At 57.6% G+C, this 230,686-nt stretch carries 205 protein-coding genes, 3 tRNA genes, 2 pseudogenes and 1 riboswitch (1 of these 211 cut by a window edge); of the genes and pseudogenes, 102 read left to right on the top strand and 108 right to left on the bottom strand.

Features of this window, described 5'->3' with window-relative positions; translation table 11 throughout:
* The 3 genes from HY298_02410 to gluQRS all read right to left on the bottom strand — a co-directional run.
* Positions 1-2,800: the 5' portion of a hypothetical protein gene (locus HY298_02410; GenBank protein MBI3849133.1), read on the bottom strand. Its footprint begins 227 nt before the window's first position; only the first 2,800 of its 3,027 coding nucleotides appear in the window; it begins with the start codon at positions 2,798-2,800; its stop codon lies off the left edge, out of view.
* Positions 2,801-2,842: 42 nt separating this feature from the next.
* Positions 2,843-3,235: a BlaI/MecI/CopY family transcriptional regulator gene (locus tag HY298_02405; GenBank protein ID MBI3849132.1), complete on the bottom strand. Its 393-nt coding sequence runs from the start codon at positions 3,233-3,235 to the stop codon at positions 2,843-2,845.
* Positions 3,236-3,536: 301 nt separating this feature from the next.
* On the bottom strand, positions 3,537-4,469 hold the full coding sequence (gene gluQRS, locus HY298_02400) for a tRNA glutamyl-Q(34) synthetase GluQRS (GenBank protein ID MBI3849131.1): 933 nt from the start codon (positions 4,467-4,469) through the stop codon (positions 3,537-3,539).
* Positions 4,470-4,697: 228 nt separating this feature from the next.
* Between gluQRS and HY298_02395 the strand changes: the two genes are divergently transcribed.
* Positions 4,698-5,618, top strand: coding sequence for a class I SAM-dependent methyltransferase (locus HY298_02395; GenBank protein ID MBI3849130.1), 921 nt, complete (start codon positions 4,698-4,700; stop codon positions 5,616-5,618).
* A gap of 29 nt (positions 5,619-5,647) precedes the next feature.
* Here HY298_02395 and HY298_02390 read toward each other — a convergent pair whose 3' ends face one another.
* From HY298_02390 to HY298_02375, 4 genes are all read right to left on the bottom strand, one after another.
* A complete protein-coding gene (locus HY298_02390; protein ID MBI3849129.1) occupies positions 5,648-7,132 on the bottom strand; it encodes a sulfatase in 1,485 nt (494 codons plus the stop codon).
* An 83-nt stretch (positions 7,133-7,215) separates the two neighbouring features.
* Entirely contained in the window at positions 7,216-8,238 is a 1,023-nt protein-coding gene (locus tag HY298_02385) for a hypothetical protein (GenBank protein MBI3849128.1), read from the bottom strand.
* Positions 8,239-8,352: 114 nt separating this feature from the next.
* Positions 8,353-9,249, bottom strand: coding sequence for a carbon-nitrogen hydrolase (locus HY298_02380; protein MBI3849127.1), 897 nt, complete (start codon positions 9,247-9,249; stop codon positions 8,353-8,355).
* A gap of 6 nt (positions 9,250-9,255) precedes the next feature.
* Entirely contained in the window at positions 9,256-10,263 is a 1,008-nt protein-coding gene (locus tag HY298_02375) for a serine/threonine protein kinase (protein MBI3849126.1), read from the bottom strand.
* A gap of 198 nt (positions 10,264-10,461) precedes the next feature.
* Here HY298_02375 and HY298_02370 point away from each other — a divergent pair, with 198 nt between their 5' ends.
* The 3 genes from HY298_02370 (at position 10,462) to HY298_02360 (ending at position 12,136) form a co-directional block, all read left to right on the top strand.
* Positions 10,462-10,743: an HU family DNA-binding protein gene (locus tag HY298_02370; GenBank protein MBI3849125.1), complete on the top strand. Its 282-nt coding sequence runs from the start codon at positions 10,462-10,464 to the stop codon at positions 10,741-10,743.
* Between the two features lie 163 nt (positions 10,744-10,906).
* Entirely contained in the window at positions 10,907-11,869 is a 963-nt protein-coding gene (locus HY298_02365) for a 2-dehydropantoate 2-reductase (protein MBI3849124.1), read from the top strand.
* A gap of 189 nt (positions 11,870-12,058) precedes the next feature.
* A tRNA-Pro gene (locus tag HY298_02360) sits at positions 12,059-12,136 on the top strand.
* 177 nt (positions 12,137-12,313) lie between these two features.
* On the opposite strand, the gene HY298_02355 is transcribed toward HY298_02360, so the two are convergent.
* The 4 genes from HY298_02355 to HY298_02340 form a co-directional block, all read right to left on the bottom strand.
* The gene (locus tag HY298_02355; GenBank protein MBI3849123.1) at positions 12,314-12,925 is read right to left on the bottom strand and encodes a hypothetical protein; all 612 of its coding nucleotides are present in this window, start codon (positions 12,923-12,925) and stop codon (positions 12,314-12,316) included.
* 70 nt (positions 12,926-12,995) lie between these two features.
* The gene (locus HY298_02350; GenBank protein MBI3849122.1) at positions 12,996-13,400 is read right to left on the bottom strand and encodes a hypothetical protein; all 405 of its coding nucleotides are present in this window, start codon (positions 13,398-13,400) and stop codon (positions 12,996-12,998) included.
* Positions 13,397-13,693 carry a hypothetical protein gene (locus HY298_02345; GenBank protein MBI3849121.1) on the bottom strand — a complete coding sequence of 99 codons (297 nt, stop codon included), beginning with the start codon at positions 13,691-13,693 and terminating at the stop codon, positions 13,397-13,399. The genes HY298_02350 and HY298_02345 overlap by 4 nt, the downstream gene beginning before the upstream one ends.
* Positions 13,674-14,291, bottom strand: coding sequence for a sigma-70 family RNA polymerase sigma factor (locus HY298_02340; GenBank protein MBI3849120.1), 618 nt, complete (start codon positions 14,289-14,291; stop codon positions 13,674-13,676). The genes HY298_02345 and HY298_02340 overlap by 20 nt, the downstream gene beginning before the upstream one ends.
* A gap of 354 nt (positions 14,292-14,645) precedes the next feature.
* Here HY298_02340 and HY298_02335 point away from each other — a divergent pair, with 354 nt between their 5' ends.
* The 9 genes from HY298_02335 (at position 14,646) to HY298_02295 (ending at position 22,111) form a co-directional block, all read left to right on the top strand.
* The gene (locus tag HY298_02335; GenBank protein ID MBI3849119.1) at positions 14,646-14,804 is read left to right on the top strand and encodes a hypothetical protein; all 159 of its coding nucleotides are present in this window, start codon (positions 14,646-14,648) and stop codon (positions 14,802-14,804) included.
* 118 nt (positions 14,805-14,922) lie between these two features.
* Complete coding sequence (locus HY298_02330) at positions 14,923-15,225, top strand: DUF350 domain-containing protein (GenBank protein ID MBI3849118.1); 303 nt, start codon at positions 14,923-14,925, stop codon at positions 15,223-15,225.
* A gap of 19 nt (positions 15,226-15,244) precedes the next feature.
* Positions 15,245-15,619: a hypothetical protein gene (locus HY298_02325; protein MBI3849117.1), complete on the top strand. Its 375-nt coding sequence runs from the start codon at positions 15,245-15,247 to the stop codon at positions 15,617-15,619.
* Positions 15,619-16,740, top strand: coding sequence for a glutathionylspermidine synthase family protein (locus HY298_02320; protein ID MBI3849116.1), 1,122 nt, complete (start codon positions 15,619-15,621; stop codon positions 16,738-16,740). The genes HY298_02325 and HY298_02320 overlap by 1 nt, the downstream gene beginning before the upstream one ends.
* 4 nt (positions 16,741-16,744) lie before the next feature.
* Positions 16,745-17,932, top strand: a complete 1,188-nt coding sequence (locus HY298_02315; GenBank protein MBI3849115.1) for a DUF4178 domain-containing protein — start codon at positions 16,745-16,747, stop codon at positions 17,930-17,932.
* Between the two features lie 51 nt (positions 17,933-17,983).
* Positions 17,984-19,804, top strand: coding sequence for a glutamine--tRNA ligase/YqeY domain fusion protein (locus HY298_02310; protein ID MBI3849114.1), 1,821 nt, complete (start codon positions 17,984-17,986; stop codon positions 19,802-19,804).
* A gap of 7 nt (positions 19,805-19,811) precedes the next feature.
* Positions 19,812-20,018, top strand: coding sequence for a hypothetical protein (locus HY298_02305; GenBank protein ID MBI3849113.1), 207 nt, complete (start codon positions 19,812-19,814; stop codon positions 20,016-20,018).
* Between the two features lie 463 nt (positions 20,019-20,481).
* The gene (locus HY298_02300) at positions 20,482-20,961 is read left to right on the top strand and encodes an Lrp/AsnC family transcriptional regulator (GenBank protein MBI3849112.1); all 480 of its coding nucleotides are present in this window, start codon (positions 20,482-20,484) and stop codon (positions 20,959-20,961) included.
* Complete coding sequence (locus HY298_02295; GenBank protein MBI3849111.1) at positions 20,936-22,111, top strand: aminotransferase class I/II-fold pyridoxal phosphate-dependent enzyme; 1,176 nt, start codon at positions 20,936-20,938, stop codon at positions 22,109-22,111. The genes HY298_02300 and HY298_02295 overlap by 26 nt, the downstream gene beginning before the upstream one ends.
* Before the next feature lie 414 nt (positions 22,112-22,525).
* Here the strand turns inward: HY298_02295 and HY298_02290 are convergent, their stop codons facing one another.
* The 33 genes from HY298_02290 to HY298_02130 all read right to left on the bottom strand — a co-directional run bounded on the left by HY298_02290 (position 22,526) and on the right by HY298_02130 (position 62,333).
* Positions 22,526-23,707 (bottom strand): type II toxin-antitoxin system HipA family toxin, encoded by a 1,182-nt coding sequence (locus tag HY298_02290; GenBank protein MBI3849110.1) that lies wholly within the window; start codon positions 23,705-23,707, stop codon positions 22,526-22,528.
* Positions 23,708-23,922: 215 nt separating this feature from the next.
* Positions 23,923-25,107 carry a glycoside hydrolase family 57 gene (locus tag HY298_02285; protein MBI3849109.1) on the bottom strand — a complete coding sequence of 395 codons (1,185 nt, stop codon included), beginning with the start codon at positions 25,105-25,107 and terminating at the stop codon, positions 23,923-23,925.
* Entirely contained in the window at positions 25,104-25,961 is an 858-nt protein-coding gene (locus tag HY298_02280) for a TIM barrel protein (GenBank protein MBI3849108.1), read from the bottom strand. Before HY298_02280 ends, HY298_02285 begins: the two co-directional genes overlap by 4 nt.
* Positions 25,954-29,439 carry a hypothetical protein gene (locus HY298_02275; protein ID MBI3849107.1) on the bottom strand — a complete coding sequence of 1,162 codons (3,486 nt, stop codon included), beginning with the start codon at positions 29,437-29,439 and terminating at the stop codon, positions 25,954-25,956. The genes HY298_02280 and HY298_02275 overlap by 8 nt, the downstream gene beginning before the upstream one ends.
* Before the next feature lie 30 nt (positions 29,440-29,469).
* Entirely contained in the window at positions 29,470-31,479 is a 2,010-nt protein-coding gene (gene glgB / locus HY298_02270; GenBank protein MBI3849106.1) for a 1,4-alpha-glucan branching protein GlgB, read from the bottom strand.
* Positions 31,476-32,636: a glycosyltransferase family 4 protein gene (locus HY298_02265; GenBank protein ID MBI3849105.1), complete on the bottom strand. Its 1,161-nt coding sequence runs from the start codon at positions 32,634-32,636 to the stop codon at positions 31,476-31,478. The genes glgB and HY298_02265 overlap by 4 nt, the downstream gene beginning before the upstream one ends.
* A 256-nt stretch (positions 32,637-32,892) precedes the next feature.
* A complete protein-coding gene (mgtA, locus tag HY298_02260; protein MBI3849104.1) occupies positions 32,893-36,603 on the bottom strand; it encodes a magnesium-translocating P-type ATPase in 3,711 nt (1,236 codons plus the stop codon).
* Between the two features lie 44 nt (positions 36,604-36,647).
* Positions 36,648-39,026 (bottom strand): plasma-membrane proton-efflux P-type ATPase, encoded by a 2,379-nt coding sequence (locus HY298_02255; GenBank protein MBI3849103.1) that lies wholly within the window; start codon positions 39,024-39,026, stop codon positions 36,648-36,650.
* Between the two features lie 46 nt (positions 39,027-39,072).
* A complete protein-coding gene (locus HY298_02250) occupies positions 39,073-39,843 on the bottom strand; it encodes an ABC transporter permease (protein MBI3849102.1) in 771 nt (256 codons plus the stop codon).
* A gap of 36 nt (positions 39,844-39,879) precedes the next feature.
* On the bottom strand, positions 39,880-40,683 hold the full coding sequence (locus tag HY298_02245) for an ATP-binding cassette domain-containing protein (GenBank protein MBI3849101.1): 804 nt from the start codon (positions 40,681-40,683) through the stop codon (positions 39,880-39,882).
* A 70-nt stretch (positions 40,684-40,753) separates the two neighbouring features.
* Complete coding sequence (locus HY298_02240; protein MBI3849100.1) at positions 40,754-42,133, bottom strand: nicotinate phosphoribosyltransferase; 1,380 nt, start codon at positions 42,131-42,133, stop codon at positions 40,754-40,756.
* Entirely contained in the window at positions 42,130-42,801 is a 672-nt protein-coding gene (locus HY298_02235) for an isochorismatase family protein (GenBank protein ID MBI3849099.1), read from the bottom strand. The genes HY298_02240 and HY298_02235 overlap by 4 nt, the downstream gene beginning before the upstream one ends.
* A gap of 25 nt (positions 42,802-42,826) precedes the next feature.
* The gene (locus HY298_02230) at positions 42,827-43,279 is read right to left on the bottom strand and encodes a ribosome-associated translation inhibitor RaiA (GenBank protein ID MBI3849098.1); all 453 of its coding nucleotides are present in this window, start codon (positions 43,277-43,279) and stop codon (positions 42,827-42,829) included.
* A 67-nt stretch (positions 43,280-43,346) separates the two neighbouring features.
* Positions 43,347-44,405, bottom strand: a complete 1,059-nt coding sequence (locus tag HY298_02225) for a CapA family protein (GenBank protein MBI3849097.1) — start codon at positions 44,403-44,405, stop codon at positions 43,347-43,349.
* 124 nt (positions 44,406-44,529) lie between these two features.
* Positions 44,530-46,224, bottom strand: a complete 1,695-nt coding sequence (locus tag HY298_02220; protein ID MBI3849096.1) for a hypothetical protein — start codon at positions 46,222-46,224, stop codon at positions 44,530-44,532.
* 181 nt (positions 46,225-46,405) lie between these two features.
* Positions 46,406-47,386, bottom strand: coding sequence for a 6-phosphofructokinase (pfkA, locus tag HY298_02215; GenBank protein ID MBI3849095.1), 981 nt, complete (start codon positions 47,384-47,386; stop codon positions 46,406-46,408).
* A 34-nt stretch (positions 47,387-47,420) separates the two neighbouring features.
* Positions 47,421-48,449, bottom strand: coding sequence for a fructose-bisphosphate aldolase class I (locus HY298_02210; protein ID MBI3849094.1), 1,029 nt, complete (start codon positions 48,447-48,449; stop codon positions 47,421-47,423).
* A gap of 74 nt (positions 48,450-48,523) precedes the next feature.
* Complete coding sequence (locus HY298_02205) at positions 48,524-50,941, bottom strand: hypothetical protein (GenBank protein ID MBI3849093.1); 2,418 nt, start codon at positions 50,939-50,941, stop codon at positions 48,524-48,526.
* A 3-nt stretch (positions 50,942-50,944) separates the two neighbouring features.
* Positions 50,945-52,375, bottom strand: a complete 1,431-nt coding sequence (locus HY298_02200; protein MBI3849092.1) for an RtcB family protein — start codon at positions 52,373-52,375, stop codon at positions 50,945-50,947.
* A gap of 13 nt (positions 52,376-52,388) precedes the next feature.
* Positions 52,389-52,808 (bottom strand): archease, encoded by a 420-nt coding sequence (locus HY298_02195; GenBank protein MBI3849091.1) that lies wholly within the window; start codon positions 52,806-52,808, stop codon positions 52,389-52,391.
* A 162-nt stretch (positions 52,809-52,970) separates the two neighbouring features.
* Positions 52,971-53,918: a LamG domain-containing protein gene (locus tag HY298_02190; GenBank protein ID MBI3849090.1), complete on the bottom strand. Its 948-nt coding sequence runs from the start codon at positions 53,916-53,918 to the stop codon at positions 52,971-52,973.
* Between the two features lie 4 nt (positions 53,919-53,922).
* Positions 53,923-54,321: an archease gene (locus HY298_02185; GenBank protein ID MBI3849089.1), complete on the bottom strand. Its 399-nt coding sequence runs from the start codon at positions 54,319-54,321 to the stop codon at positions 53,923-53,925.
* A 4-nt stretch (positions 54,322-54,325) separates the two neighbouring features.
* Positions 54,326-55,747, bottom strand: coding sequence for a ferrous iron transporter B (locus HY298_02180; GenBank protein ID MBI3849088.1), 1,422 nt, complete (start codon positions 55,745-55,747; stop codon positions 54,326-54,328).
* A 30-nt stretch (positions 55,748-55,777) separates the two neighbouring features.
* A complete protein-coding gene (locus tag HY298_02175; GenBank protein ID MBI3849087.1) occupies positions 55,778-56,620 on the bottom strand; it encodes a 50S ribosome-binding GTPase in 843 nt (280 codons plus the stop codon).
* Entirely contained in the window at positions 56,617-57,633 is a 1,017-nt protein-coding gene (locus HY298_02170; protein MBI3849086.1) for a FeoA domain-containing protein, read from the bottom strand. Before HY298_02170 ends, HY298_02175 begins: the two co-directional genes overlap by 4 nt.
* 17 nt (positions 57,634-57,650) lie before the next feature.
* On the bottom strand, positions 57,651-58,349 hold the full coding sequence (locus tag HY298_02165) for a phosphoribosyltransferase (GenBank protein MBI3849085.1): 699 nt from the start codon (positions 58,347-58,349) through the stop codon (positions 57,651-57,653).
* A 62-nt stretch (positions 58,350-58,411) separates the two neighbouring features.
* Positions 58,412-59,353 carry a ribose-phosphate pyrophosphokinase gene (locus HY298_02160; protein ID MBI3849084.1) on the bottom strand — a complete coding sequence of 314 codons (942 nt, stop codon included), beginning with the start codon at positions 59,351-59,353 and terminating at the stop codon, positions 58,412-58,414.
* A 16-nt stretch (positions 59,354-59,369) separates the two neighbouring features.
* The gene (locus HY298_02155; protein ID MBI3849083.1) at positions 59,370-60,056 is read right to left on the bottom strand and encodes a dienelactone hydrolase family protein; all 687 of its coding nucleotides are present in this window, start codon (positions 60,054-60,056) and stop codon (positions 59,370-59,372) included.
* 8 nt (positions 60,057-60,064) lie between these two features.
* Positions 60,065-60,496: a zf-TFIIB domain-containing protein gene (locus HY298_02150; protein MBI3849082.1), complete on the bottom strand. Its 432-nt coding sequence runs from the start codon at positions 60,494-60,496 to the stop codon at positions 60,065-60,067.
* Between the two features lie 26 nt (positions 60,497-60,522).
* The gene (locus HY298_02145) at positions 60,523-60,741 is read right to left on the bottom strand and encodes a hypothetical protein (GenBank protein ID MBI3849081.1); all 219 of its coding nucleotides are present in this window, start codon (positions 60,739-60,741) and stop codon (positions 60,523-60,525) included.
* Positions 60,738-61,361, bottom strand: coding sequence for a TraR/DksA family transcriptional regulator (locus HY298_02140; GenBank protein MBI3849080.1), 624 nt, complete (start codon positions 61,359-61,361; stop codon positions 60,738-60,740). The genes HY298_02145 and HY298_02140 overlap by 4 nt, the downstream gene beginning before the upstream one ends.
* Before the next feature lie 271 nt (positions 61,362-61,632).
* Positions 61,633-61,806, bottom strand: coding sequence for a zinc ribbon domain-containing protein (locus tag HY298_02135; protein MBI3849079.1), 174 nt, complete (start codon positions 61,804-61,806; stop codon positions 61,633-61,635).
* 23 nt (positions 61,807-61,829) lie between these two features.
* A complete protein-coding gene (locus HY298_02130; GenBank protein MBI3849078.1) occupies positions 61,830-62,333 on the bottom strand; it encodes an ATPase in 504 nt (167 codons plus the stop codon).
* On the opposite strand from HY298_02130, the gene HY298_02125 reads away from it, so the two are divergent.
* Together HY298_02125 and HY298_02120 are read left to right on the top strand one after the other, a co-directional pair.
* Entirely contained in the window at positions 62,268-62,750 is a 483-nt protein-coding gene (locus HY298_02125) for a hypothetical protein (protein ID MBI3849077.1), read from the top strand. The genes HY298_02130 and HY298_02125 overlap by 66 nt on opposite strands.
* 195 nt (positions 62,751-62,945) lie before the next feature.
* The gene (locus tag HY298_02120; GenBank protein ID MBI3849076.1) at positions 62,946-63,572 is read left to right on the top strand and encodes a universal stress protein; all 627 of its coding nucleotides are present in this window, start codon (positions 62,946-62,948) and stop codon (positions 63,570-63,572) included.
* A gap of 349 nt (positions 63,573-63,921) precedes the next feature.
* On the opposite strand, the gene HY298_02115 is transcribed toward HY298_02120, so the two are convergent.
* The 16 genes from HY298_02115 to HY298_02040 form a co-directional block, all read right to left on the bottom strand.
* Positions 63,922-64,392: an ATP-dependent DNA ligase gene (locus tag HY298_02115; protein ID MBI3849075.1), complete on the bottom strand. Its 471-nt coding sequence runs from the start codon at positions 64,390-64,392 to the stop codon at positions 63,922-63,924.
* On the bottom strand, positions 64,335-65,447 hold the full coding sequence (amrS, locus tag HY298_02110) for an AmmeMemoRadiSam system radical SAM enzyme (protein MBI3849074.1): 1,113 nt from the start codon (positions 65,445-65,447) through the stop codon (positions 64,335-64,337). The genes HY298_02115 and amrS overlap by 58 nt, the downstream gene beginning before the upstream one ends.
* A 7-nt stretch (positions 65,448-65,454) precedes the next feature.
* Entirely contained in the window at positions 65,455-67,989 is a 2,535-nt protein-coding gene (gene lon / locus HY298_02105) for an endopeptidase La (protein ID MBI3849073.1), read from the bottom strand.
* Positions 67,990-68,009: 20 nt separating this feature from the next.
* The gene (locus HY298_02100) at positions 68,010-68,426 is read right to left on the bottom strand and encodes an Hsp20/alpha crystallin family protein (protein ID MBI3849072.1); all 417 of its coding nucleotides are present in this window, start codon (positions 68,424-68,426) and stop codon (positions 68,010-68,012) included.
* A gap of 111 nt (positions 68,427-68,537) precedes the next feature.
* Positions 68,538-68,885, bottom strand: coding sequence for a hypothetical protein (locus HY298_02095; GenBank protein MBI3849071.1), 348 nt, complete (start codon positions 68,883-68,885; stop codon positions 68,538-68,540).
* 30 nt (positions 68,886-68,915) lie between these two features.
* Positions 68,916-69,401 (bottom strand): adenosine-specific kinase, encoded by a 486-nt coding sequence (locus tag HY298_02090; protein ID MBI3849070.1) that lies wholly within the window; start codon positions 69,399-69,401, stop codon positions 68,916-68,918.
* On the bottom strand, positions 69,358-70,446 hold the full coding sequence (locus HY298_02085; protein ID MBI3849069.1) for an AIR synthase: 1,089 nt from the start codon (positions 70,444-70,446) through the stop codon (positions 69,358-69,360). The genes HY298_02090 and HY298_02085 overlap by 44 nt, the downstream gene beginning before the upstream one ends.
* Positions 70,443-70,769 (bottom strand): DUF2878 family protein, encoded by a 327-nt coding sequence (locus tag HY298_02080; protein MBI3849068.1) that lies wholly within the window; start codon positions 70,767-70,769, stop codon positions 70,443-70,445. Before HY298_02080 ends, HY298_02085 begins: the two co-directional genes overlap by 4 nt.
* Positions 70,770-71,030: 261 nt before the next feature.
* Positions 71,031-71,618, bottom strand: coding sequence for a hypothetical protein (locus tag HY298_02075; protein ID MBI3849067.1), 588 nt, complete (start codon positions 71,616-71,618; stop codon positions 71,031-71,033).
* 57 nt (positions 71,619-71,675) lie between these two features.
* Complete coding sequence (locus tag HY298_02070) at positions 71,676-72,113, bottom strand: hypothetical protein (protein MBI3849066.1); 438 nt, start codon at positions 72,111-72,113, stop codon at positions 71,676-71,678.
* Positions 72,114-72,403: 290 nt separating this feature from the next.
* The gene (dnaJ, locus tag HY298_02065; GenBank protein MBI3849065.1) at positions 72,404-73,510 is read right to left on the bottom strand and encodes a molecular chaperone DnaJ; all 1,107 of its coding nucleotides are present in this window, start codon (positions 73,508-73,510) and stop codon (positions 72,404-72,406) included.
* A 30-nt stretch (positions 73,511-73,540) separates the two neighbouring features.
* A complete protein-coding gene (locus HY298_02060) occupies positions 73,541-74,134 on the bottom strand; it encodes a hypothetical protein (protein ID MBI3849064.1) in 594 nt (197 codons plus the stop codon).
* 50 nt (positions 74,135-74,184) lie between these two features.
* Positions 74,185-76,974 (bottom strand): cation-transporting P-type ATPase, encoded by a 2,790-nt coding sequence (locus HY298_02055; GenBank protein MBI3849063.1) that lies wholly within the window; start codon positions 76,972-76,974, stop codon positions 74,185-74,187.
* A 148-nt stretch (positions 76,975-77,122) separates the two neighbouring features.
* Positions 77,123-78,988, bottom strand: coding sequence for a molecular chaperone DnaK (dnaK, locus tag HY298_02050; GenBank protein ID MBI3849062.1), 1,866 nt, complete (start codon positions 78,986-78,988; stop codon positions 77,123-77,125).
* Between the two features lie 24 nt (positions 78,989-79,012).
* Complete coding sequence (locus HY298_02045; GenBank protein MBI3849061.1) at positions 79,013-79,474, bottom strand: YbhB/YbcL family Raf kinase inhibitor-like protein; 462 nt, start codon at positions 79,472-79,474, stop codon at positions 79,013-79,015.
* A gap of 22 nt (positions 79,475-79,496) precedes the next feature.
* Positions 79,497-79,727 carry a hypothetical protein gene (locus HY298_02040; GenBank protein MBI3849060.1) on the bottom strand — a complete coding sequence of 77 codons (231 nt, stop codon included), beginning with the start codon at positions 79,725-79,727 and terminating at the stop codon, positions 79,497-79,499.
* Positions 79,728-80,069: 342 nt separating this feature from the next.
* Here HY298_02040 and HY298_02035 point away from each other — a divergent pair, with 342 nt between their 5' ends.
* From HY298_02035 to HY298_02015, 5 genes are all read left to right on the top strand, one after another.
* Entirely contained in the window at positions 80,070-80,378 is a 309-nt protein-coding gene (locus tag HY298_02035) for a DUF2934 domain-containing protein (protein MBI3849059.1), read from the top strand.
* Between the two features lie 130 nt (positions 80,379-80,508).
* On the top strand, positions 80,509-81,003 hold the full coding sequence (locus HY298_02030; GenBank protein ID MBI3849058.1) for an Hsp20/alpha crystallin family protein: 495 nt from the start codon (positions 80,509-80,511) through the stop codon (positions 81,001-81,003).
* Between the two features lie 135 nt (positions 81,004-81,138).
* A complete protein-coding gene (locus tag HY298_02025; GenBank protein ID MBI3849057.1) occupies positions 81,139-81,468 on the top strand; it encodes a hypothetical protein in 330 nt (109 codons plus the stop codon).
* A gap of 115 nt (positions 81,469-81,583) precedes the next feature.
* Positions 81,584-81,660, top strand: a tRNA-Ile gene (locus tag HY298_02020).
* A gap of 127 nt (positions 81,661-81,787) precedes the next feature.
* Positions 81,788-81,955: a helix-turn-helix domain-containing protein gene (locus tag HY298_02015; protein MBI3849056.1), complete on the top strand. Its 168-nt coding sequence runs from the start codon at positions 81,788-81,790 to the stop codon at positions 81,953-81,955.
* Between the two features lie 362 nt (positions 81,956-82,317).
* Here the strand turns inward: HY298_02015 and rpoD are convergent, their stop codons facing one another.
* The 3 genes from rpoD to queA form a co-directional block, all read right to left on the bottom strand.
* Entirely contained in the window at positions 82,318-84,204 is a 1,887-nt protein-coding gene (gene rpoD, locus HY298_02010; GenBank protein ID MBI3849055.1) for an RNA polymerase sigma factor RpoD, read from the bottom strand.
* 327 nt (positions 84,205-84,531) lie between these two features.
* Entirely contained in the window at positions 84,532-85,284 is a 753-nt protein-coding gene (locus HY298_02005) for a dihydrofolate reductase family protein (protein ID MBI3849054.1), read from the bottom strand.
* Positions 85,281-86,357, bottom strand: coding sequence for a tRNA preQ1(34) S-adenosylmethionine ribosyltransferase-isomerase QueA (queA, locus tag HY298_02000; protein MBI3849053.1), 1,077 nt, complete (start codon positions 86,355-86,357; stop codon positions 85,281-85,283). Before queA ends, HY298_02005 begins: the two co-directional genes overlap by 4 nt.
* A 414-nt stretch (positions 86,358-86,771) precedes the next feature.
* On the opposite strand from queA, the gene HY298_01995 reads away from it, so the two are divergent.
* The 19 genes from HY298_01995 (at position 86,772) to HY298_01905 (ending at position 104,279) form a co-directional block, all read left to right on the top strand.
* The gene (locus HY298_01995; GenBank protein ID MBI3849052.1) at positions 86,772-87,236 is read left to right on the top strand and encodes a hypothetical protein; all 465 of its coding nucleotides are present in this window, start codon (positions 86,772-86,774) and stop codon (positions 87,234-87,236) included.
* Between the two features lie 5 nt (positions 87,237-87,241).
* Complete coding sequence (locus HY298_01990) at positions 87,242-87,856, top strand: hypothetical protein (protein MBI3849051.1); 615 nt, start codon at positions 87,242-87,244, stop codon at positions 87,854-87,856.
* Complete coding sequence (gene rsmH, locus HY298_01985) at positions 87,805-88,836, top strand: 16S rRNA (cytosine(1402)-N(4))-methyltransferase RsmH (GenBank protein ID MBI3849050.1); 1,032 nt, start codon at positions 87,805-87,807, stop codon at positions 88,834-88,836. The genes HY298_01990 and rsmH overlap by 52 nt, the downstream gene beginning before the upstream one ends.
* 1 nt (position 88,837) lies before the next feature.
* Positions 88,838-89,212, top strand: coding sequence for a hypothetical protein (locus HY298_01980; GenBank protein ID MBI3849049.1), 375 nt, complete (start codon positions 88,838-88,840; stop codon positions 89,210-89,212).
* An 87-nt stretch (positions 89,213-89,299) separates the two neighbouring features.
* The gene (locus HY298_01975; protein ID MBI3849048.1) at positions 89,300-91,180 is read left to right on the top strand and encodes a penicillin-binding protein 2; all 1,881 of its coding nucleotides are present in this window, start codon (positions 89,300-89,302) and stop codon (positions 91,178-91,180) included.
* A gap of 22 nt (positions 91,181-91,202) precedes the next feature.
* Positions 91,203-91,430, top strand: a complete 228-nt coding sequence (locus HY298_01970; protein ID MBI3849047.1) for a hypothetical protein — start codon at positions 91,203-91,205, stop codon at positions 91,428-91,430.
* A 98-nt stretch (positions 91,431-91,528) separates the two neighbouring features.
* Positions 91,529-92,941 carry a UDP-N-acetylmuramoyl-tripeptide--D-alanyl-D-alanine ligase gene (locus tag HY298_01965; protein MBI3849046.1) on the top strand — a complete coding sequence of 471 codons (1,413 nt, stop codon included), beginning with the start codon at positions 91,529-91,531 and terminating at the stop codon, positions 92,939-92,941.
* A 4-nt stretch (positions 92,942-92,945) separates the two neighbouring features.
* Positions 92,946-93,191, top strand: a complete 246-nt coding sequence (locus HY298_01960) for a hypothetical protein (protein MBI3849045.1) — start codon at positions 92,946-92,948, stop codon at positions 93,189-93,191.
* Between the two features lie 3 nt (positions 93,192-93,194).
* Positions 93,195-94,343 carry a phospho-N-acetylmuramoyl-pentapeptide-transferase gene (gene mraY / locus HY298_01955; GenBank protein MBI3849044.1) on the top strand — a complete coding sequence of 383 codons (1,149 nt, stop codon included), beginning with the start codon at positions 93,195-93,197 and terminating at the stop codon, positions 94,341-94,343.
* Between the two features lie 3 nt (positions 94,344-94,346).
* Positions 94,347-94,817, top strand: coding sequence for a hypothetical protein (locus tag HY298_01950; GenBank protein ID MBI3849043.1), 471 nt, complete (start codon positions 94,347-94,349; stop codon positions 94,815-94,817).
* 102 nt (positions 94,818-94,919) lie between these two features.
* Positions 94,920-95,639, top strand: coding sequence for a LysM peptidoglycan-binding domain-containing protein (locus HY298_01945; protein MBI3849042.1), 720 nt, complete (start codon positions 94,920-94,922; stop codon positions 95,637-95,639).
* A 9-nt stretch (positions 95,640-95,648) separates the two neighbouring features.
* Positions 95,649-96,863 carry a putative lipid II flippase FtsW gene (gene ftsW / locus HY298_01940; GenBank protein ID MBI3849041.1) on the top strand — a complete coding sequence of 405 codons (1,215 nt, stop codon included), beginning with the start codon at positions 95,649-95,651 and terminating at the stop codon, positions 96,861-96,863.
* A 96-nt stretch (positions 96,864-96,959) separates the two neighbouring features.
* Positions 96,960-98,141 (top strand): undecaprenyldiphospho-muramoylpentapeptide beta-N-acetylglucosaminyltransferase, encoded by a 1,182-nt coding sequence (murG, locus tag HY298_01935; GenBank protein ID MBI3849040.1) that lies wholly within the window; start codon positions 96,960-96,962, stop codon positions 98,139-98,141.
* A gap of 26 nt (positions 98,142-98,167) precedes the next feature.
* Positions 98,168-99,106: a UDP-N-acetylmuramate dehydrogenase gene (gene murB, locus HY298_01930; GenBank protein ID MBI3849039.1), complete on the top strand. Its 939-nt coding sequence runs from the start codon at positions 98,168-98,170 to the stop codon at positions 99,104-99,106.
* A 115-nt stretch (positions 99,107-99,221) separates the two neighbouring features.
* Positions 99,222-100,151, top strand: coding sequence for a D-alanine--D-alanine ligase (locus HY298_01925; GenBank protein ID MBI3849038.1), 930 nt, complete (start codon positions 99,222-99,224; stop codon positions 100,149-100,151).
* Complete coding sequence (locus HY298_01920) at positions 100,148-101,110, top strand: FtsQ-type POTRA domain-containing protein (protein ID MBI3849037.1); 963 nt, start codon at positions 100,148-100,150, stop codon at positions 101,108-101,110. The genes HY298_01925 and HY298_01920 overlap by 4 nt, the downstream gene beginning before the upstream one ends.
* Complete coding sequence (ftsA, locus tag HY298_01915; GenBank protein MBI3849036.1) at positions 101,103-102,392, top strand: cell division protein FtsA; 1,290 nt, start codon at positions 101,103-101,105, stop codon at positions 102,390-102,392. Before HY298_01920 ends, ftsA begins: the two co-directional genes overlap by 8 nt.
* A gap of 26 nt (positions 102,393-102,418) precedes the next feature.
* Entirely contained in the window at positions 102,419-103,813 is a 1,395-nt protein-coding gene (ftsZ, locus tag HY298_01910; GenBank protein ID MBI3849035.1) for a cell division protein FtsZ, read from the top strand.
* 169 nt (positions 103,814-103,982) lie between these two features.
* Complete coding sequence (locus HY298_01905; protein ID MBI3849034.1) at positions 103,983-104,279, top strand: hypothetical protein; 297 nt, start codon at positions 103,983-103,985, stop codon at positions 104,277-104,279.
* Positions 104,280-104,304: 25 nt separating this feature from the next.
* Here the strand turns inward: HY298_01905 and HY298_01900 are convergent, their stop codons facing one another.
* The 8 genes from HY298_01900 to HY298_01865 all read right to left on the bottom strand — a co-directional run bounded on the left by HY298_01900 (position 104,305) and on the right by HY298_01865 (position 111,892).
* On the bottom strand, positions 104,305-105,117 hold the full coding sequence (locus tag HY298_01900; GenBank protein MBI3849033.1) for a TatD family hydrolase: 813 nt from the start codon (positions 105,115-105,117) through the stop codon (positions 104,305-104,307).
* Positions 105,118-105,153: 36 nt separating this feature from the next.
* The gene (locus HY298_01895; GenBank protein ID MBI3849032.1) at positions 105,154-105,510 is read right to left on the bottom strand and encodes a four helix bundle protein; all 357 of its coding nucleotides are present in this window, start codon (positions 105,508-105,510) and stop codon (positions 105,154-105,156) included.
* A 33-nt stretch (positions 105,511-105,543) separates the two neighbouring features.
* A complete protein-coding gene (locus tag HY298_01890; protein ID MBI3849031.1) occupies positions 105,544-105,825 on the bottom strand; it encodes a hypothetical protein in 282 nt (93 codons plus the stop codon).
* Between the two features lie 145 nt (positions 105,826-105,970).
* Positions 105,971-106,810 carry an alpha/beta hydrolase gene (locus tag HY298_01885; GenBank protein ID MBI3849030.1) on the bottom strand — a complete coding sequence of 280 codons (840 nt, stop codon included), beginning with the start codon at positions 106,808-106,810 and terminating at the stop codon, positions 105,971-105,973.
* Between the two features lie 16 nt (positions 106,811-106,826).
* On the bottom strand, positions 106,827-109,016 hold the full coding sequence (locus HY298_01880) for an AMP-binding protein (protein ID MBI3849029.1): 2,190 nt from the start codon (positions 109,014-109,016) through the stop codon (positions 106,827-106,829).
* Between the two features lie 8 nt (positions 109,017-109,024).
* On the bottom strand, positions 109,025-110,437 hold the full coding sequence (locus HY298_01875; GenBank protein MBI3849028.1) for a hypothetical protein: 1,413 nt from the start codon (positions 110,435-110,437) through the stop codon (positions 109,025-109,027).
* Positions 110,434-110,910: a MarR family transcriptional regulator gene (locus tag HY298_01870; protein MBI3849027.1), complete on the bottom strand. Its 477-nt coding sequence runs from the start codon at positions 110,908-110,910 to the stop codon at positions 110,434-110,436. Before HY298_01870 ends, HY298_01875 begins: the two co-directional genes overlap by 4 nt.
* Before the next feature lie 166 nt (positions 110,911-111,076).
* Positions 111,077-111,892 (bottom strand): TatD family hydrolase, encoded by an 816-nt coding sequence (locus HY298_01865; protein MBI3849026.1) that lies wholly within the window; start codon positions 111,890-111,892, stop codon positions 111,077-111,079.
* Between the two features lie 150 nt (positions 111,893-112,042).
* On the opposite strand from HY298_01865, the gene HY298_01860 reads away from it, so the two are divergent.
* Positions 112,043-113,074, top strand: a complete 1,032-nt coding sequence (locus HY298_01860; GenBank protein ID MBI3849025.1) for a sugar phosphate isomerase/epimerase — start codon at positions 112,043-112,045, stop codon at positions 113,072-113,074.
* Positions 113,075-113,095: 21 nt separating this feature from the next.
* On the opposite strand, the gene HY298_01855 is transcribed toward HY298_01860, so the two are convergent.
* Positions 113,096-114,739 carry a TIGR03790 family protein gene (locus HY298_01855; GenBank protein MBI3849024.1) on the bottom strand — a complete coding sequence of 548 codons (1,644 nt, stop codon included), beginning with the start codon at positions 114,737-114,739 and terminating at the stop codon, positions 113,096-113,098.
* Between the two features lie 66 nt (positions 114,740-114,805).
* Complete coding sequence (locus HY298_01850) at positions 114,806-115,624, bottom strand: MBL fold metallo-hydrolase (protein ID MBI3849023.1); 819 nt, start codon at positions 115,622-115,624, stop codon at positions 114,806-114,808.
* 63 nt (positions 115,625-115,687) lie between these two features.
* Here HY298_01850 and recN point away from each other — a divergent pair, with 63 nt between their 5' ends.
* The 3 genes from recN to HY298_01835 all read left to right on the top strand — a co-directional run bounded on the left by recN (position 115,688) and on the right by HY298_01835 (position 119,034).
* Complete coding sequence (recN, locus tag HY298_01845) at positions 115,688-117,343, top strand: DNA repair protein RecN (GenBank protein ID MBI3849022.1); 1,656 nt, start codon at positions 115,688-115,690, stop codon at positions 117,341-117,343.
* A gap of 45 nt (positions 117,344-117,388) precedes the next feature.
* A complete protein-coding gene (locus HY298_01840) occupies positions 117,389-117,931 on the top strand; it encodes a hypothetical protein (GenBank protein MBI3849021.1) in 543 nt (180 codons plus the stop codon).
* A gap of 389 nt (positions 117,932-118,320) precedes the next feature.
* Positions 118,321-119,034 (top strand): hypothetical protein, encoded by a 714-nt coding sequence (locus HY298_01835; GenBank protein MBI3849020.1) that lies wholly within the window; start codon positions 118,321-118,323, stop codon positions 119,032-119,034.
* A gap of 354 nt (positions 119,035-119,388) precedes the next feature.
* Here HY298_01835 and lnt read toward each other — a convergent pair whose 3' ends face one another.
* The gene (gene lnt / locus HY298_01830) at positions 119,389-121,050 is read right to left on the bottom strand and encodes an apolipoprotein N-acyltransferase (GenBank protein MBI3849019.1); all 1,662 of its coding nucleotides are present in this window, start codon (positions 121,048-121,050) and stop codon (positions 119,389-119,391) included.
* Positions 121,047-122,084 (bottom strand): NAD-dependent epimerase/dehydratase family protein, encoded by a 1,038-nt coding sequence (locus HY298_01825; GenBank protein MBI3849018.1) that lies wholly within the window; start codon positions 122,082-122,084, stop codon positions 121,047-121,049. The genes lnt and HY298_01825 overlap by 4 nt, the downstream gene beginning before the upstream one ends.
* 182 nt (positions 122,085-122,266) lie before the next feature.
* On the opposite strand from HY298_01825, the gene HY298_01820 reads away from it, so the two are divergent.
* Positions 122,267-123,835, top strand: a complete 1,569-nt coding sequence (locus HY298_01820; protein MBI3849017.1) for a hypothetical protein — start codon at positions 122,267-122,269, stop codon at positions 123,833-123,835.
* Positions 123,836-123,878: 43 nt separating this feature from the next.
* On the opposite strand, the gene HY298_01815 is transcribed toward HY298_01820, so the two are convergent.
* The 3 genes from HY298_01815 to HY298_01805 form a co-directional block, all read right to left on the bottom strand.
* A complete protein-coding gene (locus HY298_01815) occupies positions 123,879-124,934 on the bottom strand; it encodes an NAD(P)-dependent oxidoreductase (protein MBI3849016.1) in 1,056 nt (351 codons plus the stop codon).
* A gap of 17 nt (positions 124,935-124,951) precedes the next feature.
* Positions 124,952-126,772 (bottom strand): GMC family oxidoreductase, encoded by a 1,821-nt coding sequence (locus HY298_01810; GenBank protein MBI3849015.1) that lies wholly within the window; start codon positions 126,770-126,772, stop codon positions 124,952-124,954.
* 164 nt (positions 126,773-126,936) lie between these two features.
* Positions 126,937-128,388: a UbiA family prenyltransferase gene (locus HY298_01805; GenBank protein MBI3849014.1), complete on the bottom strand. Its 1,452-nt coding sequence runs from the start codon at positions 128,386-128,388 to the stop codon at positions 126,937-126,939.
* Between the two features lie 204 nt (positions 128,389-128,592).
* On the opposite strand from HY298_01805, the gene HY298_01800 reads away from it, so the two are divergent.
* The gene (locus HY298_01800; protein ID MBI3849013.1) at positions 128,593-130,185 is read left to right on the top strand and encodes a hypothetical protein; all 1,593 of its coding nucleotides are present in this window, start codon (positions 128,593-128,595) and stop codon (positions 130,183-130,185) included.
* A gap of 115 nt (positions 130,186-130,300) precedes the next feature.
* On the opposite strand, the gene HY298_01795 is transcribed toward HY298_01800, so the two are convergent.
* The gene (locus HY298_01795; protein ID MBI3849012.1) at positions 130,301-131,920 is read right to left on the bottom strand and encodes a B12-binding domain-containing radical SAM protein; all 1,620 of its coding nucleotides are present in this window, start codon (positions 131,918-131,920) and stop codon (positions 130,301-130,303) included.
* 495 nt (positions 131,921-132,415) lie between these two features.
* On the opposite strand from HY298_01795, the gene HY298_01790 reads away from it, so the two are divergent.
* The 6 genes from HY298_01790 to HY298_01765 all read left to right on the top strand — a co-directional run bounded on the left by HY298_01790 (position 132,416) and on the right by HY298_01765 (position 141,238).
* Positions 132,416-133,729, top strand: coding sequence for a neutral/alkaline non-lysosomal ceramidase N-terminal domain-containing protein (locus HY298_01790; protein ID MBI3849011.1), 1,314 nt, complete (start codon positions 132,416-132,418; stop codon positions 133,727-133,729).
* A 246-nt stretch (positions 133,730-133,975) separates the two neighbouring features.
* Entirely contained in the window at positions 133,976-134,770 is a 795-nt protein-coding gene (locus HY298_01785; GenBank protein ID MBI3849010.1) for a prepilin-type N-terminal cleavage/methylation domain-containing protein, read from the top strand.
* A 212-nt stretch (positions 134,771-134,982) separates the two neighbouring features.
* Positions 134,983-137,304, top strand: coding sequence for an SUMF1/EgtB/PvdO family nonheme iron enzyme (locus HY298_01780; GenBank protein ID MBI3849009.1), 2,322 nt, complete (start codon positions 134,983-134,985; stop codon positions 137,302-137,304).
* Between the two features lie 161 nt (positions 137,305-137,465).
* A complete protein-coding gene (locus HY298_01775) occupies positions 137,466-138,305 on the top strand; it encodes a prepilin-type N-terminal cleavage/methylation domain-containing protein (GenBank protein MBI3849008.1) in 840 nt (279 codons plus the stop codon).
* A gap of 113 nt (positions 138,306-138,418) precedes the next feature.
* Entirely contained in the window at positions 138,419-139,609 is a 1,191-nt protein-coding gene (locus HY298_01770; GenBank protein MBI3849007.1) for a hypothetical protein, read from the top strand.
* Positions 139,610-139,849: 240 nt separating this feature from the next.
* On the top strand, positions 139,850-141,238 hold the full coding sequence (locus tag HY298_01765; GenBank protein ID MBI3849006.1) for a response regulator: 1,389 nt from the start codon (positions 139,850-139,852) through the stop codon (positions 141,236-141,238).
* A gap of 290 nt (positions 141,239-141,528) precedes the next feature.
* On the opposite strand, the gene HY298_01760 is transcribed toward HY298_01765, so the two are convergent.
* Entirely contained in the window at positions 141,529-141,981 is a 453-nt protein-coding gene (locus HY298_01760; protein MBI3849005.1) for a response regulator, read from the bottom strand.
* A 157-nt stretch (positions 141,982-142,138) separates the two neighbouring features.
* Positions 142,139-142,369, bottom strand: a complete 231-nt coding sequence (locus HY298_01755) for a hypothetical protein (GenBank protein ID MBI3849004.1) — start codon at positions 142,367-142,369, stop codon at positions 142,139-142,141.
* 448 nt (positions 142,370-142,817) lie between these two features.
* On the opposite strand from HY298_01755, the gene HY298_01750 reads away from it, so the two are divergent.
* Positions 142,818-143,798 carry a fibronectin type III domain-containing protein gene (locus tag HY298_01750; protein ID MBI3849003.1) on the top strand — a complete coding sequence of 327 codons (981 nt, stop codon included), beginning with the start codon at positions 142,818-142,820 and terminating at the stop codon, positions 143,796-143,798.
* Between the two features lie 283 nt (positions 143,799-144,081).
* On the opposite strand, the gene HY298_01745 is transcribed toward HY298_01750, so the two are convergent.
* Both HY298_01745 and HY298_01740 read right to left on the bottom strand, forming a co-directional pair.
* Complete coding sequence (locus HY298_01745; protein MBI3849002.1) at positions 144,082-144,750, bottom strand: response regulator transcription factor; 669 nt, start codon at positions 144,748-144,750, stop codon at positions 144,082-144,084.
* A 10-nt stretch (positions 144,751-144,760) separates the two neighbouring features.
* Positions 144,761-146,941 carry a PAS domain S-box protein gene (locus HY298_01740; GenBank protein ID MBI3849001.1) on the bottom strand — a complete coding sequence of 727 codons (2,181 nt, stop codon included), beginning with the start codon at positions 146,939-146,941 and terminating at the stop codon, positions 144,761-144,763.
* Positions 146,942-147,222: 281 nt separating this feature from the next.
* On the opposite strand from HY298_01740, the gene HY298_01735 reads away from it, so the two are divergent.
* The 4 genes from HY298_01735 to HY298_01720 all read left to right on the top strand — a co-directional run bounded on the left by HY298_01735 (position 147,223) and on the right by HY298_01720 (position 150,048).
* Positions 147,223-148,350, top strand: a complete 1,128-nt coding sequence (locus HY298_01735; GenBank protein ID MBI3849000.1) for an ABC transporter permease — start codon at positions 147,223-147,225, stop codon at positions 148,348-148,350.
* 63 nt (positions 148,351-148,413) lie between these two features.
* Complete coding sequence (locus tag HY298_01730) at positions 148,414-148,650, top strand: ribbon-helix-helix protein, CopG family (GenBank protein MBI3848999.1); 237 nt, start codon at positions 148,414-148,416, stop codon at positions 148,648-148,650.
* The gene (locus tag HY298_01725; protein MBI3848998.1) at positions 148,647-149,060 is read left to right on the top strand and encodes a PIN domain-containing protein; all 414 of its coding nucleotides are present in this window, start codon (positions 148,647-148,649) and stop codon (positions 149,058-149,060) included. Before HY298_01730 ends, HY298_01725 begins: the two co-directional genes overlap by 4 nt.
* 28 nt (positions 149,061-149,088) lie before the next feature.
* The gene (locus HY298_01720; protein ID MBI3848997.1) at positions 149,089-150,048 is read left to right on the top strand and encodes a substrate-binding domain-containing protein; all 960 of its coding nucleotides are present in this window, start codon (positions 149,089-149,091) and stop codon (positions 150,046-150,048) included.
* A gap of 13 nt (positions 150,049-150,061) precedes the next feature.
* On the opposite strand, the gene HY298_01715 is transcribed toward HY298_01720, so the two are convergent.
* On the bottom strand, positions 150,062-150,919 hold the full coding sequence (locus HY298_01715; protein ID MBI3848996.1) for a diaminopimelate epimerase: 858 nt from the start codon (positions 150,917-150,919) through the stop codon (positions 150,062-150,064).
* A gap of 115 nt (positions 150,920-151,034) precedes the next feature.
* Here HY298_01715 and shc point away from each other — a divergent pair, with 115 nt between their 5' ends.
* The 5 genes from shc (at position 151,035) to hisS (ending at position 157,517) form a co-directional block, all read left to right on the top strand.
* A complete protein-coding gene (shc, locus tag HY298_01710; protein MBI3848995.1) occupies positions 151,035-153,077 on the top strand; it encodes a squalene--hopene cyclase in 2,043 nt (680 codons plus the stop codon).
* Between the two features lie 239 nt (positions 153,078-153,316).
* Positions 153,317-154,489 carry a HEAT repeat domain-containing protein gene (locus HY298_01705; GenBank protein ID MBI3848994.1) on the top strand — a complete coding sequence of 391 codons (1,173 nt, stop codon included), beginning with the start codon at positions 153,317-153,319 and terminating at the stop codon, positions 154,487-154,489.
* 76 nt (positions 154,490-154,565) lie between these two features.
* Entirely contained in the window at positions 154,566-155,690 is a 1,125-nt protein-coding gene (locus HY298_01700; GenBank protein MBI3848993.1) for a quinone-dependent dihydroorotate dehydrogenase, read from the top strand.
* Positions 155,691-155,808: 118 nt separating this feature from the next.
* The gene (locus tag HY298_01695) at positions 155,809-156,111 is read left to right on the top strand and encodes an integration host factor subunit beta (protein ID MBI3848992.1); all 303 of its coding nucleotides are present in this window, start codon (positions 155,809-155,811) and stop codon (positions 156,109-156,111) included.
* Positions 156,112-156,254: 143 nt separating this feature from the next.
* Positions 156,255-157,517: a histidine--tRNA ligase gene (gene hisS, locus HY298_01690; GenBank protein MBI3848991.1), complete on the top strand. Its 1,263-nt coding sequence runs from the start codon at positions 156,255-156,257 to the stop codon at positions 157,515-157,517.
* 1 nt (position 157,518) lies between these two features.
* Here the strand turns inward: hisS and rplS are convergent, their stop codons facing one another.
* The 4 genes from rplS to rpsP all read right to left on the bottom strand — a co-directional run bounded on the left by rplS (position 157,519) and on the right by rpsP (position 159,259).
* The gene (gene rplS / locus HY298_01685; GenBank protein ID MBI3848990.1) at positions 157,519-157,908 is read right to left on the bottom strand and encodes a 50S ribosomal protein L19; all 390 of its coding nucleotides are present in this window, start codon (positions 157,906-157,908) and stop codon (positions 157,519-157,521) included.
* Positions 157,909-157,982: 74 nt separating this feature from the next.
* Positions 157,983-158,651, bottom strand: coding sequence for a tRNA (guanosine(37)-N1)-methyltransferase TrmD (gene trmD / locus HY298_01680; GenBank protein MBI3848989.1), 669 nt, complete (start codon positions 158,649-158,651; stop codon positions 157,983-157,985).
* An 88-nt stretch (positions 158,652-158,739) separates the two neighbouring features.
* Complete coding sequence (locus HY298_01675; protein MBI3848988.1) at positions 158,740-158,985, bottom strand: KH domain-containing protein; 246 nt, start codon at positions 158,983-158,985, stop codon at positions 158,740-158,742.
* Positions 158,986-159,001: 16 nt separating this feature from the next.
* Positions 159,002-159,259: a 30S ribosomal protein S16 gene (gene rpsP, locus HY298_01670; protein MBI3848987.1), complete on the bottom strand. Its 258-nt coding sequence runs from the start codon at positions 159,257-159,259 to the stop codon at positions 159,002-159,004.
* A 222-nt stretch (positions 159,260-159,481) separates the two neighbouring features.
* Here rpsP and HY298_01665 point away from each other — a divergent pair, with 222 nt between their 5' ends.
* From HY298_01665 to HY298_01630, 8 genes are all read left to right on the top strand, one after another.
* On the top strand, positions 159,482-160,870 hold the full coding sequence (locus HY298_01665) for a site-specific DNA-methyltransferase (protein MBI3848986.1): 1,389 nt from the start codon (positions 159,482-159,484) through the stop codon (positions 160,868-160,870).
* The gene (locus tag HY298_01660; GenBank protein MBI3848985.1) at positions 160,867-161,664 is read left to right on the top strand and encodes a hypothetical protein; all 798 of its coding nucleotides are present in this window, start codon (positions 160,867-160,869) and stop codon (positions 161,662-161,664) included. The genes HY298_01665 and HY298_01660 overlap by 4 nt, the downstream gene beginning before the upstream one ends.
* Positions 161,665-161,709: 45 nt before the next feature.
* Complete coding sequence (locus HY298_01655) at positions 161,710-165,096, top strand: excinuclease ABC subunit UvrA (GenBank protein MBI3848984.1); 3,387 nt, start codon at positions 161,710-161,712, stop codon at positions 165,094-165,096.
* Positions 165,097-165,220: 124 nt separating this feature from the next.
* On the top strand, positions 165,221-165,475 hold the full coding sequence (locus tag HY298_01650; protein ID MBI3848983.1) for a UPF0175 family protein: 255 nt from the start codon (positions 165,221-165,223) through the stop codon (positions 165,473-165,475).
* The gene (locus HY298_01645; protein MBI3848982.1) at positions 165,459-165,656 is read left to right on the top strand and encodes a hypothetical protein; all 198 of its coding nucleotides are present in this window, start codon (positions 165,459-165,461) and stop codon (positions 165,654-165,656) included. The genes HY298_01650 and HY298_01645 overlap by 17 nt, the downstream gene beginning before the upstream one ends.
* A 473-nt stretch (positions 165,657-166,129) precedes the next feature.
* Positions 166,130-168,901, top strand: a complete 2,772-nt coding sequence (locus HY298_01640) for an excinuclease ABC subunit A (GenBank protein ID MBI3848981.1) — start codon at positions 166,130-166,132, stop codon at positions 168,899-168,901.
* Positions 168,898-169,392: a Uma2 family endonuclease gene (locus HY298_01635; GenBank protein ID MBI3848980.1), complete on the top strand. Its 495-nt coding sequence runs from the start codon at positions 168,898-168,900 to the stop codon at positions 169,390-169,392. Before HY298_01640 ends, HY298_01635 begins: the two co-directional genes overlap by 4 nt.
* 369 nt (positions 169,393-169,761) lie before the next feature.
* On the top strand, positions 169,762-172,785 hold the full coding sequence (locus tag HY298_01630) for a c-type cytochrome (GenBank protein MBI3848979.1): 3,024 nt from the start codon (positions 169,762-169,764) through the stop codon (positions 172,783-172,785).
* Here HY298_01630 and HY298_01625 read toward each other — a convergent pair.
* From HY298_01625 to HY298_01595, 7 genes are all read right to left on the bottom strand, one after another.
* On the bottom strand, positions 172,771-173,721 hold the full coding sequence (locus HY298_01625; protein MBI3848978.1) for a WYL domain-containing protein: 951 nt from the start codon (positions 173,719-173,721) through the stop codon (positions 172,771-172,773). The two genes, HY298_01630 and HY298_01625, sit on opposite strands and share 15 nt — an antisense overlap.
* 55 nt (positions 173,722-173,776) lie before the next feature.
* Positions 173,777-174,277 (bottom strand): hypothetical protein, encoded by a 501-nt coding sequence (locus tag HY298_01620; GenBank protein MBI3848977.1) that lies wholly within the window; start codon positions 174,275-174,277, stop codon positions 173,777-173,779.
* Between the two features lie 214 nt (positions 174,278-174,491).
* Positions 174,492-175,166, bottom strand: a complete 675-nt coding sequence (locus HY298_01615; protein ID MBI3848976.1) for a sigma-70 family RNA polymerase sigma factor — start codon at positions 175,164-175,166, stop codon at positions 174,492-174,494.
* Between the two features lie 101 nt (positions 175,167-175,267).
* Positions 175,268-175,873: a hypothetical protein gene (locus HY298_01610; GenBank protein ID MBI3848975.1), complete on the bottom strand. Its 606-nt coding sequence runs from the start codon at positions 175,871-175,873 to the stop codon at positions 175,268-175,270.
* On the bottom strand, positions 175,866-176,120 hold the full coding sequence (locus HY298_01605) for a hypothetical protein (GenBank protein ID MBI3848974.1): 255 nt from the start codon (positions 176,118-176,120) through the stop codon (positions 175,866-175,868). The genes HY298_01610 and HY298_01605 overlap by 8 nt, the downstream gene beginning before the upstream one ends.
* 64 nt (positions 176,121-176,184) lie before the next feature.
* Positions 176,185-176,607, bottom strand: a complete 423-nt coding sequence (locus HY298_01600) for a type II toxin-antitoxin system VapC family toxin (protein ID MBI3848973.1) — start codon at positions 176,605-176,607, stop codon at positions 176,185-176,187.
* A complete protein-coding gene (locus HY298_01595) occupies positions 176,607-176,810 on the bottom strand; it encodes a DUF2281 domain-containing protein (protein MBI3848972.1) in 204 nt (67 codons plus the stop codon). Before HY298_01595 ends, HY298_01600 begins: the two co-directional genes overlap by 1 nt.
* 211 nt (positions 176,811-177,021) lie before the next feature.
* On the opposite strand from HY298_01595, the gene HY298_01590 reads away from it, so the two are divergent.
* Both HY298_01590 and HY298_01585 read left to right on the top strand, forming a co-directional pair.
* Entirely contained in the window at positions 177,022-179,421 is a 2,400-nt protein-coding gene (locus tag HY298_01590) for an alpha/beta fold hydrolase (protein ID MBI3848971.1), read from the top strand.
* A 57-nt stretch (positions 179,422-179,478) separates the two neighbouring features.
* Positions 179,479-180,342, top strand: a complete 864-nt coding sequence (locus HY298_01585) for a DUF1559 domain-containing protein (GenBank protein ID MBI3848970.1) — start codon at positions 179,479-179,481, stop codon at positions 180,340-180,342.
* A 79-nt stretch (positions 180,343-180,421) separates the two neighbouring features.
* Here HY298_01585 and HY298_01580 read toward each other — a convergent pair whose 3' ends face one another.
* The 3 genes from HY298_01580 to cysK form a co-directional block, all read right to left on the bottom strand.
* Positions 180,422-182,515: a protein kinase gene (locus HY298_01580; GenBank protein ID MBI3848969.1), complete on the bottom strand. Its 2,094-nt coding sequence runs from the start codon at positions 182,513-182,515 to the stop codon at positions 180,422-180,424.
* A gap of 194 nt (positions 182,516-182,709) precedes the next feature.
* Entirely contained in the window at positions 182,710-183,834 is a 1,125-nt protein-coding gene (gene rho, locus HY298_01575) for a transcription termination factor Rho (protein MBI3848968.1), read from the bottom strand.
* Positions 183,835-184,079: 245 nt separating this feature from the next.
* The gene (cysK, locus tag HY298_01570; protein ID MBI3848967.1) at positions 184,080-185,063 is read right to left on the bottom strand and encodes a cysteine synthase A; all 984 of its coding nucleotides are present in this window, start codon (positions 185,061-185,063) and stop codon (positions 184,080-184,082) included.
* A gap of 1,494 nt (positions 185,064-186,557) precedes the next feature.
* Here cysK and HY298_01565 point away from each other — a divergent pair.
* The 7 genes from HY298_01565 (at position 186,558) to gatB (ending at position 194,693) form a co-directional block, all read left to right on the top strand.
* The gene (locus HY298_01565; protein ID MBI3848966.1) at positions 186,558-187,079 is read left to right on the top strand and encodes a hypothetical protein; all 522 of its coding nucleotides are present in this window, start codon (positions 186,558-186,560) and stop codon (positions 187,077-187,079) included.
* Positions 187,073-188,104 carry a M23 family metallopeptidase gene (locus tag HY298_01560; GenBank protein MBI3848965.1) on the top strand — a complete coding sequence of 344 codons (1,032 nt, stop codon included), beginning with the start codon at positions 187,073-187,075 and terminating at the stop codon, positions 188,102-188,104. The genes HY298_01565 and HY298_01560 overlap by 7 nt, the downstream gene beginning before the upstream one ends.
* A 156-nt stretch (positions 188,105-188,260) precedes the next feature.
* On the top strand, positions 188,261-189,055 hold the full coding sequence (locus tag HY298_01555; GenBank protein ID MBI3848964.1) for a prepilin-type N-terminal cleavage/methylation domain-containing protein: 795 nt from the start codon (positions 188,261-188,263) through the stop codon (positions 189,053-189,055).
* Positions 189,056-189,138: 83 nt separating this feature from the next.
* Positions 189,139-190,314, top strand: a complete 1,176-nt coding sequence (locus HY298_01550; protein ID MBI3848963.1) for a pyridoxal phosphate-dependent aminotransferase — start codon at positions 189,139-189,141, stop codon at positions 190,312-190,314.
* A 98-nt stretch (positions 190,315-190,412) separates the two neighbouring features.
* Positions 190,413-191,321 carry an alpha/beta hydrolase gene (locus tag HY298_01545; protein MBI3848962.1) on the top strand — a complete coding sequence of 303 codons (909 nt, stop codon included), beginning with the start codon at positions 190,413-190,415 and terminating at the stop codon, positions 191,319-191,321.
* A 348-nt stretch (positions 191,322-191,669) separates the two neighbouring features.
* Positions 191,670-192,956, top strand: coding sequence for a hypothetical protein (locus tag HY298_01540; protein ID MBI3848961.1), 1,287 nt, complete (start codon positions 191,670-191,672; stop codon positions 192,954-192,956).
* Positions 192,957-193,217: 261 nt separating this feature from the next.
* A complete protein-coding gene (gene gatB, locus HY298_01535) occupies positions 193,218-194,693 on the top strand; it encodes an Asp-tRNA(Asn)/Glu-tRNA(Gln) amidotransferase subunit GatB (GenBank protein MBI3848960.1) in 1,476 nt (491 codons plus the stop codon).
* 364 nt (positions 194,694-195,057) lie between these two features.
* Here the strand turns inward: gatB and HY298_01530 are convergent, their stop codons facing one another.
* A complete protein-coding gene (locus HY298_01530) occupies positions 195,058-195,468 on the bottom strand; it encodes a hypothetical protein (protein MBI3848959.1) in 411 nt (136 codons plus the stop codon).
* The gene (locus HY298_01525) at positions 195,465-195,611 is read right to left on the bottom strand and encodes a hypothetical protein (GenBank protein ID MBI3848958.1); all 147 of its coding nucleotides are present in this window, start codon (positions 195,609-195,611) and stop codon (positions 195,465-195,467) included. Before HY298_01525 ends, HY298_01530 begins: the two co-directional genes overlap by 4 nt.
* An 11-nt stretch (positions 195,612-195,622) precedes the next feature.
* On the opposite strand from HY298_01525, the gene HY298_01520 reads away from it, so the two are divergent.
* The 6 genes and pseudogenes from HY298_01520 (at position 195,623) to HY298_01495 (ending at position 202,772) form a co-directional block, all read left to right on the top strand.
* Positions 195,623-195,850, top strand: coding sequence for a hypothetical protein (locus HY298_01520; protein MBI3848957.1), 228 nt, complete (start codon positions 195,623-195,625; stop codon positions 195,848-195,850).
* A gap of 130 nt (positions 195,851-195,980) precedes the next feature.
* On the top strand, positions 195,981-197,396 hold the full coding sequence (gene mpl / locus HY298_01515) for a UDP-N-acetylmuramate:L-alanyl-gamma-D-glutamyl-meso-diaminopimelate ligase (GenBank protein ID MBI3848956.1): 1,416 nt from the start codon (positions 195,981-195,983) through the stop codon (positions 197,394-197,396).
* A gap of 115 nt (positions 197,397-197,511) precedes the next feature.
* Positions 197,512-199,224 carry a hypothetical protein gene (locus tag HY298_01510; GenBank protein ID MBI3848955.1) on the top strand — a complete coding sequence of 571 codons (1,713 nt, stop codon included), beginning with the start codon at positions 197,512-197,514 and terminating at the stop codon, positions 199,222-199,224.
* Between the two features lie 243 nt (positions 199,225-199,467).
* Positions 199,468-199,908: a septal ring lytic transglycosylase RlpA family protein gene (locus tag HY298_01505; protein MBI3848954.1), complete on the top strand. Its 441-nt coding sequence runs from the start codon at positions 199,468-199,470 to the stop codon at positions 199,906-199,908.
* A 149-nt stretch (positions 199,909-200,057) separates the two neighbouring features.
* Positions 200,058-201,374: pseudogene (locus tag HY298_01500) on the top strand (sulfatase-like hydrolase/transferase).
* Between the two features lie 36 nt (positions 201,375-201,410).
* The gene (locus HY298_01495) at positions 201,411-202,772 is read left to right on the top strand and encodes an arylsulfatase (protein ID MBI3848953.1); all 1,362 of its coding nucleotides are present in this window, start codon (positions 201,411-201,413) and stop codon (positions 202,770-202,772) included.
* Positions 202,773-202,822: 50 nt separating this feature from the next.
* Here the strand turns inward: HY298_01495 and HY298_01490 are convergent, their stop codons facing one another.
* Positions 202,823-203,263, bottom strand: a complete 441-nt coding sequence (locus tag HY298_01490; GenBank protein ID MBI3848952.1) for a hypothetical protein — start codon at positions 203,261-203,263, stop codon at positions 202,823-202,825.
* Positions 203,264-203,532: 269 nt separating this feature from the next.
* On the opposite strand from HY298_01490, the gene HY298_01485 reads away from it, so the two are divergent.
* The gene (locus HY298_01485) at positions 203,533-203,928 is read left to right on the top strand and encodes a hypothetical protein (GenBank protein MBI3848951.1); all 396 of its coding nucleotides are present in this window, start codon (positions 203,533-203,535) and stop codon (positions 203,926-203,928) included.
* A gap of 228 nt (positions 203,929-204,156) precedes the next feature.
* On the opposite strand, the gene HY298_01480 is transcribed toward HY298_01485, so the two are convergent.
* Positions 204,157-205,104 carry a PIG-L family deacetylase gene (locus HY298_01480; GenBank protein MBI3848950.1) on the bottom strand — a complete coding sequence of 316 codons (948 nt, stop codon included), beginning with the start codon at positions 205,102-205,104 and terminating at the stop codon, positions 204,157-204,159.
* Positions 205,105-205,237: 133 nt separating this feature from the next.
* Between HY298_01480 and folP the strand changes: the two genes are divergently transcribed.
* The 4 genes from folP to HY298_01460 are packed head-to-tail and all read left to right on the top strand — an operon-like array spanning position 205,238 to position 208,825.
* A complete protein-coding gene (folP, locus tag HY298_01475; GenBank protein ID MBI3848949.1) occupies positions 205,238-206,104 on the top strand; it encodes a dihydropteroate synthase in 867 nt (288 codons plus the stop codon).
* A complete protein-coding gene (locus HY298_01470; protein MBI3848948.1) occupies positions 206,104-206,991 on the top strand; it encodes a TIGR00159 family protein in 888 nt (295 codons plus the stop codon). Before folP ends, HY298_01470 begins: the two co-directional genes overlap by 1 nt.
* Before the next feature lie 2 nt (positions 206,992-206,993).
* Positions 206,994-207,446 carry a hypothetical protein gene (locus HY298_01465; GenBank protein ID MBI3848947.1) on the top strand — a complete coding sequence of 151 codons (453 nt, stop codon included), beginning with the start codon at positions 206,994-206,996 and terminating at the stop codon, positions 207,444-207,446.
* A complete protein-coding gene (locus tag HY298_01460) occupies positions 207,443-208,825 on the top strand; it encodes a phosphoglucosamine mutase (protein ID MBI3848946.1) in 1,383 nt (460 codons plus the stop codon). Before HY298_01465 ends, HY298_01460 begins: the two co-directional genes overlap by 4 nt.
* 967 nt (positions 208,826-209,792) lie before the next feature.
* Here the strand turns inward: HY298_01460 and HY298_01455 are convergent.
* From HY298_01455 to HY298_01440, 4 genes are all read right to left on the bottom strand, one after another.
* Positions 209,793-210,680 carry a prepilin-type N-terminal cleavage/methylation domain-containing protein gene (locus HY298_01455; protein MBI3848945.1) on the bottom strand — a complete coding sequence of 296 codons (888 nt, stop codon included), beginning with the start codon at positions 210,678-210,680 and terminating at the stop codon, positions 209,793-209,795.
* The gene (locus HY298_01450; GenBank protein MBI3848944.1) at positions 210,677-211,711 is read right to left on the bottom strand and encodes a hypothetical protein; all 1,035 of its coding nucleotides are present in this window, start codon (positions 211,709-211,711) and stop codon (positions 210,677-210,679) included. Before HY298_01450 ends, HY298_01455 begins: the two co-directional genes overlap by 4 nt.
* 349 nt (positions 211,712-212,060) lie before the next feature.
* Positions 212,061-212,257: riboswitch (cobalamin riboswitch) on the bottom strand.
* A gap of 121 nt (positions 212,258-212,378) precedes the next feature.
* On the bottom strand, positions 212,379-213,257 hold the full coding sequence (locus tag HY298_01445) for an MBL fold metallo-hydrolase (GenBank protein ID MBI3848943.1): 879 nt from the start codon (positions 213,255-213,257) through the stop codon (positions 212,379-212,381).
* 95 nt (positions 213,258-213,352) lie between these two features.
* Complete coding sequence (locus HY298_01440) at positions 213,353-214,465, bottom strand: glycerate kinase (GenBank protein ID MBI3848942.1); 1,113 nt, start codon at positions 214,463-214,465, stop codon at positions 213,353-213,355.
* 128 nt (positions 214,466-214,593) lie between these two features.
* Between HY298_01440 and HY298_01435 the strand changes: the two genes are divergently transcribed.
* The 6 genes from HY298_01435 to HY298_01410 all read left to right on the top strand — a co-directional run bounded on the left by HY298_01435 (position 214,594) and on the right by HY298_01410 (position 222,224).
* Entirely contained in the window at positions 214,594-214,932 is a 339-nt protein-coding gene (locus HY298_01435; GenBank protein MBI3848941.1) for a glutaredoxin, read from the top strand.
* A 124-nt stretch (positions 214,933-215,056) separates the two neighbouring features.
* Complete coding sequence (locus HY298_01430) at positions 215,057-215,917, top strand: pantoate--beta-alanine ligase (GenBank protein MBI3848940.1); 861 nt, start codon at positions 215,057-215,059, stop codon at positions 215,915-215,917.
* Between the two features lie 289 nt (positions 215,918-216,206).
* Entirely contained in the window at positions 216,207-217,676 is a 1,470-nt protein-coding gene (locus HY298_01425; GenBank protein ID MBI3848939.1) for a leucine-rich repeat domain-containing protein, read from the top strand.
* A 6-nt stretch (positions 217,677-217,682) separates the two neighbouring features.
* A complete protein-coding gene (locus HY298_01420) occupies positions 217,683-219,941 on the top strand; it encodes a hypothetical protein (GenBank protein ID MBI3848938.1) in 2,259 nt (752 codons plus the stop codon).
* A 74-nt stretch (positions 219,942-220,015) separates the two neighbouring features.
* Positions 220,016-221,617, top strand: a complete 1,602-nt coding sequence (gene nadB / locus HY298_01415; protein ID MBI3848937.1) for an L-aspartate oxidase — start codon at positions 220,016-220,018, stop codon at positions 221,615-221,617.
* A 181-nt stretch (positions 221,618-221,798) separates the two neighbouring features.
* On the top strand, positions 221,799-222,224 hold the full coding sequence (locus HY298_01410; GenBank protein ID MBI3848936.1) for a hypothetical protein: 426 nt from the start codon (positions 221,799-221,801) through the stop codon (positions 222,222-222,224).
* Between the two features lie 600 nt (positions 222,225-222,824).
* Here the strand turns inward: HY298_01410 and HY298_01405 are convergent.
* The gene (locus HY298_01405) at positions 222,825-223,733 is read right to left on the bottom strand and encodes a sodium:calcium symporter (protein MBI3848935.1); all 909 of its coding nucleotides are present in this window, start codon (positions 223,731-223,733) and stop codon (positions 222,825-222,827) included.
* Between the two features lie 534 nt (positions 223,734-224,267).
* Here HY298_01405 and HY298_01400 point away from each other — a divergent pair.
* The 7 genes and pseudogenes from HY298_01400 to HY298_01370 all read left to right on the top strand — a co-directional run bounded on the left by HY298_01400 (position 224,268) and on the right by HY298_01370 (position 228,751).
* Positions 224,268-224,342 (top strand) — tRNA-Val (locus HY298_01400).
* A gap of 180 nt (positions 224,343-224,522) precedes the next feature.
* A pseudogene (locus HY298_01395) lies at positions 224,523-224,806 on the top strand (type II toxin-antitoxin system RelE/ParE family toxin).
* A 2-nt stretch (positions 224,807-224,808) separates the two neighbouring features.
* Entirely contained in the window at positions 224,809-225,126 is a 318-nt protein-coding gene (locus HY298_01390) for a HigA family addiction module antidote protein (GenBank protein ID MBI3848934.1), read from the top strand.
* A complete protein-coding gene (locus HY298_01385; GenBank protein ID MBI3848933.1) occupies positions 225,123-225,599 on the top strand; it encodes a hypothetical protein in 477 nt (158 codons plus the stop codon). The genes HY298_01390 and HY298_01385 overlap by 4 nt, the downstream gene beginning before the upstream one ends.
* Before the next feature lie 9 nt (positions 225,600-225,608).
* Positions 225,609-227,060 carry a hypothetical protein gene (locus HY298_01380; protein ID MBI3848932.1) on the top strand — a complete coding sequence of 484 codons (1,452 nt, stop codon included), beginning with the start codon at positions 225,609-225,611 and terminating at the stop codon, positions 227,058-227,060.
* Positions 227,061-227,111: 51 nt separating this feature from the next.
* Positions 227,112-227,732 (top strand): GNAT family N-acetyltransferase, encoded by a 621-nt coding sequence (locus HY298_01375; GenBank protein MBI3848931.1) that lies wholly within the window; start codon positions 227,112-227,114, stop codon positions 227,730-227,732.
* Positions 227,733-227,884: 152 nt separating this feature from the next.
* Positions 227,885-228,751: a helix-hairpin-helix domain-containing protein gene (locus tag HY298_01370; GenBank protein MBI3848930.1), complete on the top strand. Its 867-nt coding sequence runs from the start codon at positions 227,885-227,887 to the stop codon at positions 228,749-228,751.
* 198 nt (positions 228,752-228,949) lie between these two features.
* Here the strand turns inward: HY298_01370 and HY298_01365 are convergent, their stop codons facing one another.
* The gene (locus HY298_01365; protein ID MBI3848929.1) at positions 228,950-230,329 is read right to left on the bottom strand and encodes a neutral/alkaline non-lysosomal ceramidase N-terminal domain-containing protein; all 1,380 of its coding nucleotides are present in this window, start codon (positions 230,327-230,329) and stop codon (positions 228,950-228,952) included.
* Positions 230,330-230,686: the final 357 nt, after the last annotated feature.

The following is a 230,686-nucleotide window of genomic DNA, read 5'->3' as shown; positions in this document are numbered from 1 at the left end:
GGACAAGCTTCGAAGGATTTCCGTTTGAAAAGGGCACATCCTTGATTTCGGTTTCCGCTGTCAGTTTGACCGTAAATCCATTGGTGGCAACCTCTGCAACAAGATCACAACTTTGTCCGACCATGACTTGAGCCCCCTCAATCTTGGTCTGTTGCTCGCTAGAGATATGTGTCTTCATCCCTGAGATTGTTGTGACCTTTGACGCGCCTAGGAGTTGGCTGCCGGACTCCTCTAATGCCGAAAGCACCACAGTATTTTTGGAAGAAGTGAGAACTGCCGTCCGAGTTCCGTTTGCGATACTCGTACCACCGACTGTTTTCCAAAACTCGACGGCGGCTTTCTCCGCCACTTCGATGAACCTGGCCACGATCATGATTTGCAGTTGCGCGATGTTTAAGGTTTGCATGGCTCGTTCAACGATGTCCAGGTCTTGCAGAGTAGCGCGAACCATCAGCATTCCATGGCGGTCGTTAAGGAAGATATTCTTGGGTGGTTCCAAATCCACGCCCGCATTTGTAAAGAATTTCCGCACGGTTAGTTGCTTCTCCTCAGAGCTGCTGGTTTCCGAGAGGCCCGTTTGTTTGCGCAAGTTGGTGAAGAATGTGTTCGTCTCCACTCTGAAGAAGCGCGTGTAGAGCGGCGGAGTTTCTTCGCCTTTCTTCAATGAGAAGACGATTGCGTAGTCTTCGATGGAATACTTGATCGGCTTATCCGCGACTTTCACGATGGCGTCCAGCACATCTGCCAGACGCACGTCCTGCAGTGGCGGGTTGATACGGATAATGACAGAGCCGATGTCCACTTGTTCAACTACAGTTGTAGGAAGTCCGGTCGTCGGGTCGATACCTCCGGTGGATTGAATGTCCGTGTGCGGGTTGATGATGAAACTGACCCCGCGCTTGTCTGGGGCACGATTCTTCGATTCAATGGCAAGAGTTTCGACGACTTTGCTCAACGGTACACCTTCAAAGTGAACTTCGTCGAATCGGATTTGATCCAACTTGGAAAGGATCGCCTGACGCCCTTTGCCGGTACGAATCAAGTTGGTGCGCGTGTACGGATTGGCGGTCACCGGTGGCCATTGAGCGGAGTTCGTGGTCGTCTTTTGAGTTGCGACCAATGGCAAATCACCCAGAAGCGGAACCTTATCCTTTCGCGCCGGCGCATTGGTCGCCAGTTGTTGAATTGCCGACTCACTGCGGAAAAATCTGCCGAACAAACGCAAGTCTCCTAGCACCGGGACTTTATCCTTGATGTTTGTGCCAGTGTAGAGATCGGTGGCAGTCGCTTCTGTATTCGGAGCGGAAACGGCGTTCGACTTTTGAGCTGTCACTAGCGGCAAGTCACCTGGTAGCGGGACAGGCGACAACAGGCGAGACCCATCCTGCAGAGGCGCACCATTCAATTCCACAAGGACGCGTTCTATGGCAGGCAACTTTTCAGGAGTGGTTTGCACCCACACCTCACCGCTGGTAAATAACCACATATCAATTTCGGTTGGCTGCGTTTCCACACCCGCATCCGCCAGCACGCGACGTAGCGCGCCCTGAATGCTTTTCTGGTTTTCAAGGGAATTTGGGCGGCTTGAAACTAGTGGTCCATCGTAGGCATTGCGGTTACGACTACGTCCAAAGTCTCCGCTAGAGATACGGATTTCTGAGAGGCCGCCCCGTTTTATGAGATTCTTGGCGAAGGTTAGCTTATCAACTCGGTACTCGCGACGGATCAGGTTCGTGGCAACCGGCACAGGTGGGGGCGCCTTACCCATCGGTACAGCCAGTGCACCTACCGCGAGGACACACAGCGCCGAGGTGAAGGTCAATCCGGTCTTACGAGGTGGGCGGAAATCCATAATTCGGTCAATCCGCTCCCTTAACGCGCTCTTGGATTCCATGATGCCGACCAGTCCCAAACTCAGCACCGACCGGGTGAACGTAAGTTTGGCGACTTCGAGCAAGGTGGCCGGGTAAGCGTCGGCTTCCTGTCCCATTTCCACCATCACCATTTCGTCCACAGCCTGTTCGCGCACGCGGCGGATGACCGCGTTGGCCAGCCAGAGCAGAGGATTGTACCAGTAGAAAATCTGGAGCAACGTTTGCGCGCAGTTGACCCAGAGGTCGCCGCGTTTGATGTGGGCCAATTCATGAAGCAACACGGCGCGCATCGGGAGCGCGGACAGTTTGGCCTCCAGTTGGGCGGGAATCAAAATCGTCGGACGCCACAGTCCGCAAACGGCGGGACTGGTTGCGTCTAAGGAAAGTTTAAGCCGAAGCGGACGATTGATTTTCAATTGCCTACGGCATGATTCCAACAGTTCCCGCAGCGATTCAGGAGCGTCGTTCGCGCGCGCCGACATTCTTGCGACGAAACGAGCGCGCAACACCAGCCAAACGATGAGGCCGAACGCAACACTTGCCCAACCTAGCAGAAACATCGCCGGCCAAGCCAATGTCGGTTTGGGCGGGGCCAGAGGAGTGATCGAAGGGATGTAGATCGGTTCGGCTTCAGAGTAACTGACGGTGACCTGAACAGGTGCAGGAGCGATGACCGGTTTGTCAGGTTGTTTCAATGTCAGCCAGTAGCCCAGGCCGGTTGGTGAAGCGAAGGTAGGAGGCAGAATCAATTTGATCAGCACCAGCATCCATAGACCGTAACGAAAAACGGCGCGAACGCGTTTGCGAAGGAGGAGATCGAGCGCGATCAGAAAAACAATCAACAGGCTTGATTGAATGAGCATCGGCAGGGCGAACTGGATGAACCGGTCGCCCCAAAGGTTTAGGAATTCTATGAAAGAGTTCATTTCGATTTCAGGGTTCGCGAAGACGTTCGTTCTCTTGCTTGGTCATTTGCGTCGGCCTTTCTTCCGTTTCTGTTTGATCAATGCTTCCATTTCGGCGAGTTCATCGGCGCTGAGTTCGTGATTGTCCAACAGGCATTGCATCATGGGTGTCAGCGCGCCGTTGAAGGCGTGCTTCAGCGCGTAAAGGAGTTCACCCCGTTGCGCCTGGGCGCGGGTGATCGCGGAACGATACAAGGTCAGGTTGCGGATTTTCTCCGCGGTCAACAAACCCTTGGCAACCATCCGGTCCATCAAGGTGCGAACTGTGCTGTAGGTCCACTCCTTATGTTTGTGCAGTTTCTCCTGAATGGTGGGAGCGGCGCACGGTTCGTGTTCCCAAACGGCCTTGATGATGGCCCATTCGGCTTCGGTCAGTTCAACAGTTTGCTTGGGCATAGGTAAATGGTTTAATGAAGTAGAGAGTTCTTTACAGTTGTAAAGATGTCAAGCGGGATTTTTGAAAAAGTTTCAGCCGTGACCAGAGCCGCCAGCGCTCGTAGGAGCCGAGGTAACGAGGCTCACTTTGAATGAAGATAGAATGGTCAGAGCGTGTACGGAAATGCGACGGGGAGCAGAGTTTACCGTTTGGTGTCCAGGCTTTAGCGTGCGTTGTTCGTGCTTGCCGGCTAAAGCTGGGACACCAAACAGCTTTTTCGTGCAAGCACTCAGAGCCTCGTTACCTCGGCTCCTACGATATTCAAGGCAACGACTGAAGCCATCGCTGGCGAAGGGATTCCGGTGTTCCACCGCTCTCGCGGAGTCTGCGCAGGCTGAGAGCATCGTAGCGCTTGGCTAGCCGGGCACCGGATTCATCGGTCAGCAGCGGGCAATGATAAAAGGCAGGTGGGTGGAGACCAAGCGCGTGGTAGAGGAGGATTTGGCGCGCTGTGGATTTCAACAGGTCGGCGCCGCGCACGACTTCGGTGATTTTCATGGCGGCATCGTCCACTACGACGGAGAGTTGGTAGGCAGGGACATCATCGTGTCGCCAGACAACGAAGTCGCCGAAATCGTTTCCCGCGATGAACTGTTGCGGACCGTAGTGGCCGTCCGTGAAGGAAATGGTTTCGGCATCAGGGACGCGGAAACGCCAGTTGAAGCGCAGGTCGGAGGTCGGAAGTCGGAGGTCCGAAATCGGAACTCCGAAATCTGACTTCTGGCCTCTGACCTCTTTTCGCGCGCGGCAGGTGCCGGGATAGATTGGTTCATCGTCATCATTGGCGTGCGGCGCGCGGGCAGCGGATTGAATATCTTTGCGCGAACAGGTGCAGGGGTAAATGAAGCCGTCGGTTCGTAGTTTGTCGAGTGCGGCCCGGTAGAATTGAAATCGCTGGCTTTGGTTGTACGGACCAAATGGCCCGCCGCAGTCCGGCCCTTCTTGCCACGCAAAACCGAACCAGCGCAGGTCCTCGATCATCGCCGGGACGAACTCCAGTTTGAAGCGCATGGCGTCAATATCTTCGTTGCGTAACACCAGTATGCCGCCAGTGGAGCGCGCGCGTGCCTGCGCAATCCAGAAGGTGCGGGCGTGACCGAGATGCAAGAAGCCGGTTGGCGACGGCGCGAGGCGACCGCGATAGCCGGGAGGTTGAGAGTTGAGGGTTGCGGGTTGAGCATGTTGGCCAGTCACAGGCGTAGTTTATGAAACCAAACCGACTGTCAAAATACATTTCTGCAGACGGAACCCACCCCTACCCCCTCCCAAGAGGGGAACTGCGTCAGCGCGCGCTGAACAGTTCTCCCCTCCTTGGAGGGGTTGGGGTGGGTCCGGTCAGGCGGATTCTTTTAGCCATCCGTCCGGTCCATCAAAACGGAAAGCGGATTCGACAAGAAATTGTCGGCTAACTATCTTCGCGCCATGGCCAACCCGGAAATCCGCCGAGCGTGTCCCTTGTGCGAACGGGACAATGCTGTGTCGTTTCTGAAAAAGGCTTCACTGCAATTGGTTCGCTGCCGCGACTGTTCGATGATTTATGCGAATCCCGTGGACGCAGAACTGGCTTCGGGAAAATTCTACGACCGATTAGGAACGCCGTTCTATCTTGCACCGGACAAATTGGAGAGTGATTACGCGCCGGTGCGGTTCGAAAGGGAGTTGCGGCTGTTCCGGAGATTTTGTCCAGGCGGCGAAGTGTTGGACGTCGGTTGTTCTACGGGCGCATTCCTGTTTCAACTCAAGAGCAGGTTTTCCCAAACTTATGAAGTGACGGGGACGGACGTGACGAGCGACGCGCTGGATTATGCGGAGCAAAAGGGGATCAACGTTATCCGCGGTTTATTCCTGGATCACGAGTTTGGAACGGCGCGCTTCGACGCCGTCACATTCTGGGCGGTGATGGAACATCTGGTTGAACCGAAACTGTTTTTGACGAAGGCCGCATCGCTTCTGAAACCGGGCGGCTATTGTTTCGTCCTTGTGCCGAATCTGCGGTCGCTGGCAGTGCGCTTGTTGGGCGCAAAATACCGTTACCTCATGCCCGATCACGTGAATTACTTCACAGTCCAGACGCTTAGAAAGTTTGCGGCGTGTGAATCGGTATTCGAGATCGTTGCGCAAGGCTCATCGCACTTCAATCCGCTGGTCATTGCGCAGGATTTTCGGGGAGGAGCAGAGCGAGTGGCTGAGGAAGACCGCGCGCGGCTGTTGAAACGGACGACGGCTTACAAACAGAATCCGTGGCTCAAGCCGATCAAGTGGCTATACTCGGCAACTGAAAGAATGCTGGCGACGATGAACCTGGCGGACAATCTCTACATCGTTTTGCGAAAAGGCCGATGAGCGAGCGCGGGCGATGACGCACGCCAAGCTTATGGCTTTTCCTTGGCTGGTTTCCCCGGTTCGGTTTCGTCGATGATGGCTTGTTGGCTTGCGTTGCCTCCCAGTTTGGTGAGGCCTTTGCGCGCGGTCACATCGGGCGGTTCGGCGAAGCGTCCTTGGTCGTTGGACTCGGCGATCCATTTTTGCAACACGGAGCGAAGCCGCTCGAGGGCGGCCATGTGATCGGGCTGCGGCGATTCGGCGAGGTTGTTCATCGCCCAAGGATCGGCGTCCAGGTCGTAAAGTTCTTCCGGCGGCATCGAGGGCGCGAGATAGAAGTTCTTCTGCCATTCGGTCAGTTTTCCCTCCGCGCCGAGTTCCTTGATCAGATTCCAAACTGGGTAACTGCGCTCTTTGTAATCGTTCTTTTGCAGGAACGGCCGTTCCGGCATGAAGTTGCGGATGTAGCGATAGCGCGCGTCGCGCACGGTGCGGAAGCGGAACATCGTCTCGTCGCAGCGGTCGCGTGCGCCGAAGACGGCCTCGCGCGGCGGTTCGGCGTGGTCGCCAAGGAAAATGCGGCCCTGCATCTTGGGGGGCTTCGCGTGGCCGGCCACGTCGAGAAACGTTGGCGTGAAGTCGATGGCCTCGAGGAGTTGGTCGCTCACGCCGCCGACTGTAAATTGTTTGGGTGCGGGAAAATGTTTCGCCCAGCGGATGATGAGCGGGATGCGCAGGCCGTCGTCGTAGCAAAATTGTTTGCCACGGACGTGACATTGGCCGTGGTCGGCCATGAAGAGCACGATGGTGTCGTCAGCCAGTCCATCGGCCTCAAGTTGCTGGAGCACCAGCCCAATCTTGCGGTCGAGTTCGCTGGCGGCATCGAGGTAGGCGGCCCAATCGGCGCGTGTGACGGGATGATCGGGATAAATCGGCGGCACGTCCACTTTGTCGGGGTCGGCGCGTTTGGGCGCGTGAAACTTGCGATGCGTCTCCTGAAAATTGATTTGGGCGTAGAATGGCTGGCGCGGTTTCAGATCCACCCAACTCTCCGAATCGAAAGGCTTTCCAAAATAAGTGAAGTTCCAATCTGTCTTGGCCGTGCCGTCGAAGCCGCAACTCGCGGGCAGCTTGCGAACGTTCGCCGTGAAGTAACCTGCCTCGCGCATCCAATCGCTGATCACCTTCACGCCGTCGGGCAGCCGATAACCGTCGTCGCGATGCGAGCGATGATGATGGGCGCCGATGGTGGTTTGATACATGCCCGTGATGAAGGCCGAGCGGCTGGCGGAGCAGACCGGCGCAGTCGTGAACGCCCGTGTGTAGCGCATGCCTTGAGATGCGAGCCGGTCGAGGTTGGGCGACCAGACTTGTTTGGCGCCGTAACAGCCGAGGTCGGGAGAAAAATCCTCCGCGATGAGCCAGAGAATGTTCGGGCGATTGGGTTTGTTCCCAGCGGCGTGGCTTGTGAGAAGAAACAAGCTGACGAAGCTGACCGCGGTTGCCAACCAGCGAATTGGATTCGGGAGACGCATCGCGTCAATAATTTTGACCTCATGTGAAACGCTGGTCAATCGTCGATCGCGTTACGATTTTGACCGCAGTGATTTCCGTGGCTTCAGCGGGGTGTGTAGGACGGATAGCCTGACAGATCAACCCACTGTAGTTGGTATTTGGCTTTGTTCAACCCTGCCTTTGCGCAAAGGGCGTCCATGTCGGCCTGCATCTCGGCGCTCGGACCGGACGTGGAGCGACCCCCGAAGAACACCAGTTCGCCGGGTAGCGGCAGCAGGTCCGGCGATCCCGAATCGCCGCCCTTCCAGGTATTGAGGTAAAGTCCCGGCACATCGGCGCTGACGTTGCCCAACTGTTCCGTTCGGAAAACGGGGTGGGGGGCGTTGCCGAAGGTGGGGTATTTCGCAAGCACGTTCGTCAAGGCAACCACCCGCAGCGGCTCGATGGAGGCGGGCAGATCCTTGTTGAACAGCAGAATCATGTAGTCCCGATTGCTTTCCGCCGTCGTCCTGACAACGGAGCGTAGCACCGTCGCCTCGACGAGCGTATTGTTCGTGGTGACAAACCAGACCTTCTCGCCGGTGCGGTTGGTCATGAAGCCCGGTGATCCGGTTCCGTGCCCGCGAGTGTAGCCATGCCGCCTCGTCAAGGCGGTGATGGGCGACTGGCCGCCGGCGCCCGCCTCCTGCCAGACCGGGCTGAGAGCGGTCAGACCTTTCATGTCCCACATCAAGCCATTCGTGTTCCATCGTACGATGGGCGCAGGCCAGCGGCGGGCTGTTGCATTCGTGGGCCAGTCCGCCGGGAGTGACCGCACAGACCAGATGCGGGCATCTCTGCCGTTCGTGTGGGCAACGAAGTTGGTCCAGATCCGGTGGTTCAGCGAGTCCGGAAAGTAATGGTGAAAGACGGTGTTGGTGATCGTGTTGGTCGGTGAAGACAACTGAAGGAGCGCGAACACCGCCGCGCCGTTGGTTGACCAGCCGACCAGGTTGGTGGTCACCCCGTGCCCTTCTGGACCGCGTGGTGTGCCTTCCGCGGCGCGGCTCTCGAACGGCGCAAAGTGGCCGGCATCGATGGCAACCCAAAAGCACACCGCGATCAGAACAAGTTTTTTTCCGGTCATCGGATTCTACAAATATCAACCCGCGCGCTTCTCCAAAGTGGGAGCCCGCTCCAAGCACCCCATCGGCCAAACCAATGCCTCACGCAGCCAAAAAGCCGATATGAACGACTTGCTCTAATCTATCAGTCGTTTGGTCAGGTCGCCATACGCATCAATGCGCCGGTCGCGCAGGAATGGCCAGTGGGTGCGGGTGACGTTTACTTTGTTCAGGTCAATGGGAACGATCAGGTTCTCCTCTCGATCAAGGCTGGCTTTGGCCAGGATCTGGCCTGATGTGCCGGCCACAAAACTTTGTCCCCAGAACTGGATGCCCTCGCCGCCGGCCGGCTTTTCCAACCCGACCCGGTTGGCCACCGCGACGTAGCAGCCGTTGGCAACGGCGTGACTGCGCTGGATCAGTTCCCAGGCGGAATGCTGGTGGACGCCGTATTCCGCTTTCTCTTTTGGATGCCATCCAATGGCCGTGGGATAAAATAAAATCTCTGCGCCTTGCAACGCCGTGAGCCGCGCGGCTTCGGGATACCATTGATCCCAGCAGATCAACACGCCGATTTTTCCATGCCGGGTCTGCCAGGCGCGAAAGCCCAGGTCGCCGGGTGTGAAATAGAATTTTTCGTAGAACAATGGATCGTCGGGAATGTGCATCTTACGATAGCTGCCGAGCAGCGCGCCGTCCGCGTCGATGATGACGGCGGTATTGTGGTAGAGGCCGGCGGCGCGTTTCTCGAAGAGCGAGGCGATGATGACGATCTTGTGTTTCCGGGCAAGTTTTTGAAAGGCCTCGGTGCTCGGTCCGGGAATCGGTTCGGCCAGGCGGAAGTTCTGGTGATCCTCGCTTTGACAAAAATATTGGGAACGAAACAGTTCCTGAGTGCAAATGATTTGCGCGCCCTGCCGGGCGGCGCGTTGAACAGCGGCCAGTGTTTTTTTGAGATTGGCAGCCGGGTCAGTGGAGGCAGCGGATTGGATGAGACCCAGCTTGACGATGGCGGAACGCGGCGAACCCTTCATGGCAGTTCACTTTTTTGCAGCCAGGCGCGCGGTGTGTTCCATCAACTTGGTGCTGCCTTTCGAATCGTTGGCGGCCGGGGGAACGGCCTGGCCGAACAATTCGCGGATGAATTTGCCGAGCGTCTCGTTGGTCGGGCCGTACCCTTGATGATAAATGTAGTGCTCCAGATTGTAGAGCAGCTCGTCGGCGTCCGGGTAACGCTTATCCAGTTCGCGCGCCAGGGCGCGGTGCAGAATCTCATTGAGGCGGTCATCGATCCGGTCGTCGAGCGTACGGAAATCAGGGATGGGTTGTTTCATGATCCGCTGGCGGGATTCCTCCGGGGAGGGACCTTTGAAGATATTCCGACCGAGCAGGAGATTGGCCAGCACAACCCCGGCGGAAAAAATGTCGGAGCGTTTATCGGTGATCTGGAAATTGGCCTGCTCCGGGCTCATGAAATCGGCCTTGCCCGCCACGACTTCGCCTTCGTTGTCCTGGAGAAATCCGCGCGCCTTGGCGATGCCGAAATCGGTCAGCTTCACGTCGCCCTCGAACGCGATCATGATGTTTTTGAAACTGACGTCGCGGTGGACGATGCCCAGATGCTTGCCGTCTTTGTCCGTCTTGGCGTGGGCGTACGCCAGTCCACGCGCCACGCGACTGGTGATGAACACGGCCAGTTCTTTGGGCAGCTTGCGTTTCTTGTCGGCCAGTTGCTGGCTGAACTGTTCCAAGTTGGCGCCGCGAATCAGTTCCATTGCGATGAAATAAACGCCGCGCGTCTCGCCCAGTTGGTAGGTCTGCGCAATGTTGGTGTGGATGAGGTCCGCGACGAGCTTGGCTTCGCCGATGAAATTTTCGATGAAGGATTGTTGATTGGCGTAATTCTGGCGGATGACCTTGATGGCGACGCGTTTGACAAAGTTGCGCGCGCCGTGTTGTTCGGCTTCGTAAACCACGCCCATGCCGCCTTCGAAAATCACGCGCGTGATATCGTAGCGGAATTCGCTCTGAATCGTGAAGAGAGCCATTGACGTGGATGTTGTGGCAATGGCCGTTCAAGTCAAGCCTGTGGTTGGGGGCCGGCGTTGGCCCCTCCTTACGCGCCCGAAGGCAGAATTGTCTTCGCGCGAATTTCTTCATTTTCTCCTTGCGCCGCCGGGGTGAAACGCTTTAATACGCGCAAGTCAAACGACTTTACTTAACCAAACATCAACTGAAAACAAACTATGTCAAAAGCACTCTCAAAATCCCAAGTCGCAGCAGAACTCGCTGAGAAGAACGGCCTGAGCAAGAAGCAGGCAGTGCAGATCCTGGAATCACTCGCCCAAATGGCCTATCGCAACGCCAAGAACACTTTCACTCTTCCCGGCATCGGCAAACTCGTGTTGGTCAACCGCAAAGCCCGCATCGGACGCAACCCGGCTACCGGCGAACAGATTCAGATCCCCGCCAAGCGCGTCGTGAAGTTCCGCGTCGCCAAGGCCGCCAAGGACGCCATCCTGAGTTAACTCTTCCGCTTTCATTGAGGCACTCTGATGGCATCGGAGTGCCTCTTTTGCTTCGGCCGATTGAAGCCGGCACGTGTCTCGCGCTTGAACATCGTGCCTGAGCCTCGTGGGGAGGGCGCGACCTGGAACCACGGGCGACAACTGCTTGCTCCCCGACTTCAGCATGAAATTCGCCATGGTTGGTTGTGGCGCCCTCGGCAGTTACTACGGCGCAAAGCTGTGTCGCGCCGGAGAGCAGGTTCATTTTTTGCTGCGTTCGGATTACGAAGCGGTGCAACGGCAGGGCGTGTTGATCCACAGCCCGGATGGAGACTTTCAGGTTCGGCCCTTAATTGCGAAAGCTCCGGAAGAAATTGGCGTCTGCGATTGGGTCCTCATTGGATTGAAGACCACGGCGAACGACCAGTTTGCGCGACTGCTCCCGCCGCTGATCGGGCGGGCCACCGCGGTCGTCACGTTGCAAAACGGTCTGGGCAACGAAGAACAACTGGCGGCCTTGTTCGGTAGCGAAAAAATTCTGGGTGGACTTTGTTTCGTTTGCCTGAATCGGCTCAAGCCGGGAGTGATTCAGCATACAGCGCATGGGAGGATCGTCCTGGGCGAATTTCAACGCCGCGCGCAACCGCGCACTCACGACCTGGCAGCATTGTTTTGTCGCGCCGGTGTGCCATGTGAACTGACCGAGGATCTGGAACGCGCGCACTGGGAGAAACTGGTCTGGAATATTCCCTTCAACGGACTCGGCGTGGCCGGCGCCGCCGGTTATGACGCGGTGGTGACAGGGCAGGTGACCGGTGGACGCGCGCTCGGCCCGTGTCTGACCACTCAAGACTTGTTGAGTGATGCGCGCTGGGAAAAACTGGTTCGCGAATTGATGATGGAGGTGATCGACACCGCCAACAAGCTGGGCCTGGCGATTTCTGAAAGCACCACGGAGACGCAGATTTCCCGCACCCGCGCGATGGGTGCTTACAAGGCCTCGACCCTCGTTGATTTTGAAAGAGGGCAACCGTTGGAGTTGAACAGTCTCTTCAACGAACCTTTCCGCCGCGCCCAAAGGACCGGAGTAGCTACGCCACGATTGGCGGCGCTCTGCGCCGTCTTGCAGCAGTTGGATGATCGATGATGGTTTTGCATCCGGCATCGCGCTTCTTCAAGCGCAGGTTTTTGGGCGCAGATCAACCACGGTGCGACAATCACTTCGCCACGAAGACTGACCAGGTATTCGCCATTCCCCGTTCGTTCGATTTGCGCGTCGAATCAAAAGATTGTCGTTGCTGGCGCACTCCGGCTGTGGGTATTGTGCTTCCGTCATCGGAGCGTAGCTCAGCCTGGCTAGAGCACTTGGTTTGGGACCAAGACGTCGCAGGTTCAAATCCTGTCGCTCCGACCATCTTCTTCCGGGGCATGACCGGACCACATTTATGTCGTTGCTGCCGACGGAATGATTGCCGCGACGGGCAGCGGGGACCGCGGGAAGTTGCGCCACTGGTCGTGGATAATGGCGGCTGTTTGGAGATGCTCACCCCGCCCGGGGCTTCACGCAGGCGGTCGCCCAGAAGCTGAGCGTTTAGAGTTCTTCTTCCGGCTTGCTCACCATTTTGAGTGTGGCTTGATAATTGCCGAGCACATTGATGGTCAGAACGCCAGAATCATCACCCGTCTGTTCGCCGGTTAATTCGACCGGAAGTTCCTGATTGAGTTGCGATTTTTTCAAGGGCGTGCTCAACAACGGTTCCTTGTCCTTGCCATACACGACCAATTCCAGCGTGTCCGCCTTTTTGCGCACGCCCAACAGGCAGAGGGGAAGCTTGTGCTCCTCGTTTTCCGCGTTGACTGTGACGAGTCGCAACTTGTCTTTCGGCGTCGCCTTTCCCTCCGGGGCGGGGGCGATGTTCAACATCCATAACTGGCCGAGCGGCAGGATTTCCGCACCGACTTTCGTCATCGATTCCTTGGTCAGCTTCTTGTCGGGAATCACCAGGATGCCGCCGCCACCCGCCGCAAAGGCGGAAGGCTTTTCGGCGTCGGCTTCCATCTTGAACTGGATATTGTCGAGCTTGGCAAAAGATTCGGTCAATCGTTGTGCAATTCTCCGGGCCTGATCGCGGTCAATTTGCTCCTGGGCGAAGGCCGCCACAATCGAAAGAGTGAAGGCGAGAACAACAAGATATTTTTTCATTTGAAGAGAAGGTTGAAGTTGGACGCTCACGGTCATGGTAACGCTGCCATTGTCGGCGGGTTACAAAACCTTACTTCTTTTTGGGTTCGATTTTGAGCAGGTCGATGCTGGCTTTGCCTTTCTCCTCCTTGATCTTGGCAAAAATCTCCTTCTGCTCGGGCGTCAGTTCCTTTTCGATCTGGGCGCTGAATTCGTCAATGGTCTTCGTCGTGGCCGCGATCGTTTCAATGCGCGTCGCTTTGAGCTTGTCCACGGCCTGGTCCAGGGCCAGTTCCACCTTGTCCTTTTGCTCGGGCGTCAGTTTCAATTTCGATTCCAGATAGCGCATGGCGGTGTCGTGCCACTCGGTGGGATCATGGCGTTTTTGCATCGCCCGTTTCGTGGAACAAATTCCCAGCAACGCGCCCGCCGTCCCGCTGACCACCACGACCGCCACCAACAGCAGCGCGATTTTCCAATGCCTCAACAAACTCATAACATCCAGAAGAGATCGGCAACGGTGTGCTCCAAGGCCGGCTTCAGCAGTTGCCCGTCGGCGGACATCGAGCTGCTCCAGGCCAGCGACAGCAAAAGCAAAACCGAGGCACAAACCAACGCGCGCAAACTCAACCGTTCCCAAATCACGTCCGGCGAAACCGTGCGCGCCTGCGCCCGCCACAGGGCCACGACACGGGTGGCGAACCCGAACGGGATTTCGCGCAGCGGCGGCACGGGCGCTTTGCGCGCCGCGGCGGCACCCACCTGCCAGTTACGATCGAATCGATTCATAAATTTCCTCTCGCTTCTTGAACTGCTCCGCCAGTTTTCTCAATTTCCGCCGGGCGCGAAAAGCCCGCACTTTGACCAGCGACTTGCTCCAGCCAGTCAGCTCGCTGATTTGATTCACCGACTTTTCCTGCAAATCGAGCAGGTTGATCACCAGCCGGTCTTCTGGTGACAGTTCGGCCAGCAATTTGTGTATCAACTCGCGCGCGGCGGCCGCATCGGCGGCCGATGGCGAGGATTCCACTTCCGTGCTGACAAAAAATTCCAGCCAGGCCGCTTCCGCTTCCGAAAGATCCGCCCACCGCAACTCCGGCCGGCGCATCTGGGCGCGCAGGGCATCCAGACACGTGTTGACCGCGATGCGCGACACCCAATGTTCAAAGGGGATGGACTGGCGGGGTTGATATTGTTCCAATCGTTGAAACAACTTCATAAAAATTTCCTGCGCCAGGTCATCTTCAGAAACACGACGCGGCAAATGCGTGCGCACCACTTTGAGCACCAGCGGATAGAGATGCGTCACCAGCATTTTGGCGGCTTCCTCGTCCTGCTGGCGCACCCGTTCCAGGCATCCGGCCACATCGAAGTTGTCTTCCGACATGGCTAAAGACATTCACGCTCAACATTCATAACGCACGAATCTGAAGGAGGGTTACAGTGGCCAAATCCCGCGATTCTGCAACTCGCTTTCCGCTTTTCATGCGGCGGCAACGATGCGGAAACACAGTCAGGTTGGTCAATGGAATAAGCGATTCGCCGTTCGCTATCGCGCTTGAACCCGGTAGAGATGGTTTTCGGTTGGCATGAAGAGCCAGCCCTCAACCACGGCATACGAAGCCAGCGTGCGCTCGTTGATCGGGTTCTCAGGTCAAGAGCGGCGTAACAATTTGCGTGAGCGATTTGGTTCGTGCACACCGTCCTTGAATCAAACGCGAAACCCGGTAACATCGCCGACATGAAACTTGTTTATGCATGTGGTGTCTGGCTGGCGATGGGCGCGGTGCTGGGTGCGGGTATCTATCTGGCCACGGTCAAAGGCAATCCCTGGCTGCTGATCGTCGGCTTCGCTGGCTTCGTGTTTGCGGTCGGTAAGATCGGCTGCATGCACCATTGATGGCAGTTCGCCCCGTTTACCTCGGGGCTTCGGCAAGGCGTGGTTTTTGACCGAGGTGCTCGCCGGGTTTTCGATTGAAGGCTGACCAGGGTTCAGGCTATGCTCCACGCCACAGCCTATGAAAACTCGAATTCTCACTCAACTGCTGTTCCTCCTCGCGTCTCCGGCGCTTCACGCCGCTGACACCACCGCCCAGCCAAGTTGGCACGCGCAGTCGCTTGGCGAAGCCATCGGGTACATGTTGCTGTTCACTGGCATTGGTCTGGCGGCGGCGATTGCCGGCTTCAAGCTCTTCGACAAATGCACGCCCGGCGATCTCACCAAGGAGATTCTGGAGAACAAGAACGTCGCCGCCGCCATCATCGGCGCCGCGGTGATTCTCGGCGTGTGTATCATCGTGGCCGCGGCGATGCTTGGCTGAAATAATTTCGCGCGCCATCGTGAAACGGAGCAGGAGCATCCGGTTGGTGTTGATTGGCGGATTGTCTGCGGGCGCCCTGACCAGTTGCGGACCGGAGAATCCATCCCAGGTGCCGGTCAGTCCAGACCGCGTCTATACCAACAACTTCTACGTTCGTGGCGTGGGTTATTATCATGCGCCGTTTCGCGCGTGGTATCAGATTCCGTACAACTACTATGAGCCAAAGAGCCAGCGATACTTCTACGGCGGCCAGTGGGGTGAATCTCCGCATCAAAGCATCACGAACATTTCATCGCCAACGCCAGAAACGGCGCAACAGGCGCAGGCGCAGCGCACCGATGTTCCGCGCGGCGGCTTCGGCAGCAGCTCACGTAGTTACCACACCTGGTCCTGATGCAACGGCACACTTGTCAACCTCGGCCCGATTGGCGCGAAAAAGTCGAGAGCGTCGGTCTCACTTATCATTCGCACGATACGGGGCCTTACTGGGACGAATCCGCCTGTTACGAGATGAAAGCGCAGGAAGTGGACGCGCTCGAATCGGCGGGCAACACGCTGCATCACCTTTGCATCGAGGCAGCGGAAGCGGTGATTGAAAATAGCTGGTGGTCGCGCTTGGGAATTCCGGAAACCGCCATCGCCAGCATTCTCGGTTCGTGGGAGCGCGACGACTTCAGTCTCTACGGTCGATTCGATTTGAGCTACGACGGCGCCTCGCCGCCCAAACTTCTCGAATACAACGCCGACACTCCGACTGCTCTCGTCGAAGCCTCCGTTGCCCAGTGGTTCTGGCTGCAGGAAACGCACGCGGACGCCGACCAATTCAACTCGATTCACGAGCGGCTCATCGAGGCTTGGCGACGCTGGGCGGGGCAAACGATTCACTTCAGCAGCATCAAGGAACAACCCGAAGACGAGATGACCGTGCTCTACTTGCGCGACACTTGCGAGCAGGCGGGCGTGAAGACGAAGCCGGTTTTTGTCGAGGACATCGGCTGGGATAGTCGGCAAAACCGTTTCGTCGATCTCGACAACCAAACCATCCAGCATTGTTTCAAGTTGTATCCGTGGGAGTGGCTCTGGCATGAGGAATTCGGCGCGCATCTCACGACAGAATGCGTCCAGTTCATCGAACCGACCTGGAAAATGCTTCTCAGCAACAAAGGGCTGCTCCCGATTCTCTGGGAACTTTTTCCCGACCATCCCAATTTGCTGCCCGCGTACGAACTCGCCTCGCCGCTTGGGGATCATTTCATCCGCAAACCGAAGCTCAGCCGCGAAGGCAGCAACGTGACCTGGGTCGAAAGCGGCGTGGTCGTCGAGGAAACGGGCGGCGATTACGGCGAAGAAGGCCACGTGTTTCAGGCCCTCGCGACGGTGCCGGACTTTGGCGGTCATCATCCGATCTTCGGCGTGTGGATAATTGATCATGAAGCGGGCGGCCTTGGAATTCGCGAAGACACACGGCGCATCACAGGTAATTTGAGCCGTTTCGTTCCACATGTTTTCCGGTGAGAGGATGAGCTTTGCCAATCCAACACCACTTCGCGTCGGCATGAGCGGCACGCTCGCCGGACGGCGTTATCGTGTGCTCGGTCGTGTGGTCATGGGAATGGAAGAGGCGGGCGAGACTTACTATTGGAATGAGTTCAACCTCGTGAATGACGAAGGCAAATCCGCCACATTGGTTTACGAGGAGACGGAGCGCGGCGGCCAGTGGCGGCTGTTCACGCTGTTCGAGCCGGAGTTTCCGATCACTGCCGAAGATGCTGCTGCCAAACGCGTCGGCGACCCGCTGAATCTCGACGGCACGGATGTTCGCGTCACGTTGGTGGACGAATCGCGGGTTTATCACATCGAAGGACAAGCGCCCGAAGGCGTCGAAGTCGGCGACGTGGCCCATTACTTCAACGCCGAAGCCGGTGACACGATGCAGGTGGTGAGCTGGACCGGCGACGAGGTTGAAGTCTATCGTGGCCTGAACCTGCCGCCGAGCGCCGTGGCGTCCGCCTTCGGGATTCGCATCCGGCCGACCGCCGGGATCACGAGCAACTTTTTGCGATCGGGGCAGGACAACAATTCCACCTCGTCCGGCTTCGTCATGAGAATTGTCGGCGCGATCCTCGGCGCAGCGATTCTCGTTGCCGGCTACTCGTCCTGCCGACCCGCGCGCCAGCGAGCCGGAGTTGTGAAAACGATTGCGCCCGCTTCGCCGTTGGCGCTTGGGAGTGTAGGCAGATTGGATGCGAGAACTTATCGTATCACCGGTCATGCCCTCGTGGAAATTGCCCAAGTCGGTCGCCGTTACGAGCGGCATGAATATCATCTCCTCAACGAGGATGAAAACCGTGCGCTCTTGGTTTACGGCACGAAGCCCGGAGCGAAGGACTGGGTTCTGTTCACGCCGCTGCAACCGCTGACGCCACTGACTCCTCAACAAGCCGCTGCCTTGCGGGTGGGTGAATCGGTGAACCTTGAAGGCTTCGTCGCGCCGGTGAGTGAACTTTTTCAAACCACAACCCGCCAGACCGAAGGCCAGAACCTGGCCAACCTCAAGAGCGGCGATGTGTTCTACGGTCTTGCCAGCCAAACCGGACAGATTCCGCTGCTTGTGGTATGGAACGACAAGAGCATCGCTTTCTACCGCGGCAAAGTCTTGCCAGCGAAAAGTGTCACCGACGCTTTCCGCCAGCAGACGCCGAACTAGGCCAATTTACTGTTCAACGCCGCTGCGATTGGTTAGCCTCCGCGCCGACAAATGAACAATCCGAGCACCGAAAGTCCAGACGCAAAAGCGATGGCGATTGCCCCGTCCGATTTCATCCGTGACGTCGTCGCGCAACACGTCACGGAAAAAAAGTATCCGCGCATCCACACCCGCTTTCCGCCCGAACCAAACGGCTACCTGCATATTGGCCACGCCAAATCCATCTGCCTGAATTTCGGCATCGCGCGCGAGTTCGGCGGCATCTGCAATCTCCGCTACGACGACACGAACCCCACGAAGGAGGAGGTGGAATATGTAGATTCGATTTTTGAAGATGTGAATTGGCTCATCAAGGGTTGGGCGGATCATTGCCTCGGTCTGAAACCGAAAGGCAAGACGCCAGAAACAATCACCTCCGATGGCAAACCTGATTTCTGCTTGCCCGCATCCACGGATCACGCATCACGCATCACGCATCACGAACCCTTCTACGCCTCCGATTATTTCGACCAGCTTTACGAATACGCCGTCCAACTCATCAAGAAGGGCAAGGCTTACGTCTGCGACCTTTCGCCTGAAGACACCGACGCTTATCGCGGCGCGCCCGATCGTCCCGGAAAGGATTCCCCTTGGCGCAATCGTAGCGTCGAAGAAAATCTGGATTTGTTCACGCGGATGAAAATCGGCGAGTTCCCCGACGGCGCGCGCACGCTTCGCTCCAAGATTGACATGGCGTCGCCGAACATCTGGCTGCGCGATCCTCTGCTGTATCGCATCCGCCACGCGGAGCACCATCACACTGGGGGCAAATGGTGCATCTATCCGATGTATGACTTCGCGCATTGCCTGAGCGATTACATCGAAGGTATCACGCACAGCATTTGCACGTTGGAGTTTGAAGTGCATCGCCCGCTCTACGATTGGATTCTGGAGAACCTCGATCTGCCGCGTCCCCTGCCTCGCCAATACGAGTTTGCGAAATTGATTCCGACTTACATGATCGTCTCCAAGCGCAAGCTCATAGCGCTGGTCAATGACAAGGTTGTTGCCGGTTGGGACGACCCGCGTCTGCCGACGATCAGCGGCATCCGACGGCGTGGGGTCACCGCCGAAGCGTTGCGCACTTTTGCCATCGGGGTCGGCGTCACCAAATACATCAGCCAGACCGATATCGCCTTGTTCGAGCACGCCATCCGCGACGACCTCAACCAACGTGCCCTGCGCCGCCTTGCCGTGCTGCGGCCAATCAAAGTCGTCCTCACAAATTATCCCGAAGGTAAAACCGAGGAACTCGACGCCGTCAACAATCCCGAAGACGAAGGCGCAGGGAAACGCAAGATTCCGTTCAGCCGCGAACTCTACATTGAGCGCGACGATTTCATGGAAACGCCGCCGCCGAAATTCTTCCGGCTCAAACCCGGCGGCGAAGTGCGATTGAAATACGCCTACATCATCAAGTGCGACGAAGTGGTGAAGGACGCCAGCGGCACTATCACCCAACTGCGCTGCACCGCCGACCTCGACAGCAAAACCGGCGGCCCGACGGCCGGCCGCAAAGTGAAAGGTACGATCCACTGGGTCTGCGCCTCCCACGCGTTTGATGCCGAGGTTCGGCTCTACGACCGCCTCTTTACCGAAGCCGAACCGGACCAGGACGGACGCGATTTCAAGTCCGTCCTAAACCCGAAGAGCCTCGAAGTCATCACCGCCAAATGCGAGCCGAGCCTGGAAGACGCGAAGCCCGAACTGCGCTATCAATTCGAGCGCCTCGCCTACTTCACGCTCGATAAGGAAAGCGCGCCCGGCAAGCTGGTGTTCAATCGGACGATCACGTTGAAAGACACATGGGCAAAGGAAGCGCGGAAAGGTTAGTTTGGCCATGAATTCTGAAGCCGCTCTGGAAAAGCAGATTGCCCACTATCGCCGCGTGACCAGCGAACCACGGCAGGGCATCGCCCTTGATTTGCACGAGTTGTCGTGCGACATCGTCCGCGAAGGAATTCGCCAACAAATCCCGAAGCGGACGCCGCCGAAGTGGAGCGGCTGTTCCACTACGATCTCAAACTGGCCCGCGTCGCCTGAGTGAACGCAAATTACTGACTGATTGTCTCCGGCGGCTCAACCACGTCGGCGTGACCTGTTACTTCACTCGTTTAATGGCCAGCAACTTATTGGGGCATCCCGCGCACCAGGCACGATCTGGATTTCGTCAGGCAGATGCCGCCGTCCAGCTTGGCTGCTATCGTGCAAGCCGACGCGCTGGATCGGCAACACCGGATGCAATGGGCGCAGGAATTGGTTCTGATCAAAGAACTGAAGCGTTTATGGAGTGGAGAAGTCAGGCCCCAGCCGACATGAAACCACGCCGAGGTTTCGGCGCGATTGCCTGACGCTGTTCGCCGGGACTGAGGAATCCCGAACTTACTACCGTCGTTGGTTTCCAGCGGAGTTGAGACTGTCCAATCATGCTCCAGCGGAATGTGAGTGTTCCTGCTCGACGAACCGGCAGGCAGTCGGTACGTTAACACCCAACCTGTGCTGAGGTGATTATGGACGAACTATTGGAACTGTTGCAGAAGAACGCGCTCGAATCGCGCGAAAACATCGCGCGGATGCTGAACCTCCCGCTCGCGGAAGTGAACCAGCGGATTGTGGATTACGAGCAGCGCGGCGTCATCCGCGGTTATCAGGCCATCCTGAACGAGGATCAACTGGAGCTTGACACCGTCACGGCTGTCATCGAGGTCAAGGTGACGCCCCAGCGCGAAGGGGGCTTCAACTCCATCGCCGATCGCATCAGCCGGTTTCCCGAAGTGCGCTCGGCCTATCTGATGAGCGGCGCCTATGACTTGCTGCTGTTTGTGGAAGGGCACAACCTGCGCGAGGTGGCCGCGTTCGTCAGCGAGCGGCTGTCGCCATTGGACGGCGTAATTTCCACGTCAACCCATTTCATGCTCAAAACCTACAAACGCTTCGGCGTGTTGATGCAACAGGATTCCTCGGATGAACGCCTCTCCGTCTCTCCGTGACCGGATCAACGCGACGGTGCGCGACATTCCGCGCTCCGGCATCCGCGATTTCTTCGACATCGTCTCGACGATGAAGGAGGTGATCAGCCTCGGCATTGGCGAGCCTGATTTCGACACGCCGTGGCACGTGCGGGAATCCACCGTGTTCGCGCTCGAACGCGGCGCCACGCATTACACGAGCAACCTCGGGTATCTCGAACTGCGCAGGGCGCTTTCCAAATACGTGGGCAAGAAGTTCGGCGCGGAATACAATCCGGAGAGCGAAATCCTCGTCACGGTTGGAGTGAGCGAGGCGCTGGACCTGGCGTTGCGCGCGCTGATCAATCCGGGCGACGAGGTCCTCTACCACGAGCCGTGTTATGTGTCGTATCGCGCGACGATTCTTTTTGCGAGTGGCAAACCGCTGGCCGTCGAGACGAAAGCCGAGAACGGTTTTCGCCTCACGCGCGCGATGCTCGAAGCGAAATCCACACCGAAGACAAAGGTGTTGATGTTGAATTTTCCAAACAATCCCACCGGCGCAATCATGAGCCAGGAGGATTTGGAAGGGATTGCCGCCTTCGTCCGTGAGCGCGATCTCATCGTCGTTACCGATGAAATCTACGCCGAGCTGACTTACGATTCGCCGCACACAAGTCTCGTGAGCCTGCCCGGCATGCGGGACCGCACGATTTTTCTGCATGGATTTTCCAAGGCATGGGCCATGACCGGCTTCCGCCTCGGTTACGCCTGCGGTCCAGCCGAGCTCATCGAAGCGATGATGAAGATTCACCAGTACACAATGTTGTGCGCCTCGTCGATGGGCCAGAAGGCCGCCATCGAAGCCCTGGCCCGGCCGGACGCGGACGTAGGCAAGATGGTTGACGAATACCGTCGTCGCCGAAATTTCATTGCGTCGGCGTTCGCGGACATGGGCATCCAATGTCCGCTTCCGCTCGGCGCCTTTTACGCTTTTCCGAACGTGGCCAAGTTCGGCCTGCCCGCGAAGGAATTCGCCCTGGCTTTGTTGCGCGAGGAAAAGGTGGCGGTGGTGCCCGGCCCGGCTTTCGGCGCGTGCGGCGAAGGGTTTGTTCGTTGCGCCTACGCGACCAGCATGGACAACCTCAAGGAAGCCCTGAATCGCCTGCGCCGGTTTGTGAGCAAGCTGTGATGCGGACAACGCGCCGGACTCCTGTTCGGTGATATTTGCTGTGCCGCGATCACGCTCCCTTGGCCGCGAAGCAATCTTCGAACTTGCGGCGTGCCAGGCGGCTTTTGCATTGGTGGGCCCAACAGGATTTGAACCTGTGACCAAGCGATTATGAGTTTAGAAAATGGAGTTTTGAGCAGTTGCGTCAAGTTGCAGTGAGTTGTGGTTCTTGGTTGTTTTCAATTGTTTGCGACAAACCATCATGAACTCGCTGCAACTCACTACAACCAGTCAGAACCGAAAAAGTGGCCAAGAAGTGGCTTGGGAATTGAGAGCGACGAACCCGATGGACGGTTCCGCGTGACATAACCCGACTCCTCTGATTACCCGCGCTCGTGTTCGCGGCCGTGGATTGATTGAAGCTTATCTTGATCGTCATGTGCGTGGGAATTCCAAACGATGGTTTCGCTGGAATTGCTTGCGCCACTCGTTAGCCACCTGCGCCTGCTCGGCGTAGTCCGGCCATGTCGCGACGACGGCGCGAACTTCCTCCACGATGGCCTCTGCCCGACCGCGTTTCATCAACGCACTTTTGGCACATGCGCGAAAGTCGGCCAGCGTGAATCCGTCGCGCTTGCCGTTCATCGTCATTTGATGTGTGGCGATCCAACTGCCGGTCGGATTGTGGCTGTAGGTCACATCGAACGCGGGGGCGAGCGACCAGCGTCCGGCCTTGTCCATCAGGAAAGCGATGTTCTTGACGTGATCGTCCTGGTTGCGCGCGATGATGTTGAAGGTCATTCGCCGAAACTGCTCTTCCACTGCTTCCATCGGCAGGTTTAGTTGGCGGATGGTCAGCAACGCCTGCTCGTAGGAGTATGCGCCCGCGTGGTTGAAGTCGAAATGCGCCAAGGCGCAGAGCGACTGCATGTGCAGCTTCTCGCCGCCTTCGAGCCGGTCAAAGCGCCGGCTCATGAAATGCCGCCGGCCGTTTTCTTCGAGCAGGCGGCACTCGCCCAGGGTCAGGCCCGCCGCCTTCGCCATGAGCGAATAGGCGTATTCGATTGCGCCATACCCTTTGGGATCTTCGAGTTCCTTGTCTTTGTTCCCGGTGACGCCATCGAATTTCAGCAACCAGTAGCCGAAACCCTTTCCCGCCGCGACCTGCCCGGAGCGAACTTCGTGAGTCTCCGGATTCCAAGGAATGACCGCCTTCGCCCGTGCGCCGCCGGCGGAGGTGCCGACGCGCAGAATGTCGTTCAAAGCGTTCTTCCTGCGCTCGCTCGCAAAGCTGGTTTTCAGATTCTTGCGCTGGCTCAATATCTCAGACGCCAGCTTGACCAGGGCATCAATTTCGATCTTCTTCGAGGTTTGCGGCTTCGGTCCCAAAGCCGGCGCGAACTCCAACGCTCCCATGCCGCGTGCCCCAGTGTAGCAAAGCCGTTCAACCGCATTGAAACTTTGTGGCGTCCTGCCCTGTGTTGAGAGCCAGGCGTCAATCAGGGCGTTGCCGAATCGGTCCGGCAGCGAATCAGCCAGCAGACCCGGCAGGCCATCCGAGCACCTTCCCGACGTGCATCGAGGGCATCCCAAAGCTGAATAAAAATATGGGGCTATGTACTACTTGATTCCCCTTGGCCCATCGGACACGCTAGAGTGTGAACTCCAACGCCGCGCGCGGGCCGTTTCCGTTGGAGTTCAATCTTTAGGTTGTCCGGCTCTGCAGGAAGGGGAATCAAGTGCATAGCCCAATAAAAATAATCGCGCATTAACGATGGCCTATCCGTTACCGAAGCGCCTTCCAACCACGAATCGAACCATGCTGCCACTTCCTAAACCAAGAGATATGCGACTCGACCGAGCCTTGCCAAGCTCTCGTCGAGTTCGCTGCGGCAACGATGCACCCAGGCTTCACCCCAGAAAAAATTGCAGCTTGTTTCGGCGCGCAGCAGCCGCCAGTGTGCTTCCTCCAGAACGCGAGACATATCTGGGTGATTCACGCCACGTTGGGCGAACCTGCGCTGCGTTGCGTGCAGCATTTCGCTCGTCTGTGCGACACGATTGAGCGCATCCTTTTGCGCCTGCGAACCTGTCCATTGGAGGAAGCCTTTGCCGCTATGCCAACCGGTGTTCCACGCGCCCGTGCGCACGTGGACCAATCCATGAGCGCCGTAATTATTCAAGTAATCGTCAATGAAGGAAGGCCGAATTTCCGTTTCGCCCCGCCGCACCCAATCGAGCAATGGTTGGTAGAACACGCCCCAGAAATTTCCTTTTGCACAACTATTGCGAAACCACCCGCCGTTGTCACCGTCGCTGCATGTCGTTACCAGCGGCGGGAAGTTGCAGTACTTTGTACGTTCATGCGCTTCGGACATGAACCACCCGTGGTCCATTCCCGATTGCTGTGCGTCCGACAACTCGCGGTCTCTGACCACAACAACGATTTCCTCGCCAGCGTGCCGCGCGATGTGAGGCTGGTAGCGAATTTCATCCCAGCGCATTGGCGCGATCGGTTCGACGTGCTCGCTGTCAACGATCACGTACCGGTAGCCGAGCCTTTTGAGCAGCGGAATGAGTTCCATGCAAAAGCCCATTTCCGGTGGCCAGAAACCGGAGATTCGCGGCCGCCAGAAGAGATGACGCCCGATGCCCAGCCAACGGACGAGTTGTTCTTCCCAATCGGCTCGCGGAATGAGAGGCAATACCGGGTGGTAATAAGCCGTGCCGAGAACCTGGATGATTTTCTGATTTTGCAGATGCCAGAGCAAGTCGCCGCATTTCACGATGCCGTAAACGCGCCGTTGAAAATCCGGGTTCGCCAGCGTTTCCAATAGAGTGCCGGAAACTGAAAGATGAACACGTCCCACATCCTCGTATCCCCAAAGCGAACGCGGAATACGGTCGATTGCACAGAGTATTTGGCGAGCTTCCCATTCTTGGTTCTTCAGCAAGTCCTCCAGATTTCCGGACGGCTGGTGCAGGTTCAAAATCAGCGCATGAAACACGGTGCTCATACGACATTATTTCTTTTTCGGATCGGCGTCCTTCTCATTGTCTCGGCAAATAATTGCTTCAGGCCGTCACGAGCCTGGTTCAGGAGCGAGGGGGGGTGCGGCCACTGTTCGAGAATGATCGAGCCAGAAAAGTTGCGCGCGTGCATTTGGGCCACGAATTCGCGCACCCCGACCATGTTTCTTTCAGCAGGACCGGTGAAGAGCGGCAAATGGCTGTCATAATCGCCCCAGTTTTCGTGAACGTGAAGATGAATGATCGGCACTTGGCGGTCCAATTGGGCAAGATATTTTAGATAGTCGTTTCGCGTGTGAGCACACAGATTGGCGTGGCCCAGATCGAGGCACATACCGACGTGTTTCATGGAAATGGAATGGCGGGTGCGCAATCGCGCGAATAATTCATTAAAATGTTCCGGCGAAGTGAGAGGTGTATTTTCAATTGAAAGCTGGAGGCCGGCTCCAACAACGACTTTAACTAGAGGCTCAACCGCGTCTACATAGACATCCAACCCGGCTTCGGTGTAGAGATGAATGTTCAGCAGTGAAGCGCCAAGGTCCTCCGCGAGTTCGACGTCTTTAAGTAGGATTGGCGTGCCTTCCGGCTGCAGCGGGTTGGCTTGCCAACGAGCGTGGACGGAAAGACGAATGTCGCAAGCAACAGCCGTCCCACGAATCTTGCTCCGACCTTCGGCATCGAGGTCGTTTTCGTCCCAACCCGCGCCCCCGGATTTTTTATCTGGAAACCATTCGAACGCGTCAAAGCCATGCTTGGCAGCATACTCGAACGGTGCAACAGCGCTGGTTGCGGAAAACGCAGTCTGATTCCCAATCCGTATACGCGTGGCCTTACGCATGATCAAGCCCAACCTGCGGGCGCGTTTGCACGACCCAGAATTGTCCTTTTGCGTATGCTCCTTCGATATCCTGCGGAACGCCGAAGGCCGTTTCGACTTCGACACCGATTCTTGCGATATCAGCAACAAGACTGCGCCTGAAAGATTCGTCCCAAATGAGCGGCTCTCGCGAATAGTCCAAAGCAACTTCGCGAGGCGGTTGTAGAAGAACACTGTCGTACAGACCGGCGGCGGCGTAATCGGCCAAGTCCTCCGCGCTGGAATCCGACCGAAATATCAGGCCGCTTCCGTAGAGGCCAACGCTTTTGCCCGGATATGAGAGCAAGCATTGCCGGTTGCTCTGCTTATCGAAAGTGAAGCTCAACGCTCTGCCGGAATAATTGCCGACGAGCGTTTCGCCGAGACCCAAAACCACTTCAGCAAATAGTTCATCCCACTTCCCAGTGAATGGATTGGCCGTATGAATCACGAACGCGTATTCCGCTTCGACCACCGGTTGAATCAAGACCGCCATAAAGAGATCCTCGTGAGCAATACCTCTTGTTCTTCGGCTGAGATAGGCCCGCTCATTCCACTTCGATGCCCACACTCGTTTGATGCGTTGCCAGGCATCTTCCCAACTCAGTGGTGAAGGCCAGTGCGCCTTTTGCAACGCGAGCCGGAGCGTCGCAGCGCACTCTGCCGGCGCGTTGAGTGTTGAGATGACCGCGCGGATCTCCTCCAGTGTGCTGGTCCGACTTGCCTCGCGATCGAGTTGCTTGACGAGCCGATGAAAATTTCCGGCCAAGGTCGCGTTTTCTTTCCGGCGCAGCATTTCTTCAAACACCCCAAACGGCAACGCCATCGAATCGGGCACGCGAATCCAATCCGGCACTTTTTCGCGGAGGCGTTTGAGATTGACAGATTTTGCGCCAACTATCGTCTCGTCGAACTCTTTGCTCGTGACGACAAATCGCTTGAGCTGCGGCTTGATCGCTGCTTGTCGTGTGGCTCGAGCCACCGCAGGCCTCGCCAATGCCTCACCCGCGATCTTCTCGAACACAACATCTCCTGCCGGAGTCACCTTGACTTGAATGTGATGACCTCTTAACGCTTTGAGGCGGGCGAGGGTTGCCGCATCGTAACAAGTGGCAAACAGCAGATGCGCATTCCGCGCGCGAACTGCGACGTGCGAGACGATGTCGGTCACGTCAGGCGCAATGACAGCAGAGACGCTTTCGGGAATTTCTTCATCACCCATCACATGGTCGGCAACAATCACGCGCGGCCCATCAAAACTCTTTCCTTGAACAGACCGCAGGGCATCCACGATTTCCACCATGCCCTGGCCGCCACCCGGGCTGATGATCTGCCAATCGCCTAGTTGGGCAGCCTGCCGCAATCGAGGATCAAGATGATGCAGCAGAAGTGACAGCGTGAATCCCAAGCTCGCGCCACGCACCACTTCCTCGCTGAAAAGTGTGATGGTCCAGGCCTCCGCGTGAAAGGCGTTTCCGAGCAATTCCGCTTTCGGCTGAAGCAATTGGTAGGTGCGGTCAATCAGACTGCTCAAAACACGGCCGATTCGATCCAGCACAGCTTTCGCGTGAAGTGACCAGTCCTGACCAAAACGCGGAAGGCCGCTCAACCGCTTCCAGTGGCGCAGACAAAAATCCAACTCGGCTTCAGGTTGTGACAGCAAAAGATTTTCAACGACCTGCTGGATCAAATCCACGAGTTGGTCATTGGAGAGGTGCTGGTGGATGTTTCGCTCGACGAGACCGCGCAGAAATTGTTCCAGCGCCAAATCCAGATAAAGTATTTCGCGGGCGCTTTGCGTCGAAAGATGCAGTTGGAGGCGGCAACGAATCTCCGTGATTTGATCCGCCTGTTTCATCAACGGTAGATGCGGATCATCACCACGAGCCCACAAATCCGACAGCATGCTCTGCGTGTCCGCGTCCAATTGATACTGGGCCGAATGAATGGCTGTTTCCAGATCCGCTCCCGCGTGCACTGACTTGAGAACTTTTAGAAAATTTTCAAAGTCGTGGATCAAGGCTTCCTTCAAGTGGGGAACAAAATCCGGCGGGGTCGTAATCGGACGCTCGAAACTTTCCAGTCGCGCTTTCGTGACGCCTCCCTCCTGCAAGCGTTGGTAAAAGCGCTCCAGGTTTCCGCTGCTGCGAAGAAATTCCAGATATGCCTCACAAATCACAATGTCGTCTGGCGTGGTATTGTTGTGCAGTTTCTGATGCCACTCTTCCGTGAAATGCCCTGAGACCTCCTTGATGTGATGGCGGTGCATGATGTTCAGAATTTCGTCACGGATACGCTGGCCTTCGCCGCCGCGGCCTACGGTCGCGAGGATCAGGCGCACGAGCGGACGACTTGTGGTAACTTGCGTGTACATGTCTGCCAGCTTTTGCGTCAGCCGCTCTTGCGCATGACTCAGTTCGCGGGGTTTCGTGTTGTAGTTGCGTTGCCAAGTCAACTGGCGGGTCGCTGAAAAACGCAGCCAGACAAACAAGAGGGCGAGGCCATCTGGATTGTTGCCAACGCGATCCAACAAATCATGACAAAGATTGAACCGGTGCATGAGCGTCCACGACCCTCGGCCCATTTCAGCCTGGACAATTTCGTCCACCAAGGGATGAAGTTCGGCAGTTTCCAGTCCCGTTTGTTTTGGCGCTGTTGTAGTTACCGGGAGGTAAAAATTTCCACCGCGTTCTTTCAACCATCGATTGGTCGCAACCTGCTTGAGAACGAATTGGATGCCCAATGGAGCTTCCGCAATCGGGAACTCAAGATGCAGGCGGCTCAGACCATCGTCACCAAACGCGAATGGCGTCTGAGGAGTGTTCTGCCAAAGCACAGTCCCGGGCGGACGAAGCGAGGCTGGCGGCACAAACCAATCATAAGATGAGTAACGAGCAAAGCCCCAGTGGAAGACCAGCGGCCCCGGAACGTCGCAGAACAACACAATCGAGTAGCATTCAGGCTCGCCTATGACCGCTGCGGCCAGTTGGCCTTCGGATTGGACATTGAACGTTTGTTCGAACAAAACGTTGCGGTTGTAGATTTCCTGTTGGAAATCGCGTTGTAGCGCACTGTGCGATCGCTCTTCACGGGCAATTTCAATCCGATAATTCTGGCCGTGGTTGTTGTCCCAACGACGGGGCTCTGGGAAGAAGAGCGCGAAAACGATTGATGAAAAGGCCGGCGGATTTTGCAGGCGGATGACAATTTGGTTTTCGCCATTGCGACGGAATGGAGTTTGCACTGCAGTTTTTCCCTGGGGAATTGTACCTTCTGGCCAAAGCCAGTCCGGAGGAATTTCCCACACCGCCTTATCGGGAGCGCGCAGTCCCCAATGCAAAATGCACTTCTTCGCGGGTTCCAATCGCAGGAGAATCTCTAGATCATGTTCCCCCAGACGTTTGTCCACCACCAGCGTGACGCCGCTTTGTGTCTGAATCGTCTCGGTCACAGTGGTCATAAAAAACATTGCTCCAGTTTCGTCAGTCCGTTATCCGGGTGTTCGAGCTTCACGATTGACAAGAAACAAGGCGCTCAAGGGGGGCAAGATCAAACGGACTGAGCACGCTTGCCGATGCTGTTTGACAGGTTCGGTCTGAACGCCGCCCGCGTTTCCATGTGCGCCGCCACCGTAGAATTGAGAGTCGCTGTTCAACAACTCTTTCCAAAACCCGCCGCGCGGCACGCCGACGCGATAATTCTTGATGACAACCGGCGTGAAATTCAAGACGACCAGCACGATGTCGTCGTTCGAACGCGCTCGACGAACGAAACTGAGCGTTGTGTTCTTTGTGTCATTGTAGTCAATCCACTGAAAACCTTTCGGATGAAAATCAAGTTCGTGCAGCGCTGGTTCAGCGACGTATAAACGGTTCAGATCACTCAACCACTTCTGTGCACCGCCATGATAACGATCCGCTGACACGCTCCATTCCACACTGGACTCATGGCTCCACTCCGGCCATTGGGCCAGTTCAGCGCCCATGAACAAGAGTTTTTTTCCCGGTTGACCGTACATGTAGCCGAAAAGCAACCGCAGGTTTGCATACTTTTGCCATTCATCGCCACTCATCATCCCGAACAATGATCCTTTGCCATGGACAACTTCATCATGCGAAAGCGGAAGGATGTAATTTTCGCTGAAGGCATAAACCATTCGGAACGCCAGTTCACCGTGGTGATAACTTCGATGAATGGGATTCCGCTTAAAATAGCGCAGCGTGTCATGCATCCAACCCATGTCCCATTTCATGTGGAAGCCTAGTCCTCCATCGGCAACGGCGCGCGAAACCATTGGCCACGCCGTGGACTCTTCGGCGATCGTGATGACTTCAGGATGATTTTGCGTGACCGCCAGGTTAAGCTGCCGTAAGAAGTCAATGGCTTCCAGGTTCTCACGGCCACCAAATTGATTTGGAATCCATTCTCCTGCCTTGCGCGAGTAGTCCAGGTAGAGCATGGATGCCACTCCATCCAACCGCAATCCGTCCACGTGATACGTATCCAGCCAAAACAACGCGCTGCTGATCAGAAAACTGCGGACTTCGTTGCGCCCATAATTGAAAATCGCGCTGTTCCAGTCCGGATGAAAGCCCTTTCGCGGATCGACGTGTTCAAAGAGGTGCGTCCCGTCAAAGTAAGCCAGTGAGTGACCATCGGTCGGGAAATGGGAAGGAACCCAGTCAAGGATTACCCCGATGTCGCGATGATGGAGATAGTCCACAAAGAACATGAAATCTTGCGGCGTTCCGTAGCGGCTCGTCGGCGCGAAGTACCCGGTCGTTTGGTAGCCCCACGACCCGTAAAACGGATGCTCGGTAACCGGCAACAGTTCCACGTGTGTGAAGCCCATGAGTTGGATGTATTCCGCCAGCTTCGGCGCGAGTTCCCGATAGCTCATCCAGCGATTCCCTTCTTCCGACACACGCATCCACGAACCCAAATGGACTTCGTAAATTGCAACGGCAGCGTCTGGTGAATTTCGCCCGCGTCGTTCTGCCATCCAGGCGTGATCACCCCAATTATAGTCCAGGTCCCATACCACCGACGCGGTTTCGGGGGGCGCTTCACTCCAGAAAGCAAACGGGTCAGCCTTGTCAATCGCATGCCCATTGAAACGCGAAACCACGTGATACTTGTAATGCGTTCCCTGGCCTATCCCCGCAGCGAAACCCACCCAGATGCCGGATTGCCCGAGCGGATGCAACGCATGTGTGATTTTATCCCAGCCATTAAAGTCGCCCATGACTTGGACTCGCTCGGCATTGGGGGCCCACACTGCGAAGTGAGTGCCCCCAATCCCATTCACCGTCAACAGGTGGGCTCCAAGTTTTTCGTATGCGCGAACATTAGTGCCTTGCAGAAATGAACTGATGTCTTGCTCGTGAACGAAAGTCGCCTTGGTTGTAATTGGCCGATGGCTGGGTACTGGTCGAGGAAGCTCGTCTTCAATGTCGAAGACACGAATCGTCTCGGAAGGTTGAACTGGAGTTTGGTTCATAAGCGATAACACTGCTCCGTTTTTTCCGCGATGATGTCCCACGTGAAAGCGGTTTCAGCGGCGCGGCGCCCATTGGCTCCCATCCAGCGCGCCCATTCGAAATTGGTGAACAACGTGCCGATACCCCAGCCGACCGAATCTACCTGGGGGCAAACCTTCAGTCCCGTAACGTTGTGCCAGATGAACTCATTCGGCCCTCCGTTCTGCGAAGCAACCACCGGCTTTCCGGCGGCCCAGCCTTCCAGCGCAGTGATTCCAAAAGGCTCGTTGCGACTCGGCAAACACACTGCATCGCAGGCTTTGTAAAGGTCGATCAATTCCCAGCCGTTGTGATAGCCAAGAAAACGTGTGGCATGGGACACGCCAAGTTGCCCTGCTCGACATTCCAACTCCCGGCGCATGTGACCGTCACCGGCGAATACAAATTTTGCGTCCGGATAATAACGGAGGAGGCCGGGAACCGCTTCGAGCAGCAGATCCGGCGCTTTTTGAAGGCACAGGCGGCCGCTGAACAAAACGGTCGGATCAAGCGGCGCGATGCCATATTTGCGTTTGACCGTTGCCGGGTCAATGAAACCGTCGAATTTGTGGACGGGCACGCCGTTGTAGATTGCCCAGCACTTCCAATCCGGCAGATTGTAGATCCACATCAATTCACCCTTGAGTGTGTTGCTAACAGCAATCACGCGGTCAGCGCAGTAGGTGCCGTGGCGCTCGTGATCGCGAATGCGCTCCGATGTCCCATTCCAAAACGCATTGCCGGAACGTCCATATTCAGTCGAATGAATCGTGAGCACGGCACGATGATCGGGCCGTCCTTGCTTGATCCAGACCATCGCGTTAGAAGCGAGCCAGTCATGACTGTGAACGACATCGAAATGCCCGCTGAAGTCTTCGGTCTGAAGGAAATGCCAGACAAACGAACGGCACATCTCCTGGACTTGGTCCACGAAAACAGCGCTCGAATTGAACGGACAGTAATGATACCAAACGCCTTCAATCTGCCGCGCGCTCCCATTGCCGCAGTTGGGTGGAGTGAAAACGTGCAACTCATGTCCGCGGCGCTGAAGCGCCGCCGCCAATTCCGTCACGTGAGCCGCAATTCCTCCCACCGCCTTCGAGTGAAGCGTTTCCCATGAGAACATCGCTATGCGCATTGTTCTGTCTCCTCAACCAACCCGCGTTGGGTTTTCAATTGAAAATCATCACCGCGACGGCTTCGCGAACAAAAGGTCCTGCCCTCTGTAAGCTTGCGTCAATATAACCACAATTCCCTGGAACGAAAACTTGCGCTGCACCTTCTTTGGTAAATATTGACCATATATTGTGTTACACAACAAGCAATTGGCTGACGAGAGTCGGGAAATTCATTGCTGACCGGCGATGATTCCTTCCATAAACTTCCATGCGGATTTATGACACCACAATGTGCTGGTAAAACACCCGCTTCGTCCACTCCGCGGCCACGACGTAGCACGCAACGATGAGCAACAAAATTGCCAGCGTCCATAATGGCAACGGCACCAAGCCCAGCATCGGGGCCACCGGTGTAATTGGCAGCGTAAGCGCAACGGTTGCGACAAGCATCGTCGCCAATAGAAGCGGCCGACTGGGAATGCTCCGGAGCAATGGCCGAGGCGTACGCACAACGAGGACAATCAGCGACGCCGAGATCACTGACTCCACAAACCAGCCCGACCGGAATTCGTCAGCATTTAGGCCCAGGGCAAACAACAGAACCGCAAAGGTCGCATAGTCGAACACCGAGCTTAACAGCCCGAACGTAATCATGAAGCGGCGGATAAATTTCAAGTTCCACCGCCGCGGCTGACACGTCCATTCCTCGTCAACGCGATCCGTCGCGATGGTCATTTCAGGCAAATCGGTGAGCAGGTTGAGTGAAAGGATCTGTTTCGGGAGCAGCGGAAGGAAGGGAAGAAACAGCGATGCGCCAGCCATGCTAAACATGTTTCCGAAGTTCGCGCTCGTGGCCATGAAGACATATTTCAACGTGTTCGCAAACGTGACGCGCCCTTCACGCACGCCGCGCGCCAGCACTGCAAGGTCCTTCTCGAGCAGCACGATGTCGGCAGCTTCCTTGGCGACATCTGCTGCGCCAGCGACCGAAATGCCCACGTCGGCTGCATGAAGCGCGGAGGCATCATTGATGCCGTCGCCCATGTAACCGACGACCTGCCCCGACTTCCGCAGCGCGAGAATGAGGCGCTCCTTTTGGTTCGGTTCCACTTCCGCAAAGACGTCCACTTCGTTCACGCGACGCAGCAAGGCCTCGTTACTCATGGTCCGCAAGTTCGGTCCCGTAAGCCAACGAGGTTGAACAAAACCAGCCTGGCGGCTCATGTCCAACGCGACGAGGTGGTGATCGCCCGTGATGATCTTGAGAGTAACGCCGGCTGATCTAAGGTCGCCCAAGGTCTGCGTGATATCCGAACGCAATGGATCTGAGAACGACAGGATGCCCAGGAAAATCATCTCTGCCTCGTGCTCTTTCGTGATGCCGGTCGCGGACGGGAGCAAGCGATAGGCGACACCCAGAACCCGCAATCCTCGCCGGCTAAAGGCGTGCAATTGTTGATCGATGGATGCGCGAGCGGCGGAGACATCCACTGTTCTTCCGTCACTGGCTTCTGCGCGCGAGCACACGGCCAGCACATTCGGCAGAGCGCCTTTGGTCACGATGATGCGCAGGTCGTCACGGGAAATCAGGACGCTCATGCGCCGGCGCGCAAAATCGTACGGCTCTTCGTCGAGCTTTTGCCAAGCCGCCCGATCTACCGCGTGGCGCGCCAGGATCGCCGGGTCCATTGGGTTGGTGTAACCGGTCTGGAACGAGGCATTCAGGGCCGCATAAGCGAGGGCTTTTGGGGTTTCGTTGCCGGAGATGTCCACGGCGGATTCGAGCTTCACTTGACCTTCAGTGAGCGTTCCGGTTTTGTCGCAGCAGAGCACTGTCATGCTGCCAAAGTTTTCAATCGACGCGAGACGTTTGACGATGACCTTCTGCTCCGCCATGCGCCTTGCGCCGTGGGCGAGGTTGACACTGATGATGGCCGGCAGCAATTGCGGCGTCAGCCCGACCGCGAGCGCGAGCGCGAAGAGCAGCGAATCCAGAACCGGTCTGGCCAGATAAACGTTGAAAGCGAAGATGCCAATGACCAACAACAGCGTCACCTCCAGCAGGAAATAGCCGAAACGTCGGACGCCGTGTTCAAATTCCGTTTCAGTGGGTCTTAACTTCAGCTTCTCCGAGATTTTTCCGAATTCTGTTTGCTTGCCTGTCTGGACGACAAACAGTTTCGCCGTCCCGCTCACAACGTGCGTTCCCAAGAAAAGACTGTTCGTCCGCCGGCTCGGGGGTACATCCGCCGCAATCAGTCCGGCCAATTTCTCCACGGGAAAGGTTTCGCCAGTGAGAGTCGCTTCATCGACGAAGAGGTGTCTGCTCTCCAGAATTCGGCCATCACCCGGCACAACGTCGCCAGCGTTGAGAACGACCACGTCTCCCGGCATGATCTGCTCTATCGGGACTTCAACCAGGTTATCGTCCCGCAGCACCATCACTTTGACCTGCACCAGTGCGAGCAGGCTGGCGACCGCATCCGCTGCGCTCTTCTCCTGCCAGAATCCGAGCAACCCGCTGATGCCAACAATAACCAAAATGATGCAAGCGTCCGTGGCATCGCGCAGAAAGAAGGAGAGACCAGCAGCGAACAGCAAAATCAGGATGATGGGCGTCTTGAACTGAGCCAGCAGAAGCGTCATCCAACCCGTGCGCTTCCCCGGCTTGAGTGAATCGGTTCCGTAGTGCTCAAGTCTGGCTTTGGCTTCCGAGACGCTGAGGCCGTTTGGGCCGCATTGCAGTTGATTGGACAATGCGTCCTGCGGGCAACTCCAAAACGGCAGTCCTGCCGGCGAGACCGTGCGCGTGGGCGGCTTCGTCGGCCGAGATTGGCCGGCCCCGGTCGAAAAGGAAACAGACCGACACTTTTCTTCATCGCTCCCGAACTGCGAAGTATTTTCTAAGTTTGTACTTTCAACGATTCCAAAACTGTTTGCCCTGGATGGACCGGCGTGTTGGCGGGACGGCGTCCCTGCCACGTTGTGGCGTTGGGCCATTGCGCGGCGAGAGAACCAGAAACCCGGCAACATCGGAATCCAAAAACTCAGGCCGCGGAATAAAAGTGTCGCCGAGAGAGCGACCGCAATCGGCACGCCCGTCATCCTGAGCGTCAAGATGGATGCCGCTTCGAATGAACCCAGACCGCCAGGCAATATGCCAACCGAACGGAACAGAGTCGAAATCATGAAGCTCGTGAACACACCACCGGTTGAGCTGCTCACTCCCAGAGACTTGATGAGAATCCACACCGTTGCGGCATCGAGCAGGAAAATTGCGAGTTGATACATGCCGGCCTGGAGCAGGATTTGAACATTGCGCGCGAGATGAGGATCGGCGTCCGCGAGAAATTCCAACGTGTTTCGAAGTGGTCGGAAATGCGCCACCCGCAAGAGAGATGGCGGAGCAGCCCGTCCGGAAAGCACCAGTATCGCCGCGCTCACCGCGCTCCCGTAGAAACCAAACACGAACGCAATCATCAAAATCAGTTTGCTGGCTTCACCATGGAGGGCAGCCAGGATGAGCGCGACGGCAAGACTTAGCACGTACGCCGCATAATACGAAACGAGATCGATGACGATAGCCGCCGCGACTATCGTTCGTGGCATTCCCCTGCGTTCGAGGGCATTCGCGACCGCGAAAGTTCCGCTCAGGCCACCAGATGGAAGAGCCTGATCCACGAACAATTTCATCAGGCTGAGACGGTAAACCGTCGGTATGCGGAGCGGAAACCTTCCCGCGCGGCCGACGCAACGAAAGACTTCACCTTGCGCGAGGTACGTTCCAGCCTGAAAAACGACCGCCAAAACGATCCACCACGGTTGTGACTTTTCCACGAGCCGAACAAACTCCCGTGCTTCGGAGAAGCGAACCGCAGCGATGACGACCGTCACCAGCAGCGCAACTCCAATCAGCCACAAAAACCAGTGCGCAGCACGACGGCTCGGCATGCCTCGGGCTTCCCGCCCCTGGTTTTTATCAATCACGGTATGCTGAAGGTTTTGACGGAACATTCCTTTTTCGAACCCGATTAACGTAATTTCAATCGTGCGAATAGCCGCACCTTGATCCAGTCGAGCGCCAGGAAATAGCACGCCATCGCTCCCGCCACCCCGAGAAGCAGCGCTGGAGGTATCGCGGGCACGAGAACGCCGCTTAGGGTTATCAATGCGACCAAGCCGAGACTGGCCACTGTGCTTCCCATCAGAAGCGGGCTGGGAGCAGACGCCCAGAAATGGCCACGTTCGCGCAGCAGATAGACCCCGGCTTGGGAGCTAAGAATGAGCGTTGCAAAGGTGAGCGATTGCAAGTGCGGAGTGTCAAACTTCAGCGCGTAATGGGCAAATAGGAACACACCCAGGCTCAACAGTAGCTTGCACAGGGCGAGAACCGTCCCGGCAAGGACAATGCGGCCCGTGGACCACTGATTTGGCTGCGCTGAGACGCTCATGCGGTCTGTGGAGATGGCCATTGTGAGAAAATCGTTCAGTAGAATGAGCAACACCATAAGCAGGGGCGTCAGGGGTTTGTGTTGCGTGACTAGGAAGCCAATGACCAACAACGTCATGATTTCGATCTTCTTGCCCAGCATGTTCAGCGTGTAGGTCATGACCCGCTGGAAGACGCGGCGGCTGGTCTGGATGGCCGGCACGATGTCTCCGAGACCCGGTCGAGTCAGGACAATCGCCGCCGCCGCCTTGGCGACATCGGTGGCACGCGCCACAGCAACCCCTACTTCGGCTTGCCGCAAGGCAGGGGCGTCGTTGACGCCGTCGCCGCTCATACCCACCACGGCGCCCGTGCGCTGAAAGGCTCGCACCAATCTGAATTTGTCTTCGGGATAAACGGACGCGAACACGCTATATTCCAGGGCCTGAAGCTCCAAGTGGACGCGCAGGCGTTCGGAAGGGCACACATTGGCAGGGATGCCGACTTGGTCAGCCACGGCACGCGCCGTGAGGGCGTTGTCCCCCGTTATCATCACGACGCGAACGCCCGCTTGCTCCATGGCATGAATGACACTCGGCGAATCTTCTCGCACCGCATCTTCCAAGCCGAGCAAGCCAGCAAAGCGCGGTTTGCCATTGCTCTGCACCGCCACCGCCAACACGCGCCGTCCGCGCGCGGCGAGGTCGCGCGCCGATGGTTCCCAGGCAGAATCCGGCACGTCGCACAACTGGGCGATGACTGCTGGCGCTCCCTTGAAATAGCGGCGCACACCGCCGTCCTCACGATAAGACGCCTCAGCCCGCTTATGTGCCGGGTCGAATGGTTTGAAGTCGATCCGCTCGCGCGCCGTTATGGGCAACCCACGTTGGCTGGCGGCACTGACGAGAGCGGCATCCACGGGGTCTTGGCCCGCTGGGTCGCTGGCCAATGCCGCCGCACGGAGCAATTCGTCGTCAGCAAATCCCTCCGTTGGCTTGAGGACCGCGAGCCTGGCCTCGTTGCGGGTCAGCGTGCCGGTCTTGTCGCTGAAAAGCACGGTCATCGAGGCGATGTCGTGGAGAGCACTCAGGCGCGTCACCAGCACACCGAGGCGGGAGAGCTCCAGCGAGCCGAGTGCGGCCGCCAGCGTAAAGGTCGCTGGGAGCGCGACCGGGATGGATGCCAATAGAATGGTCAGGACTAGCGGCAGGATGTGCGCGAGCGACATGCCGTGCAAGTGTGCGAAGCCAACCACCACCAGGACTGACGCCGCGTTCAAGACGAACAGATTTCGCACCACGGCGACGATCTCATGCTCCTGCCGGTTCACCGGACTGGCAATGCGCACCAACTCCGCTGTGCGTCCGAAAAACGTGCGCGAGCCGGTAGCAATTACCAAGCCCGTGGCCTCGCCACTGCGCACGAGTGAACCCGCGTACGCCGAGCCACTCGCTTCCAGTCCCACGGCGGCTGATTCACCGGTGAGCACCGAATTGTCCACAAGCAAGGAGCCTTCTACAATGCGCACATCGGCGGGCACGATGACACCCTGCCGCAAGTGGACCACATCGTCCGGCACCACTTCTTCGGCGGCGATGTCGCGCCACTGTCCGTCGCGCCGCACATGCGCTTGCACGCGGAGTTGTTGTCGCAGAACCGCAAGCGCCTTCTGCGCACGCTCTTCCTGGAAAAATCCCAGCGCCGCGTTGAGAATCAACAATCCGCCAATGACCGCTGCTTCCACCCACTCGCCGAGGAAGAGTTGAGCAATGATGGTTGCTTCAAGCAGCCAGGGAATCGGCGCCCAAAACCGCTTCAGAAGCTGCCGGAGCGGATGCGGCCGTTCCTCTGCGACCGAATTCGGACCGTACTGCTTCAGCCTCACTTGAGCCTCAGCCGTCGAGAGGCCGGCTGATTCTATCAAAGGCCGATCCACGCAGCCAAAGCTTATCACCTTTTCATTATATGTGGCTCGCGTCATGATTCACGGCCTTAATTATACAATCGCCCGTTCCGTACATCCTAATTCAGACCGCGATGCGCGGATAAAACTTTGCGCCGACGGCCACTACGATCACCGTGGCGGCAAGCAGGACAAGGAAATCCAGTCCGAGACCGAAACTGCTCGGACTGCCAGTGACCATCAAGGTTCGCAAGCCGTCCACTTCGTACGTGAGCGGGTTGAAATGGGAGATGACGCGGAGCCAGCCAGGCATAACAGCCACCGGATAAATCGCATTGCTGGCGAAGAAGAGAGGCATCGTCAACACTTGGCCGATACCCATGAACCGCTCGCGCGTTTTGACGATGCACGCAATGATCAGCGAAAACGTCGAGAACAGCGCCGCGCCAAGCACGACCATCACCAGCACGCCCGCCAGCGCCAATGGCTGCCAGTTCAGGTCCACACCTAACAGCAACGCGAGGGCATAGATGATTACGGTCTGGGACAGGGCGCGAACGCCCGCCGACAGGGCTTTGCCCAACACGAGCGCCGCGCGTGGCGTTGGACTGACCAGAAACTTGTGCACGACGCCGAGGTCACGTTCCCAAATGATGGCAATGCCATAGAAGATCGCCACGAAAAGGACACTTTGCGCAAGAATGCCGGGCGTGATGAAATCCATGTAATCCATTTCGCCAGTAGGGATCGCCCGTGCATGGGCCAAAACCTTTCCGAAAATGAGCAACCAGAGCGCCGGCTGAATCGCGCGTGTCATCAACTCGGTCGCATCGTGGCGGAGCTTGCGCACCTCCATTTCGGTGATGACCGCGGTTTTGGCCGTGAACTGCCACATGCGTGCAAGGAAAGTCGTAAACATTGTCAAACTCGATTAGCCGAGGCGGCTGGCAGTCCGCCGTTCACTGGATACTTCGCCGTAATTGCCGCCGGATTCGAGCGGAGTGCCCGCATAGCGGACGAAGACATCATCGAGCGTCCCGCCCTCCTGCCGGAGCGAGCTTTTAAGTTCCGCCGGTGTTCCCAACACCGCGAGCTTGCCCTGGTGCATGATGGCCACGCGGCTGCAATGGGCTTCGGCCTCTTCCATGTAGTGCGTCGTGAAAAAGATTGTCGTGCCGTGTTCGGTTCGAAGCTGATGCAGGTGGTCCCAAACGGCTTTGCGGGCGAGCGGGTCCAACCCCACTGTGGGTTCATCGAGAAACAGCACAGGCGGACGATGCAAGGTGGATTGGGCAATTTCGAGCCGCCGAATCATTCCCCCGGAGTATTCGCGGACAAGCCGGTTCGCCGCGTCGCTCAAACCCATGAAGGCGAGCGCTTCCGCCATGCGAGGTTTTTGTTCGCGGCGCGGGATGTCATAGAGCCTGGCGAAAACGAGAAGGTTTTCGTAACCCGTCAAAGTTCCGTCCACCGAAATCGCTTGTGGCACATAACCGATGATGCGGCGGACATCGTTAGCCGCGGTGACCACATCAAAACCGGCGACTTGCGCGCGGCCCGCAGTGGGCCGAAGCAAGGTGGTGAGCATTTTGATGGTGGTGGTTTTGCCCGCGCCATTGGCCCCGAGCAAACCAAATGCCTCGCTCTGCTCCACGGCAATCGTGAGCGCATCTACGGCCGCTAACCCGCCGAAGCGCCGGGTTAGTTCCTGCGTTTCAAGAATTGGATCGGTCATAATTTGGTCTGCTGGCGGCGGCTGCGCTGACGGCCGCACGCATGAAACTGATTTGGCATACAGATGCATTTCAGGCGAGATAGGCTTCGGCTTTTGAACTCCACAGTCCGCTGCGCGCGGAGGTCGCGTCCAGACTCGCAGCCAGGTTTCTGACCGATTCGGAAATCAACACCGGGTACCGCGCCGCTTGTTCCAGTGAGAGCATCGCTTGCGGGAGTTGCTTGAGCTGTCGTGCCACACGTTGACGAATGTCCAATAACGCAGCGGCGTCAGCAACTCGCTTCCCGCTTTGCATGACGCCTTGCAACAGCGGCTCGCCCGATATCGCTTCGCTCTCCAATGTCACCACATCTGAAGTCATTCGGCCTTCGGCATCATAGCAACGAAAGACCTGTTTTCTGCCGGGCCAAGTGTCTTTCCCTTCGGAGAGCTTTCGGCGCGGACAACCGGCATATTCCTGGATTTTGTAGGCGCAATCCAGATACGGCGCATCGGCTGACGTTAGGACGCGTGTGCCAACTCCGAAGCCGTCAATTGGCGATCCAGCGGAGACTAATTTTTGCAACCTGTATTCGTCGAGGTTGCCACTGGCAGAGATCTGCACGTCACACAGGCCGCCGTCATCGAGAATGCGGCGGACGCGCCGCGCATGTTCCGCGAGGTCGCCGCTGTCCAAGCGCACGCCCTTGATTGAGATTCCTTGCGATCGCAGCCTGGCAGCAAGCTGGACGACTTTCGTCGCTGCGGCCTCAGTGTCGTAGGTGTCGAGCAGGAGCGCGACGTTATCGCGATTGGCCCGCGCAAAGCGCATGAAGGCTTCTTCTTCGGAGTCGCAGGCTTGAACGAAAGAATGCGCCATCGTTCCCGAAAGCGGGATGTCGAACAGTTGGCCAGCGAGCATATCCGATGTGGCCGTGAAACCAGCCAGGTAACAAGCACGCGCAGCCAGCAGACCCGCCTCGGCACCGTGGGCGCGACGAAGACCAAAATCCACGAGCGTCTTGCCCGGCGCTACCAGCGCACACCGCGCCGCTTTGGAGGCGATCAAAGTTTGAAAGTGCAGAAGGTTGATAATTCGGGTCTCGACGATTTGAGCCTGTGGGATGGGCGCCGTGACACGCAGAATCGGTTCGTTGGCAAAAAACAACGTGCCTTCAGGCATCGCGTGAACATCGCCGGGGAAACGGAGGCTGCCAAGGTAACGCACGAATTCGCGTCCAAACTTGCCGGTGGATTCGAGCCATTGCAACTCTTGCGGTGTAAATTGAAATCCTTCCAGATAACCAAGCACTTGCTCAAGTCCGGCCGCGATCAGGAAGTTGCGATTCGGCGGCAAACGACGAACAAAGAACTCGAAGACCGCCGTCTCCTCCATTCGCGCCTCGAAATACGCCTGCAGCATTGTGAGCTGATACAGATCCGTCAGTAGCGCGCTGGAGCCAAGGTTCATGTGGCAAGCTGTTTCAGTTCGAGCGGGACGGCGCCACGAGCAAACATCTCTTGTTCAGCGTTTTTTCCGTCGTCCGGATGAACATTGACCGCGCGAACCGCGTCCCGTAAGAGCAACACGTCGAAGCCTCGCTGCCGCGCACCGAGCACCGTGATGAGCACGCAGTAATCAGTCGCCAGCCCGCCGATAAACAGTCGATGCACGCCGAGCGAACGAAGTTGCTCTTCAAAGTTTGTTCCTTCAAACGCCGAATAGGTTTCGCGGTCTGCAACACAAGGCTTCGAGACGATGATTGTGGTTGCCGGCAACTTAAGCTGCGGCGGAGATTCCGCGCCGTAGGAATACATCACACAATGCTTCGGCCACGGACCACCCTGTGTCTGAAATGAGCAATGATTGGCCGGATGCCAGTCACGCGTTGCGAAAATGGGAAGCTTCTGTCCGACGAATCGCTCGATATAGCGGTTGAGTATCGGCACGACTTCATCCCCGTGCGGCACGGCGAGAGCGCCGCCGGGCAGGAAGTCGTTCTGCACGTCCACGACGACAAGAACATCGTCACGCTGCAGCGCCGCTTTGGTCCCGACCTTCAGCAGCGCTGGGTCAGGGCAATTGGAAAGTCGTTCCCGCTCCAATTCTTTGACATGACTTGGAATGCTGGTTCTCATCGCCGTGCAGGCATGACAACGATGGTCAAAGCCCGGCCAACTTTTCCGAATGCAGCTTGTCCGCACGCTCGGGCGGCACTCGCGCATGGATCTTCACATCACCCCGAAGCCGCCGCACGTAATCCTCCAGCCGCCGCCGCGTCGCCTTGAAGGCGTCATGAATGGTCACGTACATGTCCTTGTGCGGCGCACCAGCTTCGAGATGCTTGACCCACTTTTGTGTGTCGGAGCGCGCGAGCGCGCGGTGGAGGCTGGGCGCATGTTTGACCACGATCTCTTCGCCCGGCACGCCCAGCTCAATCAAGATGTGAAATGCCTCGCCCCATTTGTGATGTCGGTGCGGCGCTTCGACAACCACCCGGCAACTTGTGATCCGCTTGTAATACCGATCCAGCTTCTCCGCTTCGGAGCGAATTCTGGCGGCGACCGCCGGCGATGCTTCCATGTTTCGAAAGGTTATTTGCAGAGGCAAAATCATACCTTCTCCATTCCGTCGTTGAGTTATTGTTTGTATCAAACTCGCACTCGGAATCTTTTAATCTAATTCAGAATATGACAGTATTTTTTGGCTGGCTTTCCTTAACTTGGCAATTGCGGGCTGGCAATTGTCCAAGCCCGATTTCCAGGCAATGTTCGGCCGCGTTCCAAGAAGCGGACGTGTGGAGGTCGCCACAAAGCTTCGTCATCTTTTGTGCAATTTCGGTGTCTTCGGGGCTTTGGGCCAGGCGCGCTTGGAAATTGCGAATGATGGTCGGGTACAGTCTCAAACGCTGAAGCATGTGCCCATCCGTCTCCAGGATGAAAATGAACGTTTGATCGTTCCGCTCGTCTTCGTCCACCGCGTAATCGTCAATGAAATCGCCTGCCGAGTAAATGATCGGCCGGTTATCGCGTATTTCGATTCCGCGAAACACATGGGCCGAATGGCCGAACATTACATCTGCCCCGGCGGTGATCAGTGCATGGCCAAACTCGACATGCTTCGGGGGCGGAGAATAGCCCCAATTTCCACCCCAATGCGCCGCGACAATGAGCAGATTTACTCGTTGCCGCGTGTAGCGAACCAGTTCTAGCAATCGGCCGGCTCGCGCATCCTGCAAATCGGTCGGCACAAAAAACAAACCCGCCGCGCCGGGCGTGGCCTCCCACTCCGGCTGATTGTCCGTGAAGGAAAGCAAACCGATTTTGCAGCCCCCTATTTCCGTGATGGCGGGAGCTGCCGCCGCCGCCACATTTCTTCCCGCGCCGGCGCAAGCGATGTCCGCCTCGTCCAATTCGCACAACATGTCGCGCATTGCGCCATGACCGAAATCGAGCGTGTGATTGTTGGCCAACGAAACCGCGTTAATGCCTGCAGCCTTCAACACGGCGAGGTTCTTCGCGTCAGATCGAAAGTGAAACGTCTTCGGCGTCCTTGACCACGGCGACCCGCGGTCGGAGATGACGCATTCCAGGTTGCACGCGCGCCAATCAGCTTGCCGGAATAGCGGCAGTGTGTCGCCCCAAACATACTCCGCCGCCTGGTGGCGCAACTCGTCGTTGACCAGACGCCCGAGCATCACGTCACCGACAAACAACAACTTCAAATGTTGGCGCGGTTCCATCTCTCAATGCCAAATGACGAAGTTCCCCGAATACGAACCGAAGCGGCGCTCCAACTCATCTCTGCGCGCGGACGATTGAAGGTTTGTCACTGGAATCACGCTCGCATTCCTGAGGCTCGTACCATTAACGTTTGCGTTCATCTGGCGATCGTTGTTGAGGTCCGACGGATTTTTGCGGAGTGGGCTGGAACGCGGGCGGGCGGGCGGGCATCAAGGGCGAGGGTTGGATGGGTCTTAAGTTCGAAAGTCTCTGCTCACGTCCTCTCGGCGATTCCAGCCTTGACGGTGGAGAAGGTCTGGTTCGGGGAATACCAGGTTGCGGTTGTGGTGGGAGGTATCCCCGTGGCTCTGGCAATGGCCGTTGTGCGGGCACAGACCGAGGCACTGATGGCCTGGTCTCGCGTGCCTTCGGCGACTCAGGTTTCATGCTTGGCGCCGGCAAGGGTTTGGCAGCGGGGCCGAATGGTTCTCTCTTCGGAGGAGTTTGCGTGGGTGCTGGCGGCCGCGGAGGCACGGGTTTTACGCGCGAAGGTTGTTCGCGAGGCGGCGGTGTTGCGATCAGCGGACGCGGCGGCATCGGTCTGACAATTGGATGGCGCTGATCGATCTTCTGCGCCGCCACGTGCCCAGCCCTGTCCGGTAGCTTGAGTTCCTGACGGTTTAGAACGGAAGTGGAGCCAACTTTCTCAATCCGATCAGGTTTAACGCTTCCCAATGAAGCCGTGGGAATCTCTTTGATGGTAACTGGACGTATCTCACGGTGGCTGGCGGCGGCCACGCGATCCACTGCGATGCCCTGGTTGATAATGGTGTTGTTGCGGCCAACGACGTAGTTGTTGACCACGGTCGTTTGGCCGTAAATCTCCTTCACGCGTTCGGACGGAAGCGCATGCAAATGTGGATGGCGTTCGTGCACGTGACCGATTTCGACGAACGTGAACAAGTCCAGTCCCAAACCAAAATCGAAGTTGATTCCCACGCTCACATTGTTGAACCGAAATCCGTGCCCCGCGACAAAATGCGCTCCAGGCGGCAACGGCGCCCACCCGCAGTGCCTGTCCGAGTAACGCCAGCAGACCCAGGCCGGCGCCCAGACGCGGTCGGGAAACCAGACCCAACCGCAGCGCGGATGCCGATGCCATCGCCCATAATGAAAAGGTGCCCAGCCCCATGAATAATCCGATTGCCAGTACCAGCCGCAATCAGTGTAGATCCACCGACCGCCGTGCCAGTATGGTCGCCAGTAGCGGTTGACCACAACAACGTACGGCTGCCAGCACCAACCGAAATCTTCGAGTTCAATCCAGGTCCCGTACGGCTCAAGCGTGTTATAGAAATACGAGACCTCCGGTGGCGCATTGGTGACGTATGCTGGCTGTTCGGGAGCTGCTTGCGAAACTTTCGTTGGTGGCTCGTAAAGATTCTGGTCGCTGGTGAATTGATTCGTAACTGTTGGCACAACGCCGGCCTGGAGTTCTTGATCTCGCAACACGGTGTCTTGACGCAACATTGCCGCGATAATGGACGGCTCGGTCCCCAAGTCTTTCAGATACACAATGTCATCAGCGGAAAGCTCAAAGGGCATCTGTGAACTTTCGACGTAAGCGAGAATGACCGCTTCTTCGATGCCCGATTCCGCCAGTCGAATCACTTCCATGACGTTGGTCGAGAATTGTCGGGAGGCGGTTGCGTTCGCAGGTGGCGGATTGGTATCGGCCTCAGCGGAGACCGCAAGAGCATTGTTTCCGACGTGCGAATACACCACAGAAGTCAATACCGCCAGTTCAAAACCTATCAAAACTTTGGAAAACTTTTCCATACACGTCCGTTTGGGTGCAATGTCGAATCATCTTCAAACTCAGGCTAACCAAGCACTTCGACTCTCCAATTCTTGGGAAAGAATCACCGTTTTTTGCATGAAACGTCGCGGAGACCTTTGGTGATCTCTTTGGCAGTGTCCTTAGACTTCGGTGGGTTGAATACCTTGATGCGTACGACCTTTACGACGACAAGAGTGGATGAAGGGTCAGCAGGAACGGATCGAGTTCCTTGCGCTTCGTCCATGTCTCCTCCAATGGCGTCGTGCAGAGTTGGCCGCCGACTTCGCCCACCATGATCTGGCCTGCGCCTCGTATAAACATTTCGACGGCGTGCGCCCCGAGCTTGGTGGCCAGTACGCGGTCTTTGGCGGTCGGCTGTCCGCCGCGTTGAAGATGGCCCAGAATCACCACCCGGGACTCGATTTGGCTGAGCCGCTGCATTTCTTTGGCAATTCTCATGGCACCACCAGTCTCCTGGCCTTCCGCCACCACCATGATGCTGCTCGCCTTGCCTCGCGCACGACCACGGCAAAGCCGATCGCAAATCTCCCGAATTTCAAAGCGCTGCTCGGGCATCAGGATTTCCTCCGCGCCAGACGCGATGCCGACTTCGAGCGCGATGAAGCCGCTGTGTCGGCCCATGACCTCGACGAGGAAAAAGCGTTCATGCGACTCGGCGGTGTCGCGAATTTTGTCGATGCCTTCCATCGCCGTGTTTACGGCGGTGTCGAAGCCGATGGTGAAAGCGGTGCCCCAGACGTCGTTATCGATGGTGCCGGGCACGCCGATGATTTGGCCCGGCCAAACTTTTGCCAATTCTCCGCCGCCACGAAATGTGCCATCGCCGCCGATTAGAATCAGTCCTTCGATTTTGTTGCGCTCCAGATTCTCCTTTGCCTTCTGCAAACCAGCCGGCGTTTTGAATTCCTCCGAGCGGGCGGTTTTGATGATCGTGCCGCCACGCTGAATGATGTTGGAAACATCGCGAGGGCCGAGCGGCATGAATTCATCCAGCAAAAGCCCTTTGAATCCGCGCCGGATGGCGATAATTTCCAGTCCGTGACCGACCCCCACCCGGACGATGCTGCGCAGGGCGGCGTTCATTCCCGGCGCATCGCCGCCGCTGGTCAGGACGGCGAGCTTCTTATGTTGGGAATTCATACGTCGGAGGATCAAACATCAGTTAGAAGGGTGCTCACGCTGCCAGCGGTTCCATTTCTTCAGAATATTTTCCAAAGCGAGCTGCGCTGTTGCACCGGGCGCGATGATGCAGGGCATCCTGCGCTGCCTTCATGCTCATCGCCTCACCTCTCCAGGTTATCAAGGCTGGCGCTTGCAGCGCGCGACCGAAAGAAAAGCTCAATTCCCAAGGAGCTTTTGCAAGCTGGTTTTGGTTTAGGGCGTTGAGATGCTTGGTCGCCAGCACATCGCTTTGTCCACCGGAAAGAAAAACAATTCCGGGCACTGCGGCCGGCACAGCCCGCAACATACAGCGCAACGTCGTCTCGGCGACTTGCGCTACGCCAGCCTGCTGCGGACAATCCTTGCCGGCCAAAACCATGTTCGGTTTCAGCAGCATCGCTTCGAGACGAACGCGATGTTCGAAGAGCGATTGGAACACCGCTTTCAAAATCGCTTCGGTCACTTCAAAGTGACGTTCGATGGAGTGGTCGCCATCCATCAAGACTTCTGGCTCCACAATCGGAACCAGGCCGGCCTCCTGACTCAGGGCGGCAAAGCGCGCCAACCCGTGCGCATTGGACTCGAGACAAGTGCGGCTGGGAATGCTCGCGCCGATGACGATGACCGCGCGCCACTTCGTGAACCGCGCGCCCAATCGCACATACTCTACGAGCCGGTCGCGCAGACCGTCGAGGCCCTCGGTGATTTTCTCTCCGGGAAACCCGGTCAGGGCCTTGGCACCCTTGTCCACTTTGATGCCGGGAATGATGCCCTGGCGTTTAAGCACCTCGACCAGCGGCGTTCCGTCAGCGGCTTTCTGTCGCAGGGTTTCATCGAACAGAATGACACCGCTGATGAAGTCACCCAGTTTCGGCGTGGTGAAAAGCATCTCGCGATACGCCCGTCGGTTCTCCTCCGTGGCGGGAACGCCGATGTTTTTGAATCGTTTCTCGATGGTGGGCAGACTTTCGTCCGCCGCGAGAATGCCTTTGCCCGGAGCCACGAGTGCCCTGGCCGTTGTTTCCATTTCTTGTGTTTGCATAAACAGGTTGCGACTTGTTGACTGATGACCTACGGAATAACTGCTCCATTATCTTCCAAAGAACCATAACCGACTCACGGTTTCGACAGCCAAAAGAATTTCTCCCGCGCCAGCGGCGGCAATTCAAGGTACCGATTCGTGACACCGGGCAGCAATGTCCAGTTCGTCACGCTGAGGTTGGTGTTCCAGTAGAGGTCGTAGCCGGGGAATTCCACGGGCCAGCAGACGAGCGCGCCGCTGTCCACGGCCACGCGCAATGGGACTTCCGTCGGCTCGGGCGCGGCGACGGTGGCAAAGGTCAGACTCGTGGCGTTGTAAATCGGGGTCAGGCGGCGACCCTGGCCGAGGAGGAGAAAGTTGTCGAAGCAACAGAACTCGCCTTGGCGCGAGGCGAAGGTGAGCACCGGGAAGTTCGTGCCCGGCGATGGCACGTAGCCTTCGCCCCAGCGCACGCCCACCGTGCCGCGCAACGTAGCGGCGCCGGTGATGTTCAAGCGGCTCTGGTTTGTGCCGGGGAGGTTGCCGGCCAATTCGAATTCCATTCGGCCACCGAGCAATTGCTCGCACTTGCCGTTGATCGTGAGTACGCCGTTCGAGGGCGAGGGCCGGATGCAGGCGCCGTTGGTCACGTCGTTGCTAACGGTGCCCCAGCCGGTCAACAGGCCGCCCGACAGCCAGAGCGGCACGATCGTTCGAAAGGTTCCGCCGGCGAGCAGAACTGTCCCGACCGGATTCGTGTAAGCGCCTTCGAAATCAAGCGTGCCGGAGGAAACCTTCACCGAGCCGTTGTTGATGAAAGGCGCGTCGCAGGTCACGCTGCCAGCACCTGCCGACTTTTGGAATGTGCCGTCGTTGACGATCGCTCCGACGCCGCTTAGATAGATTGGTCCATCAAACTGGGCGTCGAAGAGCGCGCCGGGCAGGTTGTGGAGCACTCCTCCGATGAGCAAGCCGCTGTGCGGTTGCCAGGTGATCGTCCCGGCATTCGTCAAACGGCCATAAACGTTCTTCACATAATTGGCAGCGCTGGCGATGAGCAGGTTGCCGTTGGTGGCCACGGTGATCGCGGCGTCCGGGCCAATGTTTCCGCCGCCCCAGGTCAGCGTGCCGCTGAAGCTGCCGACGCCGGTCAGGGTCGCGTCATAAAGCAGCGCCAGGTTTTCGGAATAGATGGCGCCGTTGATCGAGTTCGTACCGGAATCGAGGCGGGTCGTCCCCGAGCCAGTGAACGCGCTGCCTGCGTTGAACGTCGAGCCGTCACTCAACACGACCGTACCCAGTTGGGTGTCCACCGTGCCGCTATTGATCACGGGCACCCCGCAACTCACCGTGCCGGCGCCCACCGACTTGCGGAACACGCCCTCGTTGATGATCAGTCCGCCGCCGCCCTGACTGATCGTTCCGTCGAGTTGAGCGTCGAAGAGCGCGCCGGGCAGGTTGTGGAGCACTCCTCCGATGAACAAACCGCTGTGCGGTTGCCAGGTGATCGTGCCGGCATTGGTCAATCGGCCGTAAACGTTCTTCACATAATTGGCGGCGCTGGCGATGAGCAGGTTGCCGTTGGTGGCCACGGTGATCGCTGCGTCCGGGCCAATGTTTCCGCCGCCCCAGGTCAGCGTTCCGCTGAGACTGCCGGTGCCGGTCAGCGTCGCGCCATAGAGCAGAGACAGATTTTCGGAATGGACGCTGCCGCTAATTGTGTTCGTGCCGGAGTCCAGCCGGGTTCCCCCCGCGCCGATGAAGGCGCAGCCGGAGTTGAACACGGAACCGTCCGCCAGCGTGAGCTGACCCGTCTGCGTGTCCACTGTGCCGTTGTTGATCAGTGGCACCTGGCAATCGAGCGTCCCGGTGCCGGCGGACTTGCGGAAGACGCCGTCGTTGATGATCACACCGTTGCCCGTCCGGTACAGGGCGAGGTCCGCCTTCGCGTCGAAAAGTCCTGCGTTGTGCAACACGCCGCCAATGCGCAGGCCGCCGTAGAGTTGCCAGGTGATCGTGCCGTGGTTGGTGAGACAGCCATACAGATACTTTGCAAAATTGGCGCCGCTGGCGATCTTCATCTGGCCGCCCGTGGCAATAGTCACCGCGGCGTTCGTGTTGATGGTGCCGCCGCCCCAATTCAAGATTCCTCCCAGAGTTATGTGGTTTGTTCCGATCAGTGTGCTGTTGCTGTTCAAGAAGGTGAACACGCCGTGCGTGCCGACCGTCCCACTGCCGTTCAACGTGAGGGTCTGTTCGGCCATGTTCAGTGTCTGCGTACCGCTCTCGCCGCCGACCACGAGGCCGGCGATAGTGGGGTTGAGGTTCAAGGTGACAGTATAAGTGCCGGCGTGGGTGATGACGGCGGTGTCGTTGGTGGACGGCACCTGGTTCGGATTCCAATTGGCCGACACGCTCCAGTTGCCATTGCCGGTGTTGGTCCAGTTGATGACGGCGGCCTGTGAGGTCGTGAGGGCCGAAACACCGAGAAGAGTCACGAAGAGAATACGCATAATTCAGCCTTTCACACAAATGAGGGGTTCGAGTTTGGCCACCGTTCTGGCCAGGTGAGCATGGTCGGCGGCTTCAACCACGGCGCTCACGTCTTTGTATGCACCGGGAGCCTCCTCGGCAACGCCGCGCGCGGACGGGCTGCGAATCAAGATGCCGCGGCCAGCCAGTTCGTCGATGACCTGGCGGCCTTGCCATGTGCGCGTGGCTTGATGACGGCTCATCGCGCGACCCGCGCCGTGAACAGCGGAACTGAACGCTTCGTATTCGCTTTCGGTTGTGCCCGCGAGAATGTATGAGCACGTTCCCATGCTGCCGCCGATGAGAACGGGCTGACCGGCTTCTCGTAAATCGGGCGGGAGATCAGGATGACCAGGACCGAAGGCACGCGTGGCGCCCTTGCGATGGACGTAGAGCTGGCGCGGTTGGTTGGCCAGGTAGTGCTCTTCGACTTTGCAGGTGTTGTGGGAGACGTCGTAAAGAAGCTTGAGCTTCGCCTGCGGGAAGTGATGCGCAAAAACTTTCCGCGCGAGGTGCGTGAGAATTTGCCGGTTGGCCAGCGCGCAGTTGATGCCGGCGCGCATTGCACCCAGGTATTTTTCGCCCGTCGGCGAGTTGATCGGTGCGGAGGCGAGTTCGCGGTCGGGCAGGTCGAGTCCGTAATGCGCAGCGGACATCACCATCTCCTTGAGATAGTCGGTGCCGATTTGATGGCCCAAGCCACGCGAGCCGCAGTGAATCGTCACGACCACCTCGCCTTGCCTCACGCCATACAGATCCGCGATGCGCTCGTCGTCAACGCGAGTCACCTCCTGCACTTCGAGGTAATGGTTGCCCGAGCCGAGCGTGCCCATTTCGTCTTTCTGACGACGTTTGGCTTGCTCGGAAACGTGCTCCGGCTCCGCACCTTTCATGCAACCGCGTTCCTCAATGCAATCAAGGTCTTCGAGGAAGCCGAAACCGCGCTCTACCGCCCACTTCGCGCCGCCACGTAACATCGCGTCCATGTCCGGCCGCTCCAGATGCACCTGCCCAGTGCTGCCGACGCCCGCGGGAATTTGTCGCGAGAGCGAGTCAGCCAACGCCTTCTTGACTGGCTCGATGTCCTTCCGCGTCAGGCCGGTCAAGATCGTCCGCACGCCGCACGAGATGTCGAACCCCACCCCGCCAGCGGACACGATGCCTCCCTCATCGGCGTCGAACGCAGCAACACCGCCCACGGGAAACCCGTAGCCCCAATGCGCGTCCGGCATGACGAACGACGCCTTCTGAATTCCGGGGAGCATCGCCACGTTGACGGCTTGCTCATAAACCTTGTCGTCCATGTCGGCGATGAGCGGCTCACTTGCATAGATGACGACCGGCACGCGCATCTTTCCCGTTGGTTCCATGCGCCAGGCGAATTCGGATTGACGGGTAAAATTTGAAGTGTTCATAGAATCGAATTGGTTAAACATCCACCACACATTGCGCAACCCAACCGGCGTCGTCCGTGACGTGAACGCGAAGTTCGGTGCAAGTCGCGCCTTTGATTTCGACCGTTGGCTGATGGCGCGGCACATCTATTGTTTCGCCCCATGCCTTCGCCTTCAGCCGCCCCGGTGATAAGTCCACTTCAAATCTGCCAAACAACATTTTCCGTATCGCCATTTCGTAAATCAGGGCGTTCAACCAATCCACCAACAGCAGTTCGTCATCGGGGGCCATGCAAGCAACATTCACGACTTCCTGCGGATGGACCGCGCTTGGCTCAGTGATCACCGCCGTCAGCGCTATCGCCGCCTGCACAAACGCTGCTGCCTTCGTCGGCCCGAAACCGCGCACGCCAATGTCGGCACCGTGACGAAAATGTTCCCAGCGTTCCTGCATCATGTTTGCGTCCGAGTTCATGTACTCACACCGCATGCAATAACTGCCACATTTGCGCGACGGGAAATCGAGCGGAGGCAATTGGGGTTTTCATGGAAGTGCAGTGTTTTATTTTTGGTTAATACGTTTGTCGTTCTGGTTTGGTGTTGAGATTCTAGTGTTTCACTGAGACAGGTTTAAGACTCGGTAGAAACACTTCTCCCGGCCGCGCGTAGAGTCGAAGAAGTAAACGTTCGAGCCGGTGCCCGAAATCGGCGCGCCGAAATTCATCCAGCCGTTGGTGATGAACTGCGACGTCCATTGTAACTGATATTGCCGGTTCGTCTCGGTGGCCCAGCCAATCACCACGGCCCTGTAAATCGACACTGGCGAAGTCGGCGGGCGGCACTTGCCGGCGCTGCCGGCATTGTAGATCGCCTGGATTTCCGTTTCGGAAAGCGCGCGCTCATAAACCTCCACCTCGTCGATGCTCCCGGAGAAAAATCGTCCGCCGAAGATCGTGTTCCAGCCGATGGACAGCGGATTGGGATTCACGGACCGCACAAACGGGAACGTAATGGTTCCCTCGAGCACGCCATTCACGTACAACTCCAACCGATTGGCTGCATGATAGGTCGCCGTCACCAAATACCACACGCCGGTTTGCAACACGCTCGTTGAATCGACGGCGACTCCGGGACCAACGTAGAACCAAACGCGATTGTCTGTTTCGACCTGAAGATAGAGATCATTTCCGCTTTGCGACTTCCCCACAACGTGCATGAAGTGTCCGGCCTCGGAAGGTAGTTCACTCAGCTTGATCCAACCTCCCAACGTCGCGCCGGAGCGTAAATCAAGATTGGGACTGTCCGGCACGAGTACGTAACCGGTCGTTCCATCGAAATGGAACGCGAGATTAACTTTGCCCGGCACGAAGGTGACCCCGCCATTGGTCGTCCCGTGGTTGTAGGTGCTCAAGTCGTTCGCGTTGCCGTCACCCGTCCACCAACCGACCAAACCAGCAGGCGGTGTCAGGCAGTTGGTTGTGTCCGCGAGGGCGGACGCGCGAATCATCAGCACACACAAGGCGAAAAGAACTGGCGAAGGAGAGAAAGCAAATCGAGTCTTCATGGGATCAAGAAGTTGAAATTTCAGGAGCAGGATGGGAACGACAAGGGAGACAGCGCGCAGATCGGCGCGGCAGATCTCCCGTTTTGCCCCATACTTTCGCCTCAAGCCGCCCAGCCGACAAGCTCACTTCAAAACTGCCAAACAACATTTTCCGTATCGCCATTTCAAAAATCAGGGCGTTCAACCAATCCACTAATAACGGTTCGTCGTCGGGGGCGGTGAAAGCGACGTTTACAACCTCCCGCGGATGGACCATGCTCGGTTGGGTAATCACCGCCGTTAACGCCATCGCTGACTGCACAAAGGCTGCTGCCTTAGTCGGCCCGAAAGCGCGCACGCCGATGTCAGCCCCGTGATGGAAGTGTTCCCAGCGGCTCTCGGTTTTGTTTGCGTCCAGTTTCATCAGGTCATGTTGTGCTCCATAGCCGCCACACCTGCGCCACGGCGAACGTTGCCAGGAATCCGAGCGCCAAAGGCAACAGCGCGGCCAAGACTGTCCAGCGGGCGCTGCCAGTCTCCTTATAGATGGTGTAGATGGTCGTGCTGCAAGGGTTGTGAATCAGGCTGAAGAGCATCAGATTTACAGCGGTCAGCAAGGTCCACCCGCCGCCGTGCAGCAGGGAAAGCAGCGCGCCGTGCGATTGCAGTTCAAACATCACCCCAGCGCCCTGGCCAACATCGCTCCTGCCGGTCATCAGCACGGTCAACATCAGGACCGTGGGAATTACGATCTCGTTGGCTGGAATCGCCACGATGTAAGCCAGCAAGATGACGCCGTTCAGCCCGATCAAAAGTCCTGGCGGGTTCAGGAAGTGAACCAGATGCTCAGCGATGCTCGCGCCGCTGATTTGAACATTCGCGCTGAGCCAGATGACCGCGCCCGCGGGCAACGCGAAGACGACTGCCCGCCACAACACAAAGATCGTGCGGTCGATCAGCGAAGTGTAGAGCGTCTGCCAGACTCGTGGCGGCCGGTAGGGCGGCAGTTCCAGGCTGAAGGTGGAGACCTGGCCTTTCAGGATTGTCCGGGACAAGGCCCACGACACCACGAAGGTGAGCAGGATTCCGAGCAGCGTGACGGACATCACAGCGCTGGCTGAGATCATGCCGGCCCAATGCGCCGGCACCAGCGAGCCAATGAACAGGGTCGCAATCAATATCTGTGTAGGCCAGCGCCCGTTGCAGAGCGCGAAGTTGTTCGTGAGGATCGCAATGAGCCGCTCGCGCGGGCTGTCGATGATGCTAGTGGCAATCACGCCCGCCGCGTTGCACCCGTAGCCCATCATCATGCTCAATGATTGCTTGCCGTGCGCGCCGGCCTTCTTGAAAAGATTATCCAGATTGAACGCAACGCGGGGCAGATAGCCGAAATCCTCCAGTAAGGTGAACAAAGGAAAGAAGATTGCCATCGGCGGCAACATCACGCTCACCACCCAGGCCGTGGCCAGATACATCCCGTCGATAACCACGCCGCGCAGCCACCATGGCAGACCCAGACTGGCCGCGCCGTCGCGCAGCGCCGGATAGATCGTGTCGATGAGCAACGCGGAAATCCAACGGGACGGAATGTTGGCGCCGCTGATGGTGATCCAAAACACCAGCGCGAAGAGCAACATCATCACCGGGAAACCGAAGACCCGGCTGGTTACGAGGCGATCGATGGCCCGGTACCAGTTGAAGCGTGGCTTCTGGCCCGCGTCGGTGATGGCGCGACCGGCGATGCGGGCGGCATCGGCGTAGATGGCCTGGACTACGCGTTCGTGAAAATCGGCTCCGAACTCCCGCCGAAGCGACTGCGCGAGCGCCAGGATTTCCTCCGTGGTTGGCATGTGAGATGAGGCGTTCATGGTTCGCTCCCGTCATGCCTCAACGAGCCTTGTTCCCAGCCCATCCGCTTCCGGTTGCGCACCCCGGCTTAACGCGGCAAGCTCCCCTCTGCGCAGCGCGTCGATGATGCGCTCGTCGCCGCCAAGCAATCGCAATGCGATCCAGCGCGCGTTGGCCAGGCCGGGGAGGGCAGCATTGATCGTTGCAGTCAACGTGACGAGAGCCTGCCGGAGCGCGGGTGTTTCGGTCTGCAACCGGTGCGGTCGGCAGATGGTCTTGCCGCTGGCCACATCGCTGATGGCCTGAAGCAACTCGGGCAAGCCTTCTCCATGACGCGCCACCGTGGTCACGACTGGCACGCCAAGATCTCGGGCCAGTTGGCGATCATCCACCTGCAGGCCGTGACGCCGCGCTTCATCCATCAGGTTCAGGCACACCACGACGCGGTCGGTGATCTCGAGGACCTGGAGGACGAGATTCAAGTTCCGCTCCACGCGCGTCGCATCCACCACCACCACAGTGACGTCAGGCTGCCCGAACAGAATGAAGTCCCGCGTGACCTCCTCGTCGGGACTGGTGGCGAGGAGGGAATACGTTCCGGGCAAGTCGATTAGCTTGTAGCGCTTGCCGTTGAACTCGAAGCCGCCTTCGGCGCGGCTGACGGTCTTGCCGGGCCAGTTGCCAGTGTGCTGATGTAGCCCGGTGAGTGCGTTGAACACAGTGCTCTTCCCTGTGTTCGGGTTACCGGGCAAGGCCACTACGTAGTCCCAATTCTCCATGTTCACACCCAGCTTCCTCAAGTGAGCAGCGCGGTAAGCGTCGCACGATTCGCATGCGGTGCGCTGCTGATCGGGTTTGTGAGCTTCAGAATTCATGCGGGCGAAGGCGTGAGAGCTTTCACGCGAATCAGCACCGCTTGCTCGCGGCGCAATGCGATGAACGTGCCTCGCACACGGTAGGCTGTCGGGTCGCCGGTCGGGCTCATCATTTCCACTTCGACTTCGGTGCCGGGCACGAATCCGAGATCCATCAGATGCCGCCGTTCCGCGCCGCGGCAGGCGCGCGAAAGCTCCAGCACCCGTGCTTTCTCGCCCGGCTTCAGATTCGAGAGCAGCTCCGGCTCCTCTTCGATTTCAAAGGAGGGGATTGGGACCGCCTCGATGTTGTTGGCGAGAATGGGCGCAAGCACATGCTCGTCGCCGTCGGCCCAGAAGCGGACGAATTGCGGGCTTTTCTCCAGCACGCGCACTTTCATCCCCGGGCGGAGACCTTCAGCCGCGATTTGCGCGTAAATGATTGCGGGCTCGTCCTCGACATGAGTAATGCGCGCGGTTTCACCTGGTGCCACGGTGTTCAGCGACTGACCGGCGTCGGCTGCGAGCGAACTTCCCGCGGCGGGAATTGCATCGCCGTGCGGGTCGTGCGTCGGATGGCCGAGCTGCGCGGAGAGTTCATTCACCTGTTCAGGGCCAAGGTGATGTTCCCGTTCATCGGCCTGTCCGTGCCACTCGCGTTCCGCCACCCCGGTTTGCTCCGCCAGGTAGCTTTCCCAAAGGCGGTGCGCACGGATGACGTGCAAGGCAGCTTGGCGTCCGGCCGGAGTCAACTTCAGCTCGCCGGATGCGAACGTCACCAGCCCGCGCATCTCCATGTTCGTCAATAGATCGGCAGCGCGGTCGGGATGAATGCCCAGCCCCCCCGCGACGCCTTGCAGTGTCGGACGCCGGCCATTGACCTGAGCTTTGTAAATATGCTTGAGCGCGTCCTCGCGGACCACCCGCGCCGACAGTTCGCGCATCCGTCGCCAACGTTTGAACATTCCGCCTCCGGCCCAGAACAACACCAAGCCAAACAACGCGACCGTTAACATGAGTAGCCAAGCAGGCATTGCATTAAGTGCTTCGATCAGCAAGACCCCGCCTCTTGCGAGCTGGGTGCCGAGGTTGCGGCGGAGACCGGACGATCTCGAGCCAGTTCCAACAGTCGCGTCACTTCCGCATCGGTGGTCTGCGAAAAGTCTTCGTACCACTGACCGACCGCGTAGAATTCTTCCGGCGCCATGAGCGCCAGCATCTCATCCACTTGACGCCTGAGTTCATGGCACGACGAAGCGGCCGCCGTCGGAACTGCGACGATCAGGCGCGCCGGGTGTTGCTTGCGTAGCGCCAGGACGGCGGCGCGAATCGTCGAGCCAGTGGCAATGCCGTCGTCCACCAGGATGACTGTTTTTCCACGAATTACCGGCGAGGCGCCATGACCGCGATAGGCCACTTCGCGCCGTTTCAACTCTTCGTGCTCTTCGGCGGCGACCGCATCGATCGTCTCCTTGGAGATGCCAAGTTCCTGGACGACTCTCTCGTTGAGCACGCGCACGCCGCCGGTGGCGATGGCGCCCATCGCCAGCTCCCGATGGCCCGGCACACCGAGCTTGCGCACCACGAAGACGTCGAGCGGCGCGTTGAGTTCTCTCGCCACTTCAAACGCCACCGGCACGCCCCCTCGTGGCAAACCAAGCACGATCACATCCTTGCGGTTGGCGTATTTGGCGAGTTGAGCAGCCAGCAATTGTCCGCCTTCCACGCGATCTCGAAATTGATTTTTCATATTTCACCTGATTTTGAGTTGAGCCGCGCCAGAACTGCGCTCCGGCCTGAATGAACTCCACGTCACTTGAATAAATCGCTGATGGATTCCCGGTTTGCGAGGCGGCCAATCGCGGCCGCCAACAGCGGAGCAACGCTCACGACGCGAAGCACGGGCCAGTTCGCTTCATGTAGTGGCACCGTGTCCGTAACAAGAATTTCGCGCAGCGCGGGGTGGCTAAGTTGTGCGCGAGCGCCTTCCACCAACACACCGTGCGTGGCAGCAACCCTGATTTCCGGTCGAGCCCCCGCCTTGAGCAAGGCCTCAATTGCCCGGGCGATCGTGCCGCCGGTCGAAATCATGTCGTCAATGACCAGGCAAGGTCGATTACGCACCTCGCCAACCACCCGGACAACTCGCGTCTCCGCGCCGCTTTCACGGTGCTTGTGCAACACTGCCGTGGAAAGCCCAAGCAATTGCGCGTATTGACCAGCCATGTGGACCCGGCCTTCGTCAGGCGAGACCACGACAGTCTCGGGCGGCAACCGGTGCTTCAGTTCATCGCAAAGCGTCGGCACCGCGGTGAGATGGTCCACCGGCAGGTGAAAGAATCCTTCGATTTGTGCCGTATGCAGGTCAAGGGTGACCAGATGATTGAGGCCGACAGACTGAAGCAGGCCGGCGACCATGCCCGCCATTATAGGCTCACGGCGCGCATGGCGTTTGTCCGACCGTGCATAACCGAAATAAGGCACAATCGCGGTGACTCGACCGGCGGCAGCCCGTCGGCAGGCGTCCACAAACGCTAGAAGTTGGAACACGTTTTCGGTCACAGGCGGCGAGGTGGACTGAACAATAAAGACTTGGTGCCCACGAACCGGTTCGTCGAGATGAAGAGACAGTTCACTGTCAGGAAACCGTTCAACCGCGCTCGAACTGACGCGATGGTCCAGAACGCGCGCAACCGCGGCGGTCAGGTCCGGATTGGCGCTGCCTGAGAACACCAAATAATTCGACGTTCGCATAAGCTGCCTTCGCGATTCATGGTTTGGCTTCTATGCGGCAGCGCAAGTGACGTTGAAACCAGTCCGCCGCGAGCCGCGCCACTTCTTCCAACGCGCCCGGTTCTTCAAAGAGATGCGTGGCGCGCGGGACAATCTTCAATTCCTTTTCACATCGGAGCTCGGCGAGCGCTTCCTCGTTGAGGCGAATCACAACCTCGTCGTATTCCCCGACGATCAGCAATGTGGGTGACTGGACACGTGGCAAGGCGTTGCCAGCGAGATCCGGACGTCCACCGCGCGACACAACTGCGTTGATCTGTTTGCCCAGTTCTGCCGCTGCCACCAGGGCGGCGCCGCCGCCCGTGCTGGAACCAAAATAGCCGATCCCGTGTTGCTGTGTTTCAGGTTGGGTCGCCAGCCAGCGGGTCGCCTCAACGAGCCGCCTCGCCAACAGACCGATGTCAAACCGAAGCTGGGCCGTGATGTTGTCTTCGAGCTCTTCCTCGCGCGTCAGCAGGTCGAAGAGCAACGTGCCGTTGCCCGACTCACGGATGACCCGGGCCACGAACTGATTGCGCGGGCTGTGCCGGCTGCTCCCGCTGCCGTGCGCGAAGAGCACCACTCCTGCCGAACCGGCTGGAATCTTCAATTCACCTTCCAGATGCGCCTGCTCTGCGGGAATGAGGACATTCCGCGTCACCGCCAACTTCTCCCCCGCTTTCATGGTGCTCTTCATTCTTCTTTCCTCTTTCTGATGCCGGATGGGACTCCGAACTTTTCGGGCCGAGGCTGCTTCCGCTCCTTGACCACCAAGTCCTTAAAGAAGTCCGCGAGAGTGTCGTGCTTCAAATCCCGGAACTCGCCGGCGTCAAAGAAGGAGCCGCCGCAGACGGTGCAGTTCTCGAACCAGATGTGCGGCTGGTCGAGGTCCACCATGCGAAGCATCCGACTGCCGCAACGCGGGCAGTTGATGCGGTCCACTCTGTTGAATTCCTTACCCACCTTCGCCTCACCGATGTCAACCGCATCGGCGCCTTTCATCTTCAGCAACTGGTCTTTCTCCAACTCGTCGAAGAAAATGCCCTGGCAGCTGGTGCAACGATCCACCTCCACACCGGCGAAGGTGACTTTGACCATCGGCGAAATGCATTTGGGACAGTTCATAACACAGAATGGATTGATTCGTGAGGCTAACGATGACAATACTCTCCGAGCGCTTCATTCAACACTGACTCAGTCACCAAAGACGGGTCACGGTTGACCGCCGAGTCTTTCAGGTCCGTTACTGGGACAATCTCCACTTCGGGCACCTTCCCCTGAAGGACCTCACAGAACTCTTCGAGATCGAAGTCGGCCGGCAACTCCTCGCCGCCACACATCGCTTCATCAACATAATATATTTTTCTCATTCGATACCTCCTGTGACTCGAGCGCGTTTCTGTCTTTTGGCTGAGGTTTTCCTGGTTTGGAGATGCTTGCCCGGTGGCGAATAGACATGCAAAAGAGCTTCGTCCTTCGGCGCGGGTTCCTGCGTTTCTTCCTCCGGCGTTTCGGCTTCCTCCAGACTCCGGTTCTGGGGACCACGAACCGAGGCGACCTGCCCGAGTTGAGCGCGACTGACGGCACCCTGCGCCTCGAGCCGATTCTCTACCCCTTTCGAGAAACGAGCCCACGGAACCGCCCGCAGGCGCGCGGGCGAAATCGGCTTCCCGGTTTCCTCGCAGACGCCGTAGCTGCCATTGAGGATGCGCTTGAGCGCTTCTTCAATTTCGAAGAGCGCGTCCTGCTCGGCAGACAGCTCGCTCAGCGCCATGTTGTGATCAAATTCATCCGTGGCGCTGTCGGCCATGTCCATGCTGTGCGGTTCGAGCGGCTGCGACGCGTCATCCAACTTTTCTCCACGCTCCCGCAGCAATCGCTCGCGCAACGTCAGCAGGACGCGATAATGCCACCCCCATTTCGGATCGATTCTCCCCGGCTTCCTGGAATCGGATTGCCAGTGGGGTCTTGCTGGTAAAATGCGTTTCATCTTTTAATGGCTCCGGGTTTCGCACGTACTTCACCAAGAGCTTCCGGACGACAACCGAGTTCTTGCTCTCAGTTTTCTCCTCCGTCTATTTCCTTTCACCATTTGCATGATGATCGAAACCGGTGCATCGGTTTTACATCTTAACACTCCTGCTGCCCGGCTGGGTGCGCTTCCCGTTAATTGGCGAACTTCGGCCATTACTTGCCTGAAGCCAGGTTCGCCCGAGAATTATTCCAAACGCCTGCTTGGTGAGGGGAATTCGCCCCTGCTGTCACCACGTCCCGCTCTTTTTCGACGTGACCGCGACAAAAGGTTCAATGACCTTTTCCAAGTCTGGGCTGTCGCACTTCGGGCAACGAATCTTTTTCGACTCGTGTTCTTTGATCGTCAGAACTTCGCCGAATTTCTTGTGGCATTTGCGGCAAATGTATTCGTAGAGTGGCATATTGTTCCTCATTAGTTTGATGGTTACTGTTCATACCTCCAGTTGGCTCGAGCGAAATATCCTTCCTTGTCGTAATGCAGATCAAGTTCTCCCTTGTAAGCATGATGAACCGCGTCGGCGATGCGCCTCGGAAGGTGAATGTCGGTCGTCTTGATCACCAGCGAGTCGGGATGTTCTTCGATTCGCATGATGCGATGCAGCGGGTGTTCGATGTTCTCTTCCCGCTCGTGATGCCGGGCAAGGTTGATCAATTCCACTTTGTGTGTCCGCACAAACGGGCCGGTTAATATGAGCACGCCGGCGGGGTAATCGTCCTTGGTTCGGTGACAGGCCTGACAGATTGCCTTGTTGGCACTCAGTGGCCATGAATCAACCCACCGCCAGCGACCGTTCAGAAACACCGCGTTGCAGACTGGGCAAACAGTGGGTTCTGAAAGCTTGCGCTTGGTTTTATACGGATCATGAACCATCTCGTGTATCAGACGGTCCCGCCGTGTTCGCGCCGGGTTTTCGGCTCTCGCTTTCATGACCATTCTCCGGGCCTGATGTGGTCAAACTCGATCAATAATGCCACGCACCCCTTCTTTGCTCGCGCAATTGGCACAGCAGAACAGCTTCCCTCTTGCTTCCACGCCGTGGCCGATAATCTTGCACCCGCAATGTTTGCAGAGCGGCGCCAACGCATGAATGGCGCACTCAAAGCTATCAAACACATGGGTCTTGCGGCCCACCTTCACCCGAAACGCCTTGTCATAATCATTTCCACAAACCTCGCACGTTGCCATAAACATCTCCTTTCACTTGTGCGCGTATCGCGCAACGTCATTCCCTTGTTTCGTATCAATTACACTTTTGTCGCGCTCACGCGAATCTGCTCCACTGATCTTGCCAAACGTTGGTCGTTTCTTGGTGGTAGGATGCGAGACCGCGCTTTCAAGCATTAACATTTCTAAGGGAAGCCCGTCGGATCCCACTCAGGCGGTTCTTGCTGGGTATTTTGCCTAACACCGCTTTGAGCGAAAAACTTCGCCCGCTCTCAACATCGAACTGGCAAAAGCATTCACGAACAAGGAACGGTTCGACTTTGGCAAGAATCGTGGAGTCCAAAATCCGTTTCGGACGTACGAAAGAATTGGGATATGAAAATCGAATCTGAGCACAAAAGGACAAGCCCGCCGGTCGAACTCAAGTCGAGGGACACACGGTTGTTGGACATGGAGCCGTTGCCTTCGAAATCAGCCGCGTTCGGGATCAAGATCAAGAGAATCCTGGTGCCAACTGATTTCTCGGATTGCTCCAAACGGGCGTTGCGCAGCGCCATCGCGTTTGGCAAGCAATACGGAGCCGAGGTCACGTTGCTCGCCGTGGTTCCGGACGAACCCACCAGCTTCGAGTACGGCGAGGCGGAATACGTTTCCTGGCTGGAACGGCGGCAGGAAAGCTACGAACGCGAATTGAGCAAACTGATTGACGCGATCGATGGTGACGTGCCGATTCATTCTCTCGTCAAGACCGGAAGGCCGTTTCGGGAAATCGTCTGCGCCGCCAAATCGTTGAACGCCGATGTAATCATCATTGCCACACATAGTGGACGAGGGACTTTCTCTTCCACCTTGGGCAGCACGACGGAGAAAGTCATCCGATATGCTCACTGCCCGGTGATCGTTGTCCGGGAGAAAGGGCGCGACGTGTTCTCGACGTCACCCTGCAACTGCGATGGCCCGGAAACAGTGTCCAATCCGGCTGCGGGCAAACCATGGAAATGATTTTTCAGCTTTGGTTTGCCGGCGACTAAAGCAGCAACGCGGAGCGCCGCCTCGCAGCAATCTGCTGCCACAACCAACTTGATCCATGCGGAAGAAACCTTCGTACTGTCCGCGCATCGTGAGTAAATCTGCCGAAACGGAACAGCAAGGACGAGCGTCCTTGCAACCCCAAGGGAAGCAGATCCGTGATCGGCGGGAGCTTCGCCCTTCGAAACCACAGCGCGCCTGTCCGCTCCCGTTGACGCTCGTGTCATTTACTCCGGCCATTGTTTGGAGCAGCTACAAGGGCGTGACAACACTGTGAGGGGCTTCATTGGTTTGTCGTGATTCAATTTTGACAGATGGTGATTCATTCTTTGGTTCGCATCAGCAGCCAACGGTTCGCTCCTCCGCCTTTGAATCGCACGAGACTGTAGGTTCCATCCAATCGTTCCCCGTGCAACGTGAAAACAATTTTGTCAGGACTCCACTCCTGCAGGTCGTAATGCCCGCGGTCCCAAATCCGCACCGTGCCCGCGCCGTAGTTGCCCGCAGGAATGGTTCCCTCGAAACCGCCGTATTCCAGAGCATGGTCATCAACCTGGATGGCCAGCCGCTTCGTCCCCGGTTCGTCAGGGACCCCTTTCGGAACCGCCCAGCTTTTTAGCACACCTTCTTTTTCGAGCCTGAAATCAAAGTGATGCGTCCGGGCTTGATGCTCCTGAATGACAAATCGTGCTGACATTCCTGATGGCGATTGCCAAAGCCGTCCAACTTCTGCCGCTATTGCGAATCGTCGGGTTGACTGCGAATAAACACCGGTCGGCGCCGCCTGCCCCATCGTCCCGGCTGCGGATCAAAGTGCCCGGCCAGGCGTGACGCACAGAACGGACAGTTGCCGTTCGCATCCAGGTTCCATTGGCCCAGTCGATACCAGTTCCGTTCGATCAGCAACCGGCGACAAGCAGGACAATAAGTGGATTGTCCTTCCACGTCCTCCACGTTGCCCGTGTAAACGTGATGGATTCCTGCGCTCAAGGCCTGCAGGCGGGCCCGCGTCAGAGTCGCTGGCGGCGTTGGCGGAACATCAAGCATTTTGAAGTCGGGATGAAACGCAGAGAAGTGCAGCGGCACATCCGGCCCGAGGTTCTTGGCAAACCAGTCGCACAGCCGTGCAACTTCTTGTTCCGAGTCGTTGTGGTCTGGAATGAGCAGGGTCGTGACTTCCAACCAAACCTTGGTCTCGTGCTTCAGCCAGCGCAACGTGTCGAGCACGGCGCCTAATTCAGCGAAGGAAATCTTTTGGTAGAACTGCTCCGTAAATGCTTTCAAGTCGATGTTGGCCGCGTCCATGTGCGCGTAGAATTCCTTGCGCGGCTCGGGGTTCATGTAGCCGGCTGACACCGCCACGGTCTTGATGCCACGTTCATGTGCGGCGATGGCGCAGTCGATGGCATACTCGGCGAAAACCACCGGGTCGTTGTAAGTAAAGGCGATGCTTCGGCAGCCTGAGTTGAACGCAGCTTCTGCGACCGCTGCCGGCGTGGCCCAGGCGCTGAGGCGGTCGTCCTCGCGCGCTTTTGAGATGTCCCAGTTCTGACAGAAGCGACAGCCGAGATTGCAGCCCGCGGTGCCGAAGGAGAGAACACTCGTCCCCGGATAGAAGTGATTCAAAGGTTTTTTTTCGATGGGATCAATGCAGAAGCCTGACGCGCGACCATAACTCGTCAGAACAACACCGCCGTCGCGGGCCTGGCGAATGAAGCAGAACCCCCGCTGTCCTTCCTGCATCTTACAGAAGCGCGGACACAGGTCGCATTGGATGCGACCGTCTTCGAGCCGGTGCCACCATTCGCCGCGCACTACGCCCGGGTCTATCATCGGCCGTACTTCCATACCAGTTTCACGCGGGCGTCACAGCCCGACGATGCGTCTTGGCCGCTGGGCGCAACCTCTGGGCGGAAGTATTCACTTTCCTCGCACCTTCTGGTTTGCTCAGAGGCTTGCGATTGGTTCTTTCCAGCGCTGCCGCGAGCACTTCATCGACGGTCTCTGCCAGCGTGAATTTCAGCTTCTTTTTGACCTCCGCCGGCACGTCAGGCAGGTCCTTTTCATTCAACTTGGGGATAACAACGTGTTGAATGCCGGCGCGCATTGCAGCCAACACTTTTTCCTTCAAACCGCCGATCGGCAGCACCAAACCGCGCAACGTAATCTCGCCGGTCATCGCAACCGTCGAACGCACGGGCGTTTGCGTGAACAGAGACGCGAGCGCGGTGAACATGGCGACGCCGGCGGATGGCCCATCCTTGGGCACCGCCCCGCTTGGCACGTGCACGTGGATGTCGGTGTCCTTGAATGCGTCGGCTTCAATGCCGAGTTCCTTCACACGACTGCGCACGAGACTCAACGCGGCCTGCGCCGATTCCTTCATCACGTCGCCGATCTGTCCCGTGAGTGTGATGTTGCCTTTGCCCGGATAGCGCGTGGCCTCAATGTGCAAAATTTCGCCGCCGGCAGGCGTGTAGGCAAGACCTGTGACGACGCCCGGTCGATTCGTCTTTAGCCGTGTCTCGCGGACGTATTTGGCAGGGCCGAGTATCGTCTGCACCATTTCCGGCGTGACGCTGACATGCGCGCGCTCACCTTTGGCGACTTGCGCCGCCACAGCACGGCAGACGGCACCAACCTGCCGTTCCAATTCGCGCACGCCGGCTTCGCGAGTGTAATCTTCAACAACCTTCGTCAGCGCCGGGGCCGACCACTTGCATTGCTCCGACTTCAAACCGTTTTCCGTGAGCTGCCGTTTCACGAGGTAGTTCCTGGCGATTTCGAGTTTCTCGCGTCCGGTGTAACCGGGAATCTCGATGACTTCCATGCGGTCGCGCAACGCCGGCGGCACGGGGTCCATCACGTTTGCGGTAGTGATGAACATGACCTGTGAGAGATCGAACGGCACGTCCAGGTAATGGTCAACGAAAGAGTGATTCTGCTGTGGATCGAGCACTTCGAGCAGCGCGCTGGCTGGGTCGCCGCGGAAGTCGGCACCAATCTTGTCCACTTCGTCGAGCATGATTACGGGATTCCGTGTGCCGAGGCGGCGCAATTCCTGAATGAGCCGGCCGGGCATCGAGCCGATGTAAGTCCGGCGATGCCCCCGAATCTCCGCCTCATCGCGCATTCCGCCGAGACTCATGCGCGTGAACCTGCGACCGAGCGCATCCGCAATAGACTGGCCGAGACTGGTCTTGCCCACTCCGGGTGGGCCGACGAAGCAAAGAATGGCGCCGCGCCCTTCGGGATTCAGCTTGCGCACGGCGAGATACTCGATGAGCCGGCGCTTCACTTTCTCCAAATCGAAATGGTCACGGTCGAGAATCTTCTGCGCTCGGCGCAAGTCCAGATTGTCCTCGGTCAGCTTGCTCCACGGCAGTTCCGCAATCGTTTCGACATAGCTGACGATGACGGAGAACTCCGCGCTGGCTGGCGGCACGTAGTTGAGTCGCTTCAATTCACGCTCGGCCTGCTCCATCACCTGCTTGGGAGGCTTGGCTTCCTCCAGGCGTTTCCGAAGCTGATCGACCTGCCGCCCGACTTCCTGCTCGCCTTCGCCCAGTTCGCGTTGAATCGCGCGAAGTTGTTCGCGCAAATAGGCGCGACGTTGCATGTCGGTGAATTGCGAAGTAACGTCTTTCTGCAATTTCTGCTGGATGCGGGCAATCTCAAGCTGGGACGAGACACGCTGCTGCACTGCCTGGACTCGCTTCAATACGTCGAGTTCTTCGAGCACCTCCTGCTTCTGCGCCACTTCCAAATTCAGATTGCTGGCGACGAAATCCGCGAATTGGCCGGCGTCCTTAAAGTTCATCAGGGCGGCACGCAACTCATCGGGCAAATCTGGCGTCAACTCCACTAGCTGCGCCGACGTCTCGCGCAGGTTGCGAAACGCGGCCTCGGCTTCCTTGTCTGCCACAGATGGAGGAATGGACGCGAGCAATTCCACCTCGGCGCGCAGGAACGGTTGCGTCTGGAGGACGGTTCGAATGCGAAACCGGTGCAGTCCGTGGACAACAAGAACAACCGCGTCATGGCTCTGGCGCAAGAGCTTCAGCACCAGCGCGGCTGTGCCGACGCGATAGAGGTCGTCCGGCCCTGGGTTGTTGTTTTCCGCCACGCGCTGGGTGAGGATACCGATGATTTTGTTCTGCGGCAAACTCTCCTCCAAAAGCTTGATAGATTCAGGTCGCCCGATCCTGACCGGCGCGACCGTGCCTGGAAACAGAACCAGGTTGCGCGTCGGCAGAATCGCCAGCACGTCAGGAATCTTCGGCTCGCCTTGATCTTCTGGCTTGTTGGCCACGACAGCGGGAGGAGGGGCCGTCGCTTCTGATGCCGAACCGGCCAGCGTCGAATCCTTAATGGAGGGTTGTGTATCCATACTATCCAAAAAGGGTGGTTTCACCCCGGCGGGCGCAGCGGCAGGTAAATCCACAGCAGACCATTGCGCTGCTCGGCCTGCACTTCGTTGGACTCGACCTCCTCAGCCAGCGCCACTTCGCGCTCGAACGGTCCATGGTCAATCTCCAGCGCGAGGATTTGCATCGGCCGTCCTTCGGTTTCATCCGGTTCGAGCGGCTGACGCCGGCCACGGATCAACACGCGCCGCGATTCCACCCGGACATCGATCTGCGATTTGTCCACCCCGGCCAAATCCACGCAGATGATGACGCTGTCACGACATCGATAGGCGTTGATCGCCGGGCACCAATTTTCGTACGGACGGAACGACGAAAACCGAACCTTGGTGAGTTCGTAAACGATGCCGCTCAAGCGACCCTGCAACTGTTTCAAGTAAATGCTATGAATGTCTTCCATACTTGCCTCACAAAACTTGTTCTGAACAAATGCTGACGTTCGTCATGGTTTCGGGTCACCCGCGTCACGAATCCTAAGCCTTACAATCTCAACCCGGTACTCGCGTTCTGTCTAACTACTTCTTGCCTGAGCTTGGACATAAATTGCTGCCGGCGATTCTCTAAAGTACTGGTAAAGAGCCGGACACAGCCAACCTTCCATATCGAACTCTGGGCTGTAATACCAGTTGCCGCCATGCTCTTCGCGCCGCCATTCCAACTTCACCATGCGACCGGGAAACGGCGCGGCGGAAAACAAAAGTCGAAAACCTTTGTCGGCGTTCGGCAGGTTGAGGACGAGGCGGTCCATCATGACATCCGCCCCACTGACGAACGGCTCGCGGTGCAATCCCACGCGCGGGTCGTCGAAGACCCACATGGCTTCGTACTTGTAAGGCGCAATGACGAAAATTGAGTTCATGCTCATTCGACGCCATCCGCAGTCCACCGCTCAAAGCTTGTAACCTATTTGTCGGAGAAAGCCTTTGCGCCATGCAATCTCCGCCTCGTCCTCGACACCCTTCGGCGACCAACCGTCCACCACTCCCAGGATTCCGCGGCCCAGTTCGGTTTGCGCGATCAAAACCTCGGCCGGATTCGCCGTGGCACAGAAGATTCGGCACACTTCCGGCACTTGCTTGAGCGTGTTGAGCACGTTCAGCGGATAGAACCCATCGCCGAGGAACACGATAAAGCTGTGTCCCGCACCAATCGCCTGGGCGTTGTTTTTCGCCAGATCAGTCATCGCCGCATCGGTGCCGCTCCAGCGCACGAGACATTTTCCCGACGCCTCGCAAAAGGCCAGCCCGAACCGGATGCCAGGCACGGCACCGACGAGTGCTTCATGGATGTCCTCAACGCTCTTGATGAAGTGTGTCTGCCCGAGAATGAAATTAATAACGTCGGGCTTTTCGATTTTTACGATAGTCAGATTCATGTTTGCTCCTTTGCTTTCGAGTCGATTCAAACAACCGCGCGATTGCGTCTCGAGCCGGCGGGCACAGAGGCGAGCGTTTGTCACGCGAGATTTCCCACACACCGGCAGGGCCGCGTTCAACCCAGCCGATTTGCGCGCAAACGATTCCTTCACCCTCCAAGGCACGTTGGATGTTGCGGGCATCCTTTTTTGGCGTGGTCAGCAATAGCGCGCCGGAAGCAATCGCCCTGAGCGGGTCAAGGCGCAAGCTCCGACAAACTCGCGCTGACAGTGGTGGCACCGGCACAGCCGAGCGCTCGAAGCAAATCCTCCGCTCGCTTGCCTCGGCCAGTTCCCAAAGTGCCATCGCCAATCCTCCCTCCGTCGGATCGTGCATCGCCGTCACCTGGCCGGCGCGCAGTGCAATTCGAGCATCCCGCACGACACTAATGCCGGGTTTGTGCAGAAACGCCCGGGCTTCCCGAAGCTCTGCGGCGCTGAGCACACCCGCCAGCCGCTCGGGAAACTCCCGCGCCAAAATCGCTGTCGCTTCAATCGGCACACCTTTGGTGAGCAGCAGCCGGTCACCGGGTCGCACGCCGCGCGGCGTGATCAAATGCTGCCCCTTCACTTCGCCAATGAGCGTTCCCGCGAGAATGGGTTGTTTCAGGTCATGTGTGATTTCCGTGTGGCCGCCGATGATCGTCACGCCGATTTCGGAGCAAGCAACCTGGACTTGTTCTGTGATACGTTCGACGGACTTTGCGCTCGTCTTCCCTTCGGGCAGAAGCATCGTGAGCAAGAGCCAGCGCGGTTGGGCGCCGGTCGTAGCGATGTCGTTCGCGTTCACCTGAACAAGGTAGTAACCGATCTCGTCCGCCGCGAAAGTAATCGGGTCGGACTTCAACACGAGCAGTCGTTCGCCGAAACGCACGACAGCACAGTCTAAACCGACGCCCGGCCCGACGACGACGCGTGGGTCTTTCGACTCGAACCTGCCGACCAGCTTTGCCAAGAGGTCCGATGGCAGTTTGCCTACGGGCAGATTGCGTAGCCGCGCGTTCATTTTGTTTTGAGCAGCGTGTTGCAAAGCCGCTTTACGAAGAGGGCGGCGATGCCCCAAAGGCAGGGTAGCCAAATGGGCACGAGAAAAAGCGGCTCGGCGTAGGTCCATGCGCCGAAGTAAACGGCCATCGCCTCGCCCAACGGCCCGAGCACGAACCCCGCAAGGTAGAAAAGCACGTCACTGCGCCGATGCCAACGCCACAGCATCCACGCACCGATGATGGACAAACACAGAAGCAATACCACAGGCTCGTGCCATAACAGACTTACGAGTGAAAGACAGGAAACATAGATCGCCGCTTCAATGAGCAAATCCTTTTTCATTGCAATCCTTCGTGGACCTTTTCCAGTACCTTGCGCGATTGTGTTGGACTGTTTCCAGTGGATGGCGGAGTGCTCCATTTAAACGCCACTGTGACCACCATGCAAATGACCGCACCTGTCAGCGCCAAGCTCATGTCCTTCGGCGAGGATGCGCGCGACTTCCTCCAGTTGTCCGGCAATGTCTTCGTTGATGACCAAAGGCATGGGAAGTTCAGTCGTGATTGGGCCACCGTTTTGATTCTGCTGTTGCCATGGTGGTTTCTACCGGACTCTTTCAACGGTTCCTATCACGATGTTGTCCAACTCCTGCAACGGACCCAGCGGTTTCACCTTCTTTTCGTTGCGATCAACCTCCGGCTGTCCAGAATAGAGTTTGTAAACGACCAAGCCGTCGCGGAGGAGGAGCAACCCCTTGAACTGCCATCCGGTTTCATGGGTGTTTCGCTGAAAGCCGAATATGTCCAACAGCACGTTGCCGTGGCGCTGGCTTCGAATCTCGTTCAACTCGACCTCCAAAGCCATGGATTTCTCCCGCCCCTCGATGCAACTGCGGACGGCTTTGTCCAAGTCGTCTTTGGTGATCGCCTGGTTCGGCAGGAAGCGCTGGATGAGATCGAGATAAGTCAAGACGCGGACGTTGGGATTGGCGTTCGGGTCAAGACCAAGTTCCGAAAGCGCGTTCGTTCCCGTTTCGTTCGGCACGATACGGTCGAAAGCGTCCCTCGCCTCGCTGTAAGATTTCCATCGCGATTTCGTGGCGGTCTGCGAATGAGGCAACAAGGACGAGCATCCCGATACAAACATCGGAAGGGCGACCAGCACGATCAGTCTCAGACAGGTCCGATTCATCGCATGATCGGCTCGCGGCCAAGTTGCTGGACATGTCGGCGAGCCCGCAATTCCAGCTTAAATTCCCAGTGCTTCGACTTTGATGACGGAATTCAAACCCCTGAAGGGATTGGTGGCGAACCGTGTCGCCATCGGATCGTCCTGCCACCGGCCATCGACGATGAGCCGGTATTCGTAGCGCCCTGGTTTGAGCATCACTTCCGCCGTCCATTTGCCGGCGCTTTGCGGCTTCATGGGCGTCGCGCGAGTCTGCCAATTGTTAAACGTGCTGGCGAGCGAAACGTCCGTGGCCGCTAGGTTAAAATATTCGAAGATGACGGGTTGTAATTCCGAGTGGATAAAGTGCTCCTGCAAAAGAGCCAAAGGCTGGGTCTCCTTCTCGCTTTGGAAAGGCGTAAGCTTGACTGCATTCTGCGCGAGCGGTTTCTTTTTGCCCACACCACCGACGTCTGGTTGAGGAATTCTGTTTTTTTTGCGAGACGCCATCTTTTTCATAAGAAAGCTTTTCCTAACCGTCTAGTTTAATCTCTTCTCGACAACAGCCGCTTACCATATCTTGGCCAACACCCATCGGAATTTGCGCCGTCTCATGCAGGCCAGCGCTCAACGCGTGTAACTGAACGCCGTCTTCCACCAAATTTCTCTCGCAACGACTGATCCAGAGCAGCTTGAATCATCAGGTATTCGCCGAGATTCTCCGCGGTGAGGATGCCTATGAGTTCGCCCTTCTGCGTTGAGGGAGAGTCGAGTCTCTGTCACGGACGGGCTGCTGTTGAAGCTGGCGCTCATTTGTCTTTGCGCCGAATGGCCTGTAAGCGTTCGAACAATTTCCGCTCCTCCGGAGAGAGTTTCTGCGGAACGCGCACGTTGACGCGGATGTAGAGGCTGCCGTGGCCGCGCGCCTTGAAGTTGGGCAAGCCTTTGCCATCCAGGCGCAGCACGGTGTCCGGCTGCGTGCCGGAAGGCACGTTCACCTTCACTTCGCCGTCGAGCGTGGGCACATTGATTTTCGTGCCGAGGGCAGCGTCTGCAACGTCGATGGTTGCATCGCGCCACAGGTCGGCGCCGTGCCGCTCGAATCGCGCGTCAGGTTCGCTGCGGATGGCGACAAGCAGGTCGCCAGGTACGACACCCTTCTGCGGCGACGCATAGCCGTGGCCGGGGACGCGCAAGGCCATTTCTTCCTCGACTCCGGGGGGAACTTTTACCGTGATTTTCTCCTCGCGCTCGACTTCGCCGCGACCCTCACACTTGGGGCACGGCTTGTCGATGAACTGGCCTCTGCCGTCGCATTCGGGGCAGGTGGTGATTTGTTGGAACATCACGCCGCCATCACGACGGCTGGTGGTCTGCCGCCCGGACCCCTTGCACCTCTCGCAAGAGCGCGGCTTCGTACCAGGTCTGCAACCCGTGCCCTCACATTCCGGGCATTTCTCCGAGCGTGGCACGCGCACGATGGCCTCGCCGCCGCTGGCTACTTTCTCCAGCGGAATGGTGAGTATGATCTCGATATCCTCACCTCGCGCTGGTCCGCCTCGTCCGAAGAAGCGCTCGAACAAACCGCCGCCGCCGCCACTCATTCCAAAGTCGAAGCCGAAGCCGCGGCCACCGAAGATCTCTTCAAAGTTGATCCCGCCAAACAGATCCTCTGCGGAATAGCTCGCGACACCCGCAAACCCTCCGGTGTCATACTCGGCGCGCTTCTTCGGGTCGGAGAGCACCGCGTAGGCCTCGGCGATCTCCTTGAACTTCTCCTCCGCGCCCCGCTCCTTGTTCCGGTCGGGATGATACTTGAGCGCGAGTTCGCGGAAGGCGTCCTTGATCTTCTTTTCGTCCGCCTCGCGCGGGACGCCGAGGACTTCGTAGAAATCGCGCTGGGTGGTGGCAGGCATGAAGCAGCCTTTGGCGTCGTCATTGGTGGTTCACGGTTTCTCGTGGTGCCCCGCCGGATGCGCGTCTGTTTCGCCGGACTCCCCGGGATGGCCGTGGACTGCGCCCTTGGCTGCCTGATGCAGTCCCTCGATATAGTGAATGTAGGCGACGTAGGCGTTCACGTAAGCGCGACCGGTCTCGACGTCATCGTGGCGGAATTTCCTTTTCGCCAGCGCCTCTTTGAATCGTTCGTGCAGGCCGTGTTCCATCTCGTTCGAGAGCAGGCGCTGCACCGGTTCGAGTTGGCCGGTCTCCAGCGCCTTGTCTCCGGCGGGAATGGCCGGGCCGAGGTCGCGCCCGGCGGGCTTGAGGCCGGTGTAGGGCGCGCCTTCGCCGGCGCGATGGATGCGCACGAGCATCTCGAAGAAATAGGTGTCCGCCAGTTCGCGCGCCTCAGCGTTCAGCTTTCGCACGGCGAGTGTTTTCTGAAACACCGCTTTAATTTCGGCTTCATCGTTCTTTTGCACCCAGATGAGAACCAGGTTGACGTTGCCTTCAGCCAGCGCGCGCTGCGCAGCTTTGACCACCGGGCCATCCAGGCTGTCGCAATGGGCGAAAGTCCGAAGCGAGCTGAATGAGAGCATCGCCAGCACGATCGCGCTGACGGATGTTGAGACAAGCGAGTGTTTCATTTTCATGCGTTTTTCTCCGTTGGTTTAAGTTCAGTTGAAGTGGTCGAGGTGGTTGTTCGATGCCGCGATTTGAGGTTCCTTCTGTAATTGAGCGAGGACGGTCCGACACAACTGGCGCTTGACCGTGTGCGCACGATCCATTTGCGAAGTTCTTCCAGCGCCAACATGCCCAGCGCGAAGGGAAGGACGAACAGCCACGCTTTGATGGGTATGGGCGCGGTGCCGAAGACAGCGTTGCCCCACGATGTGTAATCAATGGCCAGAATGAGCGAGAGTTCGACCCCGAGGCCAAGCCAGATCAGCGGATTGCTGAACAGGCCGAAGCGGAACACGGATTCGCGTCGGCTGCGGCACAGAAAAACGTTCGCGACTTGCATGATGATGATAGCGGTCAAACAGGCCGTGGTGGCTTGCAGGTAAAGGGGCGCGTTTGCGGGGAGCGTTTCGCCGTAGCGCCAGCCGCCCTGGCGCAGGACGAAGAAAAACGCCGCCAACGCCGCCGCCGCCTGCATCGGCCCCAGCCAGAGATAAGCGCGCGCGATAAGCGCCCAGTCCAGCAGCCGTTCGGCTCGCGGACGAGGCGGCAGGCGCATGACGTTCGGCCCGGGCTTTTCCGCGCCAAGACCCAATGCAGGCACCATGTCGGTCCCGAGATCCACGGCAAGAATCTGAATGACCGTCAGTGGCAGTGGAATCTTGAACAGCACGAATGCCAGGTAAGGCATCAACTCCGGCACGTTTGAGGTCAGGATGTAGGTCAGGAATTTGCGGATGTTCGCGAAGACGGCGCGGCCTTCTTCGATCGCGGCGACGATGCTGGCAAAATTGTCATCCAGCAGAACCATGTCCGCCGCCTCGCGCGCCACGTCGGTTCCGCTGAGGCCCATGGCGATCCCGATGTCGGCCTGCTTCAGGGCGGGCGCGTCGTTCACCCCGTCACCCGTGACCGCGACAATCTCCCGCTTTCGTTTCAACGCGGCAACGATGCGCATCTTCTGGTCGGCGGCAACGCGTGCGAAGAGAATCTCCGGGGCGTCGAGCGCAAGTTGGAGCTGTGTGTTGGAGAGGCGATGCAACTGCTCACCGGTGATGACCACTGGCGCATTGGAGCGCACCAGATCGATCTCCCGTCCAATGGCCAGCGCGGTCTGCGGATGGTCGCCCGTAACCATGATGACCTTGATGCCCGCAGCGCGGCATTGAGCGATGGCCGCGGTGACTTCCGGGCGGGGCGGATCCTCGAGCCCGACAAGTCCGGTCAACGTCAGCCGCTCCTCCAGATGCTCGCGCTCGCATCGCGTCGGCACCGGGCGGTGCGCGAAGGCCAGCACGCGCAAACCCGCCGCTGCCATCGCCTCCTCCGCCGCGCGGAAGCGCGCGCGGAGTGCATCGGTGAGCGGCATAAGCGCGCCGTCCAGCTCGGCCAGTTCACACCGGGGCAGCACCACTTCCGGCGCGCCCTTGAGATAAAGCACCGCGCCCTCCGGTGTCTGCTGCACCGTCGCGAGCCGCCTGCGCTGCGAGTCGAAAGGAATCTCATCGAGACGCGGAAACTCCGGATTGTCCAGGCCGACGTTCGCTGCCATCTGGACAATGGCGATTTCCATCGGATCGCCGAACCACTGGCCGTAGCCGGCGCGCTTGCCGGGTTTGACATTGTGGCAGAACCAGGCCGTCTCAAAAAATCGCCGATGCGTCGTGACGAACGAGCCGGACTGTGCGATTTCCCGCGGATCCACCACCTGTCCATCCAGGTAGAGGCGCGTCACGGCCATTTCGTTTTGCGTGAGCGTTCCGGTTTTGTCCGTGCAAATCACCGTGGTCGAGCCAAGCGTTTCAACCGCCGGCAAATGGCGGATGAGGGCGTGGCGTCGCGCCATGCGCTGGGAGCCCATCGCCAGCGCGAGCGTGACCGTGGGCAACAAGCCTTCGGGCACGTTCGCCACGATAATCCCGATCGCGAAAATGAAGTTGGCCCAGAACGAGAGTCCGATCGCGCGGCCAATGAAAAAGAAAATGACGCCCAATCCCAGCGCCAGCACGGCGACGAGATGACTGAGCCGGACAATTTCCTTCTGCAGCGGCGACATCGGTTCCTTCGCCGACTGCGTAAGGCGCGCGATCTTGCCAAATTCCGAATGTGCGCCCGTGGCAAATACCAGCGCCTTCGCCTGGCCGGATACAAGCCATGTGCCCGCGAGCAGGACGTTGGCGCTGTGGAGCAGTTCGGGTTCGCTCGACGGTCCCGAGTCGCGGGCGTGAGGAAGCGATTCGCCAGTCACCGTGGCATTGTTGACGCGCACGTCGAACCCCTCAAGTAGCCGGCAGTCGGCAGGAACGTTGGCGCCTTCTTCCAGCAGGACGATGTCACCGGGGACGAGTTCCGCGGCGGGAATTTTTTCCGCCTGACTCTCCCGCAGCACAGTCGCTTCCCGCGGGAGGAGACGTTGCAGCGAGTGGATGGCTTTCTCCGCGCGAAACTCCTGCCAAAAGGAGAACACGCCGTTGACGGCGATGACGCCGATCATGGCGAAGCCCAATGTTGCCATGCCATGGCCCGGACCCCACCAGTCTGCCAGGAAGGCCAGACCGGCGGCCACCCACAGAATGATGGCAAAGAAGTGCGTGAAATCTTTGAGAAAGCGCAGCGCCAGTGGTTCGCCGCGAACGCGCTCGACGATGTTCGGCCCGAACTCCGCGAGACGGCGGGCCGCTTCCTTCGCGTAAAGTCCTTCCCCTCTGCTCTGCAAGCTGGCGAATGCGTCGGAGACTGTTAAATGGTGAATCTTCATTCGATCGCTCGCGGGCCGCGCGTTTCAACTGGCCTGGTTCGCTTGGCGAACAGAAGGCCAGGACTGGTCCCGGCGGGGTAAACCGGGAACAGGCCCTTGATTGAGCGTCAGATAAAGATGGGTTGGACGCACAAGGCTCCTGGGTTCGCTACGGCTGTTTTGTTTCCCGGAACTCCGCATCCACGACCTTGCCGCGTGAGCCGGACCCGCTGGGGCGTGGTTCGCCGGTCGGTTCCTGTACACCGGCACGCGCGTGGGGCGTCCTGGCAGCAGCTTCGGCGTAGAGCTTCTTGCCGACTTCCTGCAACGCGTCCTTGAGCTTGTCCGCGCGCTCGGTGGCGAGGGCGGCGTCCTTCTTCTTGATGGCCTCCTTGGTTTCGCTCACCGCGGTGTCGATGCGCTTCTTCAAGTCGTCGGCAATCTTGTCGCTGTGATCCGCCAGCGTCTTCTCCGCCTGGTAGCAGAGGGCGTCGGCGTTGTTGAGCTGGTCCACTTCCCGGCGGTGCTTCTTGTCGGCCTCGGCAGACTGCTCCGCTTGCTTGACCATGCGCTCCTTCTCCGCGTCGGTCAGCCGCGTCGAGCCGCTGATACGAATCGACTGTGACTTGCCCGTGGCGGTGTCCTTGGCCGACACGTCGAGGATTCCGTTGGCGTCGATGTCGAAGGTGACTTCAATCTTTGGCATCCCGCGCGGGGCGGGCGCGAGCCCCTCGAGGTTGAATTCGCCGAGGCTGGTGTTGTCCGCCGCGAAGGGGCGCTCGCCTTGGAAGACGTGGATGGTCACGGCCGTCTGCAGGTCGGCGGCTGTGGTGAACATCTCGGTGCGTTTGACGGGAATGGGCGTGTTGCGCGCGATGAGCGACGTGGCCACGCCGCCAAGCGTCTCGACGCCAAGCGTGAGCGGTGTGACATCGACGAGGACGATGTTGCCGACTTCGCCACTGAGCACGCCGGCCTGGACCGCCGCGCCACAGGCCACGACTTCCATTGGATCCACGCCCTTCTCGGCTTTGCGATGAAGCAGTTCTTCAAAGAACTCGCGTACGCACGGCATCCGCGTAGGGCCGCCAACAAAGACCAGTTTGTCGAGTTCACGCGGGGCGAGGCCGGCATCGTGGAGGGCCTGTTCGACCGGCGCGCGGCAGCGGTCGATGACGGGGCGGACGATGTGTTCGAGCGTGGCGCGGGTCAGTTCGTAATCCAGATGCGCCGGTTCGCCGCGCACGGCGGCGAGGAACGGGAGGTTCACGCGCGTCGTGCTGCTGGTGGAGAGTTCAATCTTGGCGACCTCGCCGGCTTCCATGAGGCGGGCGCGGGCTTTGATGTCCGTGCGCGGATCGACGCCGGTTTGTTCCTTGAACTTGTCAGCCAAGTGTTCGAACACGGCCAGGTTCATGTCGGTCCCGCCGAGCTGCGTGTCGCCGCTGGTGGCTTTGACCTCAAAGACGCCTTTGCCAAACTCCATGATGGTCACGTCGAGAGTGCCCCCGCCCAGGTCCACCACCGCGATGCGGAGTTCCTGCTTGAGTCGGTCGAGCCCGTAGGCTAGGGAGGCAGCGGTGGGTTCGTTCACGAGTCGCACGACCTCGAGTCCGGCGATTTTCGCGGCGTCCTTGGTGGCGCTGCGCTGGTTGTCGTCAAAGTAGGCCGGCACGGTGACGACGGCCTTGTCGACCGATTCGCCCAGGAAGGCTTCCGCATCGCGTTTGATCTTTTGGAGCAGGAAAGCTGAAAGCTGTTCAGGAGTGAATTCCTTGTCACGCAAGCGAACGCGCAGGCGCTGCCCCATCTTGCGTTTGAAGGCGGTGGTGGTGCCCTCGGGATTCACGGTGAGTTGGCGGCGCGCCAGTTCGCCGACGAGCGTATGGCCGTCGGCGGTGATGGCGACGAAGCTGGGAAAGGCCTTGCCGCCGAGGCTCACGCCTTCCGCGCTGGGAATGATGACAGGCCGGCCGACGCGCAAAACCGCGGCGGCGGAGTTCGAAGTGCCCAGGTCGATGCCGATGATAGCCATAGTATTTCCTCCGGTTGTGGCGCTTTACCGCCGGCGTTGATAAACGCCCATCAACGAAGCTTCGCTGAGGACGTGGCCTTGCATCGCTTTAAGCAGGTCTGGCTTCGTCACGCGTGGTTTCAGCGCCAGTTCGGTGTCGAGCGCGTAGAGTTTGAAAAAGTAACGGTGAGGCGTGCCCGGCGGCGGACAGGGACCACCGTAACCGGTACGTTTGAAATGCGTGATGCCCTGCCTCGCGCCGTCGGGCAGCTTATCGCTCGTGGGAAGTTTCTCCGGCAACGCGCTGATGGAGGCCGGCAGCCCGTAGAGTACCCAATGCACCCATGTCCCCATGGGTGCGTCCGGGTCATCGCAGATCAAGGCGAAACTCTTTGTGCCCGGCGGCGCGCCGCTCCATTGCAACGGTGGCGAGACGTCGGCACCGTCGCAAGTGTATTTGGTCGGAATGGGATGACCTTCGGCAAAGGTTTCGCTGGTGAGTTTCATTTCGCCTTCCCTTCATCGATGATTAGAAACCGACGGCCGCCCAGGCTCCAGAGCCGCAGCAACAGATGTTTGCCCGAATCGTGGCGCGTGGCCCCAATGGCATTCTCGGCGTTGCGACATTGAGGCGAGTCGTCGATTCCGAACTGGGCGGTGGCGCCGCGCGATGACTCCACAGCAAGGGCAGGGCGAGCAGGCAGGCGCCCGCCGCGTAGAGCGCGATGACCTTAAGCATTCGGTTAAGTGAAAAGCTCATAGTCTTTGTTCTTGCGAAGCCATTGACACGGCGCAGAGACGTTCTGCGGCGCGAGAGCTCCCGCTTTGGATTTCCAGTGTGAGTGGCGTTCCTGCCATCATTCATTTTCTCGCTCCTTTGTCCCTATGCGCTTTCCGTATCTTGGCTAAGACACACCGGAATTTGTCCGGCCTCATACCGACCAGAACGCGCTGTGCGTTTTCCGAAGCGATTACCCCATTGCTTCGTAGGCGAATTCCTTACCCAGAGGCATTCGATTCCTGATTCAAAATAAGACGCGCGTCTAATTGCTGGTGCGGTGATGGAAAAGTAAATTAGTACAATGAAATCGAAGGCAAACGTATGAACACGCCAACTTTAGAGACAACACAGAACAATCAGGAAACAATCGCTTCCGTGGCTAAATCACTTTGGGAAGAGGGTGGCCGACAATCCAGTCACGATCTCGATTATTGGCTGGAAGCCGAAAAGAAGGTCTTGGCTCAACGAAAGTCAGTTGCGGCTGATACAAACAGCGCGATGTCAAAGCCGCCCCCAGCCGTCTCGAATCCGGTGACGAATACTGCAAGCGCTCGTGCCGTAGCCCCGAAACCATCGCGGCGACTCCGGGTATCTCAACTTGCAAATCAACGACGCGCGCCAGTGCTTTAGCGAGGTTGATTGACTTGCAGATGCCGAGGCGGGGCTTGACCCGCGTAAACGGTGCTAGGGATTGGCAAAACGGCGGAGCCAACTTCACACCGCAAAAACGAATGCCGCCGGAAATTGAAAAACACGAACTATGAATACACTGACTAAATGGAATCCGTTTCGGAAATCGAATGAACTGGAAGAGTGGGGATCGATAACTCGCTGGAATCCCATCCGCGAGATGGAGCGGATGCAGAGCCGCATGAATCAAATCTTCGGCTCCTGGCCGGAGTTGAAAGAACCGATGACGGTCACCGAATGGTCGCCGTTGGTGGATATCGTCGAGGAAGAACGCGAGTACCTCCTCAAAGCCGAAGTGCCCGAAGTAAAAAAGGAAGATCTAAAAGTGAAAGTGGAGGACGGTGTATTAAGTATCATCGGCGAGCGGAAGGCCGAGAAGGAAGAGAAGGGTAAAAAGTATCATCGCATCGAGCGCTGTTACGGAAGCTTCGAACGCTCCTTCACGCTGCCTGACGACGCGGATGGAACTAAGGTCACATCGGAGTTCAAGGACGGCGTTCTGAAGATCCATTTGCCGAAGAATCCGAATGCTAAGTCGAAGGCTATCGACGTGAAAATCCAGTAACGGTGCCGCGCGTAGGCCGCCAAGAATGAGTTTGTTGGGTTACCTGTCCGTCTCAACCGACGCGACAGCACGGCGCATCGCGTTGAAAGCCGAAATCGCCGCGACCACCGACGCGCTCAAGGCGGCAATCCGCTCGTGATTGAGATAGGCACGATTCGTTCGCTCGAAGCGAACGTCCAAGGATTTGAGGAGCGTGCGTCCAAGCTTGAATACGACATTGCCGACGCCAACAAGCGGGCGAAAGAGTTGGAAACCAAAGTCGGCGCGCATTTCGAGCGCGAGGAGCGTTACCAACAGTTGACCCGTCGCCAGAGTGAGATCGAGGAAAAACTGGACCTCACCAAGAACCAAGCGCCAAGCCAGGTCGAAGCAGCGTCAGTTGACGAGAGCCAGGAGAAAAACTTGAAAACGCAGAACAAAGCAAACGCAGTCCGGCCGAAACACCGGATGAAAGCGAGCGTTTGAACCTGAAACTAAACAGCCCTCGCTCATGCTCTTGGTCAGGAGCATGGAGCATGACAATTCAATCTTTCGGCTCTGCTATTGAAAGTTCCTGGTGCTTCTGCAACCTTTCCCACGTGGGCCTGTAGCTCAATTGGTTAGAGCAGAGCACTCATAATGCTTTGGTTCTCGGTTCAAGTCCGAGCAGGCCCACCAATCCCACCTAACCGGTCACGCTCGCCTTCATCCATCACTCAATTTGGATAACGACATGTTGTGTCCCAGATTCACCAAAGAAGTCGCGATGGGTCGTATGCTGTCGGCTCGTGAAACTTGAGCTTTTATGAATGCGACAACGATTCCCGAATGTCAGACCCTTGACGTGAAAAACAGCGCGACCGAATTGGGCGTATGCGAAGAAACGGTGCGGCGTCTCGTTCGCCGCAAGGTGCTGCGGAAGCTGCCTGGGCTGCGACGCATTCTGATTCCGAGGGCTGAAGTTCAACGCTAATTGGAAGCTGGTGAAGGAGCTATTCCTGCGAAAGCACTCTCAAAAAGTGGCCCAGAAGTGGCCCAGAAAAAATCAGCGTTTGCGTAAGTGTTGTGAAATGAAAAAGATGCGAGCCAACCACCAAGCGATTATGAGTCGCCTGCTCTAACCACTGAGCTATGGGTCCATAGTCGAATGGTTCGGACAAAGAATTATTCTGCTGACCGCCGGGCAGGGGACAAGTTAATTCGCCCGCCGCGGCGGACGAACTTTTTCAGGCAGGCGGTAAGTATTCTGTTGCGGCAAAACGTTGGACGGAGCAAACCCACGTCAACTGGGAGTTTGCCTGGAACGCACAACAGGATACGAAAGCAAGAGTCGAGTTATTCCACTTCCTGTATTTCCAGGAAGCCGTGCAACTGGCGGATGCGGGTGGGATGCCGCATTTTGCGCAAGGCTTTGGCTTCAATCTGGCGGATGCGCTCCCGCGTAACTTTGAATTGTTTGCCGACTTCTTCCAGCGTGCGCGAATAACCGTCGCCCAGGCCAAAGCGCAGTTCCAAAACCTTTCGTTCGCGCTCGGTCAGGCTCGTCAGCACGTCGCCCAATTTGTCCTTCAACAGACTGAAACTGGTCATCTCGGCCGGGTTTTCGGTGGCCTTGTCCTCGATGAAGTCGCCGAAGTTGGTGTCTTCACTGTCGCCCACGGGGGATTGCAACGAGATGGGTTGTTGCGCCATTTTCAATACGGCGCGGACGCGTTCGACCGGAAGTTGCATTTCATCCGCCATTTCTTCCGGCGTGGCTTCGCGCCCGAAATCCTGGATGAGTTGTTTCTGCACCCGCATCAGCTTGTTGATGGTCTCGATCATGTGCACGGGAATGCGGATGGTGCGGGCCTGGTCGGCAATGGACCGGGTGATGGCCTGGCGAATCCACCAGGTGGCGTAGGTGGAGAATTTGTAGCCGCGGCGGTATTCAAACTTTTCCACCGCCTTCATCAACCCCATGTTGCCTTCCTGGATCAAGTCAAGGAAGGAGAGGCCGCGATTGGTGTATTTCTTGGCGATGGAAATGACGAGCCGCAGATTGGCTTCCACCATCTCAGTCTTGGCCTGGAGCGCTTTGGCGGAAAAACGTTTCAACTGTTCGTAAGCTTTGAGGTAATCGCTGTCGGGCATGCGAACGAACTCCTCGAGGGCGCGGATTTTGCACTCCTCAGAATGGATGACGGCCTGTTGTTGGGGGGACTTGCGCTGTCGGTCCCATTCCTGAATCACCCGCCGGCTCAACTGGATTTTGTCATGGATATTCTCTGCGACCAGCGACATTTCTTCGATGACTCTTTGCTTGTAGTAAAACTTTATAAAAGTGCCCTGGAGCTTCTTGTCGTGCTTTTTGAAGGCGGTAAAGAGTTTGTCGCGTTTGGTCTTGGAAGAGCCGTTGCGCCATTGCGCGTATTTTTCATCCACTTGCTGGTCGATGAGGCGAACGTGTCGCACCAGTTTGCGGAGCGTTTTGAGGTGACTTTCGCGGCCGTCAATTTTTTTGTCCACGACGACGCGGTCGAACCGTTCTTTCGGTGGTTCGGAGATCAATTTTTCGGCCAATGCAATGTGTTCCTTGCCGGCAAATCCAAAACTGTAGATGATTCGCTTGACCTCATTTTCCGCGTTCTCAATCCGCTTGGAAATCTCCACTTCCTGTTCGCGCGTCAGCAAAGCCACCTGCCCCATCTGCTTAAGATACATGCGTACGGGATCATCCAGAATGTCCAGCCGCCCCTTTTCCTCCTCTTCTTCGGGTTCCGGCTGCTTGATGCGATCGACCTCCGCCTGATCCACGATCTCGATCTCGAGGTTGCGCAGTTTGATATAAATCTCGTCCAGTTCTTCCGGTGAGTTGACGCTTTCCGGCAACGCGTCATTGATATCGCCATAGGTCAGGTAGCCTTGTTCCTGGGCCAGACGGACCAAATCCTTGATCTTTTCGGTCAATTCCACGCCGGTCAGACTTCGGATGGTGCCGACGTGCGGCAGGGCGGCGGCGGGCCCGACACCCGCCAGGTGCGCGGGGTTTTTGCGGCGCTCGTGGTTTACGCGAAGTTTATCGTGGGTCCCGGTATGCATTTTGCCTGCCCGCATCGAAGGTGCGATTGTTTGGTCAGGAGTTGCTGGCTGGCGTCTGACAGCGGTGGATTGGTCGGGGGGGTGAGCGATTGATTTGCCGCCGGATTTTAAGGTCGATTTCCTAACCTTCGATTTTCCCATAATGCTTCTGCTGTGCGCCACTCAATTGTCTGCAAATTAGCCGGGGAATATTGTGAGTCTGTTCCGCAGAGTCAAGAGGGGAAAACAGCAGCGTCATGAAAAAATCTGAAAGCAGAAATTGGGAAATCATAAATGTGCTTCCGCCGCCGCGAAACGCAGATCAACTCAGATTCGGATTCCGATCTTGTGGTTTTCTGGTCCACGCCCATCCGGGTCCAATTGCGTAGGCTTTTCAGTCCCGTTTTGCCAAGGGCTGCTTTTTCCACGGCATTCAGAACTCTGCTGGTTCATGGTTTGAACCATCCACTCTCCGGTCTCAACTCTCTTTCAACGCAGGACTTGATAGACCAGGAACAATTCGTCCGCCACACGTTTCAGCGACTTCAATCTCAGATGTGTCGCCTCACCCAATCTCGCGAGGCCACGGCCGTCAGCGATTGTCGGTGGGGTGTGGCCACCAAATATCTTCGGACACACCGTGAGGTGCAATTCGTCCACCAGACCTGCAGCAAACAAGGCGCTGTTGAGTTCGCCGCCGCCTTCGCAAAGCAGCCGTTTGATTTTCCATTGTCTCCGCAACCAGCGCAGGGCGTTGCGAAAATCAATCCTGGTCGCGCCGAGGATTTTCACTTCATCCGCCAAGGCCCGAAGTGTTTTGAGTTTAACCCTCGTCGCACGTTTCGTTGTGAGAAGGAGGATGGGAGAAAAGCGGTGTCGGAATATTTCGGCACGTGGATTGATTGTGCCGCTGCCGCTGACGATGACGCGCAAGTTGTAATCTGCGAGTCCGTTTTTGAGCCGCAGACGACGGTATTTGGCTGGACCGGGACCAAGGTTCACAGGGTTGGAGTCCACCGTGCGCGCGCCAGCCATCACGGCGTCCGCTGTGGCACGCAATGCCAACAAGTGGTCGTGATCACGCCGGCTGCCGAAGGAGGAAAAGGCGCGATTGGCCGTGGCAATCTTGCCATCTGCCGTCATCGCCATGTTCACCAGGATGAAAGGAAGTTCTGAGTTTCGGGTTTTGAGTTTCGGATGGCCCGAGGCTGGCCTTCGCCTGTTCGTGCGTGAGTTATTCATAAGATCAACATCGCGTCGCCGTAACTGAAGAAGCGATAGTGCTCGCGCACCGCTTCGGCGTAAGCGGACAGAACCATCTCGCGTCCGCGAATCTCGTTGGGAGCGGCGAAGGAGCTGACCAACATCAGCAAGGTGGAACGCGGCAGATGGAAATTGGTCAACACGGCGTCTGCAATTTTGAATGGGTAGGGCGGGTAAATAAAAATCTTGGTGCGGCCCTTGCCGGGGATCATCTGCCCATGATGTTTCCTGGCCACGCTCTCCAATACGCGAACGGTGGTTGTGCCGACGGCAATGACCCGACGGTTGGAGCGTTTTGCTTCGTTAATGATGTTTGCCGTTTCCCCGCTGAGTTCATATCGCTCCTCATGCATGATGTGAGCGGCGAGTGATTCAGTTTTGACGGGCGCGAAAGTGGCAAGCCCAACGTGCAGCGTCACAAAACAAACCTGCACTTCGCGTGCGCGGATTTCATCCAGCAATGCCTGGGTGAAATGAAGCCCGGCGGTCGGCGCGGCGACGGAGCCAGCGGGCCGGGCGTAAACCGTTTGGTACCGCACCCGGTCCTGGTCGCGTTGGCCGGCACCGGCGCGCCGGATATACGGTGGCAGGGGAACCTCACCCAAGGCATCCAGCGACAGGCGAATGTCTGGCGCGCCTGTGAAGCGCAGACGACGATGCCCTTCTTCATTTTTGTCGATCACGGTCGCCTGCACGTGGCTGCAATTGCCGTCCGCATCGCGCAAATCAATTTGTGTTCCGATGCGCGCGCGTCTGCCCGGTCGCAACATCACCCACCAATCGTTGAGCTTGTTCTCCTCCAGCAACAGAATTTCAAATTGTCCGCCGCTCCTCGCATTGGTGCCGCGCAAGCGCGCGGGAATGACACGCGAATTGTTGAGCACAAGCACATCGCCAGGACGCAGATACGCCAGCAGATCGCGAAAGTGACGATGAAAGATCTGGCCATCGTTGCGTTGCAGAACCAGCAACCTTGATTGGTCGCGTTCGTCCGCCGGTGATTGCGCAATCAGCGCGGGCGGCAGAAAAAAATCAAAATCAGCAGTGCGCACGCTATAGAATTGTTCAAGGCATCGCCCAAATTATACCTGCCACAGCCTCCACAGCTTCGCGCTCGTTTCAAAGATTATTTCGAAAGTGGAACAGAAGGTTGCGAGGTGCGTGAACTCCAGCCATTTATCCCTTTTATCGAGGCTGCCAAGGGCAACATTCCCAACCCCATATGCAACCTCGGTTGTGAACTACAGCGAGCAAATTCCTTCAAATGCCCATAAACTGCCGCATTCATTGGGTTTTGTTCGTTCAAGTTCGAGTCTTTCCAGTAGGTTACAACGGACGCACAAGTTGTGAATAACTTCGTAATAAACAAATCCGCGAGAAAATTGTTGACAATGAATGGGGGAAAGTGGTTAACAGTGGGTCGTTGTGGATAGAAATGGGTTGATGTTTGGCCCAACTAAACCTGAATGCCAACTGAATCTACCAACGAGTTGATCCATTATCACTCGCTATTTCGTCGCGGCGTGGACGAGAAGCGGCGCGTGCAGATCCCTGCCAAATGGCGTCCGACGAAGCCGGACGTGGAACTCACGTTGATACTTTGGCCAAACGGTGCGCAGGCGGAGGCTTGCCTGCTGGTCTTGCCGCCGCCGGAAATGCAAGCGTTGGCGGGAAAAATCAAAGCGATGCCTTTCGCCGATCCAAAGGCGTCTGCATTGCGGCGACTATTGGGCAGCAAATCGGCGAGCGTGGCTTTGGACAAAGGCGGACGCATTTGTGTGCCTGAAGTGATGGCGAAGGCAGTGAATATCGAGAAGGAAGCGGTGCTGGTTGGATTGGTGGACCGGTTTGAGATTTGGAATCCCGAACGCTACGAAACCGCGAGTGCGGTGGATGCGGCGTTGTTACCGGAAGCGTTTAAACTGATTTAATGCCCATGAACCCAATGCAACTTCTCACGGCGAGCAAATCTTTGATGGACATCAAAGAAGCAACCGGCCGTTACCGGATGACAGAAGGGTTGTTGCCCAAATTCAATTCCAATGCCCGCACCATTCCGCCTGCTTCGACGAGAAAGACAGAACCAATCACTCCATCGCCAGTGTCGCAAATTCAAGCTCCCCCAATGACCAAGTGGGAAGCAAAACCAAAAATACTACCGGTCAAGTCATTGTTGATTGGCACGAGGGAAATTTTCTTGAAGAGCGGAATCTCCATTCTCGCTGTCTGTGGCAAGGCGTCTGCGTCAGTCACAAGCGCGCTGAAAAAAATCAACCCGCTTTCGTATTGGGGGCGACGCAGGTGCCAGGGGAAACCCGAAAACGCCAGACTCATCAAGGCTGCGGTGCAGGGCGAGCTCTCTTTGGATAAGGTCAAAGTGGTTCGGAATGATTTGAGTGACACGGATCTGGAAATCATTCCCGTGCACAACCGGGAAAAGCCGGATGCGCCGCAACAAGTTCCGATGCAGGTAAGCGGCCGCGAGCCGATGGCGAAATCATGGGGACGATTGGCATCGCGGATTTTCGGTTCGGAGCAAACGCCCATTTGACAGGGACATCATGCGTGGCACGCAATTTCGTCCACAACCCAGTGATGGTGGCGGAGGTGATGGCTGCGATAAGACCGCGGCCGGGGGGGCGGTACGCCGACGGAACGGTCGGTGGGGGTGGACACGCAGCAGCCATTTTGGCCGCGAGCCGTCCGACTGGGTGGTTATCTGGCTGCGATCGCGATGGCGCCGCCCTTGAAGCAACCCGGCGACGGCTGGCGGAATTTGCGGGTCGCTTCGAACTTCGCCAGGGGAATTTTGCGGAGTTGGGCGATTGGGTGGCGCCGGACAGTTGCGACGGAGTGTTATTGGACCTGGGTGTCAGTTCGCCGCAACTCGATTCGGCAGAGCGCGGGTTTAGTTTTCAACAGGACGGCCCGCTCGATATGCGGATGGACCCGCGCCAGCAATTGACGGCGGCGAATTTGGTGAATGAAGCGAGCGCGGATGAGCTGGCGAGAATATTTTGGGAGCTGGGCGATGAACGGCAAGCGCGACGGTTCGCGCGGGCCATTGAGCAAGAACGCGCTCAGCGCCGCAGCGGCGCACGGGCCGGAGGCCAACAGCGTCGGATCGAGACGACTGCGCAACTGGCAAAGCTGATTGAACGATTGGCGCCGCGTCGCGGAAAGAAGACGCATCCAGCGACGCGGATTTTTCAGGCGTTACGCCTGGCAGTAAATGAAGAGATCAGTTCTTTGGAACGCGGATTGGCGGCTGCCTTGAAGATTCTGAAACCGGGCGGGCGGCTGGTGGTCATCACGTTTCATTCGATCGAAGACCGTGTCGTGAAGGATTTCGGACGTGAGAGGACGCGGGAATACACTTTCGAGGGCGAAGTGGACGTGCCGGAGTTGCGACGACCACGCGTCCCGGAAATGAAATGGGTGCAGCGCAAAGCGGTGAAACCATCGCCCGCCGAGTTGGCCGCGAATCCGCGCTGCCGGAGCGCGCAGTTGCGGGTGTTGGAAAAAATTTAACATGGCGCGAAATCAAAAAAATCAGTCTGCGGCGATTCGCTTTGGCCCCGCACTCAAAGCCCTGTTGCTGTGCCTGTTCATTGGCGGGTCCGGCATCGGCTATGTCTGGCAGAAAAACCAGATCGACCAACTCGGCCAGCAGATGAAACGGCGCGAAGTGCGGCTGAGTGAATTACAGCGCCAGAACAAATTAGGGCGCGACACGCTGGCGGCGCTGCGTTCCCCGAAATGGCTGGATTATCGGGTGAAGGAACTGAAGTTGGGACTGGGCCTGCCGCAACCGTCGCAGATCCGGACGTTGATCGAACCCCGGCTCGGCGTTGGGGGCGAACGGCATTACGCCAGCGACCAGACGCGCGATGGAACGATGCCTTGAGCAAAACGATGAATTTTTTACCGCCGCCCGTGACGCCGTCGGATGAGGAACCGATCGGCACGGGCGGTTGGTAAACTTTGAAAACAAATGGTCAAGAGTTTGCAATATCAGAGGGTGTTGACGCTGGCGCTGTTGCTGGTGGCGGCTTTTGGCGGGTTGGGCTACCGCTTGGTGGACCTGCAGGTGTTGCGCCACGCTCAACTTCTGGCCAAGGCGCAGGAATACACCGAGCGCACATTGCAAGTCGCGCCCCGGCGCGGGGACATCCTCGATGCGCGGGGCAATCTCCTGGCCACGAGCATCTTCGTCAAAACCGTTTGCGCCGACCCCAGTTTGATGGGCGATCGTTATGCCGAAGTGGCGCGGGTGCTCGCGCCGTTGCTGAAAGTCAGCGAAGTCTCTCTCGCCGAACGGCTCAAGCCGCGCGTGCTCCGCCTCAACCCCAAGGGCGAACCCGTCTTCGATCAAAACGTCCCGCTCAAATCCAAGGTCAAAATCGAGGAGTGGAAAAGCATTCAAGAAAGTCTCGCGAGCCAGACCTTCGGCATGGACGTTAGCAAGCTGACCAAAAAGGAAAGAATCTTTCTGCGCGATTTACAACACAAGGCCATTTTTGCTGAAGAAGAACAAATGCGAATTTATCCCAATCAGGCTCTAGCCGCGCATGTGCTGGGGTACCTCGACAACTCGGGGCGCGGCGTGGATGGCATTGAAAGAACGCTGGACGCGGAACTGGACGGCGCGCGTGGCTGGCGACAGACGGAGAGAGACAAACGGGGGCGCGAGTTGGTGGCCCTGCGCCAGCAGGACGTGGAGGCGCGCGACGGTTTGAATGTCGTGCTCACCATTGATTCGGTGCTGCAACACATCGTCGAATCCGAATTGGCTGCGGCGATGCTGAAGCATACCCCGATCAGCATTTCGGGTATCGTGGTGCGACCGCGCACGGGTGAAATCCTGGCGCTGGCAACGCTGCCCAATTTCGACCCCAACAATCTCAGCAACGATCCCCGGGAGGTGGACGCACGTCGCAATCGGATCATTAGCGACATTGCGGAGCCGGGATCAACGTTCAAAATCGTGGTGGTTTCCGGCGCGTTGAACGACCGAGTGGTGAGACTGACAGATGTTTTCGATTGCGAGCGCGGAAGATTTATCTTTGCCGGCAAAGTGCTGAAAGATCACGAATCCTACGGCGTGCTCTCGGTGGAGAATATTATTACCAAGTCCTCCAACATCGGCGCGGCCAAGATTGGAATCAAACTGGGGGAGGCGCAACTCTACCGTTACATGCGAGACTTCGGGTTCGGGGCGCGCACGGGCATCCCGCTCAGCGGCGAAGTCAGCGGCATCGTGCATCCGCCGAAGCAGTGGACGAAGCTCTCCATTTCCCGCATACCGATGGGGCACGAAGTGGCGGTGACACCGTTGCAGATGGTGATGGCGATGAGCGCCATTGCCAACCACGGCTGGTTGATGCAACCCATGTTGGTGGAACGACTGGAGGATGCGGATCACCAAACGGTGGTCAGCTATTCCCCGCAGCCGGTGCGGCAGGTCATCAGTGCAGCCGCGGCCCGGCAAATGGTGACGGCCCTCAAAACGGTGGTGAGTCCGCAAGGCACGGCGGCCAAGGCCGCGTTGGATCATTACACCGTGGCCGGCAAGACCGGCACCGCGCAGAAAAACTTCAACGGCGTTTACTCGAACGAAAAATTCTTCTCCTCGTTCATTGGATTCTTTCCGGCGGACGAACCGGAACTTTGCATTTCTGTGGTGATGGACGAACCGAAACATGGTTACTACGGCGGACAGGCCGCGGCGCCGGTATTCAAGCAGATCGCCGAACGTGCCGCCAACTATCTGAACATCCGGCCGGACAACCTTGAGGAAACGCCTTTGTCGGAAACCATCGCCGGCGCCGTCACCAACTTTTCAGCCAAGACAGTCGCAGTTCGTTCACCCTGAAACCCTGAACCAAAGGTATAAAATGAATGCACTACCCCTCATCTCCCACCATCTGCTCGTCGCGGCGGTCGCGGAGCAACGCAGCACGCGCGGTTGCGGCGCGGTGAGAAAGAAACCAATCGTCATCGAATGTGACTCCAATGCGGTTACATCGTCCGCGGACATTGAAGAGGCCACCGGACCTTTGCGAGCGGTGGTAGAGCGGCAGGTTTCGACGCGAGGGTTGGCCGGTGCGGCCTGGCCGTTTTAAGGGGATCACAAGGCAAAACAGAGGATAACAATCCGGAAACAGAAATCATTTTTGCTTTCGAGTTTCTGCTTTCGGCTTTTGCGATGGAGCCTCGCTCTTTGAAATATGTCGTTGCCGCCTGCGCAGGGGAACAAGTCAGTGGCGCTCCGGAGACGTTGATCAACCGCGTCTGCACGGATTCACGGCAGGCGCAGCGGGGTGACTTGTTTGTGGCGTTGGCCGGCGAACGATTCGACGGTCACGATTTTCTGGCCGAAGTGGCGCGCAAGGGTGCCGCTGCTGTATTGATAAATCGTTCCAAAGCAACTGTCACGCCCGCCATCGGCTGCGCCGTGATCACGGTGGCTGATCCGCGCCAGGCTTTGGGCCGGTTGGCGGCGCGTTACCGGATGGACTTCGCATTGCCGGTCATCGCGGTGGGCGGGTCGAACGGAAAAACGACGACCAAGGAATTGTTGGCGGCAGTGTTGCGTCAAAAACTGACCACGCTGGCGAGCGAAGCCAGCTTCAACAATGACATCGGTGTACCGTTGACTTTGTTGAAGCTGGAAGCCCCGACTCAAGTCGGGGTGCTGGAGGTGGCCACCAACCATCCCGGCGAACTGGCGCCGCTGCTGCGGATGATCCAGCCGAAGTTCGGCATCATTACCAGTCTGGGTCGGGAGCACTTGGAATATTTTGAGAATATGAATGGCGTGATTGAGGAAGAAGGTTGGTTGGCGGAATTGTTGCCGGCGGATGGGAAGCTGTTTGTCAACGGTGACAGCGAAGGCATCGAGCGCATTGCCAAACGCAGCCGTGCTCCCATTGTGCGCGTGGGTCTTTCGGACAAAAACGATTGGCGCGCGCGCGACATCCAGTCGTCGAAACAGGGTGCGCTATTTCAGGTGGAGGCGCCGAAGGCGGAGCTTGCCGGTGAATACCGGATCAATTTATCGGGCCGGCATCAGGTGGTGAACGCGCTTTTTGGGTTGGTGGTTGGTGCGGAACTGGGCCTGGGCCGCGCTGATATTCAGCGCGGCCTAGCCGACTGCAAGCCATTGAAGATGCGGTTGCAGTTGTGGGAAGTGAACGGCATCCAGGTGCTGGACGATTCCTATAACGCCAATGCGGATTCGATGCTCGTCGCGTTGCAGGTGTTGCAGGAATTGCCCTGCGCCGGACGCCGCGTGGCGGTGCTCGGCGACATGGCTGAACTGGGCGCCCACAGTCCGGCGGCGCATGAGGAAGTCGGACGGCGGGCGGCGGAGCTGGGCGTCGAACAACTGTTTGCCGTCGGAAAAATGGCCCGGGCGATGGCGGGCGCGGCCCGATCCGCCGGACTCAACCGGGTATTCGAATTTGATGATGTTGAAACCGCAGGACACGCGGTGAAAAACTTTTTGAAAACCGGCGATCTCGTGCTTTTGAAAGCGTCGCGCGCCACTCGCCTGGAGCGAGTGGGTGAAATTTTGCGCGGCCGCCGGCCCGGAGACTACTCTCCGGAGGGCACGCCAGCTAAACCCAAATAGTATTATGACAAACTCCTCCAGCAAGTGCGTTCATGCGCAGTCCAAACGCCGACTGGCGAACGAGCAGCGCCAGCTTCGCGACCAAGCGGTGGCGCTCGGCGTTCCGGGTTTTCTTATCCGGCTGGCTGACTGGAACCAGCTAGAGCTCACGAAAGACTCGCCGAGTGGAATGAACGGTGCACCCACTTCGGGCGATGCAGACACTTCTATTCTATGGGGCGAGCCGCTGCCAATGTTCCGGCACGATTGACGAATGTTTTATTACTTGAGCCAATATTTTCTGGATGTCTCCACGGATACGGCGTGGGCGGATCGGGTTTCGGGATTGCGCCTCTTTCGTTACATCACGTTCCGTTCCGCCGGCGCGGCGGTGACGGCATTGTTGCTGAGTTGGTGGCTCGGACCGCGGGTGATTGTGTGGTTGAAAGAATTGAAATTTGGACAGGAATATTTGGACAAGGCTGAAACGGCAGGCGGGATGACGGCGCGTGTTTTAAGCAAGAAAGGAACTCCGACGATGGGCGGCGTCCTGATCATCATGGTGCTGAACCTGACGACGCTGCTGTGGGCGCAGTGGAATACCATGGTGCAACTGAGTTTGCTGTCGGTGATCGTGCTGGCCGGGCTGGGGTTTTATGATGATTACGCCAAAATCGTGGAGCAGAGCGGCGGAGGAACCAAATCGCACGTCAAACTTTGGGTGCAGTCCGCGTTGGCATTGTTCATCGGCGTTTACTTGTGGATGGTGCCGGCGACCAGCCAGTTGATTACGGAGATCATGGTGCCCTTTTACAAGTATCCGGCGATGACGGGTGCCGCCGGCGTCGGGCTGGTGTTGGTGGTGCTGACCATCGTTGGCAGTTCCAACGCGGTCAACGTGACGGATGGGCTGGACGGACTGGCCATTGGCTGCACGTTGATTGTTTCGATTGTGTTCCTGGTGATGACCTACGCGGCGGGGCATGTGGAACTGTCGAAGTATCTGCAAATTCCGCACGTCTCGGGCGCCGGTGAATTGACCGTGTTCTGCGCGGCGATCATCGGCGCGGGGTTGGGCTTCTTGTGGTTCAATTGTCATCCGGCGCAAGTGTTCATGGGCGACACGGGTTCACTGCCGCTGGGCGGGGCGCTGGGGATCATCGCCGTGCTGATTCACCAACCGCTGGTGCTGGTGATTGCGGGCGGGGTTTTTGTGATCGAAGCCGGTTCGGTGCTGTTGCAGACGGGCTGGTTTCGTTACACCCGCCGGCGGTATGGGTTGGGGCAGCGGCTTTTTTTGATGGCGCCCATTCATCATCATTTTGAAAAAAAAGGCTGGTATGAATCGCAAGTGGTGATGCGCTTTTACATTTTGGGAGTGTTGTTCGCGGTCGTGGCCTTGAGCAGTTTGAAAATCCGGTGAGCGATGAAGAAAGAAAATGAAAAAGCAGAAAGCAGAAAGCAGAAAACTGAAATGATTGCTGCTTTCAACTTTCCCGACGTCAGCACTTCCCCGCGCGAAGGACAAGCGGCGTGGCGCCTTTTTACTCCTTGCACCGTGATGCGTTCGTTGTTAGAAGCAGTCAACAGAGCCCCGACGGCGGAGGTCGGGGTTCCGGGCGAGGTGGTGTTGGTTTCAGCCGCTTGCTCCAGCTTCGACTCGCCCCGTGGAGTAATCGAGCAGGCACGCTGGCGGCTCAACGGCCTCACTACTAAACGGGGCGAGGTTCGAAACCACCAGCATCGGGGGGATGTGTTTCGCCAGGCGGTCAACCCCGACTCGGAGTCGGCCGTCACGCACGCAGGCCTCCGGCCCGTAGCCTGCGCCCCGGAGGGGAACGACAACAAAAGTCCCGCGCGTGTCGGGACCAACCGAACCGACAATGTCGAAGAATAATTTTTTAATTTGCTTCGGGGTTTTTGAGGAAAAACCCCGGCGCAACTCAACCATGAACCACCAACCACCTCAAAGAAAGGACGCCCACCAGCGCCAAATATAATGAATAACTCAAATCCACTCATTCCCCAAGGCTCGAACCTGGAGCAAAAAATCAAGGGCCGCTCCCGCGTGAAGCTCGCCGTTTTCATCGTGCTCGCCGCGCACGTGCTCTTCCTGGGACCGCTGCTGATGCAAGGTTGCAAACGCGAACAACCGCCGGCACCCGTGGCGGAGACCAACGCCCTGCCACCGTTGGAATCCCTGACCAATGAACTGCCGCAGTTGACCAACACCGCCACGCCACCACCCGCCGACACCAATCTGCCGGTCGCGCCGGCGCCCGGAGCTCCGGCGGCAGGCGCAACGGAATACACCGTCGTTAAAGGTGATTCCTTCTATACCATCGGCAAGAAATTCGGTGTTTCTGTGAAGGCGATCGCCGCCGCCAATCCCGGTGTCGATTCCGCCAAACTGCAAATCGGCAAGACGCTGCATATTCCTGCGCCTGCTGCCGCGGCGCCGGCGACCGGAGTCAACGGCGCAACCGTTCCAGCGGTGGAAGGTGAGAAACTTTACAAGGTCAAGTCCGGCGATACGTTGAGCACGATTGCCAAGGCACATAATACCACGGTCAAAGCCATCCGGGCAGCCAACAACTTGACCACGGACAAGATCAAAGTCGGGCAAGAACTCAAAATGCCCGCGCCCAAAGCTGCCGCACCGGCGCTGGTTCCCGCTCAGCCAACACCCGCGCCCGCGACAACTCCGCCGGCAAACTAGAAAACTTGAATGGCGAGACTCAACATGGCCAGGACTCGAAAAGCGATTCAAACGGGGCCGGACGCTCCTCTGTCCGGTCCCGGGGTCAACGCTGGCAAGCTGAAACTCGCGACCACCACTCTCGTGTTTTGTGTCGCTGCCCTGCTGGCGCTGGGCATGGTGATGCTCTACAGTTCCAGCGTCGGTATGCCGCAAGTCGGCGCAACTTATTTGGTCCGACAATTGGCTTGGTGTGCACTCGGATTGCTGGCCTGTGGGCTGGCGGCTTCGTTGGATTACCGGGTATTCCAAAAACTGGCCTGGCCGCTTCTGGCGCTGACGGTGGTTTTGCTGGTGCTGGTGTTGATCCCGGGGATCGGGCGCGGGATGGTCAAAGGCGCGCGGCGTTGGTTTGATTTCGGCGTGGGCAGTTTCCAGCCTTCGGAACTGGCCAAGATCACTTTGATTATCGTGCTGGCCCATTACGCGTCGCGGTATCAAAGGCACATGCAGACGTTCTGGCGCGGCATCGGAATTCCGAGCGTGATCATCGGCTTGGTGCTGGGTTTGATTTTCATCGAGCCGGACCGCGGCACTGCGATTCTGCTGGCGTCAGTCAGCGGCGCATTGCTGTTGATTGCGGGCGTTCGCTGGAAATTTTTGGTTCCGCCGGTGGTGGTGGCGGTGGTGGGCCTGGTAATTTCACTGTTTCACGATCCGATGCGCATTCGAAGAATTTTCAGTTGGATCAACCTGGAGGAAACCAAAGCCGGCGTTGGCTATCAGGCGTATCATGCCATGCTGGCGCTGGGCTCGGGCGGCGTGACCGGCCGGGGCCTGGGCGAAAGCCGCCAGAAACTTGGTTTCCTTCCTGATCATCACACCGATTTTATTTTTTCAGTGATTGGCGAGGAACTGGGGTTGATCGCCACCCTTCTGGTGGTCGTGGCGTTCGTGGCGCTGGTGATCTGTGGCATTTACATCGCTTGGAATTCGCGCGACCTGTTCGGGCTGTTGCTCGGTTCGGGCATCACATTTTTGATCGCGCTGCAAGCGTTCATCAACATTGGTGTGGTCACGAGCGCGCTGCCCAACAAAGGATTGCCGCTGCCCTTCATCAGTTATGGCGGCTCCAGTCTGCTCGTGATGCTGACCTGTGTCGGCCTGTTGATCAGCATTGCGCGCAAGGGAAACGCGGCCGGTCGAGTGACGCCGGGCACGAGTGACTGGAAACCAGAAAACTGAAACACTCAACATTCAACTCTCAACTCTCAACGCTGAACTCTGAACTCTGAACTCCCATCCCGCCGCCTTCCGGCCTCCGGCCTCCGGCCTCCGGCAGTGGCCATCGCGTGTGGTGGCACGGGCGGGCATCTCTTTCCGGGTCTGGCGGTGGCGCACCAACTCATCCACCATGGCTGCGCCGTCACGCTCCTTGTTTCTCCCAAAGAGGTGGATCAACTGGCCGTCCGGCAGCTCTCAACCCTCAACTCTCCACTCTCAACTGACCTGGCGGTGGCCACCTTGCCCGCGGTGGGGCTGACGCGCGGTCGATGGATTGGCTTTGTGCGAGGTTCGTGGCAATCCTATCGGGCGGCGCAAAAACTTTTTCGCGCGCGTCCGCCGCAAGCCGTGCTGGCGATGGGCGGGTTCACGAGTGCGCCGCCGATTTGGGCGGCACAAAAATCCCAGGCGGCAACTTACTTGCACGAATCCAACACCATTCCGGGCAAGGCAAACCGTTGGCTGGCGCGCAAGGTCGATCAGGCGTTTGTCGGCTTTCCCGCCGCGGCTTCGCTCTTGCCGACGCGTAAAGTGTTGATCACCGGCACGCCGGTGCGACCGCAATTCCGCCCACGCGATCCCGGGGCTTGCCGCGCCGCTTTGGGACTGGATGCGCAAAGACCGGTGTTGCTCGTGATGGGCGGGAGCCAGGGCGCCAACGCGATCAACGAACTCATTTTGCAAATGCTGCCCCGGTTGGCGGAGCGCGCGCCGCAATTACAACTGCTCCATCTCACGGGTTCGAAGAAGTCGCAAAGAGTCACTGATGCCTGCGCCACTCACGAATTGAAGGCCGTGGTTGTCCCATTTCTCGCGGAGATGGAGCTGGCGCTGGGCGCGGCCACCGTGGCCATCAACCGCGCGGGCGCGTCGTCACTCGCGGAACTGGCGGCGATGCGTGTGCCGTCGGTGCTGATTCCCTTGCCGGGCGCCGCGGACAACCATCAATTCTATAATGCCCGCGCGTTTGAAGAGACCGGCGCCGCGCGGTTGCTGGAGCAACGGGCGGCCACGCCGGAGAAATTATTGCGGTTGATTCTGGAACTCGTTGAGAACGCCGCCGCCCGCGAGCGCATGCAGACGGCCCTCGCAAGCTGGCATTCACCGCGCGCCGCAGAACAGATCGCCGAATGCATGCTTGCTCAGATCGGAAATCACAAATTGGAGCTGGGCGAATGGCCTTCCCATCTGCCACCTGCCATTTCCCCTCTTCCACCCCGCCAGACCGCCCTGACGTGAACCAATCGAATCCCATTCCAGAGTGTGTGAGTCGAAACGAAAGTGAGTTTCAGGAAGACATGATTGCGCTGAAGGAAGCACTGGCTGCGAAACTTTCGCCCGACACTGTGCTGCGACTGGACGAGCCGTTGGCGAAACGTACGACGCTGCGCGTCGGCGGCCCCGCGGATCTGTATGTTGAACCGGCTGGCGAAGAGGAACTGGCCGCAGTGCTGAAGTTTTGCGCGGAGCATCATTTGCCGTTCATGCTGCTCGGTCGCGGCTCCAACCTGTTGATCAAAGACGGCGGCATCCGGGGTGTGGTGATTTGCCTGGCGCATCCGCATTTCAATCGCATCGAGGTCGCCGGTTACCGGCTGCATTGCGGCGCGGGCGCCAAACTCAAACTGGTGGCGGTGGAAGCCCGCCGGAACGGCCTTACCGGCCTGGAATTTCTGGAGGGCATTCCCGGCAGCGTGGGCGGCGCGTTGCGGATGAACGCCGGCGCGATGGGTGGGTGGATGTTTGATGTTGTGGAGTCCATTCGTTTCATGGATTACAGCGGCGAGGTGCATAATCGCGACGTCGGCGAAGTGGAAGTGGAGTACCGCAGTTGCGCCTTGCTGAAGAACCACATTGCGCTGGGTGCGGTGCTCAAAGGCCATCCCGCCTCGCGCGACGTGGTCAAGCAGCGGATGGATACGTTTAACAAGAAACGCTGGGACACGCAGCCGAGCGCGCCGAGTGCCGGTTGCATTTTCAAGAACCCCGGCACCATCCCTGCCGGCAAACTGATTGACGAACTGGGCTTGAAGGGCACTCGCGTTGGCGGCGCCGTGGTTTCCGACGAACACGGAAATTTCATTGTCAATGAAGGCACGGCCACGGCGAAGGATGTTTTGGAATTGATCGACGTCATCCGTCACCGGGCAAGAACGGAGCGGGGAATTGAGTTGGAGACTGAGGTGGAGATTGTGGGGGAATGAATCAAATACCAAAATACCCAATGACCCAAATACCCAACTTCCAATTGTCACCGCTTGTTGTGGTATTTGGGTGCTTGGGTACTTGGGTGTTTGGATGTTTGTCTGTCTTGAACCAATGGCCGCAAAACTGAATATCACAGTCATGCTGGGCGGACCGGGTTCCGAACGCGAAGTCTCATTGCGTTCCGGCGCCGAAGCAGCGAAGGCGTTGCGCTCGCTCGGACACACCGTCCATGAACTTGATCCGCAGAACGGTTCGTGGTCGTTGCCGGCTGGCACGGATGTGGTTTTCCTCGCGTTGCACGGCACTTACGGCGAGGACGGCTCCGTGCAGCAACGGCTGGAGGAATTGAACGTGCCTTATACCGGCTGCGGTGTCGAAGCCAGCCGGCTGGCCTTCGACAAGAATTTGACCAAGCAACGTTGCGTCGCGGCTGGGGTGCCAACGGCGCGGTTTACCGTGATTGATGCGCCGAAGTCGCCCTGGCCCGTGGGCTGGCAGCCACCAGTGGTGCTCAAACCGGTGCGGCAGGGTTCCAGCGTTGGCTTGCAATTCGTGGAGCGAGTCGAGGATTGGGCGCGCGCGCTCGCGGAGGCGTTGCGGCATGATTCCGAAGTCTTGATGGAGGAAAAAATCTCCGGGCGTGAAACCACCGTCGGCATTCTGGCGGGCAAAGCGTTGCCGATTGTAGAAGTCCGTCCCAAGACCGGTGTTTACGATTACCACAACAAATACACCGTCGGCACGACGGAATATTTCTGTCCCGCGCCGTTTGATGAGGCGACGACCGTGCGGATTCAAACGGCGGGGCTTGAAGCGTTCAAGGTCATCGGCGGTCGTGATTACGCGCGGGTGGACGTGATGGTCACTTCCGAGGGCCAACCGGTGGTGTTGGAGGTCAACACGCTGCCCGGCATGACAGAGACCAGTCTCCTGCCGAAGGCGGCGGCGGCGGCGGGCATCACTTATCCGAAGTTATGCCAGAGCATGGTCAATCTGGCGCTTCGACGTGCCGCAAAGAAATCCAAAACAAAACAAGAATGAGTTGGTTCAAACGAAAACCGAAAAATCGGCGGTTGAGTCGCGGACATGTACTCTCCGTTAAACTGCGCTCCAGACAGGTCCGCGCCGCGCGCGTGCGTTTCAGCGCCATTGCATTGGGCGTCTGCTTCGGCACGGTTTTCGGACTTTACCTGCTTTGGCGCACGGGTGATTGGGCGCTCGACCGGCTGGTGTACGAAAACAACGCCTTTGCCATCCGGGAAATCGACGTGCAAACCGACGGAGTAATTGCGCGCGATCAATTACGCCGGTGGGCGGGTGTCAAGCTGGGCGACAACTTGGTGGCGTTGGATCTGGCGCGGGTCAAACGGGATTTGGAATTGAATTCCCTGATTCAATCGGTGGCGGCGGAGCGCGTGTTGCCTCATACCTTGAAACTGCGCGTCGTGGAACGCGAGCCGGTGGCGCAGGTTTTTGTGCCGCGACCCGGCGCAAAGGGTGGATATGAAATGACGGTGCTTCAACTCGACGTGGAAGGTTACGTCATGCTGCCGTTGGAGCGACGGCAACGGGCCGCACCCACCACGCAAGCGGACCAATTGTTGCCCACGCTCATGGGCATTGCGCCGGGTGAATTGCTTCCCGGCAAGCGGATTGAATCCCCGCAGGCGCGCGCGGCGTTGCAGTTGATCGACCAGTTTGAGCGTTCGCCGATGGCCGGACTGGTGGATTTGCGGCGGATCGATTTGTCTGCGCCGGAGATTCTGCAGGTCACCACGGGGCAGGGCAGCGAAGTCACGTTCCCGACGCACGAACTGGATCGCCAATTGCGCCGGTGGCGCGCGGTGTATGAACTGGGCCAGACCAACGGCGTCGCCATCGCCAGCATCGATCTCTCAGTCGCCAGCAACATCCCCGTTCGTTTTATGCAGGCCGGCACCGCGCCGTCGGTCATTCCCAAGAAGATCAACCTTCAACGCAACAGGAAAAAAAATGTTTGAACCTGCCTCCCTTATTGTCGGCCTGGAAATCGGCACGTCCAAAATATGCGCCGCGGTGGGTGAAATCAACGCCGCCGGCGCGGTGAATCTCATCGGCCTGGGACAGTCGCGCTCCCGCGGCGTGCGTAAAGGCGAGATCGCCGATGCCCCGCTCGCCGAAGAGGACGTGCGCAACGCCATCGTCGAAGCCGAGCAGATGGCCGACGTGGAGATTCGCAGCGTGTACCTCGGCGTCACCGGCGGACACATTCGCGGCTTTAACAATCGCGGGGTTCATCCGGTGGTTTCGGCGGACCGCGAGATTGCAGAGGAAGATGTTCAAGATGTCATCAAGAACGCCAAGGCCATTAATCTGCCGGCGCAAAACCATGTCGTACACGCCATCCGCCAGCATTTTCTCGTGGACGGCCAGGATGGCATTGAAAATCCGGTCGGCATGTTCGGCGCGCGGGTGGAAGTGGACGTCCACGTGGTTCACGGCAATTTCAATCGGCTGCAAAATCCAATTCGCACGGTCAAGAGTCTGCAACTCGAAGTGGAGGCAATCGTCTTCAACGGCCTGGCGTCCGCGTTGGCGCTGCTCACGCCGGAGCAAAAGGAACTGGGCGCGCTGGTGATCGACATCGGCGGTGGCACGACGGATTATGCGGTTTACGCCGACGGCACCATCAAACACACCGGCGTGCTGGCCATCGGCGGCGATCACGTCTCGAACGACCTTGCTTACGGATTGAAAGTGCCGTTGGGGCGGGCGGAACAACTCAAGATCGAACACGGTGCCGCCCTGCTCGACTCGGCCTGTGGAGTAAGCGTTTCGGGGCGCGCTGCACTGGGCGCGGGCGTTACTCCACAGGCCGAGAGCATCAAAGGCAAGACCATCACCCTTTCCAATGAACTGGGCCTCACTTTGAAAACCATCAACCTGGAGCACTTGCGCCGGATCATGTCGCTGCGTCTGGAGGAAATCTTCCAACTCATCGGGCAGGACCTGGAGCAGGCGGGGCTGCTGGATTATTTGCGCTCCGGCATTTTCGTCTGCGGCGGCGGGTCGCGCATTCCGCAAATTGAAAAGCTTGGCGAAAAAGTTTTCGAGTTGCCCGTCTCGCTCGGCAAGGCCAGTTCCATCAGCGGCCTCAAGTCGGCCCTCGACCAGCCGGAGTTCGCCACGGCCATTGGCTTGGTCAAGTATGGTTCATTTATTCAGCATCAAAAGAAGTCGGGCCGCGCTTCCCTGACTGACGGAATCAAAACCACGCTCAGTCAAATCTTCCGGCTCGGCTGACCAAGCAATTGAAAAAGCGACTGCCTATGAAACCCAATTCACAAGATAAAACGCCGAACCTCCCGGCGGGCAAAGCTAACCAGGCGCTGACCAAGGTGCCGGCGTCCACAACGATACCGGAGGCCAAGTCCAGGAAGAACATTTCCATAAAAGTGTTCGGCGTGGGTGGCGCTGGCGGCAACATGGTCGAACAGATGATCAAGAGCGGCTTCTCGGAGGTCTCATTCGCCGTCTTCAACACCGACGCCGAGTCGTTGGAGAATTCGTCGGCGACCCAGAAACTGCGTCTTGAGTCCAAACTCCTGCGGGGACTTGGCACAGGCGGCGACCCAGACCTCGGCCGCGCTGCGGCGGAGGAACATCTGCCGGAATTGAAAGCGCTGTGTGAAAAAACCGACGTTGTGTTTATCGTGGCAGGTTTGGGAGGCGGAACGGCAACTGGTGCCGCGCCCGTCGCGGCGAAGGTCGCCAAGGAAGCCGGTGCGCTGGTGCTCGGTTTCGTGACGTTGCCATTTGACTGCGAAGGCGTCCGGCGCCAGCGCCAGGCGCAGGAAGGACTTGAGCAGCTCAAGGCCGCGGCGGACGGCGTGATTTGTCTGCCCAACCAAAAAGTCTTCAAGTTGATCGATGAGAACACCAGTTTGATCGACACCTTCAAAATCACCAATGATTTGCTGGCCGACGGCGTGCGTGGTATCTGGCAACTGCTGACCCGAACCGGACTCATCGACATTCATTTCGCCGACCTTTGCGCGGTGCTGCGCGGACGGCATACGGAAAGTTCCTTCGCCGCCGCTGAAGCGATGGGCGCCAACCGCTCGCGTGAGGTGATGGAAAAAATGCTGGCGCATCCGATGTTCGAAGGCGGCCAGATGTTGAACGAAGCCGAGGCGGTGCTCGTGAGTCTGATGGGCGGGCCGGACCTGACGATGGCCGAAGTCAACCGCGTCATGGAACAGATCAACCGGCAATGTGAAAACGCTCAAGTCATCATGGGCGCCGCCGTGGACCCGGCGTTCAAAGACCGTTTGTCCGTGACGGTCGTTGCCACGCGCCCAAGTCTGCCGGAAAAGTCGCCGGCCGCAACCGATGATGTCGAAGCCGACGAAAGAACCCCAGCCCCTTCAAAGAACCGGCCGGGCTTGGAATCGCAGTTTCTCTCTCCATCGTTGACTGGCCGGCCCGCTTCGCGTTTCGTGGCGCCGCCGCCGGAATTGACCTCGGAAAAACGGGAGCAACTTCTGGAACAACAGGCGACCACTCTTGGACGGCAGCGAAAGAAATCATCCCGGATGCGGCAGGGCCAGTTGTCGTTGGAAATCATTTCCAAGGGCCGCTTTGACAAGAGTGAACCGACCATTCACAAAGGCGAAGACCTCGACGTGCCGACCTACATCCGCCGCGGCGTGGCGTTGAACTAAAAATGCGTGTAACGTGGAAGCCTTGACAAATCCCTCTGGCTCACGGAATTTGGAATATGACCCGAACAAGATTATACCAACCGAGTAGTCCGTAGCCGGGCAGCGTTCTCTTGCAACAAAATATTTCCGGCACAAATGACAGAGTTCTGACTAACAATTGGTTGCGCTCATGACGACAAAGCCAATACAGACACTGTTGCGGAAGCGACTCGCCGCAAGGATCCTCATGTGGACGTGCTTAGCTGCTGCGGTGCTGCCCGTCTCGGCTGCCGTGTTGGGCTTCTTATTTTATAGCAGGGTAAACACTGAACCTTTGGCGGCGGTGGGCCTGGCGGTAGCCATCTACTACGGGTGGCCTGTTCCGCTTTTCGGATTGATTGGCTTCGCCTTGGCACTGGAATGGAAGCAAGGCTTGGACGATCGGATAAAGGAGGTGCAGAATAAACGTAAGGGAGATGTCGCCTGACGGCAGATGCTTTACTTTTAGTCGTTCATCCTCCTGCCGGAAGCTTGAATTTCGCGCACTGGCTGAGAAACTTCAGCGGGTTCTGATAAATCAACTTATCGATAGCCTCAGAGCTGTGGCCTCGCTTGCGCATTTCCAGCGCGGTTTTGGGCACGGCCAGCGGATCACTCACGCCCCAATCGCAGGCGCTGTTCATCCAGATGCGTTGGTTACCGTAAACCTCCACCATGTCGATGGCACGCGCCGGGGAACATTTTGATTCGGGATAAAGCGTCATGCCTGCCCACATCCCGGCATCGAGCACCATCTTCACCGTGTGTTCCTCAACGTGATCGATGATAACGCGCTCCGGCTTGATGCGCTTGTCGCCCTTGATCAAATCCACGATGAGCCGCGTGCCTTTCAATTTATCTTCGAGGTGCGGCGTGTGGACGAGAATGAGTTGGTCGTGTTTGGCGGCGAGATCGACATGCTTCTCCAACACCTTCATCTCGTTCCGGCTGTTTTTGTTCAAGCCGATTTCGCCGATGCCCAGGACGTTGGGTCGGTCGAGAAATTTCGGAATGATGGCGATCACATCGTTAGCGAGCTTGAGGTCTTCGGATTCCTTTGGGTTGATGCAGAGCCAGCAGAAATGCGGCAGACCGAATTTGGCAGCGCGCTTCGGTTCATGCTCGGTAAGCTGACAGAAGTAATCGTAGAAACCGTCCACTGAACTGCGGTCGAATCCCGCCCAGAACGCCGGTTCACAAATCGCCGCGCACCCCGCCGTCACCATGCGGACGTAATCATCCGTAACGCGGCTGACCATGTGGGCGTGAGGTTCGATGTAGCGCATGACGAGTTGAGAGTAGTTTGAGTTGAGAGTTGAGAGTTACGCGAAGCCAAGCGACCGGCGCAAGCCGCTCAACATCTTGCTTTGTTCCTCAGCCGCAGTGTAAAGACGCTGACGGTCATCTTCAGACAAATAACTTTGTTTGCGAGCTATGAAAGATTGCGAGACGACTTCGAAGACTGAACCCGTCGCGATTTCCAAAAATCGGGAGTAATCATCACGCGAATGTCGCGACGTTCCTTCCGCGATGTTCGACGAAATGGAGACGGCGGCCCGCCGCATTTGATTGGTCAACCCAAACCGTTCGTCGTCGGGAAACGCGCGCGTGACTCGATAAACAAAATCCGCAAAATCAATTGCATTCTGCCAAACCTCTAACTTCTCAAAGTTGAACATTGTTCCTCCAATGGTTGTTTTTTCTCTCAACTCTCAACTCAAATTCCTCTCAACTCTTCCGGGCCACGCGCCTACCGCTCCTTTGCTCGCCGCTGCAGCTATCGGTTTCGTCGTCGGATCACTGAACGTCAGCAAGACTTGCTTGGCTTTCTCATGATTGTTCTGACCAAGCTCTTTCAATGCTTCGCGAAAGGCTTTGAAGCGAAAATCGTCGTCTCCTTCGGCGCGTTCAACGCGGTCCATGAAGGCCGCGAGATCGATGAGCTTGTGACGGGCGTCCATGAAGTAGAGATCAAGAATTTGCTGGCGTGTCATAAAGTCCTTTGTCGGGCGGCATTGTCCTTAACGATGCAACTGGACGCGCCCCTCACCATCTCCCCGTCGGACGGGGAGAGGGCCGGGGTGAGGGGCGTGTTCAACTGCATAATTAACATTATAGCGGCTTTCTTCCTGGCGACAATCAGCTTCTTGCGGCGACCGGCGTTGAGGTTTGCGTTATTGGAGATGGTTCGCGCGTTTCGTTCAGCCAACTCACAACCTGGTTGGCGGATGTTTTTGGCGCGGTGCCGAGAACGTTGTGGTCCGCGCGCCAGACGGTTTTGCCACCGCGATAGCCCGGACAATTTCGTCGCAGCCACCACCGGGCGTGATACCACGGCACGATCGGATCGACCATTCCCGCCAGGTAATACACGGGTAAATGTGTCCGGCGAGCAACGTCGCGCAAATCATTTTCGGCAATCAAGCCCAGCCGATGCGCGGCGGCGCAACGGTCCAGATCGGTGCGGCGGGCGATGAACTCCTTGATGCTGGCCATGGTTTCGGGCGCATGGCGATGACGGAATCGCGCGTACTTGGCGTAGAGGTAGAGGAAGCGAGTCAGCCAGGTCAGTGAGACACCGGCGCAAAATCTCTTCGCCAACCGCGCGCCCCAAGGCAGAGGATGTCGCACGAAACCGTTGGTCAAAATCAATCCTTTGATTTGGAATCGATTCTCGCCGCCGGAATTTCTACCGATCATTGCCCAGGCAACGATTGAGCTGAACGATTCACCGAGCAACCAGCCGCGCTGGATTCCGTTGGCGAGCAACTCGGCTTCAACCGCCGCCGCGTAATCGTCGAGTGACCAGGTCACCGTGCGCGGGTAGGTGAATTCCACGAAGCGAACGCGCTTCGCCATCGCCAATCGAAAACTGGTGACCAGCGTCCAGTCGCCGTGCGTGCCCGGCAAATACACCAACGTCGGCAATGAGGCGTCGCCGTGAATGCGGAGTTGGAGTTGTTCAACGTCTTTGTTCATGCCGTTCGCTCTCAAGCTAAATCATTTTCGCCAGTTCGCGATGATCTACCTTGCCCGTTCCCAGTTTTGGAATTTCGCGGACTACTTTCACCTCACGTGGCACGCAGAGATTCGTCAGCCCTTTGGCTTTGATCGCCGCGCGGATGTCTTCGAGTTGCAACTTTGGTTCGTTGGTGACAGCGATGAGCACTTCGCCCTTGTGTTCGTCCGGCCGCGCCACGATGGCGACCTGACCGCGCAAGCCGAATTGTGGAAACGCGCCGGCCAGCGCGTCCTCGACGGCGGCCAGGCTCACCATTTCGCCACTGACCTTAGCAAAACGTTTCAGGCGACCGCGAATGTGCAGGTAACCGTCGGCATCCACGCTCACGATGTCGCCAGTGTCATACCAGCCGCCGAGGGCCTTGAATTGGGCGTTGGCTTCGGCGTTCAGGTAACCGCGCATGATGTTCGGGCCACGCACAAACAACCGTCCGCCCTCCTCCACGCCTTCGACGGGCTCGAGCTTGAATTCCATTCCCGGCATGAGACGTCCGACGGAACCGTATTTGGGCGCGAGTGGAGTGTTGACGCTGATGCCGGGCGAACATTCCGTCGCGCCGTAACCTTCGAGGATGCGCACGCCGAAGCGTTGCGCCCAAGTGGTGGCGGTGGCTTCCTGCAATTGTTCCGCGCCGGCAAAAACGTAGCGCGCGCTCCGAAAATCATACGGGTGGGCTTTGCGCGCGTAGCCGTTCAGGAATGTATTCGTGCTCAGAAAGATGGTGCAGTTGGTATCATAAAAAGCAGTCGGGACCACGCGATAATGCAGCGGCGACGGATAAATGAACACATACATTCCGCGCACCAACGGAAGCAACGTGGCCACCGTAAGGCCGAAACTGTGAAAGAGCGGCAGCGCGTTGAACATGCGGTCAGTGTCCTGCATGTCGGCGACAGCCAGCATCTGGCGGATGTTGGCCAGCAGGTTGCGATGGGAAAGTTCCACGCCCTTCGGCTCGCCTTCCGACCCGCTCGTGAACATGACGACGGCAGGATCATCGCCGGAGTGGGGAGGGCGGAGTACGGAATGTGAGGTTAAAATGTGCCGGAACAAGGTGAAGAACTTTTGTGCGCCGGAAACCTGAGCGCGCACGTCCTCCAGATAAATAATTTCGATGCCGGCTTTGATGAGCGGCTCGATGTTTAGTCTGGCCCGTTCCAGAAATGCGCGGGAGGAAATGATTTGCTTGATCCCGGCCAATTGGACGCACGCCAGCATCGTCGCCATGCCAGTCGAGTAATTCAGAATTGCTGGGACTTTCCCAAAGCGCCATAGACTGAGAACGACCACGGGCATGGCGTTGACGTTGGGAAGCAGAACGCCGACGCGCTCGCCCTGTGGAGTAGCCGTAGCTGCATCGACGGTGGTGGACGCTGGGGTTATTTCACAGGGCGAGTCGCCTGGAGACAGCAGGGTTTTCCACTGTTGCGACAAAACGTCCGCGCCAACCAGCAACCGCCGGTAGGTGAGTTTCTGGCGCGTGAGGTCTTCCAAAACTATCTGTTTCGGACGTTGCTTGGCCATCTCCGCGATGGCCGCCAGCACGTTTGGCGGGCCAAATTCCATTTCCACGTTGAACTGTTGGTTCACGAGTTTGTCGCGCAGCCAGTTGGTGGTTTGAGTGCGGACTTGGAAAGCGCTGAGATGTTCCAAGTGCGGCGGCGTGAGCACTTCACTGAAGTGGGCGGTGACACGGGGAAAACATTTTTTCCAGCCGGCGTGCGGGGAGCAGAGCACGCGTTGCGCGCCGCGCAGATAACAGGTGATCACTTTTGCACGAGTTTTGAAAAGCAGGAAACCGGTGCCGTCGAACAGTTTCATCAATGTTCCCGTGCGCGAAAGCCGCCCCTCGGCAAACAACACCAGCCGTCCGCCCTTCTGCAAGAATTCTGCGATATGCTTCACCGCGTAGGGCGAGTTCGTGTCCACGGGGAACGTGTGACGGTTGATCATGAGCCGCCGATGCAACCAACTGCTTTGCGCCCGTGTACTCGAGGTCACAAAACGCCAGTCATCATCGAGACAGACCAGCAGGAAAAGCCAATCGAGCCACGAGACGTGGTTGGGAAGGAGCAGCACCGGTCCCGGCGCGCTCAAGACTGATTCGTTGTAGGCGCGGAATCGAAACAGCAAACGCAGAAGAAGGCGGAAGAAAGTTCTCATGGGCTAAATCAGGATTGGCGACGTGACATCGGTGGACGCCGACGCAGGCCAGCCGCCGCAAACCAAATCAGCACAGTGGCCGCGATCAACACCGCCGGCAGTGCGAGCCAGCGGTCGATTGGCCGGTGGCTGCCTTCACTCAAACGAAGTTGACCTGCGATAGTCTCGTTTTCGCCGGGAAACGGCGCAGTTGCGAGGATGCGCCCGTCGCCGTCGGTGAGTTGCGAGATGCCGGAACTGCAAACGCGAAAAACCGGCACGCCATACTCCGCCGAACGCACGGGAGCGACCCGCGTGTGCAACCGGTGTTGATGTCCACCCCACTCGGCCACGTCCATGGTCGGGACGATCAACGCTTGTGCGCCTTGACGAATCAGCTCGTCGGTGACGCGCGTGTAGCTCAAATCATAACAAACGCAGATGCCAATCTTGCCCCAGGGCGACTCCCACACTTTCTGTTCCTTCGCGGGCAGACCATCCTTGAAGAATTGAATCGGGACGCTTTTGACCTGTTGGAAGACGATTTCGCCGTTGGGGTCGATGACAAAGGCCGTGTTGTAATACTGATGCTCCGAGGCCGGAGCTTTTCCGCCGACAATGAGATGTCGATTGTTCTTCTCGCACCAGTTCTTGACGCGTTCTGGCACAGGGCCGTCAAATGTGTATTCGCTCAAGACCAGCAATTGCGCGTCCGGATTTTGCTGAAGCAGCTTGTCGAGCGCGAGCGGCACTTCCAGTGGAGCAGGAAATTCCATTTGCACGCCCGCGACGGAAACGCGGTTACCGGCCGGCTCGCTTGGAATCGAATGGGCATTGAGGATCAGCAACGTCGCCAGCAAGGAAATGCTCATGGCATAAACTGCCAGCAGACCTTTACGGATCAGGGCCACTCGCGCCATGATGGCCGTGAGCACAAAGCCAGTGCCATAAACACCGAGATATTTGATGAACGGCAGAGCTGGATTGTCCCAAAACACATAGCCGACGTTCAGCCAGGAAAAACGAAGATAGTAAAGTTCGCTGCGAACGTATTCCAGACCCGTCCAGAGGAAGGGGATCAGCAAAGCCGCCACGCTTGGGCCAAGTCGCTGTCGGCAATGGCGCGCCAGCAGCATGAAAAGCCCCAACCAGAATGCCAGCACGAGCCAAAGCACCGCTGCTGCCGCTCCAAAGATGGTGTAGAAGAAATAGAGTTGCGGTCCATAAACCAGCATCCCGATCACCAGTCCGAAATAAAAAGCGCGTCGGTCGCTGGCGAGCCGCGTCAACGCGCAAAGACAATAGAGATAAATCAGAATCAGCAAACTGCATCGGGCGAAGCCGTAAGCGACATGAAATGCAGCGATGGCCAACGCCGACCATCCCAGCGCCTGTTTCCAGGAAAGCACCGGTTTGCGCGCGGTCATGGTGGTGTCGTTCATGAAAATTTGGGGGCGATTTCTCCAGCAATGCGTTCGGCGTTGGCGCTGACGGTGACCAGCTCCGACAGCAATTGATTGACGCGCTTGACCGGGACGCCGCCCCAGACTCCAGCCGCTGCTCTCCGGTAATGAGGTTCGATCTGGCAAATCAGTCTCTTTCCCACGGGCGTCAACACGACGACGAAAGCCCGTCGATCGGTCAAGTGATCGCGACGTTGCGCCAAACCCCGCGTTTCCAACCGGTCGATAAGTCCGGTCACGTTGGAACGGTGCATGACGAGCAAACGGCCCAGTTCGATCTGGGAAAGACCTTTGGGGTGACTGGCCAGGAGGTTCAACACATTGAACTGGCTGGGGCTGAGATTCCAGCGCGCAAAGAAAACCCGGCTGGCATTCCACAGTGTGTCGGCCGTGCGCAACAGTTGCAACAGCGCCTCGTAACGCGGCTCGGCAGCGAGGGAGGAGGTGGCCATGCCCTAACGTTTAGGAGTAGATTGTCTATATGTCAACAAAGTTTCTGGTTGCGTGGCGGTTGGGAGGCGTCGTCGTGCATCGTTTCCTGACAAGGAAACCGGACTGGTTAATAAAAGCGCCGACAAATCGGTCGCGCTCCAAACGCTTCGCGAGGGTTTGACGCCATCAGTGGTCGTGAAGCTTGGGAAAAAACGTTTCGGCGGTGGCGCAGGTGGTTGCGCTGAGTTCGTCGAGAGAACATCCTTTTACCTGGGCCATTGTTGCGGCGATGTCCTTCACGTAGGCAGGTTCGCAGCGTTTGCCGCGATGCGGGACGGGGGCAAGGTAGGGGCAGTCGGTTTCCAACATCAATTGATCGAGCGGCATTGCGACTACGGTGTCGCGGACCGATTGCGCATTCTTGAAAGTCACGATGCCCGTGAAACTGACCAGCGAACGCATGGGGATGATTCGCTGCATGGCCTCGGGGTTGTCAACAAAGCAATGGAACACGCCGCGCACGCGGTCGGCGAACGGTTGCAATTGCGCAAGCGTCTCCTCCAAACAATCACGCTGATGAATGACACAGTTCAAGCCGAAATCGGCAGCGACTTCGAGTTGTTGGTGGAAAATGGCGGCCTGCTTTTGTTTGTAGCGCTCATCATCGGCTGCGGTGCATTCCGGTTTCTCGCTCGGAAGATGGTGGTAATCCAATCCCGTTTCGCCGATCGCCACCACTTTCGGATGCCGCGCCAGTTCACGCAACGCGGGCCGCAAATCTTCGGGGGCTTCGGCAGCGTTTCCCGGATGCCAGCCGACCGCGGCAAAGACACCGGCATACTGTTCGCTGAGTTTGATCGCCCGCGCGCTGCTTTCCAGATCGGTGCCAATGGAAATGATTTTGGTGATGCCGGCAGCCCGTGCCCGTTCGATGACCTGCGGAAGGTCGGCGGCAAAGTCCGGATAATCGAGGTGGGCGTGCGTGTCGTAAAAAGTCGCCATAGTTCGCGCCGAGTGTTTCGTCGCCGGTCACCAACGTCCAATCAATTGTTGGCCACGGTCCGCCGTTTGCATGATGATGGAATTCAGGTTGCAATCCGTCAATGACATCGGTATTTCTTCCCCGAATCTTTAACACCAATATCAATATCTATGGCCAACAAATGTTTTCATCCCAGCATCGAAGGCGGTCAACACGGCGCGAAAAGTCTCGCCGATTTTCTGGATTACGCCAAGCGCTCCGGCGCCACGGGCGCGCAACCGTCCAACTACATGCTTCAGGACGGCAAGGGATTTAAGAGCGCAAAGGAGATCCGCGAACTGTTTGATCGGCGTGGCATGACCTTGGACGGTATTTCGTGTCATTGTCCGTTTTGGGTTCACACCACGGCGTGGACGGGCAGCCCTACGATCCGGCCTTTCACTCCGGCCGACGTCGCGAAAAAGTCGCCCGCGGCCATCGAGAAATGGGCGGAGGATTACTTGCTGGAGTTAATGGACCTGTCGGTGGAACTCGGGGTGAAGATTCTGCCGATGTTCTGGGGCGTGGCGTTGGGCTGGGAACTGGCGTCGGGTTATCCGTGGGGTTTCTGGCAGGCCGGGGATTATGATCTCATTAAGGAAGGCCAGGAACGGTTTGTCAAGAAGACGGCGAAGCTCCGTCAACGCGCGAAAAAAATGGGCATCTATCTCGCGCATGAAATTCATCCCGGCACCGCGGCAATGTGCGCGGATGATTTCAACATGCTCGTCGAGATTTGTGACGGCGACAAGGTGCTGACCGTCAACGCCGACCCTTCGCACTGTTGGGAAGGTGAAAGCTGGCAGGTGCGGTTTGAGAAGACCGCCGACCGCATTTACGGCTGCCACGTGAAGAATTTCGTCATCCGTCCGAACGTGCCGTTGCGCAAGATGGAGACGAACTGGCAGGGTCGCGCGATGCAGTTCGTGGATATCCCGTCGGGCGATTTGAACATGGTGCGTTATGTGGAGCTGTTGATTCGCAGCGGCTACCCGCAACGCTACTGCAAAATCATGGGAACAAAAACGGCACCGTTAATTGTCGAAGCCGAAAGCGCGTATCGCGATCTCGATGCGACCAGCGCCAATGGAATCCAATACGTGCGCGATAATCTTTGTTTTCCAACGGCCAGCGGTTCGTTCGAGGAAGGGATGGGAGCCTAACGCGCCCACTTCCGCCGCCGGTCAGTTGAGCTGGCGTTGATATTTTTCCGCGTCGTCCTTTTTGCCGAGCTTTTGCGCGAGCGGCAGGAGCTTACGGTAGAGGGAAGCTTTATCGGGATAGTCCGGCGATTCTTCGAGAAACTTCTGGTAATTCTGGTAGGCCTCTTCGTCACGGCTGAGCGCGGCCAGCTTGTCGCCGAGTTCAAGCCGGAGCCGGATGCGCTGCTGTGGGCTGGGTTCGAGTTTCAGCGCCTTCTGGAGCGCGTCAACCGCTGAAGACGGTTTGCCTTGCAAGGCGTAGAGCTCTCCCAACTTTTCCATCAGCACGGCGCTCTTTTTCGTGGTGTCGATTTCGTTCAAGTATCCAACCACCGCCGCCAAAAGTGTCCCTTTGGCCAGACTCAAATCCACCACGCGCAGGTTCGACCACTCGATCAATTTGCTGTGCCGGCGGGCCAGCTCTTCATGTTGTTTGAGCGGATCTTTTCCGAAAGGTTTGTAAAGCGGGTCGCCAATGACGGTGGTTTGCCAGGAGAGCTGTCCCTGCGCCGCGTAAGCCGCCTCACCGAACGTGAAACCGAAATAAATAAAGCGCGCGAAGAACGCGGCGACGTCGGGGGTGCCGCTCAGATACGGTTCGTTGACGCAGCCCATGGTGGCCGTGACGCCCTTGGCGAGCAAGGGGCCGACCCAGTTGCGGGTCGTGGAGCGAATCGTGCCTGCGCTGAACGAATGCAAATGGTAAGCAATTGCGCCAGGCATGAATTCGACCACTGGTCGCGTGAAGGGGCCGGAAACATTTTCATCGTACCAACCGGCATAAAACGCCACCTGGCTCAGCGGGAAACTGACGGGGAACGTGCCGGGATTCTCATCCACCACCGTCTCAAATCCAAACCGGCGGCAAATCTCCGACGCTCCGCGAATCCAGTCGTCACCCAGCTTGTAATCGGCGTTGGTAATTCCGCGTAAATCAAAGTAAGCCCGCCCCCACAGTCCATCTGTTTCTGCTTGAATGGCTTTGTCCACCAGCCCGCGCGCGACTTCGGCGGTCGGCCCGTCCAAACGCGTTACCATCAAAATACCATTGGTGGGATGAAGTGGGGCCGTGTTCGTGACGGTATAAACCCAGTTTGGCAGAGGCCCGGTCAGCGGCAGCTTTTGCTCGATGCGTGGCAGCCAGGCCAATTCACTGTCCACAGCGGCCTCATTACGCCGCAATTCAGACTTCAGTTTCTCCGCGCCTTCCTCCACCACCGCCGCGTCGGGCAGGATGTTGGAGGGCACCCCGTAACAAAGCACCGCATAACGAACCTTGGCTTCGAGCGTGGCTTCGATGACGCGACTTGGTTGTCCGTTCGTTGAGGGGATGGATAGCGGGCCAAAGCGAAACAGCTTTTCCTTCTCGAGCGCTTTCACCAGTGGTAGTTGCAACTGGTCGCGAAATTCCGCCCGCGTCATGATTTCGGTGACCGGCAGATTAAACCCGAAAACCTGGTTGGCCGGCACCTGTCGCCGCTCCGCGTAATGTTCAGCCACGCTCTTCGATTCCGGGAGGCGGGTGTTGTAAACCACCACCACTTCATCGCCCCTATTCGCGCCGTGAAGGAGCGTGACAGTTGCGATCAAACTGAAAACGCTCACCAAGAATTTGCTCAACATCATTTTTTTAATTCACAAGTGGGTGAGGACTGGTGCGTATTTCTTTTTCTGTGTTGCATCCATCACGCATCACGCACCACGTTTCACGCAACACGTTCCTGATCCATCACAACTAATTCTCAATCCATCGTAAGCCAGTTTGACGCCGGGGGGAAGTTCCGCCTGGCTCACGTCGTGATCGTAATCGTGAGTCAGGTGCGTAAAGTACGTGCGCTCCGCGCCGATACGCCGGGCGGCCGTCAGCGCTTCATCGAGACACATGTGCGTGGGATGCGGCGTTCGGCGCAACGCGTCCAGCACCACGACCTCCGCACCCTCGATCAGTCTCACAATTTCAAGCGGGACTTCCTTGCAATCGCTCAGATAGGCCAGTCGTTTCTTTTCACCCTGCGCAAACAGATAACCGTTCGTTCCCATCGAACCGTGTGGCAAGGGCAGGGGAGTGACGCGTACATCGCCGATCTCAAACGGCCCACTTATCACGCGCGGATCGGGATGAAAATATCCGCGTGGGATCGGACCGCCGTTGAACGCGTAGGCAAAGACGCGCTTCAAATCCTTCATCGTTCCTTCGCTGGCATAAACCGGCAGCGGTTTGCTGTCGCGCAAGTCGCAGAAGCGCCGGCAATCATCCAGACCCATGATGTGATCGGCGTGCGAGTGCGTGAAAATCACCGCGTCCACCCAGCGAATGTTCTCGCGCAGCATCTGAATCCGAAATTCGGGCGTCGTATCCACCACCAGTTTGATTTGTTCTGTGGCTACGTAAATCGAGGGCCGGGTTCGATGATTCTTCGGATTGGCCAGAAACTCCGGCGGATATTCTTTGCCGATGACCGGCACGCCCTGGGAAGTTCCTGAACCGAGAAAAATGAACGAGAAAGCCATGAATAAAATTTCTTTTGCCGAAAGTTAGCACAACCGCCAGATTCAGCGCGAACAAATTCTGAAATGTTGACGACGCTGCGCATCAAAAATCTCGCTCTGGTGGCGGATTTAACTCTGGAACTGCTGCCGGGCTACAACGTCATCACCGGCGAGACGGGGGCCGGAAAATCCATCGTCATCGGCGCCTTGAACCTCGTGCTCGGCGAACGCGCCGACCGCACGCTGATCAGGAGCGATTGTGAGGCTTGTTCGGTAGAGGCGATTTTCGATGTCTCGCGATTGCGCGCTCCGCTCAAATCGTTCCTGGAGAAGAACGGTCTCGAACCGTGTGAAGAGAACCAGCTCGTCCTCAAACGAACATTCACGATCAACGGCACCAATCGCCAGTTTATCAACGGCTCGCCGACCACACTCAATGTTCTGGCTGCGCTGGGTGAATGGCTGGTCGATATCCATGGGCCGCACGATCATCAATCATTGCTACATGCTTCGACACAACTGGCCATCCTCGACGCGTTTGGCAATCTGCTCAGCCAACGCGAGGCGTTCGGTGAATTGGTTCGAAGCCGAACGGGGTTGGAAGCCGAGAAATCTTTGCTCATCGTGGACGAGAAAACTTACGCGCAACAACTCGACCTCCTGCGCTTTCAGGTCAACGAAATTACTGCGGCGCGGCTTCAGCCGGACGAAGAGACACAAGTGGAGCAGGATTACCAACGGGCGAGCAATTCCGCAAAGCTCCTTCAGCTTAGTCAAACAGCGCTCGGGCTGTTGAGCGAAAATGAAAATTCGCTGCTCGCGCTGGCTGGTGTTCTTGGAAAAACCATGCAGGAACTTCACCGCGTTGATCCTGCCACCGACAGCCTGCTGTCGCAACACGAGCAAGCGGTCAACGCGCTGCGCGATGTCCAGAGCGAGCTCTCGCGCAATGCGGAGAAGTTGGAGATCGATCCCGCGCGACTTCAGCAACTCGAGGAGCGGTTGAATCTCATCCATTCACTGAAGCGCAAATACGGCGTGTCGCTTGATGCAGTCATCGCCTTCGGCGAAGAAGCCCGACAAAAACTGCAGCAACTCGAACAACGCGACGTGGAACTGACGCGGATCAACTCCGCGCTGCAACAACTGGACGGCGAAATCTTGCGCGCGGGTCAGACGCTTTCGGCTCAACGCCGGAAGACCATCCCGCAACTCAGCAAGGTTGTTGGCAAGCAACTTGCCGATCTTGGTTTTCAGCAAAGTCATTTTGATGTGGCGATTTCCAGCGCGGAGCAACCCACTGCTTCTGGCTCCGACACGGTTGAGTTTCAGTTCGCGCCGAATGTCGGCGAACCAGCGCGTCCGTTGCGGGCCATTGCCTCCTCCGGTGAGATGGCCCGCGTGATGTTGGCGCTTAAAACCGTGCTCGCTGTGGAGGACGAGATTCCTGTGTTGGTGTTCGATGAAGTGGATGCCAACATCGGCGGCGAGACCGCCAACGCCGTCGGCGACAAAATGCTGCAAATCGCCCGGCAACATCAGGTGATATGCATCACCCATCTGGCGCCCGTCGCTGCCAACGCCGCGGCCCATTATGTTGTGACCAAACAAATCAAGGCCGGTCGCACCATTACGGAAATCACCCTCCTCGACAAAAAAGAGCGCGTGATTGAACTGGCGCGGATGCTGGGCGGTGGCACCGACGCCGCTCGCAAACACGCTGAGGCGATGCTCAAGTAGTTCCAGCTTGTAGATCGACCGCAAATATTCACCATTCTCCTCCTCATGAAAACGACCAGATGCTTTCACGGCGGAACTGTTGCTCTCGCTCTGTTGCTGTGCGCGGCTAATGCCGTTGGCGAGGAGAGGAAGTCTTCCGACACGACAAAGGAGCCAACCAAGATCATCGACCAGGACCGCGACGGCTCAGTCACACTGCTGGCCAAAGACGCGACCACGCATGGCACGACCATCCGCTACGAACCGCAACCGCACAAAAACACCATCGGCTATTGGACGAAGAAGGAGGATTGGGTGAGTTGGGATTTCAAGTTGCACACCTTAGGCAAGTTCACGCTCGAACTCACGCAAGCGTGCGGCAAGGGCAGTGGCGGCAGCGATTACACTGTGACCATCGGCAACCGGACACTCACCGATAGAGTTCCCGACACCGGCGCCTTCACCAATTTCGTAAATCGCAAGATCGGCACAGTGAAACTGGACAAGCCCGGCAATTACACCGTTTCCGTCAAGCCGCTCACCAAGCCCGGCCTCGCGGTAATGGACTTGCGCGCCATCAAGTTGATTCCCGAAAAGACCGACCGGTGATTCGGCGTTGGGCGTTCGGAGAAAATGATTTCCCGCATCCTCGCGATGAGCGCCGTGTGATCCAATTTGATTTTAGCCGCAGATTTTTGATGTTGGGAGGGACGCGTTTCACCGTACAGGGGTCGCTCCTTACTATTGACACCAATTCGGTGTGGCGGTAAAGGGTTGCCATGCCGCGCCAACTGCGCATCGAATATCCCGACGCAATCTACCAGGAGCGAGCCCTTTACGACCTGAACTTGTGTCAAAAGTAAGGAGCGACCCCTTTACGCGCGGAGCGACGTTCAACCCATCATGGCATCTAACGGCGGCGGGCCGTCGCAATTGCAATCGGCGCGCCGCGTGGCCGCCGTCGCTGGGTCGTTGGATGCACTGATTACGTAGCCACTATGAGCCGCACCACTTTCGTAAATTGGCTGTTCGCTTTTGCCACAGTCTGGCTTTGTGGATGTGCGCCATCCGTTGGGCCCACCTATTCGATTACGCCGAAGTACAAGATTGATGGGGATTTCCTGGATTGGAAAACTTTCGAGACTTCATGGACAGAAACGGGACTGGATTGGAGCAAAATCAATGTCGATCCACCCTTCGATGGTTTTGATCTGAAAGAGCTCCATTACGACAACGATGGTGCTTACCTGTATTTGTTTGTGAAATGCAAACCAAGCGTGCAAGAGCGCTATGACAAGCGTCATTCCGCTGGTTCGTTAGGTTCTATCTATATCGACAGCGATTCTGACACAAACACTGGCGCTACGGGGAGGGACGCGTCGGGTATGGCAACCGTGCCGGGCGCGGATATAGAAATTCCACTTCTAGTTGGGATTTACATGAGCACTGGGGGATGCCGAAAGGACCAATCGGGATGTTACGTTAGCTATGAAGTTAAGCTTTGGGATTCAGCAAAAAATAGTTTTTCCTCAGGAACACACGAGGCGAGTTCAAGAAGCGAAGTGCCTCTGATTGCCCACGGTACGGATGGTGTGGAACTTGCGATACCACTCGCCGATTTGAATAAGGCCAGAGGTGACAGCTTTGATCTTATTTGCTGGGAGACCGGTCCAAGGGATTACGCGAGTAAGGTCACAGTCCGTTTGAAATAAAGTCTGATGAAAAGCACATCCAACAAGATCACCGCAGCCAACGCCGGATGGCGCATTCTGTTCCGCCTTCGCGGTTCATATCATCGGCCCGGCGTGGCTGAGTTCTTTCGTTGATATGGCTTAAATCTGTCAAGCGCACAGTTCATCTGCTCTCCGAAAGTCATGGCCAATTCACGAACTGGATTGGAAGCTTGGTTGGCGGGCATGAAGGCAACGTAAAGGGGTCGCTCCGTAAAGGGGTCGCTCCGTACTATTGACACCAATCCGGTGTGGCGGTAAAAGGTTGTGATGCCCCGCCAACTGCGCATCCAATATCCCGGCGCGATCTACTTGCACATGGGCAGAGTTAGGTGTTCAGTCCGTCGCAGACTTCCGTCGAATGGCTAATTTCGTCATCATCAACACGGTCGCGAACACGCAACCCCATCCAAACCAGTCGCCGTGCTGGTGGTAAAATGTCGGCTCGCGTTTTTGTCCGAGGGGGAGCAGCGGAACTCGAATGGTGATGAAACCACTGCCATAGACATTGCCGCTTTCCATCCCGAACACATCGCGCAAGCGTCCGTTGGCATCGACCCAGCAAGTCAAACCATTGTTCGTGCAACGAACCAGCGGCAAGCCGTTCTCCACCGTGCGGAATATTGCATTGGCGGCGTGTTGCCATTGCGCGGCACCTTCGCCGAACCAACCGTTGTTCGTCAGGTTCACCAGAAAATCGGTGTCGTCGTCCACGTAATCTCGAACGGCGTGCGGAAAATTATCTTCGAAACAAATCAGCACCGAAGTCTTCACTCTCAAATCACGCAGCTCGAACGGCACGGGCCGGTCGCCCGGAGTAAAGCCGCCTTCTTCGATGGGCGTAAAATATGTCAGAAACGGCAGCCAACGCACCAGCGGGATGTATTCGCCGAAAACGACGAGCAGTCGTTTGCGATAACTTTTCACGATTTCTCCCTGGGGACTGATAAGGAAACTGCTGTTGAAATAATCGGCGTCATTGGGATTGGGCGTGTTGCGACGCGGTTCGGCGTCGTCCGCCCCGATGATCATCCAGACTTTGTTTGAGCGGGCGAGGCCGGTGACGGCGCGGTAAGTCGGCTCGTGCCAGCGCAAAAGATTCGGCACGGCCGCCTCCGGCCACAGCAATACGTCCGGATGATTGGTCAATGCCTGTTCCGAAAGTTTCAGCAATTGTTGGAAGCGATTGGTGTTTTCATTGGCGTCCCAGATCAGCGTCTGCGGAATGCTGGGCTGGACCAGCGCCAATGTCAGTTCGCGACCGGTTGAGGCTGGCTGCATGATTTTGCGATAGCCGCAACCAAATACGATTCCCACGACCAGCAATGGCAGCAACAGTTCACCAACCCAGGCCGAACGCACCTTGGGCCGTTGAATGACGGCGACCAGCGCGCACAGCATTGACAACGAACACCAGACGACGAGAAACGACACGCCATAAACACCTGTGATTGACGCGATCTGGATCAGCGGCAGGATTTTGTATTGCGACGTGCCCAGCAGATTCCAGGGAAAGCCGCTCAGAAAGCGCGCCTGTGTCATTTCGAGCGCGACCCAGATGGCCGCGCCGCAAAGTGCCCATCCAGTTCGTCGAATCCAACTTGACGAGAACACTGCATCAGCCAGTGAGAGTTTCGTCGGAGCGGTTGAATTGGCAACCTCAACCTTGAAACCTGCAACCTTGGAGACCAGCCAGACCCACGTGGCCGGATAGAGCGCCAGAAACGTGCTTAACGCCAGCCAGCCCAGAATCGGCGCTCCGCGGACTGGGATCAGGAGCAGCCAATAGAGTGTTGCCAGATAATGCGCCATTCCCACCACATATCCGATTCGGAAAACCTGTTTCCCAGTCTGTCCGAAGGCGACCGCGAGCATCAGGCCTGGGGCTATCCAGGCGCAACCCGCGATCCCAATTTTCGGAAAGGAAGCCGCGAGCAAAAGTCCCGCGACGATGGCCAGCGGATAACGGCTCTGGATGAATGAGCGAACAAAGTTCACAACCAATGTTTTACGAGACTCAGAACTCCCTGCTTGACCGCCGAACGATGATGCGACGCGCCGGGTGAGCGTAGAATGGCCTCGCGGTTTTGGAGATACCAATCGTAGCTCTGCACGAACATCTCGTTGTTGGAGAAACGCGGTTGCCAGCTCAACTGCTTCTGCGCTTTGGCGATGTCAAAGTAAAGCGAGCGGCCATACATCAGCGCATGATACGGCCCGAGGGGCGAGAGACCCAACGCACTGCTGACATTCATGAACCAGACGGCGGGTTGCATTGGAACGCTTTTCACTTTTGAACCCGTCTTGGCGTGGGCGCACAAATGCGCCAACACTTCGCGCATCGAACCGAAACGGTCCGTGCCGCAATTGTAAGTCGTCGGTCCGATCCGGGCGGCGGCCAGGATGCAGGCTTCAGCGAGATCATCGGCATGGACGAATTGATAAACATTTTCTCCGCTTCCCAGCACGGGCACATTGTAACCTTCGCGAATCCATTCAAAAAGAATCTGGAAAATACCCAACCGTCCGTGGCCCATGATGGTGCGCGGGCGGATGACCGAGACATCCAACCCCAGCCGTGCGTAGTGGGCGCACAGCGTTTCGCCTTCCAGTTTGGCGCGACCATAAGCTTCGGCAGGCGTGGGCAACGTTTCTTCCGTGACCGGATTTTTCTTCGGCGCGCCAAACACTGCGCTCGACGAGACGTAGATAACTTTGCGCACCCTGGCGGCGAGCGCGCATTTGAGTAGATTGTCCGTGCCATCAACATTGACGGAGTGAAACAACTTCTTGTCCTTCGCCAGCGGCACTTGCGCGACGCAATGATAAGCCAAATCGCAACCGGTGCACGCTTCCGCCACACGCGCTTCGTCCCGAATGTCGCCTGCAACAAAACTAACGTCGCTCGTTCGATCCCCGGCATCCACCAGATCAAAGACGCGCACCGTCTGGCCGCGCGCCCGCAAACGGTCGCGCAAGAGCGAGCCGAAGTAGCCCGAGCCGCCAGTGATGAGTGCGTTGGAGTTGGTCATGAACAGAATGGCGGACAGTTCCGTTCCCTGCAACGTAGTTGGTTGGCCGGAATCATTTTTTTTGGCGGAATAGCATAAGGTTTCGGGAATTGACTTGTCAGCGCATAAGTTTCGGATACTCTCGGTCGTGAATGCCGGTCGGGAATTCAGAAGATGCGCCAGCCAGCCGGGTTTGGACTCACGTGCCGTCTCTGTGGCTGGTGTCCGTGCTGGTGGGTTTGTTCGTCGTGATTCTCATCGTTCAGGTTGCCCTCAGAATCAGTTTCCCCTGGGACTTGTTCATTTGGTCGGAAAGCCCGTTTATGACGAACATGCTCAAGCTGGAGCTGGGCCACTCCCTGTTCGGTCCACCGGCGGATGGCAATTCCTTCGTTTATAGTCCCGGGCTGGAATATCTCACTTTCGCATTGCTGAAGCCACTAGGCCTGCACTTGGACATTCGCTTCTGTCGAATGGTCAACGTGGGCATCGGTGTCCTCGCGGCCGGGATGGCCGGGTTGGCGTTGCGCCGAGCGCTGCTGATGGTGGGGGACGATAGGCGATCTACGCGGCTGGCGTGGCTGGGCAGCGGGATCGCTCTGCTGGTTATTTTCAAGAATCTCACTTCGGACATTACGCATCCAGATAACCTGGCGATGCTGCACATGGCGGGTTTGTTTCTGCTTACGCTCACCGCTCTGCAAAAGCGATCCTTCGGGCTGGCACTTGCCACCATGGCGTTTGCCGGATTGGGAGTGTTTGCAAAGCAAACGCTCAGCGTGTCGTTTGTCGGTTCTGCATTGGTCTTTGCGCGGTTCAATCCCTGGGGGTGGCGGAAATCGGTTTTGCTTGCGGGAGTCGGTGCGCTGGCCAGCAGCGCGGCGCTGGCTGTGCTGTGGCGTCCTGAGTTCGCGCGCTTTTACACGTGGGAAGTACTCACCCGCCAAGGTGTGCATCTGACGAGGTTTTACTGGTTGATCTTTGACATGTTGCATGCCGACCGGGCGATGTTGGCGGTGCTCGGGTTGGCGGCACTGCCGCTCGTCTGGGGCGCAGGTTCGGCAGGCCGGCAATATTTGCAAGTCTGGATTGCGATAGGCGTTTGCTCTGTCTGGCCGGCCGCCCTGGCTTATGCGAAGCACTTCGGGTCCTATAACAATCTCATCATCTTTCAATTCTGGTTGCTGTTCTTGGTGTGGCCGGCTGTTGGACTGTGGCTGAACCAAATGAGGCTGCGCCCAGCGCTGGCCGCAAGTCAGTATTCTCGATTCGATTTTGTGGTGGGATGGTTGCTCACCGCGTTTGTGCTTTTGCTATTCCCCACACGCTTCCCGGCTCACCCGGCCATGTATGCGGCTTGCGCGAAAATCCAGCAACAGGTTGACCTGGACCTCAACGCCGGCCGCAAGATCCTCATCGGCCACGGCATGATGTATCTCCTTCGTGCCGGAGTGCGGGAAGTGCCCTTGGATCGCGTCAACACCATCCTCGAACTCAAAGCCGCGGGCTATGCTGGCCTGTCACACTTCCCGGATCGCATTCGTCAGCATTATTACGATCGCCTCTACCTGACCGTAGAAGATTGGTACCCTCCCGAATTCCTGGACGAGATTGGAAGGAATTATCAACTGCAAACTGTCGTCAAGAAACCTGAATGTAGTGACCGGGCTGAAATCGGGCGCTACCTGCCTCTCATTGGGGACTGTCGAATCCTGGTGCCGCGAAAACCTGCAACCGTCACCGAGAAGCGAACCGCTCTGGACGCGGACTGATTGTTGGGCAGGTTGCGAGACGACGACCGCTCTTTAAAGAGGGTTAAATACGAATTCCACTTTCCCCACACCACCGCAGCGAGCGCCGCATGCCTTCCTCCAGTTCCACTGCCGCGCGATAACCCAGTTCTTTTTCCGCCTTGGCCACGGAGCAGGCGATGGTTTTGTTCATCTCCGAAAGGACGTGAATGTTCTGGTGATAAAAGCCCGCCGTTTGCAAGGTGGCATCCACCGCGTATGCGATTTCACTGGTGAGTCCCGGCAGTCGCAGGCGTTTGTGCGCGCATTGTTGTCCGAATTCATTTTCCAGCAAACGTTCGACGGTATCGACGATTTCATTCATTGAATAAGGCCGTTTGTCCGCGATCCAATAGGTTTGTCCGCTTGCCTGCTCGACGAGCGCTGCGAGCAGCAACCCTTGGCAGAGATTGTCGATGTAACTCATCGAGCGCAAATTCCGGCCGTTGCCGACGATGGGCGCTTTGCCGTCGCGAATCATCTGGAAGAACAGGGTCTGGCGCGGCGGTTGATTCGGCCCGTAAAACCACGGCGGACGGATGAGGACGGTTTCGATTCGGTCCTGCCGCTGCTTCACGGCCAGTTCCATCCGCATCTTGGAGCGGCCGTAGTGCATGTAAGGGCGATACGGCGAAAGTTCATCGAACAAATGATCGGGGTGTGGATTGCAACCGCAGGGCGAGTTTGAGGAGACGATGATTGCGCGTTTGACACCGGCGCGGATGGCGGCGTCGAGCACGTTGATCGTCCCGTCCAGATTGATCTGATAAAACTCCGCCACGTTACGCGGGTGGATGATGCCGGCGGTGTGGAAGAGTATCGCTTCCTTTGCACCCTGGCAAAGACGCGCACAGTCGGCAGGGTTGCGAATGTCGCCGGTATCGACCACAATTCGCTTTGAAATTTTACTGAGCGCGTTGCCATCTTGTCCGGGTAAAATCAGACAGCGAATGCGCAAATCCTTTTGCGGCTGCTTGAGGTCATCGTGATCGGGTAAGCCTTTGACCAACGCCTGCACGAGGCTCATGCCGAGCCAGCCGAGCGCGCCGGTGACGATGACTTGGTTGGTCTGAAGATTCATAGAGCTGCGTTCGCGATTCAATGGCCCCCCAAAAACCTGAGCGCGTTTCTGCGCGCGAGCGCCATGATCGAGCCTTGCGGATTCACGCCGGGCGCGGTGCACAGCAAACTGGCGTCTGCCACGAATAGATTCTTGAAGCCGTGCAGCCGACCGAAAGAATCAACGGCGCACTTGGTCTTATTTTCACCCATCGGACAAGACGAAAACAAGTGAATCGTCATCAGGCTGGCAAGTGCGTTGGGCAAAACGTTCGGCAACTTTGCCAGATCATCGGGGCGCAGTAAACACCCGCCACGGGTAATGCCCGGATAGAGCGCCACGGCACCGGATGCAAAGAGAGCTTCGGTGAGTTTGTGCAAACCTTCAGCCAGATCGCGGCGGTCATTTCTCGTAAGGGTGTACCTTACCAGTGGATCACGAAACCCCGGCAACGGGCGCACGGTGCCGCGGCCTTCGCCGGTGATCATGGCGTAATAATTGGCCATCTGCTGCCAGGAGTGTCGCACAACGTTCCCATGTTCGGGATGATCGATCATTCCCAACGCCAGATAAGGCGGCGTGCTGATGGAACAACCAAAACTGAATCGCGGCGCAAACTCCTTCACTTGATGCACCGGCACGCCCATGTGCGCTGAGTTCACCACATCGGAAAATCTTGCGACGAGCTTGATCGTCGGATGGAGTCGCAGCGAGTTGCCGATGTTGCGTTTGATGCCGCTGCGTCTTAGCAACGTGGGTGTCTGCACCGCGCCGCCGCACACAAACAGCGTTTCCGACTCGATGCGCAGCGCGCCGACCGAGGCGTGTTGGGCGAACAGCGTCCACCTTCCGCCGTCCTGGTGAATCGTTTGAACGCGGGTGAGCGGCAACAGTTGACCCCCGGCGTTCAAAAAACGCGGCACGTAAGTTTCGGTCATCGATTGTCGTTTGCCGGACCCGCGCTCTGTAGCCGCCGACGTGAGGAGGCGGACGGTTGTTTCGTCTTTGGTTTCCGCCTCCTCACGTCGGCGGCTACCGTTTGCGTCGTAGCGAAACCAGCGCGGCACCTCAAATGATTTCCAGCCGAGCTGCGTCGCGCAGTCATGCAATTTCAACGAGGCCGCCGGCGCTGTGCCGGGCAGGAGCGAAACCGACAATTCCTTTTCACACGCTTCAAAATGCGGAAGCAGATCGATCTCGTTCGATCCGTCCACCTGAAATTCTTTGCGCCAGCTTTCCAGAATGTCGGGCGGCGTGCGGTGATAAAGCCCGCTGTTGATCTCACTGCCGCCGCCAACACAGCGCCCCTCGACGTAAGCGATTTTGTTCGTGCCCATCGCCACGGTCTGTCCGCCGTTGCGATACTTTTGCACCATTTCCTCTTTCGTGAATGGGACGCACGATGCGAGAGAATAAAACGGCCCTTCTTCGATCAACAACACGTTGCGTCCGGCCTCCGCCAGCAGACAAGCGGTGATCGCGCCACCCGGCCCAGAACCGATCACCACAATCTCATGGCGGAGTTCGCGGTTGGGGATCCCGATGATATTAAGGTTATCTCCCGGTTGCTTGATGTTCCCCTCACCCCGTCCCTCTCCCCCTCGGCGGGGGAGAGGGTGGGCGGAGGTTGCGTGAGGGGATTCGCTTAGATCGCGACTGTAAAGGGCGAGCGTCGCCAGACTTTCGTAATAGCGGATTAAGTCCCGTTTAAAACCACTGGACGAACTTTTCCAGGCCTCGATCTGACGTCGGCGAGCGACGGGCGACAATTGATGAAAAGGTTTCCAGTTTCCAAAAAAACCAAGCAGATCAAACCCCAACGTCAATGCTTTCAGTGGTGTGCGGAGGTAATCGGTCATTCGCCCATGCTGACCCAAAACGAATTGGGTGAGATCGTTGTAAGGCGGTTGCAAGTCTGGCCGAGTTGGCTCGGCGTGGGGCTGAGCCAGCGAATAGGCCAAGGCCGACACCGTGTCGTGAAACCATGCGTTCATGCGTTGTGCCATTCAGGACCAACTGCGAGCTAATGACCGGTGGCCAGCCAGAGCACCAACAGCGTCAGCCCGCCGATGACGTAACTGGTGCTGTCCTTGAGCGCGAAGACGATCGGATCGTCGTGCATTTGTCCGCGATGCGCAATGAGCCACACACGGCTGATCCAGTAAAGCAAGAGCGGACACGCCAGCAACAGCAGGATCGGGTGCGCGTAGAGTTTCACGACCTGCTCACTGTTCACGTACAGGGCCAGCACGAGCGCGGAGAGATAACCGCTGGCGGTGCCGAGCGTGGCGACCATTTCGAGGTCGTTGGCGGTGTAACCGCGGCCCTTCACGTCGTGCCTGTTTTCGTGCCGCAACGCAAGCAGTTCGAGATAGCGCTTTACCAGTGCCAGGCTCAGGAAAATGAACATCGAAAACGCCAGCAGCCAAAATGAGTAAGCAATCTCCGTTGCTTCGTGACCTCCAATCAGCCGCATCGTGTAAAGTCCCGCCAGAAAAAACACGTCGAGCAACACGAATTGTTTCAGTCGCCATGAATAACTCGTCGTGAGGACGAAGTACAGTGCCAGCACCAGGGCGAAAGTTTTCGGCAGCAGCCACGCAAGTCCGAAACTCCCGACCAGCAGGATCAGCACGAGCGCAAAGCCGGTCGGCAATGACAAATCGCCGGCCGCAAAAGGCCGCAGTTTCTTGGTCGGATGATGGCGGTCGGCATCGAGGTCGAGCAAATCGTTCAGGACATACACGCTCGACGCGCACAGGCTGAACGCGACGAACGCCCGCACCGCGTGCGCCAGCAGCGTGGTGTTGTTGAGTTGATGCGAAGTGAGCAGGGGAACGAAGATGATTAGGTTCTTGACCCATTGATGAGGGCGCAAGGTTTTGAGAAGTGACTGGATGGGCATTTGCGCCTCGTTGAACACATGGCTGACGGTCGCAATCTGCCGGGCGCGCGCCGTGACGCTTTCCCGCGCGTTGACCACAATGGCCTGACGGGCATGTTGCCACACCGGCAGGTCCACGGATGAATTGCCGGCGTAATCGAAGCCGCGCATCCCGAATCGCTCTTCCATCGCCCGAAGTTTTTGCGTCCCGCGCAGATTGGTTTCACCATCACTGGCCAACACAGCGGTGAACAACCCCACGTGATCGGCGACGGGCTGCACCAGCTTCCGGTCCGAAGCGGTCGCGAGGAAAATGGGGCGACCACGACGATGTTCTTCGCGCAAAAAATCAATCAACGGTTGGTGATAGGGCAGGGTGGTTACGTCCAATTCAACGCGTGCGGCAATCTCGCGTTTCAAAAAGGCCCGGCCTTTCAGCCACCAGAACGGCAGGACGAAAAGGTGGAGCGGATTGCGCTTGAGCAATCGCGTCATGGACTCACCCAACAAGTCCGTCTTGATCAGCGTGCCGTCCAGATCCACGCAGAGCGGGACTAGAGTCGCTGGTTCGGTGCTGACAGTCGCGGGCATGTTGAGTTTCGGTTGCAACGGATGCCGGGAAAGTAGCCGAGGGCATTGTCCATTGACAAGCCCTTCCGTTTTTGAAAAACGAGTCTGCGCAGTTGATCAATCGGGTGACCGCAAAGGTGGACTTTTCCATGATACCTCTCCAAAGGAACGAGAAATAGACTGCATGACTTTGGTGAGCGCTCGGTGCAAGCTGGCTGAAACAACATGTCGTCTCAATTGTCGCCTAAACAGTGGATGAGCAGCCGGTGGCTGGTGTTTGTGCTCGTCTTCGCGTGGAAAGCGGCGCTCCTTGTTTTCTCCGCCCAACCTGTCCCGGCGAACGATTCGTTTTTTTACGACGGGCCGGTGGTGAATTTTCTGTTGAACGGAAACTACGTCAACCCTGCTTTGGCGATGGCGTTTCCCATTTCCGGCGCGGAAGTTTTCAGCGCCTACCCGCCGCTCTATCAACTTGTGCTGCTGCCGTGGATGTTCGTGTTTGGCACTTCCGCGGTGTCAGCCATGTGGCTGCATCTGGTGTTGTTTGGGGCTTACATGCTGATCCTGCTGGCGATTTTCAAACATTTAAGGACGCCGAGCTGGTGCGTTAACATTGCGGGTGGATTTCTCCTGGTGCAGACGTTTCACGATCGACCGGACGGCCTGGCGCACGTGTTCGGCATGTTGGCGGTTTATTCCTGGATTCGCTCGCGCCGTTTTTTTGCTCAAAAAGATTCGGCGAAGCCCAGTCACGGATGGGCGCTTGCGGCTGCTGCCTTGGTGGTGTTGTGCCTGGGCAGCAGCCTGCAAATCGGCGGGATTTATTTTCTGTGGATTGCCATCGGGATGCTGGCAAGCACGCTGGCCAAAGAAGAAAAGTTTCCGCTCGCCCCGATGTTGGTCATGGTGCTCGTGCCAATTGCGTTGGTGATTTACGTAGCCTCCATTCACCCGAACCTCTGGAGCGGTTTTCTGGAACATGCCCGCCAGACTCCATCGTTGACTGGCTGGCGATGGCCGACGACGGCGGAATTGCTGAAAGTGGCGCGCACGGTGCCAGGCGTGATCGCCATTGGCGTGCTCTTGCCATGGTTGTGGTTCAAGCAGTGGAAGGATTTCGAGTCGCCGGCGGATGTGGCGCACGAACTGGTGGTGATGACCGGTTTGTTGACGGCACTGGCGGTTGTGGCGGCGTGTCTGGTATTGGTGACGTCGAACATGATCGGCGTCGCCGCCTACCTTCAACCGTTGCTGGTCGCCGCTTATCTCGCCTTGCGCGCCGCGCTGTTGCCGGGGAAACGCTCGATGCGGGCGCAGGCAGTTTTTTTTGTGCTGTTGATGCTGTTGGGTTCAATCCGGGCGGTGGGCATGACGACCTGGGGATTGATTTGTGCGGCGGATGTCAGCTACGCGTCGGCGATTCAGCGCGTCCAAGAGGAAATGGGAAACCTTTCCCAGGAGGGCAAGCCTGCGGTGGTGCTGTCGGCGGCGTATCTTTACGAAGCCGCGCGCCATGACGACGTGAATTGGATTCATTCGGATTGGCTCGCCAAAATCCAACCCTCCAAGACTGGATCAGATGTGGAAGGGTTGATCTCGTTGAGACCATCCAAGGTTATCTTGACGCAGTTTGATTATTATCGCCGGTACGAGCCGGTGATCGCGCAATTGAAATCGCGGCCGGAGCTGGTGGAAATTCAATTGGTCAACACCGCCAGAGTCGCGCCGCCGGATTCCATCAAGTCGCTGCAAAAAGTCGTGCAGCATATCTCCTGGGCCCCGGTGATCGTCACTTTCGCTTGGAGAGATAAGCCTTAAGTCACCAACCGCGAAAGTTTAATAGCCTCACCCCCGCTTGAATCATCCGTCCGTGCGCTGGCCGGGCACCGGCACAACTGCGTTGATGAGTCGAAATCCTCGGGCTTGCGCGTTTTCAACGCGACGGCGCGTAACCTTCGGCTTCCTTTTGAATGCGCCGACGTTCCGCCCGCGACTCCTGAAGCACGTGCTCGAGCCTTTCCTCACTCAACTGCGTCATCAGCGCCGCCGCATCCTTCACCGCGCCATGCTCGACCGCGCGCGACAACACTTCCGCCTTCGTGGCGCCGCTTTTCTTGCCCAGGAACGGTTTGATGATGAGATAGACCACGTCTCGCAACGGCATGAAACGAAGAAAGCGCCGCAACAGCCGGAAGGTCTGCACCGGATAATGCAGCAGCTTGTAAACAAACAAATGCCGCAACCCGGCGCGACGCACGTCATTGATCACCTCGCCCGGCAGACAGGTCGGATCGATCTCCGAACACTTGAAGTATTTGTACCAATCGGTCGCTTCATTGACCAGGCCGCGTTTCACATATTCATGCCACATCGGCGTGCCACGATAGACACACAGCCGGTTGAACCCGAACGTATCCAGCGGCAGCTTCGCCGCATAATCAAACGTCGCCTTCATGTCCTCGACGGTTTCATCCGGGTTGCCGACCACAAAAAATCCATGCACGATCTGGATGCCGGCGCGCTTGGCGTTGGTCACGGCCGTCCTCATTTCCTCCAGCGTCTGCTCCTTGTTCAAGCGGTCGAGAATTTTCTGGCTGCCACTCTCGAGTCCGAACATCAGGGTGCGGCAGTGCGCCTTGGCCATCGCCGGAAACAAGTGCTGGGCGACGGAATCCACCCGTCCTTCACAGCCCCATTGAATCGTGATGTCCTCGTCGTTGAGACCTTGGCAGATGGCCTCGATCCGTTTCGGCTGAAGCAGGAAATGGTCGTCCACAAAATAAACCGCGCCGTACCCCAGCTTCTGAAGATGCTTAAATTCGTCCACGACGTGTTGCGGCGTCCGGGAGCGCCACTTGCCTTCGTTGAAAATCGGAATGTCGCAGAAGACGCACGACCACGGACAGCCGCGCGAGGTTTGCATCGTCGTGAACCGCTCCATGGACAGCACAGCCGGCACGTCCAGCGGCATGGATTCGACAAAGTCCAGCGGCAGACTCTCCCGGTCGGGGAACGGCCATTGATCCAGATTGCGGTCCATCGCCCGATTCGGATTGTTCACGACCTGGCCATCCTTCGCCCAGGTCACACTCGCCACGCTGGACGGATCATCCAGATGCTCCAGCAGGTCGAGCAGAAGCTGTTCGCCGTCGCCGCGACAGACGAAGTCCACCTCCGGACATTGTTGCTTGATCAGCGGCGCGTTGAGGCTGGCGAACACACCGCCAAACGCCAGCTTCACCCCGGCGTCAGCGGCGCGGATCTCGCGGGCGAGCATTTTGGCATACGGATAACTGGTGGTGCTCAAGAAGCTCAAGCCCACCAGCGCCGGCTTCTGCTTCCTGATTTCTTCGATGATGACCTCATTGGGTGTGTCCGGATTGGCCTGATCAAACATCACGCACTGGTGGCCGGCGCGTTTCAGCACCGCCGAGAGCGACATGATGCCGATGGGCGGAAACCCCATCACCCGGATGTTTCCGTTCTTGGCGCGAGTTTTGGCCGGCAGCGCGTAAAACTGCGGGTCGCGGACGTGCACCAGAAAAACCATCATGATGACCTCCCGTCTTTCGACCGCAAACAGCGACTGGGCCGGGTTTGAGCGCGTACGGAAATTGTGCCCGCGCCTGGGACGCCGAGGTTGGTTACTGGTGGTTGACGCTGCGGATCGAGCGGGCACGAACCCGCTTCCGGAACGTCGAAAACATTTATGGCCGCGACATTCATGATGACGCCAAGGCTTTACTGATAAAATATTTTAGCAAGCCTAATTTTGACTTCCACATCACGTGGTTAATCCCGCCGCTCGTCAGGATCCCGCAGTCGCCACCCGGTTCGCCAGAGCAACGGTTGCCATGCGTCACTCCCGCCCGACGGAACTGAGCCAAACGCGCGCGAGTTCAGGTCGTAACTACGGGTACTCCATTCATTCGAGAAACATGCAGCGTCAACTTAGTTCTTGAAAGCCCAAACCAACCACCCTAGCGTTGTCGAAACGTCAGAGACATTCCTACCTCAATGCCTTTGGCCCGAAACGGAAATTGTCATTATGACACCAAATTGCAAATTCATCTCACGATTGCTATTAACGGCCTGCTTCATTGTTTCAAACCTCGCTTGGGCCGACGCGCCTGCGCCGATATTCAAAGTCGGCGCCGGAAAACACGACCTCACACCCAAGGAAGCCGTGCCGATGTGGGGTTACGGCGCCCGCCACGACGCTCTTTCCACGGGCGTGCTAGATCCGCTTTATGCCGCTGCGCTGGTCATTCAAGCGGGCAGCAACAAAGTCGCCATCGTCGGGCTTGATCTCGGACGGTCGCCGGCGGAAAAATCGCTGCAAACCATCCGGGAACGTATCAAGGCCGAAGCCGGGATCGAGTATTCCTTCATCGCCGGCTCGCACACGCATCACGGGCCGGTGCTGGAACTCACGGACGAACCGGGCAAAGGGCAGGGGAGATTCGACGCCGCGATCCGCTATTACAAAGAAATGGAAGACGGCATTGTCGGCGCCATCCTCGAAGCGAATTCGAAACTCACCCCCGCGAAGATGGCGACTGGCTCGGTCCAACTCGAAGGCTTCAATCGCAATCGTCATACGAAGATCGAACCAAAGCCGAGTGATCGTGAATTAGCCGTGATGCGTTTTGACGATTTCTCCGGTAAACCAATCGCCGTTCTCGTCAACTTCACGGCGCATCCAACGTCGATCGATGCGTCCATTTTGAAGTTTTCTGCGGACTATGTCGGCGCGATGAAGGCGACGATTGAGCAGGAGATGAACGTCAGCGCCATTTTCATGCAAGGCGCGGCCGGCGATCAGTCGGCCAATCGGGGCAACAACGCCGATTACAAAGCCTACGGCGCTGCGCTGGGACGGGAGGCCATCAAACTCGCCTCCAGTCTGACCACGAAGGAGGTCACCGAACCGTCATGGCAGGTGAAGGAGGACCGCTTCAAGTTCAGTTCCCGCACCGATTTCAAAAACCCGCTGCTGGCCGGCGCTTTTGCCAAGGCGTTCTTCCCCGAGTTGATTCCCAATTTTATGGATGAATATGCGGATGGCGTCCGCCCGCGGTTGACGGTGGCGTTGCTCAACGGCGAAATCGCCCTTGTCGGCTGTTCCGGGGAATTTTTCAGCAACCATTCGATTCGGTTGAAGGAGCGGGCGCGGGTGAAACAACTTTTCTTCCTCGGCTACTGCAACGGATACCATCAATATTTCCCGACAATTGAGGCGGTGGCTGAAGGCGGTTACGGGGCGGACAGCACCGTGTCGCCCGTGGCCGTCGGCGCGGGCGAACAGATGATGAACACCGCCTTGGTCTGGCTCTACCAGATGCGCGGCAAGATCAAGTGAGGCGGAGAAGAAATGGGCAATCGGTGATTGGGCAGCAACAGCACGAAGGTGATCAGGCCGCAACCAATTACGATGGGCTGGGAAAGTCATACTACTGAGCAGAATCCGATTCTCGAATACGCTTTGGTCGCCACCCCATCGTCATAAAATTTCTTGCCTCCGAATACTCTAGCTGCTAAAGTTTGCGAAGATTAGCGGTAAGAGGACTTGCGGGTGAATTACAAAGCAAACTATAAAGACCTTGATATGAATATTGAACCAGTTTCCGCCCGGCGACGGGGCTTCACCTTGATCGAACTGTTGGTGGTCATCGCCATCATTGCCATCCTGGCGGGACTCCTATTGCCGGCCTTGGCCAAGGCCAAGGTAAAGGCGCAGGCCGTCCAATGTATGAGCAATGGCCGACAGATTCTCATCGGCTGGATAATGTATGCGGGCGACTATAAAGATGAGGTCGCCAATTATTATGATTGGGTGGGAGGTTGGCTCACTTACGACGGCAGTACCGATAACACTAATCTCAATATCCTGCAGGCGGGTTTGGTGACGCCCTATTTCAAAAACCTCTCCGTTTATAAATGCCCCGCCGACCAAAGCCGGAGTTTGGGAAAGAAGGGTTTGCCACGCGTGCGCAGCATTTCGATGAGCCAGATGTTCAGGTCAGATTTTCAGAATATAAATTACGGTCAACACACCACGTCACCACCTTGGCGACACTACCCGAAAACTACAGCCATGGTTGTGCCGGGGCCTGCCCTCGTGTGGGTGATCATCGACGAAAATCCAGACAGCGTGAATGACGCAGGGATGGCCGTAAAAATGCCCCCGCAGAGAACCTGGCAAGATGGTCCCGCCACTACTCATGCGGGCGCTTGCGGTTTCAGTTTTGGCGACGGTCACTCCGAAATCAAGAAGTGGAAGGAACCAACGAGCTATAAGAAGCCCATGTTGACAACGTACACCAGCGGGTTCAATTTCGGCACGGTTCAGGGTGGACAAGACCTCGTTTGGACCCAGGACCGAACTACCGCCAGGAGGTAAAGTTGGTTACACTGCTGATCGGCTTCCGGCAGCAAACGTCTCACCGAAACAAAAATGCCGCAGCGTGCCTGGCGCGTTTGTGCGTTTCCCTTGAAACGATTTCCCTGACGGCACCGGGCCGAGCGCCTCTTGCCTCCGGGAAGAGCAAATATTCGTCACGCTTTGGATTTGGCCGGAACGGGATGCGGCGCTGCGCGACGTCTTGAGGACCCATGAACATTTTCCGAAATGGAAAGCGGCCAATGCAGTTCGCCAAGGTCATCACGTTGTCGGTATTGGCAATCAGGTTCACCCCCGCCTGCAGCCCGGCGCAATCGCCACCCAGACTTACGATTACGGATTCGAACGGAACTGCGATCATTTCGTGGCCGGCGTCCAACGGAGTATTCAAACTACAATTTCGTCCAGACCTTTCCACGGCCTTGCCTTGGACAGAGGTGACCAACCAGTTGAGCGTGAACTTTGGCACTTGTCAGGTGATGGTGACGCCGGCGGACGACGCAGGGTTTTTCCGTTTGCTCCAATCGCCATTGCCGGGATTCACTAATTCAATCGGGATGAAGTTCGTCCAGATTCCGTCCGGGTCTTCCACCATGGGTTATTGGCAGACGGACAAGCTGCCAAGCCAGATCACAAATGTCGGTCAATGGTTTCCGGACTACGGCGATTACGATGAGAAGCCGGCCCATCAAGTCACGATCACACGGCCCTTCTTCCTTGGCGTCTATGAAGTTTCGAATGCCGAGTTTGAACAGTTCGATCCAAGCCACCACGCGTTGCGCGGCAAACTGGGCTTTTCCACCAACGACAACGAGGCTGTCGTTTTCGTGAGTTGGGAAGAGGCCAAGGCCTTTTGCGACTGGCTTTCGGTTCGAGAAGGAAAGTCCTATCGCCTGCCGACCGAGGCCGAATGGGAATTTGCCTGTCGCGCCGCGACGACAACTCACTTCTCCACGGGTGACACGTTGCCCGCGCAATACCAGAAGAACCCAACCAATTGCTGGTATCCCGACCCAAATCGACCGAACCCGGGAGACGTGCAGTCACTGGTTGTGGGCCAGACGCCGCCGAATCCCTGGGGATTGTACGACATGCATGGCAACGTGGAGGAATGGTGTCATGACTGGTATGGCCCGTATGTCGCCGAGGCGCAGACAGACCCGGTCGGCCGGGCGGATGCGCTGGCCAAGGTCACACGCGGCGGCAGCCACTCGACCTTCGCTTTTCATCTCCGCTCAGAGAACCGAATGGGGGCCTTGCCGGAGGACAAGAGTTGGTACATCGGCTTTCGCGTTGTCATGGCGGATCTCCCTGCGACGCCACCACTTCCGGAATCGCCACCTGAACCTTACCAGACCAACGTGAACCAGACGATTCCAGCGGACATCGAAACCGGACCCAACCCTTTGTTTCCATTCTTCAAAGGCCCCAACCGATACGTGAACATCCCCGCCAACTCAGTCGGACCGGTTTACTCTGGACATAATCACGATCCGAGCATCACCCAGTGCCCCAATGGCGATCTGCTGGCGATTTGGTACACGACCGTATCCGAGACTGGACGCGAACTCGCATTGGCGGCGAGTCGTCTGCGCTACGGGCAAACCAACTGGGAGACAGCATCGTCGCTCTACGATTTGCCGGATCGCAATGACCATGCTCCGGCGCTTTACACGGATGCCAACGGCACGATTCACCACTTCAACGGCGTTTCCACTGCCGCCACCTGGGGACCGCTGGCCGTGTTGCTGCGTTCTTCAACCAATAACGGCGTCTCGTGGTCGAAACCGCGCCTGATCCTGCCGGAGCACAACGTGCGGCATCAACTGGTGCCTTCGGTGTTTCGCATCAGTAGTGGGGCCGTCGTCTTGACGGCGGATGCCGTGAGTACCGGCAATGGTGGGACGGCCGTCCATGTCAGCAATGACGGAATGCTCACTTGGAACGATCCAGGGGCGGGCCGGCCCAAACCCAGTTTTACGAACAGCGGCGTCGGTGCCTGGCTCGCCGGGATTCATGGCAATGTGGCGGAAATGACCAATGGTGGATGGCTGGCGTTCGGTCGCGGTGACACCATCAACGGCATGATGCCCAAAAGCATTTCGTCCGACCAAGGCACCAACTGGACCTACAGCGCGAGTGTTTTTCAGCCGATCGGGGGTGGTCAGCGCGTGAAGCTGCTGCGCTTGAAAGAAGGTCCGTTGTTCCTCGCCTCCTTTTGTGTGAACATGACCATCACAAACCTCCTCGGAGGGACGCGCACGGTTTCCGGGTTGTTTGCCTCGATTTCTTATGACGATGGGGCCACCTGGCCTTTCAAACGATTGGTCTCGGACGACGGGCTTGGCCACTCGGTTGAAACCACCGACGGCGAACTGTTTACGATGAGTTTCAGCAACGCAGAACCCAAGGGTTATCTGGACGCGGTGCAGGCCCGCAACGGAGTGATTCACCTCATCAGCAGCCGGCAGCATTATCAATTCAATTTCAAATGGCTGGAGACGCCTTCACCGGCGGTACCCGTATCTCCGTGACCGATTCGCCGTCGCCGCCCCGCCAGCAAGATGCTGGGTTCTCTTCTATCGACGGCAACTATCCAAAAAAATCTTGTCGGGAAATGAACTTGCTGTTAACGTAAACGCAGCAAACCCATTAAACCCAGTAAATGCGTAGGTGTTCGGCTGGCTAAGAAATTATGAGCAGCATTGGCTACCCTGAATCCAAGACGTCGCCCTGCGCTTCCCGGGCTCGTGCTTTCACGTTGATTGAACTGCTGGTGGTGATTGCCATTATCGCTATCCTGGCTGGGTTGCTGTTGCCCGCGTTGACGAGGGCGAAGAGCAAGGCCCAAGCCTTGAGTTGCATGAGCAATGGCAGGCAACTTCTCATCGGTTGGTTGATGTACGCCGATGATTATCAAGGAAAGGTTGCGAACTCCTTTGACTGGGTTGGCGGCTGGCTTGATTACGACGGCGCCGTCAGTCCCGATAACACTAATGTTAATATCTTGAATCAAGGATTATTGGCTACCTATGTGAAGAATATTGGCGTTTACAAATGTCCTGCCGACCAAAGCCTGACTGCTGGGAAAAAAGGTTCGCCGCGGGTACGAAGCATTTCCATGAGCCAGATGTTCAGGACTTCTGTTCAGAACGTATCGTTCAACCAATGGACGCCTTCACCGCCCTGGCGGTTTTACGAGAAGACCTCAGACATGACTGCTCCGGCGCCGTCGTCGTTGTGGGTGATCATCGACGAAAACCCTGACAGCGTGAACGATGCGGCGTTCGCCGTGCTCATGGGTTTGCCCGGGCACTCTCCTTTCATCTGGCAGGATGGTCCTGCCACGTATCATGGGGGTGGTTGCGGGTTCAGTTTTGCCGATGGACATTCCGAGATCAGGTCATGGAAGGACGGGCGCACGGTCACGGGTTTGATGCGGACGACCTACACGGGGAGGTTCAGATACGGGCTTGTTCAAGCCAGCAATCGTGACATCGCCTGGGTGCAGGAGCGGACGAGTGCGCCCAAGTGAGATGAGTTTACCGGTTCAGAAAAAAGTACTTGCGTTTAGGCGCGCGAACTTGCATAAAGAATCTACAGCCAATTAAACGAGAAACATCAACCATCAACCCCAGAAAAATTCGTATGAAACACAAGTTCTTATGGGTCAGTGCAATGGCACTGGCGGTAACGGTTAGTTCACAGTTCGAGACGAAGGCCATCACCAATGGCGTGATCCTGATCAGCACGCGTGCCGGACAAGACACAGCGGCCGGAACTTCCTACTACGCTGATGAGAAAGGTTCTGGCATGGTCACGCCGGGCGATGTACATATGTTAAACCTGCTCTGCGACCATGGCTATACCTGTCGCCTCGTCTTGGATCAGTTGCTGGATAACACTGGCGCGGCTGCAGCGTGGTGTACCCTTCCACCCACTGCAGAGACGTGGTTCAATCCAATCGATCCAAATTCCGCTGTTATGCTGTTCATCGTGTCGGGCAGCGGCGGCTCGGGCGACGCACCGCCCCCCACCCAAACCAACGGCATCCCGATGATGGTGGGAGAACACGTGGTGCTGGGTAACCGGGCCGACAGGCCGGGCAGCATCCACATGTACGAAAACGGGTCGCAAAGTAGCGATCGCACCCAGGCGCAAACCACCAACAAGTACATGAAGGTTCTTGCCCCCAACCATCCGATCATGCAGGGCATTCCCCTCGATGCGCAGGGGCGGGTCAAGATCTGGCGTGACAAATATCCAGAAGAGACCAAGTACATTCCAGTTGGCGGCAGGGACAACTACACATTCCGCTGGCCCCTTCAACTAGTCGCTAACGCCGCAGCGGGGACAACGATCTTGGGCGTTCTGGATGAAGACCCGACCCTGGCGTGTTTCGCCGTCAATGACGCTGGTGGCCTGCTCGCCACCAATATAAACTTGGGTTACGCCGAAACCAATCTGATCCGCTTGGTTCACATGTTCGTGAACGAAGAAGGTAGCAACAGCGCCCGCCGGGACTTTAATGCGCTGACTGACCTTGGCCGCGTGATTTTCGTGCGTGCCGCAAAGTGGGCCATGGGTGAGACGCTCACGCCGTATGTGCCACTAAACATAAATATCTCGGCACTGAGCAACACGAGCGTCCAGGTTCAATGGACTGCGTCGGCCGATAAGAACTACAAGATTGTTGGCAGTACAGACCTAACGGCCCCGCTTTTCAACTGGCAGACCTTGAAGCAGGACATCCCCGGTGTGAACGGGACGATTCAGAAAACACTGGACATTGCTGCCGCACCTCAGACTGCGTTTCTGCGGGTTGTGGCCGAACCGTAAACGTCAATCAAATCGCTGCGAGATTGATTCTAATGGCGGGCAAGTAATTGCCCGCCATTTTTCTTTTGAGTTGTCGCGGTTCAATCCCCGCTACCGGCGTCCTTCGCCTTCGGCAGGTGGGCAAGGATGAATTGAACAGCGATCATGCGTGACTGAAATCCATCCCAGTCGATCCGGCATCCAGCAAACACAACGCTTGTTTTTTCAATTAAATCGGAAAGAGTGGGTCCGGTTTAGATTGTGAAAAGCGTTTTATTGATTGACGAAGACCGGGATTTTCGGACGACGCTACGCACCTGGCTTACGGGCGACGGCTGGCATGTGCTTGAGTCTGATGAAGGTGAAGCGGGCTTTAAATTGATCCGTCAACATCGTCCCGAACTGGTTATTTGCGACCTGCTGATGCCGCGTTGCAACGGGTTTCGATTATGCCGGCTCGTCCATCAGCAACCGCAACTGGCGCAAACCAAAATCATTATTTCCAGTGGCCGCGGTTATCCCGGCGACCGGCTCAATGCATTGGAAGCGGGTGCGGATGAATATCTGGTCAAACCAGTCCAGCGCATGGAACTGGCAAGACTCCTGAAGCGTCTCGCTTTGCCCAAACGACCAGCAGGCGCGCCAGCCCCCAACCCAAAGACATCCCCCCAGTCGCGCGATCCGCTCGCACCGCTCAAGCTTCATTCGTCTCCAAGTTCTCACAATCAGCCGACCAAAGTAAAATTTTGGGGCGTGCGCGGTTCGATTCCCACGCCTGGGGAAAGCACGGTTCTTTATGGCGGCAACACGTCGTGTGTGGAGGTGCGCGCGGATGGCGAGATCATCATCCTCGATGCTGGTTCGGGGATTCGACCGTTGGGTCTGGCGCTGATGAACGAATTCAAGAATCAACCCATCAATGCCACGTTGCTGATTTCACACACGCATTGGGACCACATCCAGGGTTTTCCATTTTTCATTCCCGCTTACAACCCGAAAAATAATCTGCGGATTCGTGGCTTTGAAGGTTCGAGCGAAGGGTTGCAGGCGACGCTGTCGTCGCAGATGGAAAGCCCTTACTTTCCCGTCAGCATGAGACAAATGCCCGGGCACATCTCCGTGGAAGAGATTCAGGACTTGGATTTCCACATCGGCAAGGTGCGGGTGAAGGCCTCCTTTGCCAACCACCCCGGCATTTGCGTGGGCTACCGGCTGTTCACCAGTTGTGGTTCGGTGGTTTATCTGCCCGATAATGAACCTTATGCGCGCCTGCGTGGCTCGCCCGATGCCACCGACACAACTTTTTCTGAATCGCTGACCTATGCCCGCAAGCAGGATGAAAAACTGGTTGAATTCATCAAAGCGACCGACGTTCTCATCATTGACTCGCAATACGATGACGCCGAATACAAGAGTCACGTCGGCTGGGGACATGGCTGCCTGGACGACGTTGTCACGTTGGCACTGGTGGCTGGCGTCAAAAAGCTTTTCTTGTTTCATCACGACCCGGGCCATGACGACGCACAAATCTCGCGCATGGTGGATTGGGCCCGCAAATTAGTGGCCATGCATGGCGAATCCCTAGTCGTGGAGGCGGCGCGCGAAGGATCGGAAGTGGTGCTCAAGCCGGTCACCGTGCGGTTCCGATAGCCTGGCCGGGCAGAGGCCTTGCCGAATCCGGTTGTCGCAAAACTTCTTTTAGGGCTATGCACCTGATTCCCCTTGGCCCATCGGACACGCTAAAGCGTGAACTCCAACGCCGCGCGCGGGCCGTTTTCGTTGGAGTTCAACCTTTAGGTTGTCCCTGTTTGAATCCAGGGGCATCAAGTGCATAGCCCAAATTTCGTTATCTTTCTTTTGATCCCGGATGATGGCACCGGGACCTTGTGGACTTCAGATTCTATCAGACACCTGGGAAACGCAGACAAGCTCTGCGACCGTCAGGGCTTTACTGCGGCGCGGTTGGACACCGGCCGATTGTAGGTCAGCCAAAAATCTTTGATGGCGTGGGCCATAAGGTAGAGTTTTTCCAAGTCAGCCGGTTTGACCAGATAGGCATTGGCTCCCAACTCGTAGGCGGTCTGGACGTCCTGATCGTCGCTGGAAGCGCTCAGAATAATTACGACGGTCGATTCCAGTTCAGGCTGTTCGCGGATCCACCTCAGCAGGCCCAGGCCCATCACAAACGGCAGTTTCAAGTCGAGCAAAACCAGGCAAGGCAGGGGAAAGTCTTCGCGCTTGGCAAACCTTCCCCTTCCTTGGAAATAATCCAAAGCCTCCTGGCCATGGGTCGCGACGTGCATCGGGAGGTCCACGCCGGCCTTCTTGAACGCCATTTTCATGAACGTCACGTCGTTCTCGTCATCCTCCACCAGCAAGATCGGTTGGCTCATGTTTTTAAGGTTTCAACAGCTACCGTTCTTAGATTTTGAAATGCCGTGCTCTACAGCCACCATACTGCTTCAGTGTGTTCCCGAAAAGGGAGCGTGTCACGCTTCTTTACTCTCCGGCCACTCGATCCAAAATGTGCTCGCTTTGCCGGGTTCCGACTCAAAACCGACCTGCCCCCATCCGTTGGGTCGCGTTGCGCACGATGGTCAGGTCGTGCCGGAGCGACAACATGGGCATTGCGACGCTGAGGTGGAGGTTGTTCAGATCGCTGTTATGACGGTTGAGTTCGGAGTTGCGACTGGCCACCTCGTCGTTGACGGACATCAACTCTTTGTTGGTGGACTCCAATTCTTCATTTATGCTTTGCAGCTTCTCGTTCGCCGACTGCACCTCTTTGTTGGAAGCTTGCAGTTCCTCGTTGGCGGCTTCGGATTACTCCTGCACAAACACCCTCGCGGGCCTTGTCCAAAGGGAGCTCGTTGAGGTCCGCGACAAAAACGTGGAGCCGGAACACACGCCCCCGCAGCCGACTGGGAGAACTCCATGAATGCCATGGCAATGGAACAGGCTTCCTGCCCCGTGCAACAACCCGGCACCAAGGAATCTCCTAGCGCCGCCGAGGAATGACCTAGTCGCGGCCGCAACTCGCGGAGGGTAAAAACACGCGATGCGTTTTTCTTGCGGACAAGAAGTAAATCGGGCACGAGCGTCCGTGTCCAATCCTGATGGTGCAGCGGTCCGGCCGCGCCCGCCCTTTCGCGCGCGCCCAGGCTCCGGCGAACTCCAACCACGCCGCGCAGAGGGTGTCTTGGACCGACTTTTCAGATTCATGGGACGGATGAAGCTTCTGAGCGTAATCCCCTTGCTGGCTGCGCTCAGCGCGCCGGGTGAGGCGCTGAGTGCAACCATTCAACCAGGGCGGAGTGTGACTCTGGCTTGGGACGCAAGCACCGACGCCGGCGTTGCGGGTTACAAGATCTATTATGGCGTGGCAAGCCGTGCCTACACCAACCTGGTTTCGGTCGGCAATGCAACGACGGCCACCATCTCCGGCCTCGTGGAAGGAGTGACCTACTTCTTCGCCGCCACAACTTACAACGGCGCCGGTTTGGAAAGCGATTATTCGAATGAGGCGAGTTATACAGTTCCAGTCACATCGGTTCCGGTCGTAAACATTCTTCGCACTCTCTTGGACGGGCAGGTGGTTTTGCAAGTGACCGGCGTGATCGGCCACACGTATCAGATCCAGGCGGACCGACTTGTTGGTGGCTGGGTTACCATCGGCACGGTGACACTTGACGGCAGCGGCACGACGGAGTTCACTGATGTCAATGCCGCGATCCTGCCGGCCTTGTCGTATCGCCTGATCGAGGTGGTCACCACAAAGTTGCAGCTCAACATCCTCCCCAACAAGCATGCCCTGCTGACGGCGATCGGCCAGGTCGGCCACAGGTATGATATCCAAGCGACGTGGTTGTTTAAGCACTGGAGCGTTATTGGCACTGGAACTGTGGATGCCAGCGGCTCGTTTCAGTTCGTTGATACGAATGCCGTGAACTTTCCGGCGCGCTTTTACCGTCTGAGCGAAGTGTTGCCGGGACTTCCCAAACTGCAAATCCGGGTCAACCCGGCCATGCAGGTGGTTCTGACCGTGACCGGGCAGCCCGGCCATTTATACGATATCCTGGCGACGCAAAATTTCTCGGATTGGTCAGTCATCAGCAGTGTGGGGGTGGGGGACCGTGGTTCGATTGAGTTTGTGGATTACAGCGCGGCGGCCTTTCCGGCCCGCTATTATCGCGCACGAGAGCGACAATGATACCTTCACAAGGAGGTGGGGGGGGTTACCCGGGATAATATCTATCCTGAGTTCAGACCACGCTCTCGCGGCGCGATTGCCAGCGGCCATGAAATGAAATCCGAGACTCGAAATCCGAAGCCCAAAGCCCGAACTCTTCCACTCCGGCGGTTGGCCTTGGAACAATTAAGCCACCGGGAGGCACAAGCCCGTTTCGGCCTTCGGATTTCGGAATTCCGGCGCATGAACATGGAAAGACATTTCAGTGGATGCGGGCGGTCGCCGCCGGACAACGGAGTGCGACTCAGCCTTCCTGCGAAATCAATCCCACGCGCAAGGCGAATCGCACGAGACCCGGTATGTCGTAAACACTCAAGCAATTCATCAACTTCATGCGATGGTATTCGACCGTCTTGGGACTGATCTTGAGAATGTCACCGATTTCCTTGGTGTTCTGGCCTTCCGCGATCAGTTGAAGGACCTCGCGCTGCCGGCTCGTCAATTGCTCGAGCGGGCTTTTGCGATCGGCGATCCCGTGCTGAGGAAACTTCCTGAGCAGCCGCGTGGAGATTTCCCGGCTGAGATAGATTTCTCCGTGGACGACGCGGTGCAGGGCCGTTTCCAATTCGGCGGTGGCGGCTTTCTTCAGCAGGTAGCCGGACGCGCCCGCGTTGAGCGCCCGCCAGTAGTATTCTTCATTCTGATGCATGGAGAGGATGATGACCCGCACTTCCGGAAATTCCTTGGCCAGCCGCGCGGTGGCTTCCAGACCATTGAGGCCGGGCATGGCAATGTCCATCAACACCACATCGGGTCGGTGCGCTTTGACCAGGTCCAGGACCGCGCGGCCATTGCCGGCCTCGCCCACCACTTCCACGACCGGGAACTTCTCCAGCAGGGCACGAATGCCTGCGCGCACAAGGGTGTGGTCATCCGCCAGGATGACGCGCATGGATTTTTCAGGAGCATTCATCAGCTTTGATTCAGGATGGCGGCGTCTGCCACCGCAACGGGAACCAGGCGTGGACCTCGGTGCCTTGGCCCGGATCGGAATTGTATTCCAGTCCACCGCCCGCCCGCGCGGCGCGCTCTTCCATGCTCAACAAGCCCAGACTCACACCGCGCACGGCCCGGTCCAAAACCGTGGTCACATCAAACCCTCGGCCGTCGTCGCGCACGCGCAGATGGAGGTGCCCATTGGCTGTGCGCAAATCCACGTTGACGGTGCGCGCCTGGGCGTGCCGCACCACGTTCGTCAACGCTTCTTGCGCGACCCGAAAGCACTCGGTTTCGATGACGGGATCCAAGCGCTGCTCCAGGGCGTCTGCTTCAAATTCCGCCTGCAAGCCGGTCAACTCCGCCTGTCGGTTCGTCAACCAAAGCAACGCCGGTTCCAAGCCGAGATCGTCGAGCATGGACGGCCGCAGATTCAACGCGAGATCGTGCACCTGTTCCAGCACGCGCTCCACGACTTCGAGACTCTCTTTCAAGCGCGGCAACAGAGCTTCGGTGCCGGGCGACTCGAGCATTGCTTGCAGGTTCAGCTCGGCGACCGTCAGGGCCTGGCCAATTTCGTCGTGGAGTTCAAGGGCAATGTGCCGGCGTTCCGTCTCCTGCACTTCCACCAACCGGCGGGAAAGCACCTGAAGTTTACGACTATATTCCTGGAGCCTTCCCTCCGCCCGCCGCCGTTTGCTGATGTTGCGGATGTTGCATTGAACAACCCTTCCACCGTTGATCTGATAGACGTTGCTGACAAACTCCACGTGAATTGACCCACCGTCAATGGTCATGAGCGACAGATCGTCAAGCCGGACACAGTCTTGCCTCTCCAATTCAGCAAATGCAGACTTAAATGCTTCGATCTCTTTGAATGGGCTGATTTCCCAAAGCTTGTTCCCGATGAGAGTATCGCGCGCATAGCCCAACATCTCCGTCACGGACGAGTTCACATCGTCGATTCGCCCCGTTGCCGCGTCGAGAATCAAAATGCCGTCCTGGGCTGTGTCAAACAGGCGGTGATATCGCATTTCGGAAGCCATCAGCGCTTTCTCAGCCTGCTGGTGTTTCAGGTCGCGTTGCTCCAACGATTGCGCCATCTGGTCAAAGGCGCCGGTTAATCGCCCCAGTTCATCCCCTCGCTGCGGCAGACCCGTGCGGGCGCTCAGATCGCCGGAGGCCAGCCGCGCGCTGGAATTCACCAATGCTCTGACCTGTCGCAGGACCAGCAGGTTGCTGGCGGCCCAACCAAGCACAAGCGCCAAGGCACCCACCAACGCCACACCGGCCAGGTTGCGCGCAAGCATACGCTCCACTCCCGCAAAGAGAACTTGCTTGGGAATACCTAACAAGGTGACGACGTCACCCGGAAAAAGCTGGCTGTGCATGGAGGTAAACCCGTAAAAAGAGGGAACACCATCAAGATCCAAGGCCTCCACCACGCCGTTGGTCTCACTAGAAACGGTTTGCATGAGCCCCTTCTGTGGCAAAGGCTGACCAATCCATTTTTCTGGCGCCGGATTTCGAACGAGAATCGTCCCTCTTTGGTCGATCTGGGTCCACGTCGCATCTTTGGGCAACTGCGCCTGCAATTCAGATTCGTAACGATTGAACCAAGCCAGATCCAGCGCGGCAAAAACCACGGCCTGAATCTGCCCGGACTGATCAAAGAGCGGACAGCCAAAGTTGACCGTCGCCTTGCTGTTGGTGTGGCCGACCGGAAAATCGCCAATCGCAAAGGCGCGAGTTTTGAGCACGCGGCGGAAAAACTGAAGGTCCGCCGGCTGGACGGGTTCGGCCGCCGGGAGGGCGCTGGCGAGAAAATCGCCATTGGTCTTGATCACACCCAGATTGGCATAACGCGGGTAACTCTCGAACAGTTGATCCAGATATTTCTTGCACTCTTTGTGATTGCCCGAACGCACCTGGGAAGATTCCGCGACGGCGAACAACAGTTGGCGCGTCTGCCCGATGACCTTCTCCTCCTCCCGACCGGCCAGTTGCACCATCTCCTTCGAGCGCTGCTGCCAATCTGCCACCTGCCGCCGGCGGTCGTCCCACGCCGTATGCAACGTCAGCCCCACCAAGGGTGCGCACGCGAGAATCACCAGCACTAACAGGCGAAACCGCAATCCATATAAAAGTTGCCTAAAAAATTTTCCCATACTGTTCCAACCACGCCGTCACGCGCGGCATCTTCACCTTCGACGGCTGGTCGGCGAAAGACCGTGCCTGATGCCAATTTAGCCCGGCCGAGGATTGGGTCAGGGTCCTGTGTCGCGGTCGAAGAACCGCCGAACACTCAAGTTCCCAGAACTCTCATAAAATACCCGCTCGCTCGATTGTGCCAACCAAATTTTTTCGCGATCCTCGGCCAGATGTTTCCAGCGCGCCTTCCGTTGCTTGCCTCGGCACGGTTGCTTTTGTTAGTGTCGCTCTGAAGCACATGAGTTCGCCCACCCACACCCGACCGGCGCGCCTGCCGGGATTGCGATTGCAGGAAGGCGGCTTGCTGATTGTGATTATCGTCCTGGGCCTGTTGCTGACCATTTTTGGCGGCAGCGTCAAGGTGCCGCGATTGGAAACCAACGCCGCCGGCGAGCGCGTCCGGGTTTTCAAAACCGATGCCGCGGGCGGACGCGAACCGGAGTTCGTCGAAAAAAACAAATTCCTCAACGCTGCCAACCTCGCTCAACTGGCCAAGGACACCAGCTTTATCGCCATCATGGCAGTGGGCGCGACCTTCGTCATTATTGCTGGCGGGATTGATCTCTCGGTGGGCGCCATTTATGCGCTGGCCTCGGTGCTCGGCGCGTTGGTTCTCCAATGTTATGGTCCCGATGGCCCACGAGCGGGTGCATGGATTGGCACGCCGCTTGGGATGCTGGTCTGCGTCGGAGTGGCCACTGCCTGTGGTTTTCTCAACGGCGGGATGATCGTCGCGCTCAAGGTGCACCCCTTCATCATCACGTTGGGAACGATGGCTATTTTTCGCGGCATCGCCTTCGTCATCACCAAGGGACAATCGGTTGGCGGTTTTCCACCAGCCTTCCGCGATCTGATCCGGTGGGAGGTTGGCGATGGTCTGAGTCTCGTACCCTTGGGCGTAATGCTCTTGGTCGCGATCATTGGCGGGATTTATCTTTCGCGGCTGGCGGCGGGTCGCCGTGTTTACGCCGTGGGCGGGAATGAGCAGGCAAGTCGTTACAGCGGCATCCGGGTCGAACGGGTAAAGTTGAGCGTGTTTATTTTTTCCGGACTGACGGCGGGCATCGCCGCTTTACTTTCACTTGGCTATTACGGCGGTGCCACGTCCGGCGACGGTCAGGGCTACGAACTGAACGTCATCGCGGCGGCGGTGGTGGGCGGCGCGAGTTTGAGCGGCGGCAAAGGCTCGGCGCTGGGGGCGTTGCTCGGCGCACTGGTGATTCAAATGATCAGCACGGGCATCGTGATTCTGGGCATCAACCAGAATTACAGTCAGATCATCATCGGCGCGGTGGTGATTCTGGCCGTCGTGCTGGATCAGTTTAACAATTGGCTCGCCAAGCGGCGACTGACGAAAGCCAGTTAAACAGAAATTCAAGGATTGAATTCAGTATTGCGCTCGTGACAGAAGCGTATTATAAGCGGACCTATGAAAGTCATCTCCATCAAGGTTGACGATGGCCTGGGGCATTGGTTGGAACGCGAGGCAAAGAAACTGGGTCGCACCAAATCGGACATCGCGCGGGAAGCGTTGGAGCGAAAACGAAATGGACAGTCCGGCTCGTCGGTTCACGACCTAATGCAAGACGTCTGTGGCGTGATCAAAGGCGCGCCTCGCGATATGGCGCGAAATACGCGGAAGTATTTGAGGGGAATCGGGAGATGAACGCGGTGTTAGTGGACACCGGTGTGGTCTTCGCCTATTTATCCTTTCATGATCAGGATCACCATTGGGCGAAGGAACAGTTTGCAGCGCTGCGGGGTCCGTTTCTAACCTGTGAAGCGGTACTGACTGAAACGACCTACTTGGTTCAACAACGCGGCGGCGACCTCGACTCGCTCTGGTTGTTTCTGAGACGCGGCGTCTTGCAGCTTGGTTTCGATTTGGCAACCGAATTTGAGTCGGTTGCCGTGTTGATGCGTCGTTACGCTGACGTGCCCATGGATTTGGCCGATGCCTGCCTGGTGCGGATGTCGGAGCTCCACCGCAACTGCCGCATCATCACCACGGACAGCGATTTCAAAATCTATCGCCGCTTTGGCCGGCAGGTCATTCCCCTTATTTGTCCTGTCTAAAACCAAAACCTCCAATTAATCTCCATCCATGAAATCGTCCATCTTACTCACGACGCTCGCTGCCTTTGGTCTGCCGTTCTTCGTTCACGGCGAACAAAAAGAATCCTACACCCTCGGCCTGGTCGCCAAGTCACAGGGTAACCCGGTCTTCCAGGCCGCACGTGTCGGCGCAGAGCAGGCCGCCAAAGACCTCGGCCAGAAATACGGCGTCGCCATCAAAATCGATTGGCGCACACCGAATGAAGAGGACGCGCAGAAACAAGCCGAAGCCATCGAGCAACTCGTCCTGGCCGGCGCGGACGGTATCGCCGTCAGTTGTTCCGACGCCAACAAGCTCACCGACGCCATCAATTCCGCCGTGAAAAACGGTGTGCCGGTGGCCACGTTCGATTCCGACGCGCCCGCCAGCAAACGTTTTGTCACCTTTGGCGTTGATGATGTGAAGTGCGGCGAACAAGTGATGGATGAGTTGGCGAAAATCATGAATGGCAAAGGCGTCGTCGCCATCCTCGCTGGAAATCAGAATGCGCCGAACCTTCAGAAGCGGGCGCAAGGGGCCAGGAACGCGGCCAGGAAATATCCCGGCATCAAAATCCTCGACACGTTCTACCATAAGGAAACCCCGCAGGACGCCGCCGCGAAAGTGGAGCAAGTCATGCAAGCGCATCCTGACATCAACGGCTGGGCGATGATCGGCGGCTGGCCGTTGTTCACCGACAACGCGCTCAAGTGGCAGCCCGGCACCGTGAAGTGCGTCTCGGTCGATGCTCTGCCGCCGGAACTGGCCTATCTGCGGAGCGGCCACGTCCAACTGCTGCTCGCGCAGCAAGTCTATGAATGGGGTTACCGCTCGGTTGAACATCTCATCAACAAGATTCATCTGAAGAAAAATCCGGCCAGCCTGAAAGACGTTAGCCCGCTGGTGCCGGTCACGAAGGAGAACGTCGAAGTGTATGCGAAGAACTGGGAGAAGTGGCTGCCGAAATGATCGCCGCCGCGAATCAAGCGGGCAGGGGAGTGTTGAACATTTCCTCGGCAATAATTCCTTCGGACACTTTCGTCACGCCGCCCGTCATGCGAATCGCAAAATCGTCGCCGATCTCGATGGCGATGATGCCTCCGGGCATGTGGACGGAAATTGCGCGGTCACATAGGCCGAGTTTGTGCGCCACCGCTGCGGCGGCGCTGCTGCTGCTGCCCGAGGCGAGCGTGTAACCTGCGCCGCGTTCCCAGATTTCGATCTGAATGTTGCGCCGGTCACGCACTTTGAGGAACTGCACGTTGGTGCGGTTTGGAAAACTGGCGTGCGTTTCCAGCAACGGGCCGAATTGCTTCGCCAAGTCGGCGCTGATTTCCGGCTGGAGCAACACGCAGTGGGGATTGCCGATGGTGGCTGCGCAGAACGTGAACCTTCTGCCGCCGACAATGATGTCTTCGTTGATCACTTCGCGCCTCGCGCCGGCCACGGGGATTTTGTCGCTCCAGAAACTGACCTTGCCCATGTCCACGCGGACGGATTTTCCACCATCGAAGACCGTCGAGCGCACGCGCCCGCCGGCCGTTTGAATGATGAATTCTTCACCGCCGACCAGTTTGCGGTCCCACAGGTAGCGCGAAAATATCCGCAGTCCATTGCCGCTCTTTTCCGCTTCGCTGCCGTCGGGATTGTAAATTCGGAGCGCGCACTTCGCGTCTTCCGCTGGCAGTGGACCGAGCAGGATGCCGTCCGACCCAACGCCGAAGTTGCGATGGCAGATGAGCTTGACCTGTGCGGTTGTTAGCGGCGCCGGCAGGTTCTTCGGATCGATGACAATGTAGTCATTGCCCAGCGCGTGGTACTTGGCGAAATCGAAAGTCATGCCGGGAGTTTATCGATCAACGTGGGCCGTTCAAAGTTCAATCTTGTTCCGGGCACCGAGGGAACTCCTGATAAAAAACTTTACACGCTGCGACCCAGTTCGCACATTAGGCGTAATGGTTACGTCCACTCAAGACGGCCGGTTGGGGAATGCGCCGGCGCAACAAGACTTAGGATTTCGGCCCCTGATCGATCTGGAAACCGCGATCCGGCGGTCGCAGAATTATTTGCTCAAGGAGCAAAAGCCGGAAGGGTTTTGGATTGGAGAACTGATGGTGGATTCCACCATCGTCTCCGACACCATTGCGTATCATCATTGGAACGGCAAGGTGGACAAGGAATGGCAGCGCAAGGCCATCAACCACATCTTTTCCATGCAACTGCCGGAGGGCGGCTGGAATATTTATTATGGCGGCCCGGCGGAGGTCAATGCCACCATCAAGGCGTATCTGGCGCTGAAACTCGCCGGCGTCCGGGTGACTGATCCACGGATGCTGCGCGCGCGGGAGGTGGCGCTTTATCTCGGCGGCGTACCGCGCATGAACACCTTCTCAAAACTTTACCTGGCGTTGCTTGGCCTGTTTCCGTGGGATTACGTCCCCACTATTCCCAGCGAGGTCATCCTCATCGGCAAATGGTTTCACGTGAACTTCCACGAGATGAGTTCGTGGAGCCGGTCGATGATCGTGCCCCTCTCCATCATCAACCATTTCAAGCCCACCCGCCCGCTGGATCCGCCCGTCACCCTGGATGAATTGTATCCCAAGGGACTTGATGAACGGGGATTGGCCCTGGCGCCCGATCCCGAACGCATCACTTGGCGGAATTTCTTCCTCTGGCTCGACCGGCTGCACAAATTTGTGGAGAATAACAATCTGCGGCCGTTCCGGAAGCTGGCCCTGAAGAAGGCCGAGCGCTGGATGCTCGAACGTTTCGAAGGATCGAATGGGCTGGCCGCCATTTTCCCCGCCATGCTCAATTCGCTCATCGCGCTGAAGGTCCTGGGCTACGCCGACGATCACCCCCAGGTCCGGCGCGTCGAGCAGGAACTCAAAAACCTGGAACATGAAACGGCCGACACTGTGCGCATCGAACCCTGCTTGTCCCCGGTGTGGGACACCGCCATTGTGGCGAACGCCCTGAGCGAATCTGGAGTGGCTCCCGATCACCCTGCGCTGAAGCGCGCGTGCGAATGGCTCATGACCAAGGAAATCCGGTTTCGCGGCGATTGGTATTACAAGAATCCCGCCAACGTCGAACCGAGCGGCTGGGTCTTTGAATTTGAAAACAAATGGAACCCGGACGTGGACGACACCGCAATGGTCTTGCTGGCGCTTCGCAAGGTGCCCACGGACGATCCCGCCCGACGCGACGCCTGCTTCCGTCGCGGTCTGACCTGGATGCTGACCTTTCAGTGCAAGGACGGCGGTTGGGCGGCGTTCGACAAGGATTGCACCAAGAGCATCCTGGAAAAAGTTCCGTTCGCCGATCACAACGCCATGCTCGACCCGGAATGCGCCGACATCACCGCGCGCATTCTGGAACTGCTCGGTTACGAGAACTACAGCCTTGACCATCCACAGGTGAAAAAGGCGATTCAGTTTATTCATGAGCATCAGGAGGAAGACGGCTCGTGGTACGGGCGTTGGGGCGTGAACTACATTTACGGGACCTGGCAGGTCTTGCGCGGCCTGCGCGCGTTGAACATGAACATGCAGAAGCGGTGGCTGCTCAAGGCGCGGGATTGGCTGGAGAGCGTCCAGCACGAAGACGGCGGTTGGGGCGAGCGCTGCAACACCTACGATGATCCGGTTTTCAAAGGGAGCGGGCCCAGCACCGCTTCGCAAACGGCCTGGGCGGTGATGGGCCTCTGCGCGTTCGACGATCCGCAGCGGCCCAGTCTGGTGCGTGGAATTCAATACCTGATTCAAACCCAAAACCACGACGGTTCGTGGACTGAACTGGAAACGACCGGCACCGGTTTCCCGCGGGTGTTTTATTTGAAGTACGACATGTATCGAAACAGTTGGCCACTCCTGGCCCTGGCCACCTACCATCAATTATGGAAGCGCAATATGGCCAGCGCCGATGCGCACGTCAACGGCGCGTTACAACAATTGCCCGAAGATCTGCAGCAACCGGCGGCGCAACGCTCCTAGCAGGTTGCCAAAATATATTTTCGGATAAATATTCGCAGAGCCCTCACCCAGCCTTCGGCCACCCTATCCCCATCGGATGGGGAGAGGGAAGGGGCGAGGGCAAGCCGTAAAATAATTTTGGCAAATCGTATAGTCAGAATCGCGCAAAGGACGCCAGCGCGGCTTGGTGCGGAAGAAGATGTGCGAAGTTGCTTCTGCGCCATTTCCGGGCGACTATTCCATCTGGTCAAACCAGCACCGTGAAAAAACGTCTTTTCATTCTTCTGTCCGTGCTGACCGTTTGCGCGTTGTTCGGAATTTTGCTCATGCGCTTCAGTTCGGATGCTGTCCTGGCCAGGTCGGTCAGCCAATGGAGCATGGATTTGAATTCCCCGGACGTCCGCGTTCGCGATCAAGCGGCCAGACATCTGCGCGAACTTGATCCCAAGGGCTTGTCGGCCCTGACGAATTTGCTCAACGCAAAGGATTCAATGCTTCGCAGGATTTGCTTGCCCCTAGCCCGCCGTCTGCCGCCCGGGTTGCGCTTGAAGATCTATCAGATGCTCAAGCCGGTTTCGGCGCCCACGGTCCGCGCGGTTGCGGCGCGGGCGCTGGGCACTATAGGACCGCCGGCAGGAGAAGCCATCCCAGCACTGGGCCGGGCATTGCGTGACAAGGACCGGACGGTGGTTTGGGAAGCGGCGACTGCTCTGGGCCATGTGGGGAAGGATTCCGTTTCCACACTGGTCAGCGCTCTGAAGGACGAAGCCCCCACCACGCGTCACGCCTCAGTTTACGCCTTGGGGTTGATCCGGTCTGACGCTGGCGCTGCAGTTCCTGAACTCATCTCGATGTTGAATGACCCGGACGCGAACGTGCGCGGCTCCACGGTTGACACGCTTGCGAAGATTGGCGGACCAGCCGTCCCCGCGCTGATTGAAATCGTCAAACAACCGGATAAATCCCGCCGCGAGCTGGCCGCCAAAGCCCTCGCCGCGATGGGAGTGACTGCGGAGGATGCACTTCCCGCGCTGCTGAAAATGATTCAGGACCAGGACGCTTCACTCCGCCGACTGGCCATTGAACTGATCGGCGCCATCTGGCCCTGGGAAAAGGAAACTGTTCTCGCGCTGACCGAAAGGCTTAAAGACCCGGATCAGGAAGTTCGTCTGGCCGTGGCCAAAGTTTTGACCCAGCTTTACGACAAAGCCCAACCCGCCGTGCCACCATTGAGTGAAGCCTTGAATGACGAGTCCGCCCCCGTTCGCGAACAAGCCGCTCGGGCTCTGGGCAACGTTGGCCCAACCGCCAAACTTGCCGTTCCGGCTCTGACGCGGCTTCTGGAGGATCGGGAGGATTCCGTCCGTGCGGCGGCGACTGAAGCGTTGAAGAACATCATCCCTGGTGTGACGCAGGCGTCGCCGGCGAAATGATTCTGGGCGCGAGATCAAGAGTCGCGCCGCTCCTTTCCTGTTTTCCTGCCAAGCGGTTTCCGCTAACAATGTCTCCGTGAGCTGGCTCTATCGCTGTCTAATCCGCCCCGCCTTGTTTGCGCAGGATTCCGAATCCGTTCACGATCGCACTTTGCACGCGCTGGCTTGGGCGAGCCGGCATGAACTGGTTTCTGATGCAGTCGCTTCATTCTTCAGCGCGCCCAATTTGCCGATCGAGCTGTTCGGTCTGACATTTCCAAATCCGGTCGGGCTGGCAGCGGGTATGGACAAGAATGCCGTGGCCGTGCCGATTTGGTCGTCGCTTGGGTTTGGCTTCAGCGAATTGGGCGGCGTGACCTGGCACGCGCAAATGGGCAATCCTGCACCGCGCCTGTTCCGCGCCATCGCCGATGAAGCGCTTGTCAATCGCATGGGCTTCAACAACGCCGGCGCGCAAGCCATCGCGCGAAAGCTGGCGGACTGGCGGGCCACGAACCGCTGGCCGGACCATCCGATCGGCCTCAACCTCGGCAAATCGAAGATCACTCCGCTCGCCCAAGCGGCGGAAGATTATGCCGGATCGTTGCGCGTGCTTTGGCCGCACGGTGACTTTTTTGTGGTGAATGTGAGTTCGCCCAACACGCCCAACCTGCGACAACTCCAGGACAAGGCGGCACTCGATGAAATTTTGAGCGCGCTTCAGGAAGTCAACGCCACGCAAAGCCGGACCACGGCCACCGCACGCGTTCCCAAGCCGATTCTGATCAAGATTGCTCCCGATCTTTCCTTTGAAGCAATGGATGAGATTCTGGAGCTGGTAGGACCGCGGCAGATTGCGGGGATCGTGGCCACGAACACGACCATCACTCGACCTGAAACCAGCGATGCGAAGTTGCAGCGCATTTACGCCGAAGCGGGCGGCCTGAGCGGGCGTCCATTGCGCGCCCGCAGCACGGAAGTGATTCGTCACCTGTATCGGCAAACGCACGGCAAGTTGCCGCTCATCGGTGTCGGCGGGATTTTCACGGCGGCGGAAGCGTGGGAAAAAATCGCGGCCGGCGCCTCGCTGGTTCAGATTTATACCGGTCTGGTTTATCGCGGGCCGGGTATCGCCAGGGAAATTGTCGCTGGTTTGTGTGAACGATTGGCCTCGGCAGGTTTCACGGAACTGCGACAGGCGGTTGGTTGCGAGGAGGGATGAGCGTTGATGAAAAAAAAGGCTCAAATTATTTGATTGATTACCGCTTGACCGCTTGCACAGCGAGGCTTATACCCAAGAGCAATCTACCCAGAGATTAACATTTAACCCCGAAACCTGTATGAGCCTGACAAAGCGCGACTTGGTAGTACGCATCAGCAATGAAACTGGATTGGTGCAGCAACAGGTGCTGGACGTGGTCCAGAAGACACTCGATTACATCGCCGAAGCCGCGACCACGGGGCAGAAGGTGGAGTTGCGCAACTTCGGGGTGTTTGAGGTCAAGATCCGCAAGGCTCGCGTCGGTCGCAACCCGAACGCGCCGGAAACCGATGTTCCCATTCCGCGCCGTGCGGTCGTGAAATTCAAACCTGGCAAGGAAATGCGGGAAGCCGTCCTCAAGATCCCGCCGCCGCCGCAATAACCCATTAACCGGCGGCTCGCCTTCCCAACAACCGCAGCGCGCTCTGGCTGGCTGAGCGAGTTCGCAATTCCAAATGATTTTGGAGAAGCGTTGATTTTGCCTTTCAACTTCCGGCCATTGCCTTTTACCATCGGCTCGTGGCTATGGAACGCTTACCCGGCTTTCGCGATTTTTATCCCGAACCGCTCCCGCACCCCGACCTCTGGAGCGCGGACGCCCGCCAATATGTTTTTGAAAAGTGGCGCGCGACCGCGCGGCGCTACGGCTTTCGCGAATACGACGGCCCGCCGCTGGAGCCGCTGGAACTTTTCACCACCAAGAGCGGCGATGAAATCGTCGGCCAGCTCTACAACTTCAGCGACAAGGGAGGACGCAACGTGGCACTGCGCCCGGAAATGACACCCACCCTGGCGCGCATGGTCGCCGCCCATGAGCGGAGCTACAAGAAACCCATCAAGTGGTTCGCCATCCCGCAACTCTTCCGCTACGAGCGCCAGCAGAAAGGCCGGTTGCGCGAACATTTCCAGTTTAATGCCGACATCGTCGGAGAGAGCGACCCGGCAGCCGACGCCGAACTCATCGCCCTGCTGATTGATACGCTTCGTTCCTGTGGGCTGACCCCGAAGGATTTTGTGATTCGCCTCAGCAGCCGCAATGCGTGGCAGCAATTCTTCAACGAACGTTGCAAAGACGAATCCAAAGCTTACGGATTCTACCAGCTCATCGACAAACTGGACCGCGAAGACCCGGCGCAATCCACCACCAAGCTGGCGGCCCTTGGCGTCTCCATCGACGAAGTGAACGCGTTCATCAAGTCCGGCAAACCGACCGTGGAACTCGATGCCATCATGAACAATCTCACGGCGCGTGGACTGCGTGACTTTGTCAAAGTGGATTATCACGTCATTCGCGGCCTGGCCTACTACACCGGTGTCGTTTTTGAGGCGTTCGATGTTCAGGGCGATTTCCGCGCCATCGCCGGTGGTGGTCGTTACGACAATCTCGTCAAGGTCATCAGCGGCGGCAAAGTCAATCTGCCTGCGTTGGGATTCGGCATGGGCGACGTAGTTCTGCTGGAATTGCTGCACGCTCGCAAGCTGTTGCCGGAGTTTCACGCGGCCCTGGGCGCTTTTGTTACAATCGAGGATGAGAACCTCCGGCCTGAATCGCTGAAACTGGTGCAAGACCTGCGGGCCGCCGGATTCGCCGTGGATTATTCGCTGACGCCCGCTAATCCGGACAAGCAATTCAAGCGCGCCCAGGAATTGAAAGCTCTGCGCCTGGTCAGACTTGCACGCGATCCGGACGGTCGCATGGTGGCGAAGATTCGGGATCTAAAGACCCGCGAAGAAACAGCCGTTACGCCGGCCGAGGTGGCGGCCTGGTTGGTCAACGCTCCAGCCTGAATCAATTCTTTTCTGCGCTCGCTCCGGCACTTTCCCCGCGCCCTTCCTTTTCCTTCACCAATGTCGCACCTTTGCCCAGTCGCTTGCGCAAGTAGGTCAGCTTGGCGCGGCGCACCGAGCCTTTGCGTTCCACTTCCACCTTGTCCACGCGCGGCGAATGCACCGGGAAAATTCTCTCGACGCCTTCGCCGTAGCTGATGCGCCGGACGGTGAATGTGGAGTTCATCCCCCGACCGCGACGGCCAATTACGACACCGGCGAAAATCTGGATTCGCTCCTTGTCGCCTTCGACAACTTTGGTATGTACGCGCACCGAATCGCCGACCCCGAAGTCAACCGGGTTTTTGCGAAACTGTTCCGATTCAATTTTATCAAGTAATGCCTGGTTCATAAAGTTTTTCTGAAACGTGAAACGTAAAACGTGAAAAGAAATCTGTTCCTTAATTCCGTTTCACGTTTCACGCATCACTTCATCAAATCCGGTCTTCGTTCTTTCGTCCGTTGCTTTGCCTGTTCGCGCCGCCACTTCTCAATCTCCGCATGATTACCAGAGAGCAATACGTCCGGCACTTTCATCCCGCGAAATTCCGCCGGCCGCGTGTACTGCGGATATTCCAGCCAGCCGTGGCTGAACGATTCATCCGCCGAACTTTCATCATCGCCCAGCACACCAGGCAGCAGCCGCGTCACCGCGTCGATGATCACCATCGCCGGCAGCGCGCCGTTCGTCAGTACGTAATCGCCGATGGACAATTCATCATCCGCCAGATGTTCACGCACCCGTTCATCAAATCCCTCATAGCTGCCGCATATCAGCAACAGATGTTCCTGCTGCGCCAGTTCGCGGGCAACGGCTTGATCGAACTTCCGGCCGGCCGGCGAGTGTAATATCACGCGCGTCTTTTCACGCTTCAAACTTTCCACTGCTTCAAAGATCGGTTCGGGCTTCAACAACATTCCCGGCCCGCCGCCAAACGGTTTGTCATCCACCGTCTTGTGCCGGTCATGGGTGTAGTCCCGCAAATTGTGGACTGCCAAATCCAGCCGACCCGCGTCCCGCGCCCGTTTGACGATGCTTTCATCCAGCGGCCCCGCGAACATCGCGGGAAACAAAGTGAGCACATCGATCTTCATCTTCTGTTGGAGTTCAAGCTTTAGCTTGTTCCGCTCCGGAGCGTATGAGCGGGCGCTGACAAGCTGAAGCTTGAACTCCAACGCGCGCTCAACCCTTCGGGCTGTCTTCCACAATCTCCAACGTGCAGCGCAGCCCTTTCTTCGCACTGCCGGCCAGCAACAGCGAGCGAATCGCGTTGATCGTCATGCCTTGCCGTCCGATCACCTTGCCGACGTCCTCTGGGTGCAGGCGCAATTCATAAATCGTCATCCCCTGGCGTTCCACCGGCGTCACCGTCACCGCGTCGGCGTGGTTCACCAAACCTTTGACGACGTATTCGAGGAACGCTTGCATAAGGCGAACCAACCTCTTAAGCCGGCACCACGGCGGCCTTGCTCGCTTTCTTGATGAAGCTGGCCACGGTATCACTGGGCTGTGCCCCTTTGCTGAGCCAATATTTGGCCCGCTCCAGATTCAGCGCAAAGTTCTCGCCTTTCTTCCGCGGTTGATAGGTGCCGATTTCCTCGATGAACTTGCCATCGCGCGGGCTGCGGCCATCGGCCACGACAATGCGGAAAGCCGGGGTGTTCTTCGTTCCGACCCGCTTCATGCGAATTTTAACTGCCATAAAAATGTTGTTTGTTGTGGCGGCGGCGGCCACACGATTTTCCGCCCATCATCAACGATGTTTCCCAAAAAGGAGTGCAGAGCGTATGCAGGGCTTTTGCGCTTGGCAAGCCCTGTTTTTACATTTTTGGTCGCCCAAAAAGCATCGACACCAAGCCAAATATAATCTCTCTCCTTGCCGCCGGATTCAATTGATGCTGTGCTACCTCTAACGAACTTGACGATGTCACCCGAAGTCTTGGAACTGCCACTTTTTGGTCAACCGTCTGCGCCCTCCGTTCGCACGCGCAGACCGCCGTTGAGCGAGGAGTTGGCCGCCTTCCATGAATTTGGGGAGGCCACCCGCACTATCGAGACCTCGTTCAAAACCAACGACGGCGAATCGCGCGAAGTGCTCACCTTCGTCAACGAATACTGGACCGCCAAACAACGCCAGGCCAGTTCGCTGCACGAAATCTCCTACCGCGCTTGCTTCAAACCCCAACTCCCGCGGTTCTTTATCGAGCGGCTGACTCAACCGGGCGACATCGTTTACGATCCGTTCATGGGACGCGGCACAACGCCGCTCGAAGCCGCGCTTCTCGGTCGCGTTCCCTGGGGCAATGATATCAATCCATTGAGCTTCGCATTCGCCCGCCCGCGTCTGCGCCCGCCAACGGTCGATGAAATCGCCACGCGCTTGAGTGCAATTGACATGTCCGACCACGCTGAACTGCCGGAAGACTTGTTGGTGTTCTATCACCCCGACACGCTGCGGGAGATTTGCGCGTTGAAGAAATACTTCCTTGCTCGTCGCGCTGCGGAGCGCGGCGTTAACGCCGCTTCAACATCCGAGATTTCAACGGTCGCGGAGAAAGCGAGCAGGGCCACGCGACCTTGGCGGAGCGGGCTAAAGCCCGCGCTCCTCGACCCCGTTGACGACTGGTTCTGCATGGTCGCGCTCAACCGGCTCACCGGCCACTCGCCCGGATTCTTTTCCGTTTACACGTTGCCGCCGAACCAGGCGGTTTCGGTCGTCTCGCAGCGTAGGATCAATGAAAAGCGAAAGCAAACCCCGCCACGCCGCGACGTGGCGAAACTCATTTTGAAAAAGTCCAGGCAATTGCTGCGCGACTGCACACCCGAAGTCCGCGCCACGCTCGCCGGCGTCGCAGATCACGCCAGATTTTTGAACTCGCCCGCGAATGCCACCCGCGAATTGCCCGATGACTCAGTGTTACTCGTCGTCACGTCACCGCCATTTCTCGATGTCGTGCAATATGCCGACGACAACTGGCTGCGTTGCTGGTTTCTCGGCATTGATCCCAAGTCTGTGCAACTAACCGTCCCCAAGAGGCTCGACGCCTGGCGGGAGGCGGTGACCGGAGTGTTCCGCGAACTCCACCGCGTCTTGAAGCCCGGCGGCCATGTCGCGTTTGAGGTCGGCGAAGTTCACGGTGGCAAGACAAAACTGGAAGAACACGTCCTGCCGTGCGGTGTTGCCGTCGGACTTGTACCTGTGCTCGTGGTCATCAACGACCAGGAGTTTACGAAGACCGCCAACTGCTGGGGCGTGGACAATATGGCAAAGGGCACGAACACCAATCGCATCGTGCTGTTCCGCAAACCGTGAACCTGAAGTTACGATGCGGCAGGGGTTGGAGTTCACGCTTTAGCGTGTCCCGGTCGCCGAACAGCCTGAAGGCTGAACTCCAACTCGTTTTGCTGTCCATCCTCCTGCTGGTCTCGTTAGTGAAAATGTCGGCAGCCGACGCCACCAACTCATCATCCGTTGCCGCCATTGCCGAACTCACCAAACCCGCAAAGAGACTCCCGTTCAAAGACGTCATTCTCGCCACCACGCAACATCGCATTCTCGAATTCGACACGAATAACGCCGCGCACGTCGCCTTGCGAAAGAAAATCCTCCAGGCCGCCGCCTTGGCCGGTGAACGCGCCGGCACCAATGGCCTTGCCGCCGCTCGTGCCAATGAAGCCGGCAACCACATCGAACCGCTCGTTCGCGCCGCCCTGCAAGAAGCGGGTTTGTCGGCCCGCATCCCGCTCACTACCACAGGCGAGGCGCAGGCGACCGGGTATCCCGACATCGAAATCCTTGGCGACGTGCCGTGCTATCTGGAGTTGAAGACTTATAACGCTGCGACCGCCAACACCACGCAGCGTTCCTTCTACTACTCGCCGTCCACCCATCCGAAGGTCACGCGCGACGCGTTTCATTTGTTGCTCGCCTACGAACTCAAAAAGACGGAACGCGCCGGCAAGACGACATTTCTCCCGACACACTGGAAACTCATCACGTTGCAAGACCTGGAAGTCGATTTGAAATTCGAGTTTAATCAGAGCAATCGCGGTCTTTACGGCAAGGACGCAGCCGCCTCGGTCCTGGGCGAAAGCGAAACGAAGTAGCCCGGCGTTTGACATCGTTATCTCCTGCTTTATTTTTGACGCGCGATGTCTGAATCAAACTCGTCGTCGGTCATCCGTCTGCGCGGTGTCCGGCACAACAATCTCAAAAACTTTGACCTCGATCTGCCATTGGGTCGTCTGATTGCTGTCACGGGCTTGAGCGGTTCGGGCAAAAGCTCGCTCGCATTCGACACCCTCTACGCCGAAGGCCAGCGGCGCTACATTGAAACCTTCTCGCCTTATGCCCGGCAATTTTTCGATCGCATGGACAAGCCGCAGGTGGACCGCATCGACGGCATCCCGCCCGCCATCGCCATTGAACAGCGCAACGCCGTCCGCACTACGCGTTCGACCATCGGCACGATGACGGAGATCTGTGACCACATGAAAATTCTCTGGACGCACATCGCGCAACTCCATTGCCGCGCCTGTGGCCAGCCAGTAACGAAAGATTCACCCCAACAAATCTGGAAAAAACTCGTAGCCGCCGAGGTAACGAGGCGGAATGTATCAGGCGCGACAATCAGCAAAAGTCCGCCTCCTCACGTCGGCGGCTACGTAGGCAAGGAAGTCCTCATCACCTTCGATTTGCCGCTCTCCGAAAAACTTTCCCTCGACGAATCGCTCGCCCTGGTCTCCAAACAAGGCTACCAACGCCTCTTGCTCAACGACGAAGTTGTCCGCCTCGACGAAGCGCTCTCACGCATCACGCCTCACGCCTCACGGGTTGCCTCGCTCACCATCATTCAAGACCGCCTCAAGCTCTCGCCCCCGGCGCGCGCTCGCTTCGTCGAAGCCTGTGAGCAAGCCTACCATTTCGGCAAAGGCAAGCTGGCAATTCGCATTTTGGAAAACTCTCAACCCTCAACTCTCAACCCTCAACTCTTCAGCAACCGCCTCCACTGCGCGAGTTGCGACATCGAATACGCCGAACCTTCTCCCGCCCTGTTCAGCTTCAATCATCCGCTCGGCGCGTGCCCGGCGTGCAAAGGATTTGGCCGCATCATCAGCATCGACTACGACCTCGCGATTCCTGATCGCTCACTCACGTTGGCGCAAGGCGCGGTCAAGCCTTGGCGCAGCGGCACGGGCGCGGAGTGTCAAAGTGATTTGAAGAAGTTCTGTAGAATTCGCCGCGTGTCGATGGACGTTCCGTTCAATAAACTTTCCGCCGAACACCAACACTGGGTTGTGGAAGGTGACAAGGATTACGGCATTGACGATGATCATCGCTGGCCGCGCTTATGGTACGGCGTGAAGGGCTATTTCCGCTGGCTCGAAACCAAGTCCTACAAGATGCACGTTCGCGTGCTGCTCTCGCGGTATCGCGCCTACACGAAATGCCCGGACTGCGACGGAGCACGGCTGAAACCAGACGCGTTGCTGTATCTTCTTTCGATGGCCAGAGGGCAAGACCGCTGCGGAAACCTATCCAAACCCCTCATCCGTCCTGCGGACACCCTCTCCCCATCGGATGGGGAGAGGGATGGGGTGAGGGGCGCTCCTGAAACTAATCAGACTAGACGATTGACTCTCGCCGACTTCTACGCGCTGCCGATTCGGGACGCGCAGGCGTTGATTGACGAATTGACGAAATCACGCCTCACGCGTCACGCATCACGATCTTTACCAACCGACCCAATCTTTCACGCGCTGAACGAAGTTCGCGCCCGCCTCGCCTACCTCAACGAAGTCGGCCTCGGCTATCTCACGCTGGATCGTCCGACGCGAACCTTGAGCGGCGGCGAAACCGAGCGCGTCAACCTCACCACCTGCCTCGGCACGCGGTTGGTCAACACCCTCTTTGTCCTCGACGAGCCGAGCGTCGGGCTGCATCCGCGCGACACCGACCGCCTCGTGCGCATCCTCGAAAAACTCCGCGACACCGGCAACACCGTCGTCGTCGTCGAACACGAAGCCAGTGTGATGCGCGCGGCCGACCAGATCGTTGACCTCGGCCCGGGTCACGGCGCGACGGGCGGCGAAGTGGTTTTCCAAGGCTCGTACAAGGAAATCCTGAAATCAAAAAACTCGCTTACCGGCAAATATTTGAGCAGGCGAAAGCAGATTGAGATTCCACCAAGACGCCCTGTAGCAGCCGACGTCAGTCGGCTCACTTCAAAACCCAAACGTGTTCAGAGCCGACTAACGTCGGCTGCTACCTTAACGATAACCAACGCCACGCGCCACAACCTCCAAAACCTTTCGGTGGAAATTCCGCTCAACCGCTTCGTGTGCGTCACAGGCGTGAGCGGTTCGGGCAAGAGCACCCTCATCCGCGAAGTTCTTTTCCCTGCGCTTCAGGAGAGTCTTAAATCCCAAATCCCAAGTGTGAAATCGGCGACGGTCAAAGCCTCCGACCGGATCGAAGATCTGCCTTCGCCCGGCTCTGGCGCGGCAAGCGAGGACGACGCAACACGCAACACTCATCACGTATCACGTATCACGGGCGCAGAACACTTGAGCCGGGTCGTGATGGTGGACCAATCCATTCTGGGCAAAACGCCGCGCTCGAATCCTGCCGTTTATATTGGTGCGTTCGACGACATTCGCGAAGTCTTCGCCCAATCGGATGTCGCCCGGCAACGCGGTTTCAACGCCAGCGCGTTCAGCTTCAATTCCAGCGTCGGCCAGTGTGAACGCTGTCGCGGTGCGGGGTTTGAGAAGATCGAGATGCAGTTCTTGAGCGACGTATTCATCCGCTGCCCGGATTGCAATGGCCGCCGCTATCGCTCCCACATTCTCGAAGTCAAAGTCGAGCGCCAACGGTCGAAAGACGAAAGCGGGAGTAACCGCTCGCGAAGAAAACAACTCTCAACTCTCAACCCTCAACTCTCATCTTCTTCTTGGAGCATCGCCGATCTTCTCGACGCCACGGTGGATGAAGTCATCGACTTTCTTTCCGGCTTCGCGGAGTCGCGGCCCGCCAAACGCGCGCAGGAAAGCCTGAAGCTACTGCAGGAAGTCGGTCTCGGTTATCTGAGACTGGGCCAACCCATCAACACCCTTTCCGGCGGCGAAAGCCAGCGGCTCAAACTCGTGCGGCATTTGGCGGAGGCGACTTCTTCTCCAGTAGCAGCCGACGTAAGTCGGCTCATTTCAAAATCCGAAATCCGAAATCCGGAATCCGAAGTTGATCAGAGCCGACTAACGTCGGCTGCTACGTTGTTCTTGTTCGACGAACCCACCACCGGGTTGCACTTCGATGACGTGCGGGTGTTGCTCCAGGTCTTTCAACGCCTCGTCAATGCGGGCCACTCGCTGGTCGTCATTGAACACAACCTCGACGTGATCAAGTCCGCCGATTGGGTCATTGACCTCGGCCCGGACGCCGGCGACCAGGGCGGGAAAATCGTTGCTTGCGGCACGCCCGAACAAGTTGTCGCGTGCCGGGCGAGCCACACCGGAAAGGCGTTGCGGGAAATATTGTGACAATCAAACTTGGGAAGATGCTCGCCTGTTGCAGTGACACGCCCAACCTATGGTGCAGGCTTCAAGTTGTGCCGCTGCGCACATCCGGCTTAACGAGTTCATCCGTGCAGGCGACAAGTCCTACATGAGCATCACCCTCAACCTCGACGAAGAGGCGCTCGCCAGTCTGCCTTTCGGGCCGGGCGAGCGTGAGCGCCACATGCAGATCGAACTGGCTTGTCGCTTCTATGCAAAAGGCTGGCTCTCCCTCGCTCAAGGTGCGCGCATGGCGGGCTTGGACCAATACGCCTTCGGCGTGCAACTGGCGGAGCGGAGCATCCCTCGCCAATATGGAATGACCGAAGCGATGGAAGACCTCGCCCATGCGCGTCGTCAGTGACACATCGCCCGTTTCCAATCTGGCCATCATCGGTCGCCTCGACTTTTTGAGGCGGCGTTACGGTGAAATCAGCATCCCATCTGCTGTAAGGCAGGAACTCGCCTACGAGACGCATGAAGCGGACTATTTCTTCGTTTCTAAAACAATCCGTATCACGTCATTTTTCCGACGAAACATGTGAACAACGTCTACGATTTTGTACTCCTCGTTATCGTCCGCTTCGACGCTTTCACCGATCCGTGGAACAACCGGCCAATAAATGACTGGTGATTCAGTATTATTTATGAATGTTGCGATTTTAATTTTTTCCATAGCGTTAGAAGCCCACACGCGCCGCAGACTCCATTATTTCTGCTCAGCCTCGACAAAACCGTAAATATCATTGAGAAGTTGAACCGCGATCTCTTGCTCGGCTGCCGCATTTAGGTCTTGCACTAGCTTTCTGCCTTGTACGGCTCCTGCAACATAGGGGCGACATAACCGTGATGATGTCGCTCCTACGGAGCTTTGGGAATTTGGGATTCGTAACTATAAATATTTCGCCCCTCCGGGGCTGGTGTGGGCGTTTGGTTGCGCCCAACCGTCGAAATTGAAAAGACTTTTTGCGAATCGTCTTTCCAATGTTAAGAATGGTTCGTGTTCGTCGAAACCGACATTCAATCCGCCAGCGGTAACGCCATTGCCATCCACGGCGCGCGCGAGCATAATCTGAAAAATCTTTCGCTCACCATTCCGCGCAATTTATTTGTCGTCATAACGGGAGTCAGCGGTTCGGGCAAGAGCACGCTGGCGTTCGACCTCCTTTTCGCCGAAGGGCAACGACGTTTTCTCGATTCCATGAACGTGTATGCGCGGCAGTTCGTGGAGCAGATGTCGCGGCCCGACGTGGATTTGATCACCGGGATTCCGCCGACCGTCAGCATCGAACAACGAGGCACGCGCGGCGGCGGCAAGAGCACGGTCGCCACAGTCACGGAGGTTTATCATTTCATCCGACTGCTCTTTGCGCGGCTCGGTGTGCAGCATTGCCCGGATTGCCAATTGCCTGTCGCAACCCAGACGCGAGACGAAGTTGGCCGGCGATTGTCGGTCGAATTGAAGAAGCGAGGAGACCTGCTGCTGCTCGCGCCGGTGGTGAAAGGCCGCAAGGGATTTCACACGGACGTTGCCGAATGGGCGGCCAAACACGGTTACAAGGAGGTTCGTGCCGATGGAAAGATGTATCCGACCAGTGAGCGCTTGCGGCTGGATCGCTTCCGCGAGCACAATGTGGAGATTGTTGTCGGAGTCGTAGCGGCGTCTCGGCAGAGCGCCGCCAATACTTCCAGAAAAAGTCAGCCGCGCTCTTACGAGACGCGGCTACAAGAATTGGTTGATGAAACGCTCAAGCTCGGCAATGGCACGTTGCTGGGCCTTGACGATCACGGTCTAGTCACCGTCCACTCGACTGAGCGAGTCTGTCCGAAATGCGCACATTCCTTCGAGCCGCTTGATCCAAAGAATTTCAGTTACAACTCCGCGGCGGGTTGGTGTCCCAAGTGTCGCGGCTTCGGCGAATTATTTTACATGCCCGAAGATGTGGACCGCGGCGCGCGCGAAGACGACATCGCTGAGTCGTGGTATGAATGGCAGGAAGGCGAGCGCGAGACTTGTTCCGAGTGCAACGGAGCGCGGCTCAATCCCGTGGCGCGGGCGGTGCGGCTTCTCGGAGTTCCCTCTTTGAACCGTCCCCTCACCCCGTCCTTCTCCCCATCGGATGGGGAGAGGGTGGCCGTCAGGCCGGGTGCGGGGAAAGTCTCGCGGTCGATGACCATTGAAGATGTTTCGCGTTTATCGGTCGAAACAGCGTTCTCGTATTTCCACAAACTCAAGTTTACCGGACGCGCGGCGGAGATTGCGCGCGACATTCTGCCGGAGATTCGCGAGCGATTGAAGTTCCTGAACGAAGTCGGGCTCGGCTACCTTCAACTCGGTCGTGGCGTGCCCACGCTTTCGGGTGGCGAGAGTCAGCGCATCCGGCTGGCGGCTCAACTTGGCTCGAATCTAAGCGGTGTGCTTTACATCCTCGACGAACCGACCATCGGCCTGCACGCGCGCGACAATGAACGTCTGCTCGGAGCATTGCAGAAACTCAAGGCACGCGGCAACTCCGTCATCGTCGTCGAGCACGATGAGGAAACGATGCGGCGCGCCGATGTCATCGTGGATCTCGGTCCGGGTGCCGGCGCGCATGGCGGCGAAGTCGTGGCGGTGGGGACGCTTGGTGAACTGGCGAAGCATCCGGAGTCGATCACGGGGCAGTGTTTGCGGGAAGAGAGGAAATTTCCGAGTCGAGGAGAGCGGCGAAGAATTGAAAGGGAGAAAAGGGGAAAGGGAGAAAAGGGGACACTCACACTGCAACACGCTTCAGCGAACAATTTGAAAAATCTTACGGTGAAGTTTCCTCTAGGTCGGCTCGTGCTCGTGACGGGCGTGAGCGGCTCGGGCAAGAGCACGCTGGTGCGGGAATGTTTATTGCCTGCGCTCACTGACGCACTGAAGAATTCACGCCTCACGTTTCACGCCTCACGTCTCACTGGTCACGAACCTCTCAAGGCGGTCTATGAAGTGGACCAATCGCCGATCGGCCGCACGCCGCGCTCAATTCCGGCGACCTACGTGGGATTCTTTGACGACATCCGCGCGTTGTTCGCGCAACTGCCGGAGTCACGGATGCGCGGCTATTCCGCGAGCCGTTTCTCCTTCAACAGTGCGCAAGGGCGTTGTCCGGAATGTGAAGGGGCCGGCCAGATCAAACTGGAAATGAATTTTCTGCCGCCGGCCTTTGTCCGCTGTGAGACATGCAACGGCACGCGCTTCAACCGCGAGACACTGGACATTGAATACGGCGGGAAGAATATCGCGCAGGTTCTGGATCTGTCCGTTGAAGAGGCGCGCGAATTCTTCGCTGGCATCCCGAAGATCAAGCGTTCCTTGCAGGCGCTGGCCGACACGGGTCTTGGTTACTTGAAGCTCGGCCAGACGAGTCCCACGCTCAGCGGCGGCGAGGCGCAGCGAGTGAAGCTCGTATCACATCTTCTTTCCGGTTTGCGTCCTGCACCAGATCAGTTGGGTTCACGCAACACGCATCACGCATCACGCTCCTCAAATCTATTCCTCCTTGAAGAACCGACCATCGGCCTGCACATGGCAGACGTGAAACGACTCGTCGAGGTTTTGCAGCGGCTCGTCGATGCCGGACACTCGGTCATCGTGATCGAACACAATCTGGATTTGATTGCCGAGGCCGATTGGGTGATCGACCTTGGTCCGGAGGGGGGCGATGGCGGGGGACGGATCGTGGCTGAAGGGACGCCGGAGCAAATCGCGCGAAACAAACACTCGCACACGGGACAGTTTTTGAACAAACTTCTTTCCGGCAAATGAGCGAGCGATACGAAGAAACGGTAGAGGGCGAAACGTTCTTGCGTCATCCGCCGGGCGCGCGGCATGAGGAGATTTGCGACCGTCTTCATCAGCATGTGGCTGGCAGCCTCGTTCGCGTAACGACAACACGCTTGCTGGCTTCGCGTTCCGTGGTGCAACTTTCGCCTGGCACCATCGTGCGGCCGGATTTGACTTTGGTGACGAAAGCCACCGGCAAAGTCTGGCTGGTGGCGGAGATCGTCAGTTCAGACGATCATCGCACCGACACGGTCGTCAAGAAGCAGATTTACGAGGACTTGAATTTGCCGCGCTTGTGGATGATTGATCCGCGCTATGACAACGTGGAAGTTTATCATGGCAGTCCTTACGGCATGGCGTTGAAACAAATTCTTGCCGGGCGCGAAATGCTTAGTGAAAATCTCCTGCCGGGATTTCAACTGACGATTGCGGAGTTGTTTGGCGTGCCGCTGAGCATTCGGCGTGATGAATAGGGAAATCCAGTGAACGACCATCAGCGCATTACAGGGCAGTCTGCGGGCTCGACGACCGATGGAGCAGGTGGGAGAGAATTCCCCGAACCTCGCACGCGCCTGACGCCCCTGAACCGAAGGGAATGCGGGGGGGCGCGTCAGCGTTTGGAGTGCGGCGACTTGTCGCCGCTGTTGCACGGTGCGTGTGGGCAAGACACACCCGCTCTGGANNNNCTGGAGTCGGCACATTCCGAAAGCGGCGACAAGTCGCCGCACTCCAAACGCTCCGCGCGTATCCGGCGACTTGGAAAGCATCGCGGTTCGTGGGCAGGGAAAACCGTGTTCCGCAAGTGCGCTGTATCCTGCGGTTTCACTGGAATACCATTTCTGTTGGCGACCATTGCCATTCTCTTTTGGTGTGCGGCAGGGCTGGCGCAAGGTTACGCGCCCGGTGAAGCGGCCCAACACATGACCGTGCCGGATGGTTTTCAAGTGAAGCTGGTGGCCAGCGAACCGATGATCGCACAGCCGGTCGCGATCGAGTTTGATGACCGCGGTCGGCTCTGGGTCATTCAGTATCTTCAGTATCCGAACCCGGCGGGATTGCAACGCGCGAAGGTGGATCGCTGGTCACGGACGGTCTATGACAAAGTCCCGGAGCCGCCGCCGCGCGGTCCAAAAGGTGCCGACCGCATCACGATTTTGGAAGACTTCGGTGCCGACGGTCACGCGCGAAAAGCGAAAGACTTCGTGAGCGGATTGAATCTTACCACGGGAATTGCATTCGGTCACGGCGGCGTGTTTGTTCTGCAAGTTCCCTATCTGCTTTTTTATCCCGACCGAAATGGCGATGACGTGCCGGACTCCGATCCGGAGGTTCTGCTCACAGGTTTTGGGATGCAGGACGCACACTCCGTCGCCAACTCGCTGACGTGGGGTCCGGACGGCTGGCTCTACGGTTGCCAGGGCAGCACCGTTACCGCGAAGATTCGCGGCATTGAGTTCCAACAAGGTGTCTGGCGCTATCATCCCATCACTCATACCTTCGAATTATTTTGCGAGGGCGGCGGCAACTCCTGGGGATTGGACTTCGACGAAGATGGCAATCTGATTTACAGCACGAACTTCGGTGGCTACCGGATGTTTCACGGCGTCCAAGGCGCGTACTACTGGAAAAGCTTCGGCAAGCACGGCGCGCTGCACAACCCGTTTGCCTTCGGATATTTTGACCATGTGCCGCATGCCAATTTTACGGGCGGCCATGTCACGGTGGGCGGAATCATTTATCAAGGCGATTCGTTCCCGGAGAAATTCCGTGGCAAGTACATCGTCGGCGATCTGCTCGGTCATGGCGTTCAATGGCACAACATGGAACCGTGGGGATCGACGTTCAAGTCGAGCCACGGCGGCGAGTTGCTGGTGGCCAACGACAACTGGTTTGCGTCGAGCGACGTGACCATGGGGCCGGATGGCGCGGTGTATGTCGCCGATTGGTTTGACAAACGCACCGCTCACCCTGATCCCGACGCTGATTGGGATCGCAGCAACGGGCGCATCTACAAAATCGAAGCCAAAGGAACGAAGCCGGTTTCGGTGCCCGACCTCACCAGACTTACCAGCAGAGAGCTGATCGCGCTGTTGAGCAGCAAGAATGATTGGTACGTTCGCAAGGCGCGAAGAATTCTCGCCGACCGGCGCGATCGAACGATGATTCCTGCGCTGCGGAAAATGGTTTTTGAAAACAAGGATGAACATCTGACGCTGGAAGCATTGTGGGCACTCTACGTCAGCGGCGGGGTCAACAAAAACCTGGTGACAAGACTGCTGAGTCATCCCAACGCCCATGTGCGGGAATGGATGGTCCGGTGGTTGGGTGATGAAGGAAAGACGGTCCCGGAAATGGAACTGCAGTTGATCAAACTCGCCGCGACTGACGCTGACGTCCACCTGCGCAGCCAGCTCGCGGCCACCGCCAAGCGATTGCCCGCGAAGGTCGCCCTGCCCATCGTGCAGCAACTCGCAGTGCGCAACCTCGACGCACAGGATGCCTACATCCCACTCCTGCTTTGGTGGGCGGTGGAACGCCATGCGATGGCGGACCGCGAACAGGTTCTCAGATTATTTGGCACAGCTTCAGCCTGGCAAACGCCAATTATCCGCGACGTCATACTGGAGCGGCTGATGCGACGTTACGCGGCGGAAGGGACGGAGCTGGGTTATTCAGCTTGCGCGCAGTTGCTGGAATCCGCTCCTGAGGCGAAAGACCGCAGCCGGATGCTCGCCGCGCTGGAGCAGGGTTTGCGCGACCGGCCCAGCGGAGATACCGGCCCCAACCAAGGCGGCCTCTTCGAAAACCAAGCCGTGGTCGAACTCAAACCGGTCGCGAAGACTTCAAGTGTTGAGAAAATTCCGGCATCGCTGGAGAAACAACTCAGCGCCTTGTGGAGCGACGACACTACAGACCTGACTTTGATCCGGTTAATGGCGAGCTTCGGGAAACCATCCGCCTTGACCCGCGCGTTGAATCTGGCGGTGGATAAGCACGCCGCCGTCGAGGCGCGCACCGCCTCGCTTCAATTGCTGGGAGAATTGGGCCGGCCCGATTGCGTTCCCGCGCTCTTGAAGTTGGTGGCGGGCAGTGAACCGGAAGGCGTTAGGCTGGCGGCGTTGGCGGCGTTGCAAAGTTTTGATCAGTCAGACATTTCGGTTGAACTGTTGCGCCAATACCCCGCGATGAATGGCCGGCTTCGCTCGCGGACGCGTGAAGTACTTTTGAGCCGCAAAGATTGGGCGAGGGCGTTTCTTCAGGAAGTGGATGGCGGCAAATGTCCGGCGAGCGAGGTGCCGGTGGAGCAGTTGCGGGAGATTTCGCTGTATCAAGACAGGCAATTGGACGATCTGGTGCGCAAACTTTGGGGGAACATCAGCAGCGGCACACCCGAAGAAAAACTCGCGGAGATGCGGCGGCTAAATAATGACCTGCGGGCCGGCAGTGGCGATCCAATCAAAGGACGCGAAGTGTTCAAGAACACCTGCGCCGTTTGTCATCGGCTCTTTGATGAAGGCGGACAGATTGGCCCGGACCTGACGCACGCCAATCGCAAGGACCAGAGTTTTCTGCTGGCCAGCATCGTTGATCCCAGCGCGGTCATCCGAAAAGAGTTTTTGAGCTACAACGTCGAGACTACCGACGGGCGATTCTTCTCCGGACTGATTGGCGAACAGTCGCCGAGCAGCGTGACGATCCTGATGGCCAACAACGAACGGGCGACGATCAACCGGGACAAAATCAAGAGTCTTCAAGAATCGGCCGTCTCCCTGATGCCCGAAAATCTGTTGAAAACACTCAAGCCGCAGGAACTGCGCGACCTGTTCGGTTATCTGCAAAGCGAAAAGACATCAGCTTCCAAGTGACTGGGTTCGCAAAATGTTTTTTGCAGCCTGCTGAATCGCAGCCACCAGTTCAGGCGGTTTAAGCACGACGGCGTCTCCGCCCCAGCTCAGCACCCAACGCTCGATCTCCACGAGGCTCGACAACTTGAGGCGCAATTCCACACCACCGTCCTTCAACTCGCGCAAGTGCTGGGAATCATGCCAGCGTTTTTCCCGAATGTATTCGGCCACAAGTTCATTGAAACGAATGACCACTTCATATTCACCTTCACCGGAATGGACGCCGAAGCTGTCCTTCAACCGTTTCTCCAAGGAAAACTTCTTCGGCCGTTCAAACGTTTTCCCAGTCGGCTCGGCGGCCTGGATGCGCGCGGGCACGAAGGTGCGGATGTCACGGCGCAGGTGGCAGTAGGCAAACAGAAACCATTCACCGTTGATGTTGGCGAGGTGATAGGGATCGACAATGCGCGGCTCGGTCTGCTGTTGGCCGGGTTTGCGATAGGTCAGTTGCAGTTGTTTGCGCTGCGCGGTGGCCTTGGCGAGGGCATCGAAGATTTCCAGATTCAAAATTGGCTCGGCGCGCATCCGGAACGAAATGGTTTGCTCCCAATCGGCGAGGTTGAGCGAGACGGTGTCCGGCAATGACGCCGCCATTTTCTTGAAGGCGCTCAGGAGGGGCTTCTCAAAATTCGTGCCGCGATATTGCTGAAGCGCTTTTTCCGCGACCAGCAACGCGAACAATTCGCCTTCGGTGATCTGAATGGTGGGGAAGGAACTGACCGGCTCGGTGTAACGATAACCGTTGCGCGCGTGGTCGTATTCGAGCGGCAACTCCAGACGGTCGCGCATGAACTCCAGATCGCGATGAATGGATTTGGTGCTGACTTCGAGTTCGCCCGCGAGCGTGGAGGCGTTGGGATGACTGCCGGACTGGATGGCCTGATGAATTCGCAACATGCGCTCCAAGGGCGGACGCGAACCAGGCAGGTGCGGGAGTTGTTGTCCCGCTAGGTCAGAGGCTGGCGGTTTTTTTCGTGGCGTCAACAGGCAGACTGGTGTCGTCGATAATCGGCAATCCGTCAATCTTGTTATCCGGACCCGCCCGCAAACACACCACACGCTTGAATCCACAACCGTTCAGGAGAGTTTTCCAATCGGTGACCACCTGGGCCAGTTGTTCATCCTGATACGTCCAGCCGATCATTACCACGGCCATCTCGTGACCGACTTGCGGACCTGTGAGCATTGGTGAGAGGTTGTCGCGCGAATAGAGCTGGAGAAAACCGTTGTCCCGGATTTCGGGCCGGGTGATCAAAATGGAATCCCATGTCATGAACTGCAATACCACGTTCACATACGCTTCCTCCTGAAAACGTGGTCCGTTGTAAACGGTCTGTTTCGGCGGTGTATAGCAACCGGACAGCAAAACGCCGAACAGGGACAGCAGAATTGCTGCGTTGAAATTGTGCGCCCTATTGATTGGCTTTGATGGCAACATATTCTTTTCTTTCATTATGCGGTCTCACAAAGCCTTTTCCATGCCGAGAGTGTAACCGAAGACGATGATGTTGACGTGAACTCGCAATCAATCGGACCTGGAATCGCCGTCGTTAGCAGGGCTGATGAATTCGCGGCATTTCCTCCGAGGACAAGAGGGGCAGGGGAGCTTCGTAGCGGAACTTGATTTCGGAAAAAGTGGCACCGTCTAGTCTAAAATAATGTGTCGCTTACGCTTCACTCGTCTTTAGCCGATCAACCTCTTTCTTCACCAGCCGTGCGACGCGGTGTTTGGCCATATACACCGACGCCATGCTCGCTTGCAACGTGCGCGCCGTCTCCTGCACCGACAACTTCTGCCGCACATGCAGGTCGAACATCTGGAACTGCCGCGGGCTGACCTGTTGCTTGACCCGCTCCAACGCTGCGGCCATCAAGTGCCTTTCCCATTCCTCCTGCCACACCGTGTCGAGGGCCCTGCTCGCCGGGTCCGGGATACGCTCGATGTCGGCGGTCGAGCCGGTGTCGTCCCGTTGGAGTTCACACTTGAGCGTGCCTGGGGCTGCGAATCCCGGCGGACAAGCTGAAGCTTGAACTCCAGCCTGCGCACGCTTCCGCCATTGATCCGCGATGCGCCACCGCGTCAATTGCATCAGCCACGCGCTGAAGGAGCCATGCGCCGGGTCGGCTTTGAACTCCCCGATTTTCCGCGCCACCGCGATGACAGTTTCCTGCACCACCTCCTGCGCCTCGGCGTCCGACAGCCCGGCCTTGACCGCGACGTTGTAAATCAATTGCCAGTACGTATCGAAAAAATCCTGCCAACTCGTCTGGTCGCCCCAATCCTTGAGCCGGTTGAGCAGACTGTGGCGCGTGGGAATTGGGTCGAACGATTTGTCCGGCATACGCGGCGGTGCTGATAGTGAAAGGGCCTGCACAAGCTATACACGAGAAGGCCGGTGGAGTTCTAACAAACAAAATTGAATGAGATGCACGTTGCACCTTCCTAGCCGATCCCGCTTTCAGTCAAACCAGCTTCGTCCAACGCACGCCGAAGCAAGTCCGTGACGCCCAGCTCGCCTGCCCAGTGGACGAGGTAAGCCCGGTCGAGCGCACCAGCCTGGACTTTGAGCACCGCGAGCAGATCGCGCCATTGGCGATCCGAGACGCCGCCGCCTTTGCGATACCAATCGAGTTTCGCCAGCACGGTGTCTTCCGCCGTCGCGAAGAACAATTCCAGCGGCGCGGCCTGGCCCACGGACTTCTTTTGTCGCCGGGCGAATTGGGATTGGCCGAACGGGTCGCGCCAGTGAACGAAGACGTCCACCTTCGTCATGGTTTCCAGATGAATGAGATTGAAACAGCCTTGTGTTTGGATGGCGGTGACGATGGCCGGGAGGTCGGCGTAGAAGTCGCCGGAAAGTCGCGCCACCAGCGGTTCAGCGTGTCGGCCAAGGAGCCGCGCCACCAAATCGGCATCCACCGTCTGACGCGGCTCGCCGAAAAAGCTGCTGGCGACCGAGCCGCCTACGAGATAATCCACGTCGAGCGCTTCGAACGCGGCCACGACGCGGGCAACCGCCGCCAGCAGTTCTGTATCAGCCTCACTCATCGCTGGGCAATGGGCCGTAGGCCCTGGCGGCGAGTTCGGGGCCAAGCCACAGGTCTGCCAAACGCCGCCGGAGCCGCGCCGGAGAGTCGTTCGGATGGCGTTCCCGCAGGCCGGTCAATGCGAGCGTGCGCGCGGTGCGGTTGGCGTCGAGCATCATGGCCATCTTGCGGGCGGGCGAGGCGCCGCGCAGCAATTCAATAAGCACACGTTCCGCGTCGGGATGGGTGTCTTCAGCCAATGTTCGCATGACTTCAGTTTACCCCAAAGCGCCCCGCATGGGAAGTGTAGGGCGGTCGTGGTAGCAGTCAGACTTACGAGCTTCCCGCAGTCTTGAGCGCCTGCAACACGTCTGTCGGAGTTTTCCGGCCTCGTTTCGTTCGGTCAAAATCGCCGTCGAAGCTGACAAGCGTGAAGCTGTGTTTCTCGGCGGTCACGTACTGGTAGCCGTCGTCGAAGTCCAGCCGATGCTGCTTCTGCACTGCCAGCACTTCGCGCAATTCACCCGGTTCCAGCCGCATCACCGCCACGCCCGAATCCTCGAGCGTGTCAGAGAGAAAATCATCGAACGTTTGCGGCTTTCCCAGCCGCGTCAGGATGATGCCCATCGAGTAGATTGTGAAATCAGAAATGGCCAACTGCCGTGCTTCGACGGTTCTAAAAAACTCACGGACGTCATTGGCGTGCTGGCGCTCCAGCAGCAATTCCAGCCAGACGTTCGTGTCCACCAAGTACATCAGTCTCCCCACCAGTCGAGCGATTTTTTCTGCAACTCGAGGGCGGTGAACTGATCCTGCTGATCGCGCAGCGCCCCGGCCCACTTCATCCGCAAGTGCGTTCGCTTGGGTGCAAACTGCTTTTGGGCTAGGAACTCGATAAAGTCCTCCGCCTCCCGTCGCAACCGCGGCGGCAACGTGTTGAGCTTTTCGGCGATAGTCATAATCTTGTCACTCGTTAGAACTCATATACCTTGTCTGGCGTCGTCCGCCAACTCGATTTTCAGTTTCGTTCGGGACTGCGGCAGGACGGCCTTCAGCCACAGGTTACAAATCAGGAACTACAAACTACTGACCACGGACAGAAAAGCTTTCTTTCTTTGTTAAATCGGGCCTGCTCCCTCCGTGAATAGCTTGATAACACATAAACCAGCTATGAAAACAAAATCTACACTCCTGCTCTGCGGCCTTCTTCTCGCGTCCCTGTTCAACGGCTTCAGCCAGCCTAGTCTCCAATTTTCCGCAAGCAGCTACACCGTGGCCGAGAGCGCGGGCAGTGTCACCCTCACCGTCCAGCGCACTGGCGACACCAACACGGAAGTGGGCGTGGATTACGCCACCACCGATGGGACGGCAACCAACGGATTCAAATACACGGCGGTCTTAGGAACGTTGACCTTCGGTGCTGGCGAAACCAACCAGACCATTGTGGTGCCGATCTTGGACGAAGGCTTTGTTGAGGTTACCAAGAACTTCCGGGTCATCTTGAGCAATCCTACTAATGGAGCGATTCTCGGTACTCGCACAAACGTCCCCGTATCCATCACCGATAACGACGTGGGAATTCAATTGCAGTTCGCCACTTACTCCGTGGCTGAAGACGCAGGGGCGGTTCTCATCGGCGTCGTGCGCGGCGACGATGGAACCAATGCAGTAGCGGTGGACTTCACGACGTCAAACCTGACCGGGACCAGCGGAACGGACTACACGGACGTAACCAACACGCTCGCCATTGCGCCGCAAGAACGGTTGAGGTTTGTCTCCATCCCGATTCTCAACAACACCAACAGGCAGGCGAATCGGACGTTCCGTGTCACCTTGAGCAATCCGGTGGGTCTCACGCTCGGCAGCCAGAAGACGACCACCGTCACGATTGTGGATAACGACCAGGGCTTTGCTTTTGAGTCCGCCAGTTATTCCGTCGCCGAAGATGCCGGCGCGGTGCAAATCCGCGTGCTGCGGGGCACCGACGATACGAACTCCACCGCAACCGTTGACTACGCGACGACTGATCTGACTGCGACGAATGGGCTGGATTACACTGGCATCACCAACACGCTCTCGTTCGAACCTGGAGAGAAGGTCAAACTGGTGACGGTTCCGATCCTCAATGACGAGGTTAAGGAACCGAACAAGAACTTTCGCGTGACGTTGAGCAACCCGACTGGTGGGGCCGTGCTCGGGTCGCGAACCACGGCCACCGTAGCCATTGTGGACAACGATCCGGGGGTGGGCTTTGAAAGAACGCAATATACGAACGAGTGGGGGAATGCGGGCGGCATTAGTGTGACCATTTTGCGCGGCAACGATCTCGCCTTGGGACCGATCACGGTGGATTATGCCACCAGCAATTTGACCGCCGTGGCGGGAATAGATTACCAAGCTGTCTCGGGCACGATTGCGTTCCAGCAGAACGAAACGGTCAAGACCCTCACGGTCCCTCTCCTCCAGCCCAGAGCCGCCGGCGGACCGAAGACCTTCAGAGTGACCCTGAGCAACGCGACAGGCGGAGCGACATTGGGGACCGCATCCACCACCGTGAAAATTGTGGGCGCTTATTTCAGCGTTGCGCCCCCGTTTGATACGGCGCTGACCATTCAAAGCGTAGGCGGCTTAAATACCCTTACCTGGACCGGCGGTGGGCTGCTTCAGAGAGCGGACGGCCCGACGGGACCATGGCAGACGCTTACGACTGCCACTAATCCGTACACAGTTCAGTCTCCGCTCCCGACGACGTTTTACCGGGTCACACGCCCCAGGCCGGTGAACCTCTATGTTCCTTCCATCTACGACGGTCAAACGCCGGTTCCTCTCTTAATCCTGCTGCACGGCTATGGCTATAACGGCGTGCAGGTTGAAGCGTACATGCAGTTTCGGCCTTTGGCGGAAGCCAGGGGGTTCTTGTACTGCTACCCTGAGAGCACCGCCGACCCTTCTGGCACCGAGTTCTGGAACGCCACGGACGCGTTGGGCGATTTCTATAACAGCGGCGTCGATGACGCGGGCTACCTGCGCAGTTTGATCCAAGAGATTGAGCGACAGTTTGCCGTGGATCGAAAGCGGGTCTATCTGATTGGGCATTCGAACGGGGGCTTTATGGCCTACAGGATGGCCTGCCAGTTCGCGGACATCGTCGCTGGTATCGCCAGCTTGGCTGGCACGACGTTCCTGGACCCTAGCCGCTGCCAACCTTCCCAGCCGGTTAACATCCTCCACATCCACGGCACCGGTGATGACACCATTTTTTACGCCGGCGGCGCCACAGTGCATGTGATGCCCGCGTATCCCGGCGCGCTACAGACTGTCCGAGCCTGGGCCGGGTACAACGACGCCACTGACCCAGTCACTGATCCCACACCCTCAATGCATTTGGATCTGGATACGCCTGGCCTGGACACGGTCATCACGCGCTATTCGAACTCCCCGCCGGGCGGGGCCGTCGAGTTGTGGACGATGAACCCTGGCGCCCATGTCCCGACCCTCTACACAAACGGCGTTTCATCGGAGTTTGCGCCGCGAGTCATCGACTGGCTTCTCGCCCATCCTAAACCGTGAACGGGCTTTGCAAAAGAAACGCTAACGAGTAGAATTAAAACGTAACCACGCCCAGCCATGCGCACCACGCGGAACCCAAGTTCAGCGCCGCCGAAGGCACTTTTAGCCTCGACCGGGAAGGGCATCGGCAGCGCCTTCACTCTGATCGAACTCCTGGTCGTCATCGCTATCATCGCGATTCTGGCCGCGATGCTTCTGCCCGCCCTCGCCAGAGCGAAAGCGAAGGCCCAGAATACGCAGTGCCTGAACAATCTCAAGCAGTTCGGTCTCGCCTGGATAATGTACAACGGCGACAACAGCGACCGAGTACCGCCAAACAACGACGGGAATCCAAACAATACTGGGAATCAGTTGTTTGCCACGAACACGTGGGTCCGAGGTTGGCTGGATCTTTGGACGGCCAGAACGGATAACACCAACACACTTTATCTGACCGGAAGCCTTCTTGCGCCGTATTTGGGCAACATGCTCGGGATCTGGCGCTGTCCAGCGAACAGGAGCGCCCTGGTCCGCTCGGTGTCAATGAACTCCTGGCTCAATTGCTATCTAACTCCCGATGGCCACCTGTCGCTGCCGCCGGTTTTCAGGATCATCCGGCGCACTTCTGACATGACGGCCCCCCCGCCCAGCCAGACCTTTGTCTTTGTCGATGAGCGTGCGGATTCCATCAATGACGCCTACTTTGCCGTGTTCATGTACCTCAAGGGAGCGGCAGCAGCCCTAATCAATTTTCCGGCAAGCTACCACAACGGCTTGGGAAATCTTGCTTTTGCCGATGGCCACGGCGAGAGTCACAAATGGCGTGATCCACGGACCAACCCGCCCATGCGCACAGGGTTGAACCTTGGGGTGACGGTCGATGCCTCCCCGAACAACTCGGATGTGGCTTGGTTACAGGAGCGGACGACGGGACTGAAGTGAACTATCGGTGGCAGCAGCCAAGCCGCGTGCCGGCGCTCGACTTGCAGTCCCTTGTAGGCCGGCTCATGGCGCAGCGCAATCATTTGTGACGCTCGCTGGGCTGAAGCAGACTGATGTTCCTGACGATGGATCGGAACTCCGGATCATTCTTGTCCCAGCACTGATCGAAGAGCGGGCCGGCGGTGAATGCTTTTTGCTCGCAAGCCTTTCTAAGGAAGCAGTAGGCGTTGGTCTTGTCCCCAAGACGCGCGTAGAGGGTGGCTATGTAATACACGTCTGCCGGCGAAAGGCTCAACGCAAGATCGAGGCGTTTGCTCCAATAACCCCTTTCGCCGCCTTGCCTGACCGCTTCGCGCAGGCTGTTACAAAATCCCTTCACTTGGTCTTCTCTCTTGCCCTGAAAGAGAGCGTGCGCCTCGAATTCCTGGATGGCCGCCATGAAATCCTTCTTCTCTTCGTAAACCATCCCTTTGAAGTGGCGGCTGGATCCGGGCTGCAGATCGTCGGCTGCCTGGTAGTATTTCATCGCTTGGTCGAACTGACGCCAGACGAAGTAAGGATGGCCGAGATGGTAGAGCGAAATGGGACTGGCCGGATCAATCTTTTCGCCAATGAGATACTCCTTGAGCGCTTCGGCCGGTTGGCCGGTCATGAGCAGATAGTATCCATATAAAATGTGCGCTGCCGAGCCGCCCACTCTGGAATCGGCGCGCAGGCGCGTGGCGGACCGAGCGTCAGCTAGGGCTTCAGCAAACTTCCAATCCATCCATTTGATCAGGGATGAGGCAGCCAGCGCCTCGGCGCGATCGGGGGCGATCTCTTTGAGCTTGGCTGCGACTGAACGAATGTGTTGGCGATCGGCGGTCGGCGCGTTCCACTCCTCCTCCCCGCGACAGATGGCGGCTTGGAATAAACCCCAGTAAGCGGGCACATGAGTCGGATCGAGTTGAGCGGCCTTCTTAAAGAGATCCACTGCGTGAGGAAGTCGTAGCGGGTCGCGGACGCAATAAAACCCTTGGTCAACCAGCTCATTGACTTCCGGTGTCGCCGAACGCACGTAGGTGTCCCGACGGCGGTGCACGAGCATAACGCTGCCCACTACGATCGCCCAGAGTAATGCAACCACCAAACCGGCTTTGCTGGCGGCCAACCAGCGGCGTTGCAGTGTCCGCTTGTGCCTGACTGACTGGCCGCTTTGCAGGGTACCAAGGTCCGCCCGCATCGCCTCCGTGCTAGCGTAGCGTTGGCGCGGGTCGGATTCGCACGCTTTGAGAATGATTTCGTTGAGTTCGAGCAACGCAGTGTAGTCGGGATGAGATTGCAAATCCGGCGGCAGTTGCGGGAAGTCCTGGCGGTCTTTGCCGAGGGCGATTTCGTAGAGGACCTTGCCGAGGCTGTAAAGATCGGCCTGCGGCGTGCCCGGGCCTTCCGGCGGGATGTAGCCCACGGTCCCGACCAACGATTGCGCTTCATCAATTGCCGTCACCAGGCCGATGTCCGCCAGTTTCGGTTCGCCGTCCACGAAGATGATGTTCGAGGGTTTGATGTCGCGATGCACGAGGCCGTTCGCGTGCAGATGCTCCAACGCGGAGGCGAGCTTGAGGCCGATGGTGATACATTCGGCGGGAGGGAGGCGGGCGGCGGTTAGTTGAGGGTTGAGAGTTGAGGGTTGAGAGTCAGCGCGGAGCAAACTGCGGAGGGTCTTTGGGCGGTAATTCAAAATGTAAAATTCAAAATTCAAAATGGATTGTTGGCGGTCGCTTGCGGTCAGATTAGATGCGGCCTCATTTTTCATTTTGCATTTTTCATTTTGCATTTCCTCCCCGTCCGCCAGTTCCATGACGTAGTAGAAATAGCCGGCGTCATCGCGGCGGCCGATTTGCAGAACATCCACCAAGCCGTCGTGGGAACGGGAGATCGGCTCGAATTTGAGCAGGCCCTTGAACTCGCGCTCGAAATGCTCGGCGCGCTGGAAGCTCTGGCGGTGGACGATCTTCACCGCGCGCATCGTGCCGATGGCGTTGCGGGCCAGCCAGACTTCGCCGTAAGCACCACGCCCGATCAGACACAACAATTCGTGATCGGGAATCTGAGGAGGTTGAGGGTTGAGGGTTGAGAGTTGAGGGAAAGCAGACGGAGCGCTTGGAATCGCGTTCTTGCCGTCAGCTTGCATATCGCTTTCCTACCACAAGGCGGAAAGGAAGGCACGGCAGAAGTTTTCGGGCGGGAGGGAGAGGTAAAATGGTTAACAGCCCGTCAAAAAACCTTTATCTCGTAGCCGCTGACGTTAGTCGGCGCAAATTTCCTGCGGAAACGGATGAACGATTAGCGCCGACTCACGACGGCGGCTACTTCTTGAACGGGATGCTACACCAGCTTGGCCAGCAACTCCTCGTTGGTCTTGTGCTTCTTGAGCGCGGCCAGCAAAGTTTCCATGGCTTCGACCGGATTGAGGTCCACCATCATGCGGCGCAACTTGCGAACGGACTCGATTTGTTTGGCCGAAAAAAGTTTTTCCTCTTTGCGCGTGCTGCTTTTCGGAATATCGATCGCGGGAAACAAGCGGCGATCGGACAGCTTGCGGTCGAGGATCAACTCCATGTTGCCCGTGCCCTTGAACTCTTGGAAAATCAGTTCATCCATGCGTGAGCCAGTGTCCACGAGGGCCGTGGCGATGATCGTCAGCGAGCCGCCTTCTTCAATTTTGCGGGCGGACGCGAACATCTTGCGGGGGATTTCCAACGCGCGGGCATCGACGCCGCCGGACATCGTCCGGCCGCTGCCGCCATGCACGCTGTTGTAGGCGCGCGCCACGCGGGTGATGGAATCGAGCAGCACAAACACGTCCTTTCCCGATTCCACCATGCGGCGGCACCGTTCAATCATAAAGCGCGAGAGGCGCACGTGGGTTTCCAGGTCCTGGTCGTTGGAGGACGCGACGACCTCGGCCTTGACGGAGCGCTGGAAATCGGTGACTTCTTCGGGACGCTCGTCGATCAGTAGAACCATAACATGAACGTCGGGATGGTTCGCGGTAATGGCGTTGGCAATTTGTTTGAGAATCGTCGTCTTACCCGTGCGGGGCGGGGCGACGATCAAACCGCGTGTGCCTTTGCCGATTGGTGTGACGAGGTCAATGATGCGGGTTTCCAGCAGGTCGGGCGCGGTTTCGAGGTTGAACTTCTCGACTGGGTCGATCGTCGTCAGGTTTTCAAACCGGACTGCTTTGGTGTAGTCGCCAAAGGGCATTTCGTTGACCAGATCGACCGATTTGAGTTGCGGGCTGTTGCCCCGGTGCGGCGGCTGGATTGGCCCGGCGACGAGGCAGCCTTCGCGGAGGAAGTTCCGTTTGATGGTGTCGGGCGTGACGAAGATGTCGGTGGGTTTGGGTTGGAAACGGCTCTCCGGCGAACGGAGAAAGCCGAAGCCTTTCTCGGAGATTTCCAAATAGCCGGAGCCGATCTCCGACGTGGAATTGGTCGTATTACTCATAATTATTTGTCGTACTCATCAAAGGGCCTGGAAAACCATCCCCGAAAACCGCTATGAACTTTGAATTTTGGGAAACTGCTGCGCTCGAAGAGTGAAGAAACTCAATTCACCGCGCACGGCCATTCAGACCTGCGACACAGAAACAATTACGAGCAAATCCCCTTTAACGCAACATTTATTTTGCTTTTTCCTCAAGCAATCAGAAATCCAGAGGTATTGACGCCGTCAGCGGGCATTCATTCAAATCAGCCACCCACTTCCGCTCTGGCTTCGGCTGCCAGCGGAGTGCTCAGGTAACGTTCACCAGTGGAACAAGCTATGGTGACAATCATCTTGCCTTTGTTTTCAGGGCGCTTAGCCACTTCGATGGCGGCGACGACGTTGGCGCCGGTCGAGATGCCCGCCAGAATTCCTTCTTCCTTGGCCAGACGGCGAGCCATGGAAAACGAGTCGTCATTGGTTACCTGAATGCATTCGGTGATCTGGGGATTGCCCTTGGAATCCTTCAGGTGCAAGTTTTTTGGAACAAACCCTGCGCCCGTGCCTTGAATCTTATGCGGACCGGGCTTGAGGGGTTGCCCAGCCAGAGTTTGAGAAATCACCGGGGAATCCTTCGGTTCTACCGCGATGGCTTCAAACGACGGTTTGCGGGGCTTGATGACTTCGTAGCAACCGGTGATCGTGCCGCCCGTCCCCACTGCTGAGATGAGAATGTCCACCTTGCCGTTGGTATCCTCCCAGATTTCCTCAGCGGTCGTCTTACGATGAATTTCGGGGTTGGCCGGGTTATCGAACTGTTGCGGAATCCAGGAGTTCGGCGTCTCCTTCGCCAGTTTCTCCGCACGGGCGATGGCGCCTTTCATACCCTCCGTTCCCGGAGTCAACACCAGCTTCGCACCCAACATGGCCAGCAGCGTGCGCCGTTCCAAGGACATCGTCTCTGGCATCGTCAGGATCAGTTTGTATCCCTTGGCCGCGGCCACAAATGCCAGGGCGATGCCGGTGTTGCCACTGGTCGGCTCAATGATCACCGTTTCCTTCTTGAGCACGCCGCGCTTCTCGGCGTCTTCAATCATCGACATGCCGATGCGGTCCTTGACACTGCCCAACGGATTAAAGAACTCGCACTTCAGCAAAATGGTGGCGGGTGCGCCATCGGTGACGCGGTTTAATTTGACGAGGGGCGTGCGACCGATGGTTTCGATGATGTTATTGTAAATGCGTCCCATAAGAGTTTTAAAATTTGCGCGTTCGGGTTTAGCTTGAATCTTGTGGGCGGGATTTTGGCCAAAAGCGCGTGGAGGGCAAGTACTTTTCTCCACCAATTCTTAAGTCTTACTCTTAATCCTCGTCTTAATCTTCTGGAGTCCCCCCATCACTCCGAGGATTAAGAGTGAGATTACGATTAAGATTAAGAGGAATAAAAACAAAAAGCCCCTGCCCAACCTTGCGGTCAAGCAGGGACCAAATGGGGGATGGGAGTTCGCCACGCTCTCTTTCCCGCGCTGACATTTGGCGCCAAATTGGCTGCCAGCTTCCCGACGCCATTCTCCACGGCAAGCGGAGTCTTCGGCCTCATAGCAGGGCCGTCCTGAGCCTTGCGGTCACAAGATTTCGAGTGAGGCCTCTTAGCTCGCTTCAACTGGCGTTTGCGGACGCCGGCTTACGAACCAGGTAAAGACACGTTTGTGATTGTAGCTCCGCGTCTTCACCAGTTAGCGCTGGGTCGGCCACCGCTTTTAACAGTGCGTTGGCCCAGTGCCACGGGTCTGACCTCTTACCTCTCAGGTTGCTTTTCGCTCACAAACCAGCGGTGTCGTTTGTAACATCGCCGACGTTTCAGAAGTTTGACGGGCCTTGCCAGACCCCGTTGACTTCCCGGCACGAACGCTCACTTTGTCCCGCCTTTCAGCGTCTTTCGTTTGGCGGATTTTCCTTTCGGAGACCGCCAGAGTCGCTCGCTCCGTGCTGATGCACAGTAGCAACCATTTACCCTCTGGGTAACTGCGATTCACTCAAGCCCGAAACCAGCCTGAGCTACTTGACCCGACTTGGAACGGTTTCTAATCGTTCCTCGCCGCTCAGTTCCTACTTCGCGTTACTGACGACGCGCGAACGTCGTCAAAGGAACTGGTGAATTCTGCCTCGGCCAACGAACCTCACGATCCGCCTTAAGAGGGGTTGAACCAACCAGCCTGACTCAACCTTTCCCCAGTCACCTGGGATTATCCCTGAGACGTCCAGCTTCATTCTTTCGTCTGTCACCGACCTTCTCAGTTCTTTCAATGAACTGAAGCTAGACTAACAAATTTCTCGACTTCGACAACGATTTCTTATGCACAACTTGTTAACCGAGATCACTTGGTGAACAAAATGTGCACAACTCAATCCCACCAATAAATTCAAGGGCCGGCGCGCGTCTCTAAAACTTATTCACAGCCGCTCTTGCTGAAAAATCGGGAATGGTGAACAAGTTTAACAACGCCAAAGTGAGAAAATCTGCGCGATGAAATCTTCGCGGTCATCGCACAACAAAAAAGACCACCGGTTAAGGTGGTCTGAATCCATCAACCGCAACTTCAGGCTTTGACCGGTTTGATCTTGGCCGCGGTTTTTTTCCGCTTCAGGTAGGCCGCCCGACGTTTCCGCTTTTCAACTTTGTTATATTGTTTGCCCATAAGTATCTTTACAATGCCAACGCACTTAGTTTGTTTATCAAGACTATGATGATTCGCTCGCAACGGTTCAACACCTATTTGTTGCTGACGCTGTGTGTGTCGTTGACCGGCGGCTGCCGCACAGCCGAAAGCAAACGGAAACACGAACTCACTACGCTGCGTCTGCACCTCGAGGTGAACCCGGACGGCACCCAGCATAATGAGCCAGTCCCGATCTACCGCGCAAAGCCATCCTTGGTAAACGTGGATAAAAAGCCTTTCATTGACGAAGGGCATGTGGCCAAAGCCGCGGTCATTGATGTCCTGGGTGGTTTCGCCATTCAGGTCCAATTTGACCGTCAAGGCACCTGGTTGCTCGAGGAATACACCACCGCGAACAAAGGGAAACACATCGCCATCTTCAGCCAGTTCGGCGAAGTCCGCTGGCTCGCCGCGCCGGTGATCTCTCAACGCATCGCCGATGGCCTGTTCACCTTTACACCCGATGCCTCGCGTGACGAAGCCGAGCGCATCGTTGCTGGATTGAATAATGTGGCCGGGGAAATCAAGAAGCGATCCAAATGGTAACCCGCGCTGCGAGTCACACCCGAGGCGGAGTGGTCATCCTTCTGCTTTCCCTGACTGCCGCTTACGCTCCAGCCCAAACCTTTCAATTACCCACGGCCAACCACTCACTCTTTGAAAAAGGCAGCGAAGAAAAATTCTTTGTCGGGGTCGTCGGCAAACCCTGGACCAGCGGCACCTTCGGCTGCGTCCGGAGCGGCGGCGCGCAATTCCACGAAGGACTGGACATCCGCTGCTTGCAACGCGACAAGCGCGGCGAACCCATCGACCCGGTCATGGCCACCGCCGATGGCACTGTCGCCTACATCAACAGGAAACCTTCACTCTCCAACTTTGGAAATTACATTATCTTGCGGCATCAGATTGATGGACTGGAAATTTATTCCACTTACGCCCATCTACGCAGCATCCGCGAGGGATTGAAAATCGGGCAGACCGTCAAAGCCAGCGAAACCATCGCCATCTTGGGACGGACGAGCAACACGCACGAGGGCATTTCCAAAGATCGCGCGCACGTTCACTTTGAACTGGATCTATTCCTTAACGACCACTTTGCGAGCTGGTTCAAAAAAGCCTTTCCCGGCGAGCGCAACGATCATGGCGACTGGAATGGCCGCAATCTCGTCGGGCTTGATCCGCGATTGATCCTGTTGGCTCAGCAATCCGAATGGAAAAAATTCAGCACGCTCGATTTCATCCGCCATCAAACTGAACTCTGCCGGGTGTTCGTGCGGGCAACGCATTTTCCCTGGCTGAAGCGCTACGGCGCGTTGATCCGCCACAATCCGACTGCGGAAAAAGAAGGCGTGATCGGTTATGAAATCGCGCTCAACTTTAACGGTCTGGCCTTTGAACTCATCCCACGTTCCGCTTCGGAAATCAAAAGCCGGAGCAGATTTCAACTCCTCTCGGTCAATGAAGCCGAACACGAGAAAAATCCATGCGGCCGATTGGTCACGAAGAAAGGCAGGCGGTGGGAGTTGAGCAATCAAGGGATGCATCTGCTGGAACTGTTGACCACCCCATAGTTTGAGGCGACCGCCCAAAATCCAGGTGGCGGATATGCTGATATCTGTTATCATCGTTGAGTCAACCGACCACGATGAGCGGGTATGAAGGTGATCGAGCTGTTAAACCCAGAGGCAGCTTCGCAAATTCGCCGTTCCCACGGCCACCAAATGCGAATGGCTTTCACGTTGATCGAACTCCTCGTGGTCATCGCCATCATTGCCATCCTCGCCGCGCTGTTGTTGCCGGCTCTCGCCCGAGCCAAGGACAAGGCCCGCGCCATCGCCTGCCTGAGCAATCTCAAGCAACTGGGAACCTGCTGGCAACTCTACGTGCTCGACAATCATGACGTCCTTCCGCCGAACGACTCGGTCATGTCGATGGGCGGCGGCGTCATCGCCAAAGACATCTCCTGGTGTCCGGACCACGCGCGCACCGACACCAACACCGTCGATCTGGAGAGCGGCGTGCTGTTCAAATACAATCGCTCCGTGGCCATCTACCATTGTCCCGCTGACCAATCGAAGATCGAAACCTCCTCCGGCCAGCTCCTCTCCCAGCTTCGCAACCGCAGTTACAACATGAGCCAATCCGTCAATGGATTCCCAGAATTTCAGGACGCCTTCAACGTCATCGCCAACATTCCAGCCTGGAAAAAGTTTTCGGAAATCCGCAAGCCTTCCCCGACCCAACTTTTCGTGTTCATCGATGAACATGCCGACACCTTGCTCGACGCTCAATTTGGTAACCCGCCCGTTGGCTCGATTTATTTCCCGCAAGACATCTGGTTTGATATGCCCGCCGACCGGCATAATCAGGGCTGCAACTTTTCATTCGCTGACGGTCATGCCGAACGTTGGCGTTGGAAAGCCCCGAAGGTATTCCGTTTTCTCGGTCAGAAACCCGACCCGGACGAAATGCCGGATTATCGCCGCATCCAAAATGCCATGAAGCAATGGTCCGATGATTGACAGACAGGAACCGCTGGCGTTGATTTCTTCCAGAATTCCACTTGCGCCTCCATGCGCGGATGCTATTTCTCTCCGGCCATTTTATGAACTATAAAATTTCGCATCGCGCCGCGGCGCTGACTCCGTCGCTCACACTGGCCATTGATTCCAAGGCCAAGCAGATGAAGGCGGACGGCATTGACGTCGTCGGCTTTGGCGCCGGCGAACCGGACTTCGATACGCCGCAACACATCAAGGACGCCTGTGCCAAGGCGCTCGCCGACGGCTTCACCAAATACACGCCCGCCGCCGGCATCCCGGAGTTGCGCCAGGCCATCGCCGACAAATTCAAACGCGACAACGGCCTCACTTACAAACCGTCGCAGATCATCGTCTCATGCGGTGGCAAACACTCCTGTTTCAACGTCATCCTCGCTACCTGTGAAGAAGGCGACGAAGTCATCATCCCTTCGCCTTACTGGTTGAGTTACCCGGAAATGGTCAAGCTCGCCGGTGCCACGCCGGTCATCGTGCCCACCAGCGACGAAACCGAATTCAAAGTCACAGCCGACCAACTGCGCGCCGCCATCACTCCGCGCACGCGCCTGTTCATTTTGAATTCGCCCAGCAATCCGACGGGTTCGCTCTACACCCGCGACGAAATCAAAGCCCTCGGCGACATCTGCGTCGAGAAAGGCGTGCTCATTATGAGCGACGAGATTTACGAGAAACTCGTCTATGACGGCGCGACCCACACGAGCGTCGCAAGTTTTTCACCGGCACATTACGAACATACCGTCGTTGTTCACGGTTTCGCCAAGGCGTATTCGATGACCGGCTGGCGGCTCGGTTACCTCGCCGCGCCGGAGCCGATCGCCAAAGCCATCGACGCCATTCAAAGCCACAGCACGAGCAACCCCACTTCCTTTGCGCAAAAGGGTGCCGTCGCCGCGCTCAACGGCCCGCAGGATCATTTGCCGGTCTGGCTGGCGGAGTACGCGAGGCGCCGCGCCTACGCGTGGAAAAAGTTAAGCAGCATTCCCGGCATCAGTTGCGTCAATGCCAAAGGTGCATTCTACCTGTTCCCGAACATCTCCAAGCTCGGCCTCAAATCCACCGAGTTCTGCGCAAGACTGTTGGAACAGGAAAAAGTCGCCGCTGTGCCTGGCATCGCGTTTGGCGCCGACGATTACCTGCGCATCAGCTACGCCACCAGTATGGCGAACATTGAGAAGGGATTGGAACGGCTGGAACGCTTCTGCAAGAACCTGGTAAAATAATGGCGGTGCTGCAATCTCGAGGATGGCTGGGAGGTTATCTGTGGTTAAATATTTCCAGTCTGCTTGATTTCCACGGCGTCGCTCCTCAAGCTTGACCCATGACATTACGTCGCTTCGTTCGCCTGGTTCTCTTGAGCCTGTTGGCAGTGGTCCTATTGATCGGCATCAGTGTCGGCAGTGTGTGGTGGTATTTCCATCCAGCCGTCACGCGCACCGACGGGATCGTTTACACCGAACGGCACGGTCACAAACTCAGTTTCGACATCGTCCGCCCTGCGCATCCGAACGGCTTGGGCATCCTGCTGATGGTCAGCGGCGGCTGGCATTCCTCAACAAATGACTTTCGTCCGTTCATGGCGGCACCGTTGATTCGTCGCGGCTACACGGTGTTCGCGGTTTCGCATCTTTCCCAACCGAAGGCCACAGTCATGGAGATCGTGGAGGATGTGAATCGGGCGACGCGGTTTATCCGGTTTCATGCGCGGGAGTACGGTATCGACCCGGATCGCATCGGCGTGACGGGCGGCAGCGCGGGCGGACACTTGAGTTTGATGCTCGCCACGCGCGGTGGCTCCGGTCCAAGCGACGCCGCCGATCCGGTGGATCGCGCAAGCAGCGCAGTCCAGGCGGCAGCCATTTTTTATCCAGTAACCGATCTGCTCAATCTCGGCCCTTCGACGGAGAATCTCGGCGACGGCGGGCCGCCAAAAAGTTTCCTCAAAGCGTTTGGGCCGCAAGGCACCAATCTGGCCGTCTGGAAAGTCATCGGGCGGGAGGTGTCGCCGATTTACTACATCACGACGAATCTGCCGCCCACGCTGATCATCCACGGTGGCGCGGACACGTTGGTGCCGTTGGAACAATCCGAACATTTTCAGACGCAGGCGCGCGCCATCGGACGCAACGTGGAACTCATTATTCGTCCCGGCAAACAACATGGCTGGCTGACGATGTTTTGGGATTTCCGGTTGTGCGCCGACTGGTTCGACAAATATTTGCGGAAATGACCAAGTGCTCGCTCAGGGTGTTACGTGGGGAGCACAGCCGCCCCGGCTGTGGTTCGGCGCGCCCTCGCACCGAACGCTTCGCGTGGCTTCAGTAGCAAATGCTTGGCTCCAAAAGCACCCGGATGCCAACGACGAGGACATCGTCGGCCGCGCCCGGGGCGGGCGCGCTCCCCAGATTTCACAATCGATCAATTTTTGTTTGAAGAAGGCTGGCTTTGAGAACCTCGACGTGGTCAACATAGTTCCATGCTCGCGCGATTTCTCCTTTGCGTAGTCTTGCTGTTGATTGGTTTGAGCGACTTGCAGGCCGCTGAACCCACGCCGCCGGGCACGAACCAAGCCGCCGCCTTGCAAGTGGCCACCTTCGATGTCGATGCCACGCCGCCGGTGGGCAGCATGATGGCTTACGATCCCGTGACCAACAAATGGGACCTCGGCCTGCGGGCGCGCGGTATCGTGATCCTGGGTGCCGGCGAACCGATCGTGTTGTGCGCGGTGGATTGGATCGGCATCGGCAATGAAGGGCACGATGCGTTTCGTTCCGCCCTGGCACGCGCCGCCGGAACCACGCCTGCGCGAGTCACCGTGCACGTCTTGCATCAGCACGATGCGCCGGACTGCGATTTTTCGGCGGAACGAATCCTCAAGGAAGCCGGACTTGAGCCGCGACAGTACGAGGGCAGTTTTCAACGTCAGGTGATCACCAACCTCGAAGTCGCCATCCGCGAGACCTTGCCGCGCGCACAGCCGATAACTCATCTCGGGCTGGGTGAAGCGCGCGTGGAAAAGGTGGCGTCGAACCGGCGCATCCTCGGTTCAGATGGAAAAGTTCGCGCCGTGAGGTGGACGGCCACCACCGATCCGGCAGTGCGCGCCGAACCCGAAGGCACGATTGATCCGATGGTTTCGTTGATCAGTTTTTGGAACGGGGAGCGTCCCGTGGCGGTGCTGAGTTACTACGCAACGCATCCCCAGAGTTATTATCGGACGGGCATCCCGAATCCGGATTTTCCCGGTATCGCCCGCTTCCTGCGGCAGTTGGCGGTACCGGCGGCGCTGCACGTCCATTTCAACGGTGCGGGAGGCAACATTGGCGCGGGAAAATACAACGATGGCTCGCCGACCAATCGCCTCGTGCTCGCCGAACGTCTAGCCGACGGCCTGCGGCGCGCATGGGAAAACACCAAGCGTGAAGTGATTAGCGCTACGGATGTGGGTTGGACGGTCGAGTCGGTGGCGCTGCCGCCGGCGAAGTATTTGTCGATTGAGAAACTTGAAGCTCAACTCAAGGCCAAAGATCCCGCATTTATTGCGCAAGGCGAAGTCGCCAAACTGGCGTGGCTGCGACGTTGCCAGTCAGGTCACCGGATCGACGTTTCGTGTCTCCGAGTTGGGCGCGCGCGCATCCTGCATCTGCCGGGCGAACTGTTTGTGGAGTATCAGCTCGCCGCCAAAGCGGAGCGCAAGGACTTGTTTGTGACCATGGCCGCTTACGGTGATTATGCGCCGGGATACATCGGCACCGCGATCGCCTACGAGCAGGGCGGTTACGAAACCAGTCCGAGTTCATCGAACGTCGCTCCGGAAGTTGAAGGCGTGCTGCTCGGCGCGATCCGCAAGCTGCTAAAGAATTAGATTGATTGCCAACATAAAGGAGCATGGACCGCCGAGTCCGCGCGAAGACCGGCTGCCGAAAATCCTTTGAATCGCTTGCGAGATGGAAACACGCGGACTCGGCGGTCCGCGCTCCGGGAATTGGTCAACAGGCCCTCACTCCTGGCAACAAGTTTAATCCTGCGATGTGTTTACTTTGCGAAAAGCCAGACCCGACATATTTGGCGGTGCGGAAAAATCCGTGTTCATCGGTGTTCATCCGTGGTTAAATCTTCCCGCCTTATGGACTACGAAGCTGTCATCGGACTGGAAACCCACGTCCAGTTGAAAACCAAATCAAAAATGTGGTGCGGATGCGCCAATGCGTTTGGCGCGCCGCCGAATACAAACGTCTGCCCGGTTTGTCTGGGAATGCCCGGCGTGTTGCCGGTGGCCAACGACGAGGCGCTGCGCCTGACGGCGCTGACAGGCCTTCTGCTTAACTGCCAGATTCCCCGCTTCGCCAAATTCGATCGGAAGAGTTACTTCTATCCGGACATGCCGAAGAATTACCAGATCACCCAATACGACAAACCGTCCACAATCAATGGCTACGTGGATTTCGAATTCAACGGCGGCATTTCGCGCGTGCGGATTACTCGCGCGCATCTGGAAGAGGACGTGGGCAAGAACATTCATTTCGAGCGCAACAGCGGTGTCGATTTCAACCGCGCCGGCGTGCCGCTCATGGAGATCGTTTCCGAGCCGGACATCACCAGCGCGAACATGGCCTACGAATATCTCAACGCGCTCAAGGACATATTGATCTACGGTGGAGTTAGCGATTGCGATATGGAGAAAGGCATGGTGCGCTGCGACGTGAACGTGAGCGTGCGACCCAAGGGCACGAAAGAACTCGGCGCCAAGATCGAGATCAAAAACATGAACAGCTTCAGCGGCGTGCGGAAGGCGTTGGAGTACGAAATCCCCCGCCAGCTCGAGGTGTTAAAGAAAGGCGGAGAGCTGCACCAGTCCACCCGTCGCTGGGACGACGTGGGCGGCATCACTGAAGAGATGCGCACCAAGGAGCACGCGCATGACTATCGTTATTTCCCCGATCCCGACCTGATGCCCTTCGAGCCAAGCGACGAGTGGCTGGCCGCAGTGAGGACGCGCGTGGTGGAACTGCCGATGGCGCGCAAGCAACGGTTCATGCGCGATTACCAATTGCCAGCCGGCGACGCGCAGACTTTTGTTTGGGACGTGGCGCTGGGAAATTATTTTGAAGGGATTGCGAAGCCAGCGAAGAACCCTAAAGCCGTCGCGAACTGGGTCATCAACAACCTGCGTGCAATGCTGGCAGAAGTTGCCCTCACCCCGTCCCTCTCCCCATCGGATGGGGAGAGGGTGGCGAAGCCGGGTGAGGGGTTGCTCAACCTCAAATTCAAACCGGACGCATTGCTCGAACTGGTCGGCTTGGTGGAAAACAAAACCATCAGCAGTTCCGCCGCGCAGCAAGTCTTTGCCGAAATGTTCGACACCGGAAAATCTCCGGCCGCCATTGTTCAGGAGAAGGGTCTGGCCCAGGTCAGCGACACCGGCGCGATTGAAAAATTCTGCGACGAAGTCATTGCCGCGAATCCCGGCCCGGCGAATGATTTCAAATCTGGCAAAGCCGCCGCGCTGAATTTCCTCAAAGGCCAGGTGATGAAGTTGAGCAAGGGCAAGGCGAACCCCGCGCTCGTGGGCGAGATTCTGGAGCGGAAGTTGAAGGGTTGAGTCGGAGCGCGGACAGCCTGAGACCGTCTCAAAACTCATTTTCGAACCATCGAATCCGCCTGGCTACTTCATCAAAGTGCGCCATATCGAAAAATGGAACGTTAACGAAAATTCGCTCGCGAGTTTTGAGACAGTCTCGCCTTGTCCGCGAGTTGGAGTTCAAGCTTTAGCTTGTTCCCGTCTGCATAAGCTGAATCCGGGCTGGCTCATCGCCTGGCTCGTGGTGGAATCAAAGCAGTCGAAATCAACCGCGAACGCCGCTGAACATGCAATATTTTCTCGCCACTAAAAGGCGCAAAGGGCGCAAAAGATTTCTCCCTCTCCGCCTCGAACGGAGAGAGGGCCGGGGTGTCGAATCCTCGCATCAGTGCGTGTTATATTTTTGCCAAGACAAGAGAGTAATCACGCGATTCGAAGAGCCGAGTCGGATCGCTTCTTCCCAAAGTTCGGCGCGAGCCTGCCGTTCAGAAAACCAAAGCTCGGTTTGCGTTGCGCCTTCTTCGATTGTGGGGAACGTGTGAGCAATTGCTTTTTGGGTTGGGCTTCGTTCCGGTATTTCCCGGTTGCCAAGGTATCCAAATCCGATGGCGCGCGCTTCGTCAGAAACGAAGTAGTAGAGGACGCTTTCGTCCTCAGAAACTACAGCTAGGTGCGGCTCAGGGGTAAAGCGAGTGTAGCGAAATGCCGAAGCCTGTAAGCTGGCGTCGCAATCGTCCGCCAGCTTTCTAATCTGTTGAAGACTTAAGAAACCTCGTCGCCCCATTCTAGCTTTCATCGTTGCGGCAGGTAGCTGCCATAATCATTGAAAGGCTGCGTCCGGACACGGTCGCCGCTGTCGATCATACGTTCCGTCGCTTGCGACCAGCGCGGGTGCGGCACGGCGCGGCCAATGTTGACGGTGCTGCAAGGTGCAAGCACAGTATCCCCGTATGACGCTCAGAACACTGCGAGAAATGCGGGATGTCGCACCGTTCAAGCCGTTTGATATTCATTTGTCGGACGGACGGGTGTTGCCGGTGGTCACAACCGATCATCTTCTGTTCATGCCCAAGAACCCCGAGTTCATCGTCGTTTTGCCTGATGGCAGCTTCCGAATTGTTGACCCCGCCCAAGTCGTGAGCGTCGGGCCGAAATCCGCGCGGACTAAAGTCCACTGATCACGTCAGCGGCTGCAACCAGGAGCGCGGAATTCTGCGATTTTTTTTCGTCGGCTTTTGGACACGCGGAGTTCCACGGTCCGCAGATTCGGCTTTTCTGTTTTGCTCGTTTCCCTATCGTTCCTCCGCGATGTTTTCCGAAATCAAATCAGTCCACTTCATCGGCGTCTGCGGCACCGCCATGGCCTCGACGGCTGCAGCGATGCAAGAGAAAGGCTTTTCCGTCACCGGTTCAGATCAAAAAATCTATCCGCCGATGTCCACCTTCCTCGCCGAGCGGAAGATCGAGGTGATGTCCGGTTACGCTGAGCGCAACCTCGCGCACAAGCCCGACCTCATCGTCATCGGCAACGCCATTTCGCGCGGGAATCCCGAAGCTGAGTTCGCCCTGGATCACAAACTGCGCTATTGCTCGTTGCCGGAATTGCTCAAGGAATTCTTCATTCGTGGTAAACGCTCCATCGTCGTTGCTGGCACGCATGGCAAGACGACCACGACTTCGCTGCTCACGTGGGTTTTCGAGCACAACGGTTTGAATCCAAGTTTTCTCATCGGGGGCATTCCCCTGAACCTGCGGCAGGGGGCGCGTTTCACCGACTCCGATAAATCGCGAGCGGGCAGCGAGTGGTTTGTCATTGAGGGCGACGAATACGACACGGCGTTCTTCGACAAGCGTAGCAAGTTTGTTCATTACCTGCCGGAGGTCGCGATCATCAACAATGTGGAGTTCGATCACGCGGACATTTTTGAAAATCTCGCTGCAATCCAGACTTCTTTCAAACATTTCATCCGGCTGATCCCGCGGAACGGTCTTCTGCTCGCCAACGGCGATGATGCCAACCTCGCGCCGCTGTTGAATGTGACGCATTGCCCGGTGAAACGTTTTGGCCTGGGCGAAGGCAACGCCGTTCGAGCCTTCAACATCCGGTACGGTCCGACCGCGACTGAGTTCGAGATTCCCAGCTTCAAGTTCCACACGAACTTGGTTGGGGAACTCAATGTGCGTAATGCGCTGGCGGTGGTGGCGTGCGCGAAGCATTGCGGGCTGTCGAACAAACAAATCCAGTCGGCGTTCGATACGTTTAAGGGGATCAAGCGGCGGATGGAAGTGCGCGGTATCAGCGGCGGCGTGACGGTGGTGGATGATTTCGGGCATCACCCGACGGCGATTCGCGAGACGTTGAGCGCGTTGCGAATCAAATATCCGAGCCAAAAAATCTGGGCCATCTTCGAGCCGCGCAGCAACACGACGCGACGAAATGTTTTTCAACAGGAACTCGTGACTGCCTTCGCCGATGCCGACGCCGTGGTGGTTTCACAGGTTGCGCGGTTGGAATTGTTGTCGCCCAGCGAACGTCTCGATCCGGCGCGGTTGATGCAGGATTTGAAGACTGCGGGGAAAGGTGCCGCGTATCTGCCGGATGTGGACGCGATTGTGGAGCACACCGCGAAGAATGTTCAAGGCGGCGACGTGGTCTGTGTGTTCAGCAACGGCGATTTTGGCGGGATTCACCGGAAATTGCTGGCACGCTTGGGGCGTATTTGACTCGCCTGGCGTGGAGTTCTGCTCGAAAACCAGCCGCGCGGGACGGGCTGAATAAACGATTTCCGATCTGGTCTAAAAGGTTGAATGAAGACGTTGGTGGCTGCATATTAAGATTATGAAAAATATGAAATGGTTCGCGTTGATCGCGTCAGTGGCGCTGCCACTGCTGGCGGGATACAGTCAAGCGCCGGTGGCCCAAGCTCCGACTGGCCCGGAGCAGTCCCCGCCCACTGGAACGGCCCCAACCAACGTCTCCCCAAGCGTGGCCGAGGTGATCAAGCTCGCTGAGTCGGGAGTCGGCGAGGATGTAATCCTGTCTTTCATTCAGAATTCAAAATCAACTTACGACCTTTCGGCGGATGATGTTTTCTACCTCAAGGATGTCGGGCTGTCGTCCCCGGTCATCACGGCGATGTTGAACCACGACAAAGCGCTGGGCAATCAATCCCAGCAATACGCGCCGACACTTCAAACGCCCGCTGCACCGGCGGCCGTGGAAGCGCCAGCAACACCACCCGCGGCTCCCGCGCCAACTTATGTCAGCAATCCACCCGTCGAGGTGAATTATTTCTACAATGATCTTTCACCCTACGGCACCTGGGTTGTCATTGATGGATACGGTTGGTGCTGGCAACCGCGGGCGGTGGTGATCAATCGCGGCTGGCGGCCTTACTGCGACGGCGGCCACTGGATTTACTCTGACGCGGGATGGTATTGGGCGTCGGATTATTCCTGGGGTTGGGCACCATTTCACTACGGTCGCTGGTATCTGGACGCCCGGTGCGGCTGGGTCTGGTTGCCGGACCGGGTCTGGGCGCCGGCCTGGGTGACCTGGCGCGTGGCGGGTGACAGTTGTGGCTGGGCACCCTTGCCGCCGCACGCGACCTTCGATGTCGGAGTAGGTTGGCGCTTCAATGGTGTCCACGTGGGCGTGAACTTCGATTTCGGTCTGCACTTCGACCATTTCGTTTTCATCGGGTTGGGAGATTTTTGTGACCGCGATATTCGCAGGCGCTGTTATCCGGTGACTCGAGTCAAAAACGTTTACAAGAACACAACCATCATCAATAACACGACGGTCGTGAACAACAACACCATCGTCAATCGCGGCGTAGCTGTGGAAAAAGTGTCGGCGGCCAGTCATACGGAAATCCGAAAAGCCAGCATCCGCGAAATGCCCGCCGGCGCCGGTAAAGGGTTGAGGATGCAGGCTTCAGATAAGAACGCGCCGATCATCTATCGCCCGCAACTTAAAGCGCCTGAAAGACCGGTAAAGGTGGTGGCGCAAAAATTGGATGCTCGGCACCCGGTCATTCAGCATACCGCCATCGCTGCGACGAAAATAGAGCGGAAATCGGAGACTGGAAACAGTGGAACGACTTCAGTATTTACTCCGCGGAAATCCCAAACGGAAACTCCGGGTGCTCCGCAGCAACGCTCAAGAGGTGCGAAATCACCGGCGTCACCTCAAAACCAACCCGGCCGGCGGAATTATCAGCCGCCGCGAAACGCTCCCTCTGCTCCGACGCCATCGCGACCTTCGGAAGAGCGCAAGCAACCGACGCGCTCAGGCCCGGCCGAAAGGTCGGAAGCGGGACCGACACCGAATCCCGTGCAGGCTTACGGTCAAGGCCGGGCGAACTCCGGCCTGAAAGACTCCTGGAGGCAGAACCAGCAGTACTATCCCAAAGGCTTCTACCAGAGTTCCGAAGGCAGGTCCCGTTCGAAGGGGTATGAGCGCCAGGAAGCTTCGCCGAGATTTCAGTCTAATGACCGTCAGGATTCTCCTGCTTCGCGCTCCGGCAAAGATAAAGACCGGCCGAATTAAGGTTCTCGCACCGCCGCCGTTACTTCCCGACTGGTGGACACCACCGCCGCTTTGCGGAACGGCGCATCTGATTCTTCCACGGGAATTCCATCTGCAGCCAGGAGCTGGGGGCATCTGCGGACAAGTGTCTTGCATCCGGAATATCGGTGTCAGGTTCCTGGCCAGACTCGACCCGCGCGGCGACCGCAAGTCCCCGGCAGCCCGAGTTACAGCGCTTGGACTGGAGACTGCTTATTCCGGCGTATGCGCGATACGCGACGGAATTTCAACCGCGACAAGGCAACAGCGACCAGCGTCTTGGTCACGGTGCTCCTCCTGGGCTGGCCTTCCGCCCATGGCGATTCCAGCCGCCCGGTAAACGCAGGCTTGGGCGAAACTGTTCGCGTCACTACTTCGGCGGAGCTTGGCGTTGCTTCATTTTACGCGGACCGGTATCAAGGCAATCCGACGGCGAGCGGTGAGATTTTCGACATGCATCAACTGACGGCGGCCCATCCCCGGCTGGCATTCGGCACGCGCGTGAAAGTGACTCACCTCGGCAACCAACGCTCCGTCATTGTGCGAATCAACGACCGCGGGCCGTTCCTTCAGGGCCGCATAATTGATCTCTCGCTGGCAGCCGCGCAGGAATTGCAGATGGTCCGCGCCGGCCTCGCACAGGTGAAAGTGGAAATCCTGAAGTAACGCAGTCCGCCGCCCGGCTCTGGCGCAAGCAAACGGTGCCGAACTCGAGATTGCCCGCCTCCCGCCTCTTCATGTAGAACTCAGCCCAACCGAATCTGGAAATGCGCTCTGGGTTCGACCTTGAAGTGAACTTGAGTTCGATAGTGCGAATGACGCGGTTTCTGTGGATCGCCAGTTGGCTGACGAGCCTCCTTCTCATCACACCGGCTGTGGCTGCCCCGCTCGCCACAACGCCTCCCAACATCCTCTTCATTTTGAGTGACGACCAGCGGTGGGACACCATCCACGCGCTTGGCAATCCGGAAATCCTAACGCCGAACCTCGACCAACTGGTTCAGCGCGGCTTCCATTTCAACAACGCCTACTGCATGGGGTCGATGATCGGTGCCGTGTGCACGCCTAGTCGCACCATGCTCATCACGGGTCGCTCGCTCTGGCACATCCCGGCCAATCCGGCCGCCAAGACTGCGCCGTCCGGTGTGCCGCTGCTGCCCAATCTCTTGAAGGAGGCCGGTTACGTCACTTTTCACTGTGGCAAGGCGGGCAACACCTGCACCTTTGGCCTCGCGGCGTTCGACATCAACCTTGCCACGCAAGGCCGTACGGCGCTGTCCGCCACGGAACATGCGGACAAAACCATCGAATTTCTGAAAAACCACGACGGCAAAAAACCGTTCTTCATTTATCTCGCGCCGCCGGTGCCGCACGACCCGCGCCTCGCGCCCGAACAATTCGTCAAGCTCTACGACCCGGCGAAACTGGCGCTCTCGAAGAATTTCCTGCCGCAGCATCCCTTCGACAATGGGTGGTTGCATGGACGCGATGAAGAACTCGCGCCGCATCCGCGCCCGCCGGAAGTCATGCGACAGCATCTGACGGATTACTACGCGACAATCTCACATCTGGACCATGAAGTCGGTCGAGTCCTCGATACGCTCAAGGAACGCGGCTTTGCTGATGACACGATCATCATTTACTCCAGCGATCAGGGCCTCGCCGTGGGCGGGCGTCATGGTCTCATGGGCAAGCAGAATCTTTACGAGCATGTGAAACCGCCACTCATCTTTGTCGGTCCGGGCGTCGGGCACGGACAAAGCGATGCGCTGGTTTATCTTTACGACTTGTTTCCGACCATTTGCGACTTCGCCGGTGCACGCATACCCGATATCATCGAAGGGCACAGCCTTCAGCCGATCATTCAAGGGCGGCAGCGGAACATTCGCGACTGGCTGTTTGGCGCCTTCAGCGATTCTCAGCGCATGGTTCGTGATGACCGCTGGAAACTCATCAAATACAACGCGAACGGCGTGAAGAACGCGCAGCTTTTCGATCTGAAAAACGACCCGGATGAAGCGCACGACATCGCCACCAACCCGAAGCACGACCGCGAGCGCGCACGGCTTGAAAAGTTGATGCTTACGGCACGAAGACAATTCGGCGACCCGGTGGATTTTGAGGCAAGTCGGGTCGTTGTTGCAGAGGCCACGGTGCCGCCCAAATCAATGTCACCGCCGCGTCCGAACATCGTGCTTGTGATGACCGATGACCAGGGTTACGGCGATTTGGGTTTCACAGGAAATCCCATCCTCAGAACGCCGCACATCGACGCGTTTGCCAAAGAGAGCCTGCGCTTCACCGATTTCCACGTAAGTCCGACTTGCGCGCCCACGCGTTGCGCGTTGATGACCGGACGCCACGAATTTCGGTCCGGCGTCACGCACACAATCTTCGAACGTGAGCGAATGAGCCTCAAGTCGACTACCATCGCACAAGTTCTCAAATCGGCGGGCTACACGACCGGTATTTTCGGCAAGTGGCATCTCGGCGACGAGGCGGCGTATCAGCCTGACCAGCGCGGCTTCGATGAGGTGTTCATCCACGGCGCGGGCGGGATCGGACAGACTTATGCGGGCAGTTGCGGCGACGCGCCGGGTAACACTTACTTCAATCCGGCGATCCTGCACAACGGTCGTTTCGAGAAAACCAAAGGTTACTGCACGGATTTATTTTTTGGCCAGGCATTGAACTGGATGGATGCGAAGCGCAAGGAGAAGTCACCGTTCTTCGCCTACATTACGCCGAACGCCCCGCACGCTCCGCTCCAGTGTCCCGAAGACTACGCGAGTCGATACGCAGGCAAGGTGGACATGACCGTCGCGAAGTTCTACGGGATGATTGAAAACATCGATGACAACTTCGGACGGTTGCTCGCGAAACTCGATGAGTGGGGCATCGCGCGCGATACGCTGGTCATTTTCATGACGGATAACGGTGGCACGGCTGGCGTGAAGATTTTCAACGCGGGCATGCGCGGTCAAAAGGTGACGCCCTACGAAGGCGGCACGCGCGTGCCGTCATTCTGGCGCTGGCCCGCCGGATTTCAAGGCCGACGCGACTGCGCGGCGCTGACCGCGCACATTGACATATTTCCGACGCTGGCCCAAATCGCCCAGGCCAAAGTGCCGGAGCAGGTCAACCTAGACGGACGCAGCCTCCTGGCGTTACTCAAAGATCCGCAGGCCAATTGGCCCGATCGCTTCCTCTTCACGCACGTCGGTCGGTGGCAACGCGGGAAGGCCGAACAGTCAAAGTTCGTCAACTGCGCCGTGCGCAACGCCCGCTTCCACCTCGTTAACAATACGGAACTCTTTGATCTCAAAGCCGACCCTGGCGAAACCAACAACGTCATCGTTGAACATCCCGAGATCGTGTCCCAAATGCGCGCGGCCTACGACCAGTGGTGGAGTGAAATCCTCCCGGCGCTGGAAAATGAAAATGCCATCGGCCCGAAGGTAAATCCGTTCAAGGAACTTTACTGGAAGCAATTCGGCGGCGAACCAGACACCGGAAGCTCGGTCAAATAAAAGCCGCCCGGCCGCCGTCGATCGCGACGATGAATCTTCAACAGGCCGTATTACTTCTTCTCCGCCTGTCGCTTGGCTTCCCAGTCACGCGATTGGGGTTCGCCGTTGCGTTCAAATTCGACTTTGCCCTTGATGGTCTCCGCCGTGACCTTGCCGGAATACTTGAGGGTAAACTTGTTCCCGTTGAATTCCCGGGTCGCCTTGAATGAAATGTCACTCCCCGCAAGTTTACCCTCTTCAATGGTCGTGTCCGTGGTGGTACCGCCGCGGGCGGGGGAGGTGATGGTGCCGGTCACTTTATCGCCGTCCAGCTTGAGCTTGGCAGTGTTCGTGCGGTCCGGGCCGCCATTGCGACCCGGCGTGATCCACATCCAATTGCCGGTGGGGTCAACTTTCTTGTCCTCGGCCTGTGCCAGGACCACGGCACCGAGCAACAGCGTGGCGCAGGCGGCGTATTTGATGAGAGATGTCAACGGCTGTTTATTTTGCATAGGTATCCTTGGTCAGTATTGTTTGTAGCCATTCCAGAGAAACCAATCCATTGGCACCCTTTGGAACGGCTGATGCGCAAAAGTGCTTTGGCTCCATTGGCAAGTCAATGGGTATTTGTGCCCGTACCAGACTGGCCCGTCGCGCTCGACGTCGGCGGCTCAACTCATCCGCCTGATCCGGCTTTACTCATCTTCGGTTTCGAGCTGGGCGCCGGCTCTTGGCGCGGACAACCTTGTGGACGGCTGACCAGGATCGACTCCTGGGCACCATGACGGATCGGGACGTTGCACAATGTCTTGGTCGATCGCGGCAGGCGATGACCGAGCGACGGCGCAAACTCCGCATCCCGCCGTTTCAGCCTCACCGCCAGCCTTGGAACCGGCGGGAAAAAGAGTTGCTGGGCACGATGCCGGACCCACGGCAGGCGCGGTGGCTGAAGCGAAGCGTCGAGAGTGTGGCCGCGCGCCGGGCCGCCAAGGGCATTCCCATCTTCAATCCCAAAAAGCAGCGGTGGAAACCCGCCGCCGACAAATTGCTGGGCGAACGCCCGGACACGCAGGTCTCAATGCTCCGAGAGATCAGCAAACAGGCGGTGCAGCATCGCCGCAACCGCCTTGGCATTGCGCTGCCAGGCGGGAAAGGCAGGAATCGGCGTCGGCGGTGAGTTTCGGAAAACCTGACGCTGGAAAAGCAACGCGTCCCCGCATCGTCGTCGGACGTGCTTCCACTTTCCATCCCAAACGAATCGCGGTCCACCCCATCGTCAGTCCTCGTAGTATCGGCGCGCAAGCGCGCCACGCATCTCGCAAAGCTGCTCCGGCTACACTGGGTTATGGATTTGGCTGACGACGGGACACGGATGGCGGCGTGCTGCTCTTCGCCAAACCATGGCTCATTCTCCAAAGAACGGAAACAGCCGTTTCAACTCCTCCTTGTCAGGTCGCCGTCCGTACTCGCAGATTTCAAATGCCTCGGCGTGTTTGATTTGTTTACCTGTTTCCTCGCCGTACCATTCAAGCAGCTTGTCGCGAAACCGATTTGCCAGCGCCTTGTCACGACCGTCGAAAGCGTTGCGGACTTCCTGGACGCGCTTGGTCCGTTGTTCCGGCGTCTTTGGCAGCAGCCCTTCGTTCCCATTCGCGCCGCCCTCAAGGAATTGCGACTCCATGACCGCGAGCGCGTCGAGTTTCTTTTCAATCACCGAATCAATCGAGACGGCGATGTCCGGCTGCGACGGCGTCGGTTTCTGGAAACGGTCGGTGTAATAAAGAAAGACGGGATTCTTTTTCAACGGCGGCACTTCCGGCACGATGAATGGCACCGTGACCATGTAAGCCGCGTCTTGCACCAGCACAGCGGTGTAACGATGGTCGGGATGGTAATCGTTTGGGCGCGGAGCAATCACAATGTCCGCCTGCCACTCGCGGATGAGGCGCGTGATTTTCTTGCGGTTCTCCAACGTCGGTTCCAGTTCGCCGTCGTGAATGTCCAGCACTTCGCTTTGGATGCCCAGCATTCCGTCGGCTTGGGCGACTTCTCGTTTCCTTCGCAACGCCAGCGGTCCGCCCGCTTCGCGCCAATGACCAATATCACCGTTGGTCACGGAGACGAACTTGACGTGATGACCTTTGCGCGCCCACATCGCGCCGGTGCCGCTGGCCTGCAATTCGCAATCGTCCGGGTGCGCGCCGAAACAGATGATGCGCAGTTTGCCATCGTCCGGTGGAACGGCAGGCTTTGAGGTTGGTTCTGCCGCCGTCGCGCGAACTGCCGAAAGCGCGGCAGCGCTCGTGAAGGCGAAGATGAGGAGGTTGCCGAAGGGAAATTTGAATTTGTTCATAATTGGCAAACAGTGTTAAGGATGTGTCGTCAGCCGGTAACTCGAAAACGAAGACAGATCAAGACAAATCAAACTCCCGATGATTTTGCGCGCCCGCCAATTTGAATTCCATTTTCCGCGCCCGGCGCTGGTGATGGGGATCATCAACGTGACGCCCGATTCATTTTCCGATGGCGGACAATTTCTCGACCCGGCGGCGGCTGTGGCGCACGCGCTGCAGTTGATTGAGCAGGGGGCAGAGATCATCGATGTCGGTGGCGAATCCACCCGACCCAACGCCACGCCGGTAAGTGAAGCGGAGGAATTGCGCCGGGTGCTGCCGGTCATCGAACAATTGGCCGGCCTGGTCAAAGTGCCGATCTCGATTGATACGGTCAAACCGTCCGTTGCACGGGCCGCGCTGAAAGCCGGCGCCAGCATTGTGAATGATGTGGCGGCGATTCAGCGCGCGGGCGATTCCGTTGGGAGTTCCGCCTTCAGGCGGTCCGGGTCATCAACCGCGCCCGACCGCCTGAAGGCGGAACTCCAAACTGATGCCATGTGGCGCGTGGTTGCCGAGGCAGGTGCGGGTTACGTCTGTATGCACATGCAAGGGACGCCGCAGACGATGCAGTCCAATCCGACCTATGCCGATGTGGTGCGCGAGGTCGGCGAGTTTTTTGATGAGCGACTGGAGCGACTGGCGGCGGCGGGAGTCAGCGCCGAGCAGGTGATTTTGGACGTGGGGATTGGTTTCGGCAAAACGCTCGAACACAATTTGCAGTTGCTCGCGGGGCTGGAGAGTTTTACAAAGTTGAAGCGCCCAATGTTGCTTGGGGTTTCGCGCAAATCTTTTATCGGTAAATTGCTGGGAACACCCGTCGCCGAGCGATTGCCCGCATCGCTGGCGTGCACCACCCTGGCGGTGCAGGCGGGAGTGCAAATGTTCCGCACACATGATGTGTTGGCAACGGTGCAAGCGGTGCGAATGGCCGAGGGCATTCTGGCGCGCCGGAAATAATGGACTTAAGTATCCTGCAAAACCTGTGGCGACCCGTGCTGGAGATCGTGCTCCTCACGGTGGGGATTTATTATGCCCTGATGTTCGTTCGCGGCACGCGCGGCTGGCCGGTGGTGATCGGTTTTCTGGTGATCCTCGCCTTGACGCTCATCACCCTCGCGCTAAAACTGGAAGTCCTGTCATGGTTGCTGAAAACATTCTTTGCGTTCTCAGCCCTGGCGATCCTCATTATTTTCCAACCGGAGCTCCGCCGATTGCTCGCCGAATTGGGCAGCCTGCCGCTGTTCATCGCCGCGCGTGAAACGGTGGAAACCGTCGAGCCAATCCTGCGGAGCACGGCGCGGGAGCAACGTGAAAACATCGAGATCATCATTCAAACCGTCGAGCGGCTGGCGGATGTCCGCATCGGCGCGCTCATCGCCATCGAGCAAACCACTCCGTTGTGGGACGTGGTCGGGTCGGGGATCGTCGTCAACTGCGAGGCGACGCCCGAAATGCTGGAGACGATTTTTTTCCCGAACAACGCCATCCACGACGGCGGCGTCATCATCAAGGGTGATCGGATCACGCACGCCGCATGCATCTTTCCATTGACGCAGCGGCAGGATTTGAACAAATCGCTCGGCACGCGCCATCGGGCGGCGATTGGCTTGACGGAGGAAACCGACGCCGTGGTCGTGGCGGTCTCGGAAGAAACCGGCTCGATTTCCTACGCTTACAAAGGCCAGTTGGTGCGCGGCATCACGCTGGAGGAATTGCGCGCGTTCTTGACGTCGCTGCTCATCAAGCGTCCGCGGGCGCGGAGCTTTCTGGAATGGATTCGCGGTCTGTTGGGCGAGCGGGTCATGCCAACGGCGGCATCGAACCAGAAATCAGACGCGAAATAAAAATGTCCCTGCGCGATTACATTCAGAACAATCACTGGTGGAAGCTGGTGTCATTGCTATTGGCCACCTTGACGTGGTTTACGATTCACACGGCATTGAACCGTGACCAGAAGTTGCAGGATTCCCCCATCAGCACGGTGAAGACCCGCGTTTTTCCCGCAATGCCCATCACGATCATGACCGCGGCGTCCGACGCGCGCGGCTTCAAAATCAGTCCCGAGCAGGTGCTCGTGAAAGTCATTGGCAAAGAAGAAAAATTGGCCACCTTGCTTCCTCAAGAGATTGGGGTGTTTGTCAATTTAACCCGCAACCAAAGTGCAATCCGCCTCCGCAAGGACGTTCAGGTTCGCGTTCCCGACGGCGTGATCGTCGTCAGCGTGGACCCCGATAAAGTGGACGTGGAACCAATCGCACCTCCGGAAACAGCCACGACCCCAAGAACCGTCAACCCATGAGTGTCTCAAAAAAAATCTTCGGCACGGACGGCGTCCGGGGCATCGCCAACATCGAACCCGTCACTGCGGAAACCGCGTTGAAGCTCGGCCGCGCGGCCGCCCACGTTTTCAAAAACATCGAAACTCAGGCGCGCGGCCACGGGCGACACAAAATCGTCATCGGCAAAGACACACGCCTCTCCGGTTACATGATCGAGAACGCGCTCTCTTCCGGCATTCTTTCGATGGGCGTGGACGTGCTGTTCATCGGGCCGCTGCCCACGCCGGGCGTGGCCTACGTGACTCGCAGCTTGCGCGCGGATGCCGGCATCGTCATCACCGCGTCGCACAATCCCTACGCCGACAACGGCATCAAGTTTTTCCGCGCCGATGGTTACAAGCTGGACGAGAAGATCGAAGCCGAGGTCGAGGACCTGGTTTTCAGCGGCCGCATCGAAGACATCCGCCCCACGGCCGAGGACGTTGGCAAGGCCGTGCGTATTGACGACGCGCTGGGCCGCTACATCGAGTTCGCCAAGGCCAGTTTCCCGCGCGGCATGACGCTCGATGAGATGCGCGTCGTCGTGGATTGCGCGCACGGTGCGGCCTACAAATCCACCCCATGCGTCCTGCGCGAACTGGGCGCGGACGTCATCGTTTTCGGCAATCAGCCCGATGGGAAAAACATCAACAAGGACTGCGGCTCGATGCATCCGCAACATTTCTGCGCGAAGGTCCGCGAATTTCGCGCCGACGTGGGCATCGCGCATGACGGCGACGCCGATCGTGTGCTGATGTGCGACGAGAGCGGCAATCTGGTTGACGGCGACGACATCATGGCCATCGCCGCGCTGGATTTGCTGGCGCAAGGCGCGCTCGCCAAAAACACCCTCGTCGGCACCGTGATGAGCAATGCGGGGCTTGGTGCGGCGATTGCCTCGGCGGGCGGGAACCTCATCCGGACCGCCGTGGGCGACAAGAACGTAATTGATGAAATGCTGCGCGGCGGATTCAACTTTGGCGGCGAGCAAAGCGGCCACCTGATTTTCCGCGACCACAGCACGACCGGCGACGGTCTGGTGGCCGCGTTGCAATTGCTCCGCATCATGCGCGCGACGGGCAAACCGCTCAGCCAGCTCGCGAAATGCTGGACGCGTTTCCCGCAACTGGTCACCAACATCGTGGTGCGCGAAAAGAAACCGTTCGACCAGCTTGACGGTGTGGCGCAACTCGTCGCTGAAGCCGAAGCTGCAATGAAGTCCCACGGTGGACGCCTCCTGCTGCGTTACTCTGGCACTGAACCCAAAGCGCGGCTCTTGCTTGAAGGCCGCGACGCCAAAGCGCTCGAAAAGTGGTCGCAGAAAATCGGTGAGACGATTAAGAAGCAGATTGGCGCTTGAACGGTGACACAGGTGTCCAGCGGTGCATTTGAAACCGGCACAGAATGTAGCCGATCTGGGTATTAAGCCTCTTGGTGGAAGCATGCGTGGCAAAGTCCGCCAAGTAAATTAGCTTGTCGGCCACAAATCGTGCACGGCCCACGGCTGGGAATTTGGAAACCGACAACCATATCCTCGAATGATACCTTCCTATCTGGCCTTCGAATTAGTAATTCCAAACGGAGGAATATAACTTCGAGCACACTATGAGCAAGCTCGCTCGTGGGATATGCAACTACGCGCTTGCCGTTAACATGAATCGTCAACGTCTTGTCGTCGAAATTGAGAGCGAAATGATTCTTTTCAGTATTCACACGGCATTAGGCGGCCTGTATACACTTGGGGCCAGTTAATCATAGACTCAACGAACACTTACACCAAACATACCGAGCAAAACCATTCCGAGCGTGAATCCACCGATCAAGCCATAGCGCGCAACATGGAAATATCGAGGAGGCTCAATTATCTCCGAGGATGTGTCGTTTGTCCCGATGGCTACTATAGTACGCTTGTGGAGCTCCATCTTACTCACATGAATGAACACGAAGGAAACTATGGTTAGTATAAGGCAAATCAGGGAAGCGCGAAGAAGCCACAGTCCGCACGCGGACGCAGGTGTCAAATCGTTCCGAAATGCAACTATGAGGGTAAGAGCGCCTGTGGCAAGTGTAGCCAGTCGATCTGCCAATTGATAAACCGTGTTCAGTCGATTCTGTCGTTCCTGCTCGATCAATTCTCCTCTGGTTTTCACGTCCATATCCACCGCATCGCTGCTGGGTTTAACAGTAGGTTAACCACAAACTTTGCACTCCGTCTCGGTTCATGGCTGAACTGTATTGTGGACGTACGTTTTTGTCCAGCTTGGTTCCTGTTTCGATGACAAGCCCCGGTTACCCGAGAGCGAAGGCTAGCAAACAGCCTGGCTCGCTTACGGTACATTGAGGATTTCCGGGCGAAACCTTCCCACGAGCTGGCCCGGCATCCTTGGATCAATGGAGCCGGGCAGGAATTTTTCCGGCGCGACATGGCCATCGCAGAAAACGACGTTCGCCCGTTGCGAATGGCGGAAATGGCCGTGAGGATAATAGCTGCTGCTGGGATAATTCGTGGGGTTGTCCACATAATAAAATTCTTCGAGCATCGGCTTGTCGTGCGAGGCGGGTGACTGGAAGTCATTGACCTGCGCGGCGTCGGCGAGAAGCGCCAGCTCGGTGGGCCGGCGGATGTTATTCACGTTCACCGGCGGCAGATTGGCGGTGGAAGAGAGATAGATGTTGTAGCCATAACCATAAGCCGCGCCGTCCGCCTTCAATTTAAACTGCGCCAGCGCGTAATTCAGCGACGGACAAAGCTCCACGCCGCGACCTTGCAAGTAAGGCCAAAGCGCCCCTTGTGTCACATCGAAGGGCCGCTGGCCTTCGATGCCGCCGCCTAGCCAGCCGAACCAATAGATGTCGCCACCGTTGGTGGCCGCGCCGCGATAGCGAAAACAATTTCCGCTGTTGTCGTCCCAATACATCTGCGTGGCCAAGCCGAGTTGTCGAAGATTGCTCCCGCATCGCATCCGTTGAGCCGAGGCTTTGCCGCGGGTCAGCGCTGGCAACAACAACGCCGCCAGAATTGCGATAATGGCGATGACGACGAGGAGCTCAACGAGGGTGAAGGCGCGGCGCGAAGCACCAAATTCCAAGCTCCAAGCTCCAGGGAAATTCCAAGCACCAAATTTCAAACTCCTGCGCCTCGCGACGACTTGGTGTTTGAGATGTGAAGTTTCTCTGGAGCTTGGAGCTTGGACCTTGGAGCTTCTTGGGTTCATGGTCTCTCCGCATGCACGCGATAGAACGCCTTGTCCGGTGGTGGATTGGTGTCTTGCAGAAACAGATTGGTCGCGTTGCCGGAAAAGGTCGCGGAAACATTTGTCCAGGCGGAGAAATCCACCGTGCGTTCGAACGTGTATAGCCAGTTCGTGCGGCTGATGAATTGCACCTGCCAGATGTTGTTGGTGAATTCGCCGGTCAAATTGGTCACCGGCGGAGGCGGCGTTGTGACGACGAAATTGTCCACGACGCCGTGGCCGAGAACTGAATCGAAGTCATCGCCCGCGCTGCTGTAGCTGCTGATCGAAAATGTGTCCACGCGGAAATCGTCGGAGGCGTTGAAGCCGCTGCTGTTGGTATCGGTCAACACGACGTTCGGCGGTTGGAAAAGCAGTGCGCCGTTCGTGGTCAAAATCGTGATGAGGGTCTGGTTGCTGGCCGTGTAAGTCATGGCCACGTGCACGACGCGATTGGTCGGCAGTTCAAATGTGTAGGGCGCAAAAACGGTGGGCGCAAAATGAAAACTGTTGGTGGAAATAAAGGTCGGCGTCGTGGTCGCAGCCACGTCAAAAATCGAACCGCCGAAGTCGTAGTAGCCCGCCGGGAAATAATCAAACTCGACCAGACTCGGCGCGCTGCCAAAAGCGCCACGCATGAAGTTCGTGCTGGTGGCGGTCGCGTGGTTCAGAAAGCCCAGCGCGATTTCCAATCCGCCCGTTTTGTTCGACTCATTGCCGCTGACGATGTCGTCCAGACGCAGGTCGAAGGCGAGACTGAAATCATCGCTGCGAGTCAGGATCGTGCCCAGCGGACGATGGAAGTAACTGTTCGGTTGCGACGAGTCCCAGGTGACGGCCAGGTGGTTATTCGTGGCGTCCCAGTGAAATAAATTTGTGTCGCCAAAAACCTGCCAGCCGCGCGCCGCCGGATCGCCGGAGAAATCTTCCGAGAACGTTCCTGCTCCGGACGGATAGGAAGAAATGAGTAACCCACCGGCCAACGCCAGCGCCGATAAATGTGTTTTGAACATAGACTGATCTTTCAATGATGCACCGCAGGTTCGCTGCGGAGCGGTTGACGATTGAGAGACCAGCGCGGAGTTTGAAAGCTGTAGCCGACGACGTGAGGAGGCGGATGACGTGACGATGCCTTCACCCGTCCGCCTCGTTACCTCGGCGGTTACAAAACAAAAAACCTTCAAACTCCGCAAGACGGGGAATGAAGGCATTCAACGAACCCTGTCGAAAACAGTCCGACAGGCTGGCCTCATCCTTCTCTTTACGGAGAAGTTGCTGAATGGTTGATAGTTTTTAGTTGATGGTTGATGGAAACGCGCTTGCGTCCTATCAACAATCAACCTTCAACTCTCAACTTCCTCAGCATGACGAGCACAGCCAAACCGATATCCTGACTTCGGGCTTAACCTCGCTCCCGCCTTCCCGGTCCGCTTTGCGCGGCCAGTGGCGATGGGAGTTTGTAGTCCGTTACAGTGGCGTAACCGTCCCCGATTCTCACGGGGTTCCCAGATGTTTGACTGCGACACGGATGGACGAACGTCCATCCAGTTTCAAAGAACTTCAGTGGTGGTACGTCGCCGGTGAAAAAATGGCAAGCAGTTTTCCAATTTCATCAACCGCCCTCAGGCGCGGCTTGAACCTTTGCTGTTCCGGGAAGCTTCACGGAGATTATAGCCGACGTCAGGCGGCGGACGGATGGTGCCCGGAGCGCTTTTCGCCTCCTGGCGTCAACGTCCGCACAAAAAACGGATTGTGTAATGTCTCCTCCGCCACCGTCGTAAACGGCCCGTGTCCCGGGCAAATCAACGTTTCCGCCGGCAAAGTGAAAATCTGTTCGAGAATTTTTTGTTTCGCCAGATCCCACGATTGATTGCCACGCCCAATCGAACCAGCGAAAATCGCGTCGCCCACTATCGCCGCGTGCGGCGCATCCTCCGACCAGTTGCCGATCACGTAGGTTACGCCGTCTTCGGCGTGACCGGGCGTGTCGCGGTTGGTGATGCGCAGACTTCCGAGATGGATGAAATCATTTGCCCGGTTGCGCTGCTCGACCGGCGCACTTTTGGAACTCGAATGCAACCGGACCTTCGGAAACTTCTCACGAATGCCGGCGAGACCAGCAATGTGATCCTCGTGCGTATGAGTCAGAAAAAGATGCCGCAATTGCAATTGGTTTTCTTCGATCAATGTTAGAACCGGTTGCGCCTCCCAGCCAGTGTCAAAAACCGCCGCCTCGCGCGAAACCTCGTCCCAGACGAGATAGCAATTCACCGTGTTGCCGCCGCGCGTGGTGCTGATCTGCCGCAACTCGCGCCAGCGACCGAGGTCGGGTATGGCCGGACGCCAGCCGTGGGCGAGCGCCTCAAGTTTGCCCGCGTGGAGACCGATCAACGGAGCGAGCGCGGCAAAGTTGAGTCGCTCGACTGCGTTCCCCGATTCTTCCAAGGCGGCCAATTCTGTGGTCGTCAATCCCGCGGCCTTGGCGGCTGCGTCAGCGGACACGCCCGACATCGCGCGAGCCTTGCGAATCACATCGCCCAGATGATCTTCCAGATTCACGGTCGCAACGTTAGCGTGGCCAAGTTGGAGTTCAAGCTTTAGCTTGTCACTTTGGATACTGATTTGCGGAACAACCTGAAGATTGAGCTCCAACGCTATGGCCATTGATGCGCCACGCGCATCGCCAATTGTTCCAGCCAATAGGCGGGTTTTGTTTTTGCCTGCGCAGCGGCCGTTAATTCTGTCAGCCCAAACGTCATGGTGAAGCGACCTTGCATCGAACGGGAATCGTTGACCACACCGGCCAGTCCGATGCACGGTACGTTGAGTTGCTGGCAGCGACGCGCGATTTCGCCGACGCCTTTGCCCATCAACGTCGATTTGTCGATGGCGCCTTCGCCGGTGATGACCAGATCCGCTGAGCGTAGCCTCGTTTGCAGCCTCGCGGTGCGGACGAAGAGATCAAACCCCGCTTGCGGCTGCGCGCCGAGAAAAGCCAGCAAACCGAATCCAAGTCCACCAGCGGCGCCGGCGCCGGGAATCTTTGCAAGGTCACGCTTCAAAGATTTGCGGGTGGCCAGCGCCAACTGCCGCAAACACTTTTCAGCAAGTGGAAAATCTTCCGGCCGCAAACCTTTCTGCGGACCGTAAATCCTGGTCGCTCCGCTTGCGCCGAGCAACGGATTCTGCACGTCCACCGCAACGATCAAACTCTCAAACCATCGTGTTCTTCGCGGTGCGTGGAGGTGCGCGAGTTGTGCCAGATCGGTCCAATGCTCAATCGGCCTGTCGTTTCGATCCAGAAAATTCCAGCCCAGTGCGCGAGCCAAACCAAATCCGCCGTCGTTCGTCGCGCTGCCACCGATGCCGATCAGACATCGTTTGGTGCCCTTGGCGGATGCGGCTCGAAGGACCAGGCCCAAACCAAACGTGTCGAGTTGAAACGGGTGGAATTTGTTTTGCGGAAGCATGGCGAGGCCGATGACGTCGGCGGACTCGATGATGGCCGTTTTCGTTTTCTTCTCCCACCACCAGCGGGCGCGACCGCGGCGACCGGCCGCATCAAGTGTCCAGACGGTTTGCGCCTTGGCATGAACGAGCTGGCTGATGACCTCGCCAAAACCGTCGCCGCCGTCGCTCATCGGCAACAATTCCAGGGAATCTTGTGGACGCGCTTGGCGCCAACCTTTGGCGATGGCGGCGGCGGCGGCCTGGGCGGTGAGCGTGCCTTTAAATTTATCGGGAACGATTAGAACTTTCAGCGGCATGTTTGCCTGACTTTCCCGTTTCAGGATTCAGGGATCAAGTCATCTCTCTGGAGCCGGATTGGAGGGGCAAAACTTTAACCTTTGAACTTTTGTGCGGCTGTGGCAGTTTAGGAGCGAAATCTTATATTATGAACAAACCGAAAATAATTGCTTACTTGAAACCGTCCTGTGGTTGGAGCCAGGGTGTGCGCGCCGTCCTGCGCAAATACGACCTGCCGTACGAAGACCGCGACATCATCAACGACCCTGTCCAACGCCAGGAGATGATCGAAAGGAGCGGTCAGATGCTCAGCCCGTGCGTTGAGATCAACGGTCGCCTGCTGGCTGACGTGAGTGGTGAGGAAGTGGAAGCCTACCTGTTGGCCAACCGGCTAGTGGGTTCGACTGAGCGTGAAGCCGATGCGCCAACCAACCAGCCGTGCGCTCACGAGATGCCGGCAGGAGCGCCGATTCAATTCCATCGTTGATCGGAGATTTGAAAAACAAATAACGCGAAGGTGAATGCCTTCGCGTTTCTTGTTCAACACCTGCGGCTCGTTTGTCTCGACATTAAGGTTGATACTTGATCGGAGCTGTCCCATTTTTTCCGCCATGCGAATCATTACGTCGATCGCCGCCATGCAAAAGTTGGCGCGCCGTTGGCAGAGAGAAAGCGTCCGCATCAGCTTCGTGCCGACGATGGGTTATTTGCACGTGGGGCATCTGGGTCTGATCAAACGCGCGCGGCAACGGGTCGGCAAAAGCGGCAAAGTAGTCCTCAGCATTTATGTCAACCCGACACAGTTCGGGCCGAAGGAAGACCTCAACCGCTACCCCCGCGATTTAGCGCGGGACACGCGACTCTGCCGCGCTGAGGGTGTCGATCTGATGTTCGTGCCGGACGACAAACAGATGTACCCGCCGGACCGCGGTGAAAAGTTCAGCACGTTTGTGGTCGAGGAGGATTTGTCGAAGGTCATGGAGGGCAAGTCGCGGCCCACGCATTTCCGCGGCGTGACGACGGTAGTGGCCAAGCTCTTCAACATCGTGCAGCCGGACGTCGCGGTTTTCGGCGCAAAAGATTTTCAGCAGGCGACAATCATCCGACGCTTGGTGCGCGATTTGAATTTTCCGGTAAGAATCGTGATCGCTCCGATTGCGCGGGAGACTGATGGCGTGGCGATGAGTTCGCGCAACAATTACCTGGCTCCGGGAGAACGGCGGCAGGCGACCATTTTGTGGCGGGCCATCGGGCTGGCCCGCCAAACCGTGAGAGCAGGCGCCGTCTCCTCGACCCGTTTGAAAGCGCAATTGAAGCGTTTGATTTCCAGCCAACCGGCTGCGCGGCTCGATTATGTGGAGGTTTTCGAGCCGGACACTTTGCAGCCGGTAACCCAGGCAACGCGCGGCACGCATCTGGCGCTGGCGGTGTTTGTCGGAAGAACGCGGCTCATCGACAACGCGCGGCTTTGACCGCAAAGATTGCTCCAGCCGCCTGATTTCCACAGCTCGTTTCAGGGCTGGAAATCAGCTTGCAATGGGGGAGTGCTTCCGGCCAAGGTGATCCTGACTCTAAAGTCCGAAATGGCGACGCAGGCGCGCGTGCGTTTTGTTCAGGTGATTTTCTTTGCGAGCGCCGTGAGGGCAGGGGAGGTTGTGCCCCGGAAGCCGTCGATTCGTTGAGTGTTGAGAGCAAGGGGTGTCTGCGCGCCGAGGCGGTGCGTCTCGCGCGCATGGGCAGGTCAACTGGGGTATGGTGAAAGTGAAAGCCGTTCGAAAATCTGTTGCTGTCTGGTCTGTGGTTCTTGCTGCAGGGCTGTCCGCCAGCGCTGCCTACGCCCAAACGGAGGTCACCTTTCCTGACCCGAACCTCGAAGCCGCCATCCGCGCCGCGTTGGACAAACCAACCGGCCGACTCACCAGTGAGGATCTCCAGGCGCTGACCTCGCTTTCCGCCTACAACGCGAGTATCGGCAACCTGTCCGGTTTGGAATGGGCGACCAACCTGGCGCGTCTCGAACTGGCCGGAAATGCCGTCAGCGATCTTTCACCGCTCGCCGCGCTGTTCAGCCTCACGGAATTGAATATCGGAGATAACTTGATTCCCACCGGCGACGAACTGTCCGTCTTGACCAACCTCACCCGTCTTTGCTTGAACGGCAACTCGATCAGCAACCTGACCTTTCTACAGGGCTTGAACAAGCTTACTTCGCTGGAACTTGAAAAGAACCGCATCCGCGAACTTTCACCTCTGTCCACTTTGACAAACCTGAGTTCGCTGGCCTTGGGCGGAAATCCAATCGGCGACTACTCGACGCTGTCCGGCTTGACCGGTCTGACCAATCTCGCGCTGTGTGACGGCGGCATTACAAATCTGGCCGTGCTGCGGGATTTGTGGCGGTTGACCTCGGTGGTCCTCTACAAAAACCTCGTCACCGATCTTTCTCCGCTGGCGGGATTAACGAACCTGAACAGCCTGGACCTCAGATGGAATACGATCACGAACTGCGACGTGGTGCTGGCGGCGGCCGCCAACCTGACCACCTTGTATCTGGGCGGTAATTCCATCAGCAACGTGTCCTTCCTGCAGCATCTGATCCGTTTGAATTTCTTGAACCTCGGCGACAACCAGATCAGCGACCTGTCGCCGTTGACCACGCTCGCCAACTTGAGCTACGTGGTGCTGAGCGGAAATCCCGTCACCAATTACTCCGCGCTGTCCGGCTGGACGGAGCTGGTCAATCTTGAGTTGCGCGGCAATGCCATCAGCAACCTGACATTCCTGTCCGGCTTGAGCCGGCTCAGCTACATTGATCTGGCCTACAACCGTGTCGGTGATCTGTTGCCGCTGGCGACGCTGACGAATTTAACCGCTTTGGTACTGACCGGCAATCCGATCACCAACTTTACGGAGCTATCTGGATTGACCAATCTGACCGGTCTTTGGTTGTACCATAACTCCGTGAGCAACCTGACTTTTCTTGATGGCCTGAAGCGATTGACACATCTCCTCCTCGACGACAACCGGATCGCCGACCTGTCGCCACTGACCGGATTGACGAATCTAAACTGCCTGGAGCTGGGCCATAACCCGATCACCAACCACACCCTGCTGGCCGCGCTGACCAATCTGACTCACCTCAAGCTGGATGGCCTGTCCCTCAGCAACCTGAGTTTTGTCCAAGGGTTGAGCCGACTGGTGTCGCTCAACCTGCGGAACAATCGGCTTTAGGACACGGTGGAGTTGGGCGGGCTGACCAATCTGGTTTCCGTTGAAGCGGACTACAACCTGCTGAAAGACATCGCCGACCTCGAGCACCTGCCGCATCTGTCACGGGCTGGATTGGTCGGCAACCTGCTCGATCTCAGCACCGATTCTCCAGTCAGCGCCGTGATCCAAAACCTGCAAAGCCGGCAAGTCAGTGTGGCCTACCAGCCGCAAAACCAGCCGCCCAATCTCTCGCTTCCCACCCGCTGGTTCATTGCCACGAATCTCGCTTCGTCGCACGCCTTCTACGTTTACGATGACATCACGCCGGGCGACCAGTTGTTGATAACGGCCAGTTCCTCGGACACGAGTTTGATACCGGACCAAGGCTTTTCGATTACGGGCACCAATGAAAACCGGACATTGACGCTGACTCCTGCAGCCGACCAGACTGGCACAACCACCATCACTCTCACCGCGACCGATGACGCCGGGCTGATCACCAGTGTGGACGTGCTGGTCAGCGTCATGATACCCGAAGTGGTCACGTTTCCAGATCCGAATCTGGCAACCGCCATCCAGCAAACCCTCGGCCGGCCCGCCGGCGATCTCACCAGTCTGGAGCTCCAGTCGCTGACTTATCTCTACGTTTACAATACCAATATCGCCGACTTGTCCGGCTTGGAATGGGCCACCAATCTATCGAGCCTGTTTCTGAACGGGAACTCAATCAGCAACCTGAGCGTGTTGCCGGCTCTGCCCGGGCTGAGGTTTTTCAGCCTCAACAATAATAGCGTCGCCGACCTTTCATCCTTGACGGCGCTGACGAACCTGACCGGGTTAGGGTTGCATGGGGATGCCATCAACGACCTCACCTTCCTGCAGAGCATGTCGCAACTGACCTGGTTGAGCTTGGAAACCAATCGCATTACCGACCTGGCGCCACTGGCCGGGCTGATGAATCTTGAATTCCTTTCTCTCCGGCAAAACCTGTTGACCAACATTGGGCCTATCCAGGACCTGCCGCAATTGTCGTACGTAAATCTTACGCTCAACTTGCTCAATGTGAACTCCAGCTCACCCGACAGAACAGCCGTCGATGGCTTGCAAGCTCGGGGTGTCCTCGTGGGTCACCTGCCACAAAGAAGGCCGCCGACCTTTTCGGTGCTTACGAACTGGCTCGTTGCCGCGGACACGACCTCCTGGTTGGGCTTCAGTGTGTTGGATGATGGGCCGTCCGGCGATTTGATTACGGTCACGGCAAGTTCTTCAGACACCAATCTGATGCCCGCGGCGGACCTAGCCGTAAGTTACGTCAAAAATACATATTGGCTGCTCACAGGGACACCCACCTCCGATCAAACCGGCACCGCGACGATCACTTTGAACGCTACGGATGACGCGGGCTTGACCAATCGCGTAACGATCCCGGTCACCGTCGTAAGCCCGCTGCCGCTGGAGGGCGTGTTGTGCAACTCCACGGATCTGGTCTGGCAAACCGGAGGCAATGCGGCGTGGTTTGGCCAGACGAATGGTTCTCGCGATGGCGTCTCGGCGGCCCGGAGCGGCAGCCTGGGCGACAATCAGGAATCCTGGTTGGAAACGACCGTGACGGGACCGGGGATTCTTAGCTTCTGGTGGAAGGTCTCCTCGGAGACAGGTTTTGACTTCCTGAAATTCTACATCGATGGCGTGTTGCAGACCAACCGCATCTCCGGCGAAGTCAACTGGCGGCAGGTGGGGGTCAACCTCGTTCGCGGTGTCCACACCCTTCGCTGGCGCTATGCCAAAGATCGGGCGGTCAGCAGCGGCTCGGATGCCGCCTGGCTGGATCAAGTCACCTTCGTTCCATTGAGTTGGCTCGAACTCAGTGGACCGCCAACCAACGGCCAATGCCAGCTTCTCCTGCATGTCATCCCGGGCAAAGTTTACGAGGTTCTGGCCTCGACCAATTTACTGATCTGGTTCTCGTTGGGTGTCATTTCGCCCACGAACACGGCCATGCCCTTCGTCGATCCGGCCCCGGATTCCCGCGCGTGCTTTTATCGCTTGCGCGAAGTGCCAGCCAGTTCCGTGTGGTTCGAAAAACCCGATCGGCCCACGAATGGCTCGATGCAGTTGGTGGTGCACGGCCCGCCCGGCGCGCGGCTGGAGCTGCAAGCCTCCACGAACTTGTTGACCTGGAGTGTGCTCGCGACGGTCACGAACTCGTTTGGCACGGTGACGTACAGCGATCCTCTGGGAGCGAACCCATCCCGGCGCTTCTACCGCGCCGCCGTCGTGCCGTAGTCCACAGACCGACTGAACCGGGGAGAAACACTTCGTTGGACAAGGCGCCTCGACTGTGTTGAATTGGGCGCGCAATGAAACACTTCGACTTCCTGGTTCTTGGCAGCGGCATTGCGGGGCTTTCTTTCGCTCTGAAGGTGGCACCACGCGGGCGCGTGGGGATTGTCACCAAGAAACAACGCGCCGAGTCGAACACGAACTACGCCCAGGGCGGCATCGCCGCAGTCACGAGCAAGGAAGACTCGTTCGAACTGCACGTGCGTGACACGTTGGAAGCGGGCGCCGGACTTTGTCACGAAAATGTCGTCCGCACCATCATCGAAGAAGGTCCGGCGCGCATCGCCGAGTTGATCGAACTCGGAATGCGTTTTTCCGAACGCGAAATTCCCCGCTCCCACGGCGTGAAAGAACTTGATCTAGGCAAGGAAGGCGGTCACTCGAAGCGCCGCATTCTGCACGCCCAAGATGTGACCGGTCGCGAAATTGAGCGCGCTCTGCTGGCGGCGATCGCTACCCAACCAACTATTGAAATTTTTGAAGACCATTTTGCCATCGACCTCATCACCAGCCAGAAACTCGGTTACGTTGGAGAAAACCGTTGCCTCGGCGTTTATGTGCTGAACAAAATCAGCGGGCAGGTGGAGACTTTCATCGCCCGAAACGTGCTGCTGGCGACCGGTGGTTGCGGCAAGGTTTACCTTTACACGACCAACCCCGACATCGCCACCGGAGATGGCGTGGCGATGGCCTATCGCGCCGGTGCGGCCGTCGCCAATATGGAGTTCATCCAGTTTCATCCGACCTGTCTTTACCATCCCAAAGCGAAATCGTTTCTCATCAGCGAAGCGGTGCGCGGCGAGGGGGGCGTTCTCAAAACGGTGGAGGGCGCGGAATTCATGAACAAGCATCATCCGCTCAAATCGCTCGCGCCGCGCGACATCGTGGCCCGCGCCATCGACAGCGAAATGAAGAAGAGCGGCGCCGATCATGTCCTGCTCGACATCACGCACCAGCCGGCGAGTTTCCTCAAGGAACGATTTCCCAACATCTATGCCACGTGCCTGCAATACGGCATCGACATTGCAAAAGAGCCGATCCCCGTCGTTCCGGCCGCGCATTATCAATGTGGTGGCGTGCTGACCAATCTGCACGGCGAAACCGAAATCCCCGGCCTTTACGCCGTGGGGGAGGTGGCCTGCACTGGGTTGCACGGCGCGAACCGGCTGGCCAGCAATTCCCTGCTCGAAGCGCTGGTCCTGGCGAATCGTGCCGCCCATCATGCTCTCACTCATGTGTCGCCGGACGTGAAGATAGAAATCCCCGGCTGGCAATCCGGCCACGCGCACAATCCCGACGAACTCGTCGTCGTCTCGCACAACTGGGACGAGATCCGACGCCTGATGTGGGATTACGTTGGCATCGTCCGCACGAACAAACGCCTGCAACGCGCGAAGTCGCGCATCGCCAACCTGCAACAGGAGATTCTGGAGTTTTATTGGGACTTCATCGTCACCAATGATTTGTTGGAGTTGCGCAACATCGCGACCGTGGCCGAACTGATTGTCCACAGCGCGCTGCAACGCCCGGAGAGTCGCGGGCTGCATTACAACCTGGATTATCCCAACCCAAATCCCGACTGGGCGCAGCGCAACACGATTCTGCGCAAGCCCGCGTAGCCGCCGAGGTGAGGAGGCGGAATGGGCGCGGAAATCCAATCGTGTTGTCCGCCTCCGCACGTCGGCGGCTACCTTTTGAACGGGCTGGTAGCCGGACAGCAAATATCAGGACGGTTTGATTTACCTTGTTTCCGTCTCACAAAATTGTTTTGCTCACGGCGGATTAAATACGAATCGTGCTATGACCCTTGATGAAGCAATTAAATCGATCAAAGACTGCGCCAGCCGGATGAACGACGTGTACGAAGGCGTCGTCTTCGATGAGTGGACGATTGTTCAACTGGCGGTCAAGAAGGGGAAAATCCTGTCCTACACCGGGCCGCGCAAGGAGGACTTTCAAAAAAACTTCCTGTCGGATGTCGAGGCGTTGCGATCAGAACTGATGTCCTTGAAACACGGCTGCGGCGATTTTGAATTTGCCCGTCACGGCGGCGGCACGCGCTTCGACGCCTTCATGGTTTTGGGCGACGGGATGTTTTTGATCTGCAACCACACTGGCCAGTCGATGAACGAGATTACGAAGAACACGCGTTGGTTGAGCGCGCAAGTGCCCTTCGTCGATCTGAGCGAGAAATTCCGCTCCAACCCGGTCAAGCTTCCGACTTGAATCAAGTCTGGTGCGCTCCGTGCGCTCACATCCCCCCATCCTTCAGCAAAAAATATTCTCTACGTGACGCATGTAACCTCAGAGGAGGTTTCATGGCAGTGTGTGAACTTTTCCGCCAATAGAGCATCTCGGCCGTTCATCCAGCCTCCCAATTGTGTAAACTCCACCTTTTGGGCAGTGCAGCTCGCGCGACCGATACAGATAAGGCCGAATGTTATCCCACGTCGGAACGTCGTTGGTGGCCTTTTTAGTTTCTGTCATCCACTGATTTTTAGCCCCTTGTATCTGGAGTAAGTTGTCAATGCATCTGGGCCTCATTCCCGGCTCACGCTCGCAACCGAACAATGGAAGCAAAACAGCCAAAGCAACCGCTAACCAACCACCGACAACGAAGATGGGCTTTGCTCTGACAGTCACGTGACGATGACACCTAATATTGAGCAGGCCAAACCTAGCTTTGGTCTGGCACCTGCCGGTGTTCGGCCGGATTCGATTGTGCATGATATGGGAATTAAGGCTCACCTTGAGCGGGAGACAAGTTATTTTTTGTTTTGGCGCATCACTGACTCGGCACATCGTCCTGTCAGGCTGAGATTCGCCTTATTCAATCAGTCCCTTGTAGAGGAACACCCCGTAAACACCGGTCAGAATCCATCCCATGAAGCGGGGCAGTTGACCGAAAATGGCCACGAAGAAGAAATGGACGAGCGTCGCTCCGACCAGCATCTGAATCCCGGCGTCAAAGAAGTTCGGTACGACGATCGTCCGATACAACGCAAAAATACCAACGCACAGCGGAATGCAGATGTGTCCGTCGCCCACCTGCGAACTGTAGATGACCTCCGGCCGTTTTCGCCAGCCGTAATAGAGCGCCAGCAACGCATTCGGCAGCACCATTAGCCAGCCGCTCAACCAGCCCAGCCGCTTGGCGCTGATGAAGCCGGTCTGAATGTGGGAAACCCAGTCCACCAGCCAGTTCACGCTGACGTAGATGCCATAAGCACCGACCGCCAGCAGCGCCAGGTCCAGGAACAGAGTCCAATGGAACGATTTGTTCTGCCGGACATTGTTCTTCAACACGTCAAAGATGTGAAAGCATTGCCAGAATAGAAACAGGCCGACCAACACCAGACCATCGCCGAAATCCAGTTTGCCGTCGCGTCCCAAAGCCCACACCGCGCCGGTAAAAAACAAAACCGCCGTCAGCGTCAACAGAAGCGAGAGACGGTTGATGCGATGGGTCTCCTCGCTCTTCTTTTTCTTTTTCCCTTTACGCGCGGGCAGCACACTCATGCCCCAGAAAATCGCCGGCAGCCCGATCAAGAACGTCATGTTCGTGACATTGTTGACGAGGCAGTTGATCATCACCTCTTTGCCACTGCCGCCCTTGCTCGCGAGCACGAAAACAAAAATCAAATTGGGCAGACCCGAACAGTACGGCATGACCAGCGTGCCCAGCACCGTCCCCTCCACGCCTTTTTCCGTCATGTGCTCCAGCCGCCAGATCATCAAGACCGAGGCCGCGACGAATAAACCGAGAAACCCCAACGGACTCAATGCCCCAGTTGTGCTTTCAATGGTTGATGCCAGTGAGTTCAACGATGCCAGTTAAACAAGGCGACATCACATCGCCAAGCAATCATTGGCGCGTGAGGTGTAGCCGCAAAGTGAATGTAGCCGCAGACGTGCGGAGGCGGATTCTGAAATCCCAAATAGGGCTATGCACTTGATTCTCCTTCAGACAACCGGGGGACAACCTAAAGGTTGAACTCCAACGGAAACGGCCCTCGCACGGCGTTGGAGTTCACGCTCTCGCGTGTCCGATGGGCCAAGGGGAATTAAGTGCATAGCCCAAATCCGAAATCCGAAATCCGAACCAGTCAGAGTTGCATGGACACTTTGTTTGGAGTTCCGCCTTCAGGCGGTCAGAACGTGTGTTAAAGCAAGAACCGCCGGAAGGCGGAACTCCTAACGGTGGCAATGCCTTGAACCATCGAAGAAAATCTTGAAATGTCCGGGCGCTCCGTTAGTTTTTGGCCGGTGGCGCGCTTAGCTCAGTGGTAGAGCATTACCTTCACACGGTAGGGGTCGCAGGTTCGAAACCTGCAGCGCGCACCATCCCAAATGAAATCAATGGTTTTATGTGTTTCTCGCGGTCCAAGAATGCCGACGAATAATCGTAAGTCAAAACAATCGTCGAGAGTCGCCCTTAGAGCAAAGCGCAAAACTTATGGCGGATTGGGTGAGTTAGGCGCGTTTCTTGACACAGCATGACGCCGAACATTATGGTTGGGATAGATGATACGCAGCTTCGCCTGCCCGGAAACCGAGCGGCTGTTTAACGATGAATCGTCCAGACGACCGCCGACACAGATTCAACGGGTGGCGCGACGGAAACTGTTGCTGTTGCATCAAGCGCGGAATTTGCAGGACTTGCGCTCGCCGTATGGCAATCGGTTGGAAGCGTTGAAGGGCGACCGCAAGGGACAGCACAGCATACGCGTGAACGATCAATGGCGCATTTGCTTTTCTGCAGGCTTGGTGAGGATGCGTTCGACGTGGAAATTGTGGACTACCATTGATTATGAAAGCAAAGAAATTGCCCCCGATACATCCGGGTGAAATTCTCCGCGAGGAGTTTATGAAGCCACGCGACCTGTCGCAAAACGCGCTGGCGCGGGCGTTGAATGTCCCGCCGCGCCGGATTAACGAGATTGTGATGGAGAAGCGAAGCATCACAGCAGACACGGCCCTGCGGCTGGCGCGTTACTTTGGCACAACGGCGGAACTGTGGACGGGATTGCAGGCAGATTACGACTTGCGTCTGGCGCGTTACGAAAAGGAAAAACAAATCGAACGGGACGTTGAACCGCTGGGGGACTTGCAACCAGCTATGGCGTGAAATCTGACCTCGGCTCAGAGGTCGAAGAACAATCCCAGGCGAACTTAGATTGTTTCATGGGCAAAGCTTACTTGTTCGATTGTCCACGCTGCGGTTACCGGGCGAAAGTCAGTGGCGGCGTCGATGACGGATTTGGTCGCATCACCCAAACCATCGAGTGTTGCGATTGCCGTGACCTGCACGACGTGCCGATCCGTGTTCGCGTCACGGACGCCGAAGTTCGTGCGCGAAAGAATAGCTTGGGAAAGAAGCCATTCACGACGATTGCCGGTGGAGGCGACCCTTCGCTTTATTCCGTCCTGGCCGATAAAATGTTGATTGCTGGATTGACCCAAATAAAATGGTCCGTGGTGACACCGGCCTGTCCGGTGTCTAAACTGCATCGGACACGACCGTGGAAGGAACCGGGCAAGTGTCCGCGCTGCGGCGTCTTTCTGGAAAGAACCTTGCTCCCGTACCGGATTTGGGATTAATAACGGCTGATGCCCTTCCGCCTTAAGAGTTACGGCGCTTTCGTTTTCATTCTGGCGCCGCCGCTTGCGTTGGCAGCCGTGACGCTTCCGGCTCCCGATTACAAAGTGTCGGCAGCAAGAGGTCCGTACTTTGTGTGCGACAGCCGCGTCGTGGAGGACCGCTGGCAACTCGAACGTTTTGTTGTCCCGCCCAAACGCCATCCGGGAAATCCGCTCATCGTCCGCGAGCATCCGTGGGAAGGCACCGGCCCGCATTTGGGCGGCTCCGTGCTGTTCGATCCCCAGGACCGTTTGTTCAAGATGTGGTATTCGATCTGGAGCAGCAACGCCTACTACAACAAACTCCCGTTCTCCTACAACGTCTGCTATGCGGAATCGCCCGACGGCATCACTTGGCGCAAACCGTCATTGGGTCTGTTCGATTACGCCGGCAGCAAGGACAACAATGTCATCCGCCTCGGCACGGACAAAACCCAGAACATCGACGTGTGCCTCAACCCGAAACCACGCGCGTTCACCGGAAAATTTCTCGCCATCCACAATCAAAAGGGCGGCGTGTTCGTTTCCTCATCCGACGATGGCAAGTCATTCAAGTTCACGTGGCAGACTCCGGCCATCTCGTATCACAGCGATACGCACAACAATTTCGTCTATGACGAAGTGTGCGATCGCTGGCTGCTGTTCTGCCGACCGCGCGCCTACGCCGGCGACCACAAACGCCGCGTCTCCGTCCAGGAAAGTCGCGACCTCCAACACTGGACGCACGAGCGCAACATCCTTGTGCCGACCGAAACCGATAAACCGGAATTCTACGGCATGACCGTTTTCCGGCGCGGCGATCTCTTGTTCGGCCAACTCCAGACCTACGATCGCGGGACGGGCTTCATGCACTCTGAACTGGCCTGGAGCGGCGACGGACAAGTCTGGGACCGTATCCCCACGCACCCGCCGTTTCTGGAGCGCGGCGCGGCCGGTTCGTGGGAAGCCGGCATGGTCATGGCGGCGGAAAGCCCCGTCGAAGTCGGCGACGAATTGCGATTTTATTACGGCGGCTTTCCCCTCCCGCACGACACCAAGCAGGAAAACGTCGGCTCGATTGGCCTCGCCGTCTGTGAACGCGATCGTTTGATCGGCGTGCGGCCCAACTCAAGCGCTCCGGGATTCTTGATGACGCGACCATTGTTGACTCCGCCAAAGAAATCCACGCTCGTTGTCAACGCCATCATTCGGAAAGAACTGCGCGCCGAGCTTCGCGGCGACGACAACAAAGTCCTGCCCGGCTTTTCCTTCGCCGACTGCGACCTCGTCACTGAATCGGGCTTTGGCAAGGAGATTACTTGGAAAGGCCGCTCGGTCTGCGAAGCGACGTTGAATGAGATGCGCATCGTTTTCCGTCTGACCGACGCCGAATTGTTTACCTTCGATTATTCCAAAACAACGGTTCAGCCCAGCGCCCACTGAAGGTGGGAAAGAGCTTCGTCAGCCCAAGATTTTCTGCATCGTTTAACCCGGATGAGTCATATTGAACACGTGGACGATCCGACGGCACAATATAAACTGCCCAGCGCCAGCGACCCCGAGTGGCTCGCCGAATGGCCGCTGGCCGGTGGACCACTGGTGCGCTTCCGGCATGTGCGGCCGGACGATCAACCCCTCATCACCGAAGCCATCCGCACCGCTTCGCGCGAGACCTTGTTGCACCGCTTCTTCAGTCCCATCCGCAGCGTCGCGCCCGACCAACTCCGCCGGATGCTTGCCATTGATCGGACGGACGAGTTGTGCGTCGTGGGTGTGGTGTCGGCGAATGACGCCACTCGCATCGTCTGTGGCGCGCGCTACGTGCGGCTGCCCAAGCCCGGCGCCGCCGAGGTCGCCTTTACCGTGCATGATGATTTTCAACGCCGCGGGCTGGGTACCTTTCTCCTGCAACTCCTGGCGCGCCTGGCCGTTGCGGACGGGATTCGCTGGTTCGAGGCCGACGTAATGACCTCCAACCAGAAAATGCTGAACCTGTTCATGAAGCTGGCACCGGAACACAGCCGCACGCGGCAGATCGGTGATGTCGATCATCTTGTGTTTGAGGTCTCGACGGTGGCGCAAACGGAATTCGGGCCGCACTCGTCCGCGTCTTAACGAGTTGCCGCCAGACCCTTTGAATCCGCCGCACAAGTCGCATCTCGCGCCACAGAGTCGCTCTCCGTTTCGGGCGCGACGCGTCTCCTAGCGACACCTTCTCCGCCTCAATTTAATGCTGCATTCGCGAGCGAGCGTGCCATAGTGCCTTTATGGCCAAAGCACGTCCCGTCGTCGTCCCGAAGCGAATCGTGCTGGCCTGTCTCCTTGGACTGGTCCTGTGCCCGACGCCGCGCCTGCTCGCCCAGCAAAAAAGCGCCGACGCATGGGAAGTCCTCGCTGGCTGTCACCTCATCACCAATGCCAATGCCATCGTGGACGGTGACAGTTTTCATGTGGCCCACAAAGAACGCGAATACGTCTTCCGCCTCTACTTCGTGGACGCGCCGGAGAGCGATGCCACTCTCACGGAACGTGCCCAAGATCAGGCCGCCTATTTCGGAATTTCGCCTAACGACATTTCGCGTGCGGGCACGGCCGCGTCGCAATTTACGCGCGCGACCCTTTCCGATGCAGACATCACGGTCATCACCCGGTGGCGAAATGCGATGGGCCGCAGCACCCTGGCTCGTTTCTACGCCGTCGTGCTCGTCAATGGCAAAAACCTCGCCGAGGAACTGGTCGCCCATGGACACGCTCGCATCTACGGCCTGCGCGCCAACTGGCCGGATGGCCCGCGCTCCACCACCTTCATCAACAAACTCAAAAACCTCGAACTCATCGCGCGCGAAAAGAAACGCGGCATCTGGGACGAAACCAAATTTCCGCGCCAGGTCGGATCCGCTGCAGTCAGCGTCGCGCCAACCAACACCCCGATCGCTGCTTCGTTGGTGGACATCAACAATGCCACTTACGAGGAATTGCAAAAGCTGCCCGGCATCGGCCCGAAGCTGGCCGAGCGCATCATGGCCCACCGGCCTTACAAGATCACGGACGACCTCGGCAAAGTCCCGGGCATCGGCGTGGTGATGCTTAAACGGCTGAAGCCGCTGATCCGCGCCGAACCTGCCGCGCCTTGAATTCTGTCCCGTCGCGCCCGCTTCGCCTTGGTGAAAACGTCAGCCATTTGTTTTTAACCGCAGATAAACGACGATGAACGCAGATTCAATTGCCGCAAAAGAACACAATGCGGCAAAAGTGTTCGCGTGGTTCGCGGCTTTGGTGGTTGCATTGGCGCCCTCGAAATCAGCGCTGACTCTTCGCCACCGGGCCGATGATCAGCGGTTCGCCGGTGGGAACTTGGCCTTCTTATCCTCGAACAAAAACTCTTTGGGCATCAGGTCGTGAACGCCGCCGATGATCAGGTCTTCGGTTTCCATCGCCAATTTGGTGGGGCGGTCGTAATAGACCATCGCGTCGCCGCCTTCGTAGCCGCCTTCCTTGAGAATGCGCCGGGACGGGATGTAGCAGGGAACGTCGTTGGCGTAGGCGTTGACCCAGAGGCGCGTGGTGTCGAATTCTTTTTTCAAACGCAGCGAGTAATCAACGACGACTTCGCCGGGGAGGAAAACCATCGCCAGATTGTTGCCGAAATTCCAGGTCTGCACCAGGTAAGGTAGTTTGGTCGGCAATGTTTCGCCACGATCGAGCCGGACAAGATTGATCTTCGCGTGATAACCCACGGCGCCGGATTGTTTCGCGCGCTGTTCCCATTGCTCGCGGGTTGGCAACGTGTCGAAGGGAAGTTCAATCTGCTTGGTGCGACATTGAAGTTGGCCGCGAATCGGAGTGAGCGGATTTGCAAGGAGACGGTTGACCTGTGTCGCGATTTCCTGGCCATGCTGCTTGGCGAGGTCGAAACCGGGTCGGGGAAAAGGATTGGAGTCCGCGCCACAACCGACGGGAGTAAGAACAATTGCGCCGGGATGATCTCGCTCCAGAAATTCCTGCGCGTAGCCGGCCCAGTCGCCACAGATTTGATTGAACTCACCAGTGACGGTCGTGCAGTGGCAGGCGTAGTTCGCCACGACGGCGCGCAGTTTGCCTTTGGCGTCAGTGACAACAAGAATTCGTAAATCATGATCGACCGGGCCGCCTTGCGGGCGGCGGTTTTTGGCGAAACCGGCTGTGCCCTGACCCCATGACAGTTTTCCAGGTTTTCGATTGGCCAACGCCGCAAGCGCAACTTTTTCCAGATTGTCGATCAATTCTCGCGTGTAGCGATCGATCTTGACCTGATGCTCCGGCGGGATCGGTTCGCTGAAAAGATTCGGCAATATGCCCGTCAGGCACGGGGCGGAATGTGTGTGCGAGGAACAGATGGCGACGCGATCAGGGTTTATTTTTTTCTTCCTGATCAGGCGCTGGACAACTTCGTCGCGGACGCTGACAGGGACACCACAGTTGTCCACGGTGATGAGCAGGGCCGGGCCTTCCTTGTCGCTGCCCATCGCCAATGCCTTGGCGAAGATGTTTTGCGCGACCCCTTCTGACTCCTTTCGCCGGTTGCCGTAGCCGCTGAGACGAATGGGATAGTCAGGCGTGATGTCGATCTTGGCGACGCCGATTGGGCGGGTTTCGTTCGGTTCGACAGCCGCGAGATCAAGCGTCAGAGCAAGCGTGACGAACCAGGTGAGCCGGCTGAGAACGTTGGTCATGTGCTTCAGAGTGGCTGGCGCGCGAAGTTTTGGCAAGAAAGACACCGAAGGCGCACGGGAAAAATTCCAAGCACCAACCTCCAAGCTCCAGAGAAGCTTCAAACGTCGAACCTCAAAGTCCGCTGTGACTCAGTGGGCGTGTAGCCTTGGAGCTTGATGCTTGGAGCTTCTCTGGATACTGGAGCTTGGTGATTGGTGCTTTCAGAACTGGTCTTCCGGCGCGTTTTTGAATCAATGACCTCAGCCGCGGTTTAATTACACTACAAAGGGGCGGTCATGGTTATGTTGTTTTTTGTTATTGGTCTGGCGGTTTTCTGTTTTTTATTTTCGGCTCGGCGCCGGCGGCGCTGAGCCAGT

This window comes from Verrucomicrobiota bacterium, from assembly GCA_016200005.1.
GTDB lineage: Bacteria > Verrucomicrobiota > Verrucomicrobiia > Limisphaerales > PALSA-1396 > PALSA-1396.
Note: the sequence above shows the minus strand (reverse complement) of the source record. Positions and strands in the feature narration are given on the sequence as shown.

Coding starts and splice junctions, on each gene's coding strand:
- HY298_02405 (MBI3849132.1), bottom strand. CDS start 3,235: ATGCCCAAGCAAACTGTTGAACTGACCGAAGCCGAATGGGCCATCATC.
- HY298_02395 (MBI3849130.1), top strand. CDS start 4,698: ATGGCCAACCCGGAAATCCGCCGAGCGTGTCCCTTGTGCGAACGGGAC.
- HY298_02390 (MBI3849129.1), bottom strand. CDS start 7,132: ATGCGTCTCCCGAATCCAATTCGCTGGTTGGCAACCGCGGTCAGCTTC.
- HY298_02385 (MBI3849128.1), bottom strand. CDS start 8,238: ATGACCGGAAAAAAACTTGTTCTGATCGCGGTGTGCTTTTGGGTTGCC.
- HY298_02380 (MBI3849127.1), bottom strand. CDS start 9,249: ATGAAGGGTTCGCCGCGTTCCGCCATCGTCAAGCTGGGTCTCATCCAA.
- HY298_02375 (MBI3849126.1), bottom strand. CDS start 10,263: ATGGCTCTCTTCACGATTCAGAGCGAATTCCGCTACGATATCACGCGC.
- HY298_02370 (MBI3849125.1), top strand. CDS start 10,462: ATGTCAAAAGCACTCTCAAAATCCCAAGTCGCAGCAGAACTCGCTGAG.
- HY298_02365 (MBI3849124.1), top strand. CDS start 10,907: ATGAAATTCGCCATGGTTGGTTGTGGCGCCCTCGGCAGTTACTACGGC.
- HY298_02355 (MBI3849123.1), bottom strand. CDS start 12,925: ATGAAAAAATATCTTGTTGTTCTCGCCTTCACTCTTTCGATTGTGGCG.
- HY298_02350 (MBI3849122.1), bottom strand. CDS start 13,400: ATGAGTTTGTTGAGGCATTGGAAAATCGCGCTGCTGTTGGTGGCGGTC.
- HY298_02345 (MBI3849121.1), bottom strand. CDS start 13,693: ATGAATCGATTCGATCGTAACTGGCAGGTGGGTGCCGCCGCGGCGCGC.
- HY298_02340 (MBI3849120.1), bottom strand. CDS start 14,291: ATGTCGGAAGACAACTTCGATGTGGCCGGATGCCTGGAACGGGTGCGC.
- HY298_02335 (MBI3849119.1), top strand. CDS start 14,646: ATGAAACTTGTTTATGCATGTGGTGTCTGGCTGGCGATGGGCGCGGTG.
- HY298_02330 (MBI3849118.1), top strand. CDS start 14,923: ATGAAAACTCGAATTCTCACTCAACTGCTGTTCCTCCTCGCGTCTCCG.
- HY298_02320 (MBI3849116.1), top strand. CDS start 15,619: ATGCAACGGCACACTTGTCAACCTCGGCCCGATTGGCGCGAAAAAGTC.
- HY298_02315 (MBI3849115.1), top strand. CDS start 16,745: ATGAGCTTTGCCAATCCAACACCACTTCGCGTCGGCATGAGCGGCACG.
- HY298_02310 (MBI3849114.1), top strand. CDS start 17,984: ATGAACAATCCGAGCACCGAAAGTCCAGACGCAAAAGCGATGGCGATT.
- HY298_02305 (MBI3849113.1), top strand. CDS start 19,812: ATGAATTCTGAAGCCGCTCTGGAAAAGCAGATTGCCCACTATCGCCGC.
- HY298_02300 (MBI3849112.1), top strand. CDS start 20,482: ATGGACGAACTATTGGAACTGTTGCAGAAGAACGCGCTCGAATCGCGC.
- HY298_02295 (MBI3849111.1), top strand. CDS start 20,936: ATGAACGCCTCTCCGTCTCTCCGTGACCGGATCAACGCGACGGTGCGC.
- HY298_02285 (MBI3849109.1), bottom strand. CDS start 25,107: ATGAGCACCGTGTTTCATGCGCTGATTTTGAACCTGCACCAGCCGTCC.
- HY298_02280 (MBI3849108.1), bottom strand. CDS start 25,961: ATGCGTAAGGCCACGCGTATACGGATTGGGAATCAGACTGCGTTTTCC.
- HY298_02275 (MBI3849107.1), bottom strand. CDS start 29,439: ATGACCACTGTGACCGAGACGATTCAGACACAAAGCGGCGTCACGCTG.
- glgB (MBI3849106.1), bottom strand. CDS start 31,479: ATGAACCAAACTCCAGTTCAACCTTCCGAGACGATTCGTGTCTTCGAC.
- HY298_02265 (MBI3849105.1), bottom strand. CDS start 32,636: ATGCGCATAGCGATGTTCTCATGGGAAACGCTTCACTCGAAGGCGGTG.
- HY298_02255 (MBI3849103.1), bottom strand. CDS start 39,026: ATGACGCGAGCCACATATAATGAAAAGGTGATAAGCTTTGGCTGCGTG.
- HY298_02250 (MBI3849102.1), bottom strand. CDS start 39,843: ATGTGGCAGTTCACGGCCAAAACCGCGGTCATCACCGAAATGGAGGTG.
- HY298_02245 (MBI3849101.1), bottom strand. CDS start 40,683: ATGACCGATCCAATTCTTGAAACGCAGGAACTAACCCGGCGCTTCGGC.
- HY298_02240 (MBI3849100.1), bottom strand. CDS start 42,133: ATGAACCTTGGCTCCAGCGCGCTACTGACGGATCTGTATCAGCTCACA.
- HY298_02235 (MBI3849099.1), bottom strand. CDS start 42,801: ATGAGAACCAGCATTCCAAGTCATGTCAAAGAATTGGAGCGGGAACGA.
- HY298_02230 (MBI3849098.1), bottom strand. CDS start 43,279: ATGATTTTGCCTCTGCAAATAACCTTTCGAAACATGGAAGCATCGCCG.
- HY298_02225 (MBI3849097.1), bottom strand. CDS start 44,405: ATGGAACCGCGCCAACATTTGAAGTTGTTGTTTGTCGGTGACGTGATG.
- HY298_02220 (MBI3849096.1), bottom strand. CDS start 46,224: ATGGAAAAGTTTTCCAAAGTTTTGATAGGTTTTGAACTGGCGGTATTG.
- pfkA (MBI3849095.1), bottom strand. CDS start 47,386: ATGAATTCCCAACATAAGAAGCTCGCCGTCCTGACCAGCGGCGGCGAT.
- HY298_02210 (MBI3849094.1), bottom strand. CDS start 48,449: ATGCAAACACAAGAAATGGAAACAACGGCCAGGGCACTCGTGGCTCCG.
- HY298_02205 (MBI3849093.1), bottom strand. CDS start 50,941: ATGCGTATTCTCTTCGTGACTCTTCTCGGTGTTTCGGCCCTCACGACC.
- HY298_02200 (MBI3849092.1), bottom strand. CDS start 52,375: ATGAACACTTCAAATTTTACCCGTCAATCCGAATTCGCCTGGCGCATG.
- HY298_02195 (MBI3849091.1), bottom strand. CDS start 52,808: ATGCAGGAACGCTGGGAACATTTTCGTCACGGTGCCGACATTGGCGTG.
- HY298_02190 (MBI3849090.1), bottom strand. CDS start 53,918: ATGAAGACTCGATTTGCTTTCTCTCCTTCGCCAGTTCTTTTCGCCTTG.
- HY298_02185 (MBI3849089.1), bottom strand. CDS start 54,321: ATGAAACTGGACGCAAACAAAACCGAGAGCCGCTGGGAACACTTCCAT.
- HY298_02180 (MBI3849088.1), bottom strand. CDS start 55,747: ATGCCAACCACGGAGGAAATCCTGGCGCTCGCGCAGTCGCTTCGGCGG.
- HY298_02175 (MBI3849087.1), bottom strand. CDS start 56,620: ATGAATTCTGAAGCTCACAAACCCGATCAGCAGCGCACCGCATGCGAA.
- HY298_02170 (MBI3849086.1), bottom strand. CDS start 57,633: ATGCCTGCTTGGCTACTCATGTTAACGGTCGCGTTGTTTGGCTTGGTG.
- HY298_02165 (MBI3849085.1), bottom strand. CDS start 58,349: ATGAAAAATCAATTTCGAGATCGCGTGGAAGGCGGACAATTGCTGGCT.
- HY298_02160 (MBI3849084.1), bottom strand. CDS start 59,353: ATGCGAACGTCGAATTATTTGGTGTTCTCAGGCAGCGCCAATCCGGAC.
- HY298_02155 (MBI3849083.1), bottom strand. CDS start 60,056: ATGAAAGCGGGGGAGAAGTTGGCGGTGACGCGGAATGTCCTCATTCCC.
- HY298_02150 (MBI3849082.1), bottom strand. CDS start 60,496: ATGAACTGTCCCAAATGCATTTCGCCGATGGTCAAAGTCACCTTCGCC.
- HY298_02145 (MBI3849081.1), bottom strand. CDS start 60,741: ATGAGAAAAATATATTATGTTGATGAAGCGATGTGTGGCGGCGAGGAG.
- HY298_02140 (MBI3849080.1), bottom strand. CDS start 61,361: ATGAAACGCATTTTACCAGCAAGACCCCACTGGCAATCCGATTCCAGG.
- HY298_02135 (MBI3849079.1), bottom strand. CDS start 61,806: ATGCCACTCTACGAATACATTTGCCGCAAATGCCACAAGAAATTCGGC.
- HY298_02125 (MBI3849077.1), top strand. CDS start 62,268: ATGAACCATCTCGTGTATCAGACGGTCCCGCCGTGTTCGCGCCGGGTT.
- HY298_02130 (MBI3849078.1), bottom strand. CDS start 62,333: ATGAAAGCGAGAGCCGAAAACCCGGCGCGAACACGGCGGGACCGTCTG.
- HY298_02120 (MBI3849076.1), top strand. CDS start 62,946: ATGAAAATCGAATCTGAGCACAAAAGGACAAGCCCGCCGGTCGAACTC.
- HY298_02115 (MBI3849075.1), bottom strand. CDS start 64,392: ATGGGGCAGGCGGCGCCGACCGGTGTTTATTCGCAGTCAACCCGACGA.
- amrS (MBI3849074.1), bottom strand. CDS start 65,447: ATGGAAGTACGGCCGATGATAGACCCGGGCGTAGTGCGCGGCGAATGG.
- lon (MBI3849073.1), bottom strand. CDS start 67,989: ATGGATACACAACCCTCCATTAAGGATTCGACGCTGGCCGGTTCGGCA.
- HY298_02100 (MBI3849072.1), bottom strand. CDS start 68,426: ATGGAAGACATTCATAGCATTTACTTGAAACAGTTGCAGGGTCGCTTG.
- HY298_02095 (MBI3849071.1), bottom strand. CDS start 68,885: ATGAACTCAATTTTCGTCATTGCGCCTTACAAGTACGAAGCCATGTGG.
- HY298_02090 (MBI3849070.1), bottom strand. CDS start 69,401: ATGAATCTGACTATCGTAAAAATCGAAAAGCCCGACGTTATTAATTTC.
- HY298_02085 (MBI3849069.1), bottom strand. CDS start 70,446: ATGAACGCGCGGCTACGCAATCTGCCCGTAGGCAAACTGCCATCGGAC.
- HY298_02080 (MBI3849068.1), bottom strand. CDS start 70,769: ATGAAAAAGGATTTGCTCATTGAAGCGGCGATCTATGTTTCCTGTCTT.
- HY298_02075 (MBI3849067.1), bottom strand. CDS start 71,618: ATGAATCGGACCTGTCTGAGACTGATCGTGCTGGTCGCCCTTCCGATG.
- HY298_02070 (MBI3849066.1), bottom strand. CDS start 72,113: ATGAAAAAGATGGCGTCTCGCAAAAAAAACAGAATTCCTCAACCAGAC.
- dnaJ (MBI3849065.1), bottom strand. CDS start 73,510: ATGCCTGCCACCACCCAGCGCGATTTCTACGAAGTCCTCGGCGTCCCG.
- HY298_02060 (MBI3849064.1), bottom strand. CDS start 74,134: ATGCTCTCATTCAGCTCGCTTCGGACTTTCGCCCATTGCGACAGCCTG.
- HY298_02055 (MBI3849063.1), bottom strand. CDS start 76,974: ATGAAGATTCACCATTTAACAGTCTCCGACGCATTCGCCAGCTTGCAG.
- dnaK (MBI3849062.1), bottom strand. CDS start 78,988: ATGGCTATCATCGGCATCGACCTGGGCACTTCGAACTCCGCCGCCGCG.
- HY298_02045 (MBI3849061.1), bottom strand. CDS start 79,474: ATGAAACTCACCAGCGAAACCTTTGCCGAAGGTCATCCCATTCCGACC.
- HY298_02040 (MBI3849060.1), bottom strand. CDS start 79,727: ATGAGCTTTTCACTTAACCGAATGCTTAAGGTCATCGCGCTCTACGCG.
- HY298_02035 (MBI3849059.1), top strand. CDS start 80,070: ATGAACACGCCAACTTTAGAGACAACACAGAACAATCAGGAAACAATC.
- HY298_02030 (MBI3849058.1), top strand. CDS start 80,509: ATGAATACACTGACTAAATGGAATCCGTTTCGGAAATCGAATGAACTG.
- HY298_02015 (MBI3849056.1), top strand. CDS start 81,788: ATGAATGCGACAACGATTCCCGAATGTCAGACCCTTGACGTGAAAAAC.
- rpoD (MBI3849055.1), bottom strand. CDS start 84,204: ATGGGAAAATCGAAGGTTAGGAAATCGACCTTAAAATCCGGCGGCAAA.
- HY298_02005 (MBI3849054.1), bottom strand. CDS start 85,284: ATGAATAACTCACGCACGAACAGGCGAAGGCCAGCCTCGGGCCATCCG.
- HY298_01995 (MBI3849052.1), top strand. CDS start 86,772: ATGCCAACTGAATCTACCAACGAGTTGATCCATTATCACTCGCTATTT.
- HY298_01990 (MBI3849051.1), top strand. CDS start 87,242: ATGAACCCAATGCAACTTCTCACGGCGAGCAAATCTTTGATGGACATC.
- rsmH (MBI3849050.1), top strand. CDS start 87,805: ATGGGGACGATTGGCATCGCGGATTTTCGGTTCGGAGCAAACGCCCAT.
- HY298_01980 (MBI3849049.1), top strand. CDS start 88,838: ATGGCGCGAAATCAAAAAAATCAGTCTGCGGCGATTCGCTTTGGCCCC.
- HY298_01975 (MBI3849048.1), top strand. CDS start 89,300: ATGGTCAAGAGTTTGCAATATCAGAGGGTGTTGACGCTGGCGCTGTTG.
- HY298_01970 (MBI3849047.1), top strand. CDS start 91,203: ATGAATGCACTACCCCTCATCTCCCACCATCTGCTCGTCGCGGCGGTC.
- HY298_01960 (MBI3849045.1), top strand. CDS start 92,946: ATGACAAACTCCTCCAGCAAGTGCGTTCATGCGCAGTCCAAACGCCGA.
- mraY (MBI3849044.1), top strand. CDS start 93,195: ATGTTTTATTACTTGAGCCAATATTTTCTGGATGTCTCCACGGATACG.
- HY298_01950 (MBI3849043.1), top strand. CDS start 94,347: ATGAAGAAAGAAAATGAAAAAGCAGAAAGCAGAAAGCAGAAAACTGAA.
- HY298_01945 (MBI3849042.1), top strand. CDS start 94,920: ATGAATAACTCAAATCCACTCATTCCCCAAGGCTCGAACCTGGAGCAA.
- ftsW (MBI3849041.1), top strand. CDS start 95,649: ATGGCGAGACTCAACATGGCCAGGACTCGAAAAGCGATTCAAACGGGG.
- HY298_01925 (MBI3849038.1), top strand. CDS start 99,222: ATGGCCGCAAAACTGAATATCACAGTCATGCTGGGCGGACCGGGTTCC.
- HY298_01920 (MBI3849037.1), top strand. CDS start 100,148: ATGAGTTGGTTCAAACGAAAACCGAAAAATCGGCGGTTGAGTCGCGGA.
- ftsA (MBI3849036.1), top strand. CDS start 101,103: ATGTTTGAACCTGCCTCCCTTATTGTCGGCCTGGAAATCGGCACGTCC.
- ftsZ (MBI3849035.1), top strand. CDS start 102,419: ATGAAACCCAATTCACAAGATAAAACGCCGAACCTCCCGGCGGGCAAA.
- HY298_01905 (MBI3849034.1), top strand. CDS start 103,983: ATGACGACAAAGCCAATACAGACACTGTTGCGGAAGCGACTCGCCGCA.
- HY298_01900 (MBI3849033.1), bottom strand. CDS start 105,117: ATGCGCTACATCGAACCTCACGCCCACATGGTCAGCCGCGTTACGGAT.
- HY298_01895 (MBI3849032.1), bottom strand. CDS start 105,510: ATGTTCAACTTTGAGAAGTTAGAGGTTTGGCAGAATGCAATTGATTTT.
- HY298_01890 (MBI3849031.1), bottom strand. CDS start 105,825: ATGACACGCCAGCAAATTCTTGATCTCTACTTCATGGACGCCCGTCAC.
- HY298_01885 (MBI3849030.1), bottom strand. CDS start 106,810: ATGAACAAAGACGTTGAACAACTCCAACTCCGCATTCACGGCGACGCC.
- HY298_01880 (MBI3849029.1), bottom strand. CDS start 109,016: ATGAGAACTTTCTTCCGCCTTCTTCTGCGTTTGCTGTTTCGATTCCGC.
- HY298_01875 (MBI3849028.1), bottom strand. CDS start 110,437: ATGAACGACACCACCATGACCGCGCGCAAACCGGTGCTTTCCTGGAAA.
- HY298_01870 (MBI3849027.1), bottom strand. CDS start 110,910: ATGGCCACCTCCTCCCTCGCTGCCGAGCCGCGTTACGAGGCGCTGTTG.
- HY298_01865 (MBI3849026.1), bottom strand. CDS start 111,892: ATGGCGACTTTTTACGACACGCACGCCCACCTCGATTATCCGGACTTT.
- HY298_01860 (MBI3849025.1), top strand. CDS start 112,043: ATGGCCAACAAATGTTTTCATCCCAGCATCGAAGGCGGTCAACACGGC.
- HY298_01855 (MBI3849024.1), bottom strand. CDS start 114,739: ATGATGTTGAGCAAATTCTTGGTGAGCGTTTTCAGTTTGATCGCAACT.
- HY298_01850 (MBI3849023.1), bottom strand. CDS start 115,624: ATGGCTTTCTCGTTCATTTTTCTCGGTTCAGGAACTTCCCAGGGCGTG.
- recN (MBI3849022.1), top strand. CDS start 115,688: ATGTTGACGACGCTGCGCATCAAAAATCTCGCTCTGGTGGCGGATTTA.
- HY298_01840 (MBI3849021.1), top strand. CDS start 117,389: ATGAAAACGACCAGATGCTTTCACGGCGGAACTGTTGCTCTCGCTCTG.
- HY298_01835 (MBI3849020.1), top strand. CDS start 118,321: ATGAGCCGCACCACTTTCGTAAATTGGCTGTTCGCTTTTGCCACAGTC.
- HY298_01825 (MBI3849018.1), bottom strand. CDS start 122,084: ATGACCAACTCCAACGCACTCATCACTGGCGGCTCGGGCTACTTCGGC.
- HY298_01815 (MBI3849016.1), bottom strand. CDS start 124,934: ATGAATCTTCAGACCAACCAAGTCATCGTCACCGGCGCGCTCGGCTGG.
- HY298_01810 (MBI3849015.1), bottom strand. CDS start 126,772: ATGACCGATTACCTCCGCACACCACTGAAAGCATTGACGTTGGGGTTT.
- HY298_01805 (MBI3849014.1), bottom strand. CDS start 128,388: ATGCCCGCGACTGTCAGCACCGAACCAGCGACTCTAGTCCCGCTCTGC.
- HY298_01800 (MBI3849013.1), top strand. CDS start 128,593: ATGTCGTCTCAATTGTCGCCTAAACAGTGGATGAGCAGCCGGTGGCTG.
- HY298_01795 (MBI3849012.1), bottom strand. CDS start 131,920: ATGATGGTTTTTCTGGTGCACGTCCGCGACCCGCAGTTTTACGCGCTG.
- HY298_01790 (MBI3849011.1), top strand. CDS start 132,416: ATGACACCAAATTGCAAATTCATCTCACGATTGCTATTAACGGCCTGC.
- HY298_01785 (MBI3849010.1), top strand. CDS start 133,976: ATGAATATTGAACCAGTTTCCGCCCGGCGACGGGGCTTCACCTTGATC.
- HY298_01780 (MBI3849009.1), top strand. CDS start 134,983: ATGAACATTTTCCGAAATGGAAAGCGGCCAATGCAGTTCGCCAAGGTC.
- HY298_01775 (MBI3849008.1), top strand. CDS start 137,466: ATGAGCAGCATTGGCTACCCTGAATCCAAGACGTCGCCCTGCGCTTCC.
- HY298_01770 (MBI3849007.1), top strand. CDS start 138,419: ATGAAACACAAGTTCTTATGGGTCAGTGCAATGGCACTGGCGGTAACG.
- HY298_01760 (MBI3849005.1), bottom strand. CDS start 141,981: ATGAGCCAACCGATCTTGCTGGTGGAGGATGACGAGAACGACGTGACG.
- HY298_01750 (MBI3849003.1), top strand. CDS start 142,818: ATGAAGCTTCTGAGCGTAATCCCCTTGCTGGCTGCGCTCAGCGCGCCG.
- HY298_01745 (MBI3849002.1), bottom strand. CDS start 144,750: ATGAATGCTCCTGAAAAATCCATGCGCGTCATCCTGGCGGATGACCAC.
- HY298_01740 (MBI3849001.1), bottom strand. CDS start 146,941: ATGGGAAAATTTTTTAGGCAACTTTTATATGGATTGCGGTTTCGCCTG.
- HY298_01735 (MBI3849000.1), top strand. CDS start 147,223: ATGAGTTCGCCCACCCACACCCGACCGGCGCGCCTGCCGGGATTGCGA.
- HY298_01730 (MBI3848999.1), top strand. CDS start 148,414: ATGAAAGTCATCTCCATCAAGGTTGACGATGGCCTGGGGCATTGGTTG.
- HY298_01725 (MBI3848998.1), top strand. CDS start 148,647: ATGAACGCGGTGTTAGTGGACACCGGTGTGGTCTTCGCCTATTTATCC.
- HY298_01720 (MBI3848997.1), top strand. CDS start 149,089: ATGAAATCGTCCATCTTACTCACGACGCTCGCTGCCTTTGGTCTGCCG.
- HY298_01715 (MBI3848996.1), bottom strand. CDS start 150,919: ATGACTTTCGATTTCGCCAAGTACCACGCGCTGGGCAATGACTACATT.
- shc (MBI3848995.1), top strand. CDS start 151,035: ATGGTTACGTCCACTCAAGACGGCCGGTTGGGGAATGCGCCGGCGCAA.
- HY298_01695 (MBI3848992.1), top strand. CDS start 155,809: ATGAGCCTGACAAAGCGCGACTTGGTAGTACGCATCAGCAATGAAACT.
- hisS (MBI3848991.1), top strand. CDS start 156,255: ATGGAACGCTTACCCGGCTTTCGCGATTTTTATCCCGAACCGCTCCCG.
- rplS (MBI3848990.1), bottom strand. CDS start 157,908: ATGAACCAGGCATTACTTGATAAAATTGAATCGGAACAGTTTCGCAAA.
- trmD (MBI3848989.1), bottom strand. CDS start 158,651: ATGAAGATCGATGTGCTCACTTTGTTTCCCGCGATGTTCGCGGGGCCG.
- HY298_01675 (MBI3848988.1), bottom strand. CDS start 158,985: ATGCAAGCGTTCCTCGAATACGTCGTCAAAGGTTTGGTGAACCACGCC.
- rpsP (MBI3848987.1), bottom strand. CDS start 159,259: ATGGCAGTTAAAATTCGCATGAAGCGGGTCGGAACGAAGAACACCCCG.
- HY298_01665 (MBI3848986.1), top strand. CDS start 159,482: ATGTCACCCGAAGTCTTGGAACTGCCACTTTTTGGTCAACCGTCTGCG.
- HY298_01655 (MBI3848984.1), top strand. CDS start 161,710: ATGTCTGAATCAAACTCGTCGTCGGTCATCCGTCTGCGCGGTGTCCGG.
- HY298_01650 (MBI3848983.1), top strand. CDS start 165,221: ATGAGCATCACCCTCAACCTCGACGAAGAGGCGCTCGCCAGTCTGCCT.
- HY298_01645 (MBI3848982.1), top strand. CDS start 165,459: ATGCGCGTCGTCAGTGACACATCGCCCGTTTCCAATCTGGCCATCATC.
- HY298_01635 (MBI3848980.1), top strand. CDS start 168,898: ATGAGCGAGCGATACGAAGAAACGGTAGAGGGCGAAACGTTCTTGCGT.
- HY298_01625 (MBI3848978.1), bottom strand. CDS start 173,721: ATGTTGCGAATTCATCAGGCCATCCAGTCCGGCAGTCATCCCAACGCC.
- HY298_01620 (MBI3848977.1), bottom strand. CDS start 174,277: ATGAAAGAAAAGAATATGTTGCCATCAAAGCCAATCAATAGGGCGCAC.
- HY298_01615 (MBI3848976.1), bottom strand. CDS start 175,166: ATGCCGGACAAATCGTTCGACCCAATTCCCACGCGCCACAGTCTGCTC.
- HY298_01610 (MBI3848975.1), bottom strand. CDS start 175,873: ATGAGTGAGGCTGATACAGAACTGCTGGCGGCGGTTGCCCGCGTCGTG.
- HY298_01605 (MBI3848974.1), bottom strand. CDS start 176,120: ATGCGAACATTGGCTGAAGACACCCATCCCGACGCGGAACGTGTGCTT.
- HY298_01600 (MBI3848973.1), bottom strand. CDS start 176,607: ATGTACTTGGTGGACACGAACGTCTGGCTGGAATTGCTGCTGGAGCGC.
- HY298_01595 (MBI3848972.1), bottom strand. CDS start 176,810: ATGACTATCGCCGAAAAGCTCAACACGTTGCCGCCGCGGTTGCGACGG.
- HY298_01590 (MBI3848971.1), top strand. CDS start 177,022: ATGAAAACAAAATCTACACTCCTGCTCTGCGGCCTTCTTCTCGCGTCC.
- HY298_01585 (MBI3848970.1), top strand. CDS start 179,479: ATGCGCACCACGCGGAACCCAAGTTCAGCGCCGCCGAAGGCACTTTTA.
- HY298_01580 (MBI3848969.1), bottom strand. CDS start 182,515: ATGCAAGCTGACGGCAAGAACGCGATTCCAAGCGCTCCGTCTGCTTTC.
- rho (MBI3848968.1), bottom strand. CDS start 183,834: ATGAGTAATACGACCAATTCCACGTCGGAGATCGGCTCCGGCTATTTG.
- cysK (MBI3848967.1), bottom strand. CDS start 185,063: ATGGGACGCATTTACAATAACATCATCGAAACCATCGGTCGCACGCCC.
- HY298_01565 (MBI3848966.1), top strand. CDS start 186,558: ATGATGATTCGCTCGCAACGGTTCAACACCTATTTGTTGCTGACGCTG.
- HY298_01560 (MBI3848965.1), top strand. CDS start 187,073: ATGGTAACCCGCGCTGCGAGTCACACCCGAGGCGGAGTGGTCATCCTT.
- HY298_01555 (MBI3848964.1), top strand. CDS start 188,261: ATGGCTTTCACGTTGATCGAACTCCTCGTGGTCATCGCCATCATTGCC.
- HY298_01550 (MBI3848963.1), top strand. CDS start 189,139: ATGAACTATAAAATTTCGCATCGCGCCGCGGCGCTGACTCCGTCGCTC.
- HY298_01545 (MBI3848962.1), top strand. CDS start 190,413: ATGACATTACGTCGCTTCGTTCGCCTGGTTCTCTTGAGCCTGTTGGCA.
- gatB (MBI3848960.1), top strand. CDS start 193,218: ATGGACTACGAAGCTGTCATCGGACTGGAAACCCACGTCCAGTTGAAA.
- HY298_01530 (MBI3848959.1), bottom strand. CDS start 195,468: ATGAAAGCTAGAATGGGGCGACGAGGTTTCTTAAGTCTTCAACAGATT.
- HY298_01520 (MBI3848957.1), top strand. CDS start 195,623: ATGACGCTCAGAACACTGCGAGAAATGCGGGATGTCGCACCGTTCAAG.
- mpl (MBI3848956.1), top strand. CDS start 195,981: ATGTTTTCCGAAATCAAATCAGTCCACTTCATCGGCGTCTGCGGCACC.
- HY298_01510 (MBI3848955.1), top strand. CDS start 197,512: ATGAAAAATATGAAATGGTTCGCGTTGATCGCGTCAGTGGCGCTGCCA.
- HY298_01505 (MBI3848954.1), top strand. CDS start 199,468: ATGCGCGATACGCGACGGAATTTCAACCGCGACAAGGCAACAGCGACC.
- HY298_01495 (MBI3848953.1), top strand. CDS start 201,411: ATGTCACCGCCGCGTCCGAACATCGTGCTTGTGATGACCGATGACCAG.
- HY298_01490 (MBI3848952.1), bottom strand. CDS start 203,263: ATGCAAAATAAACAGCCGTTGACATCTCTCATCAAATACGCCGCCTGC.
- HY298_01485 (MBI3848951.1), top strand. CDS start 203,533: ATGACGGATCGGGACGTTGCACAATGTCTTGGTCGATCGCGGCAGGCG.
- HY298_01480 (MBI3848950.1), bottom strand. CDS start 205,104: ATGAACAAATTCAAATTTCCCTTCGGCAACCTCCTCATCTTCGCCTTC.
- folP (MBI3848949.1), top strand. CDS start 205,238: ATGGGGATCATCAACGTGACGCCCGATTCATTTTCCGATGGCGGACAA.
- HY298_01470 (MBI3848948.1), top strand. CDS start 206,104: ATGGACTTAAGTATCCTGCAAAACCTGTGGCGACCCGTGCTGGAGATC.
- HY298_01465 (MBI3848947.1), top strand. CDS start 206,994: ATGTCCCTGCGCGATTACATTCAGAACAATCACTGGTGGAAGCTGGTG.
- HY298_01460 (MBI3848946.1), top strand. CDS start 207,443: ATGAGTGTCTCAAAAAAAATCTTCGGCACGGACGGCGTCCGGGGCATC.
- HY298_01455 (MBI3848945.1), bottom strand. CDS start 210,680: ATGAACCCAAGAAGCTCCAAGGTCCAAGCTCCAAGCTCCAGAGAAACT.
- HY298_01450 (MBI3848944.1), bottom strand. CDS start 211,711: ATGTTCAAAACACATTTATCGGCGCTGGCGTTGGCCGGTGGGTTACTC.
- HY298_01440 (MBI3848942.1), bottom strand. CDS start 214,465: ATGCCGCTGAAAGTTCTAATCGTTCCCGATAAATTTAAAGGCACGCTC.
- HY298_01435 (MBI3848941.1), top strand. CDS start 214,594: ATGAACAAACCGAAAATAATTGCTTACTTGAAACCGTCCTGTGGTTGG.
- HY298_01430 (MBI3848940.1), top strand. CDS start 215,057: ATGCGAATCATTACGTCGATCGCCGCCATGCAAAAGTTGGCGCGCCGT.
- nadB (MBI3848937.1), top strand. CDS start 220,016: ATGAAACACTTCGACTTCCTGGTTCTTGGCAGCGGCATTGCGGGGCTT.
- HY298_01410 (MBI3848936.1), top strand. CDS start 221,799: ATGACCCTTGATGAAGCAATTAAATCGATCAAAGACTGCGCCAGCCGG.
- HY298_01405 (MBI3848935.1), bottom strand. CDS start 223,733: ATGATCTGGCGGCTGGAGCACATGACGGAAAAAGGCGTGGAGGGGACG.
- HY298_01390 (MBI3848934.1), top strand. CDS start 224,809: ATGAAAGCAAAGAAATTGCCCCCGATACATCCGGGTGAAATTCTCCGC.
- HY298_01380 (MBI3848932.1), top strand. CDS start 225,609: ATGCCCTTCCGCCTTAAGAGTTACGGCGCTTTCGTTTTCATTCTGGCG.
- HY298_01375 (MBI3848931.1), top strand. CDS start 227,112: ATGAGTCATATTGAACACGTGGACGATCCGACGGCACAATATAAACTG.
- HY298_01370 (MBI3848930.1), top strand. CDS start 227,885: ATGGCCAAAGCACGTCCCGTCGTCGTCCCGAAGCGAATCGTGCTGGCC.
- HY298_01365 (MBI3848929.1), bottom strand. CDS start 230,329: ATGACCAACGTTCTCAGCCGGCTCACCTGGTTCGTCACGCTTGCTCTG.